This window comes from Pseudomonas oryzicola (genome assembly GCF_014269185.2).
Lineage (GTDB): Bacteria > Pseudomonadota > Gammaproteobacteria > Pseudomonadales > Pseudomonadaceae > Aquipseudomonas > Aquipseudomonas oryzicola.
In genome coordinates this window covers 81557-308672 of the sequence record NZ_JABWRZ020000001.1, presented here as the reverse complement: position 1 = coordinate 308672, position 227116 = coordinate 81557, and the positions used below count along the sequence as shown (strand labels likewise).

The window sequence follows — 227116 nt, the reverse complement described above, 5'->3', positions numbered from 1 at the left end:
ATCTCGATCATCAAGCAGGCCGGCGCTACCGTGGCCGGGCTGGGCATCGTCATCGAGAAGTCGTTCCAGGGCGGCCGCGCCGAGCTGGACAGCCAGGGCTACCGCGTTGAATCGCTGGCCCGGGTGAAGTCGCTGGAAGGTGGCGTGGTGACCTTCATCGAGTAATCGCGGCGCCTGCTTCGCGGGCACGCCCGCTCCCACAGGTACACCACAGGTTTTGAATGCTGTGGTGTACCTGTGGGAGCGGGCGTGCCCGCGAATGGCCTCAACCCGCTCTATCTGGCAGCCGCCAACCCCGCCAGCAGCAACCGCTGGTAAAGCTCTTCCTTCAGCCCCTGCGGCTGATCCAGCCCCATACGCGCCAGCTGTCGCTCATACCCCTCGGGCCCCGGTGCATCCAGTGCTGCCTTGCCCAGTTCCAGCACTTCGCTCAGCTTGAACCTGCTCTTCAACCAGTTCAGCGCCCGCAGCAAATCCCGCTCTTCAGCCGTAAAGTCCGTGCCCAGCGGGTATTCCGGGAACAGCCGCGCATGTTTCGTCCGGATCGCTTCCAACCGCTGCGGCGTGTTGTCGGTGAACCGCGAATCCAGCTGGAAATCCCGGGCGAGCTTGCCAGCGTCTTTTGCCTGTTCGATCAGCCCCTGCTGGAACCGTGAATCACACACCGCCAGCAAACGTGCAATCACCTCGCTGTCGGTCTGCCCGCGCAAGTCGGCAATGCCATACTCAGTCACCACGATATCGCGCAGATGCCGGGGAATGGTGCAGTGGCCATAGGTCCAGAACAGGTTCGAAGTCACCGCCCCGCCCGCCTCGCGCCAACTGCGCAGCAGCAGGATCGAGCGCCCACCCTCCAGCGCATGCCCTTGGGCGACGAAGTTGTACTGGCCACCTACGCCGCTGAGCACTCGACCATCTTCCAGCTGGTCGGCCACCCCGGCACCGAGCAGGGTCATGCCGAACACGGTATTGATGAAGCGCGCATCGCGACGCTGGCGGCGCTTGAGTTGCTCCTGCCCATACAGTTCGTTGATGAAGCTGATGCGGGTCATGGCAAACCGTGCACGCTGCTCCAGCGTCATGTCGCGCAGGCGCTGGTAGAAGGCCTGAGGGCCCAGGAAAAAGCCACCATGCAGCACGGTACCCTGCGCATCCACCGAGCGCCGCAGCAGGCCCGCTTCAGCCAGCACCAGCAGGCCGTTGACGAACATTTCGCTGCAGCCATACAACCCCTTGGCGAAAGCACCAAATCCTCCTTCCCGTTCAATCAGCGCTTGCCATGGGCCAGTATCCAGATCATCGAGTACGGCACGGTAGCCGGCATTGTCGCCCTGGCGCGCCAGCAGGGCGGCGGTTACCGCGTCGCCCATGGCCCCGATGCCGATCTGCAAGGTGCCGCCGTCCCTGACCAGGCTGCTGGCGTGCAGGCCGATGCAATGATCCTGGGTGCTGACCGGCATGTTCGGCGTGGAAAACAGGCGATGTCGCTCAGCTTCATCGAGCAGCAGGTCGAAGGCATCCATCGGCAACTCGGCGTCGCCTGGCATGTACGGCAGTTCGGCATGCACCTGGCCAAGCATGAGGATGGTTTCGCCAGCGGCGCGGCGCCTGGCAATCATCGGCAGCAGGTCGAGGGTGATGTCGGGGTTGCATGCCAGGCTCAGATGCACCGGCTTCTCGGGGGTGGCAGCCAGCAGTTGCGCAATCAGGTTCAGGCCTTTGGCGTTGATATCGCGCGCGGCGTGGCTGTAGTTGCTGCTGACGTAGTCCTGCTGGGCGGATTCGCTGTGCAGCAGGCTACCGGGCTGCATGAAGAACTGCTCGACACGAATGTTCGGCGGCAGGTTGTCGTTGCGCAGGTCGGCGAGGTAGTCGAGTTCTTCGTAGTCGGCGAAGACACGCTCGACGAAGGGTTCGAGAAAGCGCCGCTGCAGGCCATCGCCCAGTGCTGGACGGCCGAGCGAGAGTGCGGTGTAGATGGTCAGGCGGCGCTCGGGCTGCTCGCGTATACGGGCATACAGGGCATTGACGAAAGCGACCGGCTTACCCAGACCCAGCGGCAGTCCCATGTGGATGTGGGCTGGCAAGCGCGCCAGGACCTGCTCGACAGCCTGATCGATGGAGCAGAGGTGCATCGGGGCCTCCTGAGACATCCGTGGGTTCAGGAGTTGGACATGGGCTTTGGTGGGTTGGTTGCCCGTGCCGGCTCCTTCGCGGCTAAAGCCGCTCCCACAGTTACAGCACAAGATTCAAGAACTGCGAGATGCCTGTGGGAGCGGCTTTAGCCGCGAAAGGGCCGGTACAGGTACCACAAAAACAAAGCCCGCCATCAATGGCGGGCTTCATGCAATTCAGCTGTTTCTCACAGCCCGGACATCTTCTTGATCGCCCCTTTCAGCTCATCATCCGAGCAATCCGCGCAGGTGCCTTTCGGTGGCATGGCGTTGATACCGGTGATGGCCTTGGCCAGGATGCCATCCAGGCCGCCCTGATGGTCGGCACGCTCTTTCCAGGCTGCGGTGTCGCCAATCTTCGGCGCGCCGAGCAGCCCGGAGCCATGGCAGGCGTTGCAGTGCTTGGCGATGATCTGGTCCGGCGTCTTGGCACCACCGCCACCAGCGGCAGCGGCCACTTCCATGCCCTTGCATTCCTGGCCCTGCACACACACCTGGCCGACCGGCTCCAGGCGCTTGGCGATGTCATCCTTGGTCGCAGCGGTTGCGCTCATTGCCCAGAGGGCGAATACGGCTGCTGGTACGGCCAGCATCTTCTTGATTTGGTTCACGCGAACACCCTCATGGTGGCTAATCACGCTCGCGGCCACGAATCGGCGAGCGCTGAAAAGTATAGCGGGAACCCGGAGGCCGTGAAACGACCCTACACGGGAAAGGGGTATTGCCGAATCAATGCACTGCGCTGGATCAAAAGTTCGAAGGTGTCGCCGCACTGATCAACCGCGCCGGCCGGTCGAACGGGTTGCGAAAGCGGTGCGGGCGGGTGCTTTCGAAGTAGTAGCTGTCGCCTTCCTCGAGAATGAAGATCTCGTTGCCGACCACCAGCTCCAGGCGGCCCTCCAGCAGGATGCCGGTTTCTTCGCCATCGTGGGTCAGCATTTCGGCACCGGTGTCGGCGCCCGGTGGGTACACCTCGGTGAGAAACGCAATGGCGCGGTTGGGGTGCGACTTGCCAACCAGCTTCATGGTCACCGCACCATCCGAGATATCGATCAGCTCATGGGCCTTGTAGACGATCTGCGTGGGGCTTTCAGGTTCCAGCTCGACCGAGAAGAACTCGACCATGGACATGGGAATGCCGCTCAGCACCTTGCGCAGCGAGCTGATCGACGGGCTCACGCTGTTCTTCTCGATCATCGAGATGGTGCTGTTGGTCACCCCGGCACGCTTGGCGAGTTCACGCTGGGACAGGCCCTTGAGCTTGCGGATGGCTTGCAGTCGTTCGCCGACGTCCAAAGCTGGAGCCTCCTGAAACGGTGGAAAAGGGGGTGGATGTGAACGATATCATGGCAATGCCGTTCAGTATTTACAACACACAGCCCCTCAACCTGTCCGCTTCAGCGTTTCATTCGCCGCAGTAGTCCCGCGGTACCCGCTTCAGATTGCAGAAGATCTGGTAGGGAATGGTGCCAGCCTGGGCAGCCACCTCGCTGGCCAGCACATGTTTGCCCCACAGTTCGACCGGGCTGCCGACGGTAGCTTCCGGTATGTCGGTCAGGTCGATGTTGAGCATGTCCATCGATACACGGCCGATCAGCTGTGTGCGCTTGCCGGCGACCAGCACCGGGGTGCCATTCGGTGCCTGGCGAGGGTAGCCATCGGCATAGCCCATGGCGACTATGCCCACACGGGTTGGCCGCGGGCTGATGAACTTGGCACCATAGCCCACTGGTTCGCCGGCAGGCAGCTCGCGCACGCTGATCACCCGCGATTGCAGGGTCATCACTGGCTGCAGGCGCTCGGCCTCGGCCTGGGCCACCTCGAACGGCGTGGCACCGTACAGCATCAGGCCCGGGCGTACCCAGTCACTGGGGGCCTGCGGCCAACCCAGCACACCGGGCGAATTGCGCAGGCTGCATTCGGCGGCCAGGCCTTGGCGAGCGGCCTCGAATACGGCGATCTGTTGGGCGGTGGTGTCGGCATCCAGCTCGTCGGCGCGAGCGAAGTGGCTCATCAGCACAATGCGCGCGACCTTGCCACTGGCCAGCAGGCGCTGGTATGCCTCGTGGTAATCCTTGGGGTGCAGGCCGACACGGTGCATGCCGCTGTCGAGCTTGAGCCAGACGGTGAGCGGCTTGTGCAACTGGGTCTGCTCAATCGCCTCCAGCTGCCACAGCGAATGCACCACGCACCACAGATTGTGCTCGGCGATCAGCGCCAGTTCGCTGGCCTCGAAAAAGCCCTCGAGCAGCAGCAGCGGCGCCTTGATACCGGCGGCGCGCAGCTCCAGCGCCTCTTCGATGCAAGCCACGGCAAAGCCATCGGCTTCGGCCTCCAGGGCGAGGGCACAGCGCACGGCGCCATGGCCGTAGGCATCGGCCTTGATCACGGCGAGGGCTTTGGCACCGGTCAGTTCACGGGCCAGACGGTAGTTATGGCGCAGGGCCTGGAGGTCGATCAGGGCGCGGGCGGGACGCATGGCGGCTGCCTTATGGTGGTTCACAGATTAAAACAGTGTCGGGTTCTTCGCGGCCAAAGCCGCTCCCACAAGGGCTGCACGATGTCCGGAGGCAAGTGCTCCCTGTGGGCGCGGCTTTAACCGCGCAGAGGCCGGTACAGGCTATTACTGCTGGTGAGCTGGCGCAGTGTGCCCATGCTTGGCCACTTCCCGGTTGTTGCCATAGCGGGAGATGTCCAGGCCTTCGGCACTGATCTGTGGCTTCTTGCGCGCAATCAGGTCGGCCAGCAGGCGACCAGAGCCGCACGCCATGGTCCAGCCCAAAGTACCATGGCCAGTATTCAGGAACAGGTTGCGGAACGCCGTGGCACCAACGATCGGCGTACCGTCCGGAGTCGCCGGGCGCAAGCCGGTCCAGAAGCTGGCCTGGCTCAGGTCACCGCCGCGAGGATAAAGGTCGTTGACGATCATCTCCAGCGTTTCGCGTCGACGCGGGTTCAGCGACAGGTCAAAGCCGGCGATTTCAGCCATGCCGCCCACCCGGATGCGGTTGTCGAAACGGGTAATCGCGACTTTGTAGGTCTCGTCGAGGATGGTCGACGTCGGGGCCATATCGGCGTTGGTGATCGGCACGGTCAGCGAATAGCCCTTCAGCGGGTAAACCGGGGCCTTGATGCCTAGCGGCTTGAGCATCTGCGGCGAGTAGCTGCCCAGCGCCAGCACGTAGCGGTCGGCGGTTTCCAGCTTGCCGTCGATCCACACGCCATTGATGCGGTCGCCAGCGAAGTCCAGGCGCTGGATATCCTGGCCGAAGCGGAACTCCACGCCGAGCTTGATCGCCATTTCTGCCAGCCTGGTAGTGAACAGCTGGCAATCACCGGTCTGGTCGTTGGGCAGGCGCAGGGCGCCGGCCAGGATGTCTTTCACGCCAGCCAGGGCCGGCTCGACACGGGCAATACCATCACGGTCGAGCAATTCGTAAGGCACGCCGGACTGTTCGAGCACGGCAATGTCCTTGGCTGCGGCGTCTACCTGGGCCTGGGTCCGGAACAGCTGGGTAGTGCCCAAGCTACGGTTTTCGTAGGCGATGCCGGTTTCGGCACGCAGCTCGTCGAGGCAGTCACGGCTGTACTCGGACAGGCGCACCATGCGCTCCTTGTTCACCGCGTAACGGCTGGCGGTGCAGTTGCGCAACATTTGCGCCATCCACAGGTACTGGTCGACGTCACCGGTGAGCTTGATGGCCAATGGGGCATGACGCTCCAACAGCCATTTGATGGCTTTCAGCGGCACACCAGGCGCAGCCCAGGGCGAGGCATAGCCGGGCGAGATCTGGCCAGCGTTGGCAAAACTGGTTTCCATGGCCACCGCCGGTTGGCGATCGACCACTGTCACTTCGAAACCTTGCCGGGCCAGGTAGTAGGCACTGGCGGTTCCGATTACACCGCTACCAAGTACCAGAACTCGCATCGTTTTATTCCTCGCACGCGGCGCACCGCAGTCTTTTGTTGAGATGGCATGAATGCGCGCAGTATAGGAATTTGAAGGCAGTGCAATTCACTATATAAAAGCCTATTATTGGCGAGAATTCTCGGCAATATCGCCTTTCACGGAGGGGCATCCCCTATGCGAACCCAGCACCAAAGCAAGCGTGAGCTGGACAAGATCGACCGCAACATCCTGCGTATCCTGCAGAACGACGGGCGTATTTCCTTCACCGAACTGGGCGAGAAAGTCGGGTTGTCCACCACCCCTTGCACCGAGCGGGTTCGCCGCCTTGAGCGCGAGGGCATCATCATGGGCTACAACGCCCGCCTGAACCCGCAGCACCTCAAGGGCAGCCTGCTGGTGTTCGTGGAAATCAGCCTGGACTACAAATCGGGGGATACCTTCGAGGAGTTCCGCCGTGCGGTGTTGAAACTGCCACACGTGCTGGAGTGCCACTTGGTGTCCGGCGACTTCGACTACCTGGTGAAGGCGCGCATTTCGGAAATGGCCTCGTACCGCAAGCTGCTTGGCGACATCCTGCTGAAGCTGCCGCACGTGCGCGAATCGAAGAGCTATATCGTGATGGAAGAGGTAAAAGAGAGCCTCTGCCTGCCGATTCCGGACTGAGGCTAGACCAGCACCTGGCGGGTGGTGGCGATGAACTGGTGGACCAGTTGCTCGGCGGCTGGGTCGATCATCTGCTCCGGGCCACGGCCACGCGGGCAGGCCAGGCGCGGGGTGGTGCCGAACAGCCGGCAGATCATCGGCCGCTCTTCATACACGGTGCAACCGTTGGGGCCCAGGTGTACACAGTCCAGGCGCTCCAGGGCAGCGACCTGCTCGGCCTGCGACTTGCGCGGCAGCCGGGCCATTTCTTCTGCCGACGTCGTGACCGGGCCGCAGCAGTCGTGGCAGCCGGGTTCGCACTCGAATGAGGGGATGAGTTCGCGTAGAAAGTGGATCTTGTGGCGGTTGCAGGACATGGCGGGTACAGAGCAAATAATTTCGGTGGATTATAGGCTCATTCGCGGGTAAACCCGCTCCCACAGGATTGTGGTTGCAGCAGGAGTGGCGCAGCCCTTGCCATGTTGCCCACCACCCTACCCCGGCTTATCCTCCTCCCCTCGCTCACCAGCCTCAGGACCTGCCCAATGATCCACAGCGCGCAGCATGCCGCCTCCTACTACGCCGCCAGCAGCGCGCCACACCCCGACCATTCCTTTCTGCAAGGCGAACACAGCGCCGATGTGTGCATCGTCGGTGGGGGTTATTCGGGCCTGAACACCGCCATCGAGCTGGCCGAGCGCGGCTTCTCGGTCATTCTGCTGGAAGCCCGCAAGCTCGGCTGGGGCGCCAGTGGGCGCAATGGCGGGCAGTTGATCCGTGGTGTCGGTCATGGCCTGGAGCAGTTCGTCCCGGTGATCGGCGAGGAAGGCGTACGCAGCATGAAGCTGATGGGCCTGGAGGCCGTGCAAATCGTCCGTGAACGAGTCGAAAAGCATGCCATCGCCTGCGACCTGACCTGGGGCTACTGCGATCTGGCCAACAAACCTGCCGAGCTGCTGGGCTTCGCCGAAGACGCCGAAGAACTGCGCAGCCTGGGCTACGGCCCTGAACTGCGCCTGGTCGGCAAGGACGATATCCACAGCGTGGTCGGCGCCGACTGCTATGTGGGCGGGCTGGTCGACATGGGCTCGGGGCACCTGCACCCGCTCAACCTGGCCCTGGGGGAAGCGGCCGTGGCCAGCCGCCTGGGCGTGAAGCTGTTCGAGCAGTCCGAGGTCACCCGCATCGACTATGGCTCTGAAGTGCAGGTACACACCGCGCAGGGCCGGGTGCGGGCCAAGACCTTGGTCCTGTGCTGCAATGCCTACCACAACAACCTCAACCGCGAACTGGGCGGCAAGGTGCTGCCGGCTGGCAGCTACATCATCGCCACCGAACCGCTGGGCGAAGAGCGTGCCCGGATGCTGCTGCCGCAGAACATGGCCGTGTGCGACCAGCGTGTAGCACTGGACTACTATCGCCTGTCTGCAGACCGACGCCTGCTGTTCGGTGGCGCCTGCCATTATTCAGGTCGTGATCCGAAGGACATCGCCGCCTATATGCGGCCGAAGATGCTAAAAGTATTCCCGCAACTGACCGATGTCCGCATCGACTATCAGTGGGGTGGCATGATCGGCATCGGCGCCAACCGCCTGCCACAGGTCGGCCGCCTGGCCAACCAGCCGAATGTGTATTACGCCCAGGCCTATTCCGGCCATGGGCTTAACGCCACCCACCTGGCCGCACGCCTGCTGGGCGAGGCGATCAGCGGCCAGGAGAGCGGGCGTTTCGACCTGTTCGCCAAGGTGCCGCACATCACCTTCCCTGGCGGCCAGCACCTGCGCTCGCCGCTGCTGGCGTTGGGGATGCTGTGGCATCGCCTCAAAGAGCTGGTCTGAAAGTGCAGGCGCGGCCGCGCAGCCTCTGCCGGTCAGTCTTTCCAGAAGGGTTTGCGCCCTTCTGTACGCGCCTGTTCCCAGCTCAACCCGATATCGCGCAACTCGTTATCGGTCAGCTGTAGCAACGCCCTGCGGGTATGCCAGCGATGCAGCATCAGCCCCCAACGCCCCAACCCTTGCGGCGCGTTGAACACCTTGGCCTGCTGTCCGGCTTCCAGTTCCTTGGCCAACAGTTGCAAGCGCACATCGCTCATGCCCCCCATCGCTGCGTTCTCCGTTCGATTGATAGCGTGGAGAAAGCATGCGCGCTGCAAGCACCGGCAATACAGATCCAATACAGTCTTATTATTCCCATACAGAGTTGACCGCCAACTGACTGAATGCTGTATTTTCAACGCAACTGTACCGGTCGCTATGCCAATGTAGCGCAGGAGTATGCCGTGACCCTTTACCTGAACCTCGCCGAGCTGCTCGGCGCCCGTATCGAGCAGGGCCTCTACCGCCCCGGCCAGCGCCTGCCGTCGGTGCGCGCCCTGAGCGTAGAGCACGGGGTCAGCCTGAGCACCGTGCAACAGGCCTATCGCATGCTGGAAGACAACGGCATGGTTTCGCCCCGGCCCAAATCCGGCTACTTCGTCAGCCACCTCCGCCAACTGCCCGCCCTCCCCGCCGTCAGCCGCCCGGCCCAGCGCCCTGTGGACATTTCGCAGTGGGAACAGGTACTGGAACTGGTACGCAGCACTCCACGCCAGGATGTGGTCCAGCTCGGCCGCGGCATGCCCGACATCGAAAGCCCCACCCTCAAGCCACTGCTGCGCAGCCTCTCCCAGCTGAGCCGCCGGCAGGACATGCCTGGCCTGTACTACGACAATATTCACGGCAACCTGGCTCTGCGCGAACAGGTGGCCCGACTGACGCTCGACTCTGGCTGCCGCCTGAGCCCGGCCGACCTGGTGGTGACCACTGGTTGCCATGAGGCGCTGTCGTGCAGCATCCGCGCGGTGTGCGAGCCCGGCGACATCGTCGCAGTCGACTCGCCGAGCTTTCACGGCGCCATGCAGACGCTCAAGGGCCTGGGCATGAAAGCCCTGGAAATCCCCACCGACCCGGTCACCGGCATCAGCCTGGAGGCCCTGGAGCTGGCCCTGGAGCAATGGCCGATCAAGCTCATCCAGATCACCCCCAGCTGCAACAACCCGCTCGGCTACATCATGCCGGAGGCGCGCAAGAAGGCCCTGCTGAGCCTGGCCCAGCGCTACGACGTGGCCATTCTGGAAGACGATGTGTACGGTGATCTGGCCTATACCTACCCGCGTCCGCGCACCCTCAAGTCCTTCGACGACGATGGCCGCGTACTGCTGTGCAGCTCGTTCTCCAAGACGCTCGCCCCCGGCCTGCGGATAGGCTGGGTAGCACCCGGGCGTTACCTGGAGCGGGTGCTGCACATGAAGTACATCAGCACCGGCAGTACCGCCAGCCAGCCTCAGCTGGCGATTGCCGACTTCATCGCCGCCGGGCACTACCATCCCCATGTGCGGCGTATGCGCAGCCAATACCAGCGCGGCCGCGACCTGATGAGCGACTGGGTAACCCGCTACTTTCCGGCAGGCACGCGGGTCAGCCGGCCCCAGGGCGGCTTCATGCTGTGGGTGGAATTACCCGAACATTTCGATACGTTGCGGCTGAACCGCGCTTTACTGGAGCAGGGCGTGCAAGTTGCCGTGGGCAGCATCTTTTCGGCCTCGGGCAAATTCCGCCACTGCCTGCGCATGAACTTCGCTGCACGGCCGACACCGCAGATCGAAGCTGCAGTGCGCAAGGTCGGTGAAACCGCCCTTCGTCTACTGGATGAAGAAAACGCTGGCGCGTAACTTTGCGCCGCCCGCTACGGTCCAACCCTTCAAGCCTTCGTTGCACAGGACGATCCACCCTTGAGACTCCAGCGAGCCTTGCCTCTGCTGCTGGTGCTACTGTTCGGCCTTGCCGGCTGTGCCAGCGTCGGCACGCCCCGAGAAACCAGCCAGGCACTACCCGCCAACGACTCGGCCTTTGGCCGCTCGGTGCTGCGCCAGGCCGCCGCCTACAGCGGCCGCTCGGGCTTTCGCCTGTTGCCCAACAGCAACGAGGCTTTCCGCGCCCGCGCCGAACTGATCCGTAACGCCCAGACGAGCATCGACTTGCAGTACTACATCGTCCACGACGGCCTCAGCACCCGCGCCCTGGTGCATGAGCTGCTGCGTGCTGCCGACCGTGGCGTACGCATACGCATCCTGCTCGACGACACCACCAGCGATGGCCTGGACGTCATCATGGGCACCCTCGATGCCCACCCGAACATTCACATCCGCGTGTTCAACCCATTGCACCTGGGCCGCAGCACCGGCGTGACGCGCGCCATGGGCCGCCTGTTCAACCTGTCGCGTCAGCACCGGCGCATGCATAACAAGCTGTTCCTGGTGGATAACAGCATGGCCATCGTCGGTGGGCGTAACCTGGGCGACGAATATTTCGATGCCGAACCCAACCTCAATTTCACCGACATCGACCTGCTGGGGGTAGGCCCGATTGCCGAACAGTTGGGGCACAGTTTCGACCAGTACTGGAACAGCGCTCTCAGCCGGCCGATTACCGACTTTCTCTGGCACGACCCGGATGCCAGCGACCTGAGCGCCAGCCGCCACCGCCTGGAAGTGTCGCTGGCCGAAGCCAGGACCCAACGCAAAGCCCTGTATGACCGCTTGATGGCCTACCAGTCACAACCGCGCCTGGATGTGTGGCGCAACGAACTGATCTGGGCCCACGCCCAAGCGTTGTGGGATGCACCGAGCAAGGTGCTGGCTGACGACGAACCAGACCCGCAACTGCTGCTGAGCCAACAACTCGCGCCGGACCTGGCCAGTGTGCATCGCGAACTTATCCTGATGTCGGCGTATTTCGTGCCGCGCGAGCCGGGCCTGCTGTACCTGACCAGCCGTGCCGACGCCGGCACTTCGGTGAAGCTGCTGACCAACTCGCTGGAGGCCACCGACGTGCCGGCGGTGCACGGCGGCTATGCCCCCTATCGCCGGGCCTTGCTAGAGCATGGTGTGCAGCTTTACGAGCTGCGCCGCCAACCCGGTGACCCCAGCGCCGGGCGTTTGAGTTACCACGGCAGCTCGGATTCAAGCCTGCATACCAAGGCGATCGTGTTCGACCGACGCAAAACCTTCATCGGCTCGTTCAACTTCGACCCACGTTCAGTATTGTGGAACACCGAGGTTGGAGTGTTGGTCGACAGCCCGGAACTGGCCGAGTACACCCGCGAGCTGGCCCAGCAGGGTATGGCGCCTGCGCTGAGCTATCAGGTGAAGCTGGTGGGCGGCAAACTGGTGTGGGCCACCGAGGACAATGGCCGGCGACACATGCTGACCTCCGAGCCGGGCGGGATATGGCGGCGGTTCAATGCCTGGATCAGCAAGGCGGTGGGCTTGGAGAAGATGTTGTAGCTGATGGCCTCATCAGCCGGCAAGGGGCTGTACAGCATTCAAGATCTACGGAGAGCTGCAGGAGCTGGCTTGCCGGCGATGGGCCGCAGGTGCTTCAGACAGATGCAGGCTCGAAAGCCCCACGCCGCCGGGTCAACATAACCAACCCCGCAGCTCCCAGCGCCATCAGCAATGGCAGCGCATGCCCGCTGATCCACTGGCTCCCCGCCCCGGCCAGCAATGGCCCGAGCAGGCAGCCTATACCCCACAGCTGTGCCACATGAGCGTTGGCGCGCACCAGTGCATCATCGCGGTAGCGCTCACCGATCAATACCAGCGACAAAGTGAACAAGCCCCCCGCACTGGCCCCGAACAACACCCACAACGGCCAGATCAGCGGCGTGTGCAGCAATAGCGGAATGATCAGGCTGGACACCAGCAAGGTCACCGCGCAACCGGTGAACAGGGCACGGCGCGACATACGGTCAGCCAACGCGCCAATGGGCAGCTGCAACACTGCATCACCTACCACCACGGTGCTGACCATGAACAGGGCAGTTTCGGTACTGAAGCCTTGCTGCAGGCAGTACACCGGGAGCAATGTCAGAATCATGGCTTCGAACGAGGCGAACAGGGCAATGGCCCAGGCGATCACCGGCAAACGCCGGCAGAACGCGAACAGGTCGCCGAAGGTGACGCTGCAGGCTTCTGTGCTCGGCGCACCGCCACGGCCCAGGAGTATCAACGGCGCCACCAGCAGCAGGCCGGTAGCGGCCCAGAAGCCAAAGTCATCATCGGAGCCGAGAAAGCCCAGCACCAACGGCCCGGCCAGCTGGCTGAGGGCATAGCTGCTGCCATACAGCGCCACCAGGCGGCCACGCCACTGCTCGACCACCAGCTGGTTGATCCAGCTCTCGCCTAGTATGAACACCACGGTCAGGGACATGCCGATCAGCAGGCGCAGCAGCAGCCATAGCGGATAGCTGGGTAGCAAGGCGACCAGGCCGATCGACAACGCTCCGCCCCACAGGCACAGGCGCATGGCTGAAGGGACGCCAACCCAGCCGGCCAGGCGGCTGGCCAGGCTGGCACCGACCAGCACGCCCAGCGCCGGCATCGCGGCCATCACGCCGATGGCGAAACTGCCGTAGCCCCAGGCCTCCAGGCGCAAGGATACCAGCGGCATGCTCACGCCGAGTGCCAGCCCGACACTAAGCACCGATGCCAGCACGGCGAAATAGGTACCCCAACGCATTGCAGCCTCCCAGGCAGAAACTCGAACAGCAGAAACGACGAAGCCGGGCAGCGTGAGCCAACCCGGCTACTGTTGGGGCTGCTGTGCAGCCCATCGCCGGCAGGCCAGCTCCCACTCACACCGCGAAGTCCTCAAGGCTTGTGCAGTGTACCTGCGGGAGCTGGCTTGCCGACGACTGGGCCGCAAAGCGGCCCACCGGGATCACAGCTTGATCCAGGTCGCCTTCAGCTCGGTGTACTTCTCCAGCGCGTGCAGCGACTTGTCGCGGCCATTACCCGACTGCTTGAAGCCACCGAACGGCGCAGTCATGTCGCCGCCATCGTACTGGTTGACCCAGACACTGCCAGCGCGGACGGCACGGGCCGTCTTGTGCGCCTTGGAAATATCCGAAGTCCAGATACCAGCCGCCAGGCCATACGGCGTGTCGTTGGCGATGGCCACAGCCTCTTCGGCGGTATCGAAGGCGATTACCGACAGTACCGGGCCGAAGATCTCTTCCTGGGCAATCTTCATGGCGTTGGTCACGCCGTCGAAGATGGTCGGCTCTACATAGGTGCCGCCGGTCTCTTCCAAGGTGCGCTTGCCGCCAGCCAGCAGCTTGGCGCCATCCTTGTGGCCGGCCTCGATATACGACAGCACGGTGTTCATCTGCTGGGTATCGACCAGGGCACCGACGGTAGTCTGTGGGTCCAACGGGTTACCTGGCTTCCAGCCTTTCAGGGCCTCGACCACCATAGGCAGGAACTTGTCCTTGATCGAGCGCTCGACCAGCAGGCGCGAACCGGCGGTGCACACCTCACCCTGGTTGAAGGCGATGGCGCTGGCTGCGGCCTCGGCAGCTGCCTGCAGGTCCGGGGCGTCAGCGAAGACAATGTTCGGGCTCTTGCCACCAGCTTCCAGCCAGATGCGCTTCATGTTCGATTCGCCGGCATAGACCATCAGCTGCTTGGCAATCTTGGTCGAGCCGGTGAACACCAGGGTATCGACATCCATATGCAGGGCCAGGGCCTTGCCCACGGTGTGGCCATAACCTGGCAGCACGTTCAGAACGCCTGCCGGGATACCGGCTTCTATGGCCAGCTGGGCAATGCGAATGGCAGTCAGCGGCGATTTTTCGGATGGTTTGAGCACCACCGAGTTACCGGTGGCCAGGGCCGGGCCAAGCTTCCAGCAGGCCATCAGTAGCGGGAAGTTCCACGGTACGATGGCGCCGACGACACCCACTGGTTCGCGGGTGACCAGGCCAAGCTGGTCATGCGGGGTCGGGGCGACTTCGTCGTAGACCTTGTCGATGGCTTCGGCAGTCCAGTGGATGGCATTGGCAGCGCCCGGAATGTCGATGCTGGACGAGTCACCAATCGGCTTGCCCATGTCCAGGGTTTCCAGCAGCGCCAGCTCTTCGACGTTCTTGCGCAGCAGGTCGGCGAAGCGGATCAGCTTGGCCTTGCGCTTGGCCGGAGCCAGTTGCGACCACACGCCAGAGTTGAAGGTGGCACGGGCGTTTTCCACAGCACGGTTGGCATCGGCCAGGTCGCAGCTGGCAACCTTGGCCAGGAAGCGTCCGTCGACCGGGCTCAGGCACTCGAAGGTTTCACCGGATGCGGCATCGGTGTATTCGCCGTTGATGAAGGCACGGCCTTCAATCTTCAGTTGCTGGGCACGTTGTTCCCAGTCCGCACGAGTCAGGGTGGTCATACGAAACTCCTCCTCTTGTTTAGGTGCAACGCCGCACTGAGGATTCACAGGCGTTGTCAGAATTTGGGCCGGGCGGCAAAGGCTCTGGCTACCGACACCCTAAACCAGGCCGTGTAAACTATCAATATATTTGACACATAAGGCTCAAAAGCCTACTGATGTGCATTTTATTAAACAAAAACAGGAGCCGCACATGAGCATCAACAGCATCATCGACTTCGCACAGGCTATCACCGAGGCCGAACGCTACCGCCCGGCGGCGGAAAAAATCCTCAAGGGCGAGCCCGACCAGGTGGTTTACAACCATTACTCCAGCCCATGCGGACAGTTTGCCGCGGGCGTGTGGGAAGGTGAGGTGGGCCAGTGGACGGTGAACTACACCGAGCACGAATACTGCGAGATCGTCCAGGGCGTTTCGGTACTGCGCGACCAGGACGGCGGGGCGAAAACCCTGCGTACCGGTGATCGGTTTGTCATCCCGGCCGGCTTCAAGGGCACCTGGGAAGTACTGGAGCCATGCCGCAAGATCTATGTGATGTTCGAACAGAAGCCGCTATAGAGGTAACCATGTAGCGCAGGCAGCCTGCAGGCATGCGTGAGGATGGCCTTGCCCATTTCGGGCCATCCAACTTCAACAGGAAGATCACCATGACCAACGGAGAAGTACTGAAAACCCTCGCCCATCTGGTCGGCACCCCTTATGCGCCAGCGCTGAAGGACACCATCTGCGCCCTCACCGGCCGCACCCGGGTGGTCGGCCCCAACGAAATGTGCACCCACGAGTACGACGCCGAGCGCATCCAGATCAAGGCCGGTGCCGACCTGCTGATCCAGGGCTTCGACTTCAACTGATCCCGCTGCAGGCAAAAAAAAACCCGCGTCCTTTCGGATGCGGGTTTTTTCAGGTCGCCGATCAATTACTTGATCTTGGCTTCCTTGTACACCACGTGCTTGCGAACAACCGGATCGTATTTCTTGATCTCGATTTTGTCCGGAGTGGTGCGCTTGTTCTTGTCGGTGGTGTAGAAGTGGCCAGTGCCAGCACTCGAAACCAGACGGATCAATTCACGCATGACGTTCTCCTTAGAACTTTTCGCCGCGAGCGCGCAGCTCGGCCAGCACTACGTCGATACCACGCTTGTCAATGACGCGCATGCCTTTGGCGGATACGCGCAGACGCACGAAACGCTTCTCGGATTCAACCCAGAAACGGTGGTGCTGCAGGTTCGGCAGGAAACGACGACGGGTTTTGTTGTTTGCGTGGGAAATGTTGTTCCCGGTTACTGGACCCTTACCAGTAACTTGACAGACTCTCGACATGACTCAGCCCTCTAAAACCACATGCCCAACCCGGCATGGGTTGGCCGCTTAATCTCTCAGTCTTTGGCGCCTGGGCGCCGTGATTCTGGAGGTCTTACCGACCGGATACGCTGACGCGACAGGCCGAGCCCCTAGAAAAGAGCGCTGCTTTATACCAGAAAGACTTGGCCACAACAACAGAAGATACATTTCCGGCGCCGGCCAAGCGCGCCGGGCCAGCATAGCGGCAGGCCCCGCCAGCCGTCGACCGCTCGTCGCCGGTTTTGTAAAAAAGGGTGTGGTCATTTCCCCACGGGCGCACTAGGGTAGGCCTTTTCCAGACTGCACTGGCAGATGGGCCACTGACAGCCAAGGAGTCACCATGCGTGCCGCCGCCCTTTCCTTATTGTTCACCTCCCTGTTTGCCGCTGGCGCCGCCCAGGCTGCCCCGCTGAGTGTCTGCAGCGAGGCCAGCCCCGAAGGCTTCGACGTGGTGCAGTACAACTCGCTGACCACCACCAACGCCACCGCCGACGTGCTGATGAACCGGCTGGTGGAGTTCGATGCGCTGCAAGGCAAGGTGGTGCCGAGCCTGGCGGCCAGCTGGACGGTATCGGCCGACGGCCTGGTTTATGACTTCACCCTGCGCGATGATGTGAAATTCCACACCACCACCTACTTCAAGCCCAGCCGCGGACTGAATGCCGATGACGTGCTGTTCAGCTTCCAGCGCATGCTCTACCCCGCCCATGCCTGGCACAAGACCGCACCGGGCGGTTACCCGCATGCCCAGTCGCTGCAGCTGGGCAGCCTGATCAAGGCGCTCGAGGCGCCGGCGCCCAATACCGTGCGCTTCACCCTCAACCACCCGGACGCCACGTTCCTGGCCACCTTGAGCATGGGCTTTGCCTCGATCTATTCCGCCGAATATGCCGACAAGCTGCTCAAGGCCGGCACACCGGAGAAGCTCAACAGTCAGCCGATCGGCACCGGGCCGTTCGTGTTCCAGCGCTTCCAGAAGGACGCCATGGTGCGCTACCGCGCCAACCCGGACTATTTTGCCGGCAAGCCGGCGGTCGACCCGCTGATCTTCGCCATCACCACCGACGCCAATGTGCGCCTGCAGAAGCTCAAGCGCGGTGAGTGCCAGGTGGCCTTGTCGCCCAAGCCACTGGACATTGCCGAAGCAGGCAAGGATGGCAACCTCAAGGTGGCCACCACCCCGGCCTTCATGACGGCCTTCGTCGCCATCAACAGCCAGCACCCGCCGCTGGACAAGCCGGAGGTACGCCAGGCCATCAATCTGGCCTTCGACAAGCAGGCCTACCTGAAGGCGGTGTTCGAGGATTCCGCAGTGGCCGCCAATGGGCCCTACCCGCCCAACACCTGGAGCTACGCCAAGGACCTGCCCGGCTATGCGCTGGACCTGAAGAAAGCCAAGGCGCTGCTGAACAAGGCCGGCCTGGCCGAAGGCTTCAGCACCACCATCTGGACCCGCCCGTCGGGCAGCCTGCTCAACCCAAACCCCAGCCTGGGCGCGCAGATGCTGCAGGCAGACCTGGCCAAGGTTGGCATCAAGGCAGAAATCCGCGTGATCGAATGGGGCGAGCTGATCCGCCGCGCCAAGGCCGGCGAGCATGATTTGCTGTTCATGGGCTGGGCAGGCGACAACGGCGACCCGGACAACTTCCTCAGCCCGCAGTTTTCCTGCGCGGCGGTGCAGTCGGGGACCAACTTCGCACGCTTCTGCGACAGCCGCCTGGACCAACTGATCAGCGCCGGACGTACCACCAACGACCAGAGCGTGCGCAGCCGGCTGTACCAGCAGGCGCAAACGTTGATCCAGCAACAGGCGCTGTGGCTGCCATTGGCGCACCCGACGGCGGCTACCCTGCTGCGCCGGGACGTCGAGGGGTACCAGGTGAGCCCGTTCGGGCGGTTGGATTTCAGCAAGGTGTCTGTGAACAAGTAAGCCTGCACCGGCCTCTTCGCGGGCGAGCCCGCGAAAGGACCGGGCCAGGCAGCACAAATGCCTAAGCCACAATCCACCCATGCTCGACCATCGACAGCGGCTCCCCATCACCGATGATGATGTGATCCAGCACCCGCACATCGATCAACGCCAGCCCCCGCTTCAACGACAGGGTCAAATGCACATCGTCCTGGCTGGGCTCACTGTTGCCCGAGGGGTGGTTGTGGCACAGGATCAAGGCCGCTGCGTTATGCAGCAATGCCCGCCGCACCACTTCCCGCGGGTAGACGCTGGCCCGATCTATCGTGCCTCGGAAGAGGATCTCAAACGCCAACGGCCTGTGCTTGGTATCGAGAAAGAGGCATCCGAACACCTCGCTGACTTCATGTCGCAGCATCGCTTTCAAATAGCGCCTCACCGTTGCCGGGCTGTCCATCGCGGATTCACGCTCAATCGAAGTTGCAAGGTGCCTGCGCCCGATCTCCAGCAGCGCCTGCAACTGGCTGTACCTCACCGGGCCCAACCCAAGCTCGCCGACGAAAGCCTCACGGTCGGCCTCCAGCAACTGGCGCAACCCCCCGAACTTCACGAGCAGACCTCGCGCCAGCTCCACGACATTGCGCCCACGCACACCTGAGCCGAGAAATACAGCCAGCAATTCCGCGTCCGTCAGGCTTCCGGCCCCACGCTGCAGCAACTTCTCCCTCGGCCGCTCTTCAGCCGGCCACTCCCTGATATTCATCCCGCCCCTCTGCCCTTGCTGCGGCCGATTTCGGCCCTGTGTTAATCTATTTCGCCTCGTACATGCGACGTTCTGCCGCAGGCATTCCCAAACGTCGTCGCCCGCTCTCACTGGAAAAAGGCAAGCCTATGCAGCGGCTGTATCGCAAGCGCATCGTTCTCGGCGTGGGTGGCGGCATTGCCGCCTACAAAAGCGCCGAACTGATTCGCCGACTCCTGGAGCACGGCGCGCAGGTGCGCGTCGTCATGACCCGTGGTGGTGCAGAGTTCATCACCCCGCTGACCCTGCAGGCACTGTCGGGCCACCCGGTGCACATGGACCTGCTGGACCCTGCTGCCGAAGCGGCCATGGGCCATATCGAACTGGCCAAGTGGGCCGACCTGGTGCTGATCGCCCCGGCCACCGCCGATCTCATGGCGCGCATGGCCCAGGGCATGGCAGACGACCTGCTGACCACCTTGGTACTGGCTACCGATGCCACTGTCGCCGTGGCCCCGGCCATGAACCAGGCCATGTGGCGCGACCCGGCCACCCAGGCCAACCTCGAACTGCTCAAGAGCCGGGGCATCCAGGTGTTCGGCCCAGCGTCCGGCAGCCAAGCCTGTGGCGACGTCGGCCTGGGCCGCATGCTCGAAGCCACCGACCTGGCCTGGTGTGCCGCGGAAAGCTTCAAGCGCCAGGCCCTGACCGGCAAGCACGTGCTGATCACTGCCGGCCCGACCCAGGAAAACATCGACCCGGTGCGCTACATCACCAATCATAGCTCCGGCAAGATGGGCTTCGCCTTGGCTGAAGCGGCCGCCGAAGCCGGGGCTCGGGTCACCCTCGTCACTGGCCCGGTGCACCTGCCGACCCCCGACCGGGTCAGCCGTATCGACGTGGTCAGCGCGCGGGACATGCTCGCGGCCTGTGAAGCGGCCATGCCGTGCGACCTGTTCATCGCCTCTGCGGCAGTTGCGGACTACCGCCCGGAAGTCGTTGCCACGCAAAAATTGAAGAAAGATCCTACGACCGGCGACGGCATGCTGCTGCAGATGGTGCGCAATCCCGATATCCTTGCCACCATCGCTGGCCGCACCGACCGCCCGTTCAGCGTCGGTTTCGCCGCCGAGACCGAGCACTTGCTCGATTACGCCACGCGCAAGCTCAAGGACAAGAACCTCGACCTGATCGTCGCCAATGATGTGGCCAACCCCAGCATCGGCTTCAACAGCGAGGAGAACGCCTTGACCGTGATCGACCGCCAGCAGCACCAGACCCTCTTCGCGCAGACCAGCAAGGGCAAGATTGCCCGGCAACTGGTCGCCTTCATCGCCGAACGACTCAATCAGGTTCAATAAGTTACATGCACGCTCTTCAAGCCAAGATCCTCGACCCACGCCTGGGCACCGAATTCCCCCTGCCGCAGTACGCCACCCCCGGCTCCGCCGGCCTGGACCTGCGCGCCCTGCTCAAGGAAGACACCGTCCTCGAGCCAGGCCAGACCCTGCTGATCCCCACCGGCCTGTCGATCTACATCGGCGACCCTGGCCTGGCGGCGGTGATCTTGCCGCGCTCGGGCCTGGGCCATAAGCACGGCATCGTGCTTGGCAACCTGGTCGGGCTGATCGACTCGGACTACCAGGGCGAGTTGATGGTGTCGTGCTGGAACCGCGGCAACACACCGTTCACCATCGCCGTTGGCGAGCGCATTGCCCAGCTGGTGCTGGTACCGGTGGTACAGGCCCATTTCGACATCGTCGAAGCGTTCGATGAAAGCCAGCGCGGCGCTGGCGGCTTCGGCCATTCCGGCAGCCACTGAGCCGAGAAATGACCGTTCAGGCCAAGGATGGCGAACTCTCTGGCGAAACCACCGTCCAAGCGTTCAGTTTGCGCCTGCCCAGAAAGCCTTTGACTAATGGAGCTTCCAGAGATGAACGACATGGCCCACCTGGTCCCCGCCGCACTGCCAGACAGCATTTTCCGCGCGTATGACATCCGCGGCGTGGTCGGCAAGACCCTTCACGCCGAAACCGCCTACTGGATCGGCCGCGCCATCGGTGCACAGAGCCTTGCCCAGGGCGAGCCGCAGGTTTCGGTCGGCCGCGATGGCCGTCTGTCCGGCCCGATGCTGGTCGAAGAGCTGATCAAGGGCCTGGTCGACGCCGGATGCCACGTCAGCGACGTCGGCCTGGTGCCCACCCCGGCCCTGTACTACGCGGCCAACGTGCTGGCTGGCAAGTCCGGGGTGATGCTGACCGGCAGCCACAACCCGTCGGACTACAACGGTTTCAAGATCGTGATTGCCGGTGACACCCTCGCCAACGAACAGATCCAGGCCCTGCTGACACGCCTGAAAACCAACAACCTGAGCCGCGCCGATGGCCGCGTGGAAAAGGTCGAGATCCTTGACCGCTACTTCCAGCAGATTGTCGATGACGTGAAGCTGGCGAAGAAGCTCAAGGTGGTGGTGGATTGCGGCAATGGTGCCGCTGGCGTGATCGCGCCGCAATTGATCGAAGCCCTGGGCTGCGAAGTGATCCCGCTGTTCTGCGAGGTCGACGGCAACTTCCCCAACCACCACCCGGACCCGGGCAAGCCGGAAAACCTCGAGGACCTGATTGCCAAGGTCAAGGAAACCGGTGCCGACATCGGCCTGGCCTTCGACGGTGACGGCGACCGTGTCGGCGTGGTGACCAACACCGGCAGCATCGTCTACCCCGACCGTCTGCTGATGCTGTTCGCCCAGGACGTGCTGTCGCGTAACCCAGGTGCCGAGATCATCTTCGACGTCAAATGCACCCGCCGCCTGACCCCGCTGATCGAACAGCATGGCGGCCGCGCGTTGATGTGGAAAACCGGCCACTCGCTGATCAAGAAGAAGATGAAGCAGTCCGGCTCGCTGCTGGCTGGCGAGATGAGCGGTCACATCTTCATCAAGGAGCGCTGGTACGGTTTCGATGACGGTATCTACAGCGCCGCGCGCCTGCTGGAGATCCTCAGCAAGGCCGGGCAAAGCGCCGAAAACCTGTTCGCCGCCTTCCCGAACGATATTTCCACGCCGGAAATCAATATTGATGTGACCGACGAGGGTAAATTCAGCATCATTGATGCACTGCAACGCGACGCCGACTGGGGCGAAGCCAACCTGACCACCATCGACGGTGTGCGGGTGGATTACGCCCACGGCTGGGGCCTGGTTCGCGCCTCCAACACCACCCCGGTGCTGGTGCTGCGCTTCGAGGCCGACAGCGACGCCGAATTGCAACGTATCAAGGATGTTTTCCGTACCCAGTTGCTGCGGGTAGAGCCTGAGCTGCAACTGCCGTTCTGACCGACTATCTGTTCCTTACAGGAGCCCTGCATGACCCTCGATCGCGATGCCGCTTCCCATGTAGCCGAGGTTTTGTCCGAAGCACTGCCTTACATTCGCCGCTTTGTCGGCAAGACCCTGGTGATCAAGTACGGCGGCAACGCGATGGAGAGCGAGGAGCTCAAGACCGGCTTCGCCCGTGACATCGTGCTGATGAAGGCTGTAGGCATCAACCCGGTGGTGGTCCACGGTGGCGGCCCGCAGATTGGCGATCTGCTCAAGCGCCTGTCGATCGAAAGCCATTTCATCGACGGCATGCGCGTCACCGACGCGGCGACCATGGATGTGGTGGAGATGGTGCTGGGCGGCCAGGTCAACAAGGACATCGTCAACCTGATCAACCGCCACGGCGGCAGCGCCATCGGCCTGACCGGCAAGGACGCGGAGCTGATCCGCGCCCGCAAGCTGACCGTCAGCCGCCAGACGCCCGAGATGACCACTCCGGAAATCATCGACATCGGCCACGTCGGCGAAGTGGTGAGCGTGAACACCGACCTGCTCAACATGCTGGTGAAGGGCGACTTCATCCCGGTGATCGCGCCGATCGGTGTGGGGGCCAATGGTGAGTCGTACAACATCAACGCCGACCTGGTGGCAGGCAAGGTGGCCGAGGCGCTGAAAGCCGAGAAGCTGATGCTGCTGACCAATATCGCCGGCCTGATGGACAAGCAAGGCCAGGTGCTGACCGGCCTGACCACCGAGCAGGTCAACGAACTGATCGCCGACGGCACCATCTACGGCGGCATGCTGCCGAAGATCAAATGCGCGCTGGATGCCGTGCAGGGCGGCGTCAACAGCTCGCACATCATCGACGGCCGTGTGCCGAATGCGGTGCTGCTGGAGATCTTCACCGACAGTGGCGTGGGTACCCTGATTACCAACCGCAAGCAGCGCTGATTGGTTGGTTAGCCTGCACTGGCCCTATCGCCGGTGCAGCAGAAACAAAAAAGGCGACCTTCACAAGAAGGTCGCCTTTTTCATTTCCAGGCCCGGATCAGATCCCGTACTGCGCCCGGTAAGCCTCGACCGCCGGCAGATGCTGCTTCAGCTGCGGGTCATCGGCGAGGAACTCCAGCACCTGGGTCAGCGAAACGATGCTGACCACCGGAATGCCGAAGTCGCGCTCCACTTCCTGGATCGCCGACAGTTCGCCATTGCCACGCTCTTCGCGGTTCAGCGCGATCAGCACACCAGCGGCCTTGGCCTGCTGGGCGTTGATGATCTGCATGACTTCACGGATGGCCGTACCGGCAGTGATCACGTCGTCGATGATCAGCACTTCACCGGCCAGCGGGGCGCCAACCAGGCTGCCGCCTTCGCCGTGGTCCTTGGCTTCCTTGCGGTTGAAGCACCATGGCACGTCGAGCTGGTGCTGCTCGGCCAGGGCCACGGCAGTCGCCGCCGCCAGCGGGATACCCTTGTAGGCCGGGCCGAACAGCACGTCGAACGGGATCTTGCTGTCGACGATGGCCGCCGCATAGCAACGGCCCAGCTGGGCCAGGGCAGAACCACTGTTGAACAGGCCGGCATTGAAGAAATACGGGCTGGTACGCCCCGATTTCAGAGTGAATTCACCGAAACGCAGTACCCCGCGATCGATGGCAAAACGGATGAAGTCGCGCTGATACGGCTGCATGAATAGTCCCGGACACCACGGATTTAGCTAAATGGGTTGAGCTCGGGTATCATACACGCACGAGATTTTTGGGGCCATTTATGCGGATCATCAGTGTGAACGTAAATGGCATTCAGGCTGCGGCCGAGCGTGGTTTGCTCAGCTGGCTGCAAGCCCAGAATGCCGACGTCATCTGCCTTCAGGATACCCGCGCCTCGGCCTTTGAACTCGATGACCCAGCTTTCCAGCTCGATGGCTATTTCCTTTATGCCTGCGACGCGGAGGTGCCTGCCCAAGGTGGTGTGGCCCTGTATTCGCGCATGCAGCCCAAGGCAGTCATCACCGGCCTGGGCTTCGAGACAGCCGACCGCTACGGGCGTTACCTGCAAGCAGATTTCGACAAAGTCAGTATTGCCAGCCTGCTGCTGCCTTCGGGTATGAACGGCGACGAAGACTTGAACCAGAAGTTCAAGTTGATGGACGACTTCGCCAAGTACCTGGACAAGCAGCGGCGCAAGCGTCGTGAGTACATCTACTGCGGCTCGTTCTACGTGGCGCAGCAGAAGCTCGACATCAAGAACTGGCGTGACAGCCAGCAGTCGCCCGGTTTCCTGGCGCCGGAGCGCGCCTGGATGGATGCGATCACCGGCGAGATGGGTTATATCGACGCCCTGCGCGAAGTCAGCCGTGAAGGCGACCAGTACAGCTGGTGGCCGGACAACGAGCAGGCCGAAATGCTCAACCTGGGCTACCGGTTCGACTACCAGATCCTCACCCCGGGCCTGCGCCGTTTCGTGCGCAATGCCCGCCTGCCGCGTCAGCCGCGCTTCTCCCAGCATGCGCCGCTGATCGTCGACTATGACTGGACGTTGACCATCTGAAAGCAGATTGGGGCCGCTTTGCGGCCCCAATTGCTATTTGATCGGCCGCCAGATCATCGGGTAACGATACGGCTTACCTTCATTGGCCCGCACCGCCGCAATGATGATCAGCACCAGCACCGCGACCATCAGCATGGCGAACAGCATCAGCCCGATGAACACGAACATCAGCAGGAAGCAGATGAACCCGGCAATGGTCACGCTGATCTGAAAGTTCAGCGCCTCCTTGCCCTGGGCATCGATGAAAGGGTCTTGCTCGCGCTTGAGGTGCCACAGCACCAGCGGGCCCAGCAAGTGCCCGAGCGGAACCACCAGGCCCAGCAGTGCAGAAAGGTGACAGAACATCGCCCACTGCCGGACCTCGGCATTGGGCGGGGTGATCGACAGGTTGGAATCGCTCATGCCCCGCACCCTCCTTGGCTGGGTTCAGTCGGCCAGTGCGGCCTGCTGCAGTTCGAAGATTTCAGCCATGCCCTTCTGTGCCAGGGCGAGCATGGCATTGAAGTCTTCCGGCTGGAACGGCGCGCCTTCGGCAGTACCCTGCACTTCGATGAAACCACCAGCGCTGGTCATCACCACGTTCAGGTCGGTCTCGGCGGCGGAGTCTTCCAGGTAGTCCAGGTCGAGCACGGCTTCGCTCTGGTACATGCCCACCGATACGGCGGCGATCATATGCTTGAGCGGGTTGCCGGCTTTCAGGCCGCCGCGCTTCTTGATGACCGCCAGGGCATCGCACAGGGCGACCATGGCACCGGTGATGGATGCGGTGCGGGTACCGCCATCGGCCTGAATCACGTCGCAGTCGACGTACAGGGTGATGTCACCGAGTTTGCTCATGTCCAGCGCAGCGCGCAGCGAACGGCCGATCAGGCGCTGGATTTCCAGGGTGCGGCCACCCTGTTTGCCACGGCTGGCTTCGCGCTGGTTACGCTCGCCGGTGGAACGCGGCAACATGCCGTACTCGGCGGTCAGCCAGCCCTGGCCTTGCCCTTTGAGGAAGCGCGGCACACCGTTTTCCACACTGACCGTGCAGATGACCTTGGTGTCACCGAACTCGACCAGTACCGACCCTTCGGCGTGCTTGGTGTAGCTGCGGGTGATGCGGATCGAGCGGAGCTGATCGGCGGCGCGACCACTTGGACGTTTCATCTGGGATACCTGTACTGGGACTTTGAATCTGCCGAGCATTATAGAGCCCACGGCCCGGGGAGGACATGCCTATTGTCGCGCCCGGCGCTGCCCGTCGCCTTTTCCTGCTGCCGTTGTCAGCCCTCGGTAACATGGGTGGATTGGGCGCCAAGGCGCCACTGCGCTACAATCCTGCGCCTTGCAGCCGAGAGGCTCCCACCGTTCATTCATCTACGCGAGGTACTCCCCATGGTGCACAGCATGACCGCTTTTGCTCGTGTCGAGCGCGCCGGCAGCCAAGGCACCCTGGTCTGGGAGCTGCGTTCGGTCAATCACCGTTACCTGGAGCCGCACCTGCGCCTGCCCGAAGCCCTGCGCGACCTGGAGGGCGCCGTGCGTGAAGGCCTGCGCCAAGGGCTGTCACGCGGCAAGGTGGAATGCACCTTGCGCCTCAACGACGACAGCAACGGCAAACCGCTGAAGGTGGACCGCGAGCGCGCCGCACAACTGGTTGCCGCCGCCGAGGAGGTGGCCGGCCTGATCAAGCAACCGGCACCATTGAACCCGCTGGAAGTGCTGTCATGGCCGGGCGTGCTGGTGGCCGACGCCAGCGACCCGCAGGCCCTGAATGCCGAAGCCATGGCACTGTTCAACGAAGCGCTGGCCGAACTCAAGGCCGGACGCCAGCGTGAAGGTCAGGAGCTGGCCCGGCTGATCAACGAACGCCTGGACAACATGGCCAGTGAAGTCACCACCCTGCGCGCTCTGGTGCCACAGATGCTGGCGGCACAGCGACAGAAGATCCTCGATCGCTTCGGCGACATCCAGGCCGAACTCGACCCGCAGCGCCTGGAGCAGGAGATGGTGCTGCTGGCCCAGAAGAGCGACGTGGCCGAGGAACTCGACCGCCTCAGCACCCACGTCACCGAAGTGCGCCGGGTGCTCAAGGGTGGCGGTGCCGCCGGCCGGCGCCTGGACTTTCTGATGCAGGAACTCAACCGCGAGGCCAATACCCTCGGCTCCAAGGCCTTCGACCCACGCAGCACGCAAGCGGCGGTCAACCTGAAGGTATTGATCGAACAGATGCGTGAACAAGTACAGAACATCGAGTAAGGCCACCCCGACCATGAACCACAGCAGCGGCACCCTTTACATCGTTTCGGCCCCTTCCGGCGCCGGCAAGACCAGCCTGGTCACCGCCCTGACCAAGGACGACACGCAGATCCGCGTCTCGGTCTCGCACACTACCCGCGCCATGCGCCCAGGCGAGCAGCACGGGGTGAACTATCACTTCGTCGTCCACGAGGAGTTCAAGGCACTGATCGCGCAAGGTGACTTCCTGGAGCATGCCGAGGTGTTCGGCAATTTCTACGGCACCTCGCGCAGTGCGCTGCAGCAAACGCTGGACCAAGGCTACGACCTGATTCTGGAAATCGACTGGCAAGGCGCCCAGCAAGTACGCAAGCTGATGCCGCAGGCGTTGTCGATATTCATCCTGCCGCCAAGCCAGCAGGCCTTGCGCCATCGTCTGGACGGTCGCGGGCAGGACAGTGAAGAGATCATTGCCGGGCGCATGAAAGAAGCGGTCAGCGAGATGGTGCACTACGACGAATATGACTACGTGATCATCAACGATGATTTTGACGTGGCGCTTGAGGACTTGAAGGCGGTGTTCCGCTCCAATCGCCTGCTGCTGAAGAAGCAGCAACAGCGCAACGGCGGGCTGCTCAAAGAACTGCTTTCCTGACAGACCGCACGGGGCTGCGTTGCAGCCCAATCGCCGACAAGCCAGCGATTGGGCCGCAACGCGGCCCTTTGCTTTATTCCTGCAGTGACAGGGTAGCCTGCTGACGCAGGGTAGCCCCGAGGAAATACGCCGGTGCGCGCATGCGCGACAGCATCATCAACCCGATGCCGAGCACCGAAATGATCGCGGCAATCACGAACACCAGCCCCAGTCCGCCCACATGTGAGCCACTGCCAAAGTCTGGCGAAGCGCTGTCGATGGCAGTACGCACGAAGATCACCGACAGAATCACCCCACCCACCAGCGGGCACAGGCCACGCATGACGAAGTGACGCAGGCTGTCGAACAGGCTGTCGCGGAAATACCAGACGCAGGCGAATGCGGTCAGCGAATAGTAGAAGCAGATCATCATGCCCAGGGCGGTAATGGTATCCGCCAGCACGTTCTCGCTCAGGGTACGCATGGTCACGTAGAACAGGCCCGCAGCCAGGCCGGCGCAAATGGTGGCGTAGCGCGGGGTTTGCGAGCGCGGGCAGACGCTGGCGAACTTTTGCGGTACCGCGCCGTAGTAGCCCATGGCCAACAGCGTGCGCGCCGGCGCGACGAAGGTCGACTGCAGCGAAGCCGCCGTACTGGCCAGCACGGCGATGGACATCAGGATCGCCAACGGCCCCATGACCGGGCCGGCCAAGTGAGCGAACACGTTCTCCTGGATGCGCGGATTGTTCAGGCCCAGGCCAGACTCGCTGATCCCGGCAAACTGCAGGGTTGCGATTGCAGTGAACAGGTACAGGCCGAGAATCAACATCACGGTCCAGGTGGCCGCCTTGCCCGGCACCTCTTCACTGCCTATCGACTCTTCACTGACAGTCAGGCAGGTGTCCCATCCCCAAAAGATGAAGATCGACAGCGACAGCCCGGCGGCAAAGGCCGAGAACGACTCGACACCGAACGGGTTGAACCAGGCGAAATCGAACTCCAGCGGCGGCGGCGCGGTGGTACCGTCGAAGGCGGCAAAGGCAAAACCGATCAGCACCACCAACTGCAGCGCCACCAAGCCGTACTGCACGGTCATGGTGGTGGCGATGCCACGGCAGCAGATCCATACCGCCAGGGCGATGAACACACAGCAGGTCACCACGTTGATCAACAGGTTGTCGGCCAGCGCCGCCAGCTCGTGGTGGCCGGTGATCTGGCCGAGGAACAGGTAGAAGAAGTCGACGGCCACGCCTGCCAGGTTCGACAGCACGATGGTAGTGGCGACTACCAGCCCCCAACCGCCGATCCAGCCAATCATCGGGCCGAAGGCCCGCGCCGACCAGGTGAACGACGTGCCGCTGTCCGGCTCGGCCGAATTCAGCTCGCGGTAACCGAGGGCGACCAGCAGCATTGGCAGGAAGCCGACGATGAACACCGCTGGCAGGTGGGCGCCCACTTCGCGCACGGTCGGGCCTAGTGCGCCGGTCAGGGTATAGACCGGGGCGATGGTGGAAATGCCCAGCACCACGCTGGCCAGCAAGCCCAGCCGGCCTTTGGCCAGGCCCTTGCTGCGCTGGGTATTGCCCGCGTCGGCCGCCACGTCGGGTGGCCGGCCGGCTTCTGTGTAATCGCTCATGAGTATTTGCCGTAGATTTTGGAATTGTTTTCACTGGCCTTGCGTACAAGGCCCGCTTTCACTCATTGAAAGCTGCTGCCGGGGAATCAGTCATCCGAGACCTTTGGGTGACGTCAGAATGCCTTCTGCCGTGCGCCCTCCCGTGCTGCGTAGGCAATACAAGCCTCGCGAAACGCCTGGAACAGGCGCAGCGAGACCGGGTTTTCGGTAAATCGCCATTCCGGATGCCACTGCACGCCAAGTACGAAGCCCGGCGCCGCAGGCATGGATACCGCTTCGATCAGGCCATCAGGGGCCCGTGCCTCGACCCGCAGGCCGGGGGCCAGGCGGTCGATGCCCTGGCTGTGCAGCGAGTTGACCTCGAACCGCGCAGCCAGGCCCAGGCGCTCGAACAACCCGCCAGGCTCGATGCCGACCGGGTGACGAGGGCCGTATTGCACTTCCAGGGGGGCGTCCTCGGGTTCGCGGTGGTCCAGATAACCGGGCAGCTCCTGCACGCGTTGGTGCAAGCTGCCACCCAAGGCCACGTTCAACTCCTGATAACCGCGGCAGATGCAGAACACCGGCACCCCGGCAGCGATGGCGGCCTGCAGCAGTGGCAGGGTCAGGCGATCGCGCGCCAGATCGTGCCGGGTGCCAGCCGCGCTGGGGGCGCCATTGTAATGATGCGGTTCGATATTTGAAGGCGAGCCGGTAAAAACAATGCCGTCCAGACGGGCCAGCAACGCCTGCGTGTCACTGCCACCGTCACGGGCTGGCAAGATCAGCGGCAAGCCAGCAAAGCCGGCCGCCTCGACATACTTGTCGCCTACCGTGTGCGACGGGTTCTTGCCCACCTGCTGGCGGCAGGCGCTGACACCGATCAAGGGGACCGCATTTGCGCTCATGGGCTTACACCGTGTGCAGGTACCAGTTGTATTCGAGGTCGGAGATCGACACTTCGAATTCGGCCAGTTCGCTTTCCTTGCAGGCCACGAAGATATCGATGTAGTCCGGGCTGATGTATTGGTTGAGCACTTCGCTGTCATCCAGCGCGCGCAGGGCATCGCGCAGGTTGTTCGGCAGGCTCTGCTCCAGCTGTTCGTAGGAGTTGCCTTCGATCGGCGCTCCCGGCTCGACCTGGTTGGTCAGGCCGTGGTGCATACCAGCGAGGATTGCCGCAAGCATCAGGTAGGGGTTGGCGTCGGCACCGGCCACGCGGTGCTCCAGGCGAACATTGTCGCTGCTGTCGGTAGGCACGCGCACGGCCACGGTGCGGTTGTCCAGGCCCCAGCTTGGCGCATTGGGCACGTAGAACTGCGCGCCGAAACGGCGATAGGAATTGATGTTCGGGCAGAGGAAGGCCATCGATGCCGGCATGGTTTCCAGCACGCCGCCGATGGCATGGCGCAATGCGTCGCTTTGCAGCGGGTCATCGCTGGCAAAGATGTTCTTGCCGGTTTTCTTGTCCAGCAACGATATGTGCACGTGCAGGCCATTGCCGGCCTGGCCCGGGTAGGGCTTGGCCATGAAGGTGGTGTCCATTTCGTGGTCATAGGCCACGTTCTTGATCAGGCGCTTGAGCAGGATCGCGTAGTCGCAGGCCTTCAGCGGATCAGCCACATGGTGCAGGTTGACTTCGAACTGCGCCGGGGCACTTTCCTTGACGATGGCGTCGGCGGGCAGGCCTTGTTCCTTGGCCGCTTCGAGCATGTCCTGCAGGCAGTCGGCGTATTCGTCGAGGTCGTCGATCAGGTACACCTGGGTCGATTGCGGACGCTTGCCCGAAATGGGCGAGCGCGGCGGCTGCGGGCGACCGTTGAGGTTGTCCTGGTCGATCAGGTAGAACTCCAGCTCGAACGCGGCACAGATATCCAGGCCCAGGTCGTCGAACCGGCTCACCACCTGGCGCAGCACCTCACGCGGGTCGGCGAAGAACGGCTGGCCATCCAGTTCATGCATGGTCATCAGCAGTTGGGCGGTCGGGCGCTTTTGCCACGGCTCGTCCGACAGCGTACCCGCGATCGGGAAGCAGATGCGGTCGGCATCGCCGATATCCAGGCCCAGCCCGGTGCTTTCGACGGTAGAACCGTTGATGTCCAGGGCGAACAATGACGCTGGCAGGTTGATACCCTTTTCGTACACCTTGTGCAGGCTGGCCCGCTCGATGCGCTTGCCACGTACCACGCCGTTCATGTCGGAAATCAGCAGGTCGACGTACTGCGTGTCCGGATGGGCCTGGAGGAAGTCTCTCATCTCGCTGGAAGAACTGGCGCACGGGGTTACCGACGTCATGGCTGTACATCCTATGATTTGCTGCGGCGATGTGGGGATACGGCTGGCGCCTCACGGGCGACGATGGTTGCAGCTGTTGTTCTTTTCACTTTCCCATCGTGGGGATTGGTTACCCGACCGGGCGCATTGATTCCCGGGGGCCGTTTCACTATAAAATGGCCAGAACGCAACAGACATTGGCAATTCGGCAAGCAGAGCGTGCACCAATGCAATATCAGATTACCCATGCCGACCTCTCCCTGGTCCTGGCGTTGGAACGAGGCCGTTCCCTGGCCAAGGCTGCCGAGCTGCTCAAGGTCGATGTCTCGACCGTGTTCCGCTCGATCCGCCGGCTGGAGTCGGCGCTGGGCACGGCCTTGTTCGTCAAGAGCCGCAAGGGCTACCTGCCGACCGACACTGCCCAGGCACTGGCCGAACAGGCCGAGCGCGCCGAGCAGGCGCTGGAGGCGGCGCGCATTGCCATGACCAGTGGCGAACAGGTGGTGAGTGGTACGGTACGGCTGACCTGCACCGAAGCGGTGATGCACAGCCTGCTGCTGCCGGCGCTGGCCGAGTTCATGCCCAACTACCCGGCCCTGTCGCTGGAAATGGGCACGTCCAACACCTTCGCCAACCTCAGCCGGCGCGATGCCGACATCGCCCTGCGCCTGACCAACACGCCGCCGGAGCACCTGGTCGGGCGCAACCTGGGGTCTACCTCGTATGTGGTCTGCGGCCAGCCGCAGTGGCGCGAGCGCCTGATCGAATCGCCAGCCAGCGTGCCGTGGATCGCCCCGGACGACTCGATGCAGGACCACCCCACTGTGGTCTGGCGCAACCAGCAGCATCCGGGGTTGAACCCGCGCTACCAGTGCAGCGGCATGTCGACCATCGCCCAATTGGTCACGGCCGGGCTGGGCGTGGCGGCGCTGCCGGATTACATGGTGCATGCACTGCCCGGGGTGGATGCGTTGAGCGGGCCGCTGCCCGGCTGCGATACCCAGCTGTGGCTGCTGACCCGGCCGGACTGCCGGGCGTTGCGCTCGGTGCAGACCCTGTTCGAGGAACTGACCCCGCGGTTGCGTGACGCGATGCTCTGAGGGTATCGTCAGGTTCATGCATCGAGGGTATCTGTCCTGGCCCTTTCGCGGCTGAAGCCGCTCCCACAAGGGGGTGGCGATGACCACGCGGCAAAACAGCGCTTCCCTATTGGCTGGTGATTTTTTAAACTATCGAGTCCGCCTGCCCACTATCGGGCTGCACGCCCACCGCATTTGCTACTGAGGAAGACCATGGCCCGCGTAACTGTTGAAGACTGCCTGGAACACGTGGATAACCGCTTTGAGCTGGTCATGCTCTCGACCAAGCGCGCTCGCCAGCTGGCGACCGGCGGCAAAGAGCCACGCGTCGCGTGGGAAAACGACAAGCCGACCGTTGTTGCCCTGCGTGAAATCGCCGAAGGCATCGTCACCAACGAATTCATCGCCGCTGAAGAGATCGTCACCGAGGATCCGGTGTTCGCCGCGTTCGAGGACGAGAACAACGAGGCTGTCTGATTGATGCCTGGTCGACGTCGCACGGCGCAAGGCCCTCTTCCTCGGCAGGAGGTGAACCCATGCCGGGTATAGAAGCTTTGGCCGAACGGCTGTCGACCTACCTTGGCCCCGAACAGGTCAACCTGGTCCGGCGTGCCTATTTCTATGCCGAACAGGCACACGACGGGCAGCGTCGCCGCAGCGGCGAGCCCTACGTGACCCATCCGCTGGCCGTGGCCAGCATCCTCGCCGACATGCACATGGACCATCAGAGCCTGATGGCTGCCATGCTGCACGATGTGATCGAAGACACCGGCATCGCCAAGGAAGCCCTCAGCCAGCAGTTTGGCGAGACCGTGGCCGAACTGGTCGATGGCGTCAGCAAGCTGACCCAGATGAACTTCGAGACCAAGGCCGAGGCGCAAGCCGAGAACTTCCAGAAGATGGCCATGGCCATGGCGCGCGATATCCGCGTGATCCTGGTCAAGCTGGCCGACCGCCTGCACAACATGCGCACCCTGGAAGTGCTGTCCGGCGAAAAGCGCCGGCGCATTGCCAAGGAAACCCTCGAAATCTACGCCCCCATCGCCAACCGCCTGGGCATGCACACCGTGCGCGTGGAGTTCGAGGACCTGGGCTTCAAGGCCATGCACCCGATGCGCTCGTCGCTGATTCACCGGGCGGTGAAAAGCGCACGCGGCAACCGTAAGGAAATCGTCGCCAAGATCGAGCACTCGCTGGCCAATTGCCTGGCCGCCGACGGCATCGAAGGCGAGGTCAGTGGCCGGCAGAAACACCTCTATGGCATCTACAAGAAGATGCGCGGCAAGCGTCGCGCCTTCAACGAGATCATGGATGTGTATGCCTTCCGCATCGTCGTCGACAAGGTCGATACCTGTTACCGCGTACTCGGCGCCGTGCACAACCTGTACAAGCCGCTGCCCGGTCGCTTCAAGGATTACATCGCGATCCCCAAGGCCAACGGCTACCAGTCGTTGCACACTACGCTGTTCGGCATGCATGGCGTACCCATCGAAATCCAGATCCGCACCCGCGAAATGGAAGAGATGGCCAACAACGGTATCGCCGCACACTGGTTGTACAAGTCCAACGACGATGAGCAGCCTAAGGGCAGCCACGCTCGTGCTCGCCAGTGGGTCAAGGGAGTCCTCGAACTGCAGCAACGTGCCGGCAACTCGCTGGAGTTCATCGAGAGCGTGAAGATCGACCTGTTCCCGGACGAGGTCTACGTGTTCACACCCAAGGGCCGCATCATGGAGCTGCCCAAAGGCTCCACGGCCGTCGACTTCGCCTACGCGGTGCACACCGACGTCGGCAACAGCTGCATCGCCTGCCGCATCAACCGCCGCCTGGCACCGTTGTCCGAGCCGCTGCAAAGCGGCTCGACGGTGGAAATCGTCAGCGCCCCGGGTGCACGGCCGAACCCGGCCTGGCTCAACTTCGTGGTTACCGGCAAAGCGCGCACGCACATCCGTCACGCACTCAAGCAGCAGCGCCGCTCCGAGTCCATCAGCCTGGGCGAACGCCTGCTGAACAAGGTGCTTACCGGCTTCGACAGCAGCCTGGAAAGCATCCCTCAGGAGCACATCCAGGCGATTCTCGCCGAGTACCGCCTGGAGCTGATCGAAGACCTGCTCGAAGATATCGGCCTGGGTAACCGCATGGCCTACGTGGTTGCGCGCCGCCTGCTGTCGGCCGAAGGCGAACAACTGCCGGCGCCGGAAGGCCCGCTGGCGATCCGCGGTACCGAAGGCCTGGTGCTGAGCTACGCCAAGTGCTGCACGCCGATCCCGGGCGACCCGATCGTCGGCCACCTGTCAGCTGGCAAGGGCATGGTCGTGCACCTGGAGAACTGCCGCAACATCAGTGAAATCCGCCACAATCCGGAGAAATGCGTACAGCTTTCCTGGGCCAAGGACATCACCGGTGAGTTCAACGTCGAACTGCGTGTCGAACTGGAGCACCAGCGCGGCCTGATCGCGCTGCTGGCCAGCAGCGTCAACGCCGCCGACGGCAACATCGAGAAGATCAGCATGGACGAACGCGACGGCCGTATCAGCGTGGTCCAACTGGTGGTCAGCGTGCACGACCGTGTGCACCTGGCGCGTGTGATCAAGAAGCTGCGTACCCTGACCGGTGTGGTCCGCATAACCCGTATGCGTACGTAGTCCGCCAACCGCAAGGAGTCATCATGAGCAAGACCGTCATCAACAGCGACAAGGCCCCTGCCGCCATCGGCACCTACTCGCAGGCGATCAAGGCCGGCAACACCGTGTACATGTCGGGCCAGATCCCGCTGGACCCGAAGACCATGGAACTGGTCGAAGGCTTCGAAGCCCAGACCGTGCAGGTCTTCGAGAACCTCAAGGCCGTGGCTGAAGCCGCTGGCGGTTCGTTCAAGGACATCGTCAAGCTGAACATCTTCCTCACCGACCTGAGCCACTTCGCCAAGGTCAACGAGGTAATGGGCCGCTACTTCGAGCAGCCGTACCCGGCCCGCGCCGCCATCGGCGTTGCCGCGCTGCCAAAAGGCGCCCAGGTTGAAATGGACGCCATTCTGGTCATCGAATGATGCCCCGGTGACGGGCGCCCTGCCCGTCACCCTCCCTTCCTCTGCAAGGTTACCCGTCATGCGTCAAGCACTGCCTCTAGCGCTGGCAGCCCTGCTTCTGGGCGGCTGCGCCAGCCACAAACCCGAAGACTTCAACGGTACCTGGATCAACCAGGACGCCATCACCGCGGCGGTCAAAGGCGACAGCCTGCGCCAGGCGCTCGACGAGCACGGCCCGGTGTTCGAGTGGAAGCTCGACGTCGCCAGCCAGCAGGCCAGCTACAGCAATGGTTTCGAGGCAGTCGACGGCCAGCTGAGGGCCGCCGACAAGCAATGGCAGGCCAGCTTCCAGGGCGGCCAGACCGAGCAGCTGTCGCTCGATGGCGACGAACTGCAAGCCATCGATCAAACAGGCGCCAAGCAGACTTTCGTGCGGGCCAAGGCGCCAACTGCAGCCAATGCGCCACTGGGTAGCAGCTTCGAGAAGGCGTTGTACCAGGCTTATCTGGGTGGCAACTGGAAGATCATCGACGGCCAGGGCAAAGGTGCCAGCGTGCGCTTCAGCGATACCGGCAACATCACCGGCCTGCCGGGGCCAGACCGTTTCGCCCTGTGCCTGGCGGGCGATTGCGCAACCATGGGTGGCAGCAATGACAGCCTGTGGCTGGAGCATGAGCAGCGCGGCGCGCCCTTCATTTTCAAGCGCGATGGCGACAAGCTGGAGATTTTCCAGGCGGTGAACCGTGCGCAGCCGGACGAGATGCCCGTGTTGGCGGCCGGCAAGCGCCAGTGGTTGCTGGAGCAGGACTGAAGCCTTATCTCGAGCCGAGCGCCGCCCCTTGTAGGAGCGGCCTTGTGTCGCGATGGGGCGCGCAGCGGCCCCAGGATTTCTGCGTTACTACATAGATTGCTGGGGCCGCTTTGCGGCCCATTCGCGACACAAGGCCGCTCCTACACGGACCGCACAAGCCTGGGGGCTAGTTTTTACCCGCCAGGATCGCCGCATAGCCTTCCTTGTAACTCGGATACACCGGCGCCCAGCCCAGCGCCCGCGCCCGCGCATTACTGCAACGCTTGCTGCCGGTACGCCGCACCCGCTGTTCATCGGACCACTCGGTAACCCCCATGTAATCCCGCAGCCAGGCCACCACATCGGCCAGCGGCGCGGGGTCGTCGTCGACGCCGATGTAACAGGCATCCAGCGCCTTGCCTTCGGCATCGGCCTGCAGCAGGAAAGCCAGCAGGCTGGCGGCATCCTCGGCGTGAATACGGTTGCCATAAAGCGGCGGCTCTTCGGCCACGCGGTAACCCTGGCGCACCTGGCTGAGCAACCACTCGCGGCCCGGGCCGTAGATGCCGGTCAAACGCACCACAGTCGCCGGGATGCCGCTGGCCAAGGCAAGCCGCTCAGCTTCCAGCATCACCCGCCCGGAATAACCTTCAGGCTCGGTGGCTGCACGCTCGTCGATCCATTCCCCGCCCTTTTGCGCATACACGCTGCTGCTGGAAACAAACAGCAGGCGCCGTGGACGCTGGCCACGTTCGGCCAGCCAGGCCAGCACATGACGCAGCCCGTCGACATAGGCTGCCTGGTAACCGGCCTCGTCGTGCTGGCTGGCCGCCACGCTATACACCAGGTAATCCGGCGCACGCTGCGGCCAGGCTTGCGGTATCGATGGCTCGGCCAGGTCTGCAGCCACCGGTGCAACACCTGCCGGCAATTGCCCCACCGAGCGACGCAGGCCGCTTACCTGCCAGCCGCGCACCAGCATCTGCCGGGCAAGACGCCCGCCCACATCACCACAACCCACGACCATCACGGAAAGGTCTGACATCTCTGAACTCCCTAGACCAACTTGATCAACCCGGCCACGCACCACGAGGAATGACTAGACCAAAGGCGAAAAAAGCAACAAGATTACTTTTGTTAACAAGAATTACTTGCAATAATGGCGGCCAAATTGTTCTCGGCCTACCTCGAGGCCTTGGAGAACGCTCACTCTTTCTTCATCAGGTCCGGCCAGCATGACACGTATTCAACCTTCCGCTTCGCCAACCCCGTCGCGCGCCTGGCGCGCCATCGCCGCGCTGACCCTCAGCCTGGTGCTGGCCCCGGTGGCCATGGCCGATGAGCCAACCGCCAACACCGCCACGCCTGCTGCCGCCAGCGCACCCGCTGCTCCAGCCGCAGCGCCGAAGGCCGACACCCCTACCGCCACTCCGGCTCAAGCCCCGACCGCGGCAGACCCGAGCGTCGAAGCCCTGGTTGAAGATACCTCGCTGGGCATGGCCCACGACCTTTCGCCTTGGGGCATGTACAAGAACGCCGACGTGGTGGTGAAGGCGGTCATGATCGGCCTGGCCATCGCCTCCATCATCACCTGGACCATCTGGATTGCCAAAGGCTTCGAGCTGATGGGTGCCAAGCGTCGCCTGCGTGGTGAAATCGCCCTGCTGAAGAAATCTGCCAGTCTGAAAGAAGCCAGCGATCACTCCAACAAGGAGGGCACCCTGGCCCATACCCTGGTCCACGATGCCCTTGAAGAGATGCGCCTGTCGGCCAATGCCCGGGAAAAGGAAGGCATCAAGGAACGCGTCAGCTTCCGCCTGGAGCGCCTGGTACACGCCAGTGGCCGTACCATGAGCAGCGGCACTGGTGTGCTCGCCACCATCGGTTCCACCGCGCCGTTCGTCGGCCTGTTCGGTACCGTTTGGGGCATCATGAACAGCTTCATCGGCATCGCCAAGACCCAGACCACCAACCTGGCCGTGGTTGCTCCGGGCATCGCCGAGGCGCTGCTGGCCACCGCCCTGGGCCTGGTTGCAGCGATCCCGGCCGTGGTCATCTATAACGTCTTCGCCCGTTCCATCGCCGGCTACAAGGCCCAGGTGTCCGACGCCTCCGCCCAGGTGCTGCTGCTGGTCAGCCGTGACCTGGACCACCAGGGCAGCGAGCGTGCCGCCCCGCACATGGTGAAAGTGGGGTAAGCCATGGGCCTGCATCTCAACGAAGGTGGTGACGACCTGGTCGAGAACCACGAAATCAACGTTACGCCATTCATTGACGTGATGCTGGTGCTGCTGATCATTTTCATGGTCGCAGCGCCCCTGGCCACGGTCGACATCAAGGTCGACCTGCCTGCCTCGACCGCCAAACCGGCACCGCGGCCGGAAAAGCCAGTGTTCGTCAGCGTCAAGGCCGACCAGAAGCTGTACGTCGGTGACGATCAGGTCCCTGCCCCCGAGCAACTTGGCCCGATGCTCGACGCCAAGACCAAGGGCGACAAGGAAACCACCATCTTCTTCCAGGCTGACAAAGGCGTGGATTACGGTGACCTGATGGAAGTGATGAACAGCATGCGCGCGGCCGGCTACCTGAAAGTCGGTCTGGTAGGTCTTGAGACGGCAGCCAAGAAATGACGAAGACGCGGCACAATCTGGCGCGTTACAGCGGCAGCCTGGCCCTCGTGCTGGGTGTCCATGCCGTCGCTGTGCTGCTCACGCTCAACTGGTCGGTACCCCAGGTCATCGAACTGCCCCCGGCAGCCATGATGGTCGAGCTGGCGCCGTTGCCGGAGCCTGCGCCACCGCCCCCCCCGAAAGCAGCGCCGCAGCCGCCGGCACCGGTCGAGGAACCACCGCTGCCAAAGCTGGCCGAGGCTCCCAAACCCAAGATCGCCATTCCCAAGCCGCCCAAGCCGAAGGCCAAGCCGCAACCGCAGCCGCCCAAGCCCGAGAAAAAGCCTGAGCCGCCGAAGGAAGCCCCGCCGACCGAACAGACAGTGGACGCACCGCCCAGCAACACGCCACCGCAGAAGTCCGCAGCGCCAACACCGAGCATTGCGGCCAACAGTACCGCCTTGCCAACCTGGCAGAGCGACCTGCTGCGCCACCTGGCCAAGTACAAGCGGTATCCGGAAGACGCACGCCGCCGCGGCCTGCAGGGTATCAACCGCCTGCGCTTCGTGGTCGACGCCGAAGGCAAGGTGGTGTCGTACTCCATGGCCGGTGGCTCGGGCAGTGCCGCCCTGGACCGGGCGACCCTGGAAATGATCCGTCGGGCTGGCACGGTACCCAAGCCGCCACCCGAGTTGCTGAATAACGGCACGATCGAAGTCGTGGCGCCGTTCGTCTACTCGCTGGACCGCCGCTGAGGCTTTTGTTTCTGTCACAAATCGGCAAGTCTGATAACGTGCGTCTATCAATTGCAGCCGCTATGCTGGGCTCGCAACTTCATGGACGCACGTTATGACCCTTACAGAATTACGCTACATCGTCACACTCGCCCAGGAACAGCATTTCGGCCATGCCGCCGAACGCTGTCACGTGAGCCAGCCGACCCTGTCGGTCGGTGTGAAGAAGCTCGAGGACGAGCTTGGCGTGCTGATCTTCGAGCGCAGCAAGAGCGCGGTACGCCTGACCCCGGTCGGCGAAAGCATCGTCGCCCAGGCGCAGAAGGTACTGGAGCAGGCCCAGGGCATTCGCGAACTCGCCCAGGCCGGCAAGAACCAGCTGACTGCCCCGCTCAAGGTCGGCGCAATCTATACTGTCGGCCCGTATCTGTTCCCGCACCTGATCCCGCAGCTGCACCGCGTAGCGCCGCAGATGCCGCTATACATCGAAGAGAACTTCACCCACGTCCTGCGCGAAAAGCTGCGCAACGGCGAGCTGGACGCAGTGATCATCGCCCTGCCGTTCAACGAAGCCGACGTGCTGACCCTGCCGCTGTACGATGAACCGTTCTGCGCCCTGATGCCGGCCGACCACCCGTGGACGGCGAAAAAGACCATCGACACCGCCATGCTCAACGACAAGAGCCTGTTGCTGCTCGGTGAAGGCCACTGCTTCCGCGACCAGGTGCTGGAAGCCTGCCCGACCCTGAACAAGGGCGGCGAAGGGGCCAGGCACACCACGGTCGAGTCCAGCTCGCTGGAAACCATCCGCCACATGGTGGCTTCGGGCCTCGGCGTGTCGATCCTGCCTCTGTCGGCAGTGCATAGCCACCATTACGCCCCGGGTGTCATCGAGGTCCGCCCGCTGACCGCACCGGCGCCCTTCCGGACCGTGGCCATTGCCTGGCGCGCCAGCTTCCCGCGGCCAAAGGCCATCGAGATCCTCGCCGACTCGATCCGCCTGTGCTCGGTCGCCAAAGCCCCTGCGGAACAGCCGGCCTGAGCCATGAGTGAGCTGTCGAAGGTCCCGGTCACGGTACTCAAGGGGGTTGGCGAGGCCATGGCAGAGAAACTCGCCAAGGTCGGCCTGGAAAACCTGCAGGACGTGCTGTTTCACCTGCCCCTGCGTTATCAGGACCGCACCCGCGTGGTGCCGATCGGCCAGCTACGCCCCGGCCAGGACGCAGTGATCGAGGGTGTGGTCAGCGGCGCCGACGTGACCATGGGCAAACGCCGCAGCCTGGTGGTGCGCCTGGGTGACGGCAGCGGCGTGCTGAGCCTGCGCTTCTACCACTTCAGCAATGCGCAGAAGGAAGGCCTCAAGCGCGGCACCCATCTGCGCTGTTATGGCGAAGCCCGCCCCGGCGCCTCGGGCCTGGAAATCTACCACCCGGAATACCGCGCGCTGAATGGCGACGAACCGCCGCCGCCGGTGGAGCAGACCCTGACGCCGATCTACCCGTCCACCGAGGGCCTTACCCAGCAGCGTCTGCGCCTGCTGTGCCAGCAAAGCCTGGCCCTGCTCGGCCCGCGCAGCCTGCCCGACTGGCTGCCCGCCGAACTGGCCCGCGACTACCAGCTGGCCCCGCTGGACGATGCCATCCGCTACCTGCACAACCCGCCGGCCGACGCTGACCTCGACGAGCTTGCCGAAGGCCAGCACTGGGCCCAGCACCGCCTGGCCTTCGAAGAGCTGCTGACTCACCAGCTGTCCCAGCAGCGCCTGCGCGAGAGCCTGCGCAGCCTACGCGCGCCGGTACTGCCCAAAGCCCGGCGCCTGCAAGCGCAATACCTGGCCAACCTGGGCTTCCAGCCGACCGGCGCGCAGCAGCGGGTAGCCAACGAGATCGCCTATGATCTCAGCCAGCACGAGCCGATGATGCGCCTGGTGCAAGGTGATGTCGGCGCCGGCAAGACCGTGGTCGCCGCCCTGGCCGCCCTGCAGGCGCTGGAAGCCGGCTACCAGGTGGCGCTGATGGCGCCCACCGAGATTCTCGCCGAACAGCACTACATCACCTTCAAACGCTGGCTCGAGCCGTTAGGCATCGAGGTGGCCTGGCTGGCCGGCAAGCTCAAGGGCAAGGCCCGGGCCAGCGCCCTGGAGCAGATCGCCAACGGTGCACCGATGGTGGTCGGCACCCATGCGCTGTTCCAGGACGAGGTGAAGTTCAAGCACCTGGCCTTGGCGATCATCGACGAACAGCACCGGTTTGGCGTACAGCAACGCCTGGCCCTGCGCAAGAAAGGCGTGGCCGGCGAACTGTGCCCGCACCAGTTGATCATGACTGCCACGCCTATCCCGCGGACCCTGGCCATGAGTGCCTATGCCGACCTGGATACATCGGTACTGGATGAACTGCCGCCGGGGCGTACCCCGGTGAACACCGTGCTGGTGGCCGATAGCCGCCGCTTCGAAGTGGTCGAGCGGGTACGCGCCGCCTGCGCCGAAGGGCGCCAGGCCTACTGGGTCTGCACCCTGATCGAAGAGTCCGAAGAACTGACCTGCCAGGCCGCCGAAAGCACTTACGAGGAGTTGGGCAGCGCCCTGGGCGAGCTGCGTGTGGGGCTGATCCATGGGCGCATGAAGCCGGCGGAAAAAGCCGAGGTCATGGCCGAGTTCAAGGCCGGCAACCTGCAATTGCTGGTTGCCACCACGGTTATCGAGGTGGGTGTGGACGTGCCCAACGCCAGCCTGATGATCATCGAGAACCCCGAGCGCCTGGGCCTGGCCCAGTTGCACCAGTTGCGCGGGCGGGTTGGCCGGGGCAGCGCCGTCAGCCATTGCGTGCTGTTGTACCACCCGCCCCTGTCGCAGATCGGCCGCGAGCGCCTGGGGATCATGCGGGAAACCAACGACGGCTTCATCATCGCCGAGAAAGATCTCGAGTTACGCGGCCCGGGCGAAATGCTCGGTACTCGCCAGACCGGCCTGCTGCAGTTCAAAGTCGCCGACCTGATGCGCGATGCCGACCTGTTACCGGCTGTGCGTGACGCCGCACAGGCCCTGCTTGCCCGCTGGCCGGAACATGTCAGCCCATTGCTCGACCGCTGGCTGCGGCATGGCCAGCAATATGGCCAAGTGTGACGATGGTTCCATAATGGATCCAGATTTGCCCCAAGGCTGGTTATACTTCGCGTTTAAAGGAATCAGTGGATACGGACCATGACTGAAGTCGCCCTGGACACCGCAACCCCACATGCACCCTCCGTCATCAGGCTGCTGCTCGAAAAGCTCGGCGTGGCCTACCGCGAGGTAGTGGAGCATACGCAGCTGCCGGCGGCGTCAAGGGTACAGGCTGTGCTGCTCGATGACGAAATCGGTGCCTTGCTGGTGCTGTTCCCGCAGAGTCAGCTGCTGGACCTCAACCGCCTGGCCGAACTGACCGGGCGCCAGCTTACCGCCGTGTCGATGGCGCGCCTGAAGCAGATGCTCGACAAGCACCAGCTCAAGGCCCTGCCGGGTATTCCGGCATTGACCAGTTCACCGTGCCAGTACGAAAAGAGCCTGCTCGACGCCGAACGCGTGTATATCCAGTCCGGCCAGACCGGGCTGTTGCTGGAAATCGAACGCGCGCATTTCAAGCGCATGCTGGTCAAGGCCAGCGCCAGCAGCTTCGGCCTTGAGGTCGAGGCGATCAGCCCCAACCTCGACCGCCCCCATGACGACACCCGGGAAATCAGCCAGGCGGTACAGGCTTTCACCGCCAGACGCATTCAGAAACGCCTGGAAGAAACCATCGAAATCCCGCCTTTGGCCGACACCGCGCAAAAGATCATCAAGCTGCGGGTAGACCCCAACGCCAGCATCGACGACATCACCGGGGTGGTCGAAACCGACCCGGCACTGGCGGCGCAGGTGGTGAGCTGGGCGGCATCGCCGTACTACGGCTCGACCCACAAGATTCGCTCGGTGGAAGATGCCATCGTGCGGGTACTGGGCTTCGACCTGGTGATCAACCTGGCGCTGGGCCTGGCGCTGGGCAAGACCCTGAGCCTGCCGAAAGATCACCCGCAACAGGCCACGCCGTACTGGCAGCAGTCAATCTATACCGCCGCAGTCATCGATGGCCTGACCCGAGCCATGCCACGGGCTGAACGCCCGGAGGCGGGCCTGACCTACCTGGCCGGGCTACTGCACAATTTTGGCTACTTGCTGCTGGCCCATGTGTTCCCACCGCATTTTTCGCTGATCTGCCGCCACCTGGAGGTCAACCCGCATCTGTGCCACACCTATGTGGAGCAACACCTGCTGGGCATCAGCCGCGAACAGATTGGTGCCTGGCTGATGAAACTATGGGATATGCCGGAAGAGTTGGCGGCTGCGCTGCGCTTCCAGCACGACCCGACCTATGAGGGCGAGTATTCGGCGTTCCCCAACCTGGTCTGCCTGACCACCCGCCTGCTGCGCGCGCGGGGAATTGGCACGGGGCCGCAGGATGAAATTCCCGAGGAGCTGCTCGAGCGCCTGGGCATTACCCGCGACAAGGCCGAGGAAGTCGTGAACAAGGTGCTCGAGGCCGAGAACCTGTTGCGCGAACTGGCTTCGCAGTTCCATGCACCGCATTAAGACAGTGGGCCGCTTTGCGGCCCTAGTAATTTAAACCCTACTTCTTTGGCTTCAGGTACTTCATCAACCCCTGGAACCACATCACCAATGCCGGGTTGCCCTTGATCTGGATGTGCTTGTCCTGAATCCCCTGCATGAACGCCAACTGCTTGTTGCTCGCCTGCATCGTGGCAAAGCCGTAGGCGGCGTCCTTGAAAGCAATGGCGAAGGCCGGCTGCGGATGGGCACCGCCCTTGCTGCTGATGCGCTCGTTGTTGACGATGAAGTGTCGAGCGACCTTGCCGTCCAGGGTCTGCATCTGGAACACCAGGTCCTTGCCCTTGAGCTGCTGCTGGAATGCCGGGTTGTTACGGCTGGCCCGGGCCATCAACCATCCCATGGCCCAGAGAAGAAAGCGAAACTTCATCAACGCGCCTCGAACTAAAAGTGACTAAAGCGCGCAGTCTATCCTTTTCCAGAACGGTTTATACAAGTTCGAAACATTTTGCCTGCAGAAAGCATAACGGGCGCCTTGGCGGCGCCCGTTTGGCTGGCATTGCATCTTCAGGACGCGATCACTTGCCTTTCTTGGCCGGCTTGGCGGGGACGTTGACGCTGTCGCGCAGGTTCTTGCCTGGCTTGAAGGCTACGGTATTGCTGGCCTTGATCTTGACCGGCTCGCCAGTCTGCGGGTTCTTGCCGGTACGCGCGCCACGGTGGCGTTTTTCGAATGTGCCGAAGCCGACCAGGGTCACGGTGTCCTTGTCCAGGGCACCGGTGATGCTGTCGAGAATCGCGTTCAACACCTGATTGGCCTTTTCCTTGGTCAGATCGGCCTTTTCGGCGATGACGGCGGCGAGTTCTGGTTTGCGCATAGTGAAGCCTCTTTGACGGAATTCTTGTTGTTATGCCGTGCTGCCTATGGGAGCAGCGCTCAAGGCACCGCAGGCTCTAATCTGCGGCAGACGGGAGTGAGGATGGCACGTGCACCGGGGCCGCGCCAGTATCTGGGCGGCCATTGTGCAGGCAACAACAGGATAAATCCGACAGAACACCAGCTATTTATGCCATCACGGCTGGCAACTGGCGATTCAGCGCCAGCTTGTCCATCACCGCTGTCCCGGTGAGGGCGTAGCCCAGCAGCTCGCCGTCGACATCGAAGCAAAGCACTTTCAGATCGCTGCCCTGCCCCTCGACTTGCCAGGTACCCTCATGGCCATGCGGTGGCGGCGAGACCACCAGTGGGCAGGCCGGGGTTTTCACGGTCACCGGCATCGGCCCATAGGCAACCGTGGTCGGGTTACCGGCCAGGGTTTGCGCCAAGGCGCGGGCACAGCTCATCAGTGGCATCACATAAAGCAGATTGATGCCATCCACCTCGGCACAGTCGCCAAGGGCAAAGATATTGGCGTGGGAGGTACGCAACTGGCGGTCCACGCTGATGCCGCGATTGGTCTGCAGACCGGCGGCGGCGGCCAGGTCGGTGCGCGGGCGCAGGCCGATGGCCGAGACCACCAGGTCGCAGGCGATCACGTTGCCATCGGACAAGTGCGCCGCCAGGCCTTGGCCCACCTTTTCAAGACGAGCCAGCACCGGGCCCAGGTGGAAACGTACGCCCAAGCCTTCCAGCCCGGCCTGTACGGCCGCAGCCGCAGCTGGATGCAGCAAGGTAGGCATGACCTGTTCGCAGGGTGCTACCACGTCGACCTGGAAGTCGCCCAGGCTCATGTCGTTGGCGAATTCGCAGCCGATCAGGCCGGCACCCAGGATCAGCACGCGCCGCTTGCCACAGGCGGCGGCGCGAAAACGGGCGTAGTCTTCCAGGTCGTTGATCGGGAACACCAGGTCGCCGCCATCACCCACGATCGGTGCTTGTACCGTCTGGGCGCCCAAGGCCAGTACCAGGTCGCGATATTCCACCGCCTCCTCACCGACCCACAGGCGCTTGTGGCCAGGGTCGATGCCGCTGATACGCGTATGGGTACGGATTTCGGCAGTCAGTTGTTCGGCCATGACGCCCGGTTCGGCCATGCACAGGCCATCCGCGTCCTTGTGCTTGGCAAAGCCAGTGGAGAGCATGGGCTTGGAGTAGGAACGACCGTCATCGGCGGTGATCAGCAGCAACGGTGTCTGCGCATCGAGCTTGCGAAATTCGCGGGCCAGGTTGTAGCCCGCCAGGCCGGTACCGATGATTACCACAGGGGACGTCATGTCGTACCTTCCTCGATTAGCCGATGGAAATCATTTCAAAGTCGCTCTTGCCGACACCGCAGTCGGGGCAAAGCCAGTCTTCCGGCACATCTTCCCAACGGGTGCCGGGGGCGATGCCGTCGTCGGGCCAGCCTTCGGCCTCGTCGTAGATCAGGCCGCAGACAATACACTGCCACTTTTTCATCAGGTCTTTTCCTCGGTTCGGGCTGGGGGGCTTTGTATCGGCCCTGCCAGCAGTATGCAAGCAGTCGGGGCAATCATGCTAAGCTCGCCGCCTCTCTGGATGTAACAAGCAGACCGACGTGTCGTACGAATCCCCGCAAGCAGCCGCTGTCGCGTGGCTGCCGTATTCACAGCTGGCGACCGGCATCGACCGGCCCACCCTGGACTGGCTGTTTGACGAAGGCTCCCTCACCCGCCGCCTGACCCGCCTGTCCAGTGACCACTTCAGCGTCACGCCACTGTTCGAAGGCTGGCAGCCGCTGCGCGATGACGAATGCCGGGCACTGGGCATCGCCGCAGGTGCGGAAGGCTGGGTGCGCGAGGTATACCTGCGTGGCCACGGCCAACCCTGGGTGTTCGCCCGCAGCGTCGCCAGCCGCAGGGCCCTGGAGCGTGGCGGGTTGGACTTGGAAACCCTGGGTAGCCGCTCGCTGGGCGAGTTGCTGTTCTGTGACCAGGCGTTCATCCGTCACCCCATCGAGGTGTGCAGTTATCCACCGGCCTGGTTGCCCAGCGAAGCCGCCCATACGGCGCTATGGGGCCGCCGCTCACGCTTCGAACGTGACGGCCTGGACCTGCTGGTGGCAGAAGTGTTCCTGCCAGCCCTGTGGCAAGCGGCCAAGGAGGAGCCCCGCTGATGTACCTGCAACTGCTCAAATCGCTCAACCGCTTGCACCCACGGGCCTGGGACTTCATCCAGCTCAGCCGCATGGACCGGCCGATCGGGATCTACCTGCTGTTGTGGCCAACCTTGTCGGCGGTATGGATTGCCGGACACGGCTCCCCGACCGTGGCCAACGTGCTGATCTTCGGCCTCGGCGTGGTGCTGATGCGCGCCGCAGGCTGCTGCATCAACGACTTTGCCGACCGCAAGGTGGACGGCCACGTCAAACGCACCGCCGACCGCCCCCTGGCCAGTGGCCGGGTTCGCCCACGCGAGGCGCTGGCGCTGTTCGCCATCCTGATCGGGGTGAGCTTCCTGCTGGTGCTGTGCACCAACAGCCGCACGGTATGGCTATCGTTCGGCGCGGTGGCGCTGGCGTTCTGCTACCCATTCATGAAGCGCTATACCTACTACCCACAGGTGGTGCTGGGGGCGGCCTATTCCTGGGGCATTCCCATGGCCTTCACCGCAGCCGGTGGCGAATTGCCGGCCAGTGCCTGGCTGTTGTACATCGCCAATTTGCTGTGGACGGTGGGTTACGACACCTACTACGCCATGGTCGACCGTGATGACGACCTGAAGATTGGCGTGAAGTCGACCGCGATCCTGTTCGGCGACGCCGACCGCACCATCATCCTGACCTTGCAATTGCTTTCGCTGGGCTGCCTGTTGCTGGCGGGCAACCGTTTCGAGCTGGGCGGCTGGTTCCACCTCGGCCTGTTGGGCGCGGCGGCGTGCTTTGCGTGGGAGAACTGGTCGACGCGCAAGCTGGACCGGGAGTCATGCTTCAAGGCGTTCCTGCACAACCACTGGGCGGGGATGCTGGTGTTTATCGGGGTGGTCCTGGATTACGCACTGCACTGAGGAAGTTTGGGGCCGCACAGCGGCCCCGGCTATCTCAAGGCTTGGCAACGTGCCAGACGTCCTTTAAGCCGTCACCGGTCATGTCTCCGGCCTTTTTGTCCTTGATGAAGGTGTACAGCGGCTTGCCATCATAGGCCCACTGCTTGGAGCCATCATCGCGCATCACCACGGTCCACTTGCCCTCGGCCGCTTCGTCATTGGCCTTGACCATCAACGGCGGCCAGTTGCTGGCACAATCGCCATTGCACATCGATTTGCCGCCGGCATCCTTGTCGAAGGTATACAAGGTCATGCCGGCAGGGTCGACCAACATGCCACCCTTCTCCATCGCATGCTGGGCCGAGGCCACCCCCGGTAGTGCCAGCGCAGTGAAAAGGGCCATCCAGCTCAGCGTATGTCGTGTCATTGGATTCACCATCGTTTCGGGGGATTGGGTACGGGTTGCGGCAAAAACACCCCCTTCAAGCCTAGTTGAGTCATGGAATGTCGCCAGAACGGCCAACAGCCTGTCACACAGCTGCAATAATTCCGTTATCTAATGCGGGCCAAGACATCGTATCCAGGAGAGGTTTTGAGCATGGTTGGCAGGAACATACTGATCGTCGACGACGAAGCACCAATTCGCGAGATGATCGCCGTTGCCCTAGAAATGGCCGGCTATGACTGCCTGGAAGCAGAAAACTCCCAACAGGCCCATGCGATCATCGTCGACCGCAAGCCGGACCTGATCCTGCTCGACTGGATGCTGCCGGGCACTTCCGGCATCGAGCTGGCCCGCCGCCTCAAGCGCGACGAGCTGACCGGCGATATTCCGATCATCATGCTCACCGCCAAGGGCGAAGAGGACAACAAGATCCAGGGCCTGGAGGTGGGTGCTGACGATTACATCACCAAGCCGTTCTCGCCACGCGAGCTGGTTGCGCGCCTGAAAGCCGTGCTGCGTCGCACCGGCCCCAGCGACAGCGAGGCACCGATCGAAGTCGGTGGCCTGCTGCTCGACCCGATCAGCCACCGCGTGACCATCGACGGCAAGCCAGCCGAGATGGGCCCCACCGAATACCGCCTGCTGCAGTTCTTCATGACCCACCAGGAGCGCGCCTACACCCGTGGCCAACTGCTGGACCAGGTGTGGGGGGGCAACGTCTATGTCGAGGAGCGCACCGTCGACGTGCACATCCGTCGCCTGCGCAAGGCATTGGGTGAGGCCTACGAAAACCTGGTACAAACCGTCCGGGGCACCGGCTACCGCTTCTCGACCAAGAGCTGATCGAGTTCAAAAGCGCCAAGCTGCACGTCGTTGTACAAGGACAGTCAATTGAACCAGAACTGGCACGCCACCCTGATCCGCCACCTGCTGCTGCTGATTACCGTCTGCCTGATCGGCGGGCTGGTCAGCGGCTATTATGGCTGGAGCCTGGCCATCGGCCTGGCGCTCTACCTGGGCTGGACCCTCAAGCAACTGCTGCGCCTGCACGACTGGCTGCGCAACCACCAACCCGATGAAGCACCGCCCGATGGCTACGGCCTGTGGGGCGAGGTGTTCGACAGCATCTATCACCTGCAACGCCGCGACCAGCGGGTGCGTGGCCGCCTGCAGGCCGTGATCGACCGGGTGCAGGAATCCACCGCCGCATTGCGTGATGCAGTGATCATGCTCGACAGCGACGGCAACCTGGAATGGTGGAACCGCGCCGCCGAAACCTTGCTGGGCTTCAAGACCCCACAGGACGGCGGCCAGCAAGTAACCAACCTGGTACGCCATCCGCGCTTCAAGGAATACTTCGAGGCGGAAAACTACCTCGAACCACTGGAAATCCCCTCACCGATCAACGACCGTATGCGCCTGCAACTGCATATCACCCGCTACGGCAACAACGAACACCTGATGCTGGTGCGCGATGTGACCCGCATCCACCAGCTGGAACAGATGCGCAAGGACTTCGTTGCCAACGTGTCCCACGAGCTGCGCACACCGCTGACGGTAATCACCGGCTACCTGGAAACCCTGCTCGACAACGTCGAAGACGTGAACCCGCGCTGGAGCCGCGCCCTGCAGCAGATGAGCCAACAGGGTTCGCGCATGCAGGCCCTGCTCAACGACCTGCTGCTGCTGGCCAAACTGGAAGCCACCGACTACCCGTCGGACAATCAGCCGGTAGCGGTCGATGCCTTGCTCGCGGCGATCAAGAACGACGCCCAGGCCCTGTCCGGGCCGCGCAACCAGCGCATTACCCTCGAAGCCGCCCCTGGGGTGAAGCTCAAGGGCAGCGAGTCGGAGCTGCGTAGTGCCTTCTCCAACCTGGTGTTCAACGCGGTGAAGTACACCCAGGACGAAGGCAGCATCCGCATTCGCTGGTGGGCCGATGCCCAGGGCGCGCACCTGTCGGTGCAGGACTCGGGGGTGGGGATCGATGCCAAGCACCTGCCGCGCCTGACCGAACGCTTCTACCGGGTCGACTCCAGCCGCGCATCGAATACCGGTGGCACCGGCCTGGGGCTGGCGATCGTCAAGCATGTGTTGATGCGCCACCGCGGCAGGCTGGAGATCAGCAGCGTACCGGGGCACGGCAGCACCTTCACCTGCCATTTTGCGCCGGCACAACTGGCTAACAGCAAGGGCTGAGACCGGGGCTGCAGCGCAGCCCTTGGCGGACACACCCGCCCCCACAGCGACCGCAACAAGACCACCACCCTTTGCTTTTGCCGCCCCAGCCGCTACATTGGACCCCCTGTGCCAGCTGGAGCTGGCACTTTTTTTCTCTCGATCTCAAAGACGGAACCCGTAAAAACTCCATCATGGACCCTTCCCCTGGTATCAGCCTTACCTCGTTATTCGCCGATTTCGGCATGATCATCTTTGCCTTGCTGCTGGTGCTGCTCAACGGTTTCTTCGTTGCCGCCGAATTCGCCATGGTCAAGCTGCGGGCCACCCGTGTCGAGTCCATCGCCGAGCTGCATGGCTGGCGCGGCAACATCCTGCGCAAGGTGCACAACCAGCTCGACGCCTACCTGTCGGCCTGCCAGCTCGGCATCACCCTCGCCTCCCTCGGCCTGGGCTGGGTCGGTGAGCCAGCCTTCGCACACTTGCTGGAGCCACTGCTGGCCTACCTGGGCGTCGACACGCCCGAGCTGATCAAGGCCATCTCGTTCTTCGTCGCCTTCTTCGTCATCTCGTACCTGCACATCGTGGTCGGCGAACTGGCGCCCAAGTCCTGGGCAATCCGCAAGCCCGAACTGCTGTCGCTGTGGACCGCCGTGCCGCTGTACCTGTTCTACTGGACAATGTACCCGGCCATCTACCTGCTCAATGCCAGCGCCAACACCATCCTGCGCATCGCCGGGCAGGGCGAGCCCGGCCCACACCACGAACACCATTACAGCCGTGAAGAACTCAAGCTGATCCTGCACTCCAGCCGTGGCCAGGACCCGAGCGACCAAGGCATGCGCGTATTGGCCTCGGCCGTGGAAATGGGCGAGCTGGAGGTCGTCGACTGGGCCAACTCGCGCGAGGACATGGTCAGCATCGACGCCCATGCGCCGTTGAAGCAGATCCTGGCACTGGTGCGCCGCCACAAGTTCAGCCGCTACCCCGTGTACGACGCTGAACGCGAGGAGTTCACCGGCCTGCTGCACATCAAGGACCTGCTGCTGGAGTTGGCCGAACTCGAGCACCTGCCCGAAACCATCGACCTGGACGACCTCGCCCGGCCACTGGAGCGCGTGTCGCGGCACATGCCGCTGGCACAGTTGCTGGAGCAGTTCCGCAAGGGCGGCGCGCATTTCGTGCTGGTCGAGGAAGCCGATGGCAAGGTGATCGGTTACCTGACCATGGAAGACGTGCTGGAAGTGCTGGTTGGCGACATCCAGGACGAGCACCGCAAGGCCGAACGCGGCATTCTCGCCTACCAGCCGGGCAAGCTGCTGGTACGCGGCGACACACCGCTGTTCAAGGTCGAGCGCCTGCTGGGTGTCGATCTTGACCACATCGAGGCAGAAACGTTGGCCGGGCTGGTCTATGAAACGCTCAAGCGCGTACCTGAAGAAGAGGAAGTGCTGGAGGTAGAAGGACTGCGCATCATCATCAAGAAAATGAAAGGGCCGAAGATCGTCCTGGCCAAGGTACTCAAGCTGGATTAAGTACTGTGGGGCTGCTGCGCAGCCCCGGCAATCTCAAGGGTTGCCAGCAGTGAAGTCCGGTAACCCGTTGATCGGCCTGTCGAACTGGTACGGTATCGATTCAAGCGCCAGCCCCACATTGCGCTGCACCACGAAATGCAGGTGCGGCCCGGTACTGTTGCCAGTATTGCCTGACTTGGCCAGCATCTGCCCCTGCCGCACCCGCTGCCCTTCCGCCACTACCACCGAACCACGCATCAGGTGCAGGTAGACACCCATGGTGCCGTCCGGGTGTAGAATTCGCACGAAATTGCCCGACGGGTTCGGCCCGCGCCCGCTCTGGCGATTTTCCGTCTTCACCACTACACCTTCCCGCGCGGCAATGATGGTGGTGCCTTCGGGCATGGCAATGTCCATGGCATAGCGCCCTTTAGCTCCAAAATGGCTGACACGGCCGTTGGGGCCCTGAGTCACGCGGAACGGCCCGCCCAGCCAAGGGAAGGCATAGCGAAAGCCCTGGGGTCGCCGGCCCGGGTCGCCCATGGCCTGCAGCAGGGTGGAGCGGTAGTTCAGCAACATGCCAGGCCGCCCATGGAGCACGCTGAGCATCTGCGTACTATGCGGGGGCAGTAAGCGGCGCACGATACGCGGTGCATTGCCGCCTTGTGCATTCACCAGATTGTCCAGCCGCAATTCCACTTCCACCGGCACATGCAGTTGGTTGCGGGCCGAGAAGCTCACGCCACCGTCGAAGGCTATCGCGTTCAGCCGCACCTGGCCTTCGTTCATTTCGACCATGGGCACGCGCTGCACCAGGGGTTTGGCACGCGGACCAGGCCGGTCGGTATAGGAGGTTACACGGCCATCATCGTTGATCGTGTAGGTGGTCATGCCCAGGCTGGACGCCGAAGCCATGAGCAATGCACAGAACAGCAGCAGGCGGGCAGGCATGATGGTGGCTTTTTGACAGTTGAGGTCTGTCGAAGACTAGCAGCCAGTTTTGTGACGGGTATTGCAGTTGGTCGGATGGCGTCAGCAGGATTGGCCCATCGCCGGCAAGCCAGCTCCCACAGAAAGCACGGCCAGAAGTTGGCGCGCTCCTGTGGGAGCCGTTGCTCAAGCCCCGGGGGTGAAGTGCTTCTGTGCAGTCCCGCGGGCAATCAGGCGCGACAGGTAGTCGAGCTTCTGGGCATCCTGGTCGACGAACTTGAACGTCAATTGCAGCCAGTCACTGTCGGGTTTGGGCTCCAGTGCCACCACCGCATGCAGGTAACCGTTGAGGCGCGCGACTTCGGCGTTCTCGCCCTGCTCCAGGTTCAGCACCGCGCCTTCCAGCACCTGCGGCAGCGATTCGCCACGGCGAACCACCAGCAAGGCCTCTTTCAGGCTCAGCGCCTTGATCACGCAGGCCTGCATGCCACTGGCCAGGCGCAACTGGCCCTGGCCACGGCCGGTCGGCGCTGGCGCAGCGGGGGCGGGAGCAGGGGCACTGACCAATGGCCTGGCAGGTGCCGACGCCGCTGCCGGGGCGGTGACCTTTGCCACTTCCGGCTTACCGGCGGTCAGGGCGCTCAACGAATCGTTGGCGAACGCCGAGTTGATTCGCGCCGGGCCGCTGCTCATCACGCTGTCGAGCTTGCCGATCTTGCTCAGGGCCTTTTTCACCTTGGTCAGCAGTTGTTCATTGGTGAACGGTTTGCCGACAAAATCGGAAACCCCGGCCTGGATTGCCTGGATCACGTTCTCCTTGTCGCCACGGCTGGTCACCATGATGAACTGCAGGTTTTTCAGCTCAGGCTGCTGACGGCACCAGGTGAGCAGTTCCAGGCCGGACATTTCCGGCATCTCCCAGTCGCACAGGACCAGGTCGAACGCTTCCTTGCCCAGCATCGCCATTGCCTTGCGACCGTTGACGGCATCGTCAATGGTCATGCCCGGGAAGGCATTGCGCAGGCATTTGCGGACCAGGTCACGGATGAACGGAGCGTCATCCACAACCAGCACATTCACTTTACTCATCGATACTCCTTCTGAATCCCGGCTAGCCTACCGCCGAATAATGGCCATTTGCTACAACCTGGTCACGCCGGGACTTCTTCACATCGTTCGCGGGTGCCTGCCGGCTCCTCGACCGCAAACGAAAACGCCCGGCCAAGGCCGGGCGTCGATGCTCGGGAGCAACCTTACTTATCGTCAGGTTCAGCCGGAACATTAGCTTTTTCGCCGTCATCGACTGCGGTGCCCTGCACTTCCGCAGTCATGCGCTTGAGGCCCATGTGGCGCACATCGGTGCCGCGGACCAGGTAGATCACCAGCTCGGAGATGTTGCGCGCGTGGTCGCCGATACGCTCCAGCGAACGCAGGACCCAGATCACGCTCAGCACCCGCGAGATCGAGCGCGGGTCTTCCATCATGTAGGTCACCAGCTCGCGCAGGGCGGTCTTGTATTCACGGTCGATGGTCTTGTCGTACTGGGCCACCGACAACGCCAGGTCGGCGTCGAAGCGGGCAAAGGCGTCCAGCGCATCACGGACCATGTTGCGCACCTGGTCGCCGATGTGGCGCACCTCGACGTAGCCACGCGGCGACTCGCCTTCCTCGCACAACTGGATGGCGCGGCGGGCGATCTTGGTCGACTCGTCACCAATGCGCTCCAGGTCGATCACCGACTTGGAGATGCTGATGATCAGGCGCAGGTCGGAAGCCGCTGGCTGACGACGGGCCAGGATCCGCAAGCACTCCTCGTCGATGTTGCGCTCCATCTGGTTGATCTGCTCGTCGACCTCGCGCACTTGCTGGGCCAGGCCCGAGTCGGCCTCGATCAGCGCGGTGACCGCGTCGTTGACCTGTTTCTCGACCAGCCCGCCCATGGCCAGCAGGTGGCTGCGCACCTCTTCGAGCTCGGCGTTGAACTGCTGGGAAATGTGATGGGTAAGGCTTTCTTTGTTGATCATCATTCGCTCCGCGAAGAAGCTCAAAGCTTCAAGTAATCGTCTGGTTCCCTGTGCCGCAGGGCTGCTAGCCGTAGCGACCGGTGATGTAGTCTTCGGTCTGCTTCTTCGCCGGGTTGGTGAACAGGGTGTCGGTATCGCCGAATTCGACCAGCTTGCCCATGTACATGAACGCGGTGTAGTCAGAGACACGGGCCGCCTGTTGCATGTTGTGGGTCACGATGACGATGGTGTACCTGGATTTCAGTTCGTAGATCAGTTCCTCGACTTTCAGGGTCGAGATCGGGTCCAGTGCCGAGCACGGTTCGTCGAGCAGCAGCACCTCCGGCTCCACGGCGATGGTGCGGGCGATGACCAGGCGCTGCTGCTGGCCGCCGGACAGGCCCAGGGCCGAATCATGCAGGCGGTCCTTGACCTCGTCCCACAGGGCCGCGCCCTTCAGCGCCCACTCGACTGCTTCGTCGAGCACGCGCTTCTTGTTGATGCCCTGGATACGCAGGCCGTAGACCACGTTCTCATAAATGGTCTTGGGGAACGGGTTGGGCTTCTGGAACACCATGCCAACACGGCGGCGCAGCTCGGCCACGTCTTCGCCCTTGCGGTAGATGTTGTTGCCGTACAGGTTGATGGCGCCTTCCACACGGCAGCCGTCAACCAGGTCGTTCATGCGGTTGAAGGTGCGCAGCAGGGTCGACTTGCCGCAGCCGGACGGGCCGATGAAGGCGGTCACGCGCTGCTTGGGAATGTTCATCTGCACGTCGAACAGCGCTTGTTTGTCGCCGTAGAACAGGCTCAGGCCCGGCACTTCGATGGCCACGGTTTCTTCAGCCAGGCGCAGGCCTTGCTTGTCGCGGCCCAGGGCAGACATGTCGATGCCGTGGGCGTGGGATTCTTGCTGCATGGTCAACTCCATACGCTAACAATTCGTTTCAAAGGGCCGCGCCACCTGGGCGCGGCACGCTTGCGATCAGGATCAGCTATCGAGGGCTTTGTACTTTTCGCGCAGGTGGTTGCGAATCCACACGGCCGAGAGGTTGAGGGCCGCGATCACCAGCACCAGCAGCAGCGCCGTGGCGTACACCAGTGGCCGCGCGGCTTCGACGTTGGGGCTCTGGAAGCCGACGTCATAGATGTGGAAGCCCAGGTGCATGATCTTCTGGTCCAGGTGCAGGTACGGGTAGTTCCCATCCACCGGCAGCGACGGCGCCAGCTTGACCACCCCCACCAGCATCAGCGGCGCCACTTCACCGGCGGCGCGGGCCACGGCCAGGATCATGCCGGTCATCATGGCCGGGCTGGCCATGGGCAAGACGATTTTCCACAGGGTCTCGGCCTTGGTCGCACCCAGGGCCAGCGAACCCTCGCGCACGGTGCGCGGGATACGCGCCAGGCCTTCCTCGGTGGCGACGATCACCACCGGCACGGCCAGCAACGCCAGGGTCAGCGATGCCCACAGCAGCCCCGGGGTACCCAGGGTGGGTGCCGGCAACGCTTCGGGGAAGAACAGGCGGTCGATCGAACCACCCAGCACGTAGACGAAGAAGCCCAGGCCGAACACGCCATAGACGATCGCCGGCACCCCGGCCAGGTTGTTCACCGCGATGCGGATCAGCCGGGTCACCGGGCCCTGCCTGGCGTATTCGCGCAGATAGACGGCAGCCAGCACCCCGAACGGGGTAACGATCACGGCCATGATCAAGGTCATCATCACGGTACCGAAGATGGCCGGGAAAATACCGCCTTCGGTGTTGGCCTCACGCGGGTCGTCGCTGAGGAACTCCCACACCTTGGTAAAGTAGCTGCCCAGCTTGGTGAAGCCCGACATGGCATTCGGCTGGATGGCATGCACCACCTTGCTCAGGTTGATCTCCACTTCTTGGCCATTGGCATCGCGGGCCACCAGGCTGTCACGCGCAAATGCCTGGTGCAGGCCGGTCAGGCGCTCTTCGATGGCCTTGTAGCGGCTGTTCAGCTCGGCGCGGTCGGCGTCCATGTCGGCCTGGGCAGCGGCGTCCAGCTTGCCGTCCAGCTCCAGCTTGCGGGCCTGCAGGCGCAGGCGCTCGAGGCCATGGTTGATGGCACCGATGTCCTTCTTCTCGAGGCTTTGCAGCTCGCTGTTGAGTTGGTTGGCACGCTTGAGTCGGGCCTGCAGCTCGCTCCAGGCGGCAGGCCCCTCGGCGACCACCCGGCCTTCTTGCTTGACGCTGACCAGATAACCGTAGAAGTTGCCCCACTCGCGGCGCTCCAGGGCAACCAGGTCGGCCGGGTGCTGCTCATCGACCAGCCACTCACCGACCACCCAGGTGAAGTCGCTGCCGTTGAGGTCGCGGTTTCCGACCTTGATCAGCTCGCGGGTCATGAATTCCGGGCCCTGGTCAGGCACCGGCAGGCCGGCGCCCTTCAGACGGGCCCGGGGTACTTCTTCCTTCTGCACCACTTCGCCGATGACGACGTGATCGGCCTGGCCCGGTACCTTGTAGGTAGCCTGGACAAGATCGGCCGGCCAGAAGTGGCCCAGCCCGCGCACGGCAATCACCGCCAGCAGGCCGACGGTCATGATCACTGCCATGGCCACCGCGCCGCCGCTCATCCAGACGCCTGGGGCGCCGCTCTTGAACCAGCCTTTGAGGGAATCCTTTTTCACGGATCGCTACCTTTCTATCAAAGCGACGAGTATTTCTTGCGCAGACGCTGGCGAATCAGCTCGGCCAAGGTGTTCATGATGAACGTGAACATCAGCAGTACCAGCGCGGCCAGGAACAGCACGCGATAGTGGCTGCCGCCGACTTCCGATTCCGGCATTTCCACGGCCACGTTAGCGGCCAGGGTACGCATGCCGTCGAACAGGTTCAGCTCCATCACCGGGGTGTTGCCGGTGGCCATCAGCACGATCATGGTTTCACCCACCGCACGGCCCATACCGATCATCAGCGCCGAGAAGATACCCGGGCTGGCGGTGAGGATGACGACGCGGGTCAGGGTCTGCCAGGGCGTGGCACCGAGCGCCAAGGAGCCCAGGGTCAGGCTGCGCGGCACGCTGAACACGGCATCTTCGGCGATGGAGTAGATGTTCGGGATGACCGCGAAGCCCATGGCGATACCCACCACCAGGGCGTTGCGCTGGTCGTAGTTGATATCCAGGTCGCGTTTGATCCACAGGCGCATGTCGCCGCCGAAGAACCAGGTTTCCAGGAGCGGGCTCATGTACAAGGCGAACCAGCCGATCACCAGGATCACCGGGATCAGGATGGCCGCTTCCCAGCCATCCGGAATGCGCTGGCGAATCGACTCGGGCAGCCGGCTCCAGGCAAAGCCTGCTGCCAGGATGCCGATCGGCATGATCACGAACAGGCTGAATACGCCCGGCAGGTGGCCCTCCAGGTAGGGGGCGAGGAACAGGCCGGCGAAGAAGCCGAGAATCACCGTCGGCATCGCTTCCATCAGTTCGATCACCGGCTTGACCTTGCGGCGCATGCCCGGGGCCATGAAGTAGGCGGTGTAGATGGCTGCGGCAATCGCCAGCGGGGCCGCCAGCACCATGGCGTAGAACGCCGCCTTGAGGGTACCGAAAGTCAGCGGCGACAGGCTCAGCTTGGGCTCGAAGTCGGTGTTCGAGGCAGTCGACTGCCAGACGTACTTCGGCTCGTCATAGTTCTCGTACCAGACCTTGCCCCACAGCGCGCTGAAGGAAATTTCCGGATGCGGGTTATGCAGGCTCAGCGGCAGCAGCTTGCCGCCCTCTTCGATCATGATGCGGTTGGCGCGGGGCGACAGGGCCAGGATGCCGGCGCTTTCGGCGGCCTGCTCGACCAGCAGGGTACGGTGCGCCGTGCTGTGGAACACGCCCAGTTTGCCCTCGGCATCCAGGGCGATGAAGCCCTTGCGGCGCTCCTCGGCGTCGATCTGCACGATCGGGGCCTTGCCCATCTGGAAGCTGCGAATCTGCTTGAAACGCGATTCGCCATCCGGGTCGCGGGCCATGAACCACTGGGTCAACCCGCCTTTGGAGTCGCCCACGATCAGCGAGATGCCGCCAACCAGCTGGGCCGTGGCGGTAATTTCGGTGTCCGCACTTTCAGACAGCTTGTACCGGCCATTGAGGCTCTTGTCGCGCAAGCTGAAGACGTCGGCAGTAGCGCGACCGTTGATCACGTACAGCCAATGCTGACGTGGATCGATGAAGATGTTCTTCACCGTTTCGGTCATCTGCGGCAGTTCGATGCGGTTCTGCTCGGTGGTGACCTCGCCGGTCATCATGTTTTCGCTACGGGTCAGCTCGACCACCTGCAGGTGCGCGCCGGTGGAGCCGGCCAGCAGCAGGACGTCGCCATTGACGTTGACGCTGACGTGATCCAGTGCCTGGCCCTGGTCATCGAGCACGAACGGCTGCTCGCCGTACGGGTAGTCGATTCCGGGGTCGATGGTTTTCTTGTTGTCGGGGTAGGTAATCTTGTAGCTGTGGTGGAACACCAGGGCCTGGCCATTGGACAAGCCCAGCACCACCAGCGGGCTGCCCGGCTGGTCGGTACTGATCGAAGTCACCTGGGCACCTGCCGGCAGCGGCAGGTCGACCCGCTTGAGCGCGTTACCGGTCTTGGTATCGAAGAACAGTGCCTGGCCCTTGTCCGAAACGCGCATGCCCACCAGGTTCTGCTCTTCAAGCGCGATCATCAGCGGCTTGCCAGCATCCTGTTGCAGCCAGGTTGGCTCCAGGGCCTTCTTGCTGGTCAGCTCGGCGCCCTGGAACAGCGGCAGCACCACATAGGCCAGATAGAAGAAGATCAGGGTGATTGCCGCCAACACGGCAAGCCCGCCCACCAGTACATACCAGCGGGTCAGGCGGTCCTTGAGTGCGCGCATGCGGCGCTTGCGTTGCAACTCCGGCGTATTGAAGTCAATCCGCTCGGGCTGGTTATCTTGGGTCATGGTGGAGTTGGCCAGATCATTCATGCGCACACCCTAGCGATCCCGTATGACAAAAACATTACAAAGTAGTGACGCACGAAAGCCCGCCGCACAGTAAGCCTGGCTTCGGGCTGGATAATCGTGGAAGAGGCCGGGCAACCGCGCCGGCCTCCGCCTCAGTTACTTACTTTTTTGCGACGCTACCCGAGTGGGACAGGCCCAGGTCAGCCAGGGTCTTGTCGACGACCTTCGCTGGCAGCGGGATGTAGCCATCCTTCACCACGATCTGCTGGCCGGCTTGCGACAGCACCAGCTTGACGAACTCGGCCTCCAGCGGAGCCAGCGGCTTGTTCGGCGCCTTGTTGACATACACGTACAGGAAGCGCGACAGCGGGTAGGTGCCGTTCAGGGCGTTGGCTTCGTTGTCTTCAACGAACTCGCCGCCTTCTTTCTTGGCCAGGGCTACCGTCTTGACGCTGGCGGTCTTGTAGCCAATGCCCGAGTAGCCGATGCCGTTCAGCGAGGAGCTGATCGACTGCACGACCGAAGCCGAACCAGGCTGTTCATTGACGTTAGGCTTGAAGTCGCCTTTGCACAGGGCTTCTTCCTTGAAGTAGCCATAGGTGCCGGATACCGAGTTGCGGCCGAACAACTGGATTGGCTTGTTGGCCAGGTCGCCGGTCACGCCCAGGTCACCCCAGGTCTTGACGTCGGCTTTGCCACCGCACAGGCGGGTGGAGGAGAAGATCGCGTCGACCTGGGCCATGGTCAGGCCTTTGATCGGGTTGTCCTTGTGTACGAACACGGCCAGGGCATCGACGGCAACCGGGATAGCGGTTGGTTTGTAGCCGTACTTCTGCTCGAAAGCCTGCAGCTCGACATCCTTCATCTTGCGGCTCATCGGGCCGAGGTTGGCGGTGCCTTCGGTCAGCGCGGGTGGCGCGGTGGAGGAGCCGGCAGCCTGAATCTGGATGTTTACGTTCGGGTATTCCTTCTTGTAGGCCTCGGCCCACAGTGTCATCAGGTTCGCGAGGGTGTCGGAACCAACGCTGGAGAGGTTGCCCGAAACACCGGTGGTCTTGGTGTAGGTCGGGATTGCAGGATCGACAGCGGCTACCGCGTTGGCGGTTGCAACGCCAGCGGCGGCAAAGGTGAGGGCCGCCATCAAACGCTTCAGTTTCATGCCTTGCTCCTAGCAGGAATAGGGGGTGTTGGATGGAACGGGGCCCAGTATCTGTAGGCCGCATGAATACGATATGACTTGAATATGACAATTGGATGAAAGGCCATCCCTGAACGCAGGCCTGCCCTCTCCGCGATTAAAGCCGCCCCTACAGGATTCGCACCGGCCTCAAGGGCAGCGCTTCATCTGCTCGAGCGGCATTGGCCGCCAACAGGCCAGCAGCCTTAGCGCTTGTTGGCGAGCAGATACAGCCCTACCAGCAGGCCAACGGCGCACAGCCCCGCCACATAGTAGGCAGGCGCCATCGGGCTGACCTTCAACAGCGCAGTCACCACCATCGGCGTCAACCCGCCAAAGATGGCGTAGGCCACGTTGTACGAGAACGATAGCCCACTGAACCGCACCACCGCCGGAAACGCCTTGACCATCACATAAGGCACCGCACCGATCACGCCCACGCACAAACCGGTCACCGCATACAGCGGGAACAGCAGCTCGGGCCGGGTCGGCAGGCTGTGGTAGAAGGTCCAGGAGCTCGCCAGCAGCAGCAGGCTGCCGATCACGAACACACGGCCAGCACCAAAGCGGTCGGCCAGACTGCCCGCGCCGATGCAGCCGAAGCTGAGCAGCACGATCGCCAGGCTGTTCGCCTTGAGGGAATCGGTCGGGCTGATATGGTAGATGCTCTGCAACAACGCCGGAGTCATCAGGATGACCACCACGATGCCGGCAGACAGCATCCAGGTCAGCAGCATCGACAGCACGATCGGGCCACGATGGTCACGCAGCACGGCACGCAGCGGCAGCTCCTCGGCCAGCGCCTTGCGTTGCTGCATCTCGGCAAACACAGGGGTTTCGTGCAACCAGCGGCGCAGGTACACCGAGAACAGGCCGAACACACCGCCAAGCAGGAACGGGATGCGCCAGGCGTAATCGGCTACTTCTTCTGCGCTGTAGACGCTGTTGATCAGGGTGGCAACCAGCGAACCGAGCAAGATGCCCGCGGTCAGGCCGGCAGTGAGGGTGCCGCAGGCATAGCCTGTGTTGCGCGCCGGCACGTGCTCGGACACAAACACCCAGGCTCCTGGTACCTCGCCACCGATTGCCGCGCCCTGGATCACGCGCATCATCAGCAGCAGGATCGGTGCCCACAGGCCGATCTGCGCATAGGTCGGTAACAGGCCCATGATCAATGTTGGCAGGGCCATCATGAAGATACTCAGGGTGAACATCTTCTTGCGCCCAAGCAGGTCACCGAAATGGGCCATGATGATGCCGCCCAGCGGTCGCGCCAGGTAGCCGGCAGCGAAGATGCCGAAGGTTTGCATCAGGCGCAGCCATTCGGGCATGTCGGCAGGGAAGAACAGCTTGCCGACCACAGTGGCGAAGAATACGAAGATGATGAAGTCGTAGAACTCCAGCGCGCCGCCCAGTGCGGACAGTGAGAGGGTCTTGTAGTCACTGCGGGTCAGCGGCCGCGAAGGCTGCTCGATACTGCTCGGCACGGAAGTCATCGCTGATTGTTCTCTTTGTAGGGCATGCAGGCCACTTGGCACGCGGCTTCTGGGTAGGTGACAGGCGAAGATAGCAAATTGCCGGGCGGGGCCGAAAGCGATACAAAATCCATACACATATTCATGAATGCGCGGTCGTCGCTGGCCGTTATGCTCTATATACTGGCGATTCGTAGGAAAAGGTTGCTCCTAACGTGGGATGTTGTGCGAAAACGCCGGTCATTATTGTCAGGCGGTTTCGCAGAGTTTCCCTACGGCCGCCCAGTGAAACGAAATCGGCGTAGTATGTTTCAAGCTGAATCGTTTACCCGGCCCTTGCGCCACACCAACGAAAAGCGTCACGGGTCAGAGGCCCCATCGCATGATTGAGCTCGAACAAGAAGATCCTATCCCGCAGGGCGACCTGGCCTTGCAGATCACCGCACTCCCGCGCGAGACCAACGGGTTTGGCGATATCTTTGGCGGCTGGTTGGTCGCCCAGATGGACCTGGCCGGGACCGCCATGGCCAGTCGTGTCGCCGGAGGCCGTGTGGCCACCGTGGCCATCGACCGCATGGCTTTCCTGGTGCCAGTGGCCGTTGGCGCACAGTTGTCTTTCTATACCCAGACCCTGGAAATCGGCCGCAGCTCGATCCAGATGATGGTCGAAGTATGGAGCGACGACCCGCTGTCCAGCGAATGGCGCAAGGTCACCGAAGCGGTCTTCGTCTTCGTCGCCATCGACGGTAGTGGCCGCACCCGCTCCGTACCTCGTCGCTGAGCCACGCCGGCGGTAAACTCATTGCATGTGCCCGGGTCCAAGGCCCACTGGCAATCAATGAGATGAATGCAATGGCTACCTTCCAGGTCGTAAGCGAGCAACATGGCGAACTCAACTGCTGGCGTATCAGCAGCAACCACGCCGAACTACTGATCGCCCAGCAGGGCGCGCAGATCCTCAGCTACCAGCGGGTTGGCGAGCCGCCGCTGCTGTGGCTGAGCGACCAGGCCATCTTCCGCCAGGGCAAGTCGGTACGCGCCGGGGTGCCGGTGTGCTGGCCGTGGTTCGGCAACCTGCAGCGCAACCCCCAGGCCGTGCAGGCCATGTACCGTGGTGAACAGGCGCCTGCCCACGGCCTGGTGCGCGCACGCGACTGGCAGTTGCTGGGCATCGAGGAAGCGGGCGACGTCCTGCGCATCGAATTCGAACTGCCGGAAGCGCAGGGTGACCTGCCCGGCTGGCCCCACGACGTCGAGCTGAAGCTGGTGGTGGAGCTGGGCGAGGACTTGCAGCTGAACCTCACCAGCCGCAACATGGGCAATACCCCCGTTACCATCAGCCAGGCCCTGCATAGTTACTTTGCGGTCAGTGACGTGCGCCAGGCGCGGGTCGAGGGGGTCGAGGGGCTGGGCTATATCGAGACCCTGGCTGACTGGGAACAGCGTCAGCAGCAAGATGCGCTGGCCTTCGCCGGGGAGACCGACCGGATCTACCTCGCGACCCCGCCAAAACTGAGCATTGTCGACCCGCATTGGAACCGGCGTATTACCTTGACCAGCAGCGGGTCGCGCTCGGCGGTGATCTGGAACCCCTGGACCGAACGGGCGCGGGAGTTGCCGGACATGGCCGATGACGGGTGGCAGCGGATGCTGTGCATCGAAACGGCGAATGTGTGGGATGACCTGGTGGAGTTGCAGCCTGGAGCCAGCAGTTCGCTGGGGGTCAGGATTGGCTGTGAAGTGATCTGAATCTTGCAGTGCCTGTTCGGGCCCCTTCGCGGGTTTACCCGCGAAAGGGCCGGTGCAGGCAATCAGAGGTCTGCGTCCTCCACCACCCTCACCTTCCCGGCATCCAGCGCATAGGCTGCATCGGCCAGGTCATTGCTGACCTTCTCCACCTTCAGCGTGCCGCTGACCCACAGCGGTGTGTAGATGTCATCGATTTTCAGGCCTTTCGGGTAGCGCACCAGCACCAGCTGGTTCGGCGGTGGCGGCGGCACATGGATGCACGCGCCCGGGTATGGCACCAGGAAGAACAGCGTACTGTTGCCCTTGGCGTCGCTTTCCAGCGGCACCGGGTAGCCGCCCAGGCGGATGTCCTTGCCATTCATGGCCGCCACGGTCTTGGTCGAATACATCACCGCCGGCAGGCCCTTGCTCTGCTTCAGGCCGCCCTTGGCGGTAAAGGTACCCATGGCTTCCGGTGAATTGTGGTCGATTTCGGGCATCTGCTCGAGCGCCTTCTGGTCTGACTTGGGCATCAGCTCAAGCCAGTCGGTTTCTGGCAGTTCGGCATGGGCCAGGGCACTGACCAACAGCAAGGGGGCAAGGAAAAGGGCACGCATGAAAATGCTCGGCAACTCGGAAGAATTGCCGGGCATTCTACCCAGTATTCAACGCTTCTTGATGAATCCGTAGATCACCAGTAGTACGACCGCACCCACCAGGGCGCCAAGGAAGCCTGCAGCCTGCCCGGCCTGGTAAATGCCCAACGCCTGGCCGCCATAGGTGGCCAGCAGGGAGCCGGCAATACCTAGCAGGATGGTCATGATCCAGCCCATGCTGTCGTCGCCCGGCTTGATGAAGCGAGCCAGCAGGCCGACGATGAGGCCGATGAAGATGGTTCCAATGATGCCCATGGCGATCCCTCTGCAATGAAGAATGGAACAAGCCAAAGCCTAGACAGCGCTTTGGCTTGTTGCCATTTCAGAGGGCATGCCGTGGGTAGAAGTTCGATCAGTTGCCGATCAGGCCTTCTACTTCGGCAATCTTGCGCTCCAGGGTCGCCATGTCGTGGCAACGCAGGGTGGCGTGGCCGACCTTGCGCCCGGCCTTGAACGCCTTGCCATAGTGATGCAGGTGGCAATCACCGATGGCGACCACCTTGTCCACGGCCGGCACTTCACCGATGAAGTTGAGCATCGCGCTCTCGCCCACCTTGGCAGTCGAACCCAGTGGCAGGCCGGCGACGGCACGCAGGTGGTTCTCGAACTGGCTGCACTCGGCGCCTTCGATGGTCCAGTGCCCGGAGTTGTGCACGCGCGGGGCGATCTCGTTGGCCTTCAGGCCACCGTCGACTTCGAAGAACTCGAAGGCCAGCACACCGACATAGTCCAGTTGCTTGAGCACGCGGCCCACGTAGTCTTCGGCCAGGGCCTGCAGCGGGTGCGCCTGACTGGCGACCGACAGGCGCAGGATGCCGCTTTCATGGGTGTTGTGCACCAGCGGGTAGAAGCGGGTTTCGCCATCGCGGGCACGTACGGCCACCAGCGACACTTCGCCGGTGAACGGGACGAAGCCTTCCAGCAGGCACGGCACACTGCCCAGCTCGGCGAAGGTACCGACCACGTCCTCAGCCGTGCGCAGTACCTTCTGGCCCTTGCCGTCGTAACCCAGGGTGCGGGTTTTCAGCACGGCCGGCAGGCCGATGCTGGCCACTGCGGCGTCCAGGTCTGCCTGCGAGAGGATGTCGGCGAATGCCGGGGTGGGGATACCCAGGTCGCGGAACATGCTTTTCTCGAACAGGCGGTCGCGGGCGATGCGCAGCGCTTCGGCGCTGGGGTATACCGGCACGAACTGCGAAAGGAAGGCCACGGTCTCGGCCGGGACGCTTTCGAACTCGAAGGTGACCAGGTCGACTTCGTCGGCCAGTTGGCGCAGGTGGTCCTGGTCACCGTAGTCGGCGCGCAGGTGCTCGCCCAGTGGCGCGGCACAGGCATCTGGTGCCGGATCGAGGAAGGCGAAGTTCATGCCCAGCGGGGTACCCGCCAGGGCCAGCATGCGGCCCAGCTGGCCGCCACCGATTACACCGATCTTCATGGGTAGAGCCTCAAGCCTGGCGCGGGTCTGGGTTGTCCAGCACGGTCTCGGTCTGCTCCGTGCGGAACTGCTTGAGCGCCGTGTGGTACTGCGGGTATTTGGCACCGAGGATGCTGGCCGACAGCAGTGCAGCATTGACCGCACCGGCACGGCCGATGGCCAGGGTGGCAACCGGTACGCCGGCAGGCATCTGCACGATCGACAGCAGGGAATCGACACCCGACAACATCGACGATTGCACCGGTACGCCCAGCACCGGCAGGTGGGTCTTGGCCGCGCACATGCCAGGCAAGTGGGCTGCGCCACCGGCACCGGCGATGATCACCTCGATGCCCCGCCCTTCAGCCTCTTCGGCGTACTGGAACAGCAAGTCCGGGGTGCGGTGGGCGGAAACCACCTTCACTTCGTAGGGAATGCCGAGTTTTTCCAGCATATCGGCGGTGTGGCTAAGGGTGGACCAATCGGACTTGGAGCCCATGATCACGCCAACCAGTGCACTCATCGTCGAGCCTCTTCGCTTGTGCGCCCTTGGGCGCGTCAAAAAACAACAAGCCACGCGGGACGGCCGGCGTGGCTTGTTTGCTGATCAGGACCGGACGCATCCGGTCGAAAGGCCGCGCAGTATACCGTAAGGTGGCGCGTTTAAGGCACCCCGGCGACCAACTGTCGCCCTTATTTTTCGGGGCCTTGGCTGACTTTCGAGTCAACCATGGCTGCCCCCTCCAACTTGCGCCACAGCAGCCTTACGTTGGCCTTGCGTACCAGGGCGCAGCGATACAGGCGGATCTCCAGCGGCACGTGCCATTGGCTGCCGCCACAGATTGCCAGCTCACCCCGTTCGAGCTCGCCACGCATCGACAGGCGCGGCACCCAGGCGATGCCCATGCCCTCCAGCGCCATGCTCTTGAGACTGTCGGCCATGGCGGTTTCATAGACCGTGGTATAGCGCAGGTTACGCTGGCGCAGCAGCAAGTTGACCGAGCGACCGAGGAATGCACCGGCGGTATAGGCCAGCAGGGGCACGCTGCCCTCGCCCTCAAGGTCGAACAACGGCTTCCCGTCGGCATCTACGGCGCACACCGGCAGCATTTCGGTAGTGCCCATGTGCAGCGATGGGAAGATTTCGGCGTCCATCTGCAATGCGGCGTCCGGGTCATAAAAGGCCAGCATCAGGTCGCAGCCACCTTCGCGCAATGCATGCACGGCATCTCCGACGTTGGTCGCAACCAAACGGGTGGCAATGTTCAGGCCGTCGTTGCGCAACTGGGCCACCCAACGGGGGAAAAAGCCCGAGGCCAGGGAGTGAGCCGCAGCTACCTGCACCACTTCGCCTTGCCCACCCTCAAGATGATGCAAGTGGCGAAGAATTTCGCTCAACTGGTCGACAACGGTACGTGCCGTGACCAGAAATAGTTGGCCAGCCTCGGTCAATTCTATCGGCGTGCGGGAACGGTTCACCAGTTGCAGGCCCAACGCCGCTTCCAGGCTGCGGATGCGCCGGCTGAATGCGGGTTGGGTCACGAAACGTCGCTCTGCCGCCTGGGAAAAACTACGGGTAGCCGCCAGCGCGCTGAAGTCTTCCAGCCATTTGCTTTCAAGGTTCACGAAGCACATCTCCTGGCATGCACCAAAATGGAACACGCTCGAATGTCAATTGGCGTCACATGAAACACTATGCCGTTTGTGCATAGGTTAGCGTGCAACAGCATTTGCCGCAAAATCGCCTTCAGGCCTAGGATTGGCGCCATTCCGGCATGTGCCGGGTCAAAATCGAGATGATATCCATCATGTCCTCCGCTGCATCGTTCCGCGTCGAAAAAGATCTGCTTGGTACCCTTGAAGTCCCTGCCGATGCCTACTACGGCATCCAGACCCTGCGCGCTGCCAACAACTTCCACCTCTCCGGTGTTCCGCTGTCGCACTACCCGAAGCTGGTCGTGGCCCTGGCCATGGTCAAGCAGGCCGCTGCCGACGCCAACCGTGAGCTGGGTCACCTGAGCGATGCCAAGCACGCTGCCATCACCGCAGCCTGCGCCCGCCTGATCAAAGGCGACTACCACGACCAGTTCGTGGTCGACATGATCCAGGGTGGTGCCGGTACTTCCACCAACATGAACGCGAACGAAGTCATTGCCAACGTCGCGCTGGAGGCCATGGGCCACCAGAAGGGTGAATACCAGTACCTGCACCCGAACAACGACGTGAACATGGCGCAGTCGACCAACGACGCCTACCCGACGGCCATCCGTCTGGGCCTGCTGCTGGGTCATGACGCCCTGCTGGCCAGCCTCGACAGCCTGATCCAGGCTTTCGCTGCCAAAGGCAAAGAGTTCGACCACGTACTGAAGATGGGCCGTACCCAGCTGCAGGACGCGGTGCCGATGACTCTGGGCCAGGAATTCCGCGCCTTCGCCACCACCATGACCGAAGACCTGCAGCGCCTGCGTTCGCTGGCTCCGGAACTGCTGACCGAAATCAACCTGGGCGGTACCGCCATCGGCACCGGCATCAACGCCGACCCAGGCTACCAGGCCCTGGCCGTACAGCGCCTGGCCGCCATCAGCGGCCAACCGCTGGTACCGGCTGCCGACCTGATCGAAGCCACCTCCGACATGGGCGCCTTCGTGCTGTTCTCCGGCATGCTCAAGCGTACCGCCGTCAAGCTGTCGAAGATCTGCAACGACCTGCGCCTGCTGTCCAGCGGCCCGCGCACCGGCATCAACGAGATCAACCTGCCGGCGCGTCAGCCAGGCAGCTCGATCATGCCAGGCAAGGTCAACCCGGTTATTCCGGAAGCAGTCAACCAGGTGGCCTTCGCCATCATGGGCAACGACCTGGCACTGACCGTCGCCGCTGAAGGTGGCCAGCTGCAGCTGAACGTGATGGAACCGCTGATCGCCTACAAGATCTTCGATTCGATCCGCCTGCTCCAGCGCGCCATGGACATGCTGCGCGAACACTGCATCGTCGGCATTACTGCCAACGAACAGCGCTGCCGTGAACTGGTCGAACACTCGATCGGCCTGGTCACCGCTCTGAACCCGTACATCGGCTACGAAAACGCCACCCGTATCGCCCGCGTTGCCCTGGAAACTGGCCGCGGTGTGCTGGAACTGGTGCGTGAAGAGAAGCTGCTGGACGACGCGATGCTCGACGACATCCTGCGCCCCGAGAACATGATCGCTCCTCGTCTGGTTCCGCTGAAGGCATAACCAGGCCGCTGTAAACAGTCTCACCAGGTCGAGGGACTAGACACCTCTCAACCTTTACAAGGCCCGAGCCTATGCTTCGGGCCTTTTTTTTGCCTGCGCATTTGCAGATCGCGTCGTAGCCACGGATAACGGCACACAACTTGCTCCATAAAGCGTCCCAGCCCAACGGGACTCCCAGCATGCTGCACAGCCACCTGACTACTCTCAACGCGGTTTCGCTGATCCTCAACGTCTTCCAGGCTGACGGTTGCGAGGCGTCGGCGCTGCTGGCCGGCAGCGGCATCGGCCCGGCAGACCTGGGGCATGCCGATGCACGTATCACCACCCAGCAGGAACTGCAGGTATGCGCCAACGCCGTTGCCCGGCGCGAGGACATCGGCCTGGAACTGGGCCGGCGCATGCATGTGTCGTGCTACGGCATGCTCGGTTACGCCCTGCTCTCCAGTGCCACTTTGGGTGACGCCTTGCACCTGGCGTTGCAGTATCCGGCACTGCTGGGAACAGTCTTCAAGCTGCGCTTGCTCGACGACGGTCAACGGGTCTGGTTCAGCGCCAGCGATTGCCATGACAGCCCTGCCCTGACCGCCTTCAATGCCGAGTTCTGCCTGGTTTCGCTGAAAGTCATCTGCGACGACCTGCTCGGTCGCCCGCTGCCGTTGCTGGGCGCCCGCTTCGAACACGCTCGGCCCAGCTATCACGCGCTCTACGCCGATGCATTCCAGTGCCCGGTCGGTTTCGACGCCGAGGACAATGCCTTTGCTTTCGAACGCCGCTGGCTGGATATGCCGCTGCCATTGGCCGATCCGATTACCCACAAGGCCATGAGCGAACGCTGCCGGCGCCTGAACCTGGAATTCACTGGCCGCCAGGCCTGGCTGGGGCGGATCCGCCAACTGCTGGCCCAGCAACTGGATGCGGCGCCCGGGCTGGAAGGCCTGGCGCGGCAGATGAACTGTTCATCGCGTACCCTGCGCCGGCATTTGCAGGCCTTGGGCAGCAGTTATCAGCAACTGCTGGATGAGCTGAGGTTCGAGCGGGCCAAGCAGCTGCTGGCTGACGAGCAGATGCCGATCTACCGGATTGCCGAGGCGCTGGGATTCAGCGAAACCGCCAGCTTCCGGCATGCCTTCCAACGCTGGAGTGGCGTGGCACCCAGCCATTTTCGCGGTTGACCGGTGCCGGCCAACGAGCTTGGCCACATCGATCCCCTTTTGGCCGTTTGCGTCGTTCTCCCCTACTGGCGTCCGCCTGAAAATGGGCCCACGCCAGTGTCCAAGGGAGAACAACAATGCTGACGATCTATTCCGATGACCACCGCCTGCACCATGGCCGCTGCGAGCTGATAGACGGCAAGCTGATGCCCTGCTTCGAAATGCCTTCGCGCGCCGACCATGTGCTCGAACAAGTAAAAAAGCGCAACCTCGGCGACATCCAGGGCCCCACCGATTTCGGCCGCGCGCCACTCCTGCGCATCCACAGCGCCGCTTACCTGGACTTCTTCCAAGGCGCCTGGGCGCGCTGGGCCGCACTGGGCCAGGAAGGCGACCTGCTGCCGTTCACCTGGCCCGCACGCACCCTGCGCCAGAAAAAGCCCACCGGCCTGCACGGTGAGTTGGGTTATTACAGCTTCGATGCCGGAGCACCAATCACCGCCGGTACCTGGCAGGCTGCCTACAGCGCCGCCCAGGTGGCCCTGACCGCCCAGGCCGCAATCCAGCAGGGCGCTCATTCAGCCTTCGCCCTGTGCCGCCCGCCAGGACACCACGCCGCCGGCGAAGTCATGGGCGGCTATTGCTACCTGAACAACGCCGCCATCGCCGCCCAGGCGTTCCTCGACCAAGGCCGGCGCAAAGTCGCCATCCTTGACGTCGACTACCACCATGGCAATGGCACCCAGGACATTTTCTACAGCCGCGAGGATGTGTTGTTCGCTTCGATTCATGGTGACCCGCAGGACGAATTCCCGTTCTTCCTCGGCTATGCCGACGAGACCGGCGAGGGTGCCGGAGAAGGCTGCAACATCAATTATCCACTGCCCGCCGGCAGCGACTGGGCCGCCTGGAGCGCCGCTCTGGAGGACGCCTGCCAGCGCATCGCTGCCTATGACGCCGACGTACTGGTGATCTCGCTGGGCGTGGACACCTTCAAGGACGACCCGATCTCGCAGTTCAAGCTGGACAGCCCAGACTACCTGGAGATGGGCAAGCGCATCGCGCAGCTCGGCAAGCCGACCCTGTTCGTGATGGAGGGTGGTTACGCTGTGGAAGAAATCGGTATCAACGCAGTCAATGTGCTGGAAGGCTTCCAGCGCAGCCAACCAGGAGCCCGGTAATGGTCCGACTCAAGCATCTGCTCGCCCCGCTCATCACCGCCACCCTGTTTACCGGCGCCCTGCAGGCCCAGGCCGAACAGCGCACCCTGCGGGTATACAACTGGTTCGACTACATCACCCCGCAAACCCTCACCGAGTTTCAGAAGGACAGCGGTGTGAAGCTGATCTACGACATCTTCGACACCAACGAGGCGCTGGAGGCCAAGCTACTGACCGGTAACTCCGGGTATGACGTGGTGGTGCCATCCAACGTCTTCCTCGCCAAGCAGATTGAAGCCGGGGTGTTCCAGCCATTGGACCGTAGCAAGCTACCGAACTGGCAACACCTGGACCCGTCCCTGATGAAGCTGATCGAAGCCAACGACCCGGGCAACAAGTTTGCCGTACCCTACATGTACGGCACCGTGCTGATCGGCTTCAACCCGGCCAAGGTCAAGGCTGCGCTCGGCGACGACGCGCCAGTGGACAGCTGGGACCTGATCTTCAAGGAAGAGAACATCGCCAAGCTCAAGCAGTGTGGCGTGGCGCTGCTCGACTCGCCGTCGGAGATCCTGCCGCTAGCCTTGCAGCATCTTGGCCTGCCGCCGAACAGCGACAAGCCGGCCGACTACAAGCAGGCCGAAGCATTGATGCTGAAAATCCGTCCATACATCACCTACTTCCACTCCTCGAAATACATGGCGGACATAGCCAATGGTGATATCTGCGTGGCAGTCGGCTACAGCGGCAGCTTCTCCCAGGCCGCCAACCGCGCCCGCGATGCGAAAAATGGCGTGGTGGTGGATATGCGCCTGCCCAAGGAAGGTGCGCCGATCTGGTTCGATATGCTGGCAATTCCAAAGAACGCAGCCAACCCGGAAGATGCTCATGCATTCATCAACTACCTGCTGCGGCCCGAGGTAATTGCGCCGATCAGTGATTTTGTCGGGTACCCGAACCCCAACAAGGATGCCACCGACAAAGTGAACCCGGCGATTCGCAACAACCCCAACCTGTACCCGACGGCAGAGGCGATGACCAAACTGTATACCCTCAAGCCTTTGGCGCGGGATGCCGAACGGGCACGCACCCGGGCCTGGACGCGGATCAAGTCCGGTACCTGAGTCACTTGCTCCGCGAATAAACCCGCTCCCACAGGTTCTGCGCCGCAGCTGAGGCCAGCGCCTACCTGCTGGAGCGGGTTTACCCGCGAATAGGCCGCCAGGCCTTGCGCAATTTCAGCAAAGCCTCGGCAATCTCCCCCTCCGGCACCGCTGCAAACCCGAGCACCAGCCCTGCCTGCTTATCCACAGGCACTGCGCTGTCCGCAAGCCAGAAATTACTCAGCGGGGTCACCTCAACCCCCACACCCTCACCCCTGGCTACCAACTCTTGTTCCAGGGCAAAGTTATCCACATCCACTTTAACGTGCAGCCCGGCAGCCACTTCCGGCATGCGGCCCAACCCCGGTATGTCCACAGGCCAACCGGCCTTGAGCACGTTGCGTCGGCTCAAGGCTGCCTTGCGCATACGCCGGATATGCCGCTGGAAGTGCCCTCGCGCCATGAATTCGGCCATTACCCACTGGCTACTGACCTCCGAGTGCCGCATCGCCAGCGCCCTGCCTTGGCTGAACGCCTGCGCCAGCGACGGCGGCAGCACCAGGTAGCCAAGGCGCAATGCCGGGAAGGCGATCTTGCCGAATGTACCGACGTACAGCACCCGCCCGTTCCGGTCGAGCGATGCCAGCGGCGCCAAAGGCGCGCCGCTGTAGCGATATTCGCCGTCATAGTCGTCTTCGATGATCCAGCCACCGCTTTGCTCGGCCCAGGCTAGCAGTTCCAGGCGCCGCGCCAGGCTCATGGTCACCCCGGTCGGGTACTGGTGGGCCGGCGTGACGTAGGCGAGCCGGCAATCTGTCAGTTGCCCGAGCCGGCTACAGTCCAAGCCATCCTCATCCACCGGCACGCCATGCAGCCTGCCACCGACCAGCGCAAAGGCATGCCCGGCCGCCCGATAACCCGGGTTTTCCACAGCCACGCCGTCTCCTGGCTGCAATAGCAGCTGTGCACAAAGGCTGATGGCCTGCTGCGCACCACTGGTGATCACAATTTGCGCAGCTGTACAGCTCAGCCCACGCGAGCTGCGCAAGTAGGCGGCGACCAGCTCACGCAAATGTGGCTCGCCTGCCGGGTCGCCATAACCCAACTGCGCAGGTGCCGGGTTGCGCCAAAAACCCGCTTGCAGCTTGGCCCAGACATCGAACGGGAACAAATCGAATGCCGGAATACCAAGCCGAAACGCGCACGGAGCACCACTTCTTGGCGGCGGCAGATGGTTACTCTCAAGGCGCCTTAAAGGTTCGCTAAGGCGCGGCAAGCTGGATAAAACGCCAGTATCTTTTTCGATAAATGTGGATAAACCTGTTGATAACCAGCTGGATAACCCTGTGGACAGTTGTGTGGATAGTTTCGGCAGCTGGCTGACATAGGTGCCGTCGCCTACACGGCTTTCGATGAAACCCTCGGCATACAGCTGGTCATAAGCACGCACCACGCTATTGCGTGACAGCGCCAGCACGGCAGCCAGGTCGCGGGTAGCTGGCAGCCGCATGCCGCTACTCAGGCGCCCGTCCAGCACCCGCGCACGTAGCGCCTGGTACAGCTGCTGACTGAGCCCGCGGCGGCGATCCAGTACGATACCGGCGGGGTCGAAGGGCAACACTAGCTCGCTCATGGCATTGGACCTATCAGAACAGCTATCAATGGCTCTTACCTAGAACCAATAGCCTGCCTAGGATGGTGCCATTGCACAAGGAAACCGGGCATGTACAACAGCAAACCCCACCAGGAACACGACCTTGATCGCCTGCACCAGCACATGCACGGCACCCGCCTGGCCATTCTGCTCAGCCACAGCGAACAAGGCCTGCTGGCCACCCACCTGCCGGTGTTGATCGATACCAGCGAAGGCGAGTTCGGCACTGTCTATGCCCATCTGGCCCGGGCCAACCACCAGTGGCAGGCCCTGGCGCAAGGTACCGAGGCCCTGCTGGTGTTTCCCGGCGCCGATGCCTATGTCAGCCCCGGCTATTACCCGAGCAAGACTGAGAACCCAAAGGTGGTACCAACCTGGAACTACCTGGCCGTGCATGCCTATGGCACGGCCGAAGTGCTCCACGATGGCCCGACACTGCTGGCTATCGTCAGTCGCCTGACCGAACGCCACGAACAAGGCCGCAAAAAGCCGTGGAAAGTCACTGACGCCCCAGCCGACTATCTCGACAGAATGCTCCATGCCATAGTCGGCATCCGCTTGCCCATTGCTCGCCTGCAAGGCGCGTGCAAGCTCAGCCAGAACCGTTCGGCGCAAGACATTGCCGGAGTACGTGAGGGCCTTGGCGCCAGCCCTGATTATCTGGATAACCAACTCGCGGCGCACATGCGCCAACTCTGAAGGAGTCGCCCATGCCCACCAGTGTTACCCTGCGCCCTGTCACTGCCAATGACCACGCTGCCTGGCTTGCCTTGTGGCAGGCCTACTTGCACTTCTATGAAACGGAACTGGCCGATGAAGTCAGCCTCAGTACCTGGCAACGCCTGCTCAACCCGAACGAACCGACTTATTCGGCGCTGGCCTGGGCCGATGGCAAGGCGGTGGGCATGGTCAATTACATCTACCATCGCTCCAACTGGAGCATCGAGAACGCCTGCTACCTGCAAGACCTGTATGTGGACAGCAAGCAACGCGGCCTGGGTATCGGCCGCCAGCTGATCGAGCACGTATACACTGCCGCCAAGGCCGACAATTGCATCAAGGTGCACTGGCTGACCCACGAGACCAACGCCACCGCCATCAATCTGTACCAGCAAATTGCCGAGCGATCCGGCTTCATCCAGTACCGCAAAGGCTTGTAGGCCACACATGACTGACACATTGAATTGGAAACCTGCCACCACACCCAAGGGCGACCCCATCCATGGTCGCTTCATCCGCCTGGAAAAGCTCGACCCGGCGCGCCATGGCGACGAACTCTGGGAAGCGCTGCAAGGCCCGGCTGCCGACCCCGCGCTGTGGGACTACCTGCCCTACGGCCCGTTTGCCGAGCGTGCGGCTTTTGATCATTGGCTGGAAGGCCATGCCGCCGGCTGCGACCCACTGTGCTACACAGTCATCGACCGCCTTGGCGGCCAGGCCCAAGGCATCCTCAGCCTGATGTCGATCGTGCCCCAACACGGCCGCATCGAAATCGGCCACGTCGCCTTCGGTGCCGCCATGCAGCGCACGCCCAAGGGCACCGAGGCGGTGTACCTGCTGGGCAAGCTGGCCTTCGAACTGGGCAATCGCCGCCTGGAATGGAAGTGCAACAATGCCAACGCCCGCTCCAAGCGCGCGGCGGAGCGGTTTGGTTTTGTCTATGAAGGGGTATTCCGCAAGCACCTGGTGGTGAAGGGCCACAATCGCGACACCGCCTGGTATTCGATAACCGATGACGAGTGGCCGGCAGTGGCTGTCGGATTCGAGCGCTGGTTGAGCGAAGAAAACCAACAGCCGACCGGCCAGGTACAAACCCTTGAGGCATGTCGCCGCGACTGATCTCGCCACCACGTAGGCCAGTCGGCCTCACACGAAAAAAAGGGGAGCATCCGCTCCCCAGAGGTTAACCACATGCAGATGAAGGCTTACCTCAGCCTTCGATCTCGATCAGGATCTCGCCCGGCGTCACTCGGTCGCCCTTGGCGACGTGAATGGCCACGACCTTGCCGGCGATTGCCGCCTGCACTTCGGTTTCCATCTTCATGGCTTCGGTGATCAGCACGGCCTGGCCGACCTTCACCATGTCGCCTTCCTTGACCAGCACATCAACGATGTTGCCGGGCATGGTGGTGCTGACGTGGCCCGGGGCGCTGGCCTGCTTGCGCTTGCTGCTGCCTCCGCCGACAAATTCGTTGAGCGGCTCGAACACCACCTCTTCCGGCATACCGTCGATCGACAGGTAGAAGTGGCGCTTGCCTTCGGCCTTCACCCCCACGCCAGTGATGTCGACACGGTAGGTTTCGCCGTGCACGTCGATGACGAACTCGGTCGGCACACCTTCGCCACTATGAGACGCTACTGCGCCCGCCTCAGGAATTGGCAGCAGGACTTCAGGAGTGAGGGTGCCAGCTTCGCGCTCTTCGAGGAACTTGCGGCCAATGTCGGGGAACATGGCAAAAGTGAGCACATCTTCTTCACAACGCGCCAGGGCACCGATATCGGCACGCAGCTTGGCCATTTCCGGCTTCAGCAAGTCGGCCGGGCGTACGTCGATAACCTCTTCGCTGCCGATCGCCTGGCGACGCAGTTGCTCGTTGACCACACCCGGGGCCTTGCCGTAGCCACCTTGCAGGTACAGCTTCACCTCGTTGGTGATGGTCTTGTAACGCTCGCCAGCCAGCACGTTGAAGAACGCCTGGGTGCCGACGATCTGCGAGGTCGGGGTCACCAGCGGCGGGAAGCCGAGGTCTTCACGCACGCGCGGGATCTCTGCCAGCACTTCATTCATGCGGTTGAGCGCGCCCTGCTCCTTGAGCTGGTTGGCCAGGTTGGAAATCATGCCGCCCGGCACCTGGTTGACCTGCACGCGGGTGTCCACGGCGGTGAATTCGCTCTCGAACTGGTGATACTTCTTGCGCACGGCGTAGAAGTACAGGCCGATTTCCTGCAGCAGTTCCAGGTCCAGGCCAGTGTCGAACTCGCTGCCCTTGAGCGCGGCAACCATCGACTCGGTGCCCGGGTGGCTGGTGCCCCAGGCGAAGCTGGAGATGGCGGTATCGATGTGGTCGGCACCGTTTTCCACGGCCTTCAGCTGGCACATCGCGGCCAGGCCGGCGGTATCGTGGGAGTGGATGAACACCGGCAGTGACTGCTCGGCCTTCAGCGCCTTGACCAGTTCGCCGGTGGCGTAAGGGGTCAGCAGGCCGGCCATGTCCTTGATCGCCACCGAGTCGCACCCCATGGCTTCCATCTGCTTGGCCTGATTGACGAAGGCTTCGATGGTGTGCACCGGACTGGTGGTGTAGGCGATGGTGCCCTGGGCGTGCTTGCCGGCTGCCTTGACCGCTTCGATGGCCACGCGCAGGTTACGCACGTCGTTCATGGCGTCGAAAATGCGGAACACGTCGATGCCGTTGACTGCGGCCTTGGCGACGAAGGCCTTGACCACGTCGTCGCTGTAGTGGCGGTAGCCCAGCAGGTTCTGGCCGCGCAGCAGCATTTGCAGACGGGTGTTGGGCAACGCTGCGCGCAGCTTGCGCAGGCGCTCCCACGGGTCTTCCTTCAGGAAGCGCACGCAGGCGTCGAAGGTGGCGCCACCCCAGACTTCCAGCGACCAGTAGCCGACCTTGTCGAGCTTGTCACAGATCGGCAGCATGTCATCGGTACGCATACGAGTGGCCAGCAGAGACTGGTGGGCATCGCGCAGGATCGTGTCGGTTACGTGAATTTTCTTGGACATTATGGGGTTCCTCACAGGCCTGCGTGGGCGGCGATGGCAGCGGCGATGGCCAGGGCCAGCTCTTCGGGTTTGCGCTTGATCGAGTAGTTGGTCAGTTCCGGGTGGCTTTCGACGAAGCTGGTATTGAACTGGCCGCTACGGAATTCGGGATTGCGCAGGATTTCCTGATAGTACGCGGCAGTCGTCTTCACTCCTTGCACGCGCATGTCGTCAAGGGCGCGCAGGCCGCGGTCCATTGCCTCTTCCCAGGTCAACGCCCAGACCACCAGCTTGAGGCACATGGAGTCGTAGAACGGTGGAATGGTGTAGCCGGTATAGATCGCCGTGTCGGTACGTACGCCCGGGCCGCCGGGGGCGTAGTAGCGGGTGATCTTGCCGAAGCTGGGCAGGAAGTTGTTTTTCGGGTCTTCGGCGTTGATCCGGAACTGCAGCGCATAGCCGCGGTGCTGGATATCTTCCTGCTTGACCGACAGCGGCAGGCCCGAGGCAATGCGGATCTGCTCACGAACGATATCGATACCGGTGATTTCCTCGGTGATGGTGTGCTCCACCTGCACCCGGGTGTTCATTTCCATGAAGTACACCTCGCCATCGGCGAGCAGAAACTCCACGGTACCGGCGTTCTCGTAATTCACCGCCTTGGCGGCACGGACCGCCAGATCACCGATGTAGGCACGCTGCTCGGGGGTAAGCTGCGGGCTTGGGGCGATTTCGATGAGTTTCTGGTTGCGGCGCTGGATCGAGCAGTCGCGCTCGAACAGGTGCACCACGTTGCCGAAGCTGTCACCGAGGATCTGCGCCTCGATATGCTTGGGGTTGACGATGCATTTTTCCAGGAATACTTCGGCCGAGCCGAAGGCCTTGGTGGCCTCGGAGATGACCCGAGGGAAGTTCTGTTCCAGTTCTTCGCGGCTGTTGCAACGGCGAATACCCCGACCGCCGCCACCAGAGGTGGCCTTGAGCATGACCGGGTAACCGATGCGGTCACCTTCGCTAAGCGCTTCGTGGATATCGGCAACGTTACCCTCAGTGCCAGGAGTCACCGGCACGCCGGCAGCGATCATGGTACGGCGTGCTTCGGTCTTGTCGCCCATGCGGCGAATGACATCGGCGGCCGGACCGATGAACTTGATTCCGCGTTCGGCGCAGATCTCCGCCAGCTCAGCGTTTTCCGAGAGGAAACCATAGCCCGGGTGCAAGGCGTCACAGCCGGTTTCCACAGCCAGGTTGACCAGCTTGCGCGGGTTCAGATAACCGGCCAGCGGCTCTGCACCGATGCTGTGGGCTTCGTCGGCGCGCTTGACGTGCAACGCATGCCGATCGGCGTCGGAATAGATCGCCACCGAGCGAATGCCCATCTCGGCGCAAGCGCGCACGATCCGAACTGCGATTTCACCTCGGTTGGCGATCAGGATTTTTTTTATCACTGGAGTCTTCCCAAAGCCGTAGGAACAGTCGAGCCGGTTCTACCGGTCGGCGCGTGACCAGACGTCGCTGGCCAGTCGCACATTCACCCTAGCGCTGTAGTTCGATAAACAAAAATCAATATTTGTTAGACGCTGTATTAGTAAAAGCTTATGGTGCCGTAACAAGGTATTGCCGAAGGGCGGGCTAAAATGCGTAAGTCATTGATGCGTATGACATTGCGTCAGCTGCAGATCTTCAACGAGGTGTGCGATTTGCGCTCATACAGCCGCGCTGCGGACGAGATGGCGCTGACACAACCCGCCGTTAGTCTACAAATCCGTCAACTGGAAGAGCTGATCGGTCAGCCGCTGTTCGAGTATGTAGGCAAGAAGCTCTACCTGACCGAAGCCGCCGAAGCCCTGCAACGCGCCAGCCGCGACATCTTCGGCCGCCTGGAGAGCCTGGACATGCAGCTGTCGGACATGCAGGGCTCACTCCAGGGGCAACTGAAGCTGGCGATCGAATCCAGCGCCAAGTACTTCGTGCCACACCTGTTCGCTGCCTTCAAGCAGCGCCACCCGGAGGTCAACCTGACCCTGACCGTGGTCAACCGCGCCCAGGCCATTCGCCGTCTTTCCGACAACCGCGACGACCTGATCATCATGTCCATGGTGCCGCAGGACATGGGCCTGGAGTTTCTGCCATTCCTCAACAACCCGATCATCGCGGTGGCGCCGCCCGAGCATCCACTGTGCAAACTGCAACAACTGCGCCTGCAGGACCTGGAGCCTCATACCCTGCTAGTCCGCGAGCAAGGCTCAGGTACCCGAAAGGCTTGCGAGGAGTATTTCAAGGACAAGCGCGTGCACTTCACCCAGACCCTCGAAGTGGCCTCGGCCGACGCCCAGCGCGAATGCGTGATCGCCGGCCTTGGTGTCGCCCTGCTGACTCGCCATGCAGTCAACCTCGAGCTGGCCACCGGTGTGCTCAGAGAACTGCCAGTGGAGGAACTACCGCTGTACCGTAGCTGGTGCGTGGTGCAGTCCAAGGCCAAACGGCAGTCGCCGGTTGCTTTGGCCTTCCTGGCGTTCATCCGTAGCGAACGTGCGCTGATCAGCGGCTTGGTTGAGCGTTTTTCGGGGAAACTGCCACAGACGCCTGCCAGACCGTGAGGTCCTGCAACTCGGGGTAGTCCACCAGGTCGCGCAGCAATTGGCGTTGGTCGCAATAGCTCTCGATCGCGCGGCGGTATTCCATGCGGCGCTGATCCTTTTCCTGCTGCTTGCGAGCCTTGGCGCTGGGTTGGTAAGTACCGTCGTAATCACGAGCCATTGCCTGTCTCCCAAATAGGATGCGGGAGCTTCAGACTGGCCTTGGCAGTTTACGGTTTGGCGGTGGAATGGTGACAAAACAATGAAATCTGCCTTGCCTGTACCGCCTTCTTGCAGGTTTACCCGCGAAGATGCCAGTACGGACTGCAGCGATCAGTCATCTGTAGCCTTGATCGACTTTGGCGACAGACGCAAGCTGCGCAAGCTGCGCTTCACGCTCTTGAGATGGTTGACCAGGCTCGGCCCGCGCGCCATGGCCACGCCCATGGCCAACACGTCGATCACTACAAGGTGGGCGATACGCGAGGTCAGCGGCGTATAGATTTCGGTGTCTTCATGCACGTCAATTGCCAGGTTGACCGTCGACAGTTCGGCCAGCGGCGTCTGGCTGGGGCACAGGGTAATCAGGTTGGCGCCGCTCTCACGCACCAGGTTTGCGGTAATCAGCAGGTCCTTGGAGCGGCCCGACTGGGAGATGCACACTGCCACATCACCCGGTTTGAGGGTTACCGCCGACATCGCCTGCATGTGCGGGTCGGAGTAGGCTGCCGCGCTGAGCAACAAACGGAAGAACTTGTGCTGGGCATCGGCCGCCACCGCACCGGAGGCGCCAAAGCCGTAGAACTCCACACGCTGCGCCTGGGCCATGGCGGTTACCGCCTGTTGTAGCGCCTGGGGATCGAGGTGCTCACGCACTTCCATCAGGGTGTGCAGGGTCGTGTCGAAGATCTTCAGGCTGTAGTCGGCAACCGAGTCGTCTTCATGGATGGCGAACTGGCCGAAACTGGCCCCGGCGGCCAGGCTCTGTGCCAGTTTCAGCTTCAGGTCCTGGAACCCCGAACAACCGATGGCGCGGCAGAAGCGCACGATGGTCGGTTCACTGATACCTACGCTATGCGCCAAGTCGGCCATGGAGCTATGCATGACGGCAGCCGGGTCGAGTAGCACGTGGTCGGCTACCTTGAGTTCCGATTTGCGCAGCAGGTGGCGCGATTGGGCGATATGTTGCAACAGATTCACAGGCTGGACTCGGTTATGATCGGCTGGCCGGGTTGTAGCTTTCTTGTAGTTATACTACATGGACGCCAACCCGCCCAGTTAAACGAACGTGGAGAGTGGTGGTTTGACTATTCCTTGCGACATTCTGGTTTTCGGCGGCACCGGCGATCTGGCCCTGCACAAATTGCTTCCGGCGCTCTACCACCTGTTTCGCGAGGCCCGTCTGAACAATGCCGTGCGGATCATCGCGCTGGCGCGACGCAACCTGCCACGCAACGAATACCTCAAGCTCGCCGAACGCCATTGCCGCGCACAGATCGCCCGCAACGATTTCGAAGAAGATGTCTGGCAACGGTTCTCCGCGCGGGTCGATTATTTCCCCATGGATGCTTCGCAAAGCGCCGATTTCGGTCGCCTGGCGCGCTACCTGGGCGAGCCCGGCGGCTTGACGCGCATTTTCTACCTGGCCACCGCCCCCAACCTGTTCGTGCCAATCGCCAACCACCTGCGTAACGCAGGCCTGGCCGACGCCGAAGCGCGCATCGTGCTGGAAAAGCCGATTGGCCACTCGCTGCAATCGGCTACCGCCATCAACGAAGCGATTGGCGCGGTGCTGGAGGAAAACCAGGTATTTCGCATCGACCATTACCTGGGCAAGGAAACCGTGCAGAACCTCATGGCCCTGCGCTTTGCCAACGCCCTGCTGGAGCCGGTATGGCGCAATAGCCAGGTCGACCATGTGCAGATCAGCGTTTGCGAGACCCTGGGGGTCGAGAACCGGGGTGCCTATTACGACCGCGCCGGGGCGATCCGCGACATGCTGCAGAACCACCTGCTGCAGTTGCTGTGCCTTGTGGCCATGGAGCCTCCCGCGCAATTCGAAGCCGAAGCGGTGCGTGACGAAAAGGTCAAGGTCCTTCGCGCCCTCAAGCCCATCACCGGCCAGGACGTACAGGACAAGACCGTACGCGGCCAATACGGCGCCGGACGCATAGGTGGCCAGGAAGTGCCGGCCTACTACTTCGAAAAGGACGTCGACAACGATAGCGATACCGAAACCTTCATCGCCATCGAGGCGCACATCGACAACTGGCGCTGGGCGGGCGTGCCCTTCTACCTGCGCACCGGCAAACGCATGGCACGGCGCTCGTCGCAGATCGTGATCCAGTTCAAGCCAGTGCCCCATGAGCTGTTCATGGGCGGTCAGGTCAACCAGTTGCTGATCCAGTTGCAACCGGACGAACGTATCAGCCTGCGCATGATGGCCAAGAGCCCAGGCAAGGGCATGCGCCTGGAACCGGTGGACCTGGACCTGAACCTGGCCCAGGTATTCAGCCAGACTCGCCGCTGGGAAGCCTACGAACGCCTGCTGCTGGATGTGCTGGAGGGCGACTCGACGCTGTTCATGCGCCGCGATGAAGTGGAAGCGGCCTGGGCGTGGATCGACCCGATCATCAAGGGTTGCGAAGAACACTTCCAGGCGCCGCGACCGTACCCGGCAGGTACCAACGGCCCGGAGCAGGCCAACAGCCTGCTCGCCAGACAGGACAGACACTGGCATAGCTGAAGCATTGCCCCGCTCCTGTTGCGGGTGAAAGGGAGGACAGTGGCGCTGACGCTACTTTCAACCCAGGACAGGAGCAAATTAATGGCTACCATCGCCAATCTCGTTGCAATCAATGACATCGCCAACGGCGAGCATATCTTCAAGGTCCATGGCACCGTTACGGTCGCGTCCCCGGCTATCGAACCGGTGCTGGTCGAACCGCAAGTGCGCCACCGGGGGGGCTGGGAAGTGCTGGAGCTTCAGTTGCTGGACAGCGGCGCGATCGCCCCGCAAGTGCTGACAAAAAAAACCGTGACGTTTGAGCGCGCAGGCGGCACCCGCTGGAAAATGCTGGAAATCACTCACGCCGGTTCGCAGCAGCGCTGCAAAATACGCACGGTAGAGGTGATTGACTGAACCGTGGTTGGCCGGGTCGCCCGAGCGGCGGCCTGGCGCCTGTGATCGCGTCGATGAACTGCCACTGCCAAGGTGAATATTTATACAGTAGAGGTTTGCCCGTTCCCCTGCCGGGCCCTAGAATGGCCCGATGCACACAGACGACCTCTCCCTCCTGCTGAACTCCCTCAACGATGCCCAACGCCAGGCCGTAGCGGCCACGCTCGGGCGTCAACTGGTGCTTGCCGGCGCCGGTTCCGGTAAAACCCGCGTGCTGGTGCACCGCATCGCCTGGCTGATCCAGGTGGAGCAGGCATCACCGCACTCGATCCTGTCGGTGACCTTCACCAACAAGGCCGCGGCGGAAATGCGCCAGCGGATCGAGCAACTGCTGGGGATCAACCCGGCAGGCATGTGGGTCGGGACCTTCCACGGCTTGGCACACCGCCTGTTGCGCGCACACTGGCAGGAAGCGCGGTTGATGCAGAATTTCCAGATCCTCGACAGCGACGACCAGCAGCGCCTGATCAAGCGGGTGATGCGCGAGCTGGGCCTGGACGAGCAGAAATGGCCGGCACGCCAGGCCCAGTGGTTCATCAACGGGCAAAAGGACGAAGGCCTGCGCCCACAGCATATCCAGGCTGGCGGCGACCTGTTCCTGTCGACCATGCGCGACGTCTATACCGCTTACGAGCAAGCTTGCGAACGTGCCGGGGTCATCGACTTCTCCGAACTGCTGCTACGCGCCCTGGACCTGTGGCGTGACCATCCGGGCCTGCTGGACCACTACCAGCGGCGCTTCCGCCACGTGCTGGTGGACGAGTTCCAGGATACCAACGCCGTGCAATATGCCTGGCTGCGCATGCTGGCGCGCGGCGGTGACAGCCTGATGGCGGTGGGCGATGACGACCAGTCGATCTACGGCTGGCGCGGGGCCAAGATCGAGAACATTCATCAATACACTGCCGACTTCCCTGACGCCGAAATGATTCGCCTGGAGCAGAACTATCGCTCCACTGGCGGCATCCTCAAGGCGGCCAACGCGCTGATCGCCAACAACAGCGGGCGCCTGGGCAAGGAGTTGTGGACCGATATGGGCGAAGGCGAACCGCTGACCCTGTATGCGGCCTACAACGAGCACGACGAGGCGCGTTACGTGGTGGAAACCATCGAAAGCCTGGTCAAGCAGGGCAATACACGTAATGAAATTGCCATCCTCTACCGTTCCAACGCCCAGTCGCGGGTACTGGAAGAAGCCCTGCTGCGCGAACGCATTCCCTACCGCATCTATGGTGGTCAACGCTTCTTCGAGCGCGCCGAAATCAAGAACGCCATGGCCTACCTGCGCCTGATAGAAGGTCGTGGCAATGATGCCGCCCTCGAGCGGGTGATCAACGTACCGCCACGCGGGATTGGCGAGAAAACCGTCGAAGCCATCCGGGAGCATGCTCGCCACAGTCAGCTGTCAATGTGGGAAGCCATGTGCCAACTGCTGGCGGCAAAGGCCCTGAAAGGCCGCGCAGCCAGTGCCCTGGGCACGTTCATCGAACTCATCGAGGGGTTGGCTGCCAAAGTCGTGGACATGCCACTGCATACCATGACCCAGACCACCATCGAGCAGTCCGGGCTGATCATCTATCACCAGGAAGAAAAGGGTGAAAAGGGCCAGGCACGGGTAGAAAACCTTGAAGAACTGGTCAGCGCGGCGCGCAACTTCGAGTCTACCGAAGAAGACGCCGATCTCTCGCCACTGTCTGCGTTCCTCGGCCACGCCTCGCTCGAGGCGGGCGATGCCCAGGCCGACGAGCATGAAGACAGCGTCCAGCTGATGACCTTGCACAGCGCCAAAGGCCTGGAGTTCCCGTATGTATTCCTGGTAGGCATGGAGGAAGGCCTGTTCCCGCACAAGATGAGCCTGGAAGAGCCCGGCCGCCTGGAAGAGGAACGTCGCCTGGCCTACGTGGGCATCACGCGCGCCATGCGCCAGCTGGTCATGACCTACGCCGAAACGCGCCGCCTGTATGGCAGCGAAACCTACAACAAGGTGTCGCGTTTCGTGCGTGAGATTCCGGCCGGCCTGGTTCAGGAAGTGCGCTTGTCCAACAGTGTCAGCCGCCCGTTTGGTGGGGCCAAGACGGCCACGAACAGCAACCTGTTCGCCAATGCCAGTATTCCGCAGACTGCGTTCAACCTTGGCCAACGTGTGCAGCATGCGGTGTTTGGCGAGGGTGTGATCCTCAACTTCGAGGGCTCCGGCGCCCAGGCGCGTGTGCAGGTGAACTTTGCCGAAGGCAGCAAGTGGCTGATGCTGGGGTATGCCAAGCTCGAGGCCATCTGAAAGCCTGCGCGGTCCCTTGTAGGAACAGCCTTTGTGGAAGCGTTCCTAGGGCAGGTCGTGCCGGGTTTGTAACAATCAGGCAAAAGCTAGAAACATTATGGCGCTGGTCATGTGCCTGGGAACCTGTGCACCATGACGCGCGTGCAATCCACAACAGGGGATATCCCATTTATGCAACGTTTTCTTAGCATCGCTCTGGCGCTCTGCGTCGGCCTGACGCTGAGCCTGGACGCCAACGCCAAGCGTTTCGGCGGCGGCAAGAGTTCGGGCTCCGCGCCTATCCACCAGACCCGCCAGGCCACGCCAACCACGCCTGCTGCCGCGCCGACCGCACCTGGCCGTGCCGCGCCGGCCGCCAGCGGTGCTTCGCGTTGGCTGGGCCCACTGGCCGGCCTTGCCGCAGGGGGCCTGCTGGCTTCCATGTTCATGGGCGACGGTTTCGAGGGCTTCCAGATCATGGACTTCCTGATCGTGGCGCTCATCGCGTTCCTGGTATTCCGCTTCATCGCTGCGCGCCGCCGTCAACAGCAGCCGCAAATGGCCATGCCAGGCCACGCACCAATGCAGCGTGAAGCTCACACCCAAGCTGCCCAGCCTTCGATCTTCGGTGGTTCGGCCGCTCCTGCTGCCGCAGCCGCACCGGTGATCAACGCCCCGGCCTGGTTCAACGAGCAAAGCTTCCTGGCTGCCGCCCGCAACCACTTCCAGGCGCTGCAGCAGCACTGGGACGCCAACGAGATGGACAAGATCGCCGAATTCGTCACCCCGCAAATGCTCGAGTTCCTCAAGCGCGAGCGGGCTGACCTGGGTGACGGCTTCCAGTCCACTTACATCGACAACCTCGATGTGCAACTGGACGGTGTCGACGACCGCGCCGACCGCACCGACGCTACTCTGACCTTCCGTGGCGTGTCGAAGAGCTCGCGTTTCGACCAGGGCGAAGTGTTCAGCGAAAGCTGGCACATGGTACGTGCCCAAGGCGAAAACCAGCCTTGGCTGGTCGCCGGTATCCGTCAGAACGGCTAACCGCTGCGTGCTGCACAAAAAACCCCGGGGCTGCCCCGGGGTTTTTGCTTTTGCCAGACCGGGCTACTAGGGTATAACGCGCAGCGTTGTCATCTAGGTCAGAGGAAGTGAACCGTGGAAGAAGTGATCGAACAACTCCGTGAAGCCAATGAGCCGGTGCCGGTACCGCTTGAGCTTCCCGACGAGGACCTGCTGGTCGAAATCGAAGAAGAGCTGTTCATCAATATTCCGTTCGTGTTCAAGGAGTTTCTGCTGACCGTCAGCGATGTGGTGTACGGCTCGCTGGAGCCGGTGACCGTCACCGACCCACAGTCGCATACCTACCTGCCCGAGGTTGCAGCCAATGCCTGGGATGCCGGCGTACCACGCGACCTCATCCCACTGTGCCAGGACGGCGAAAACTACTACTGCGTCGAGGAAGACGGCACCGTGGTGCTGTGGGATGCCGAAGAGGAAGGAATCGGTGAGGACAGCTGGGAATCTGTCTGGCACTGGGCGCGGGATGTCTGGCTGGAGAGTTGATCGTCAGCAGCATGGCAAATTTATGGCCCGGTGCCATTAATGCAGTTAACATCGCCAGGCTTTCTGCGCTTGGCGACATCGCTACCGCTCCATCCCCTCGGACGACGGTGAAGTTCGGCGCAGGGAGCATTGCCCTGTTCAATGCGAATTCTCGCGGCTGTTCTCCAGCGTCTCCAGCAAGGCGATTTGCATCCGTGTGTGCACGCGAATAAACCAGCGCCACAGCAAAGCCACGATCACCGCCGCCACCACGGCAATCACCAGCAGCAGCTCGCTGGTTGGCAGAATGCTCGCCGACAACGCTGACAGCAGCAGGAAGATCACCAGCAGCGACATTAGCGGAATCACCTCGGCAACCACGCGGCGCACACGCTGGGTATGCCGCCCGGCCATCTCCGGTTTCACGCCCATTTCTGCCAGCAGCATCGACAGCGCCTTGAGCTTGCGATAGGCAGCGATCAAGAACGGCAGCGACAACAGCAATGCTGCGCCCCAGATCAACGCTTTCTGTTGGCTGGCATCGCTGACCCACTCGCGGAGCCAGTTACCGATACGCCCGGCGAAATAGCCACCACTGAAAAAAATCGCGATTACCAGCGCCAGGTTGACCCCCACCTGCAACAGAATGCGCCGGATCATCGCCGCCAGCATGGCACCCTCACCTTGGGGTTGGATGCTGCGCAACCATTCGCCGTACAACGACAGCACCCGCGCCAAGCGGCTGGGCACTGCCTTGCCCAGCTTGAGCGATAGCGGGTCGGCCGCACGAATCAGGTACGGTGTCAGCAGCGTGGTAATTGCCGATACCGCTACAGCCACCGGGTAAAGGAAGTCGCTGGTCACCTGCAGGGTCATGCCCAAAGCGGCGATGATGAAGGAAAATTCGCCAATCTGCGAAAGCCCCATGCCAACCCGCAGCGACGTGCGCCCGTCATTTCCGGCAATGAAAGCGCCCATGCCGCAAGACAGCATCTTGCCCAGGACCACCGCCAAGGTAATCACCACGATCGGCCATGCGTAGTCCACGAGCACTTGAGGGTCGATCATCAGGCCGATGGCAACGAAGAAGATGGCGCTGAACAGATCGCGCACCGGCTCGATCAAGCGCTCTATCTTCAACAATTGTCGCGACTCCGCCATGATCGCGCCAATCAGGAAGGCGCCCAGCACCATGCTGTATTCGAGCTTCACCACGAGCAGACAGAAGCCGAAACACAGGCCTAGCACGGTAACAAGCAACATCTCGTTGCTCTCGAACCTGGCCACATAGGCCAGCAGCCGCGGCACCAGCAGAATGCCGATGACCAGCGCGACGATCATGAACAGCGACAGCTTGCCAACGGTGGAGAAAACCTCGCCCGAACTGACCGTACCGCTGACGGCGATACCCGACAGCAGGGCAATGATGCCGATGCCGAGAATATCCTCGACGATCAGTACACCGAAGATAAGCTGGGCGAAGCGCTCGTTCTTCATCTTCAGGTCGTTCAGCGCCTTGACGATGATGGTGGTCGAGGAAATCGCCAGAATGGCGCCGAGGAACAGCGAATCCATGGTGGTCCAGCCAAACCAGCGGCCGATCTCGAAACCGATCCAGATCATCAGCACGATTTCCAGAAACGCCGCGATGAAGGCAGTGGCTCCGACCTTGAACAGCTTGCGCAGGCTGAATTCCAGCCCCAGGCAGAACATCAGGAAGATCACACCCAGTTCGGCAAGAGTCTTGATGGTGTCTTCATCGTGAATCAGGCCGAACGGCGGCGTGTGCGGGCCAATGATGAAGCCGGCGACGATGTAGCCCAGCACGACGGGTTGCCTGAATCGATGAAAGAGAATGGTGACCATGCCAGCGACCAGCATGATCACAGCCAGGTCCTGGATGAAGCTGATGGCATGCATGGCGCGATACTCCTTCTCGTCCTTTTTGCCCATGTTGCATGGGCTTCGTCAGGTTAACATCGCACCCTGCCGCCAAAAGGCGGTGCAATATGCAGAAACAGATCGGCAGGAAAGGCACAGCTGGTGGCATGATCAGCGTGACGATGGAACGTCAGCCAGCGTCCCGTATCAGGAAGGTCAATTCAAAGAGGGGGGAAACAGAAGTGTCTGCAGATAACGATCCCCAACAGCCCCATTCGCCCGATTCAGCGCAACCTCACCGTGAGCACACTATGGAACCTGGAAACGCCCAGCTGAGCATGACCGTCCTGATGACCCCGGACATGGCCAACTTTTCTGGCAACGTACATGGCGGCACCCTGCTCAAGTACCTCGACGAAGTGGCCTATGCGTGCGCCAGCCGCTATGCCGGCAGCTATGTGGTTACCCTCTCGGTCGACCAGGTGATCTTCCGCGAGCCGGTACACGTGGGTGAACTGGTGACTTTCCTGGCGTCGGTCAACTACACCGGCAACACCTCGATGGAGGTGGGCATCAAGGTGGTCACCGAGAATATCCGCGAACGCTCGGTGCGTCATTCCAACAGCTGCTTCTTCACCATGGTCGCGGTCGACGACAACCGTCGCCCGGTAGCGGTACCCCCGCGCCAGCCGCAGAGCAGCGAGGAAAAGCGCCGCTTCCTGCAGGGCCAGCAGCGCCGGCAGATCCGCCAGGAACTGGAAAAGCGCTATCAGGACCTGAAAACCGACGCCATTTAAAGTGCCAGCTGCTGTGCCTCGAAGCGCACCCGTGGGTGCGCAATGCGATCCTGCGCCCGCACCAGTTGCAACTCGTAGCTGGCACAGGCCTGAGTCTCCAGCAACACTTCGTGCACGGCCGCAGCGGTGTACTCGAACGCCTGCACCCAGCTGTCGCCGAGCAGCACGCGGGCCAGGAACAGGCCCGAGGTCAAGTCGCCCACCCCAACCGGCTGCCGCGGGAACGCCAGCAGCGGGCGGCGCAGGTGCCAGCTGTGCTCAGCGGTCACCAGCAGCATCTCGAACTGGTCTTCGGCCCGCCCGGGGTAGGCCAGGTGCTTGACCAGTACCACCTGCGGCCCCCGCTGTAGCAGACCGCGCGCCATGCGCACGCAGTCCTCCAGCGACTGCGCACGACGCCCACAGAAACTGTCCAGCTCCAGCTGGTTGGGGCACAGGATGTCAGCCGTGGCGGCCGCTTCGTCGAGCAGGAACTCGCTGACTTCCGCCGGCACGATGCAGCCCTTCTCCGGGTGCCCCATGACTGGATCACATAAATACAAAGCCTTTGGGTTGACCGCCTTGATCCGCGCGACGCCAGCCAGAATCGCCCGGCCTTGCTCGGCGCTGCCCAGATAGCCGGACAGTACCGCGTCGCAGTTACCCAGCTCGCCAATATTGGAAATGCCTTCCACCAACGCAGGAATTTGCGCTGGAGCAAGCACTTCACCCGCCCACTGGCCATACTGTGTGTGGTTGGAGAACTGCACGGTATTGAGCGGCCAGGCATTGACCCCGATACGCTGCATAGGGAACACCGCCGCGCTGTTGCCGGCGTGGCCGAACACCACGTGAGACTGGATGGCGAGCAGGTGCGGAGTACGTTTCATGCGGGAAATTTCCAAAGCTGTTTCAAGGATTGTGCGCAACGCAGTATGGACTCGATTGCCACCTGTACGACAGGCCAGGGACGCAGTTAAGCTGGATCGACCTGTTTGGAGCAGATGCAAATGTTGACCCTGGAAAACCTCTTAGTCCTGATGCTGGTAGCCACGGCAGGCGCCTGGCTGTGGCATAACCACGGTTTGCGTGAAAAAGCCCTGGAGCGGGTCAAACAGCACTGCGCCAAACTCGACCTTGAGCTGCTTGACGATGCCGTCGCGCTCAAGCGCATCGCCTTTGTCCGTGACGCCAATGGCCGCAAGCGCCTGGCGCGCGTCTATGCCTTCGAATTCACGGTTACCGGCGAGCAACGCCATCCCGGTACCATAACCCAGTTCGGCGCCCACAGCGTGCAGATCGAACTGGCACCCTACCCGTTCGAAATCAAGACCCCTCCACGCGCCGACAACGTCATCGAGATGCAGCAGTGGCGCCAGGAGCACAACCGTTGGCGCAACTGATCAGCTGACGCGGCATTCGCTCAAACCGGCTTGTAACGCGGGTTGCGACTGTGGCTGGTCGAAAATAAGCTCGATACGGGTATCCCGGCGCCAGTCGCTGGGCTGCCAGATGGGCATGTCACCGTTCAGGCCATTGAATGACTGCCAGCCTTCGGTCGTGTGGATAACCGCTTTCGCACGCCGCCAAGGCCAGATGCGCAGGAACGCCTGTAGGCGCTGTGGATAAAACTGTTGGCTGGGATGCCAGCGCCAGCCGATGCTCCAACCTCCTTCCCCCTGTTGGGCGAGACAGATCGGCCGGCCGGGGTCGGCCCAGAGTGCCGGGGGGATCGCGATATTGTGGTGAATCTGGTTATCCACAATTGAACTGGCGGCAATGCTCGTGGGTACCGCCGGCAGATCCGACACAGGCAACTGCCCCTGGATCGTCCAGAACACTTTCTTGTCAGGAAATCTGTCTATTATCGATGCCTTACAAGCGTCATCCACCGATTCAGCCTTGTTGAAGACAACACTTTCCGAAGCATCGAGCGCCTGTTGCTGAGCCTCCGGCAGCCGTTCATTCCGAGCCATCGACTGCGTATCCACGACCATCAGCAACGGCTGTACTACCAGCACCCCAGTCCAAGGTGCTTGTTGCAATTGAGCAAGCAGCTGCAGCGGATGACCTAACCCGGATGGTTCTATGAACAACCGGTCAGGCCGGGATTTGCGCAGCAGCCGACCCAGACCCACCTGGAATGGCATCCCATTGACGCAGCACAGGCAGCCACCAGCGACCTCGCCGATGGCGATCCCGTCCTCGTCCCGGTTGAGCAAGGCCGCATCCAGCCCGACAAGGCCGAACTCGTTGATCAACACTGCCCAGCGCTCATTGGCCGGGCGTTGGGCCAACAGGTGACGGATCAGGGTGGTCTTGCCGGCCCCGAGCGGGCCGGCAATCACATGGGTAGGGATATTTCGCAGCATGGGGTGACTTCGGGCGATGGCAATGCCTCACTATGCCCCCTCAGGCCAGCCAGTCAAGGCTGAGCAGCAGACGCCCCTGCTGCTCCGCAGGCGAACGATGCATCAGGCCAGCGCCTTCGTTGCCATGCCACTTCTCGCCCTTGAGCACCGCCACGTCGCCTGCCTGCAAGCGCTGAATGTTATCCACAGAGGACTGCCCTGTGCGTAAATCGATGCTGCCTCTCGCCTGCATGGGCAACCACTCGGTACCCGGGCCAGCGTAAGTGGTAAGCAAGCGCAGCGGCACGTTATCCACATGGAAGCGTGGGCACATGGGACCTGCCAATACCCGTAAGCGCAACCCGATCCGCCGGGCGCCAACCAGGCAGGTGTAGGCCGCCAGCAGCCAATTCACATCGGCAACGAATGCTTCGTAGCCGTGCAAATCCGCCGTTTCCCGCAACAGCTCAGTGAGTACCGGCATGTGCTGTTCGTCCACGTCGATAACGCGCTGGTCCGCCAGTGTCTGGCCAAGGCTGACGGCCAGAGCGGCAAAGTCCTCCAGCTGTGCCGGCAAGCGTCGGCGCCATACTGCCAGGTTGACGCCGTCCTGCAGCACGTCGGTCAGCACCTGAGGCGTATCGCCGATTACCTGAAAGATATCCACAGGCCTGGGTGTGGGGATCATGCTGCGGCCTCCTCCTGCCATGGACCGAACGGATCGGACAGGCACAACCAGCCCATGGGTCCCAAGGCCATTTCTTCGTCAGTCAACAGGCATGCATCGAGTGCTGTGGATAATTTGGCGAAATCGATATTCTGCCCGATGAACACCAGCTCCTGGCGGCAGTCTCCGCTTTCGACAGTCCAGTGTTCGAGGATCGCAGCGGTGTTATCCACATCCTGCGGCCACTGCTCGCGCGGAACGAAGCGCCACCAGCGCCCCGCCAGCCCATGACGCATCATGCCGCCCGCTTGCGACCAGCTTCCCGCCTCCTGAAACTTGCTGGCCAACCAGAAAAAGCCTTTTGAACGTAGCAGCCGGCCGTTGCTCCAGGGTGTGTGGATAAAATCGAAAAAGCGCTGTGGGTGAAGCGGGCGTCGGGCCTGCCAGGTGGTGGCCGCGATACCGTACTCTTCGGTTTCTGGCACATGTTCGCCTCGAAGCTCCTGCAACCAGCCGGGTGCCTGGGCAGCCTGCTCGAAGTCGAACAAGCCGGTATCCAGGATTCGCGCCAGTGGGACCTGGCCCATGACCATGGGTATGATCTGCGCTCGCGCGTTAAGGCTGCGCAGAATGGCCGTTAGCTCTTCGCGCTGATGCTGGCTGATCAGGTCGATCTTGCTCAGCAACAACACATCGGCGAACTCGACCTGTTCGATCAACAGGTCGCTGATCGAGCGCTCGTCCTCTTCACCCAGGGTTTCGCCACGGCTGGCCAGGCTGTCGGCTGCCTGATAATCACTCATGAAGTTCAGGCCATCGACCACGGTGACCATGGTGTCCAGCCGCGCCATGTCAGAGAGGCTACGGCCCTGTTCGTCGCGGAAGGTAAAGGTCTCGGCTACTGGTAGCGGCTCCGAGATCCCTGTGGATTCGATCAGCAAGTAATCGAACCGACCTTCTTCGGCCAATCGTGCCACTTCCTCGAGCAGGTCTTCACGCAGGGTGCAGCAGATACAGCCATTGCTCATTTCCACCAGCTTCTCTTCAGCACGGTTGAGGCTGACGTTGCGCTGCACCTCGCTGGCGTCGATGTTGATTTCGCTCATGTCGTTGACGATGACCGCCACTCGCAGGTTGTCGCGGTTGCGCAGCACATGGTTGAGCAATGTGCTCTTGCCGGCGCCAAGGAAGCCGGACAGCACAGTAACAGGGAGACGATTGGACATGGCGAAACCTCTTCAGGCGAAGCGCATTCGAAACGATGCATTGCACAATGTTATAAAGTAACAATACAATTTCGCCAAGCCGTTCTCGACGAACATGTGCTGACAAAGGATGGAAATGAACCTGCTACGCGCCTCGGTGCTGCTATTGCTCGCACTGCCCACCGCACTGTACGCCATGCCACAGGGTGCCCCATTGGCGCTCTGTACCCGCAGCGCGACACTGCTCGCCTGCCAGGATGGCAGGGGCAGCTACTACAGCGTTCGTAGTGAAGGCAGCACGTTCTATTTGCGTGGTTACGACTTCAACAGCCGTCGCCTTTGGGCACAAACCAACAGCCGCTACGGCTCGCTGACCTTTTTCACCGGCCTGGCCAGCGATGGCGAGGCTTGGGTGGGTTATAGCCGCCGCATCGGCTGGACCACCGTGAACCGTGTTTCCAGCTCCAGTGGTCGGCGCTTCAGCCTGCATTGCAGTTTGATCGCCGGCTGCCGCTGACACCCTAATTGTTTGGAACGCCAGATGACCCAGCTCAAACTCCCCGACATTGCCGCACAGACCCAGGAATACACCTTGCCTTTGAACTGGGTGGGAATGTGCGGGATCGCCGTGCCGATATGGTTCGAAGGACGCTCCGCCGCTGCTACGGTGGATGCTGGCGTGAGCCTGATAGACGGCAGCTCACGTGGCATCCATATGTCGCGGCTATACCTTGCCCTGGAAAAACTGGAGCATCAGCCCCTTGCACCGCACGCCATTCGCCAGCTGCTGTCTGATTTCCTGGACAGTCATGAAGGGCTTTCTGCCTCGGCCTATCTGCGCTTGCGCTTTGAACATCTGCTGAAACGGCCCGCTCTGGTCAGCCCCTTGCACGGCTGGAAAAGCTATGACGTAACGGTCGATGCGAAGATTGAGAAAGAAATGTTCCACGTGGAACTATTCGTCTGCGTTCCTTACTCATCGACCTGCCCGTGCTCGGCTGCGCTCGCACGACAACTGATTCAGCATCAGTTCCAGGCGGATTTCAGCACCGACCAAGTCGACAAGGCGGCTGTGTTGCAGTGGCTTGGTAGCGCCGACGGCATCGTCGCGACACCCCATAGCCAACGCAGTAACGCGCATGTCCAAGTGAGGCTACACAGCAATCAGCAGCAGTTGCCGATCACCGAGCTGATCGATCGCGTGGAGGCGAGCTTGGGGACTGCGGTTCAGACCGCCGTCAAGCGCGCCGACGAACAAGCCTTCGCTTTGGCCAATGGCCAGAACCTGATGTTCTGCGAAGACGCCGCTCGACGTTTGCATAAGGCGTTGCGACAAGTTGAATGGAGCACGGCCTTCAAACTGCGCGTGGAACATGCAGAGAGCCTGCATGCCCACGATGCTGTCGCGTGCAGCCAATGGCAGTGGGATCTCAGCTACGCGGCCTGACCGAACCGCAGTCACTACCCAACCACACGGCACGGGTGTTCATGCTGCCTTGCTGCTGCACACCCGAAGCGTTGAACGTGCCGTTCACCTGCGTAGTGAATTCCCGATCGCTAAGGAAGGTCGCCTGGCCACTGCCTTGTGCGCGCGGGCAACTGAACTGGAACTTCCACACATTGCCGGTGCGGTCGGTGATCTTCTGGGTGCAACCTGACTTGGGGTCCTGCAGCGGGATATCGTTGGTTGCCACTTGCTCTGGCGTCAAGCAAGAACGCACCCCCTTACCACCTACAGTCACCCCCTGCTTGGCCAGCACACCTTCCATCATCGCGCGCTGTTCCGGCGGCAGGTTCTTCAACTGGCCGAGCATGAACTCCATGTCGGGTAACGGCTTGCCATCGACCTGCATGTTGCTGGTGGTCAGCTCCCATAAACCTGGCTGCAGCATCTGAGCATGCACCAGCGGGCTGCTCATACCTAGGGCCAACGCCAACAGTGGCAGACGAATCTTCATGGACGAACGCTCCTGGAAAAAGCCGGCCAACCGGGCCGGGCTGAGCCTTAGACGCCAAATCCACCTTCCGGTTGCAAGGCAGAGCGGGAACGTGTTCTGTTATTCAGGTGTACTCGGCAAGCAGGATGCATATGGATTACCACAGCCCCTACTTCTTTGGTTACCTACTCGGCCTGATCCACCTGCTGGGTATCGTCGCGGCACTGCATGCGCTGTTCACCGTGCGCACTGCCCAAGGTGCAATTGCCTGGGCCATGCCATTGTTTTTCATTCCCTACCTCACCTTGATCCCTTACCTCGTCTTCGGTGCGCGCTCGTTCTATGCCTACATCAAGGCCAGGCGCCAGGCCAACCAGGAAATGCACGTTGCCATGGCCAACCTCAACTGGCGGCCATGGGTAGAAGAAGCCCTCACCGCCCGCGAGTCGGAAAGCTACGCCTCCTTGCGTGCAATGCCAAAGCTTGGCCGCATGCCTTGCCTGGCCAACAACCAGGTGAAACTGCTGATCGACGGGAAAGCCACGTTCGATGCCATCTTCGCTGCCATCGAAAATGCCCGTGAAGTGGTGTTGCTCCAGTTCTTCATCATCCATGACGACAGCCTTGGCAAAGCGCTACAACAACTGCTGCTGCGCAAGGCTGCCGAAGGCGTGCAGGTATTCGTGCTGTACGACCGCGTCGGCAGCCACGCCTTGCCGGCCAGCTACAGCCAGGTCCTGCGTGACGGCGGCGTGCAGATCCATGCGTTCGCCACTCGCCGCGGCTGGTTCAACCGCTTCCAGGTGAACTTTCGTAACCACCGCAAGATTGTCGTGGTGGATGGCCTGCTCGGTTTCGTCGGCGGCCACAATGTGGGCGACGAATATCTGGGCGCACATCCGCAGCTCTCACCGTGGCGCGATACCCATGTGCAGATCACCGGGCCGGTGCTGGCATGCCTGCAAGAGTCATTCGCCGAGGATTGGTATTGGGCCACACGCCAGTTGCCGCCGCTGATCCTGCCTGACGCCTACCCGGAGAACGGCGTACTGTGCCAAGCCTTGGCAAGCGGCCCGGCCGACCCACAGGAAACCTGCTCGCTGTTCTTCATCGAAGCAATCCATTCCGCTACCCGGCGAGTGTGGATCACCAGCCCGTACTTCATCCCCGATGAGGCGGTATTCGCCGCGTTGCGCCTGGCGGTACTGCGTGGGGTCGATGTACGCGTGCTGATACCGTCACGCCCTGACCACCGTATCGTCTATGCCGCTTCCAGCCTGTTTGCCTTCGAAGCGGTACGTGCGGGAGTGCGCATGTTCCGCTACCAACCCGGCTTCCTGCATCAGAAAGTGGTACTGGTGGATGACGATATCAGCGCCATCGGCAGTGCCAACCTGGACAATCGTTCATTCCGCCTGAACTTCGAAATCACCCTGCTGACAGTCGACCGCAGCTTCGCCGACCAGGTCGAGAACATGTTGATCAATGACTTTGAACAGGCCCGGGAAATAACGGCGGAAGACAGCCGTGATACCCATCGCCTACAGCAACTGGGGATGCGGATTGCGCGGCTGATTTCGCCAATTCTGTAAGGTATACGCCCAGCGGCCTCGGGTCGTCATTGATGCTGCCATTCAAGGAATTTGACTTTGATCAAATGCGCCTTTGCTTTGCCAGCTAGATTGAAACCAATACGACTTGCTTAGTCGAGGTCATACCTCATGTACTGGTTCCGTCGGCACCGCCAAAGCAGCTTGTACCTGGCACTCACGGCATGGGTGCTAGCTTTGACCGTGATGACGATCCATGGTTGTCTGGTACAACCGAATCACGATATCACTGCTTCTCACCATGCCGAGCTGCATGTGGGTCATGAGCATGATCTTCACGCCAATGGTTGCCTTCAAAACTGCGAGGACGCTGCAGCAGCAATAAGACCTGCAGCACAGATGATCCAGGCGTTGGATCCTCTCCATTGGCCCATTCTTTTGCTGTTAACTTCGGCACTCGTAATCGTGCTCAGCCCTGCGGAAAGGTCCTCCCTGGCCGCTATTGCGCTTAAGCACCCTGCACCCTCAAAACGCCCTGCCCGCCTGATTTTTGCCCGCCTCAACGATTAGATCTCACTTCGTATCGGTAGAGCACTGATTGCTCTGTCCTGCTGCGCCGCTCAGCTATCTAGCCATGCTCACTTCTGACGACCCCTGGAGTTCACCATGCAAACGCATCCCAAATTCGTTCTGGCTGCAATCCTGGCTGGTTGCACCCTCATCGCCTCTGCCGAAGATGCGCATCACCCGGACGCTGCCCCCGCCGACTCAGCCAAGAACACCGCCCCCGCGTCGACCGCCATGACCAAAGCGATGAACGAGCAGATGCAGAAAATGCAGGCGGCACACGACAAAGCGTCAGCGGCCAGGACGCCCGCCGAACGTCACGCTGCCATGCAGGAAGGCATGAAGGTGATGAAGGACAGCATGGCCATGATGAACAAGGACAAGAGCGCAATGGATTGTATGGGCATGCCTGGAGCCAAGGGCGGTTCAGGCATGGGCATGATGGACATGATGATGCAGATGATGGAGCAGCAGTCATCCATGATGGACATGCCAGTTAAAAAGTGAATGTGCGACAAAGAGGAGCACCTGCCATGAACCATAACGAGCCGGCCTACGGCCTGTGGTCGCTTGTCATCATCAATTCGCTGGTGTTCATCTTGTTCGCCTTCAGCTTCGCCCGGCCGAAAACAAGCCGAGATTGGCGCTCCTTCGGAATGTTTTCAGCATTCCTGGTGGCACTGTTCAGCGAGATGTACGGTTTCCCGCTGACCCTCTATCTGCTGATGCCCTGGCTCACCCGCAACTTCCCCGGCATCGATTTCCTCTCGCACGATGCTGGGCATTTGCTCGAAACAATTCTGGGCTGGAAGGTCAACCCGCATTGGGGGCTGTTCCACGTCATCAGCAACTTTCTGATCGCTGGGGGCTTCTGGTTACTGGCGGCTGCCTGGCGGGTACTCTACAAAGCCCAGGCACGTGGACAACTTGCACTCGAGGGGCCTTATGCACGGGTCCGTCATCCGCAGTACGTCGGCTTCGTGCTGATCATGTTGGGCTTTTTACTGCAATGGCCAACCTTGATCACCCTGTTGATGTTTCCAATTCTCCTGCTCGTCTACATGAAACTTGCGAAACGGGAAGAGCGTGAATTGCTTGCGCACTTCGGCGATGCCTATCGCGTTTACTGTGCAAAGACACCAGCGTTCCTGCCTTGGTTAGCCCGTCGCAGTCTCGACATCCCGACTGACGCACCTCCCAGTTCAGGTAAACCATCATGAACACTCCTTGGAAAACCGGACTCTCTCTAGCTTTGACCATGGCTATTTCCTACACGGTATGCACGCTGCTGTATGTGCTATGGCCAGTGCAAGGTATCGCTTTTCTCAACGCATTGTTCCACGGACTCGACTTCAATCGCCTGCAAACGCCGCAAGACTTCGGAGTGATGACTTTCATCGGGCCGCTCTTGGTCTTGACCGTATGGGGCGCGATAGCCGGTACCTTGTTTGCCTGGCTATCAGGCAAGCTCCATGACAAGTCCTGATGGCCGACGCAGGCAGAAGATCGAAATGAACGAATCGCACATGCAGCAAAACCAGCACCCGTCGGCGTCCGCACCCAGGAACATGGCGAAAGATCCGATCTGCGGAATGATGGTGGACAAGACCACAGCACTGTCGCGCGAGCGTGGCGGACGCTCCTATTACTTCTGCAGCGATGCGTGCCTGCGCACCTTCGAGTCGCCAGAAAGAGAACTGAAGGCGATCAAGACCCGTGTGACTATCGCCCTTACCGGCGTACTCGCCCTGGCCCTTCTGCGTGCCGGTGCCTTCATTGCGTTGGCCGCCGGGGCCACGCTGCTGACCTGGGTACCCATCCCGGCGCTCCCTTGGTTCACCTGGGGGATATGGCTGTTCCTGTTGGTCACCCCGGTCCAGTTCATCGGTGGCTGGAGCTTCTACAAGGGGGCATGGAATGCCATTCATACCCGTAACATCAACATGGATTTCCTGATCGCCCTCGGCACGTCGGTGGCCTATTTCTACTCTGTAGCGGTGTTGTTCTTCCCGGACGTTCTACCGGTCAAAGTGTACGAGCGCGACGTCTATTTCGAAGTCTCCGCAGTCATAATCGCCTTCGTCCTGCTCGGTAGATACATGGAGGAGATCATCAAGAAAAAATCCTCCGCTGCCGTGCGACGCTTACTTGAACTCAAGCCGGCAATTGCGCATGTAATTCGTGATGGGCAAGAAGTCGACCTGCCCGCGGAAAGCGTCATGGCCGGCGAGTTCCTGATCGTCAAGCCTGGTGAAAAGATTCCTACCGATGGCGAGGTCAGTGATGGCCAGTCGACGGTGGATGAGTCCATGCTGACCGGCGAGTCGATGCCGGTGGACAAGCACCTGGGCAGCCCGGTGATCGGGGGTACGCTCAATGGCAGTGGGGTGCTCACTATCAAAGCGAGCAGAATCGGTGCCGACACTGCACTGGCGCAGATCATCAAGATGGTCGAGGAGGCACAGAGCAGCACCGCGCAGATCCAGCGCTTGGCCGACCTGGTCACTGGCTACTTTGTGCCGGCGGTGGTGGCTGTCGCCCTCTTGGCATTGGTCGGTTGGTCTGTGGCGGGAAATTTCCCGCAGGGCCTGTTGGCCTTCATCGCGGTTCTGATCATTTCCTGTCCCTGCGCACTCGGCGTGGCGACGCCCGCCGCTTTGATGGTTGGTGTCGGCAAGGGCGCTGATAACGGCATCCTTATACGGGGCGGCGAGGTACTGGAACGAGCAGAGAAACTGAGTACGGTGGTTTTCGACAAAACCGGCACCATTACACGCGGTGAACCTAACGTAACCGACGTGATTTCGCTTGGCGCAACGTCGGAAAACGAGGTCTTGAGCCTTGCTGCTGCCGTGGAGTCCGGTTCGGAACATCCGCTTGGGGCGGCAATAGTACGCGCCGCCCGGCATCGTGACATCCGCCTGCCAAATGCCACCGGCATCAGCGGGATCGCCGGTCACGGTATCGAAGGCAGTATCGACAACAGCAAGGTCTGGCTGGGCAATCGGCGCCTGTTCGCCCGCCAAGGCATTACAACCGAGGCGGCCGAGGAGCACCTGGTGGGCCTGGAAGCCGATGGCAAGACCGCCATGTTGGTCGGCATCGACAACCGCTTGCTTGGAGTAATTGCGGTGGCTGACACCATCAAGCCAGAGGCAGCTGAAGCCGTTGCGGCATTGCAGGCAAGCAGCATCAAGGTCGTGCTGCTGAGTGGTGACAACCGCCGCACTGCCGAAGCGGTCGCTCGGCAGTGCGGTATCGAGCGGGTTATTGCAGAGGTGTTACCAGACGACAAGGCTGCCGTGATCCGTCAATTGCAAAGCGAAGGGCAGGTCGTTGCCATGGTTGGCGACGGGGTCAACGATGCACCGGCATTGGCCACCGCTGATATTGGCATCGCCATCGGCTCAGGGTCCGATGTCGCCAAGGAAACGGGCAACATCATCTTGCTCAAGAACGATGTACGCGATGTGGTCAACGCGATCACGCTGTCGCGCGCAACCATGGTCAAGATCAAGCAAAACCTGTTCTGGGCATTTGTCTACAACAGTATCGGTATCCCGATCGCAGCCTTCGGATTGCTCAATCCCATCATCGCTGCCGCCGCCATGGCGCTCAGTTCGCTATCGGTAATCGCCAACTCCGCGCTGCTGAAACGTGCCCATGTCGGTTTGGGTCAGGCGGTGAAATCATGAAGCGCGAAGTCTTGGTTTTCTGTCTTCTGGTGAGTAGTGCGAGCATTGCAACAGTGCTTTACCTGTTCGGGCTTAGCGGAAAAACGTTCGCCATAGCAGCCATTTTCCTGCTATGCCCGGTCTTTGTCGGGGTGCAACTTTGGCGCGGCGTGCGTCAGTTTGACAAGGACATGGGCGAGGCTCGCCGCATCATGCAGAAGAAAAATCTACCTTGATACGGTTCTGTCGTTCTGCCGTTTCGTCCAAGGAGCACCATCATGAACCAACCTGACCTGCGCCCCCACCACTCGCGGGGAACTAACTGGTACTTCCTGGGCTTTCTGGCCATCGCCGGTTATTTCCTGTTCCTTGAACACAGGGCTCACATCATTCCGTATCTGCCCTTCCTGCTGGTGCTGGCCTGCCCATTAATGCATTTCTTCATGCACCGTGGACACACCCACGAACGCCATAACCGAGAGCCGGAGCACCCTGTTCTACCCGATAACAAGACTAAAAACCCCGATCGCCCTGCATGACCCTTCGCGACACAAGGCCCTTCCCACCAGAAGGGCTTTGCATGATCTTCAACGATAAAGGTCTTCGCGCGTCCAGGGCAGATCATGGTGCCCATCGGCATAAGGCTTGACCGCCAGAATCTGGTGCAAGTTGATCCAGCCCTTTTCGAAGGCGTAAGCACACCCGGCCAGGTACAGGCGCCAGATACGCAAGGTCTTGTCGGGCACCAGGGCCGCCGCCTTGTGCAGCTGGTTTTCCAGGTTCTCGCTCCAGTGGTGCAGAGTCTTGGCGTAGTGCAGACGCAAGCTTTCCACGTCCACCACTTCCAGGCCCGCTTCACAGATGCTGGCACTGATCATCGACAGGTGCGGCAGTTCGCCATGGGGGAACACGTAGCGGTCGATGAAGTCGCCAGCGCCACGCCCGACCGGGCGGCCGTCGACGTGCTTGGCGGTAATGCCGTGGTTCATCACCAGGCCCCCTTCCCTCACGGCACCGAACAGCTTCTGGCAATACAGCGCCAGGTTGGCATGGCCCACATGTTCGAACATGCCAACGCTGACGACCTTGTCGAAGCGGCCGTCCTGCGGCAGGTCACGGTAATCGAGAATCTGCAGCTCGACCTTGCTGCCGAGGCCCTCTGCCTTGACACGCTCACGGCCAAGCTTGAGCTGCTCCTTGCTCAAGGTGATACCGAACACCTTGGCCCCATATTCGCGGGCAGCAAAACGCGCCAGCCCACCCCAGCCACAGCCTACGTCGAGCAAGTAGTCGCCGGCCTCCAGGCGCAGCTTGCGACACAGATGATCGAACTTGTCCTGCTGCGCCTGATCGAGCGTGTTGTCCGGCTCGCGGAAGTAGGCGCACGAGTAGGCCATGTCCTGATCCAGCCACAACTGGTAGAACGCGTTGGAAACATCATAGTGGTAGGAAATGGCTTCGGCATCGGTGCTCTTGTCATGCGCCTGCCGCGGCGGTGGTGCTTCATCTCCCTCGGTCAGCAGCGCTTCACTGAGCTCATCGCACACGCGTATGGCTTCACCAATGTCCCCTTCCAGCTCCAGCTTGCCCTCGACGAACGCCGTGCCCAGCTGGTCCATGCTCGGGTGGCTCAACTGGCTGATCAGCTGCGGCTCCTTGACCAGGATGGTTACCTGGGGGCTGGGCCCCAGATCGAACTCGTGACCATCCCACAGTTTCAGCCTCAGCGGCAGATGCAGGCTCTGCAATGCCGGTGGAAGTTGCGCAAGCATGAACGACCCTCCTGTCCGTATTTGGCCACGACGCCTGGAATTTCGAACGTCGCCGAATCAGAGTAGTTCATTCGTGGGATGTTTCCTTCAAACCAGACCATGGTCGAAAACCAGCTGATCTAATCCAGGCGACAGATTGTATACAATCCATGCATCTCAGCTTAACCTTGTGCCCCTCTCGTGCTTCCTCATCCTGGAGTTGAACCCATGAAATCCTATGACGTGGTGATCATCGGCGGTGGCCCTGGTGGCTACAACGCAGCCATCCGCGCCGGCCAGTTGGGCCTTAGCGTAGCCTGCGTGGAAGGCCGCTCGACCCTCGGTGGCACCTGCCTGAATGTGGGCTGCATGCCCTCCAAGGCGCTGTTGCACGCATCCGAGCTCTACGAAGCTGCCAGTGGTGCCGAATTTGCCCACCTCGGTATCGAAGTGAAACCCTCCCTCAACCTCGCCCAGATGATGAAACAGAAGGATGAGAGCGTGACCGGCCTGACCAAGGGCATCGAGTACCTGTTCCGCAAGAACAAGGTCGACTGGATCAAGGGCTGGGGACGCCTGGATGGCGTTGGCAAGGTCGTGGTCAAGGCCGAGGACGGCAGTGAAACCACACTGCAAGCCAAGGACATCGTCATTGCCACTGGCTCGGAGCCTACGCCGCTGCCAGGCGTGGCCATCGACAACCAGCGCATCATCGACTCGACCGGCGCCCTTTCCCTGCCGCAGGTACCCAAGCACCTGGTCGTCATCGGTGCCGGCGTGATCGGCCTCGAACTCGGTTCGGTATGGCGTCGCCTGGGCAGCCAGGTCACAGTCATCGAATACCTCGACCGTATCTGCCCGGGCACCGATGAAGAAACCGCCAAGGCCCTGCAGAAAGCATTGGCCAAGCAAGGCATGGCGTTCAAGCTGGGCAGCAAGGTGACCCAGGCCAACGTCAGCACCGACGGGGTCAGCCTGACCCTGGAGCCAGCCGCAGGCGGCAACGCTGAAACGCTGCAAGCCGACTATGTACTGGTCGCCATCGGCCGCCGCCCTTACACCCAAGGGCTGAATCTGGAAAGCGTGGGCCTGGCAAGCGACAAGCGCGGCATGCTCGGCAACGAACACCACCGCACCTCCGTGCCGGGCATCTGGGTGATTGGCGATGTCACCTCCGGCCCGATGCTGGCGCACAAGGCCGAAGACGAAGCGGTGGCTTGTATCGAACGCATCGCCGGCAAACCCCACGAGGTCAACTACAACCTCATTCCTGGGGTGATCTATACGCGCCCGGAACTGGCCAGCGTGGGCAAGACCGAAGAGCAACTCAAGGCCGAAGGGCGTGCCTACAAGGTCGGCAAGTTCCCCTTCACCGCCAACAGCCGTGCCAAGATCAATCACGAGACCGAAGGCTTCGCCAAGGTCATCGCCGATGCCCATACCGATGAAGTATTAGGTGTGCACCTGGTGGGCCCAAGCGTCAGTGAGATGATTGGCGAATTCTGCGTAGCCATGGAGTTCTCGGCATCGGCGGAAGACATCGCCCTCACCTGCCACCCTCACCCGACCCGCTCCGAGGCCTTGCGCCAGGCGGCGATGAACGTGGACGGCATGGCCATGCAGATCTGACGGCGTCGAAAAGCTGTGCGCAAAAAGGGCGACCCGTGAGGTTCGCCCTTTTGATGCATTTGCCGATTTACGCTCGCCAGCCGTAATCAGCCAGTGGAATTGAGCAACTGCCACACTTGAATGAGCCCGACCAGGTGCACAAGGCCATACAACAAGCATATTGCCGAGCTGACCACGATGAAACGGCCACTGCGCCCGGTACCAGCCAGTGCAAAAGGTCCAAGTACACCGCGTAACAGGTAGATCGCGGTAATGGCGATCAGCGCCGGCCGTAACAGGGGCAATGGATCGACCACTCCGGCTCCCGACAAGGCATAAAGGCCCCAGGTAGCGAGAACCAGGGCAATGGCCGCCGTCACTAGCGCCGGATACCAGCGCCCGGCCTGGGCCGCACGCACGATACGCTCGCCGGCGCCGAACAAGCGATACCACGATGGCCCCACCAGGATTATGCCCAGGTGCATGATCGACGCCAGCAGACTAAGCCCAGCAGCCAGCAGCAAAGCGGTGTTGTAGTCATTCGACATGTCATCTCTCCTTGATGAGTGCACAGCGCCAGCTGCTTCATGGTCTACGGCCTTGCTGCCCGGCGTTGTGTGGACTCAAGCGCTCACTTGGGCCTCGGCGCGCGTGCCGACATCCATGATCTGGTAGCGTAGCTTGCGGCCGTCGACAGCGGCAGCGGCTTCGACACCCCCCGTCATAGCACCAAATATCCCGTGCCCGGTGCGAGTGGATGCACCACACAAGAACAGGTTTCGTATTTCGGTCTTGGTACCCGGGCGATTATGCAGGAAGTACTCAGGCGTGAACGCCAAGCCATAAGATGTTCCTCCGGCTGAACCGATGAAACGGGTCACCGAGAACGGAGTGGAGACTTCCTGATACACGATATGCTCCGACATCCCCGGTATCACGCGTTCAGCCAGCGCAATCAATTGCCGGGCATACCATTCCTTTTTTGCCAGGTAAGCCGGGTTGTTCCGATAGCTGCCATCAGCTACCTCGGCCTGCGTAACACCCCAGCTTTCCGGGTTCGAAGGAACTGCCGACATCAATTGCAGGTTGTAGATGCCAGGCGGGGCAATGGCCGGATTATCCGGGTCCTTCATGGTGGCATTACCGATGAACAGATGCGGCTCATCCGGGAATTGTCCGGCGAACACCTCGCGGTAGGCACGCTCGTAGTCGCAACCGGGATAGATGCGATAGTTGGTATTTTTAAGACCCATCGCCTTCAGGTCCATGTCGATGCCCAGGTAAACCACTCCCATAGCCGGCGACATTTCGAAACACTCGGCCTTGCCGACGGTTTTGGCCTTGAGGTGGTCCCGTCCGATCAAGTCCAGCAAGGTGTGTTTGATGTCGGCGTTGCAGATCACCGCGTCTGCCCTGACCGTACGTTTGCCCAAGTGCTTGTTACTGAATTCGACACCTACCGCGCGGCCCTTCTCGACCAGGATACGCTCGACCTTGGAACGCAGCAGGATCTTTCCTCCGTTGCGTTCGACAACCGCGCCGAGTTTGTCAGAGAACATCTGGCCCCCTCCCGACGGGTAATATGACCCTTGCAGGAAGTGGTTGACCACTGCAGCGTGCCCAGCCATGGTCGCCCTGCTGGGAGGTTGATGGTAAACGCCGAGCTGCCCGGTCAGGATGGCGCGCAGTCGCTGATCCTGTGTGCAGGTGTCAAGAAACTGGGCAACCGTCGATTTCGAATGGCGCATCAGCATCCAGGAGCGTGGCAGTACCCACAGCGCGGAGAGCGGCCGGGAGTGGATGCCCATGAAGTCCCAGACTTGCTGCAGCATCTTGAAATAACGGTTGATGCCTGATTTTTCCTTGGGGAACGCTTCGATGAGCCTTTCCCGGAAGCGCTCATACCCGCGCGGCACGGCAAACTGAAAATCGGGGAAGCAAAGCGTTTCGAAACCTTCTGGATCCTGCTCGATAAAGTTGATTTCACCATCGTCGATGCCGGCCCCGCGCAAAATACGAGGGATCAACCCTTCCTTGCCACAGTCGCCAATGTAGTGAAGACCTACATCGAACTCGTAATCCTTGCCCTTACGATGAAAGACCGTGGCGCAGCCCCCCATTTCATAGTGCATATCCAGCACCAATACCTGCTTGCCACGGTTGGCGAGGGTAGCGGCTGCGGTCAGCCCACCAATGCCGGCACCCACGACAATCACGTCGAAGGTATCGCTCTCCAGCGTCTTGAATCGGTCATAGCTTTGCATGGGCATTCGTCCAGGTGCACTTCAAGCGTGCTGCAGATGGTGGTCGCGGGTCGGATCGACCGCTTCGGCTTCGCGCACAAGGTGTGCAAGTTTGTTCGGCTGATGGCTCCACTTCCGGTGATCATCCAGGGGTGGAATGCTCTGGAGAATGACCGGCCAATGTTGTGCAAGCTCGGCATTCAACGCCAGGAAGTGCCGATTACCTTCCCCCAGGCGGTTCTCCGGTAAAATCGCCTCTTCAGGGCATTCCGGCAGGCAGAGACCACAATCGACGCAGGCCTCCGGATTGATCACGATGAAGTTCGGCCCCAGGTGGAACGCGTCTGCAGGGCATATATCCACACAGCTGGTGTGTCGGCACTGAATGCAGTTGTCTGTCACTACATAAGTCATGATTAGTCTCTCGAGGTCGCATTTGACGGGCACATCACCGCCTAGAAATAGCGGTCAACCAACAAGCGGGCGGACAACATCGTTCCGATGAAGCCCGCACCAGGGAACGTCCATGCGCCGACCTGGTAGAGCCCCTTTACCGGATACTTCTGCGGAAAGCGGTTAAACAGCCCGGACTGCTGAGGCGTTTGCTCGAAGCCGTAGATCGCACCTTGTGGGTTCTGGGTGAACTTGGTCATCGTCCGCGGTGACCCTGCTTCACAGACTTCGATATGGTCGCGCAGGCCTGGAATGACGCGCTCGGCATTAGCGATCAACAAATCGGTCAGCGCGGCTTTCTTGCGGCGGTAAGCGAGTTTGTCCAGCGAGTGCCAGACGTCGGGGCCGGTGAGCGTGAACAGGCCAAGGCTGGATTTTCCAGGCGGCACCATGGACGGATCGACATTGGAGAAATAATTGATCGACCAACTGGTGTTGTCCTGATGCAGTTCGCCGGCCTGGATATGTTCGAACTGCGTGCGTTGCGTTTTCCCGGGTGAAAAGAAGTGGATGTATTCCTCAGGGCCGACACCCAGTTCACTCAGCGGGCAATCCAGGCCCAAGTACACCTGGAAGCCGGATACCGAGAACTTCAGCTTGTCCAAGCGAGTGAGGTATTTGCTGGGGAAGTGCTGTTTTCCTGCCAAACCCACCACGGCATGCGGGGAAACATTGGCCACGACATTGCGGGCCTTCACCGGCCCCGATCTGCGCGTGACGACGCCGGTTACCCTGCCTCGGTCAACCATTATCTGCTGGACTCCCGACTCCAGTTCGACACGGCCGCCGTGCGCCTCGATAACCTCGACCAATGCCGAGGAAAGCGCCTGCGAGCCGCCCTTGATCGAGTAGCCGCCGTTCTCCAGATAGTCGATGAAGGGGTACGAGAAATAGCCGAATGCCAAGTCTTTCGCCGGCAGCCCGTAGTAGCTCCACTGAGCCGACAGTACTTCCTTCAGGCGTTCGTTGCGGGTGAACCTGGAAAAGTACTTATCCACCGTTTCATGGCCATAGCGCAGAACCCGGGGATAGGCGAAGGGAGTAGCGACAAATCGCATCCAGAACGGTTTGGGTGAATAAAGGAAGCCGCATAGGTCCTGGTAGTTGCGCTTGGACTCGGCGAACAACCGATTGATGTTGTCGACTTCTTCGGGGAAGCAGCGATACAGGGTCTGTTTGTAACCTTCCAGGTCGCGATGCCCGACGGTGATATCGATATCGGGTGAACGGTAGCGATAGAGCGTCGGGTGATGGAGAAACTCGACCTTGTCCGCGACACCGCAAGCCTCGATCACCTTGAATGAATGCGCACCGCGGACGACACCATCGAACGAATGCAGAGACACATCGAACGTGAAGTCTTTACGGCGAAAATTGCTCGCGTAACCACCGGGAATATTGTGCTTTTCCACCACCAGGACCTTTTGGCCTCGTTGGGCCATCAGGCTGGCGCTGGCGAGCGCGCCCAGCCCTGATCCTACAAAGACAGTATCGTATGATTGACTCATGAATGCTCCAGGCATCACCACACAGCAAATTGCGCAAGGCGAATCAGGCCGTCAGGCCGCCGTCGATCAGGAAGGTCTGGCCAGTGATGTAATCGGCTTGCGGTGACAACAGGAAGCTGGCCAATGCAGCCACTTCATGCACTTCACCGAAACGCTTGAGAGGGATGTTGTCGGTGATCGACTTGCGCACGTGATCGGGGATCTGATCGATCATGTCCGTAGCGATGTAGCCGGGAGCGATGGCATTGACATTGATCTTGAAGCGCGCCAGTTCCAACGCCATGGTCTTGGTGATACCGATCATCGCGGCCTTGGTCGCGGAATAACCCAATTGGCCCTTGTTCCCCTTGACGCCACTGACGGAGGACATGTGCAAAATCTTGCCGCGCCGTTCGCCAGCCATGGCCGGGGCCAACGACTTGCTGAAATAAACCGCCGAGTCGAGGTTAGTTGCAACCACGTCGCGATAGCGCTCGACGTCGAGATTGAACAGCAACTGGTCGCCAGTCACGCCCATGTTGTTGATCAAGCCATAGGGGCCACCGAGATCTTTGACCAACTGTTCGCACAATGAACTGACCGACTGGAAATCCCGACCGTCACAGGCATGCCCATGCGCCCGGCCGCCGTTGGCGGCTACCTCCTGCTCGAGCTGGCGGGCCGCGTCAGCAGAGGATTGATAGGTGAACGCGACCTCATAACCCTCGCGCGCGAGCTGTTGCACAAGTGCGCGCCCTATACCGCGGGTACCGCCGCTGATGAGTATCCACTTGCCTTTGCCAAGCTGTTGGACATCCATGTTCTGTTTCCTTAAGTCAAAGAGCCCGGAGTCAGGCTGTTACAACGGGTTTATGAGATTCTGCCCGGGCGAAGAACGCGAAGATCTCCTGGAAATACTGATCCCGGTGTTTCTTATGGTTTTCCAGGTGGCGACACGCTTCGAAGCCGACCACATGCAGGGATGTGCAATCCAGGCTCAGCCTTGCCACACTCGCCTCGGGGATATAGCGGTCACTCAATCCGTAGAAGTAAGCGATTGGCAGGTGGTGCACGCTCTTCAGGGAATGGTCGATCGCACAGGTACCGGTAGGCACTGCCAGACGGCTTCCGCTGATCCAGCGCATGGCAAGGCGCAACGGACCACGCGTGAAATAGCTGCGAACCGAGACCGGCACGCTGTCCAGAACTGCCGATGTGAAGGGCGAGGCGTCACGTGCCAAGGCATGTGACAGGTGGTAGCCACCAAATGAGCAGCCCACCAGGTGAATCGGCAGGCCTGGGTACTCCCGTGCAATCTTTCGCGCAATGGACAACACGTCATCGGCGAACGCATGACCACCGATGGTGCTGCGCCCAAAGCCTTTGAAGTTGAAGGCAACGACGTGGTAGCCCTGATCCAGGAAGGCCTGATCGATCCCGTTCTCGAAAAAGTAATGCATGCCATATTTCAAGAACGGATGGCAAAGCAGCACAACACCCTTGGCTTTGGCTGGGTTGGCCAGTAATACCGCCCCTTCCAGCTTGCTGCCGTCGCTGGCCGTTTCAACGAAGCCCTCGGCCCGGCTGGGCACGTCACGCTTCCACCCTTGTACCTGCCTGAACATCACGCGGATGAACAGTTTGGAAACGGCGATCCCAAACCAGCTGGGCGAGTGTGCATGCGCTGTCATGCCCGTCTCCATTGCCTGGCCTTCATTTCGGCATAGCCAAAGGCGGCTTCATAACTTGGGCCCGCTACCCAAGCGCTGAGAAACTGCACGCCCTGCACCGGAAAGCCGTGATGGAAGACATGCCCTTTGAGATCGGTACCCACCATCGCCCCGTAGCCAGAGCCATCAGTGTTGTTGGTGAAGCGCACATAGGTATGCGGGGTTGCCACTTCCGTATGCAAAATGTGACCACGCAGTTCAGGAATCTGAACCAGCAGCCGTTCCACCAGCACCTCACACGCGCGTTGCTTCTTCGCGCGATATTGCGCCGTCCGCCTTGCAGGCCAATGCGCGATGGAATCGAGCACGTTGATACACACGACCCTGCCGCCAGGGGGTGCCAGGGCGTGATAGTTGGTGACCTCGATCGGGGACATTGCCCAGAAGGCCTGTTCACAAAGCTCTGGCTGAAAACCACTGCGCTCGGCGTTGATGCGCAGCTCGGCTGCCAGCGCGGGGTCCGCAGCAAACAGCATCGACTCGCTATGCCGCAGCCCCAGCTGTTCGGGCGCTTGATCGGTGGTCAGGTACACCGTGGTGGTCGAGCGTGCCGGCTTCAACGCGGCCAGTTTCTCTCGGGTGCTCGTCAGGTCCACATCCGCCTGGAACAAGTGCTCCACAGCATAATGGGGTGAGGTATTGATGAAGACCTGTGATGCATGAAACTCACCGGCCCGGGTACGTACCCCCGTGACATTGCCGCTGTTGTCGGTGGTCACCTCTTCTACAGGCGTGCTGAGCATGATCTTGCCCCCGGCCTGTTCGACCTGCTGGGCCAGCAGGTCGGACAAGCGCTGGGACGAGCCTGCCACGTAGGCGTTGCCGCGATTGAGCGTGGCATACACCACATGCAGGTAGTACAGGTAGCCCAGATCCTCCGAGTAGCCGCCTACATAAATGCCAGGTGCTGCCAGGATCTCAATCAGGTACGGGTCATCGAACAACTCATGCAACGCTTCACGCACGGTCTTGTGCTTGAGGTTACGATGGGCCCAGCGCAACTGCGCCATGTCCGGCTCGAAACTGCCATCGAGCATCTGGAACTGGTAGTAGCCGTTGCGGCCATAGGTGCGTACTTGAGTGAAAAAGGTAACCAAGGGCTCGGCCTGATGAGGGAACCTTTCGATCAGTTGCCGTTCGACCTGGTCGGCATCGTTAGCCAACGGCAGCGCTGTGCCGTTCTGGTAGGCGCAGAAATAGTCGTTGGGGTAGACCAGGTTCAGTTCATCCTCCAGGCCCAGGTCCCGCAGGATGCGGATGAGGTTGCCGCCTTCCGACATGCCGCTGAGCTTGTGCAGGCTGCAATCGAAAATCGCCGATTGCTTGGGGCGGCTGAACGTCGAGGCATAGCCCCCAACCACAATATGCTTGTCGAGCATCAGGACGCGCGCACCGGGATCACGCTTGACCAACATGGCCGCGCAGGCCAGGCTCGTGATTCCGGTACCCACGAAGATTGCGTCCCAGGTCGATGAACTCATTGCCGCAGCCCCAACTTGTCGATCCAGGCGTAAATTTCGGCGAATCGGGCATCGTTCAGTCGAGCATTGTTCGGTGAACGCCAAACCTCTTCGATTTTTGCCCTGTCATCCACTGCAATCGGAAACTCGAAGGAAGTGTGCGATGCGATTTCAGGGTTGTAGGTGAACATGTCGATCAACGCCGGAATGATTTTCCGGCTCATGGCTTTAACCTGGGCGATCGATTCAGCGCTGGCAGTTTCGAAGTAGGACTCGCTGATCCAGCGACCAAAGGCGATGTGCCGTGCCTCGTCATAGTGGTGTTCACGGAACAGGGTACGGGTCATGGGTTCGACCGCAGCGCCCTGGGAGGTGTGCATGGCCCCCATTTCGGCAACCCATTCGATCAACAGCGTGAACAACACGCCAACCGCCGGCTCCATTTTCGGCAGTGTCTGGGTCAGCAATTCATAGAGCCCGACCGGTGGGTTCCAGATCTGCAGGCCAGCCTTGGCCATGAAGCGTTTGAAGGTGAGGGTATGAACGATCTCTTCCTTGGAAAAGATCATCAGGTATTCCTGCAGGTCCGGCGAAATACGGTCATGGAACTGCGTGATGTAGCCCATGTACAACGGCGGAATGGTCTGCTCGAGCCAGATGAACATGGAAATGTCACGGCCCGTCTCAAGCCAGGCCAGTTCCAGCTTCTGGGCGTCGGTCAAGCCTTCGCAATAGCGTGTTCCATTGATCCACAGATGCTCGGGATCCTTGGGGTAAAGGCTTCGATTGATGTCCTGGTCCCATGGCAGTACGGTCGCATGGTCCATCGTCTTGTGATGCGACACTTCGCTTAACTTGCGAACCTTCGACTCCCTCGCCGGGGAAATAGCGAGCACACTATTGGTCAGCGTAGACATTTCCTGCTCCTCCATGAATTGGGCCCAGCGGATCAGGCCTCGACGGCAGTCGATTCCTTGAGCTCGACGATGAATTCACAGAGCTGGAGCAAAGTGGCGATCTTGCGGGTGACGAACGAATCCGGATTGATCGCCACGCCGATCTTTTTCTGCACGACTACCTGCATCTCGACGAAGTCCAGGCTGTCGAACTCCATGGCTTCAATGGTGGTATCGAGGGTCACTTCGCTTTCATCGACATCCTTGAGGTCCAGGATCAGATCACGAACGATGGTGAATACTTGGTCAACGGTGGTCATTGTTTCGCTCCAGTAGGGGTGAGAACGGTCTTGATCATCAAGCCGAGGGTTATGGTCATTACATGGCTGCCGCTGACGACAACTCCCAGGTCGAGGGTGCCGACGGCCTTGCCTGGTGTTTCAATCAAGAGAATGTTGTCGATCTCGCAGCGGATATCGGACTGCAAACTGCCCAACGAACGCAGTTGCGTGCAGAACGTGATCTGGTGACTGGTCTGCACGACCAGGTGATTGGTGATGTCCTCGATACGCTCAGGAACCTGACGTTGGGCAAATTGCCCGGACAGGCGCTCGAAGATCACACCCAGATGGTTGCGGATGAAGTGGGAAAATATCAGCGCATCCAGTGCCACCCAGTCATCCAGCCCCTTGCCCAACCCTTCACGAAACTGGGTAAGCCAAGCCTCGACATATTCCCGGTCAAGTGCGAAGCCTGGGGATTTCGACGCCCACGTTGGCGGCGGAACTTGGGAGACATGGCCGAGCACATGCTCGCTGTCACTGTTCTCGGAACGCAGCGTGAATGCAGTGCTTGCACTGCGGGGGCGGGTTGAAAGCGCGACTGGGCAGTTGCGCAGAACCGGCGCCTTCAGTAGCGCCTTGAACTGTAGCCAGTCGTCATCGCGGCCGTCGGCCGCACGCCCCATTTGATGTTTGATTGGCAGCAGCGCCAGCATGCCGTGCACCACGACATCCGCGGCGTCCATGCGTCGCGCTGCTTCCAGGTCAAAATGAATAGGGTTGCGGTCGCCGGAAAGATCAGCCCACGCTTCGATCTGTTCAGGGCCAAATTGCCACTGCATCATCATTGCACCTTGCGCAGCATGATGCCGGCGTTGGCGCCACCGAACCCAAAGCTCAGGTTCAGCACGTTTTCCAGGCGCTGCCCGTGCAAGTGCTCGTTAGGTACGAAGTTCAGATCGCACTCAGGATCGGCCTCATCAAGATGGATGGTTGCCGGGATCGTTCCACGGGCCATGGCTTTGAGGCAGAAGATCGCTTCCATCGAACCTGCTGCACCAATCAGATGGCCGGTGTACGACTTGGTGCTGGACATCGGAATGCCATGGGCAGCGTCACCCAGCGCCAGTTTGATGGAACGGGCTTCATTGACGTCGTTCAGCGGTGTGGAGGTGCCATGCAAGTTGATGTAGTCGATGTGCGGCGCATCGACACTGGCTTGCCTGCACACTTCCTGAATCACCCGCACTCGCGCCTGCATGTCCTCGGCCGGGGCCGTCATGTCGAAGGCGTCCGAGTAGTTGGCGTAGCCGGTGATTTCGCCAAGGATCTTGGCGCCGCGAGCCTTGGCCAGCTCATAATCCTCAAGGCACAGCACCGCCGCACCTTCGGAAAGGATGAAACCGCTTCGCCCTTTGCTGAACGGGCAGCAGGCCAGGCGCGGGTTTTCCTGCTCTTTGCTCAAAGCCTGGATGACGTCGATCGACCAGACGTTGAACTGCTCTTTCAACGATTCGCTGCCACCGGCGATCATCATTTTCGCTCGACCGGCACGAATCGCTTCATAGGCTTCGCCAATGGCGATGGTCCCAGTAGCGCAGGCTGCCACCGGGCTGTTTTGCACACCCCGCATGTTCCAGTTCATGGTGATGGCTGCCGTCCCGGCATTGCACATCGACATGACCGTGGCGAACGAGGTGGAAATGCCCTGTTGGCAGTATTCGTTGTTGTTGAAGTTCGCCGTGTCCAGCCCTCCCCAACCGGTGCCGAGAACGACACCACGGTCGAAGGGCGCGACCACGTCATCCAGTGGTGTGTCGCCATAAGCCATGTGCAATGCTTCGTTGGCGGCCACCAAGCTGTACTTGGCGAACAGAGGCAACATCTTGGAGATCTTCTTCGAGAACGGTCGCATGGCCTCGCGACCAAATTCATCGATAAAACCGAAGAAGCGCGCATGGATCGTCGGGTCATCAAAACGGTGCAGACGATAGCCGATCTGGTAATCCATCATCGCGTCCCAGATGGCATCGGCGTTCTGGCCGAGCGAGCAGATCGCACCGTAACCAGTAACGACGACGCGGCGAGGTGCTGGAGAGGCTGGCTTTTCCATGGTCTTCCCTGATTGATGTGCTGGCGTGACAACCCTCGTATGAACAAGGGCGACATTGAGTGCAGGCGGTAAGTGCCGGCGACAGACGGACGTACGATGTTTTTCGATGCCCACCGCAGCCGTACGCCTGGCAAATAGCGTCGTTGAAGTTGTGAAAACTTGCGTCCACACAACGGCCGGGGAAGTGTGCCCAATTCTGCGATGGCAACAACTGTATCTAGGTACAGGCCGGGGTATTTCTCGATATAGCGACGACGAACTGCATGAACTTAAGTACAGGTTGCTGAGCGCCGGCAGTTGATAGAATCAGCAGGTTGCACTTCAAAGGGCATGCCGTATACCAACGCCCGCGCGCCCGCCATACCTGAGGCAAGGGAACAGCCCAACATGATAACTATCGACTTTCACAAGATTGAATACCGTCGTGACCCGCATCCCTGGGTTGCCGAGTTATACGGCTTACGCAAGCATGTCTTCTGTGATCGCCTTAACTGGAAGGTCACTGTAAGAAATGGTATTGAGTTGGATGAGTATGACAACTGGAACACCACTTATCTGGTAGGCACTTGCCAAGGCATACCGTTGGCCGGCCTCCGCCTGATCAATACACTGCACCCTTATATGGTTGAAGGGCCCTTTCGCGATTTCTTCAGCTGCGTACCGCCCAAGAGGGCGTTGATGGCTGAATCCAGCCGCTTCTTCGTCGATAAGACCCGCTCACGCAAGCTGGGCCTGGCGCACTTGCCATTGACCGAAATGTTGCTTTTCAGCATGCATGACCACGGTGAGCTGACCGGCCTGAAATCGATCGTCACCGTGGTCAGCGATGCCATGGCGCGCATCGTTCGACAGGCTGGCTGGCACTACCAGATTCTGGACAGCGGCGAGGCATCGCCGGGTGAGACGGTGCATTTGCTGGACATGCCGATCAGCTCGTCCAACCGACTGCGACTGCTCGAAAGCATTGCGCGTAAGCAACCGTTGTCATCACTGCAGACCCAGCAGTGGCCGTTGAGCCTGCAGTTGCATGATGTATCCGGCAACTACATCGCCTGATCAGATGATGCCCTGTCGCTTTGCCTCGTAGACGGCTTGCTTGGCGTTGCCGACCTGCAATTTTCCAGAAATGTTCGACATATGGAATTTCACTGTGCGCTCTGAAATTCCACAGTCCGTGGCAATCTCGCGATAGCTCTTGCCGCGCATGACCAATTGCAGCACGCCCAATTCGCGAGTAGAAAGCGGCCCATCGGCGGCGCTGGAAAACAGCTGATCCGTCGTCCGAGAGGTCATCAACCAGCTATGAAATTTGATCAGTAGCATTTGCAGCTGACTTTGCTGCTTGGCCATACGCCGGTCAAAATCCATTTGCGAGCCCGCATCGCACACGCTCAAGGCACAGAATGTCCCGGAAGCATCGCGCAGGGTGAATGTGCTACCCGAGCAAATTCGATAACGGGTGGCGCGCCTGAAGAAGTCCACGCCTTCGGGACCGCTGTTGGCAAGTGCTTCGTGCCAGGAGAAGGGGGCGATCTCCTTGAGCCCGTGTTTGATGATCGGGTCAATCAGATAGCTCTTGTTATCTTTATAGCTCTTGACCCAGCTCGGTGGGTAATTTGAAATAATAATCGGCTCTACATTGCGATTTTGAGTAGCCGCGTAGTAGGCGTATTTCAAGTCTTTCAAATCACACAATTGACGCTGCAGCTCGTCGTGCAGGTGCGTGATGGGGTGATTTTTATCGCATGTCGTGGCTGTGTCCCGGTTTCGACTGTCCATGTCGTGTTCCTGCCGTTTCTACGGCGCCATAAATTGGCAAAGCCATTGCGCCGCGCAAACCATTTTAGAGTTGTTGCTCGAAAAGATCGTAAGTCTCGGCTTACCGCGCAAGCGTGATAGTCGGAGATATTAAAATGTAAGTCAATGAGGGTGCTGGAACTCTGTTTATCCGTTTGTCGTGGCTATCGCGATACGACCAAGGTACGGGTCGCATGTGACATATAGATTGCGACTTTCGGATAAGTTCAATTTAGCGTTTTATTTGCTGGCCGACGCCATCAGAATACCAAAACAAAAGAAGGTGATTCCGGAAAGCTTGCCGACGATTCGCGCGCCACGGTTGGTCGACAACCAACCCCTGGCACCATTGGCCATCAGCGCGTAGCCGGTGTGTACCAGCACGACCAGCAACGCATAGGACGAAACCAGCAGGAAGAACTGTCTGTAGTAGTTATCCTGCGGGCTGATGAATTGTGGGAACACCGCCAGGAAAAAGAATCCAGCCTTTGGATTCAGCAGCTGGATCGATAACGCTTCGACGAAGCGCCGCCATGGCTGCGTAGCGGTCACGGTGAGCTCCGGAATGAAACGCTGGGTACGCCACATCTTCACTCCCAAGTACAACAGGTACAACGCGCCGACGTACTTGAGCACGGTAAACGCCGTTGCCGAGGTCGCCAGAACCAATCCCACGCTGCTGGCCGAAAGCCCAGCGACGATGAAAGCGCCCAAGGCGATACCGAAGATCCCGGGCAGAGCACCGCTCCAGCCGTGGCGCAGGGCATTGGAGAGGGTCAGCACCACCCCGGGACCGGGGCTCAATACGGTAAGGGTCGCAAGGATGAGAAACAGTCCATAACTGGCCATGCAAGGTGCCTCCTGGCAATAAACTCAACAGCTTCATGTACTGCCCCGGCAGCCCGGTGAACAACAAGTCAGCACCGGCCACAGGTAGTTACAGTTGCAGGCCCTGATAGCGCAACCCAATCGTTCCCACAGAAGTACGGCCCTAAGATTGGCGTGAAGCACAAAAGCTGACAAACGCTTTAATTGCGCCCCTGCTGTGACTAAATTAGACACCAATTTCTTGCTCCAGCTAATGCAGCCACTGATGCGCTATTGCTAGAGGGTGTCGCGGAATAGGGCGTCATTTTGACAAGCTAAAGATCGGCACTGGAACGCTGCGGCAGCAGGCGAGTATTGGCAGAGGCGTGGATAAGAGACGAAACCGGCGTGCGGCCAGCGCAACGGAAGAAAGGAAGTGCCTGTCGACGAAGGGAGCCAGGGGCGGCTCCCTCCATCTGCGGCAGCTTTAGTTACCAGAAACCAACGGCCGCCGAAACCGGATAGCCTTATTCCACAGTCACTGACTTGGCCAAGTTGCGCGGCTGGTCCACATCAGTACCCTTAAGCACTGCCACGTAGTACGACAGCAATTGCAACGGGATGGTGTAGAGGATCGGCGCCAGGGCATCGATGATGTGCGGCACCTTGATCACGTGGGTTCCTTCGCCATTGCTCATGCCGGCCTGCTCGTCGGCGAACACCACCAGCTCGCCACCACGGGCGCGCACCTCCTGCAGGTTGGACTTGAGCTTTTCCAGCAGTTCATTGTTCGGCGCCACGGTAACCACTGGCATATCGTTATCTACCAGGGCCAGCGGGCCGTGCTTGAGCTCGCCCGCCGGATAGGCTTCGGCGTGGATGTAGGAGATCTCCTTGAGCTTGAGCGCACCTTCCATGGCCACCGGATACTGGGCGCCACGGCCCAGGAACAGGGTGTGGTGCTTGTCGGCGAACAGCTCGGCGGTCTTCTCGACAATGCCGTCCATCGCCAGCGCTTCGCCCAGGCGGGCCGGCAAGCGGCGCAGCTCTTCCACCAGCTCGGCCTCGACACCGGCTTGCAGGGTACCGCGTACCTGGCCCAGGGCCAGGGTCAGCAGCATCAGCGAAACCAGCTGGGTGGTGAAAGCCTTGGTCGAGGCTACGCCGATTTCCGGGCCAGCCAGGGTCAGCAGGGTCAGGTCGGACTCACGCACCAGCGAGCTGATGCCTACGTTGCAGATGGCCAGGCTGCCCAGGAAACCCAGCTCCTTGGCGTTACGCAGCGCTGCCAGGGTGTCGGCGGTTTCGCCGGACTGGGAGATGGAGACGAACAGGGTGTCCGGTTGCACCACGACCTTGCGGTAGCGGAATTCGCTGGCCACTTCCACCTGGCAAGGTATGCCGGCCAGCTCTTCCAGCCAGTAGCGGGCCACCATGCCTGCGTGGTAGCTGGTGCCGCAGGCAACGATCTGCACGTTACGCACCTTGGCGAACAGCTCGGCAGCCTGTGGGCCGAAGGCTTGAACCATGACGTGATCCTTGCCCAGGCGGCCTTCCAGGGTGCGCTGCACTACGCTTGGCTGCTCGTGGATTTCCTTGAGCATGAAGTGGCGATAGGCGCCCTTGTCGGCCGCTTCGGCGCCTTCGTGGTACTGCACGGTCTCTCGCTGTACCTTGTGCCCGGCCTGGTCCCAGATGCTCACCTGATCACGGCGGATCTCGGCGATGTCGCCTTCTTCAAGGTACATGAAGCGGTCGGTGACCTGGCGCAGCGCCAGCTGGTCGGAGGCCAGGAAGTTTTCACCCAGTCCCAGGCCGATGACCAGCGGGCTGCCGCTGCGTGCCGCGACCAGGCGGTCGGGTTGGCTGGCACTGACCAGCGCCAGGCCGTAGGCTCCATGCAGGCGCTTCACAGCGGCCTTCAGGGCATCGGTCAGGTCTGGAATGCGCTTGAGGGTGTGGTGGATCAGGTGAACGATGACTTCGGTATCGGTCTGCGAAGTGAAGACGTAGCCAAGGCCTTTCAATTCCTCGCGCAGTTCTTCATGGTTCTCGATGATGCCATTGTGCACCACTGCCACGGCGTCGCTGGAGAAGTGCGGGTGGGCATTACCTTCGGTCGGCGCACCGTGGGTAGCCCAGCGGGTATGGGCGATGCCCAACTGCCCAGACAGTGGCTCGGCGACAACCGCAGCTTCCAGCTCGCTGACCTTGCCGATACGGCGACGGCGTTGCAGTTCACCGTTCTGGGTGAGAACGGCCAGGCCGGCGCTGTCGTAGCCGCGGTACTCAAGACGCTTGAGGCCTTCGATCAGGATGGCTGTAATGTTGCGCTCGGCGACGGCACCAACGATTCCACACATGTTTTATTGCTCCTGGCTGATCGCGGCACAGATCAGGTTGATGCCGCGGGCTTGAATTTGTTCGCGTGCCGCTGCGGGCAGGCGTTCGTCAGTAATGAGGGTGTGCACGCTGCCCCAGGGCAACTCGAGGTTGGGGATCTTGCGCCCTACCTTGTCCGACTCGACCATCACGATCACTTCACGGGCGACTTCGGCCATGACCCGGCTCAGCCCGAGCAACTCGTTGAAGGTGGTGGTGCCCCGGCCGAGATCGATACCATCGGCACCGATGAACAGCTGGTCGAAATCATAGGAACGTAACACTTGCTCGGCCACCTGGCCCTGGAACGACTCGGAATGTGGGTCCCAGGTACCGCCCGTCATCAGCAGCACTGGCTCATGTTCGAGGTCGCAGATGGCGCGGGCGACGTTCAGCGAATTGGTCATCACCACCAGGCCAGGCTGGCGCCCCAGTTCGGGAATCATGGCTGCCGTGGTGCTGCCACTGTCGATGATGATGCGTGCATGTTCACGAATACGCCCGACGGCGGCACGCGCAATGGCCTTCTTATAGGAAGACACGGGCTGGGCGGGTTCAGCGAGCAGTTCTTGCGGCACCGGGACTGCGCCACCATAACGGCGTAACAGGAGGCCGTTGGCTTCGAGGGCTGCCAGGTCCTTGCGAATGGTGACTTCCGAGGTGGCGAAACGTTTGGCCAACGCGTCCACACTCACCTCGCCCTGCTCGCTGAGCAATGCCAGGATGTTGTGCCGCCGTTGCGGTGTGTTTCGTTTCGACATGAGCGCTTAAGTTTCGATTCGAAAGATAATGCTCGCAATCAAAACCTAAGATTGGTCATCCGTCAAGCTGTGGATAACACCCAAGGATAAATGGCCACCTTGTGGGAGCGGGTTCGCCCGCGAAGGGTGCACCTCTTGGCTGGCTCGCCCACAAAAAAGCCGACTTATTCACACAAGTCGGCTTTCGATCGAAACAGCTGTGTATAACTCAGCTTTTCTTGATCTTCTCCGGCCGCTTCCAGCCCGGGATGTTGCGCTGGCGGGCTCGGGCCACCGCCAAATCGCCTGCCTCGACAGTCTGGGTGATGGTCGAACCGGCTGCCGTGGTCGCACCCGCCTGGATATCCACAGGGGCAACCAGCGAGTTGTTCGAGCCGATGAAGACATCTTCGCCCATCACGGTCTTGAACTTGTTGGCGCCATCGTAGTTGCAAGTGATGGTACCGGCACCGATGTTGGTGCGTGCGCCAATCTCGGCATCGCCCAGGTAGGTCAGGTGACCAGCCTTGGCCCCCTCCCCCAAGTGGGCGTTTTTCAATTCGACGAAGTTACCCACATGGGCCTTGGCCTCCAGCACGCTACCCGGGCGCAGGCGGGCAAACGGGCCGGCATCGCTGCCCTCACCCATCACGGCGCCTTCGAGGTGGCTGTTGGCTTTGACCACCGCGCCCCTGCGCAGGGTAGTGTTCTTGATTACACAGTTCGGGCCGATCTGTACGTCGTCCTCGATGACGACCTTGCCTTCGAGAATCACGTTGATGTCGATCAGCACGTCACGGCCAACGGTCACTTCACCACGAACATCGAAGCGCGCCGGATCGCGAAGGGTCACCCCCTGAGCCATCAGACGGCGGGCTTCGCGCAGCTGGTAGTGACGTTCCAGCTCGGACAGCTGGCGACGGTCATTGGCGCCTTGCACTTCCATAGGGTCGTGTGGCTGTTCGGTAGCCACGACCAGACCGTCGGCCACCGCCATGGCGATGACATCGGTCAGGTAATACTCGCCTTGGGCGTTGTTGTTCGACAGGCGACCCATCCAGTCAGCCAGGCGTGCGGCTGGCAGGGCAAGAATACCGGTATTGCCTTCCTTGATCGCTTTCTGCGCATCGCTGGCGTCCTTGTGCTCAACGATCGCGGTCACTTTGCCCTGCTCGTCACGCACGATGCGGCCATAGCCGGTCGGGTCGTCGAGGGTTACCGTGAGCAGGCCCAGCTGCTGGGGGTTGGCCTTGGCCAGCAGGCGCTGCAGCGTCTCCACTTCAATCAATGGCACGTCGCCGTATAGCACCAGCACGGTATCGGCAGTCAAGGCCGGCAGCGCCTGGGCAACTGCATGGCCGGTGCCCAACTGCTTGTCCTGCATGACGAAGTTCAGGTCGTCGGCGGCCAGGCGCTCTCGTACCAACTCGGCACCATGGCCGATGACCACGTGGATACCTTGCGGCTGAAGCTGGCGCGCGCTGTGGATAACATGCCCGAGCATGGAATTTCCGGCTACCGGGTGCAGCACCTTGGGCAGCGCCGAGCGCATGCGGGTGCCTTGGCCGGCAGCGAGAATAACGATATCGAGTGACATTACTGGCTACCAATCCTGGGCGGTCAGTGAAATGACCGGTTGTATAGGTTACAAAAAAAGAAAAAGGGTAGCCGATGGCTACCCTTGTTCTCAATCTACATGAAGCCTGCGGAATTAACCGCCGAACTTCTTGCGGATCTGCTGGACGGTACGCAGCTGGGCTGCGGCCTCGGCCAGACGTGCGGATGCTGCACTGTAGTCGAAATCCGCGCCTTTCTCATGCAGGGCCTTCTCAGCTGCCTTGACGGCATCCTGAGCGGAGGCTTCGTCCAGGTCGGCTGCACGTTGCACGGTGTCGGCGAGTACCTTGACCATGTTCGGCTGCACTTCCAGGAAGCCGCCGGAGATGTAGAACACCTCGCGCTCGCCGCCCTGCTTGGTCAGCGTAATCGGACCTGGCTTCAGATTGGTGATCAGCGGCGCGTGGCCCGGAGCGATACCCAGATCGCCCAGGTTGCCGTGCGCAACCACCATCTCGACCAGACCGGAGAAGATTTCTCCTTCCGCGCTGACGATATCGCAATGGACTGTCATAGCCATCTGCTTGCCTCAACCTGATTAGCGCCCCTTTCGGGGCGCCGGGATTACAGTTTCTTGGCTTTCTCGATCGCTTCGTCGATGCTGCCGACCATGTAGAACGCTTGTTCTGGCAGGTGGTCGTAGTCACCTTTGAGGATGCCGCTGAAGCCAGCGATGGTGTCTTTCAGGGAAACGTACTTGCCTGGCGAACCGGTGAAGACTTCGGCCACGAAGAACGGCTGCGACAGGAAGCGCTGGATCTTACGAGCGCGGGCTACCAGTTGCTTGTCGGCTTCGGACAGTTCGTCCATACCCAGGATCGCGATGATGTCCTTCAGCTCTTTGTAGCGCTGCAGAACATACTGAACCTGGCGGGCAGTTTCGTAGTGCTCGTTGCCGATCACGTTCGGGTCCAGCTGGCGCGAAGTCGAGTCCAGTGGGTCAACCGCTGGGTAGATACCCAGGGAAGCGATGTCACGGGACAGAACGACGGTGGCGTCCAGGTGGGCGAAGGTGGTAGCTGGCGACGGGTCGGTCAGGTCGTCCGCAGGTACGTATACGGCCTGGATCGAGGTGATCGAACCTTCTTTGGTCGAAGTGATACGCTCTTGCAGAACGCCCATCTCTTCGGCCAGGGTCGGCTGGTAACCTACTGCGGAAGGCATACGGCCCAGCAGTGCGGATACTTCGGTACCGGCCAAGGTGTAACGATAGATGTTGTCGACGAACAGCAGAACGTCGTTACCTTCGTCACGGAACTTCTCAGCCATGGTCAGGCCGGTCAGCGCTACGCGCAGACGGTTTCCTGGTGGCTCGTTCATCTGACCGTAGACCAGCGCTACCTTGTCGAGAACGTTGGAGTCCTTCATCTCGTGGTAGAAGTCGTTACCCTCACGAGTACGCTCACCCACACCAGCGAACACGGAATAACCGCTGTGCTCGATGGCGATGTTGCGGATCAGTTCCATCATGTTAACGGTCTTGCCGACGCCGGCACCACCGAACAGACCAACCTTACCACCCTTGGCGAACGGGCAAACCAGGTCGATAACCTTGATGCCGGTTTCCAGCAGGTCGTTGCCGCCTGCCTGGTCAGCGAAGGAAGGTGCCTTCTGGTGGATACCACGACGCTCTTCTTCGCCGATCGGGCCAGCTTCGTCAATCGGGTTGCCCAGAACGTCCATGATACGGCCCAGAGTGGCCTTACCAACAGGAACGGAGATGGCAGCGCCGGTGTCGACGACATCCAGACCGCGCTTCAGGCCTTCGGTGGAGCCCATCGCAATGGTACGAACCACGCCGTCGCCCAGCTGCTGCTGAACTTCCAGGGTGGTGTCCGCGCCTTGTACTTTCAGCGCGTTGTAAACACTCGGCACGACGTCACGTGGGAATTCCACGTCGATGACGGCGCCGATGATTTGAACGATACGTCCGCTACTCATAGCTGGATCCTCTGAATATTTGAACCGTTAAACCGCGGCAGCGCCGCCGACGATTTCCGAGATCTCCTGGGTGATCGCAGCCTGACGCGCCTTGTTGTAGATCAGCTGGAGTTCGCTGATCAAATCACCGGCGTTGTCTGTGGCGTTCTTCATGGCGATCATCCGGGCTGCTTGTTCAGCAGCGTTGTTCTCGACCACCGCCTGGTACACCTGCGACTCCACGTAACGCACCATCAAGCCGTCCAGCAGCTCTTTTGCGTCGGGTTCGTACAGGTAGTCCCAGTGATGCTTGAGATCCTGATCCGGGGTTGCCACCAACGGTACCAATTGCTCGACCGTCGGTTTTTGGGTCATGGTGTTGATGAACTTGTTCGAAACCACCGAGAGGCGATCGATGCGGCCGTCCAGGTAGGCGTCCAGCATCACTTTGACGGAGCCGATCAGGTCATTGATCGATGGCTCTTCGCCCAAGTGGCTGATCGCGGCTACGACGTTACCGCCAAAGTTGCGGAAGAATGCCGCACCCTTGCTGCCGATCACGCACAGGTCGATTTCAACGCCCTGTTCGCGGTTCTCGTTCATGTCCTTGACCAGGGCCTTGAACAGGTTGGTGTTCAAGCCACCGCACAGACCACGGTCACTGCTCACCACGATATAACCGGCGCGCTTTACAGGGCGCTCGATCATGAACGGGTGGCGGTACTCCGGGTTGGCGTTGGCCAGATGACCGATCACCTGGCGGATACGCTCCGCATAAGGACGGCTAGCAGCCATGCGCAGTTGTGCCTTGCGCATTTTGCTGACCGCCACTTTTTCCATGGCGCTGGTAATTTTTTGCGTGCTTTTGATGCTCGCAATCTTACTGCGAATCTCTTTTGCGCCTGCCATGTATCACCTATCAGGTTAGCAAGCGGGGGCCAGGGCCCCCGCTGCGGCTTACCAGGTCTGGGTGGCCTTGAACTTCTCGATACCAGCTTTCATGCCAGCGTCGATTTCGTCGTTGAAGTCACCCTTCACGTTGATCTTGGCCATCAGTTCGGCGTGATCACGGTTGAAGTAGGCGATCAGAGCTTGCTCGAAGCTGCCGACCTTGGAGACTTCTACGTCGGTCAGGAAGCCACGCTCAGCGGCATACAGCGACAGAGCCATGTCCGCGATGGACATTGGCGCGTACTGCTTCTGCTTCATCAGCTCGGTAACGCGCTGACCATGCTCCAGCTGCTTGCGGGTCGCTTCGTCCAGATCGGAAGCGAACTGGGCGAATGCAGCCAGTTCACGGTACTGAGCCAGAGCGGTACGAATACCACCGGACAGCTTCTTGATGATCTTGGTCTGAGCGGCACCACCTACGCGGGATACCGAAACACCGGCGTTAACTGCAGGGCGGATGCCCGAGTTGAACATGGCCGATTCCAGGAAGATCTGACCGTCGGTGATGGAAATCACGTTGGTCGGAACGAACGCGGAAACGTCGCCAGCCTGGGTTTCGATGATCGGCAGGGCGGTCAGGGAACCGGTCTTGCCAGTGACTGCGCCGTTGGTGAACTTCTCGACGTACTCTTCCGAAACGCGCGATGCACGCTCCAGCAGACGGGAGTGGAGATAGAACACGTCACCTGGGTACGCTTCACGTCCTGGCGGACGGCGCAGCAGCAGGGAGATCTGACGGTAGGCAACGGCCTGCTTGGACAGGTCATCGTAAACGATCAGGGCGTCTTCACCGCGGTCACGGAAGTATTCGCCCATGGTGCAGCCGGCGTAAGGAGCCAGGAACTGCAGCGCGGCCGATTCCGAGGCGCTGGCGGCAACAACGATGGTGTTGGCCAGGGCGCCGGCTTCTTCCAGCTTGCGCACAACGTTGGCGATGGTCGACTGCTTCTGGCCTACGGCCACGTATACGCAGAAGATGCCGCTGTTTTTCTGGTTGATGATCGCGTCGACCGCCATGGCGGTCTTACCGATCTGACGGTCACCGATGATCAGCTCGCGCTGGCCACGGCCAACCGGGATCATGGCGTCAACCGACTTGTAGCCAGTCTGTACAGGCTGGTCTACCGACTTACGCCAGATCACACCCGGAGCGACCTTTTCGACCGCGTCGGTTTCGGTGGTGGCCAGAGGACCTTTGCCATCGATCGGGTTACCCAGAGCGTCGACGACGCGGCCCAGCAGGCCTTTGCCGACCGGAACTTCCAGGATGCGACCGGTGCACTTGGCGCTCATGCCCTCGGCGAGGGAGGTGTACGCACCCAGTACCACCGCACCTACGGAGTCTTGCTCCAGGTTCAGTGCCATACCGTATACGCCGCCCGGGAACTCGATCATTTCGCCGTACATAGCGTCGGCCAGACCGTGGATCCGTACGATACCGTCGGAAACGCTTACGACGGTACCTTCGTTACGGGCTTGGGAGCCGACATCGAGCTTCTCGATGCGACCCTTGATGATTTCACTAATTTCGGAAGGATTGAGTTGCTGCATTGCTCTGCTGCCCCTTCAAACTCAAGATTTCAATGCTTCGGCCAGTTTCGCGATCTTGCCGCGAACCGAGCCATCGATTACCAGGTCGCCGGCGCGGATGACGACGCCGCCGATCAGGCTGGCATCCTCCGACGCGTGCAGGCGCACTTCCCGGCTGAGCCGTGCACTGAGAACCTTGGCGAGTTTGTCTTGCTGTTCTTGGTTCAACGCAAAAGCACTGGTGACTTCCACGTCCACGGATTTCTCTTGCTCGGCCTTGTACAGGTCGAACAGGGTGGCAATCTCCGGCAGGAGCAGGAGACGGTCGTTTTCCGCGGCAACATGAATGAAATTCTGTGCCTGTGCATCGAACTTGTCACCGCACACTTCAATGAATGCGGCGGCCTTTTCTGCGCTTGTCAGTCGCGGGGCCTTGAGCAGGCGCTGCATGGTGTCGTCTTCCGACACCGCAGCAGCCAGGCCGAGCATGGCTGACCAATTGGCCAGTTGCTGATGGGCCTGGGCATGCTCAAAGGCAGCCTTAGCGTAAGGTCGGGCCAACGTGGTCAGTTCTGCCATGATCGCCCTCGCTTAAATTTCAGCGGCCAGTTTGTTAACCAGCTCCGCATGCGCGTTTTGATCGATTGTGGCGCCAAGGATCTTTTCAGCACCGCCAACAGCCAGGGCACCCACTTGGGCACGCAGGGCGTCTTTGACGCTGTTCAGTTCCTGTTCGATCTCGGCTTGAGCCTGAGCCTTCACACGGTCAGCTTCGACGCGAGCCTGTTCACGGGCTTCCTCGACAAGCTGAGCAGCGCGTTTCTTGCTTTGCTCAATGATTTCGGCTGCCTGTGCCTTTGCTTCACGCAGTTGCTGACCCGCTTTCTCTTGGGCCAGCTCCAGGTCGCGAGCTGCGCGGTTGGCAGCGTCCAAGCCGTCGGCAATCTTCTTTTGGCGCTCTTGCAGGGCAGTGATGACCGGAGGCCATACATACTTCATGCAGAAGAGTACAAAAATCAGAAAAGCAACGGATTGGCCAATCAGGGTTGCATTAATGTTCACGCCAACACCTCGCTCGGTCTTTGTCCATCACACCAATCAACTCGTGGAAACGAGTGATTAGCCGGCGATCTGACCAACGAAGGGGTTCGCGAAGGTGAAGAACAGAGCGATACCAACACCGATCATGGTTACGGCGTCGAGCAGACCGGCAACGATGAACATTTTGACCTGCAGCATCGGAACCATTTCAGGCTGACGAGCAGCGCCTTCCAGGAACTTGCCGCCCAGCAGGCCGAAACCAATGGCGGTACCCAGAGCACCCAGGCCGATCAGCAGAGCAACAGCGATAGCGGTCAGACCAACTACAGTTTCCATCTTTCCTCCCGACTTTTACGTCGTATTGGTTAGGTTTTTAGTTTGAAGCGGTAAAACAAATCGTTTGGTACAGCATGCCCTTGCGGACTTTTTAAGCCCTCCCCCCAAACGAGCGGGGAAGGCTATCAGACACGCCAGGCGGTCTTAATGGTTATCTTCGTGAGCCATCGACAGGTAGACGATGGTAAGCATCATGAAGATGAAGGCTTGCAGGGTGATGATCAGGATGTGGAACACAGCCCACGCCCACTGCAGCACCACACCCAGGCCGCTGAGCCACAGGATGCCGGCGCCGAACATCACGGCGATCAGGATGAACACCAGTTCGCCGGCGTACATGTTGCCGAACAGACGCAGTGCCAGCGAGATCGGCTTGGCGATCAGGGTGACGAATTCCAGCAGGAAGTTGACCGGAATCAGCAGGATCTGCACGAAGATGTTCTTGCTGCCGAACGGGTGCAGGGTCAGCTCACCGATGAAGCCGCCCAGGCCCTTGACCTTGATGCTGTAGAAGATGATCAGGGCGAACACGCAGAAGGCCATGGCCAAGGTCGCGTTCGGGTCGGTGGTCGACACGGCGCGGAACGGAATGTGCGGGTCACCGGAAATCAGGATGGCCAGCTGAGGAATCCAGTCGACCGGTACCAGGTCGATGGCGTTCATCAGGAACACCCAGACGAAGATGGTCAGCGCCAGCGGGGCGATTACCGGGCTACGGCCGTGGAAGGAGTCCTTCACGCTGCCGTTGACGAAGTCCACCAGCACTTCAACGAAGTTCTGCAGGCCGCCAGGCTGGCCGGAAGTCGCCTTCTTGGCCGCCATGCGGAAGATGAACAGGAAGATCAGACCCAGCGCGACGGACCAACCCAGGGTGTCCAGGTGGAACGCCCAGAAGCCCATTGCCTTGGCTTCTGCAGCCGAATGGGCGAAGCCCCAGCTGCCGTCTGGTAGTTGACCGTAGGTCAGGTTCTGCAAGTGGTGCTGGATATAGCCCGAAGCGGTTTCTGCTGCCATGGTTGCCTCAAACGCCCTAAGGTCTCGAAAGTCTTTTATTCATCAGCAGGGGCGCGAACCAGCTGACCAAAAGGGTCAGCACGAAGACGCCGAATACTGCTAACGGCGCCAATGGCTTCACTCCTGCAAAGGTCAGTGCAAAAAGCACTGCCGTCAAAATCATCTTGCCTGCCTCGCCAGCGTAAAACGACTTGACGATGGCTTGTGCCGCCCGGGCTCCGCTGAAGCGAAAAGCCTTCCAGGCGAAGTACACATTGGGTAGCCAGGCAATCAAGCCTCCGCAAAGGCCTGAATATCCACTGACCGCCCCTTTCCACTGCCACAACACCAAGGTTGCCAGCAGCAGTACGACAAATTGAGCCAGCAGTACCGGAAAAACCGCCCAGCGATGGAAAGGCAGGCGGTTTGGCGTGCGGATTTCCATCACAACTGCTCCTCGGAAGTCGACCAACAAGTCAGCTATGACTTGGCATAATTTGTGCCGACAAAATGCGCGCAGAGTATAGGGGTGGATTAACCCCTATTCAACTCTTCGTAGTGATTTCCGACTGCACGCTACAACAGGAATTGTTTCAGCGGATGTGAGCAAGCACGCCTTGCAACTCATCAAGCGAGTTGTAGCGAATAACCAACTGGCCTTTGCCCTTGTTGCCATGACGAATCTGCACGGCCGAGCCCAGGCGCTCTGCGAGACGCTGTTCAAGCCGTGCGATATCCGGATCAGGTTTGCTCGGCTCGACCGGATCAGGTTTGTCGCTGAGCCACTGACGGACCAGTGCCTCGGTTTGGCGCACGGTGAGGCCGCGTGCGACAACATGACGCGCCCCCTCTTCCTGACGGTTTTCTTCCAGCCCGAGCAATGCACGTGCGTGGCCCATCTCCAGGTCGCCATGGGCGAGCATGGTCTTGATCGCCTCAGGCAAGGTGATCAGGCGCAGCAGGTTGGCCACGGTTACCCGCGACTTGCCCACGGCGTCGGCCACCTGTTGCTGTGTGAGTTCGAATTCCTGCTGCAGGCGCTGCAGTGCCAGGGCCTCTTCCAGTGGGTTGAGGTCCTCGCGCTGGATGTTCTCGATCAGCGCCATGGCGATGGCAGCTTCGTCGGGCACTTCGCGGACCATTGCCGGGATCTTGTCCAGGCCAGCCTGCTGGGTGGCGCGCCAGCGGCGCTCACCGGCGATGATCTCGTAGCGGTTGTCGCCGATCGGGCGCACCACGATCGGTTGCATCACACCATGGTTGCGAATCGAGTGCGCAAGCTCTTCCAGCGCCTCCGGGTCCATGTCCCGGCGCGGCTGGTACTTGCCACGCTGGATCAGCTCGACCGGCAGGTGTTGCAGTTCTTTCTGGTCGATCTTCACAGCCTGCTCTTCGAGCGCGCTGACGGAAGGACCACTGAGCAGTGCATCCAACCCACGTCCGAGACCCCGTTTCTTGACGGCCATACGGATTCCTTAAGTTGTTTGTGCAGTGCGTGATTGACGGCGTTGACGGCGCACCAGTTCCCCGGCCAGGGCCAGATATGCCAGCGCGCCGCGCGATTGCTTGTCGTAGGCCAGGGCCGGCATGCCGAAGCTGGGGGCCTCGGCCAAGCGAATGTTGCGCGGAATGACCGTGTCGTACAGCTGCGGGCCGAAGTGCTCCTTCAACTGCGCCGAGACATCGTTGTTCAGGCTCAGCCGCGGGTCGTACATGGTCCGCAACAGGCCCTCGATCTTCAGCTCCGGATTCAACCGGGCAGCGATGCGCTTGATGTTATCCACAAGGTCACTGAGACCTTCCAGTGCGTAGTATTCGCACTGCATCGGGATGATTACGCCATCCGAGGCGACCAGTGCGTTCAGCGTCAGCATCGACAGCGACGGCGGGCAGTCGATGAGGATGTAGTCGTAGTTGTCGCGGATCGGCGCCAGGGCGTTGCGCAGGCGGCTTTCCTTGACCTGCATTTCCAGCAGCACCACTTCGGCGGCAGTCAGGTCACGGTTTGCCGGCAGCAACTGGAAGCCACCGTGTTCGGAGTAATGCATGGCCTGGGCCAGGTCGCATTCCCCGATCAACAGGTCGTAGACCGAGTGCTCGAGCTCGTGCTTGTCCACACCGCTGCCCATGGTGGCGTTGCCTTGCGGATCGAGGTCGATCAGCAGCACACGACGCTTGGTTGCGGCCAGCGAGGCAGCGAGATTGATACAGGTGGTAGTCTTGCCCACACCACCCTTCTGGTTCGCGATTGCGAATACCTTAGCCATTGTTGCGTGTGTTCCCAGTCATGCCTTGCGGCGCAGTATCAGCAGATGGCGCTGGCCCTGGCAACCTGGAACGGTCAGGGCCTGCTCGCTTTCCACTGTGAAGTCTGCGGGCAATGCTACCAGTTCATCGGCAGGATGCAGCCCCTTCATTGCAAGCCATTGCGTCCCGATGTCGCCCAGGTGGCGGGTCCAGTTGGTGAAGTTCTCCATGCTGCTGAAAGCGCGAGAGATGATCCCATCGAACGGTTGTGCCGGCTGAAAGGCCTCGACCCGGCTGTGGATAACCGTGAGGTTGTCCAGCTTGAGTTCCATTTTCACCTGGGTCAGGAAGCGCGTCTTCTTGCCGTTGGCATCCAGCACCGTCACCCGCTTGTGCGGATGCAGGATAGCCAATGGGATGCCCGGCATGCCGCCGCCACTGCCGACATCCAGCCAGTTGTCACGTTCGCTGTGGATAAACGGCATGACGCTGAGGCTGTCCAGCAGATGACGCGACACCATCTCGTCGGGGTCGCGCACGGCAGTCAGGTTGTAGGCTTTGTTCCATTTGATCAACAGGGCCAGGTAACCGAGCAGCTTTTCGTGCTGTTCGGCGCTCAGCTCGACACCGAGTTGGCGCGCACCTGTGGACAACTCTTCAGCGTGTTGCGGGGTGACCAGGGAACTCAAGCGCTTTGCTCCAATTCGCGGCCAGCGCCGCGTTTCTTCAAGTGAATCAGCAACAGGGAAATCGCCGCCGGAGTAACGCCAGGAATGCGCGAAGCCTGGCCGAGGGTTTCCGGACGGGTCTGGCCCAGCTTGCCCTGGATTTCCTTGGACAGCCCGGAAATGCTCGAGTAATCGATATCCACAGGTAGGCGGGTGTCTTCACTGGCACGCAGGCGAGCGATTTCATCCTGCTGCCGGTCGATGTAACCGGCGTACTTGGTACGGATCTCGACCTGTTCGGCGACCTGTGGATCGATCGCTTCACCGCCGGTCGCCTCGATCAGCCCGGCGTAGTCGATTTCCGGGCGGGCCAGCAGGTTGAGCAGGCTGTACTCGTGGCTGAGCGGAGTACCGAACTTATCCACAATGGCCTGGCCTTGCGCGGTATTCGGCCGTACCCAGGTCGATTTCAGGCGTTGTTCCTCACGCTCGATGCCATCGCGCTTGGCGCAGAAAGCGGCCCAGCGCTGGTCGTCGATCAGGCCAAGTTCACGACCCTTTTCGGTCAAACGCAGATCAGCGTTGTCTTCACGCAGGATCAGGCGGTACTCGGCCCGTGAAGTGAACATGCGGTACGGCTCCTGGGTACCCAGGGTGATCAGGTCGTCCACCAGCACACCGATGTAGGCCTCGTCGCGACGCGGGCACCAGCTTTCACGGCCCTGCGCCCGCAGGGCGGCGTTGGTACCGGCCAGCAGGCCCTGGGCGCCGGCTTCTTCATAACCGGTGGTGCCGTTGATCTGGCCAGCGAAGAACAGGCCGCCGATGACTTTGGTTTCAAGACTGTACTTGAGGTCGCGCGGGTCGAAGTAGTCGTACTCGATGGCATAGCCCGGGCGCACGATGTGGGCGTTTTCCATACCGCGGATCGAACGTACCAGTTCCAGCTGCACGTCGAACGGCAGCGAAGTGGAAATTCCGTTGGGGTACAGCTCGTGGGTGTTCAGGCCTTCCGGTTCGATGAACACCTGGTGGCTTTCCTTGTCGGCGAAGCGGTGGATCTTGTCTTCGATCGACGGGCAATAGCGCGGGCCGACCCCTTCGATCACGCCCGAGTACATCGGCGAACGGTCGAGGTTCGAGGCAATGATCTCGTGGGTGCGGGCATTGGTATGGGTAATCCAGCAGCTCACCTGGCGCGGATGCATCTCGGCATTGCCCATGAACGACATCACCGGGATTGGCGTATCGCCTGGCTGCTCGGTCATCACCGAGAAGTCCACCGAACGACCGTCGATGCGTGGCGGAGTACCGGTTTTCAGGCGACCAACGCGCAGCGGCAGTTCACGCATGCGGTGGGCCAGGGCGATCGAAGGCGGATCACCGGCGCGACCACCGGAATGGTTCTGCAGACCAATGTGGATAAGGCCGCCGAGGAAGGTACCGGTGGTCAGTACCACCGATTCGGCGAAGAAACGCAGGCCCATCTGGGTCACCACGCCTTTGACCTGGTCCTGTTCGACGATCAGGTCGTCGCAGGACTGCTGGAATATCCACAGGTTTGGCTGGTTTTCCAGGATTTCGCGTACCACTGCCTTGTAGATGGCGCGATCGGCCTGAGCACGGGTAGCGCGTACGGCCGGGCCCTTGCGGTTGTTCAGAACGCGGAACTGGATGCCGCTCTTGTCGGTGGCCAACGCCATGGCGCCGCCGAGGGCATCAATCTCTTTGACCAGATGGCTTTTGCCAATGCCGCCAATGGCGGGGTTGCAGCTCATATGACCGAGGGTTTCCACGTTATGGGTCAGCAGCAGGGTTTTCACACCCATGCGTGCAGACGCAAGCGCAGCCTCGGTACCGGCATGGCCGCCGCCGATGACGATCACTTCAAAACGGGAAGGGAAATCCACCACGCACCTCGTGCCTGTTTTTGCGAATAGAGAAGGTAAGCGGACAAGTATAGGGACTTCACCCCCTTTAAAGAAACCGTCTGAGCAAATTTTGACCAGTCTGTGGATGAATGGCAGACAACAGAAATCAAAGAGGAAAAATTTAAAAAAGCTTTGTTTTTATGTTTATTCTTATGCACAGCCCTGTCTGTGGATAAACGCATGCAGCCCATGAATCACGCTACCTGCCGAGAAATTAAACCCTGTGGCTGGAGTGCCATGAGGGCTCTGGATAACGCGATTTAGCCTGTGGATTAAATGGCTGCTTACCCACAGGGCGGTTTGTCCTCAGAAAAAAAGCCTGCTTATCAACTGAGCTGAAGACGAGTTTTCCACAGGGCTCCTGAATGGGTTTTCAACCTGAAACCAGGAAAATCATTGAGATGACGGTCAGGTACAGACAAGAAGAAAGCGGGCGAGCCCGCAAATGTCGGTAGAGCTACAGAAATTCTGGATTTTTGGGGCGCTCTTCGCGGGCATGCCCGCTCCCATAGGTACTCCGTCCGCCTGGCTACGGGTATCTGCTGCGATGAAATTCAAGGCAAAAAAAAGCCGCTCCCGAAGGAGCGGCCCTTGGCCTTGCGTGGCTGTGGATTACTTGCCGATGCAGAAACTGGAGAAGATCCGCCCCAGCAGGTCGTCAGAGCTGAATGCCCCGGTAATCTCGCCCAGGGCCTGCTGAGCCTGGCGGAGGTCTTCTGCCAACAGCTCACCCGCCCCGGCCAGGGTCAGTTGGGCACGGCCATGCTCCAGATGCTCGCTGGCCTGACGCAAGGCATCCAGGTGGCGTCGACGAGCGCTGAAACCACTTTCGGCTGTCTGCTCATAGCCCATGCAGGCCTTCAGGTGGTCACGCAACAGTTGCAGCCCCAGGTCGTCCCCTTTGGCGCTAAGGGTTATCGTCACATGGCCGTCATCACACTGCTCGAGTGCCACCGGCTCACCACTCAAGTCGGCCTTGTTGCGGATCAGTGTGACCTTGCCCGGGTCTGGACGCTGGTCGAGAAATTCTGGCCACAAGGCGAAAGGATCGCTGGCCTCGGGGGCCGTCGAGTCCACTACCAGCAGCACCCGGTCGGCCTCGCCAATGGCTTTCAGTGCACGTTCCACACCGATCTTTTCCACATGATCGTCGGTGTCGCGCAGACCAGCGGTATCAACAACATGCAGCGGCATGCCGTCGATGTGGATATGTTCACGCAAGATGTCCCGGGTGGTACCGGCGATATCGGTGACGATCGCGGCTTCGCGGCCGGCCAGCTGGTTCAGCAGGCTCGATTTGCCGGCGTTCGGCCGCCCAGCGATGACTACGGTCATGCCGTCACGCAACAAGGCGCCCTGCCCGGCTTCACGCTGCACTGTGGACAACTCCTGGCGTACCGCATCTAGCATCGACAGGACGTGGCCATCAGCCAGGAAGTCGATCTCCTCCTCAGGGAAGTCGATCGCCGCCTCGACGTAAATGCGCAGGGCAATCAATGCTTCGGTCAGGGAATGCACACGCCTGGAAAATTCCCCCTGCAGTGAACGCAGGGCATTGCGCGCCGCCTGGCTTGAGCTGGCTTCGATCAGGTCAGCGATGGCTTCGGCCTGGGCCAGGTCGAGTTTGTCGTTGAGGAAGGCGCGCTCGCTGAATTCGCCCGGGCGGGCCAGGCGGCAACCAACTTGTACACAGCGCTGCAGCAACATGTCCAGGACCACCGGGCCACCATGGCCCTGCAGTTCGAGCACATCCTCACCGGTGAACGAATTCGGCCCGGGGAAGAACAGTGCGATCCCTTCGTCCAGCACCAGCTCTTCTTCGTCGCGGAACGGGCCGTAGTGGGCATGCCGCGGGGTCAGCGTACGGCCGGTTATCAGCTGCCCGGCCTTGGCAGCCAGGGGGCCGGACAACCTGACAATACCGACACCGCCGCGGCCCTGGGCAGTGGCGATGGCAGCGATGGTCTCACGCACAATGTTCATGCTCGAAAGCCTCTACGACAAAACGACAGATAGCAAAAACGCCCCACTAGGGGGCGTTTTTTATTCACAGGCTAGCGCAATAGCCTGTCAAGCAGCAGCTTTTTTGGTAGCTGCTTCGATGCTGCGGGTGATGTACCACTGCTGTGCAATCGACAAGCAGTTGTTCACAACCCAGTACAGCACCAGACCAGCCGGGAACCACAGGAAGAAGAAGGTGAAGATGATCGGCATCATTTTCATCACCTTGGCCTGCATCGGATCCGGTGGGGTCGGGTTCAGGCGCTGCTGGATGAACATGGTGGCGCCCATGATGATCGGCAGGATGAAGAACGGATCCTTGATCGACAGGTCGGTAATCCACAGCATCCACGGGGCCTGGCGCATTTCCACGCTTTCCAGCAGTACCCAGTACAGGGCCAGGAACACCGGCATCTGTACCAGGATCGGCAGGCAGCCGCCCAGCGGGTTGATCTTCTCTTTCTTGTACAGCTCCATCATCGCCTGGGACATCTTCTGGCGATCATCACCGAAGCGTTCCTTGAGCGCAGCAAGCTTCGGTGCAACGGCACGCATGCGCGCCATCGAACGGTAGCTGGCAGCCGAGAGCGGGAAGAACAGACCCTTGATGAGCATGGTCAGGACGATGATCGACCAGCCCCAGTTACCCAGCAGGCTGTGGATATGTTGCAGCAGCCAGAAAATCGGCTGGGCAATGAACCACAGGAAGCCATAGTCGACGGTCAGTTCCAGGCCTGGGGACAACTCCTTCAGCTTGGACTGGATCTTCGGGCCGGCGTACAGCATCGCGCTGGTTTCGACCTTGCCGCCAGCAGGTACGCTGATGGCCGGGCCGGTGTAGCCGATGATGTAGTTGCCCTGGCTGTCCTTGCGGGTCTGGACAACATTGCTGTCCGACTTGGCCGGAATCCAGGCGGTCACAAAGTAGTGCTGCAGCCAAGCGACCCAGCCGCCGGACACATTTTCTTTCAAACTACCTTTGTCGATGTCCTTCATCGAGACCTTTTTGTAAGGCTCGGAAGCTGTCCACAAGGCGGCGCCCAGGTAGGTCGCGGTGCCGGTTGCAGTACTCGACGACGGGTCGGAGCTGGCATCACGCTTGAGCTGGGCAAACATGTTGCCGCTCCAGGCCTGACCACTCTGGTTGTCGATCAGGTAGGTGACGGTCAGGTCATACTCGCCACGCTTGAAGCTGAAGCGCTTGATGTAGTTGACACCGTTGTCGCTGAACTTCAGGTCGACCACCAGTTGGTCCTGGCCATCAGCCAGCTGGTAACCCTTCTGATCGGCAGCGTACAGCGGGCGGCCGGTTGGGCGGGCGTCCGGGCCGTTGACACCGGTCAGGCCGCTTTGTGCCAGGTAGACACGCTCGCCACCGTTATCGAACAGCTGGAACGGAATCTCCGGGTGGTCCTGGCGACGTGGGAACTTCGGCAGGTTCAGCTGGACGATGTCACCACCGACCGGATCGATAGCCAGGTCCAGTACATCGGTCTTGACCCGGATCAGGTCCTTGCTGACCGCGACCGGTGCCAGTTCGGCAGCGCTGGTTTCGGCATTGGCGCTCGGCACATCGGCGCTGGCGCCGGCGTTACCGGCCGGTACGCCATCCGGCAGGCCCGGGGCAACAGTGCTGGCAGCAGTATTCTGAGTCGGCAGGGCAGCCTGGCCGTAGTCCTGGTTCCACTTGAGGACCATGACGTAGGACACGATTGCCAGGGCGACGATCAGGATCGTGCGTTTAATATCCATGATTACTCGGCTATCGAAGAAGTTCGGGAGGAAGGAGCGGGAGGAACGGGATCGAAACCGCCGTCGTTCCACGGATGACAACGCCCCAGGCGACGAACGGCTAGCCACCCACCACGCCAGAGGCCGTGGTTTTCAATGGCTTCATAAGCGTAACAGGAGCAACTGGGGAAGAAACGACAGTGACTGGCCATCAGAGGACTAATGGCGTAACGGTAAAACTGGATCGGAACGAGGGCCAGTTTACGCATCTTGGCTGTCTACCCCTGCGGAATCGGCGGTAACTGCTGGAGCGGGCCGGCTGCGCGCCAGGCGTTTCCAGAGTTTGCCAAAGTGTTGGTGCAATTCCGGGTTTTCTATCTCACCCAATCCCTTGCGCGCGACGATCACGATGTCCAGCCCGGCAAGCAAATGCTGGTTCAGACGAAAGGAATCGCGCATCAAGCGCTTGAGGCGGTTGCGTTGAACGGCGAGCTTGACGCTCTTCTTTCCGATTACCAGGCCTAGGCGTGGGTGATCGAGGCCGTTCTCGCGAGCAAGGATCAGCAGGTTTTTCCCTGGAACCTTGCCGGTTGGGGAGTCGAAGACCGCTTTGAAATGCCGGGGTGTAAGCAGTCGCTTTTCCCGACTGAAGTCCTGACTCACCACCTGTGCCGAAAAATCAAATGGCCAGACGCTTACGGCCTTTGGCACGACGACGCGACAGAACAGCGCGGCCGTTCTTGGTAGCCATACGGGCACGGAAGCCGTGGGTGCGCGCGCGCTTGATGGTGCTTGGTTGGAAAGTACGTTTCATGGCGTGTTACCTGGTTTGTCGACGACGGGCCGGGATGGCCCCCTTTTTAAGAGACCGGCGATTCTAGAGAAAGCAAGCCCATAGGTCAATTTCCAACCAGCCTTTCCATATAGAGCGTGTGATGGACGGTGGCTCACTCGGGCATCGCCAAGCCGCTTGATCGGACAGCGACATTGGGGACAACATGAAAAAAAGAAGAGACATATAAAAAGCTTTTCTGAAGAACTTATAGATCTTAGGTGGATAAGCTTCTGTGGGTAACCATAGCTAGCCCAATAAAATCAAGGTACGCAGCGTTTCACAACTGTGTTTCCAACCGGTGCTGCGCTTGTTTTTTTCGTGGTCGAAAGCTGTGGATGAAATGCAAACTTTTCCACAGGCGAGTTATCAACAGGGCAAGACCCAGGGTTGTGCATAGCCTCCAAGGTTGGTTATCCACAGGGCTTATTCACACTCGGGTAAAGCCGTTTTGGTCGATAAATGGCTGTTTTGTCATGGCTCCTAACGTGTCCACATGTGGATAACTGGGCGCCCGACCGGTACAATGGCGGTTTGTTTTTGCCTCATCCGGCTTTCAAACTCAGGGGAAATCCGTGTCAGTGGAACTTTGGCAGCAGTGCGTGGAGCTTCTGCGCGATGAACTGCCTGCCCAGCAATTCAACACCTGGATCCGTCCGCTACAGGTCGAAGCCGAAGGCGACGAGTTGCGCGTCTATGCGCCTAACCGTTTCGTTCTCGATTGGGTCAATGAAAAGTACCTGGGGCGCTTGCTCGAACTGTTGGGCGAGAACGGCAGTGGCATTGCGCCTGCCCTTTCCTTGTTGATCGGTAGCCGGCGCAGCTCGGCACCACGTGCTGCACCCAACGCGCCAGTCAGTGCTGCGGTGGCTGCATCGCTGGCCAATACCCAGGCACAGAGCCAGACCCAGAAGGCAGTGCCGGCAGCGGTCGAACCGGTTGCAGTGGCAGCGTCTGAGCCTGTGCTGGTCGATGAGTTGGCCGAGCCGTCCTTGCGTGACAGCTTCGATTCCATGGCCGAACCGGCTGCGCAGTCAGCCGCCAGCGCCCGGACCGAACAACGTACCGTGCAGGTCGAAGGCGCGCTCAAGCACACCAGCTACCTGAATCGCACCTTTACCTTCGACACGTTCGTCGAAGGTAAGTCGAACCAGCTGGCGCGAGCTGCTGCCTGGCAGGTGGCCGACAACCCCAAGCATGGCTACAACCCGCTCTTCCTTTATGGGGGCGTGGGCTTGGGTAAGACCCACCTCATGCATGCTGTGGGTAACCACCTGCTGAAAAAGAACCCGAACGCCAAGGTCGTGTACCTGCATTCGGAGCGTTTCGTCGCGGATATGGTCAAGGCGCTGCAGCTCAATGCCATCAACGAATTCAAGCGCTTCTACCGTTCGGTGGATGCATTGCTGATCGACGATATCCAGTTCTTTGCCCGGAAGGAGCGCTCGCAGGAAGAGTTTTTCCACACCTTCAACGCTCTGCTCGAGGGCGGTCAGCAGGTCATTCTTACCTCTGACCGCTACCCCAAGGAGATCGAAGGCCTGGAAGAACGCCTGAAGTCGCGCTTTGGTTGGGGCCTGACGGTGGCAGTCGAGCCACCCGAGCTGGAAACCCGCGTGGCGATCCTGATGAAGAAAGCCGACCAGGCCAAGGTCGAGTTGCCGCATGACGCCGCGTTCTTCATTGCCCAGCGTATCCGCTCCAACGTCCGTGAACTGGAAGGCGCGTTGAAACGGGTGATCGCTCACTCGCACTTCATGGGCCGCGACATCACCATCGAGTTGATCCGTGAGTCGCTAAAGGATCTGCTGGCGCTGCAAGACAAGCTGGTCAGTGTGGATAACATTCAGCGTACTGTCGCCGAGTACTACAAGATCAAGATCTCCGATCTGTTGTCCAAACGGCGTTCGCGTTCTGTCGCGCGTCCGCGCCAGGTAGCCATGGCATTGTCCAAAGAGCTGACCAACCACAGTCTGCCCGAAATCGGCGACATGTTCGGTGGTCGCGACCATACGACTGTGCTGCACGCCTGTCGCAAGATCAATGAACTGAAGGAATCCGACGCGGACATCCGCGAGGACTACAAGAACCTGCTGCGGACGCTGACGACCTGATGGCCGTCTGCGCAGCTAATTGAAGGCAAGGGACTAGACCATGCATTTCACCATTCAACGCGAAGCCCTGTTGAAACCCCTGCAACTGGTCGCCGGTGTCGTCGAGCGCCGTCAGACCTTGCCGGTGCTGTCCAACGTATTGCTGGTCGTTCAAGGCCAGCAACTGTCGTTGACCGGTACCGACCTGGAAGTCGAACTGGTAGGCCGCGTGCAACTGGAAGAGCCAGCCGAGCCTGGCGAAATCACTGTTCCAGCTCGCAAGCTGATGGACATTTGCAAAAGCCTGCCAAACGACGCCCTGATCGATATCAAGGTTGACGAGCAGAAACTGTTGGTCAAGGCCGGCCGCAGCCGCTTTACCCTGTCGACCCTGCCAGCCAACGACTTCCCGACCGTCGAAGAAGGCCCGGGCTCGCTGACCTGCAACCTGGAACAAAGCAAACTGCGCCGCCTGATCGAACGCACCAGCTTCGCCATGGCTCAGCAGGATGTGCGCTACTACCTCAACGGCATGCTGCTGGAGGTATCCCGCAACACCCTGCGCGCGGTATCGACCGACGGCCACCGCCTGGCGCTGTGCTCCATGAGCGCGCCGATCGAGCAGGACGAGCGCCATCAGGTAATCGTGCCGCGTAAAGGTATCCTCGAGCTGGCGCGCCTGCTCACCGACCCGGAAGGTATGGTCAGCATCGTCCTGGGCCAGCACCACATCCGTGCCACCACCGGTGAATTCACCTTCACCTCCAAACTGGTGGACGGCAAGTTCCCGGACTATGAGCGGGTTCTGCCAAAAGGCGGTGACAAGCTTGTGGTCGGCGATCGCCAGGCGCTGCGCGAAGCGTTTAGCCGTACTGCAATTCTTTCCAACGAGAAGTACCGCGGTATTCGCCTGCAGCTGGCAGCTGGCCAATTGAAAATCCAGGCCAACAACCCTGAGCAGGAAGAAGCTGAAGAAGAAATCAGCGTGGACTACGAAGGTAGCTCGCTGGAAATCGGCTTCAACGTCAGCTACCTGCTGGACGTGCTGGGCGTAATGACTACCGAGCAAGTTCGTCTCATCCTGTCCGACTCCAACAGCAGTGCGCTGCTGCAGGAAGCAGGTAACGACGATTCTTCCTACGTTGTCATGCCGATGCGCCTGTAACCCGTAGCAGGCGAAATGTCCCTTCGACGTATCATGGTCACCGCGGTGCGCAACTTGCACCCGGTGACACTCTTACCCTCTCCCCGCATCAACATCCTCTACGGCGCCAACGGCAGCGGCAAGACCAGCGTGCTCGAAGCTGTGTACCTACTCGGGCTTGCGCGCTCTTTCCGCAGCACCCGCTTGAACCCGGTCATTCAATACGAACAGCCTGTATGTACCGTATTTGGCGAAGTGCAGTTGGCCGAGGGTGGCTGCAGCAACTTGGGCGTGTCCCGCGAGCGGCAAGGGGAGTTCACTATTCGTATCGATGGGCAAAACGCACGTAGCGCAGCACAGCTGGCTGAATTGCTACCGCTTCAGCTCATTAACCCGGACAGCTTCCGCTTGCTGGAAGGTGCGCCGAAAATTCGCCGCCAGTTCCTGGATTGGGGAGTGTTCCACGTGGAACCTCGCTTCCTGCCAGCGTGGCAGCGGCTGCAGAAGGCGCTGCGGCAGCGGAACTCATGGTTGCGTCATGGTACACTTGACCCAGCTTCGCAAGCCGCCTGGGACCGGGAATTGTGCCTGGCCAGCGCGGAAATAGATGAATACCGTCGCAACTACATCAAGGCCTTGAAGCCCGTCTTCGAGCGAACCCTGAGCGAACTGGTCGAGCTGGACGGGTTGACCCTGAGCTACTACCGAGGCTGGGATAAGGACCGGGAACTGCAAGAAGTGCTCGCCTCGTCTCTTCTTCGAGATCAGCAGATGGGCCACACCCAGGCCGGTCCGCAGCGCGCTGATCTGCGTCTTCGTCTGGCTGCCAACAACGCAGCCGACATTCTGTCGCGTGGTCAGCAAAAGCTGGTGGTATGCGCTTTGCGCATTGCCCAAGGCCACCTCGTTAGTCAGGCTCGCCGCGGTCACTGTATTTATCTCGTGGATGACTTGCCGTCGGAACTGGATGACCAGCATCGCCGCGCGCTGTGCCGCTTGCTTGAAGAATTACGCTGCCAGGTGTTCATCACCTGTGTAGATCATGAATTACTGAGGGAAGACTGGCAGACGGAAACGCCAGTTGCTTTGTTCCACGTGGAACAAGGCCGTATCACCCAGACCCACGACCATCGGGAGTGAAGGCATGAGCGAAAATCAAACGTACGACTCCTCCAGCATCAAGGTGCTGAAAGGTTTGGATGCCGTACGCAAGCGTCCCGGCATGTACATTGGCGACACCGATGATGGTAGCGGCCTGCACCACATGGTCTTCGAGGTGGTCGACAACTCCATCGACGAAGCCCTCGCCGGTCACTGCGACGACATCACCGTCATCATCCACCCGGACGAATCCATCAGTGTGCGCGACAACGGTCGCGGCATTCCGGTCGACGTGCATAAAGAAGAAGGCGTTTCCGCAGCTGAAGTCATCATGACCGTACTGCACGCCGGCGGTAAGTTCGACGACAACTCCTACAAGGTATCCGGCGGTCTACACGGTGTAGGTGTTTCCGTGGTGAACGCCCTGTCCGAGAAACTGGTACTGACCGTACGCCGTAGCGGCAAGATCTGGGAGCAGACCTACGTCCACGGGGTTCCCCAGGCACCGATGGCGGTAGTTGGTGACAGCGAAACCACGGGTACCCACATCCACTTCAAGCCTTCGGCCGAAACCTTCAAGAACATTCACTTCAGCTGGGACATCCTGGCCAAGCGTATCCGTGAGTTGTCGTTCCTCAACTCGGGCGTTGGCATCCTGCTGAAAGATGAGCGCAGCGGCAAGGAAGAGTTTTTCAAGTACGAAGGTGGCTTACGTGCATTCGTCGAGTACCTGAACACCAACAAGACCCCGGTGAACTCCCAGGTGTTCCACTTCAATGTCCAGCGCGACGATGGCGTAGGCGTGGAAGTTGCCCTGCAGTGGAATGACAGCTTCAACGAAAACCTGCTGTGCTTCACCAACAACATTCCGCAACGTGACGGCGGTACGCACCTGGTGGGCTTCCGTTCCTCTCTGACCCGCAGCCTTAACAGCTACATCGAGCAGGAAGGCCTGGCCAAGAAGAACAAGGTGGCAACCACTGGCGATGACGCCCGTGAGGGCCTGACCGCGATCATCTCGGTGAAGGTACCGGACCCGAAGTTCAGCTCGCAGACCAAGGACAAGCTGGTTTCCTCGGAGGTTAAGACCGCCGTGGAACAGGAGATGAACAAGTACTTCGCCGATTTCCTGCTGGAAAATCCGAACGAGGCCAAAGCCGTCGTTGGCAAAATGATCGACGCGGCGCGTGCCCGCGAAGCCGCCCGTAAGGCTCGCGAAATGACTCGCCGCAAAGGTGCGCTGGATATTGCTGGCTTGCCGGGCAAACTGGCGGACTGCCAGGAGAAGGACCCTGCCCTTTCCGAACTGTACCTGGTGGAGGGTGACTCTGCAGGTGGCTCGGCCAAGCAAGGCCGCAACCGTCGTACCCAGGCAATCCTGCCTTTGAAGGGCAAGATCCTCAACGTCGAGAAAGCACGCTTCGACAAGATGATCTCGTCTCAGGAAGTCGGCACGCTGATCACTGCGCTGGGCTGTGGTATCGGCCGCGAAGAGTACAACATCGACAAGCTGCGCTATCACAACATCATCATCATGACCGATGCTGACGTCGACGGTTCGCACATTCGTACCCTGCTGCTGACCTTCTTCTTCCGTCAGTTGCCGGAGCTGGTCGAGCGTGGCTACATCTACATTGCCCAGCCGCCGCTGTACAAAGTGAAGAAGGGCAAGCAGGAGCAGTACATCAAGGACGACGAGGCCATGGAAGAGTACATGACCCAGTCGGCCCTGGAAGATGCCAGCCTTCACCTGGACGAGTCGGCGCCAGCGGTGTCCGGTGTGCAGCTGGAAGCGTTGGTCAACGAATTCCGTAGCGTCATGAAGACCCTCAAGCGTCTGTCGCGCTTGTACCCGGAAGAGCTGACCGAGCACTTCATCTACTTGCCGGAGGTGACCCTGGAGCAGTTGGGGGACCACGCGGTGATGCAAGCCTGGCTGGCTCAGTTCCAGGAACGTCTGAGCAACAGCCAGAAGTCTGGCCTGGTCTACAAAGCCAGCCTGCGCGAAGACAAGGAACGCAATGTATGGCTGCCAGAGGTGGAAATCACCTCCCACGGCTTGGCCAGCTATGTCACCTTCAACCGCGACTTCTTCGGCAGCAATGACTACCGGACCGTGGTCAACATCGGTGCCAAGCTGTCCAGCCTGTTGGGTGAAGGCGCCTACGTGCAGCGTGGTGAGCGCCGCAAAGCGATCGTCGAGTTCAAGGAAGGCCTCGACTGGCTGATGAACGAGACCACCAAGCGCCACACCATCCAGCGATACAAAGGGCTGGGCGAGATGAACCCGGACCAACTGTGGGAAACAACCATGGACCCGGCTGTTCGCCGCATGCTCAAGGTCACCATCGAAGACGCGATCGCTGCCGACCAGATCTTCAACACCCTGATGGGTGACGCGGTCGAGCCGCGTCGTGACTTCATCGAAAGCAACGCGCTGTCGGTATCGAACCTGGATTTCTGATCAGGTGTAGATAAAAAGAAAAGCCCGCAACCGCGGGCTTTTCTTTTTGCCGGATTTTTATGGCAAGCCGGTCTCTTCCGCAGCCCTGGATCACGGGTGGGCGCATGATCCGGATTTCTTGAAAGACTCTCACGCGAATGACTTCCTCAACCGGAGCGTTTCATGTCGACTCAGTGGGCGTCTCAAGTAGCTTTGATCAGCGGTTCCGGCAGTGACAAAGGTACAGGTATTGCCATTGCTCGTTGCCTTGGCCAGCGGTGGCCGAGCTGCTGCGGAAGGCCTGGAGGTGGATGGTCGTGTGGCCGACCTGACGGATGGCGCTACCAGCAAAGCGTCAATTCAGGCCGAGCTCCTTCAAGCGGCGGTATAGCGTGCGCTCGCTCAAGCCCAAGTGACGAGCCAGTTCACTGCGCGAGCCCTTGAACTGTTCCAGCGCCTGCGCCAGCTCACCCAGATGATTGCGCCGCCCGCCGCCGGAGACCGCTGCAGCCGGCCCGATATCCTCCGGCAAATGCTCCGGCCGAATCAGCCCGTCATCGGCAAACAACCGCGCCCGTTCGAGGATATTGCGCAGCTCGCGGATATTGCCCGGGAACGGATGCAGACGAAGCTGCTGTACGGCATCCTCACTCAGCCTGGGTGTCGGCTTGCCAGCCATGCGTTGAAGCAGACTCTGCGCGAGCAGAGGCAGATCTTCTACCCGCTCGCGTAATGCGGGCAGGCGGATCGGAAAGCCGCTGATGCGGTAGTACAGGTCTTCGCGGAAGCTGCCATCTGCAACCATCTTCCTGAGCGGTTTGTGAGTAGCCGACACCAGGCGGAAATCCGAATGCACCGTGCGCAGGCTGCCGACCGGACGAAAACTGCCAGACTCGATCAGGCGTAGCAGCTTCACCTGCATTGCCAGCGGCACTTCGCCAATTTCATCGAGGAACAGGGTTCCGCCATGCGCCGCTTCAGCTAGGCCGATCTTGCGCTGGTTGGCGCCCGTGAATGCGCCCTTCTCGTAGCCGAACAACTCGCTCTCGAACAATGACTCAGTCAGGCCGGTACAGTCGACGACTACCAACGGGCCGTTGGCCCTGGGGCTGCCCATGTGCACCGCGCGGGCGAACAATTCCTTGCCGGTACCCGACTCACCTTGCAGCAATACCGGAATCTGCGCTGGCGCTGCACGTTGCAGGCTGGACAGGGCAGCCTTGAATGCAGGGGCGCGACCTACCAGCCCTTGTTCCTGAGGCTGCGCCGACGCCAGGGTGATGCTGGCCAGGCGCTCGACGAAGGCTACCACCCTGCCCTGTTCATCCAGGATCGGACGCAACTCGACATCCACATGTTCGGGGCCACGTGGCGTGTGATGAATATGCAAGACCCGCTCTGGAACCTTGCTGTGCCACGCCTTGCGCATCGGGCAATGCTCACCTGCCTGATCACAAGGCACGGCATAGTGATGCGAGACCTTGTGGCACTTTTTACCCAACGGTGCCTGGTCGTGGTAGCCGAACTGGCGGCGATAGGCGGCATTCGCAGCGAGGATGTTGTAGTCGGTGTCCAGCACGATGGTTGGCAGGGCATCGTGCTCGAGGTAGGAAACCAGGGCTAGGATGAGAGGATGGGCTTCAGGCATGGGGACACCGGTAGAGTTACCGACGCAGGGTAGCAAGGACTGCCAAACACTGCCATTGGCTGACAGTCGACTGCCAATTTGCGCTGCCAGTACAACAACAGTTGTCAGCAACCTGCCGTTTTTCATGGGCCCGCGAACAGGAAAATGCCTGGCATGTATCTTGATAAAGCTCCTGTCACTGCCTACGCCTGTACAAGGCTGGGCGGAAAATTTGGAGAAACGTGATGATCATCGGCAACAACCTGCACGTGGACGCCTTCTATGACCAGGCGACCTCGACCATCAGCTACCTGGTCATGGACCGTGAAACGCGCCAGTGCGCATTGATCGACAGTGTGCTCGATTACGACCCGAAGTCCGGACGCTCCTGCACGGTTTCGGCAGACCGCCTGGTCCAGCGCGTGGCCGAGCTTGAAGCCAGCGTGCAATGGATACTGGAAACCCATGTGCACGCCGACCATCTATCGGCAGCGGCTTATCTGAAGGAAAAGCTGGGTGGTCACACGGCCATCGGCGCACACATCACCCAGGTGCAGAAAGTGTTTGGTGCGTTGTTCAACGCCGAGCCTGGCTTTGCTCGCGATGGCAGCCAGTTCGATGTGTTGTTCGAGGACGAAGAAGGGTTTCGCATAGGCAACCTGCATGCCCGCGCCTTGCACACCCCGGGGCACACCCCTGCGTGCATGAGCTTCATGATCGAGGACGCAGGCGAGACCGCCGTATTCGTTGGCGATACGCTGTTCATGCCCGACTATGGCACCGCTCGTTGTGACTTCCCTGGGGCCGATGCCCGCACCCTGTATCGCTCGATTCGCCGCCTGCTGGCCTTCCCCGATCAGACTCTGCTGTTCATGTGCCATGACTACCTGCCCGGTGGCCGCGACATGCAATACGTCACCACAGTGGCCGAGCAACGCGCCAGCAATATCCACATCCATCAGGGCATCGACGAGGACAGCTTTGTCGCCATGCGCGAAGCGCGCGACAAGACCCTTGATATGCCTGTACTGATCCTGCCGTCGGTGCAGGTGAACATGCGCAGTGGCCAGTTCCCCGCGCCGGAAGAGAACGGTGTCAGCTACCTGAAGATTCCGCTGAACAAGCTGTGACCGCCCTGCTCCATAACCAGATTTCCAGGATTTACCGCCATGCCTGCCTTGTTGTCCCCTACCAATACCGACCACCACACAGTGGTTATCGTCGGTGCCGGTGCCGCCGGCATCGCCACTGCCTCCAGCCTGATCAGCCGTGACCCGTCGCTGGACGTGGCGTTGATCGACCCCGCCGAGGTGCATTATTACCAGCCCGGCTGGACCATGGTTGGTGCCGGCGTGTTCAACGCACCGAGCACGGCCCGCACCATGGCATCGACCATTCCACGCGGTGTGCGCTGGATAAAGGCCCAGGTGCAAAGGTTCGACCCGCAGGGCCAGCAGGTCATCCTCGACGATGGCCGCGCCATCGGTTACCGACAGCTGGTGGTTTGCCCAGGGCTGAAGCTGGACTGGGCTGCTATCGAGGGGCTCAGCGAGACCTTGGGGCGCAATGGCGTCACCTCCAACTATCGCTATGACCTGGCGCCCTATACCTGGGAGCTGGTGCGGCAGCTCAAGCAAGGCCGCGCCCTGTTCTGTCAGCCGCCCATGCCGATCAAATGCGCCGGCGCTCCGCAGAAGGCCCTTTACCTGTCTTGCGACCACTGGCTGCGCCATGGCCGGCTGGGCGCCGTGAAAGCCAGCTTCTTCAATGCCGGTGCGGTGTTGTTCGGTGTGCCGGACTACGTACCCGCGCTGATGAAGTACATCGAGAAGTATTCGGTTGACCTCAACTTTGCCCAGCGCCTGGTTGCCGTGGACGGCTCCAGCAAGCGCGCCACCTTTGTGCGGACCTTGGCTGATGGCAGCAGTGAAACCCGCAGCGAGGCTTTCGACATGCTGCATGTGGTGCCGCCACAAGTGGCGCCGGATTTCATTCGCGAAAGCCCATTGGCCGACGGTGCCGGTTGGGTGGATGTCGACCCGCACACGCTACGCCATCGCCAGTTCGCCAATGTTCATGCCCTGGGTGACGTGGTCAATACCAGCAATGCCAAGACCGCTGCGGCTGCTCGCAAGCAGGCCCCGGTAGTGGCGAACAACGTGCTGGTGGCACTGGGCAGGCTACCGAACCTGGCCCAGTACGACGGGTATGGCTCCTGCCCGCTTACCGTTGAACGCGGCAAGATTGTGCTGGCGGAGTTCACCTATGGCGGCAAGCTGGCGCCGAGCTTCCCCAGCTGGTTGCTGGATGGCCGCAAGCCGACGCGCCTGGCCTGGTTGCTCAAGGCGCAAGTGCTGCCACCCTTGTACTGGAAAGGCATGCTCAAGGGGCGCGAGTGGCTGGCGCGGCCGCAGCCGCTGGTAGCCGAGGGTGGCCAGTGATCGAGCATCAACTGTTGGGCGCAGGCCTGGGGGCAATCATTGGCGCGGTGCTGGCGCTAACCGGTGCAGGCGGTGGCATTCTGGCAGTGCCATTACTGGTGTTCGGCCTGGGGCTGTCGATGGTCGAGGCGGCACCGGTCGGCCTGCTGGCCGTTGGCCTGGCGGCGGCAGTGGGGGCCGTGCTGGGCTTGCGCCAGGGCCTGGTGCGCTACCGGGCGGCGTTGTTCATCGCCTTGGTGGGTGTGGCCGCAGCACCGTTCGGGCTGATGCTTGCGCACCGCGTGCCCAATTCACCCTTGCAGCTGGTATTTGCCGGGGTACTGGTGTACGCGTGTCTGCGCATCTGGCGCAAGGCGGCCATGGAATTGCGCGGCGAAGCCAATGACGCGCATCGCTACATCGAACCCTGCGTACTCAACCCGCTGCAGGGCCGTTTGCGCTGGACGCTGCCCTGCGCGCGTGCCCTGGCGTTCACGGGGGCATTATCCGGCCTGCTATCCGGGCTGCTTGGTGTGGGCGGTGGCTTTGTCATCATTCCGGCGCTGAACCGCTATACCAATCTGCGCATGGCCAGCATCGTCTCTACCTCATTGGCGGTGATTGCCCTGGTGTCTACCGGCAGTGTGGTCAGTGCCAGCCTCGCCGGGGTCATGCACTGGCAGGTCGGTGCGCCGTTTGCCGTTGGCGCGGTGCTCGGCTTGCTGCTGGCGCGGCCTTTGGCGGCCAGGCTGGCCGGGCCGCGTTTGCAGCAGATGTTCGCTATGGCGGGGTGGGTGGCGGCGGCACTGCTTGCCGGCAAGGCGCTACTGGGCTAGCAGTTCGCTCTGTTCAGCCGCGCACAGCGCCAGCAGGTAGTCCCACACGACCCGTAGGCGCACCGACTTGTGCAGCTCGCGACGGGTGCATATCCAGTAGCTGCGCTGGATAGTCTCGCCAGGCAGCACCCGCACCAGTGTCGGATCGCAGCGGGCCATGTAGTTGGGCAGCACGGCAATACCCAGCCCGGCGCGGGCGGCGGCCTGCTGAGCGATCACGCTGGTGCTGCGAAATACCACGTTGGGTGTGCGGCAGAAGCTGTTGAGAAACAACAGCTCCTGGCTGAACAGCAAATCGTCGACGTAGCCGATCCAGCTGTGCCGGGCCAGGTCTTCGCGGTTGCGTAGCGCTGGCGCCCGGTCCAGATAAGCCTTGCTGGCGTACAGGGCCAGGCGATAGTCGGTGAGTTTGCGCGTGATCAGCAAATCGGCGTTGGGGCGTTCCAGGTGGATGCTGATCTCTGCCTCGCGGTTGAGAATGCTGACGAAGCGCGGCACTGCCACCAACTCCACTTCCAGGCCTGGGTAGCGTTCGAACAGCGCATTCATGCGCGGGGTGAAGAACATGATGCCGATGCCTTCGGTGACCCCAAGGCGAATTTTGCCCAGCGGGGTGATGGCCTGGGTGATTTCTTCCTGCGCCAGCAGGGCGACATTTTCCATGGCTTCGGCGTGTTTGAGCAGGGCCTGGCCCGAGGGGGTCAGCTCGTAGCCTTGGGCATGCTGCACGAATAACGCAGTGCCCAGGCTCTGCTCGATGTTCTCGATATGCCGGGCCACGGTGCTATGGGTGGTGTTGAGGCGCTTGGCGGCGGTAAGCAGGCGGCCACTACGCTGCAACTCGAGGAAAAACCGCAGATCGTTCCAGTCGAACATGCTAGTCCCTATGCTCCAGGCGCGAACTTTTCTAGTAGCGCACCGTTGCAGTGATGGTCGCTGTGCCAAAACGCACAGCAGCTGCGCGAAATTTCGTGTTTCCTCCACGAAATTACTCACTAAGATGGTTCGGGACAAGAATAAAAAACAGGCGCGAGGTTACACATGCCATCAGCCGATTCTGTCTTCGACTATGTGGTTGTGGGTGCCGGCCCCGCCGGATGCCTGCTGGCCAATCGTTTATCCGCCGACCCCTCCTGCCGCGTCCTGCTGCTGGAAGCCGGTGGCCGCGACAACTATCCATGGATTCACATCCCCGTCGGTTACCTCTACTGCATTGGCAACCCGCGCACCGACTGGTGCTTCAGGACCGAGGCGCAGTCCGGCCTGGGCGGCCGTGCGTTGGGTTACCCGCGAGGCAAGGTGCTGGGTGGCTGTTCCTCGATCAACGGCATGATCTACATGCGCGGCCAGGCGGCAGACTATGACCGCTGGGCCGAGCAAGGCAACGACGGCTGGGCCTGGAAGGATGTATTGCCGCTGTTCAAGGCCAGCGAAAGCCACTTCGCCGGTGCCAGCGAGCACCATGGCGGTGAGGGCGAATGGCGGGTCGAGCGCCAGCGCTACAGCTGGCCGATCCTCGATGCCTTTCGCGATGCTGCCGAGCAGAGTGGCATCGGCAAGGTCGATGACTTCAACACCGGCGACAACCAAGGCTGCGGATACTTTCAGGTCAACCAGCGCAGCGGTGTGCGCTGGAACGCCTCCAAGGCTTTCCTGCGGCCGATCAGGAACCGTCCCAACCTTACCGTGCTGACCGGCGTCCAGGTTGACCAGGTGCTCCTCAATAACACCCGTGCGCGGGCAGTGAAAGCGCTGTGGCAAGGCGCCTGGCACGAGTTTGCGGCCCGTCGCGAGATTGTGCTGTGCGCGGGAGCGGTCGGGTCACCTGGCATTCTGCAGCGCTCCGGCATCGGTCCACGCCCGTTGCTGGAACGCCTGGGTATTGGCGTGCGTCACGACATGCCAGGTGTGGGTGGCAACCTGCAGGACCACCTGCAACTGCGTCTGATCTACCAGGTCCGTAATACCCGCACCCTGAACCAGATGGCCAACAGCCTGTTAGGCAAGCTGGGCATGGGCCTGCGCTATCTCTACGACCGCAGCGGCCCCCTGGCCATGGCCCCGAGCCAGCTGGGCGCTTTCGTGCGCTCTGACCCGGAGCAGCCCAGCGCCAACCTGCAGTATCACGTGCAGCCGCTGTCACTGGAGCGCTTCGGCGAACCATTGCATGCGTTTCCGGCCTTTACCGCATCGGTGTGCAACCTGCGTCCGGCCAGCCGTGGGCGTATCGATATCCGCAGCGCCGACATGAGCAGCACGCCGCTGATCGACCCCAACTACCTCAGCGCCGCCGAGGACCTGCGCGTCGCTGCCGATGCCATTCGGCTTACCCGGCGTATCGTCCAGGCCCCTGCCCTGGCCGCCTTCGAGCCCAGGGAATATTTGCCAGGCCCAGCCCTGCAAAGCGAGGAAGAGCTGTTCGAAGCCGCCGGCAAGATCGGCACTACTATCTTCCACCCGGTCGGCACCTGCCGCATGGGCAACGGCGTAATGGACGTTGTGGATAACCAGCTGCGGGTGCATGGCATCCCCGGCCTGCGTGTCGCCGATGCCTCGATCATGCCGCAGATCACTTCCGGTAATACCTGTTCACCCACCCTGATGATCGCTGAAAAGGCGGCACAACTGATCCTCAAAGGAGCGGCTACCCAGACCTGTCTGAACGAAGACGCGATACCGACGCCCTGACCAGGGTGCGTGCAAGTGAACGGCGGCTTGCGGTCAGAAGCCGTCGACAGTGGAACAACAACAATAATCACTGTGGCCTTAGGGCCGAGGACAGCAACGATGTCGGATTACATCCAAGAGCAGAGTGCGGCGGCCAGCAGCTCCAGCCGTCGTGAAGAGCGCAAGATCATTTTCGCGTCATCCCTCGGGACGGTGTTCGAGTGGTATGACTTTTTTCTCTATGGCGCGCTGGCCGCGGTCATCAGCAAGCAGTTCTTTGCTGGTGTGAACGACACCACTGCGTTCATCTTTGCCCTGATGGCCTTTGCTGCCGGCTTCCTGGTGCGGCCATTCGGTGCATTGGTGTTCGGCCGTCTGGGTGACATGATCGGGCGCAAGTACACCTTCCTGGTCACCATCGTGCTGATGGGCCTGTCCACCTTCGCCGTCGGCCTGTTGCCCACCTACGCCAGCATCGGCATTGCCGCACCGATCATCCTCGTGGTTCTGCGCATGCTGCAGGGTCTAGCGCTGGGCGGTGAATACGGTGGAGCGGCCACTTACGTGGCGGAACATGCACCGCCCGGCAAGCGCGGCTTCCATACCGGTTTCATCCAGTCCACCGCCACGCTCGGCCTGTTGCTGTCGCTGGTGGTCGTGCTGGGCAGCCGCTACATCAGTGGCGACCAGTTCGAGACCTGGGGCTGGCGCTTGCCGTTCCTGTTGTCGATCGTGCTATTGGCCATTTCCACCTGGATACGCATGAGCATGCATGAGTCGCCGGCCTTTGTGAAAATGAAGGCCCAGGGCAAGGTCAGCAAATCGCCGATCCGTGAGTCGTTCACCTCCTGGCCGAACCTTAAGGTAGTGCTTACCGCCTTGTTCAGCATCAACGCCGGGCAGGCTGTGACCTTCTATACGGCGCAGTTCTATGTGCTGTTCTTCATGACCCAGATGCTGAAGATGGACCCGGCCCAGGCCAATACCCTGTTGATCATCAGCGTGGTGATCGGGGCGCCGTTCTTCGTGTTCTTCGGCTGGTTGTCGGACCGTATTGGCCGCAAGCCGATCCTGATGCTTGGCCTGCTGCTGGCCACCTTGCTGTATTTCCCGCTGTTCAAGGCGCTGAGCCATTACGCCAACCCACAGATCGACGCCGCCAGCCGCCAGGCACCGATCGTGGTCACTGCCGATCCGCAAGGCTGCACCTTCCAGTTCGACCCGGTGGGCAAGGCGCGTTTCGACAGTCCGTGTGACAAGGTCAAGACCTTCCTGGTCAAGCAGGGCCTGCCATACAGCTCGGTGGATGTAGCCGGCAGCGAGGTGGTGGTGAACATCGGTGACAAGAGCATCAGCGGCTTTGACGAAGCAGCCATGCGCGCTGCAGTGGAGCAGGCTGGCTACCCGGCCAAGGCTGACCCGTCGCAGGTCAACCAGGTTATGGTGGTGTTGCTGATCGTGGCAATGATCCTGATCGCAACCATGACCTATGGCCCGCTGGCGGCGGTTATGGTCGAACTGTTCCCGACCCGCATCCGCTACACCTCGATGTCGCTGCCGTACCACATCGGTAATGGCTGGTTCGGGGGCTTCCTGCCGACGGTATCGTTCGCGCTGGTGGTGTATACCGGAGATATCTTCTACGGGCTGTGGTACCCGGTGCTGGTGACCGGGGTCAGCCTGGTGGTGGGGATCTTCTGCCTTAAAGAAACCAAGGATGTGGATATCGACAAGGTCTGACGGTTTGCGTGGCCTGCACAAAATCGCCTGACCGCTGCCACACATATCATTCACCCAAAAAAAACCGGCTGTAAAAGCCGGTTTTTTATGCCCCAAAAAACTTATGCACGATTTTCAGAAAAATGTCATACACAGAAATAACCAGCTAATTCAAAGAGTTAGCTTCAAATCCGAGTACTTGATCCAAAAAATGCTCACAAGTTATCCACAGGCGCTCAGGCAAGTTGCTCTTGAGGTTTTTCCGCTTCTGGCGGCAGCGAACCCATAGCCCGCTGGGTCGCCTCATTCCATGCTGCGGCGCGGTCATTGAGCTCGGCGATGGCACGTGGCCCGGTGCCATTGGCGTACATCGGTTCGCCAATGACCACCTCGATGGTACCTGCGCGTTTGCCCCAACCGGTCTTTGGCCAGAATTTGCCAGCGTTGTGCGCGATCGGCAGCACCGGCAGCCCGGCATTTACTGCCAAGGCAGTACCGCCACGGGAGAACTTGCCGATGGTGCCGAATGGTACCCGGGTGCCTTCCGGGAAGATCAGCACCCACACTTTCTGCTTGAGCAGTTCATCACCTTTGCTCGCTACCTGGCGCAGGGCTTCCTTGGGATTGTCGCGATTGATCGCGATCGGCCGCAGCATGGCCATCGCCCAACCGAAGAACGGCACGTACAGCAACTCGCGCTTGAGCACCTGGCTCAACGGCGAGAAGTACTGGGACAGGAAGAATGTTTCCCAGGTGCTCTGGTGGTTGGACAGGATCACGCAAGGCTCAGTCGGCACGTTTTCGGCACCGGTGATCTTGTAATCGATGCCCAGGATGGTACGCACCAGGAACAAGGCGCAGCGGCACCAGTACACATTGATGAACGTGTAGCGCTTGGGGAAGGACAGGAACGGCGCGACGAAGAAGCTCAGCGAGCACCACAGCAATGAACTGGTGCCCAGCAGCAGGTAAAAAAGAAAGATTCTGATCGCCTGCAGGATCGACATAGTGGCTTGTACCATTGCGGGGCATGCCCGCCTGAGAAAAATGCGCCCGTAGGCGCACTGTTTAAATTAGTTCTCTGGCGATAGCTGCCAGATCGTCGAAAATCAGTGTAGTTTCCGGAACGCCTTTTTCCAGGGTACGCTCGCCCTTGCCGGTTTTTACCAACACCGGTTGTGCACCGACGGCCAAGGCGGCTTCCAGGTCACCCTTGCTGTCGCCGACGAACCAGACGCCTTCGAGGCCGACCCGGTAATGCTCGGCGATAGCCCGCAGCATGCCAGGCTTGGGCTTGCGGCAATCGCAGCCTTCGTCGGGCCCATGCGGGCAATACACGATATGCCCCACCTCGCCGCCCTGCTCCGCCACCAGCGCGCGCAGCCGCGCGTGCATGGCTTCCAGGGTGGCCAGGGGGTAGTAGCCACGAGCAATGCCGGACTGGTTGGTGGCGACAGCCACCGTCCAGCCCGCCTTGCTCAACTGCGCGATCGCTGCGACCGAGCCAGGGATCGGGACCCATTCTTCCAGCGTCTTGATATAGGCGTCGGAGTCGTAGTTGATCACCCCGTCACGGTCGAGAATCAGCAGTTTCAAGGCTTACCCCAGCAGCGAAATGTCGGCTACACCCAGGAACAGGCCGCGCAGACGGCTGAGCAGGGCATAACGGTTGGCGCGTACCTTGGCGTCCTCGGCGTTGACCATCACCGCCTCGAAGAAGGCGTCGACCGGATCACGCAGGGCTGCCAGGCGAGCCAGCGATTCGCTGTACTGGCGTGCAGCAGCCATCGGTTGCACCGCCTGGTCGGCCTGCTGGATGGCCGAGTACAGGGAGAACTCGTTGGCGTTGTCGAAGTACTTCGGCTCGACCTGGTCGGCGATGGCGCCTTCGGCCTTGCTCAGCAGGTTGGAAACGCGCTTGTTCACTGCAGCCAGAGCCTCGGCCTCCGGCAGCTTGCGGAACGCCTGCACGGCCTGCACGCGCTGGTCGAAGTCAAGCGCCGAGCGTGGCTGCAGGGCTCGTACCGACAGGTAGGTGGCAACGTCGATGCCTTCGTCTTCGTAGCGGGCACGCAGGCGGTCGAAGATGAACTCCAGTACCTGTTCGGCCAGGCCGGCGGCCTTCACCTTGGCGCCGTACTGCTTGACCGCGAAGTCGACCGCTGCGGTCAGGTCCAGGTCCAGCTGCTTTTCGATCAGGATGCGCAGCACGCCCAGGGCGGCCCGACGCAGGGCATACGGGTCCTTGCTGCCGGTGGGCAGCATGCCGATACCGAAGATACCAACCAGGGTATCGAGCTTGTCGGCGATGGCTACGGCAGCACCGGTGAGGGTCTGCGGCAGCTCCGCGCCAGCACCGCGCGGCATGTACTGCTCGTTCAGGGCCAGGGCGACGTCTTCCGGCTCACCGTCGTTGAGCGCGTAGTAGTAACCGGCGACACCCTGCATCTCAGGGAATTCGCCGACCATCTCGGTGGCCAGGTCGCACTTCGACAGCAGGCCGGCGCGGCCGGCGCGCTGGGCGTCGCCGCCGATCAGCGGGGCGATGAAGGCGGCCAGCCTGGAAACGCGCTCGGCCTTGTCGTACACGGTACCCAGCTGAGCCTGGAAGACCACGTTCTTCAGACGCTCATTGAAGGTTTCCAGCGGCTGCTTCTTGTCCTGCTTGAAGAAGAACTCGGCGTCGGTCAGGCGTGGGCGCACGACTTTCTCGTTACCCTGCACGATCTGCTTCGGATCACGGCTCTCGACGTTGGCCACGGTGATGAAGCGCGGCAGCAGCTTGCCTTCGCTGTCCAGCAGGCAGAAGTACTTCTGGTTGTCCTGCATGGTGGTGATCAGGGCTTCTTGCGGCACTTCGAGGAAACGCTCCTCGAACGAGCACACCAGCGGTACTGGCCACTCCACCAGGGCGGTCACTTCGTCCAGCAGCGCCGGTGGCACGATGGCGGTACCTTCCTGCTGCATGGCCAGCTCGGCGGTACGCTTGCTGATCAGCTCGCGACGCTCGGCGAAGTCGGCCAGCACGTAGGCTTTGCGCAGGTCTTCGACGTAGTTGGCCGGGGTGGTGATGAGCACATTTTCCGGGTGGTGGAAGCGGTGGCCACGGGATTCGCGGCCAGCCTTCTGCGACAGGATGGTGCAGTCGACCACCTGGTCGCCCAGCAGCATGACCAGCCACTGGGTCGGGCGCACGAACTCTTCACGGCTGGCCGCCCAGCGCATGCGCTTGGGAATCGGCAGGTCGTTCAGCGAATCTTCGACGATGGTCGGCAGCAGGCCGGCAGTGGCCTTGCCTGGAATGTGCTGGGAGAAGCGCAGCTTGGGGCCGCTCTGGTCGATTTCGGCCAGTTCCACACCGCACTTCTTGGCAAAGCCCAAGGCCGCCTGGGTCGGCTCGCCTTCGGCATTGAACGCTGCCTGCAGGGGTGGGCCGTCGATGTTGATGCTGCGGTCAGGCTGCTGCACGTCCAGCTGACGGATCAGCACGGCCAGGCGACGCGGCGCAGCATAGACCTGCTTGCCGGTGTAGTTCAGGCCGGCGGCCTGCAGGCCTTTCTCGATGCCGGCCAGGAAGGCTTCGCCGAGGCTGGCGAGGGCCTTCGGTGGCAGCTCTTCGGTGCCCAGTTCAACCAGGAAATCTTGAGCACTCATTGTGCAGCCTCCAGCTTAGCCAACACTTCGTCACGCAGTTCGGGGGTAGCCATCGGGAAGCCCAGGCGTGCACGGGCTTGCAGATAGCTTTGCGCCACGTCCCGGGCCAGGGTACGTACACGCAGGATATAGCGCTGGCGCTCGGTTACCGAGATGGCGCGGCGGGCGTCCAGCAGGTTGAAGGTGTGCGAGGCCTTCAGGACCATTTCATAGGTCGGCAGCGGCAGCTCCAGCTTGATCAGGCGGTTGGCTTCGCTTTCGTAGAAATCGAACAGCTCGAACAGCTTTTCGACATTGGCGTGTTCGAAGTTGTAGGTCGACTGCTCCACTTCGTTCTGGTGGAACACATCGCCATAGGTGACCTTGCCGAACGGGCCGTCGGCCCACACCAGGTCGTACACCGAGTCGACGCCCTGGATGTACATGGCCAGGCGTTCCAGGCCGTAGGTGATTTCACCGGTGACCGGATAGCACTCGATGCCGCCCACCTGCTGGAAGTAGGTGAACTGGGTGACTTCCATGCCATTGAGCCAGATTTCCCAGCCCAGGCCCCAGGCGCCCAGGGTCGGCGATTCCCAGTTGTCTTCGACGAAGCGAATGTCGTGCACCAGCGGGTCCAGGCCAATGGCTTTCAGCGAGCCGAGGTACAGCTCCTGGAAGTTGGCCGGGTTCGGCTTCAGTACTACCTGGAACTGGTAGTAGTGCTGCAGACGGTTGGGGTTTTCGCCATACCGCCCGTCGGCAGGGCGACGGCTAGGCTGCACATATGCAGCGTTCCAGGTTTCTGGACCCACGGCGCGCAGGAATGTGGCGGTGTGGAATGTGCCGGCGCCTACTTCCATATCGTAGGGCTGAAGCACCACACAACCTTGCTCGGCCCAGTAGTTCTGCAGGGCGAGGATCAGGTCTTGGAAGGTACGCACGGCTGGCGTAGGCTGGCTCACGAAATTCACCTGTATCTGGGGATGCGGATGTAAAGAGCGGGAGTATAACCTGATTCGCCTCGCCCTCTACTCATTGGAGCCTTATGCCACGCTGCTTTTGGTGTACCGACGATCCGTTGTACCAGGCCTACCATGACCAGGAGTGGGGAACGCCCCAGCGTGACCCGGCGTTGCTGTTCGAGATGCTTTTGCTCGAAGGGTTCCAGGCCGGGCTTTCCTGGATCACCGTTTTGCGCAAACGCGAACGTTATCGCGAGGTGCTGCATGGCTTCGATCCCGTGCAACTGGCGGCCATGAGCGATGAGCGGATCGAAGCGCTGATGCTGGATGCCGGCATCATCCGCAACCGCCTCAAGCTCAAGGCCGCCCGGCGCAATGCCCAGGCCTGGCTGGCTGTGGATAACCCTGCACGATGGCTCTGGTCGTTCGTCGGCGGGGAACCTAAGATCAACCATTTCAAAGGCCGCAGCGAGGTGCCAGCGGTGACCGAGGAGGCCAAGGCCATGAGCAAGGCTCTGCAGAAGGCCGGCTTCACCTTCGTCGGCCCGACCATCTGCTATGCCTTCATGCAGGCCACCGGCATGGTCATGGACCACACCACCGATTGCGATCGCTACGCCGCGTTGTTGCGCTGAGGGGTTACAATGCGCACCTTGCTGAAATAAGGAATTCGCCTGTGGAAAAGTTCAAGGGCGCCCTGATGGTCGGGGTGCTGCGCTTGTTTGCCAAGCTGCCCTGGGGCGCTGTGCAGCGCGTCGGCGCGGGTATCGGTTGGCTGATGTGGAAAATCCCCAATGGCTCGCGCAATGTCGTGCGCATCAACCTGGCCAAGTGTTTCCCGGAGATGGATCCGACCGAGCGTGAGCAACTGGTCGGCCGTGCGCTGAAAGATATCGGCAAATCCTTCGTCGAAAGTGCCTGTGCCTGGATCTGGCCGCCGCAACGCTCGCTGGCGCTGGTCAAGGAAGTGCATGGCCTGGAAGTACTGGAGCAGGCCCTGGCCTCAGGCAAGGGCGTGGTCGGCATCACCAGCCACCTGGGCAACTGGGAAGTGCTGAATCACTTCTATTGCAACCAGTGCAAACCGATCATCTTCTACCGCCCGCCGAAGCTCAAGGCCGTGGATGACCTGCTGCGCGAGCAGCGGGTGCAGATGGGCAACCGGGTGGCGCCTTCGACCAAGGAAGGCATCCTCAGTGTGATCAAGGAAGTACGCCGTGGCGGCCAGGTGGGCATTCCTGCCGACCCGGAACCGGCGGAGTCGGCAGGCGTGTTCGTGCCGTTCCTCGGCACCCAGGCGCTGACCAGCAAGTTCGTGCCGAACATGCTGGCCGGTGGCAAGGCGGTGGGCGTGTTCCTGCATGCGCTGCGGTTGCCGGATGGTTCGGGCTTCAAGGTGTTCCTCGAAGCGGCGCCGGAGGAGATGTACAGCACCGATGTGACAGTGTCGGCGGCGGCGATGAGCAAGGTGGTCGAGCGTTACGTGCGCGAGTACCCGAGCCAGTACATGTGGAGCATGAAGCGCTTCAAGAAACGCCCGGCGGGCGAAGCGCGCTGGTACTGAGTTATCCACTGCTCTTCCAGCAGGCTGAATGCACTTCTGCCTGCTGTAGCAGGGACCCTGTGGGAGCGGGTTTACCCGCGAATGCGTCGGTGAGCCCAACATCGCATTCGCGGGTGAACCCGCTCCCACAGGGACCGCGTTAGCCTGATGTCTTGTTGAGCTTCTTCAGGAACACGGCCATCTCTTTCTCGGCCTGCTTGTCGCCATGCGCCTGCGCCGCCACGATCCCTTCTTCCCAGGCCTTGCGCGCCGCCGCCAGGTCACCCTGCAACTGGTACGCCTTGCCCAACAGCTTCCACGCCGCCGAATATTTCGGGTCCAGCTCCACGCACCGCGCCAGGTGCACGGCCGCTTCAGCGCCATTGCCTTCGTCCAGCCAAGCCTTGCCCAGGCCAAACCTCAGCAACGGGTTATCCACACCCTTGGCCAGCATCTTCTCCAGCGATTCGCGCATGCCCTGTTTTCCTAGAAGAAACTCAAGCCGACGTGGAACAGCTTCTCCACATCCCGGATATGCTTTTTATCCACAACGAACAGGATCACATGGTCGCCCGATTCGATTCGCGTGTCGTCGTGGGCGATGATCACCTCTTCGTCGCGAATGATCGCGCCGATGGTGGTGCCCGGCGGCAGGGTGATGTCTTCGATGGCCTTGCCGACCACCTTGCTCGACTTCGAATCCCCGTGCGCGACCGCCTCGATGGCCTCGGCCGCACCGCGGCGCAGCGAGTGCACGCTGACGATGTCGCCCCGGCGCACATGCGCCAGCAGGGTGCCGATGGTGGCCAGCTGCGGGCTGATGGCGATGTCGATCTCGCCGCCCTGCACCAGGTCGACATAGGCCGGGTTGTTGATGATGGTCATCACCTTGCGCGCACCCAGGCGCTTGGCCAGCAGCGACGACATGATGTTGGCTTCGTCATCGTTGGTCAGGGCCAGGAAGATGTCGGCGTCGGCGATGTTTTCCTCGAGCATGAGGTCCTTGTCCGAGGCACTGCCCTGCAGCACCACAGTGCTTTCCAGGGTGTCGGAAAGGTACCGGCAACGGGCCGGGCTCATCTCGATGATCTTTACCTGATAACGGCTTTCGATGGCCTCGGCCAGGCGCTCGCCAATCTGCCCGCCACCGGCGATGACCACGCGCTTGTTGGTCTCGTCGATGCGGCGCAGCTCGCCCATTACTGCGCGGATGTCCTTCTTCGCGGCGATGAAGAACACTTCGTCGTCGGCTTCGATCACCGTGTCACCCCGTGGCGTGATGGGGCGATCGCGGCGGAAGATGGCCGCCACGCGGGTGTCGACATTCGGCATGTGGGCACGGATCTGGCGCAGTTGTTGGCCAACCAGCGGGCCGCCATAGTAGGCCTTCACCGCCACCAGCTGGGCCTTGCCTTCGGCAAAGTCGATCACCTGCAGCGAGCCGGGTTGTTCGATCAGGCGCTTGATGTAGTTGGTCACCACCTGTTCCGGGCTGATCAGCACGTCGACCGGAATATGGTCGTTGTCGAACAGCTCTTCGCGGGTGAGGTAGGCCGATTCGCGCACCCGGGCGATCTTGGTCGGGGTGTGGAACAGTGAATAGGCCACCTGGCAGGCGACCATGTTGGTTTCGTCGCTGTTGGTCACTGCCACCAGCATGTCGGCATCGTCGGCACCGGCCTGGCGTAGCACCGTGGGTAGCGAGCCGCGGCCCTGCACAGTGCGGATATCCAGGCGGTCGCCCAGGTCGCGCAGGCGGTCACCGTCGGTATCGACCACGGTAATGTCATTGGCTTCGCTCGCCAGGTGCTCTGCCAGCGTTCCGCCTACCTGACCTGCCCCGAGGATGATGATCTTCATCCGCTACTCCCTACCTTGTGTTCTTATCCGCGCGAAGCGGCGATCTTTATCAGCTTGGCATAGTAGAAGCCATCGTGGCCGCCCTCCTGGGCCAGCAGCTGGCGGCCATGGGGCTGACGCAGGCCGGCCTCGGTGGCCAGGTCCAGCTCCCGGGCGCCAGGGGTGCGGGCGAGGAAGGCGTCGATCACTTCGGTGTTCTCGGTCGGCAGGCTGGAGCAGGTGGCGTACAGCAGCATGCCGCCAACCTCCAGGGTCGGCCAAAGGGCATCGAGCAGCTCGCCTTGCAGCGTGGCCAAGGCGGGGATGTCGTCGGCCTGGCGGGTCAGCTTGATGTCCGGGTGACGGCGGATCACGCCGGTGGCCGAGCACGGCGCATCGAGCAGGATGCGCTGGAACGGCTTGCCATCCCACCAGCTGGCGGTGTCGCGGGCGTCGCAGGCGATCAGCTCGGCGTCAAGCTGGAGGCGGTCGAGGTTCTCGCGCACCCGGGCCAGGCGCTTGGCTTCGAGGTCGATGGCCACCACCTGGGCCAGGCCGGCTTCGGCCTCCAGCAGGTGGCAGGTCTTGCCGCCCGGTGCGCAGCAGGCATCCAGCACGCGCTGGCCTGGGGCCAGTTCCAGCAGGTCGGCGGACAGCTGTGCGGCTTCGTCCTGCACGCTTACCCAGCCTTCGGCAAAGCCCGGCAGGTTACGCACATCGCAGGCTTCGGCCAGCACGATGCCGTCACGGCTGTACTGGCAGGCGCTGGCGCCAACGCCCGCCCCGGCCAACAGTGCCAGGTAGGCGTCGCGGCTGTGGTGTCGGCGGTTGACCCGCAGAATCATGGGCGGATGAGCGTTGTTGGCGGCGCAGATGGCCTCCCACTGCTCCGGCCAGAAGGCTTTCAACGATTTTTGCAGCCAGCGCGGATGGGCGGTGCGCACCACCGGGTCGCGCTCCATGCCCGCAAGCAATGCCTCGCCTTCGCGTTGGGCGCGACGTAGCACGGCATTGAGCAGGCCCTTGGCCCAAGGTTTCTTCAGCTTGTCGGCACAGCCCACGGTTTCGCCGATGGCGGCGTGCTCCGGAATACGGGTGTAGAACAGCTGGTACAGGCCGACCAGCAACAGCGCCTGGACATCGGCGTCGGCGGCTTTGAACGGCTTTTGCAGCAATTGTGCGGCCAGCAGGTCGAGGCGCGGCTGCCAGCGTGCGGTGCCGAAAGCGAGATCCTGGGTCAAGCCACGGTCGCGTTCGTCGACCTTGTCCAGCTGCGCCGGCAGCGAGCTGTTCAGCGATGCCTTGCCGCTGAGTACAGCGGCCAGGGCGCGGGCGGCGGCGAGGCGTGGGTTCATAGGCCCAGCACCTTGCCGCTGGCGAATTTCTCGCGGCGGCTGTTGAACAGGTCGCTGAAGTTCAGTGCCTTGCCGCCGGGCAGTTGCAGGCGGGTGAGGCTCAGCGCCTGGTCACCGCAGGCAACTACCAGGCCGTCCTTGCTCGCCGACAGGATTTCGCCCGGCGCGCCCTGGGCGGTGGTCAGGCTGGCAGCCAGCACCTTTACACTTTCCCCATCGAGGGTGCTGTGGCAAACCGGCCATGGGTTGAAAGCACGGATCAGGCGCTCCAGCTCGACGGCAGGTCGGCTCCAGTCGATACGGGCTTCGTCCTTGTTCAGCTTGTGCGCATAGGTGGCCAGGGCATCGTCCTGCACTTCTCCCTGCAGCGACCCTTCGGCCAGGCCGGCAATTGCCTGTACCACAGCGTGCGGGCCCATTTCGGCGAGGCGGTCATGCAGGCTGCCCCCGGTGTCGTCGGCACTGATCGGGGTGACCACCTTGAGCAGCATCGGGCCGGTGTCCAGGCCTGCCTCCATGCGCATGACGGTTACACCACTCTCGGCATCGCCGGCTTCCACGGCGCGCTGGATCGGTGCGGCACCGCGCCAGCGTGGCAGCAGCGAGGCGTGGCTGTTGATGCAACCCAGGCGCGGGATATCCAACACTGCCTGCGGCAGGATCAGGCCATAGGCCACCACCACCATCAGGTCTGGCTTCAATGCGGCCAGTTCGGCCTGGGCTTCGGCGTTGCGCAGCGACGGCGGCTGGAACACCGGAATGTCATGGGCAACAGCCAGTGCCTTGACCGCGCTCGGCATGAGCTTCTGGCCACGGCCGGCGGGGCGGTCGGGCTGGGTGTAGACGGCCACGATCTCGTACGGGCTGTCGAGCAGGGCCTTGAGGTGTTCGGCGGCAAACTCTGGAGTGCCTGCAAAGACGATGCGCATGGAGTTCTCGCTTCAAAAAGAAAAAGGCTTGCCGGAGCAAGCCTTCTGGAAGGTAGGGATCAGGCTTGCTGGCGGTGCTGCTTTTCCAGCTTCTTCTTGATCCGGTCACGCTTGAGCTGCGACAGGTAATCGACGAACAGTTTGCCGTTGAGGTGATCGAATTCGTGCTGCACGCACACCGCCAGCAGGCCTTCGCATTCCAGCTCGTACGGCTTGCCGTCGCGGTCCTGGGCCTTTACCCGCACACGCAACGGGCGGTCGACATTCTCGTAGAAGCCCGGCACCGACAGGCAACCTTCCTGGTACTGGCCCATGTCATGGGTCAGCTCTTCGACAGTCGGGTTGATGAAGACGCGCGGCTCGCTGCGGTCTTCGCTGAGGTCCATGACCACGACCTGCTTGTGCACGTTGACCTGGGTGGCGGCCAGGCCGATGCCGGGGGCTTCGTACATGGTTTCAAACATGTCGTCGATCAGCTGACGCAGGGCGTCGTCGAACTCCGTCACCGGTTTGGCGATGGTGCGCAGGCGCGGGTCCGGGAATTCGAGGATGTTCAAGATGGCCATAAGGTCAGGCAGTCACTGTGCGTTCGGTTGAAAACTGAGCACACATAATAAAGGGAAACGGGGATTTCAGCACCTGGCAAAGCTCGGCTAGGGTTTTCAGGGCCAGCTTATAGCCCATTCGATGGACAGGTTGTCAAAGCGTTATCAACAAAGTTATCCACAGCTTGTGCCACGCCGATGGCCCCATTTCGATCAAGGATGATCTCCATGGCAAATTACCATTCGTCGCCTCTTCCACCTGCAGAGCTGGAGGCGCGGTTGCGCCTGCACCGCCTACCTGATACTGGCCTGCGGCGCTTTCGCAGCTTGCTCGAAGCGTTTGGCAGTGCCTCGTCGGCCCTGTGTGCCCCGGCCGGCGCCTGGCGTGCATTGGGCATACCGCAGGCCACCATCGATGCCAGGCGCAGTGCCGACGTACGCGAAGGCGCATTGGCCGCAATGGCCTGGCTAGAGCGCCCGGGCCAGCATTTACTGATGTGGGACGGCCCTGGCTACCCGCCGCTACTGGCCGAGATCGACGATGCGCCGCCGCTGCTTTTCGTCGCTGGTGACCCGGCTTTGCTCGAACGCCCACAGCTTGCGATTGTGGGTAGCAGGCGTGCTTCACCGCCGGCAATCGACAATGCCGGTGCGTTTTCCCGTTATTTGGCACAAGCCGGTTTCACCATTACCAGCGGGCTGGCCGTGGGTATAGATGGCGCCGCTCATCGGGCCGCGTTGCAGGCTGGAGGCAGCACGATCGGGGTGCTGGGCACGGGGTTGCAAAAACTTTATCCACAGCGCCACCAGGCTCTGGCGCAGGCGATGATCGATAATGGCAGCACGTTGGTTTCCGAGTACCCGCTGGACGCCGGACCCCTGCCGGGAAACTTCCCACGGCGCAATCGCATCATCAGCGGCTTGTCGCTGGGTGTGCTGGTGGTCGAGGCAGGTCTGGCCAGTGGTTCGTTGATCACTGCACGCTTGGCCGCCGAGCAAGGTCGCGAGGTGTATGCCATACCGGGATCCATTCACCACCCAGGGGCCAAGGGCTGCCACCAGTTGATCCGTGACGGCGCACTATTGGTGGAAAGTGTGGAGCAGATCCTGGAAAGCCTGCAGGGCTGGCACAATCTGCCGCCAGCGGTGGTGGACGAGTTTGGCCATCCACTGCTCGCCCTACTGCATGCTGCACCACAGACCAGCGAAAGCCTGGCCCACTGCAGCGAGCAACCGCTGGCCGATGTGCTGGCGCAGCTAACCGAACTTGAACTGGAAGGCCGGGTCAGCAATGAAGCCGGGCGTTGGTTTGCCCGCGCGGGCTAAGTACACTGCTCGCAAGCAAGTTTCATAGGTGGAGTGACAGAAATGGTGAGCAGTTTTCGAGTGCAACAAGCCGCACGTGAGATCCGGGCCGGCGCAGTGATCGCCTACCCGACGGAAGCGGTCTGGGGCCTGGGCTGCGATCCGTGGAACGAGGACGCGGTATATCGCCTGCTGGCGCTGAAGTCGCGGCCTGTGGATAAAGGGCTGATCCTGGTGGCCGACAACATCCGCCAGTTCGACTTCTTGTTCGAGGATTTCCCGGAAGACTGGATCGACCGCATGGGCAGCACCTGGCCGGGGCCGAACACCTGGCTGGTGCCGCACCAGGACCTGCTGCCAGAGTGGGTGACCGGGCAGCATGACACGGTGGCGCTGCGGGTCAGTGACCATCCGGTGGTGCGTGAACTATGTGCGTTGGTGGGCCCGCTGATTTCCACCTCGTGCAACCCTGGCGGGCGTCCGGCGGCGAAGACCCGGTTGCGGGTGGAGCAGTATTTCCATGGCCAGTTGGACCTGGTGCTGGGTGGCGCGTTGGGTGGGCGGAAGAACCCGAGCGTGATTCGTAACCTGGCAACTGGCGAGGTTGTGCGTCCGGGCTGATAGACGCAGCGCCTGTGAGATCGAGCGCCGCCCGCGCGGCGCATCGCGGATAAATCCGCTCCTACATTTGTTGCAACGTGCCGAACCTGTCAGGCCATGGTTGCCTGCCTTGGGGCATGTCTCAGGCATGCGAGGCGGCACCAATGCCCACCCAAAAATCCCGTCATGCCAACAAGGCTGACAACCATGGCCTCACAGGCATGGCCACGTTGCAACAAATGTGGGAGCGGATTTATCCGCGATGCGCCGCGTGGGCGGCGCTCGGTCTCACAGGCGCTGAAAACCTCAAGGCGTACACATCGTCGCCCTAACGCGTTCCCAACCATTCAAGGCAACAATACCGTAGACCCCACAGTCCGCCGCGCCGACAGCTCCGCCTGTGCCTTGGCCGCCTCGCTCAGCGGATACCGCTGCTGAATATCCACAACCAGCTTCCCACTGCCAATCATCGCAAACAGGTCATCGGCCATGGCCTGTGTGTTCTCGGCATTGTTGGCATAGCTCGCCAGGGTCGGCCGGGTCACGTAAAGCGAACCCTTCTGCGCCAGAATCCCCAGGTTCACCCCGCTCACCGCGCCCGAGGCATTGCCAAAGCTGACCATCAACCCACGCGGCTGCAGGCAGTCCAGCGAAGTCAGCCAGGTGTCGGCACCCACACCGTCATACACCACCGGGCATTTCTTGCCGTCGGTCAGTTCCAGCACCCGCTTGGCCACATCTTCACGGCTGTAGTCGATGGTCGCCCACGCTCCCAGCGCCTTGGCCCGTTCGGCCTTCTCGGCAGAACTGACGGTGCCGATCAGCTTGGCACCCAGCGCCTTGGCCCACTGGCACGCCAACGAACCCACGCCGCCGGCCGCTGCGTGGAACAGGATCACGTCGCCTGGCTTCACCGCGTAGGTCTGTTTCAACAGATATTGCACGGTCAGGCCCTTGAGCATCACCGCGGCCGCCTGCTCAAAGCTGATGTTATCCGGTAACTTGACCAGGTTGGCCTCCGGCAGCGTATGCACTTCGCTGTACGCACCCAGCGGGCCACCGGCATGGGCGACGCGGTCGCCGACCTTCAGGCGGGTCACGCCCTCGCCTACAGCTTCGACCACCCCCGCCGCCTCGGTACCCAGCCCCGAAGGCAGGGATGGCGGCGCATACAGCCCGCTGCGGTAGTAGGTATCAATGAAGTTGAGTCCGATTGCATGGTTACGCACACGCACCTGCTGCGGGCCGGGCGGAGCGGGTTCGAATTCCACAAACTGCAGCACTTCCGGGCCGCCATGCTGGCTGAACTGGATACGCTTGGCCATCTCGCACTCCTGTAGTCGGGATCGGGAAAGGCCTTCTATCGGACGCCTTTGCTTGATCGCCGTCAACTGCGGCACGCGCGCTGGCGGTGGTATGCTACGCGGCGAATTGTTCCCTGCCCGTTTCTGGTGACCCGATGACTAGCCGCACCGAGGCCGTGAAAGCCTATCTGCTCGATCTGCAAGACCGCATCTGCTCTGCCCTCGAAACAGAAGACGGCGGTGCCTGCTTCGTCGAGGACGCCTGGGTGCGCGAAGCCGGTGGTGGGGGCCGCACACGGGTGATCGGCGGCGGCAAGGTGATCGAGAAAGGTGGGGTCAACTTCTCTCATGTATTTGGTGCCGGCCTGCCGCCGTCGGCCAGTGCCCACCGCCCCGAGTTGGCGGGTCGTGGCTTCGAGGCCCTGGGCGTGTCATTGGTAATCCACCCGCACAACCCGCATGTGCCCACCTCGCACGCCAACGTGCGCTTCTTCATTGCCGAAAAGGAAGGCGAAGAAGCTGTGTGGTGGTTCGGTGGTGGTTTCGACCTGACGCCCTATTACGGCAACGAGGAAGACTGTATCCACTGGCACCGCGTGGCCGAGCAGGCCTGCGCGCCGTTCGGTGCCGACGTGTACCCACGCTACAAGGCCTGGTGCGACCGTTACTTCCACCTCAAGCACCGTGGCGAGCCACGCGGTATTGGCGGTCTGTTCTTCGATGACCTGAACGAATGGGACTTCGATACCTGCTTCGCCTTCATGCGCGCCATTGGCGATGCCTACGTCAATGCCTACCTGCCGATCGTCCAGCGCCGCAAGGACACGCCGTACACCCCGCAACAGCGCGAGTTTCAGGAATACCGCCGTGGCCGCTATGTGGAGTTCAACCTGGTGTACGACCGTGGCACCCTGTTCGGCCTGCAATCGGGCGGGCGTACCGAGTCCATTCTCATGTCGCTGCCACCGCAGGTGCGCTGGGGCTACGACTGGAAGGCCGCGCCCGGCAGCGAAGAAGCACGCCTGACCGAATACTTCCTGCAGGACCGCGACTGGCTCGGCCAGTAAGCCTGTGCACAACCAAGGAATCGCCATGGACCAGTACGTCGTTTTCGGTAACCCCATCGGCCACAGCAAGTCGCCGCTGATCCACCGCCTGTTTGCCGAACAGACCGGTGAGGACCTGGAATACGCAACTCTGCTGGCGCCACTGGACGAGTTCAGCGACTGTGCGCGCGGCTTTTTCAAGCAAGGCAGCGGCGCCAATGTCACCGTGCCGTTCAAGGAAGAGGCCTACCGCCTGTGTGACAGCCTGACCCCGCGCGCCCAGCGCGCCGGCGCAGTGAACACGCTGAGCAAGCTGGCCGACGGTACGTTGCAGGGCGACAACACCGATGGCGCGGGCCTGGTGCGCGACCTGACGGTGAATGCCGGGGTCGAGCTGGCAGGCAAACGCATCCTGATCCTCGGTGCCGGTGGCGCCGTGCGCGGCGTGCTGGAGCCGATCCTGGCGCACAAGCCGCAGTCGCTGGTAATTGCCAACCGCACCGTGGAAAAGGCCGAGCAGCTGGCGCGTGAGTTCGATGAACTGGGGCCGGTGGTGGCCAGCGGGTTTGCCTGGTTACAGGAACCAGTGGATGTGATCATCAACGCTACCTCGGCGAGCCTGGCCGGGGAGTTGCCGCCGATTGCCGACAGTCTGGTCGAGGCGGGGCGGACGGTTTGTTACGACATGATGTATGGCAAGGAGCCGACGCCGTTTTGCCAGTGGGCCAAGAAGCTGGGGGCAGCCAAGGTGCTGGACGGCTTGGGGATGCTGGCTGAGCAAGCGGCTGAGGCATTCTTTATCTGGCGTGGGGTGCGACCGGATACGGCGCCAGTATTGGCTGAGTTGCGCCGGCAGCTGGCTCGCGGTTGAGATTGCCGGGGCTGCAAAGCAGTCCCAATATCTCTGCCATCACTCCTCAAACCGGATCGGGCACAACGCCGCCCCTTCCAGCTTCTGCAGTTCCTCGATCACCTGCGGCCTGGCCCGATGCAAGGTCAGGCTTCCCCCTGCCCGTCGCAACCGCCGCGCCTCGCGGTGCAACATGTCCACACCGGAATAGTCGATAAAGTTCACCTGCCGTGCATCGATCACCACGTGCGGCCCCTGGCAGCGCTGCAAGCGCACCTGCAGGTAAGGCGCTGCACCAAAGAAAATCGACCCACCTACCCGCAGTACGTCCGCCTCCCCTTCACGACTTTGCTGCACCCTTGGCCGTGACGTGCGCTTCAGATAGAAGAACAGCGATGCCAACACCCCGGCATAGATTGCGGTTTGTAGCTCCAGCAACAACGTCGCCGCCGCTGTCAGTGCCATGACCAGGAATTCCGAACGGCTGACCCGGAACAGCGCGCGAATCGCGCGGTGGTCCACCAACCCCCAGCAGATCAACAGAATGCTGCCGGCCATGGCCGGAATCGGCAGATGTGCAATCAACCCGGCCCCGGCAACGGCAAACACCGCCACCCACAGCGCTGAGAACACCCCGGCCAGGGGGGAGCGGGCGCCAGCGTCGAAGCTCAACCCGGAGCGGGTGAAGGAGCCGGAAGACAGATAACCGGAGAAGAATGCCCCGATGATGTTCGACAGGCCCTGGGCGCGGATTTCCTGATCAGCGTTGATCAACTGCTCCGAGCGTGCCGACAACGAGCGCGCAATCGACAGGCTGGTGACCAGCCCGAGCATGCCCACCGCCACGGCGCTGGGCAGTAGCCGCAGAACCAGTTCTACATCCAGCAAGGGTAGCGGGCTGAACGGTGGCAGTTGGCCGGTGAATGCTGGCACTCGCGGTACATGGCCAAACAAGCCGGGCAGCGACCAGGCCAGCAAGCTGACCAGAATCAGGCTGATCAACAGGCTCGGCCAGCGTGGGCGCCAGAGCTTGAAGGCTACGCCGATCGCCACGGTGGCCAGGCCCAGCACCAAGGAGGGCAGGTCTACTTCACCAGCGTGGCTGGCCAGGCCCTGCGCGGTTTTCAGCGCAGTGGCCTGGCTGGGCAGGTCCATGCCCAGCAGGTTGGGCAACTGGCCCAGGGCAATGACGATAGCCGCGCCCAGGGTGAAACCAAGCACCACGGAATGGGAGACGAAGTTGACCAGCGCGCCGAAGCGCAAAAGCCCAAGCAGCAACTGGAAGAGGCCGCCGAGGAAGGTCAGCAACAGCACCAGGGTTACGTAGTCTGCGCTGCCGGCCACGGCCAGCGGGCTGATGCTGGCATAGAGAACGATGGAAATGGCGGCGGTCGGGCCACAGATAAGGTGCCAGGACGAGCCCCACAGGCAGGCGATCAGCACCGGCACGATGGCGGCGTACAGGCCGTATTCGGCGGGCAGGCCGGCGATCAGGGCGTAGGCGATGGATTGTGGCAGGGCGAGGATGGCACCGCTCAGGCCCACCAGCAGGTCCTGGCGCAGGCTGCGGCCCGATTGGCGCGGCAGCCAGGTGAGGAAGGGCAGCAGGTGAGTGAGGCGATGCATGGGTTTTCCACAATCCTTAAGGTTTTCGCCAAACTGCGGGAGCGGGTGAGCCCGCGAAGAAGCCACCGCGGTGGATGGCACCGGCTTCGCCGGTGTTCGCGGGCATGCCCGCTCCCACAGGATGAGGTGTCGCTTGTGAGGTTACAGCTTGGCTTTGACGGCCTCCAGGGCGTTGCCATCGGTCCTGGTGCTCACTCCGGCCAACCATCTCTCCAGCACCTCGGGATGCGCTTTACCCCAAGCCTTGGCTGCTTCGTCGAAGCTTATCTTCTTGTCCACAACCTCGGCCATGATGCTGTTTTCCATTTCCAGCGTGAACTTCAGGTTCTCCAGCATCTTCGCTGCATTGGGGCAGGCTTGGGGATAACCCTTGCGGGTCAGGGTATAGACATCGCCTTTGCTGCCGAACCACTTTTCCCCGCCGGTCAGGTAATGCATTTTCAACTTCACGTTCATCGGGTGCGGGGTCCAGCCGAGGAAAGTGATGAACTGCTGTTTTTTCACTGCCCGGTCGACCTGCGCCAGCATCGCCTGTTCGCTGGATTCCACCAGCTTCCATTGGCCAAGATTGAACTCATTCTGGTCGATGATTTCCTTCAGTGACAGGTTGGCCGGAGCTCCAGAGCCAATCCCGTAAAGCTTCTTGTCGAACTGGTCGGCGTGCTTCTGCAGGTCGGCAAAGTCCTTGACGCCGGCATTCCACACGTAATCTGGCACGGCCAGGGTGAACTCGGTTCCCTCCAGATTGCGTGACAGCTGCTTCACGTCGCCATTGGCGATGAACTTGTCATGAAAGCCCTGTTGCGCTGGCATCCAGTTACCGAGGAAGGCATCCACGCGGCCATCTTTGAGGCCACCATAGATGATCGGTACCGCCAGGCTGTCGATCTTTACCTGATAACCCAGGCTTTCCAGTAGCAGGCGAGCCACGGCGTTGGTCGAGGCAATGTCGCTCCAGCCGGGGTCGGCCAATTTCACGGTAGTGCATTGCGTGTCGCTGTCGGCGGCGTGAGCGGTGCCCATGCCCAGGTTGATGGCCAAGGCGAACACGGCGGCGGAGAACTTATGCATGGCGGCCTCTCTTTACTCATTCCAAGGGTGCGGGCTGTGGATAACGTGCCTTGCGCTCGAGGTCGTCGAGATCGATGTGGTTGCGCATGTACTGTTGGCTGGCGTCCACCCAGGGTTGGTGGTCCCAGCTTTTCAGCTTGCCGATGGCCAGCGCCTCGGCCACCAGGCGGCGGCGGCGCTGGCTGGCCAGTACCTGCTGGCGCAGGCTGGGGATGTCCCAACGTTGTTGTGCTTCATCGACAAATGCCTGCAGCAGCGCCTGGTGGTCCGGGCTGCTGGTGAGGTTCTCCCGCTCGTGCGGGTCGCGGCTCAGGTCATAGAGTAGGCACGGGTCGTCTTCGCTGTACACGAACTTGTACGGCCCGCGGCGGATCATCATCAGCGGCCCGACCGTGCCTTCGGCCATGTACTCGCCGATGACCTCGTCGTGGCCGCCCTGCCCTTGCAGGTGGCCGAGCAGCGAGCGGCCATCCAGGTGCAGGTTTTTATCCACAGCCCCGCCGGCCAGTTCGACCAATGTAGGCAGCAAGTCGCAGGTCGATACCGAGGCGCTCACCCGGCCCGCCGCGAAGCGCTTCGGCGCGTGTATCAGCAGCGGTACCCGCGCCGACATCTCGAACCAGTGCATCTTGTACCAGAGGCCCCGCTCGCCGAGCATGTCGCCGTGGTCGCCGGAGAACACGATCACGGTGTTGTCGGCCAAGTCGCATTCCTCGAGGGTTTGCAGCAGCTCGCCGATGTTGTCGTCGATGTAGCTGCACGCGCCGAAGTAGGCGCGGCGGGCATCGCGGATCTTGTCCACAGGCAGCGGCTTGTTCCACAGGTCGTAGACTTTCAGCAGGCGCTGCGAGTGGGGATCGAGTTCCGCCTGGGCGAACTCGGCGCGTGGCATGGGGATATCCACACCCTCGTAGCGATCCCAGTAGCGCCTGGGGATGGTGTATGGGTCGTGCGGGTGAGTCATCGACACGGTCAGGCAGAACGGCCGACCATCGTTTTCGCGGACGTGGTCGTATAAATACTGGCGCGCCTTGAACAGCACTTCTTCGTCGAAATCCAGCTGGTTGGTACGCACGCACGGGCCGGCCTGCAGCACCGACGACATGTTGTGATACCAGCTTGGGCGCACCTCTGGCTCATCCCAGTTCACCGCCCAGCCGTAGTCTGCCGGGTAGATATCGCTGGTCAGACGTTCTTCGTAACCATGCAACTGGTCCGGGCCACAAAAGTGCATCTTGCCTGACAGCGCAGTGCGGTAGCCCAGGCGGCGCAGGTAATGGGCATAGGTCGGTACATCGGCGGGGAAATCGGCGGCGTTGTCGTAGGCACCAATGCGGCTGGGCAGCTGGCCACTGACCAAGGTGAAACGAGACGGGGCGCACAGCGGGCTGTTGCAGTAGGCCGCGTCGAACACCACCGCTTGCTCGGCCAGGCGGCTCAGGTGCGGCATCTGGATCGGCGAAGGGGCGTAGATCGGCAGCAAGGGCGCGGCCATCTGGTCGGCCATGATGAACAGGATATTCGGACGCGTCATGGTGGCTTCCATCGTTGAGAGTTATGCGAACCGCTTGCCTATCAAGATGCGACTGTGGATAACATGGGTAAAGCCCATGGCGGACAATGAGTAGGATTAGCCACGCTTATGTTTGACCACCTCGCCGACTTGTCGCTGGATACCTTGCGCGTGTTCGAGGCCGCTGCGCGGCTGCGTGGTTTCACTGCTGCGGCGCTGGAGCTGGGTACCACGCAGCCGGCAGTGAGCCAGCAGGTCAAACGGCTGGAGGCTCAGTTGGGCACACGCTTGTTCGACCGCATTTACCGGGGCATCGAGCTGACCGAGGCTGGTCGAGTGTTGTTTGACCAGGTGCATCAAGGCCTGCAGGCCATGGATGACGGCATTGCCCAGGCCACTGGCCGTGGCCAGCGCGAAGTACTGCAGGTGGCGACCGACTTTGCCTTTGCGGCGTTCTGGTTGATGCCGCGGTTGCAGCGCTTTCACGAGGCTTATCCACAGGTGGATGTGAGCCTGGTGACCGGCGAGCGCAGCCAGGGCATGTTGCGCCCGGACATCGATGTGGCAGTACTGTTTGGCGACGGACGCTTTCACCAGGGCGAGAGCCGTTGGCTGTTCGATGAAGAGGTTTTCCCGGTCTGCAGCCCTCGGCTGGTTCATGGCAAACCCTTGTCAGCCGAGGCTTTGCAACGATTGCCGTTGCTGCACCTGAAGGGCGAGCAGGCCAGCCGTTGGTTCGACTGGACAGGGGTGTTTCGCGGGTTTGGCGTGGCCAGCCCGCCGCCGCCGGGGCAGTTGCGGTTCGATAACTATACGTTGCTGATTCAGGCGGCAATCGCCGGCCAGGGCGTGGCTATTGGCTGGGGGCATCTGGTGGACGGGTTGGTGGAGCAAGGGTTGCTGTGTCGACCACTGGAAGGGAGTTTGCGGTCGGCGCGGGGTTATTACGTGGTGCTGCCGCCGCGTAAACGGCGTGGGGCGCTGATCGAGCGGTTTGTGAATTGGTTGGAGTGTGAGCGCAGCCTTTGAGGTCGCCGGGGCTGCTGCGCAGCCCCGGCAATCTAGACCACAAAGTTGAGATGCTCGCCCCGGTGCAAATCCAGTTCCAGCATATCCACCATGCCCGCCGCGACCCTGGCCAAGTGCCGCAACGGCTCCGCCAACCCCGGCTCCAACGTGTTCTCGGTGCTGCGAAAATGCTCCATTCCCAACCCAGGCAGCTCCTGCGGAGCGTTGATCAACGTCCAGTGCAAGGGACTGCGCTGCAACCCATCGACCACCTGGTCCACGCATTCCCGCTCCGCTTCACTGTACTTGCCCGGTTCATCCAGCACATCGAAATCGCCCACCAGCAACAGCCGGCGTATAGTCGTGCGCTTGAGCCCGGCCATCAGCGCCTCGCTCATGCGCGCTTGGCCGGGCAGGTCGCCCGGCGCCAGCGCCGATAACAGAGCAATAACCGCCGATCCACCTGCCGCTCCCTGTTCCGCCTGGTCGGCATCGCCCAGCCCGCCTATCTTGAAATGCAGGCCCGGGCGCGGCGCGTGGCGGTTGAGGTCATTCACCACGGCCGTGACTTCGTGCTGGCGCGACAGCAGTTCGACCATCAGGGCGTTGCCCAAGCTGCTTTCAGGCCCGAACAGGACCAGCTTGAACACTGGCGTTTCGGCGTTTTTCACGGCATCACTCCCTTGCAGGTGGTGATGGTTGGACCGCAATCAGGAGTTATCGTGCAGAGGATCAAGGGTTACCACGCCCACGTGTACTACGACGCAGCGACCATGGAGCAGGCCCGTGAGCTGTGTGAGGAAGCTGCGCGACTGTTTCCGGTGACCATGGGGCGCATGCACCAGAAGCCAGTGGGGCCACACCCGGATTGGAGCTGCCAGCTGGCGTTCGGGCCGGAGGTGGTGGGGGTGGTCTTGCCTTGGTTGGCGTTGTATCGCAAGGGGCTGGTGGTGTTCATGCATCCGTTGACCGGGGATGAACTGGCGGACCATCGTGATCATGCGATCTGGATGGGGGCTGTGCGGCCTTTGGACCTGTCGATTTTCGGAGGCTAGGCCGTTGGTGTTGACGTCATCGCCGGCAAGCCAGCTCCCGCAGGGATAGCACAGGGCCTGAGCACGGCGCTGTACCTGTGGGAGCGGGCGAGCCCGCGAAGATGGCGACGCGGATCAGCGGCGAGCGCCGCGCACCCCTTCAGCCAGTGCCGAGCAGAGGCTCAACACATCGTTCACCGCTTGCTCGCCACTCTTGGCCTGGGCGATCTTGTCGACCAATGCCGAACCCACCACCACACCATCCGCCAGGCGGGCGATGTTCGCCGCCTGCTCCGGCGTACGAATACCGAAGCCAACGCTGATCGGCAGGTCGGTATGCCGACGCAGGCGGGTAATGGCCTCGGTCACGTGTTCAGTGGTCGCCGAGCCGGCACCGGTGACACCAGCCACCGACACGTAGTAGACGAACCCGGAGCTGCGCTCCAGCACGCGCGGCAGGCGCACATCGTCGGTAGTCGGGGTGGTCAGGCGGATGAAGTCGATGCCTGCGGCCTGCGCCGGGGTGGCCAGTTCGGCGTCGTGCTCCGGCGGCAGGTCGACGATGATCAGGCCATCGACGCCCGCTTGCCTGGCCTCGGCCACGAACTGTTCCACGCCAAAACGGTGGATCGGGTTGTAGTAGCCCATCAGCACGATCGGCGTGGCCTGGTCATCCACACGGAAATCGCGAACCATCTGCAGGGTCTTGGCCAGGGTCTGGCCGGCTTCCAGGGCGCGCAGGGTGGCCAGCTGGATGGCCACGCCATCGGCCATCGGGTCGGTGAACGGCATGCCCAGTTCGATCACGTCGGCACCGGCTGCCGGCAGACCCTTGAGGATCTGCAGCGAGGCGTCATAGCCCGGGTCGCCTGCGGTGATGAAGGTGACCAGTGCCGAGCGGCCTTCGGCCTTCAACTCGGCGAAGCGTTGTTCAAGACGGCTCATGCCTGTTTCTCCTGGGCAGCCATGTGGTTCATGACGGTTTGCATGTCTTTGTCGCCGCGGCCCGACAGGCACACGACCATCAGGTGGTCCTTGGGCAGCTTCGGCGCGCGCTTGATCGCCTCGGCCAGGGCATGGGAGCTCTCCAGGGCCGGGATGATGCCTTCCAGGCGGCAGGTAGTGTGAAACGCATCCAGCGCTTCGTCGTCGGTGATGCTGACGTATTCCACACGTTTAACTTCGTGCAGGTAGGCGTGCTCCGGGCCGATGCCCGGGTAGTCCAGGCCGGCGGAAATCGAGTGGGCGTCGGTAATCTGGCCGTCTGCATCCTGCAGCAGGTAGGTACGGTTGCCGTGCAGCACGCCTGGTACGCCACCGTTGAGGCTGGCGGCATGCTTGTCGGTGTGCACGCCGTGGCCACCGGCTTCGACGCCAATGATCTGCACGCTCGGCTCTTCGAGGAATTCATGGAACAGGCCCATGGCGTTGGAACCGCCACCGACGCAGGCGACCAGGCTGTCTGGCAGGCGACCCTCCTTCTCTTGCAACTGGGCGCGGGTTTCCTTGCCGATGATCGACTGGAAGTCGCGAACCATGGCCGGGTACGGATGTGGGCCGGCCACGGTACCGATCAGGTAGAAGGTGTCTTCGACGTTGGTGACCCAGTCGCGCAGGGCCTCGTTCATGGCGTCTTTGAGGGTGCCGGTGCCTGCGGTGACCGGGACGATCTCGGCGCCCAGCAGCTTCATGCGGAACACGTTGGCCTGCTGGCGCTCGATGTCGGTGGCGCCCATGTAGATCACGCAAGGCAGGCCGAAGCGCGCGGCAACGGTAGCAGTGGCAACGCCGTGCATGCCGGCGCCGGTTTCGGCGATCAGGCGCTTCTTGCCCATGCGCTTGGCCAGCAGCACCTGGCCGATGCAGTTGTTCACCTTGTGCGCGCCGGTGTGGTTGAGTTCTTCACGCTTGAAGAAAATTTTTGCACCGCCGCAGTGTTCGGTCAGGCGTTCGGCGAAATACAGCGGGTTGGGGCGGCCGATGTAGTCGCGCTGGAAATAGGCCAGCTCTTCGAGGAATTTCGGGTCTGCCTTGGCCGCTTCGTATTCGCGGGCCAGGTCCAGCACCAATGGCATCAGGGTTTCGGCCACGTAGCGGCCGCCGAACGAGCCGAACAGGCCGTTGGCGTCGGGGCCGGGGCGGTATTGGGACTGGGTCATGGGCGCTCCAGGGCGTAATCGATGAGTGATGGGCTTTACTCTAACCACGACAGGCCCGGCTGAAAACCGATAAGATTGCGAGAACTTGTCAGGAAAACTCACAGGTAAAATGGCCCACGACCTCCCTCCCCTCAACGCCCTGCGTGCTTTCGAAGCTACCGCCCGGCTGAACAGCGTCAGCCAGGCTGCTGAAGCGCTGCATGTCACCCACGGTGCCGTAAGCCGGCAGATCAAGGTACTTGAAGAGCATCTGGGCATAGCGTTGTTCGTCAAGGACGGCCGTGGCATCAAACTCACAGATGCCGGGGTGCGCCTGCGTGATGCCAGCGGCGAAGCGTTCGACCGGCTGCGCAGCGTTTGTGCCGAACTCAGCCGAGACGTGCGTGAGGCGCCGTTTGTCCTGGGTTGCTCGGGCAGCCTGTTGGCGCGCTGGTTCATACCACGGCTGGGGCGGCTGAAGGCCGATTTGCCCGAGCTACGCCTGCACCTGTCGGCAGGCGAAGGCGACCTCGACCCGCGCCGGCCGGGGCTGGATGCGCTGTTGGTTTATGCCGAACCGCCATGGCCTGCGGACATGCAGGTGCATGTGCTGGCCGAGGAACGCATCGGGCCAGTACTCAGCCCGCATTTCGCCGGTTTCGAGCGCTTGCAGGGTGCACCTGCCAACGCCTTGCTTGACGAGGCCTTGCTGCACACCACCTCGCGCCCGCAGGCCTGGCCGACCTGGGCGGCGGAACAGGGACTGGACCCGACGGCATTGCAGTATGGGCAGGCCTTCGAGCACTTGTACTACCTGCTGGAAGCTGCTGTGGCGGGCCTGGGCGTAGCGATTGCGCCGCAGCCGCTGGTCGCCGATGACCTGCGGGCGGGACGTTTGCGTGCGCCTTGGGGCTTTTCCCCTACTTCGGCAGTGCTGGCGTTATGGGTGCCCCGGCGCGCCGCAGACGGGCGCGCCGAGCAGCTGGCGCGATGGCTACGCGCCGAGCTGGCCGGTCAAGGCGCTTAGTTGCGTTTGCACAGCAGGTAAGCCGCCAGCAGGCCCAGTGCACCGATGGCAACACCTGCCGTGGTGTAAGGGTGCTGCTGCGCGTAGTCACGGGTAGCGATGCCGGTCTGGCGGGTGCGCTGCTTCATTTCCTCGTAGGCGTCGCTCAGCAGGCTACGAGAATGGCGAAGGGCGCTCTCGGCGCTGCTGCGGATGGCCTTGACCGACTTCTGGGATTCTTCCGAAGCGTCATGTTTGAGGCTCTCCAGGCTCTTCAGCAGGCTTTCGATCTCGGCTTCCATGCTTTCCAGGGATGCTTTTCGCAGCGAATTGCGGGGCATGTTGACTCTCCTTCGCGTTGTGGGCTGTAGAGGTTGCGACTGCCAAGCGAAGCGAAAGTGCGATCGAACTTTCCACATTCGTGCCGGCTCGCAGATAAACCTTGCCTGCGCTGCTAGGCTCAATCACACCGTCATCCAAGGAGAGTGCTCATGACCGATCATCACACTTACAAGAAGATCGAGCTGGTAGGTTCTTCGACCACCAGCATCGAAGAGGCGATCAACAACGCACTGGCCGAAGCCGGCAAGAGCATCAAGCACCTTGAGTGGTTCGAGGTGGTCGACACCCGTGGCCATATCCGCGACAACAAGGCGGCACACTTCCAGGTCACGCTGAAGGTCGGCTTCCGTATTGCCAACAGCTGAAATGTTACCGGACTGGATGAGCCCGGCAGGATGGGATATTTAAGAAGCGGGCGCCTTGGCAGGCGCCCTTTCTGATTTCATCTGCACAAGGAAAGCGATCGATGAACAAACTGATTCTGGCGCTGGGCCTGATGAGCTTGGCTGGTGGGGCGCTGGCAGCGGGCAAGCCCTGCGACGAGCTGAAGGCGGAGATTGCAGCCAAGCTGGATGCCAAAGGTGTTCAGGGCTACACCCTGGAGGTCGTGAAGAAGGGCGAGCCGGCGGGCAAAGTGATTGGTAGTTGTGAGGCCGGCACCAAGGAGATCGTGTACCGCCGCGGCTGATGGGTTGGTTTCTTCGCCGACCAGACAGGCTTGAACGTGGCGCGGTCCGTGTAGGAGCGGCACAAGGCCGTTTCTGCAGCTGACCGCGCCGGGTTTGCCGGCGCAGGAGGTCACTCGGTCCTGAGGGCCTGCGCCAGCAGCTCGTAGGACCGCACCCGGTCGGCGTGCTCATACAGATCACAGGTAAACATCAGCTCATCCGCCCCCGTCTGCTCCAGCAGCACCTCCACCTTGGCGCGCACTTTCTGCGGGCTACCAATCATTGCCAGGCCGAGGAAGCTGCCCACCGCATCGCGCTCATGGGGCAACCACAGGCCATCCATGCTTGCCACCGGCGGCTTCTGCATCAGGCTCTGCCCGCGTATCAGCGCCAGGATACGCTGGTACACCGAAGTGGCCAGGTATTCAGCCTTCTCATCGGTTTCAGCCACGACCATGGGGATACCCAGCATCACGTACGGCTTGTCCAGCGTGGTCGAGGGCTTGAAGTGGTTGCGGTACACGCGGATCGCCTCGTGCATGTAGCGCGGCGCGAAGTGCGAGGCGAAGGCATAGGGCATACCGCGCATGCCGGCCAGCTGGGCACTGAACAGGCTGGAGCCAAGCAGCCACATCGGCACATTGGTGTCGTGCCCCGGCACTGCAATCACTTTCTGGTCATCGGTACGCGGGCCGAGGTAGCGCGACAACTCCTCGACGTCATCCGGGAAATCGTCCGGACCGCCGGCACGGTCGCGGCGCAGGGCGTAGGCGGTCATCTGATCGGAGCCCGGTGCACGGCCCAGGCCCAGGTCGATGCGCCCTGGATACAGGCTGGCCAGGGTGCCGAATTGTTCGGCGATCACCAGCGGTGCATGGTTGGGCAGCATGACTCCGCCAGAGCCCACGCGAATGCTCGAAGTACCACCGGCCAGGTAGCCGATCAGCACCGCAGTGGCGGAACTGGCGATGCCGTCCATGTTGTGGTGCTCGGCCACCCAGAAGCGGTGGTAGCCAAAGCGTTCGACGTGTTGCGCCAGGTCCAGCGAGTTGCGTAGCGACTGGGCCGGGCCGGCGTCGGCGCGCACGGGCACCAGATCGAGGGTGGATATTTTCAGGTCACTCAGCTGGGTCATGGAGCCTCCGCGAGAATGGTTGGCCAGAGGCCTTTTTGACTCTGTATGGGCGCATTCGTTGGATTCAATGCCTGTGGTCAGATTGCGCTGAACTTGCCAGGCGCGACAGGCCTCTGAACCGGTAGGTATGAACCAGTGACCAGGAGGTAGCATGAAAAAGACAGCATCGGCGATCTGGCAAGGTGGCCTGAAGGACGGCAAAGGCCTGCTTTCCACGGAAAGCGGCGCGCTCAAGCAGAACCCCTACGGCTTCAATACCCGCTTCGAAGGCTCGCCCGGCACCAATCCGGAAGAGCTGATCGGTGCGGCACATGCCGGCTGCTTCTCGATGGCGCTGTCGATGATGCTGGGCGAAGCGGGGCTGACCGCCGAGCGGATCGACACGGCGGCCGAGGTGACACTCGACAAGCAGCCTGATGGCTTTGCCATTACTGCCGTGCACCTGGTGCTGCGAGCCAAGGTCCCCGGAGCAAGCGAGGCGCAGTTCCTGGACATCGCCAACAAGGCCAAGGCAGGCTGCCCGGTATCCAAGGTATTGAACGCCCGGATCAGCCTGGATGCGGCGCTGGTGGGTTGACGCGGTGCAATGAGGGCGGTTTGCTGTAGTCTAGACAGCGTCGGCAGCATGCTGCCCCTTTCAGGAGCCGTTTCATGATTCGCGTAGCAATCACCGTGTTGGCTTCCCTGGTCGCCACCTCTGCGTTGGCGGCAGTGAAACCGTGCGAGGAGCTCAAAGCCGAGATCGAGGCGAAGATACAGGCTCAGGGGGTTGCCTCGTACACCCTGGAGATCGTGCCCAACAGCGAGGTGAAGGACCCGAACATGGTCGTCGGGACCTGTGATGGCGGCAGCAAAAAGATCATCTACCAGAAGAATGACCAGTAGGTACGTCCTCCGGGGCCGTGCAGCAGCCGGTGATCACGGAATGCAGAACACTTCGCTAGGTTCGTTGACCACTACCTTGCGGTTGCCGTCATACAGCAGCACTTGCGGCTCCATCACGGGTGCGCGTGCCTCCAGGCGATAGCGTTCCCCGGCCTTGAAGTTGTCGAAGCGCACGGTCAGGTAGCAGGTTCGGTCCCTGGGGTCGGTGGTGATGCCACCGGAGTAGATTTCGTAATCGAAACGCACGACCAGTTCGTGCTTGCCCGGCGTCACCTGGAAGTAACGGCCATCATCCAGACGTTTTCCGTCGAGGCGGTCGGCCATGATCACCCTGCCTGGGGTGGTGGTGTAGAGATCGACCCAGGCCTGCTTGGGGTCGACGGGCGGCAAGGGGCTGGCGCAGGCCCCCAGTGTACTGAGGGCGATCAGCATCATGGGCTGGCGCATGGCAAGACTCCCGCTTGCGAATTACACGTTACAAGCATAGCGCCATTCGTGCGTGTCAGCTGTGCTGACAGCCAGCGGGCAGGCCCTGGCCGACCAGCTTTTGCTGATGGTCGTAGAGCTTGATCCAGGGGCGGAAACCGATACTGCCAGCCTGCAGCTGGTAGCGCTGGCCGGCGCTGAAGTCCTTGAAGGTCAGCTTGACCTGGCAGTCGCGCCACAGCGGCTCGTCGACCGGGCCGATATTGCTGGGGGTAACCGGGAACTGGTAGCGCACGGTCAGCTCATGGCTGCCGGGCGGCACTTCGAAATAACGGCTATCGGCCCAGTCTCGTTCATCGACCTGCAGCGCATGCAGCGAGGTGTTGTCATAGGGGGTGAGGTCGATCCAGGCCTGGTTCGGGTCCGGGGCCGGCAGGGTCGAGCAGGCGGATATCAGCAACAGTGAGGCGGCGACCAACAGTGCGCGCATGGCGAAACTCCCCCTTGGCGAGATAGTCTTGAAGTGAAACGGCCTAGAGCGAGTCTGACCTACCGGATGCTTCGATTTTTTCTTGTTCAGCGCTCGGGCCTTGGGGCACTCGACCGCTTTTTCACCCGTTTGGTTCCCCCGCTTGCCGCGCTTCTGCTGAACGGTTGTGCCAGTACGGCCTATTACGGGCAGTTGGCCGAAGGCCAGTGGCAACTGCTGCGTGCCCGTCAAGCGGTGGAGCGAGTAGTGGCCGACCCTGCTACCTCGCCACAATTGCGTGAGCGCCTGACGCATGCCGAGCAGGCACGCGCGTTTGCCAGCCAGCAGCTGAAGCTGCCGGACAACCGCAGCTACCGGGTCTACGTGGAACTTGGCCGACCCTTTGTGGTGTGGAATGTTTTCGCCACCCCCGAGCTGTCGTTGCAGCCGGTCACGCACTGCTTCCCGATCGCAGGCTGCGTGGCGTATCGCGGTTATTACCAGCTCGGTGCAGCGCGTGGAGCAGCGGCGTTGATGCGGCAGGACGGCATGGACGTGTACGTGAGCGGCGTGGAAGCTTATTCGACCCTGGGCTGGTTCGATGACCCGATCCTGTCGTCGATGGTTGGCTGGGGCGATGAGCGCCTGGCCACGTTGATCTTCCATGAACTGGCCCACCAGCGCTTCTATGTGCAGGACGACACCGAGTTCAACGAGTCATTCGCCTCCTTCGTCGAGCAGGAAGGCACGCGGCAATGGCGCGTGGCGCGTGGGCTTGCAGCGGTTGACCGGGCTCACGGGCCGCAGCGTGACCAGTTCATTCGGCTCGTGCTGGCCAGCCGCGAGCGGTTGCAGGCCATTTATGCCGGGCCGTTGGATGATGCGCACAAGCGGGTAGCCAAGCAGGCGGAGTTCGAACGGCTGAGGTGGGAATATCGGCTGTTGCGTGATGGCCAGTGGGGCGGCGACAAGCGTTACGACGCCTGGATGTATGGGCCGATGAACAATGCCAAGCTGTTGCCGTTCGGGCTGTATGACCAGTGGGTGCCAGCGTTCACGGCGCTGTTCCGCGAGGAGGGTGGGGACTGGGCGCGGTTTTATGAGCGGGTGGAACAGTTGGGACGACTGCCGATCGAGGAGCGAAAAAAGGCGTTGCAGCGGTTGATGGTTAACCGGTGAGACCCAGGAGGCCGCGTTGCGGCCTCATCGCTGGCTTGCCGGCGATGGGCTGCAAAGCCGCCCCATGGCCATCACGCCTTGAGGAATGCCTGATGCATTTCGGCCAAGGTTGCAAAGTGATAGGCCGGCTCCTCCGCCATCAACTCCTCCTGGCTGCCAAACCCATACCCCACTGCTACTGCGTGCAAGCCGTTGCTGCGCGCACCGATAAGGTCATGCTTGCGGTCACCGATCATCAGCGTCTGCGCCGGGTCCAGCCCCTCTTCGTCCAGCAGATGGCGGATCAGCTCGACCTTGTTGGTGCGTGTGCCATCCAGTTCACTGCCATAGATCACCTTGAAATGGTGGTCGAAGGCGAAGTGACGGGCGATTTCACGGGCAAACTCCCAGGGCTTGGAGGTGGCGATATACAGTGTGCGGCCTTGACCATTCAGGGCTGCGAGCAGCTCTGGAACGCCTTCGAATACCAGGTTTTCGTACAGGCCGGTGATGCGGAAGCGTTCCCGGTAGAAGTTCACCGCCTCCCAGGCCTTGGCTTCGTCGAAGCCATAGAACTGCATGAACGCCTGCAGCAAGGGGGGGCCGATGAAGTGCTCGAGGCGGGTCAGGTCCGGCTCGTCGATGCCCAGCTTGGCCAGGGCGTACTGGATCGAGCGGGTGATGCCCTGGCGCGGGTCGGTCAGGGTGCCGTCGAGGTCGAAGAGGATGTTCTGCTGGTGCATTTACATAGGTTCCACTTGAGTGTTGCGTGGCCTTCTTCGCGGGCTCGCCCGCGAATGCGGTCATTCAGATTGATCGTAGCCTTCGGCCAGGTGCTGGTCCTTGAGCTTCACATAGTTTCCGGCGCTGTAGGAAAAGAATGCACGCTCCTGGTCGTTCAGCAGCCGGGCCTGTTTCACCGGGCTGCCCATGTACAGGTAGCCACTGACCAGGCGCTTGCCCGGCGGCACCAGGCTGCCGGCGCCAATGATCACTTCGTCCTCGACGATGGCACCGTCCATGATGGTGCTGCCCATACCGACCAGGATGCGGTTGCCCAAGGTGCAGCCATGCAACATGACCTTGTGGCCGATGGTCACCTCGTCGCCGATGATCAGCGGGAAGCCGTCAGGGTTATACGTGCTGGCGTGGGTGATGTGCAGGACACTGCCGTCCTGCACACTGGTGCGTGCGCCGATGCGGATACGGTGCATGTCGCCGCGCACCACGGTCAGCGGCCACACCGAGCTGTCCTCGCCGATCTCGACGTCGCCCAGCACTATTGCCGAACGGTCGACGAAAGCCCGTGGTCCAACTTTCGGAGTGTGTTGCTGGAAGCTTCGGATGGCCATGATAGCGTCTCTCATCTGTGCCGATAGGCAGGCTGCCTGCTGCGGTCGGCGTCGATTGTAATTAAGATGGGGCAGTGTTTCTTCTGCCAAGGTATCCAAACCGTGAGTGCGAACAACCCGCTTCTGCAGTCCTACGATCTGCCGCCCTTCTCGCAAATCCGTGCCGAACACGTGTTGCCGGCGATCGAAGCGATCCTGGCCGACAACCGGAAAGCCATTGGCGAGATCCTCGAAAAGCAGGGCAAGAACCCCACCTGGGCTGGCCTGGTGCTGGCCATGGACGAATTGAATGATCGCCTGGGCGCCGCCTGGAGCCCGGTCAGCCACCTCAATGCGGTGTGCAACAGCCCCGAGCTGCGTGAGGCCTATGAGTCGTGCCTGCCGGCGCTGAGCGCCTACTCGACCGAACTTGGGCAGAACCGAGCGCTGTTCGAAGCCTACCAGGCGCTGATCGACAGCCCGGAGGCTGCCGGCTTCGACGTGGCGCAAAAGACTATCCTCGAGCATGCCCTGCGTGACTTCCGCCTGTCGGGTATCGATCTGCCGGCGGACAAGCAGCAGCGTTACGCCGAAGTGCAGAGCAAGCTCAGCGAGCTGGGCAGCCGCTTCTCCAACCAGTTGCTCGACGCCACCCAAGCCTGGACCAAGCACGTTACCGACGAAGCCGCACTGGCTGGCCTGACCGATTCGGCCAAGGCGCAGATGGCTGCCGCGGCCCAGGCCAAGGGGCTCGACGGCTGGCTGATCACTCTGGAGTTCCCCAGCTACTACGCGGTGATGACCTACGCCAACGATCGTGCCCTGCGCGAAGAGCTGTATGCCGCCTACTGCACCCGAGCCTCGGACCAGGGCCCGAATGCCGGTCAGTTCGACAACGGCCCGGTGATGCAGGAAATCCTCGCCCTGCGCCAGGAGCTGGCCGAGCTGCTGGGTTACAGGAACTACGCCGAACTGAGCCTGGCCACCAAGATGGCCGAGTCCAGTGACCAGGTGCTGAGCTTCCTGCGCGACCTGGCCAAGCGTTCCAAGCCGTTCGCCGCCCAGGACCTGGCGCAGCTCAAGGCTTATGCCGCCGAGCAGGGCTGCCCCGAGCTGGCCAGCTGGGACGCCGGTTACTTCGGCGAAAAACTGCGTGAACAGCGCTACAGCGTGTCCCAGGAGGCCCTGCGGGCCTACTTCCCGATCGACAAGGTGCTGAGTGGCCTGTTCAGCATCGTTCAGCGCCTGTACGGCATCGAAATTGCCGAACTCAAAGGCTTCGACAGCTGGCACCCGGACGTGCGCCTGTTCGAGATCAAGGAAAACGGCCAGCACGTCGGCCGCTTCTTCTTCGACCTGTACGCTCGCGCCAACAAGCGTGGCGGTGCCTGGATGGACGGCGCCCGTGACCGTCGCCGCACCGCTGACGGCCAGCTGCAGAGTCCGGTGGCCAACCTGGTCTGCAACTTTACTCCGGCTGCGCCCGGGAAACCGGCCCTGCTGACCCATGATGAAGTGACCACGCTGTTCCACGAGTTTGGTCACGGCCTGCACCACTTGTTGACCCGCATCGAGCATGCCGGTGTTTCCGGTATCAACGGCGTGGCCTGGGACGCTGTCGAGCTGCCCAGCCAGTTCATGGAAAACTGGTGCTGGGAACCTGAAGGCCTGGCGCTCATCTCCGGCCACTTTGAAACCGGCGCGCCTCTGCCCCAGGACCTGCTGGACAAGATGTTGGCGGCGAAGAACTTCCAGTCGGGCATGATGATGGTGCGCCAGCTGGAGTTCTCGCTGTTCGACTTCGAACTGCACGCCAGCCATGGCGATGGCCGCAGTGTGCTACAGGTGCTCGAAAGCGTGCGCGACGAGGTGTCGGTCATGCGCCCGCCAGCGTACAACCGCTTCCCCAACAGCTTTGCGCACATCTTCGCCGGCGGCTACGCAGCCGGCTACTACAGCTACAAGTGGGCGGAAGTGCTGTCGGCCGATGCCTTCTCGCGCTTTGAGGAAGAGGGTGTGCTGAATGCCGAGACCGGCCGCGCCTTCCGCGAGGCGATTCTGGCGCGTGGTGGTTCGCGCGAGCCTATGGTGCTGTTTGTCGACTTCCGTGGCCGAGAACCATCCATCGATGCCTTGCTGCGCCACAGTGGCCTGAGCGAGGACGCTGCAGCATGAGCGAGGTAGCCGTGAACAAGACCAAGAAGCGCTTCATTGCCGGGGCGGTGTGCCCGGCATGCAGCGAGACCGACAAGCTGATGATGTGGAACGAAGACGGCGTACCGCACCGCGAGTGCGTAGCCTGCGGTTTTACCGACACCCTCAACGAGCAGGGCCTGTCGGTGCCGAAGGAACTCGGCACGCGGGTCAACCAGCTGGCCCCGAAAGCGGCGCCAGCCAAGGTCCAGACCGTGCAGTTCTTCCCCAACCCGAAGCTGAAGAAGCCGGCTGAATGAAGCCGGCGTGCCGCCCGGGCGCCATGCCCGGGCCGGCATGCCCGGGTGGTAGATAGTCAGGCCTTCTGCTGCGTAGCAACCATGCAAGCTCCCCTGCTCCCCACTACGAGCAAGGTGTTGCGTCATGGATAACCCGCTTCTGCAAAGCAGCCACGTCCCCGTCGATTACTCGGCTATCACCCTGGAAAACATGGGCGCTGCTTTCGCGCATGTGCTGTTGGCACATGAGCGAGGCATCGACAGCATCATCCGCGACCAGCAGGCCATGCCAACCTGGGATGACATGGTGTTGGCGGTGGATGGCCTGGATGCCCAGCTGCTGTCAGTGCTGTACGCCGCTTCACCGCTGGTTGGCCGTGATGATGACTGGGCCAGTGCCATTATCGAGTTCTATGGCCGGGTAACGGCACGCTTCGACCAGAAGTTCGCCAACTCTGCGCTGCAGGCGCTGTATGAGCGCCTGGCCAACAGCGATATCGGCAAGCAGCTGGATGCCCGCAAACGCGCGACCTTGCGCTGGCATCTGGACAAGTTCACAGCAAGTGGAGCGATGCTCGACGCTGCCGCGAAAGCGCGCCTTGCAGAACTGCAGTTGCATATTGGTACCGCACGCGAGGCTTTCCGCGCCAATATCAACCGGCCAGGTCTGAGCATCACCGATGAAACCGAGCTGAGCGGCATCCCGCAGCGGGTGCGCGATGAGTGGGCCGACCGCGCGCGGGAAGCAGGGGCATCAGGCTGGTTGATCGCTTGCGAAAGCGTGGCTACTGATGACGCGCTCAGGTATGCCGGGAACCGCCAGTTACGTGAGCGTGTGTATCGCGCTTACCATTCTCGCGGGGTGAGTGACGAGCCTGGGCAGGACAATCGTTCGCACCTGCTGCAGTTGGCGACGTGGCTTGACGAAAAGGCGCGCTTGCTTGGCTTTGCCAACCATCTGGAGCAGAGCCTGATGGTGAAGAGTGCAGGCGCGGCGGCGCAGGTGCGGGGCTTTCTTCACAACCTGGCCGAGCATGTCCGCCCTGCCATGTTGCAATGGCGTGCGGAGATCGAGCGTCAGGCGGCGGCCAAAGGGCTGGTGCCGCTGCAACCCTGGGACATCGCCTACCTTCAGGCATCGCCGTCCGCTGTTCTCTCCACCGAAGGCTTGCGTGAATACTTCCCGCTGAACGCTGTCGTCACCGCATTGCGACAGCTGGCGCAGCAGCTGTTGGGGGTGGTGTTGCAGCCAAGGCCGCTGGCCACCTGGAATGACAGCGTGCAGCCGTTCGAAGTGTGGCAGGACAACGCCTTCATCGGTTTCCTCTACCTGGATGCCGTACAGCATGCTGGCAAGCAGCCTGACTCGGTGTTCACCACCTATATACGCAACCGCCGGGTCGATGCCGAAGGGGTCTACCAGGCTGCCTCGGTGGTAGTCTTCAGTGACGTGCCGCAAGCGCTGCCCGGTAGCCAGCCGTTGCTCGACCACCTGTCGCTTCGCAAGCTGTTCCATGAGTTTGGCCACGCCCTGCACCACTTGCTGGTGCGCACGACCAACCATGTAATGTCCAACGTTACCGAACTTGGTACCGATGGTGTGGAACTGGTCGGCAAGTTGTTCGAGCGCTGGGTCTGGGATGCGGATTACCTGGTGGCGATCTCGTCGCACCAGGTGGATGGCAGCCCGCTTGACCGTGCGCGGGTCGACGAGTGTCTGGATCACTTGCGCCAGCAAGGCGTGGAAGAGATTGCACGTGATCTGAGCCTGGCGCTGTTCGACCTGGACCTGCATGCCACGCCGAACGATGGCAGGACGCTCGAACAACGCCTGAAGGAGGCCCGCGAGCGTTGTGGTTACTGGCCTCTGACGGACTTCGAGCGACCGGCGCATGCCTTCGACCACTTGGTGAATGGCTACGACGCAGGTTTTTACGCTTACCTGTGGTCGGATGTACACGCCTTCGACCTGTTTACCCGCTTTGAAGCGGCAGGGCTGCTGGACCGGGCGACTGGCCGTGAATTGCAGGAGGCGCTGTTTGCGCCAGGGGCATCGCGACCTTTGCGTGAAGGCATCGAGACATTCCTTGGCCGGGAGGCCAGCCATACGCCTTACCTGCGCTGGCATGGTTTGGCGTGAGGGTACGCTGACCAGAGGTGCTGGAAAGATCCTGGTGCACCCATTACTGTATATAAATACAGCATTGAGGTGAGTCCATGAATCATCCAGCACCGCCAAAGGGCCGTGGTACGGCGCACAATCCGCACAACCGCTTCGCCCCGAGCCACTCCGTGGCGGAGGATGACGGCTGGTACCAGGAAGTGCCGCAAACCCAGGGCACCGAGGTGCGGGTCGAGGTGGCCAAGTCGGTGATCAGCCGCAATACCTCTCCCGACCTGCCCTTCGACCGCTCCATCAATCCTTACCGCGGTTGCGAGCATGGCTGCATCTACTGCTACGCCCGCCCTTCACATGCTTACTGGGACCTTTCCCCCGGCCTGGATTTCGAGACCAGGCTGATCGCCAAGACCAACGCTGCCGAGGTGCTGGCGCAACAACTGAGCAAGCCGGGGTATGTCTGCGCACCGATCAACCTGGGCTCCAATACCGATCCATACCAGCCAATCGAGCGGGAACAGATGTTGACCCGTCGCCTGCTCGAAGTGCTGCTGCGCTTTCGCCACCCGGTGACCATCGTCACCAAGGGCGCCCTGATCTTGCGCGACCTCGACCTGCTGGGCGAAATGGCCAGCCAGCGCCTGGCACGGGTGATGATCAGCCTGACAACCCTGGACGACGGCCTCAAGCGGGTGCTCGAGCCTCGTGCGGCCTCGCCCAAGGCAAGGTTGCGCGCCATTCGCGTATTGCGCGATGCCGGCGTGCCGGTGGGCGTGCTGTGTTCACCGATGATCCCGATGATCAACGACAGTGAACTGGAGCACCTGCTCGAGGCGGCCCGGGATGCCGGTGCACAGAGCGCGGCCTACATGATGCTGCGGCTGCCGCTGGAGGTAGCGCCGTTGTTCGAGCAATGGCTGCAGGACCACTACCCGCAGCGGGCCGCCCATGTGCTCAGCCTGATTCGCCAGAGCTGTGGCGGTGAACTTTACGACAGCCGCTTCGGCTCACGAATGCGCGGTGAAGGGGTGTTTGCCGAGTTGCTGGCGCAACGCTTCGCCAAGGCCATGCGCAAGCTGAATTTCGAGGGAAAAGAGGTGCAAACACTCGACTGTACGGAGTTCTCTCCCCCAGGAAGCCAATTGGCGCTGCTCTGATAGTTACTGGCCTTGAATAAGCTGCGTGTAGTCAATCTGCCATTACTGAATGAAGTGAAGAATATGACCCCGCTTACGTAGGAATGCGTCGCAGTCGAGTGTGAGCTGCATCACGGTTTACGACTTCAAAGTGATGGCATTTATGTGTCAGAAGGATGCGTGTTGATGATGAAAGCCTGATCTAGAGCGGTTCAAGTAAGTTTTAATATGCCCGAATAGTGGCACTTTAGTGCCATTATTGTAGGAAAAAGCTTACACGGAAGTAAGAGATTTACTATTTCGTTAACATTTGTTGCTCGGGTAATCTCCGCGCCCTTACAAGGTGCCTCGCTCACAGTCGGCAAAATTCTTGCCAGTTCAATGTGCGCCGATTTTGATGATTTGCAGGCGCAGGGAGCCTGGATGTCCTTCTCTTGAATGGGGAAGGCATCATTTTCATGGACGATTAAGTGTGGAAACTGCAGAAACTGCCAGCCTGAAAGATCGCGCCAGGAAAAAGCTGGAGCGCGATGCCGGGCCGCTCATCATCGATGCGCTGAACGACCCGCAAACCGTCGAACTCATGTGCAATGGCGACGGCAAGCTCTGGCTCGAGCAGTTGGGCCAGCCGATGAAGCACATTGGCGACCTGCGCCCGGCGCAGGCCGAGTCGATCATCAAGACCGTGGCCGGCTTCCATGGCAAGGAAGTGACGCGCAACAAGCCGCTTCTCGAAGGTGAATGGCCGCTTGACGGCTCGCGCTTCGCAGGCCAGCTCCCGCCGGTAGTGCGCGCGGCCACTTTCGCTATCCGCAAGAAGGCAGTGGCCATCTATACCCTGGACCAGTACGTCGAATCGTCGATCATGACGCCTGTCCAGTGCGATGCCATCAAACGCGCCATCCGCGAGCACCGCAACATCCTGGTAATCGGTGGTACCGGTACTGGCAAGACCACCCTGGTCAACGCAGTTATCAACGAAATGGTCGTCGAGTTTCCCGCCGAGCGCGTGTTCATCATCGAGGACACCGGCGAGATTCAATGCGCGGCCAAGAATTTCGTGCAGTACCACACCACCGTGGACGTGAGCATGACCCACCTGCTCAAAACCTCCCTGCGCATGCGCCCCGATCGCATCCTGGTCGGTGAAGTACGTGGCGAGGAGGCTCTCGACCTGATTGATGCCTGGAACACCGGCCACCCCGGTGGCGCAGCTACGTTGCACGCCAACAGCGCCAGCGAGGGGCTGACGCGTCTGAAGTCCCTGGTTTCCCGCAACAAATCGGCCCCGGCCGAGATCGAGCCGCTGATTGGCGAAGCGGTTCACGTCGTCATTTCAATCGCCAGAACACCTGAAGGCCGTCGCATCCAGGAGATCCTCGAGGTTTCCGGATATGAGAACGGCCGTTACCTCATGCGCAACCTTTAAGGAAAATATCGCACATGCAAGCCAACATCTCGCTGTTCCGTTTCAATGCTCAAACGTTTGGCTATCTGGCCCTCGGCTTCTTCATGCTGGCCGTTATGGTGGCTCCGGATAACGCCTTCGCGGCGTCCAGCACTGGCGGTTCGCTGCCCTATGAAAGCTGGCTGACCTCGCTGCGTCAATCGGTTACCGGCCCTGTGGCTTTCGCCTTGTCGATCATCGGCATCGTGGTTGCGGGTGGCGTTCTGATCTTTGGTGGTGACCTCAATGGCTTCTTCCGTACGCTGATCTTCCTGGTGCTGGTAATGGCACTTATCGTTGGCGCCAACAACATCATGACCAGCTTCTTCGGTACCAGTGCCGAACTGGCGCAGCTGCTGCCGCAGCATGGCTTGGCGCAAGGTCAGGTCTGAACCATGGCCCTGCGCACGATTCCCATCCGGCGGGCCGGAAACCGGGACAACCTGTTCATGGGCGGGGATCGCGAGTTGGTGATGTTTTCCGGGTTGCTCGCCTTCGCGCTGATTTTCAGTGCCCAGGAAGTGCGGGCGACCGTGGTCGGCCTGGTGCTGTGGTTCGGTGCCTTGTTCGTGCTCCGCGTCATGGCCAAGTCCGATCCGAAAATGCGCCATGTCTACCTGCGCCATCGCCGTTACAAGTCCTATTACCCGGCGCGTAGCACGCCGTTCAGGGACAATCCTCCAAGTCAGGGAAGTCAATACAAATGATCGAAGGTATTGCGTATGCCATCGCTGCCCTCGGTGTGTTGCTGGTACTGCTGCTGGTTCAGCGCCTGCTGCAGGTGGATGCCGAACTCAAGCTGAAGAAGCATCGTTCGAAAGATGCCGGCCTTGCCGACTTGCTGAATCATGCGGCGATGGTCGACGACGGCGTTATCGTGGGCAAGAACGGCGCCTTCATGGCCGCCTGGCTGTATCGCGGTGATGACAACGCCAGCAGCACCGAAGCGCAGCGCGAACTGGTTTCGCTACGCATCAACCAGGCCTTGGCTGGCCTGGGTAACGGCTGGATGATCCACGTCGATGCAGTGCGCCGTCCGGCGTCGAACTATTCCGCGAAGGGTGTTTCGCACTTCGGTGACAGCCTGACTGCAGCCATGGATGAAGAGCGCCGAGCATACTTCGAATCGCTGGGGACCATGTACGAAGGCTATTTCGTGCTGACCCTCACCTATTTCCCGCCGATGCTCGCCCAACAGAAATTCGTTGAGCTGATGTTTGACGACGACACCGCGCCGCCAGACGCCAAGGTTCGTACACGTAACCTGATCGAGCAATTCAAGCGTGACTGTCTCAGCGTCGAAGGCAGCCTTTCCTCGGTGCTCAAGCTGACGCGCCTGAAAGGCAACCGCATGGTTACCGAGGAAGGTGCCGAGATCACCCATGACGACCTGCTCAGCTGGGTGCAGTTCTGTGTCACTGGCATAAGCCAGCCGGTCCTGTTGCCAAGCAACCCGATGTACCTCGATGCTGTCATCGGTGGCAAGGAGCTCTGGGGTGGCGTGGTACCGAAGATTGGTCGCAACTTCGTTCAGGTGGTAGCCATCGAGGGCTTCCCGCTGGAGTCCGCCCCCGGAATTCTAGCGGCGCTGGCTGAACTGCCTTGCGAATATCGCTGGTCCAGCCGCTTCATTTTCATGGACACCCATGAGGCGGTCCAGCACCTGGAGAAGTACCGTAAGAAGTGGAAGCAAAAAGTCCGCGGCTTCTTCGACCAGGTGTTCAATACCAACAATGGCAACATCGACCAGGATGCGTTGGCCATGGTGCAGGACGCCGCTGACGCGATCGCCGAAGTCAATAGCGGCCTGGTTGCGCAGGGGTATTACACCAGTGTGGTGGTACTCATGAACGAGGACCGTAGCGAGCTGGAAGAAACTGCCCGTAAGGTCGAGAAAGCCATTGAGCGCATGGGCTTTGCCGCCCGCATCGAATCGATCAACACGCTTGACGCCTACCTTGGCAGCCTGCCTGGTCACGGTGTGGAAAACGTGCGCCGGCCGCTGATCAACACCCTGAACCTGGCCGACCTGCTGCCTACCAGCAGCATCTGGACCGGTAGCGCCGATGCGCCCTGCCCGCTCTATCCACCATTGTCGCCCGCGCTGATGCACTGCGTGACCAGCGGTGCCACGCCGTTCCGTCTTAACCTGCACGTGCGCGACCTGGGCCATACCTTCATGTTCGGCCCGACCGGCGCTGGCAAGTCGACGCACCTGGCACTGATCGCGGCCCAGCTGCGTCGCTACCAAGGTATGTCGATCTTCGCCTTCGACAAGGGCATGTCCATGTACCCGCTGGCGGCTGGTATCCGTGCTGAAAGCGGAGGTCAGTCCGGCCGCCACTTCACTGTGGCGGCGGACGACGAGCGCCTGGCCTTCTGCCCGTTGCAATTTCTGGAAACCAAGGGTGACCGCGCCTGGGCGATGGAGTGGCTGGACACGGTGCTTGCGCTCAATGGCCTGGAAACCACCGCCGCGCAGCGCAACGAGATCGGCCATGCGGTGATGACCATGTACCGCGACGGCTCCCGCACCCTGTCCGAATTCTGCATCATCGTGCAAGACGAGGCCGTGCGTGAAACCCTGCGCCAATACACGGTCGACGGCACCATGGGTCACTTGCTCGATGCCGAGGAAGACGGCCTGGCGCTGTCCGATTTCACCGTGTTCGAAATTGAGGAACTGATGAACCTGGGCGACAAGTACGCCTTGCCGGTGCTGCTGTACCTGTTCCGCCGTATTGAATGCGCACTCAAGGGCCAGCCCGCGGTAATCATCCTTGACGAAGCCTGGCTGATGCTCGGCCACCCGGCCTTCCGCGAGAAAATCCGCGAGTGGCTCAAGGTATTGCGTAAGGCCAACTGCCTGGTACTGATGGCCACCCAGAGCCTGTCGGACGCGGCCAACTCGGGGATCCTCGATGTCATCGTCGAGTCGACCGCCACCAAGATCTTCCTGCCCAACGTCTATGCGCGCGACGAGGACACCGCTGCCCTCTATCGGCGCATGGGGCTGAATGCCCGGCAGATCGAAATCCTCGCCACGGCGATTCCCAAGCGCCAGTACTACTACGTGTCGGAGAACGGTCGACGTCTCTACGACCTGGCCCTGGGCCCGCTGGCGCTGGCTTTCGTCGGCTCCTCGGACAAAGAGTCGGTGGCCGCCATCAAGCGCCTGGAAGCCAAGTACGGTGATGGCTGGGTGGCTGAGTGGCTGGCAGCCAGGGGCCTCAGATTGAACGACTATGGAGTGGCCGCATGAGCCTCGCTGAAAGCATCAAGGGGATGGTCAAGAAACGCCCCGCAAAAGCTTCCGCCACGAACGGTGAAAGCAATACGTCCGGCCCCAAGGGCGCCGTGCTGGACAACCCGTACCTGACCGCCCGTCGTACCTGGAACGACCATGTTGGCAGCGTGGTGACCTCGCGTCAGTCCTGGCAAGTGGTAGGCATCCTTTCGATGATGGTCGCCCTCGCCGGTGTCGGCGGCATCATCCATATCGGTAGCCAGTCCAAGTTCGTGCCTTACGTCGTGGAAGTCGACAAGCTCGGCCAACCGATGGCAGTCGCACCGGCCCAGGTGGCCCAGCCGGTCGACCTGCGGGTGGTGAAGTCGCAGGTGGCCTTGTTTATTGCGGATGCCCGTACCGTTACCCCGGATGTTGCGCTGCTGCGCAAGTCGATCTTCCGCCTGTATGCCTTGCTGGCGCCTAACGACGCGGCGACGCAGAAGATGAACGAGTGGCTCAATGGCACCAAGGAATCAAGCCCGTTCCTGCGCGCTGCCGAGGAAACCGTCAGCGTGGATATCCGCTCGGTCATGCAGCAGACCCCGGAAACCTGGCAGGTCGATTGGGAAGAAGTCACTCGTGACCGCCAGGGCCTGATCAAGAGCAAGGCCAATTGGCGTGCCCTGGTGACCACCTACACCGCCGAACCCACTACCCAGACCAGCGAAGAGCAAATACGGATGAACCCGATCGGGACGTACGTGCGCGACTTCTCCTGGTCCAAGCAACTCTGAAGGACCGACCATGAACCGTTACCTTTGCGCCATCCTCGCGGCACTCCTGCCCGCGTTCGCGCAGGCCGCGCCAGGAACAAGCCAGGCCGATTTGTACTTCTCCGACGCCAACCCGACCCTGACGCCACAGGAGAAGGCCGCGTTGGCCATTTCCCAGCGTTGGCAGCAGGCCAGCGCCACCGGCATCAAGCCAGTGGACGGCGGCGACGGCACCGCCCGTTTCATTTACGGCGCCCAGCAGCCGAGTATCGTCTGCGCCGTGCTGCAGGTCTGCGACATCGCCCTGCAGGCCGGTGAGCAGGTCAACTCGATCAACCTCGGCGACACCGCGCGCTGGACGGTCGAGCCGGCCATCACCGGCATGGGCGAGAGCGAGGTCCAGCACCTGATCATCAAGCCGATGGACGTGGGGCTGGAAACTTCCCTGGTGGTCACCACCAACCGCCGCACCTACCACTTCAAGCTGCGCTCGCACCGTACCCAGTACATGCCGCAAGTTGCCTTCACCTATCCGGAAGAGGCACTGGCGAAATGGAACCTGATCAAGAACCGCGAAGCGACCGAGCGCAAGAAGGCGACCATTCCGGAAACCGGTGAGTACCTGGGTAACCTGAACTTCGACTACACCGTCAGCGGCGATACCTCGTGGAAGCCGGTGCGGGTCTACAACGATGGCAGCAAGACCATCATCCAGATGCCGCGCAGCATGGCCCAGACCGAAGCGCCGTCGCTGTTGGTGGTGCGCAAGGACGGTGGCTGGTTCCGCGATGACGAAACCGTGATGGTCAACTACCGCATCCAGGGCGACCGCTACATCGTCGATACCGTCTTCGACAAGGCCATCCTGATTGCCGGTGTCGGCAAGTCCCAGGACCGTATCACCATCCAGCGGGGTAAATGATATGCGCGCATGGATTGCACTGTTCGCCCCCCTCTGGCTCGCCGCCTGCGCAAGCGGCCCATATGGCAACTTCGCCGAGCGCACCACGCCGGCGATCAACCAGCAGCTGGCCGGTGCCACCGTGCGCCAGCTGGCCGTGGTTCACCCACCGGCCAGCACGCGCCTGCGGATCAACCAGGAAACCCCCGATGGCTATGGCGCCTCGCTGGTGAGCACGCTGCGCGCTGCCGGCTTCTCGGTGCAGGAATTCGACCCCAAGGCCCAGCCTGCGCCAATGCCGGCCGGTACGGTTGCGCCGCTGCCAGTCAACTATATCGTCGATGCGCCCAAGGACAGCGAGTTGTTCCGCGTCACCCTGCTGGTCGGGCGCGAATCCCTGAGCCGCGTCTACGCGGTACAGAACGGCCGCCTGTTGGCCGCAGGTGCCTGGGTGCGCAAGGAGTGACGAGCAATGAGTAACATGAACGACGCCATGTCGCCGGATGCGTCCCCCGGCAAGCTGAACCGCAACGCCGGTGTGCGCCGGGTCAACAACTGGCCGATGTACATCATTGGCGGTGCCGCCATGACCTTCTTGCTGATCATGTTGCTGGTTGCAGCCGACCGCGCAGAGAATCAGAACAAGCCGGTGGAAAAGGAAGCTGAAAAAGCGGGCAACAGCAGCCTGTTCGCGAAGCAGATCAACGGTATCGATTCGGATGGCATCATCCCGAGCAAGGCCGAGCCGCCGGTCATGCCGGCGTTGGACAACACGCAAGCCCAGCCGGCCGGCCTGCAGGTCGTGCGACCGACCAACCTCGACGCACCACCCATGCCACCGCGTGAAATGCTGTCAGACGTCAATGCCGAAGAGCTCGAACGCATTCGGCGCATGAAGATGCAGCAGCTCCAGGAAGCCGTCCAGGCACGCAGCACCGTGCAGGTAACGGCGCCACGCAGCGCGGGCTCGAGTGCTGCTGGCGGTGCTGGTGGCCCGTTCAGCCAGCAGGATGCCCTGGCCCGTATCGCTGCCGCGCGTCAACGCCTGGATGAACAATCGCGCAGTGATCCGAATGCAGCCTTCAAGGCCCGACTGGCCGAGTTGCGCTCTGCCGGCATTGGCGCGGGCGCGGGCGGCGGTGGCGGAGCAGAAAGCGACTCGCCATTCCTGATGCAGGCTTCGGCCAGCGGCGGCAAGGACTACAAGCAGTTCGGCAACATCCCTGGCGAAGATCGCTGGCGGCTGGATGCCAGCCCTGAGGCGCCACGCAGCCCCTACGAGCTGCGGGCAGGCTTCGTGATTCCAGCCATGCTGGTGTCCGGTATCAATTCCGAGTTGCCGGGGCAGATCATGGCCCAGATATCGCAGGCGGTGTACGACACGGCCACCGGCAAGCACCTGCTGCTTCCGCAAGGCTCGCGCTTGGTCGGCAGCTACTCCAGCGATGTCGCTTACGGCCAGAAACGCGTACTGGTCGCTTGGCAGCGCATCATCTTCCCTGATGGCAAGGCGATGGACATCGGCTCGATGCCTGGTGCAGACATGGGCGGTTACTCCGGCTTCGAAGACAAGGTCAACAACCACTACGTGCGGATCTTCGGGTCGGCCTTGTTGATGTCCGGCATCGTTGCCGGTATCAGCCTCAGCCAGGACCGCGCCAGCAGCGACAGCTCCGACCGCGAGACGGCCAGCAGTGCCATGAGTGAAGCGCTCGGCCAACAACTCGGTCAGGTTACCGCGCAGATGATTGCGAAGAACCTGAACATCGCGCCCACGCTCGAGATTCGTCCGGGGTATCGCTTCAACGTGATGGTAACCAAGGACCTGACGTTCTCGAAGCCTTACCAGTCCTTCGATTACTGATGAAACACGCCAAGGAGAGGAACATGAAGTCTACGACGTTAGTGAAACCTGCGATTGCGCTGTTGGCCGGTCTGGGATTCACCTTGCAGGCTCAAGCCGGTATTCCTGTTATCGATGGGGCGAACGTTGCCCTGAATCAGGTCACAATGGCCGAAAGCATCGCGCAGACACTTAAGCAGATCGAAGAGTACAAAATGCAGTCAGATCAATTTCTGACTCAGGTACAGCAGTTCACAACGCAAAAGGAACAGTACGCCAACATGTTGCAGAACACTGCGGCACCTGTGACGAACATCTGGGGGCAAGCGCAGGACACCATAAAAAGGCTAACAGCCGCTACCGACACTTTGGAGTACTACAAGCAACAGGCGGGTAGTCTGGAGCAGTACCTGAGCAAATTCCAAGACCTCGACTATTACAGAAATAGCCCATGCTTCACTGCATCGGGCTGCTCTGATGCCGAGCGGGCTAATCTGGAAAAGAGCCAGGAACAGGCTAGCCGTAGTCAGAAAAAGGCCAATGACGCTATGTTCCAAGGCCTCGAGCAACAGCAGGCCAATATCCGGCGCGATTCTGACAGGCTTCAGGACCTACAACGAGATGCGCAAGATGCGAAGGGGCAGATGCAAGCCATCGGCTATGCCAACCAGTTGGCAAGCCAACAAGCCAACCAGTTATTGCAAATACGTGCTCTGCTGATGGCTCAACAGAACGCACTCGCCACCAAGATGCAAGCTGAAGCCGACAAGGATGCCCAGCATCAGGCTGCTAGCGAGCAGTTCTGGGACATGGGAGGCGCAACCAACCGCAGCAAAAGCAAGGGGTATACACCATGAAACACGCTATCAATATCGCCGTTCTCGTTGTCTTGTCCGCTGTAATGCTGAGCGGCTGCTGGGATTCTGAAGTTGAAAAGAAGGCCAAGGAGCAAGAACAGCAGTCCAAAGATTTCTGGGACATGGGCGGTCCTACCGACCGCAGCAAGAGCAAGGGTTACACACCATGAGACAACGCGTCCTCTGGTGGGTGGCTTTGCTGTCTTTGCTATTGCTTTCGCAAACGGCAGCGGCAGCCGACTCAGGGGTCCTGAACGATGTGGTCGACAAGTTCAAGCAAGCTACCAATGGTTGGGCCAGCGTCATCCAGGGTTATGCAACCTGGTTGTTCTGGACCTTGGCCACCATTTCCCTTGTTTGGACCTTCGGCTTCATGGCGCTACGTAAAGCAGATATCGGTGAGTTCTTTGCTGAATTTCTTCGGTTCTGCATTTTTACAGGGTTTTACCTGTGGTTACTGCGCAACGGACCAGAATATGCCATGAGTATTATCCGCTCGATGATGACCATCGGGGCCAAGGCTGGTGGGGTGGCGGAGCTCAATCCCTCTACGCCCGTAGATATTGCATTCGATATTCTGGAGCGGTCATTCAAGAGCTTGAGCATGCGCCACCCTATCGATAGCATTGGGATCATTCTGGTTTCCCTGATCATTTTGGTGTGCTTGGCCACAGTGGCTGCCAATGTTCTTCTTGTCCTAGTAACCGCGTGGATTATGGCCTACGCCGGCATGTTTGTGCTTGGCTTCGGTGGCTCGCGCTGGACGTCCGAGATCGCCATGGGCTATTTCCGTACCGTGGCCGGGCTTGGAATGAAGCTACTGACCATGACCCTGATGATCGGGATTGCTACGTCTGTAGTTAATGGCCACTTAGCAGACATAGCCAACGGTGCGTCGATCAACCAGCTTCTGGTCATTTGCGTTGTGGCCCTTGTGCTCGCCATGCTGATTCACAGTTTGCCCAATATGGTTGCCGGCTTGATCCCTGGCGGTGGCGGCGCAGCAAGTTCTGTTGGCTCGTTCAGCACAGGCGCCGTTGCCGGCGCTGCCGCTGGCGCCGCCTCAACGGCCATGTCCATGGCGAGTAATATGGCCGGTGCGGCGCAATCCATGTATTCGGCATTCAAAGGTTCGCAATCCAGTGTGGCAGCAGGCACGGATATCGCTTCGCGTATCTCCGGAATGCTGGGCGGTGGTGGCAGTGCTGGCGGTAACAGCAGCGCGGGTAGCAATAGTGCAGGCACCAATAATAGTGCTGGCGGAGCCACCCCATTGAGTGGCGTCATGGGGTTGGCATCGGTAGCTTCTGGGAGCCTTGGGGGGCGGGCGGACTCTGCGCTCTCTTCGATGTCAGCGATGGCAGGTGAAGCGTCCGCCGCTGGTGAGCAAAACTCTGGCGCCGGTTCGGAGGGTTCTGCTGGCGCTGGCTCCGAGGCCAGTGCGGGTGGGTCGATGCAGGATAGTCCAGGAGGATCCACGGAAAGCGCATCCGCCGGCAGTTCCGAGGCTTTGGCTCAAGCGGCTGGCGGGAGCGGTCGCGCCGAGACAGCTGGGTCATCCAGCGGTGCGACTCAAACCAAGGGTGCCGCTGGAAGGAGCGACGGTGGCCTATCCAGCAAGGCAGGTACTGCTGGTCGTGTCGCTCTCGATATGGGCGCCAGTCTGCTCTCCGGCATGGGACGGATGGCCCAGTCGCGTATCGACAAGAGCTTCGCTGGGAAACTGGCTGCAGAGATTTCCAAACCCGGGTCCAGCAACGCGACCAAGCTGGACACTGCTTCATCCAGCCGAAGTTTTGACCCGGCTGCCGAGGTGGCAGCCTATCGCGACAGCAAACAGGAAAAAGCCTAGACAAGGAGTTCGCATGGCCATTGCAAAACTACTATCGGCAACTTTACTGACCGCCACCTTCGCCATTGCCCTCCCCGCCGAAGCCCGCGATCCCTGTGCCACTGTGTTGTGCATGTGGGGCAAGCTCAAGGGCGCCGGCGTGGTGGAAAACTGCGACGGTCCGGTCGCCGACTACTTCAGCATCGTCAAGAAGAGGAAGGGCAAGATCAAGTTGAGCCAGACGGCCAACGCCCGGCAATCCTTCCTCGACAGCTGCCCGAAGGCCGACCCGAGCGCGACCAAGTCGATCAACAACAAGTTCGGTAAGGTCATCTGAGGCGCGCCCGGGATGCCATTCGTTGCCGACGCACCGCCAGCGGCTCTCAGCGAGCCGGTCGCCTGTTCGATCATGGCTGCCGTGAAGTACGAGTTGCCGGTGAACATCGTCCTCGCCGTGGCCGCCCAGGAGGGCGGCAAGCCTGGCCAGTGGGTGCGCAACCGCAACGGCACCTACGACGTGGGGCCCATGCAGTTCAATACCTCGTACCTGCGCGAACTCTCGCGCTATGGCATCACTCCCGAGGATGTCGAACAGGGTGGCTGCTACTCCTACGACCTGGCGGCCTGGCGCCTGCGTGGCCATGTGCGTAATGACCGCGGCGACCTGTGGACGCGGGTGGCCAACTATCATTCGCGCACGCCAGCGATCAATGCGCGCTACCGCCAGCAGGTGATGCGTCGTGCGGCCTGGTGGGCCGACTGGCTCGATGAGCGCTTCGCCACGCAGCAGGTGGCACAGGGCGCGGTCTTCTCCGGTGTGCCGAGCGAGGCTTCGGTTACGGCTGTCGAAACGGCACCGTTGGAGGCGGCTGCCATGCGGCAGCCGGTCACACCGCAACCCACCTCAACGTCTGCTTATGTGCCCCGTGGGCTGGTGACGGAGAGCAGGTGAGGGATCAGGTGATGGCGGATGACACAGAGCGCAATCCTGCATGGCGCGGTCACGAAGCGGCCGTTACTGTGGCCCAAATTTACTGGTGGCCCCTGGCCGCGGTTTTCTCGGTATTCTTCGCCCACGCAAGGCGACTTGAGCTGCGACTCAGCATCAAACAGGGACCCTCCAAGAGGCGAATGCAGGGAGACCAAGATTGAACGATGCAACTTTCGACGCGAAGGCACTCGAATTGGTTAACGCCGATTGCCGCATCAAGGATCCTTGCTCGCGGCTTCGCCTGGGATCGCTCATACCTCTGGTGCTGGGTGTGTGTGTGCTTCTACCTGCCACTTCATCTTCGCTTCAAGCCAAGGAGATTTCCATGCCAGAAAATCATGGTCAGTACCAACCCTATACCCCTGACATGAAAGGGCCTGAAGGCGCGTTTCCGCCCATGCAGGGCTACACCAGCGCGGAACTCGTGACCGCAGCGTGCCAGAGTGTCGAGCGAGTGTTCAAGGAAAACAATTTAGACCCGACACTTGCGCGGGAATCCCTTTTCGACCTTTTTAATCATCTGACCGCTGCCTATCAATCCGAGGCTGTGGATTACCAGATTTCGACGTGGTACCAAAAACCATATGATGACCCATCGGCCCGAGCTGAAAGCGTCAAGGCGATGGCCAAGGAATTCAACGCGTTTACCATACGTGCGGCTGGCGACGCGCTGATAAAATCGCCTCTGAACAATTTGAGCCGGGATTTTAAACGGAGCTACCTGGAAAGCGCGGGCAATAGTATCCAGAGCCTGATAGAAACCTTGAATACGCCTGCCATCTGAGGATTCCAAACGGGCAGATAAAAGCGCTACTCGCTGAGGTGGTGTTGTCGTCGATGACGCGGTGGACTCCCTGGAAGGTTCGCCACTGCTCTAAAGGTCGCGAATTTTGTTCGGACCTGATCGGTGTGGCAGGCGATGGTGTACATGACCTGATCGTTACTTGAACAACGCAAGAGATAGAGATTGAACGGAACAACCATCGATGCGCAAGCGCCCAGTTCGGGTAACGTCTGTTGCTGCTCCAAGAGTATCTGGGCGCGGTTGCGTCTGGGCTCGCTCATCCCTTTGGCGCTGGGGGCTTGTGTGCTCCTGCCTGCCACTTCATCTTCGCTTCAAGCCAAGGAGATTTCCATGCAAGAAAATCAAGGCCAGTATCAACCTTATACACCTGGCATGAAACTGCCTGATGGGGTTTTCCCCCCAATGCAGGGCTATACCCATGGCGACCTGATTGCCGCAGCCCAGGCGCGTGCAGAAGCGTTCATGAAGGCACAGAAGATTGACCCGACATTGCTCCGGGAGTCGTTGATTACTCTGGCTACCCATCTGAATACCAGGCTTGAGAAGGAAGGCGCTGAGTATCAGATCTCCAGCTGGTATCAAAAACCGTACGACGATTCGGCTGCGCGTAAACGCAGTGTCGAGCGGTTGGCTGAGCACTTCGGTGGTGTCGCCGTTGATGGCGCGGCGGACTCTCTGGAAGGTTCGCCACTGCTCTATAAAGGTCGCGAATTCTGTACGGACCTGATCGGTGCTGCAGGCGATGGTGTGCATGACTTGATCGTTACCCTGAACAAGCCTGGCGCCTGAATCGGGCGACACTAACTGGATTCACGGCTCCCCCAGTAACATAGGGATATGAGATGGGCGATGCAATGCGCTTTACGGTGTATTTCGACGGCACCGGAAACAACAAGGACCTGGATACACCTGAGGGCACGCAGACCAACGTTGCCCGGCTGTTCGAGCTGGATACGGCCAAAGGCACCAATCTTGCGCGAAACTCTGGGCAAACACCGCAACAGTACGATGCTCAAGACCGCTCTGGCCAATCGGAAAAAGTCTATTTCGACGGCGTTGGTAGCCAAGGTAAAACCTCCCCCCGCTCAGCTCTTGAACGCGGCACGGGGCTGGGCGGTCAGGAACGTATCGAGCAGGCCTACGACGCCATCGTGGCTTTCCACAACAAATATCCAGACAAGAAGGTCGACGTGAATATTGTCGGCTTCAGCCGGGGTGCGGCACAGTCCCGCGCGCTGGCCAACGAGTTTATCGAGCGGGGTGTACCCAAGCTCGATGAACAAGGCAAGCCTACTGGAGACTTCCTGATCCCGCCGGGCCAGGCCCATGTGAACAAACTTGGCATCTTCGACACCGTAGCTTCCTACGGCAATGCGATGTCGGATACCCACTTGGGTAAAAACCTGGAAATAAGCAAGAATATTGATTCGACTACCCACTTGGTGGCGGCGAATGAATACCGCGATACCTTCCGCTTGACCAGCGCCTTGCGCAACGACGACAACTCGCGCATCGAGGAGATCCAGTTCGCGGGTGCACATTCGCAGGTGGGTGGTGGTTACAAAGATGATGTGCTGGCGGCCGGGCCGCTCGCGCTGATGTATGACCGTCTGAAATCGGCTGGCATCGAGATGAAACCGATGCAGCAGGAAGACGTGCAACGCGTCGGTCAGTACAACGAGATTATCCAGAGCCCCGAAAAGATTCAGGAAGCGCTGATCGATTCACGGTTGATCAACGGTAAAGAAGCATTTACCCGTGGCACCGATGGCTCATACCAGGTGGTGAACAATACGCCTTTCCTGATGGAGCGCGGTACTATCAATGTCTTTGATCGCCAGACCCGTCCTTTCGAACATGCTACCAATGGCCGGGGTGTGGTGTTTGAGAACGATGATTCGCTGAGCAGGTTGGGCATCCAGCGCGGTGTTGAATCGGTGGGTGCATGGTTCCGTGATGCGGCGGCAAAACTCAAGGACATCGCAGCCGAATTCTTTGGTGTGAACAGCCGAGCTGCGGGTAAAGAGGCATACCATCAAAATGGCTTTGATGCTCAACTGCAACGAATGGAACAGGCCAAAGCAGTGAACCAAGTCGCAGAACTGCAAAAATCAATGAGCAGTTCTCGACCCGATAGCAGCGCTATTGAAGGGCTTGGTCTGCAACCCGTGCCAATCCCTACGGGCTTCAAACAAGCTCAGCAGCAAGACTCCAAGGCACAGCAACGCAGCGACTCGTTCAAGGCTATGGAAGAGAAGGTCCATAGCCTCAACCCGTCGGCCAGTGTTGGCGAAGCTGCGCAAACCGGGTGCAAGACCACCAGCGGGGTGGTTGTCGACATGAACGAACATCACATCTTGCAGAAAGTCGGCCAGACCGACCAGTTCGTCATACATGACCGCCGCGATATCGATCCGAACCGCACATTCCAGGTGGGCAAGAGCACCGCGATCGCGCATGACAAAGGTATCGGAGATCTGGCTGCCACCCTTGCCCCGAAAATGGAACTGGGTCCAGCGTTGGCCCATAGCATGCGGCGCTGAGTGAACGAGACGAGGGGGGCAACCACCCATGGTGTTGAAGGCGGTGTCCGTAGCCTAATCGTAACCTGTGGTAAGCAGAAATCCTGTTCCAGTCCACCAGCGGCGCCGGTTGCAGCCTCTCGGTATTTTTCGCCCGACGCAAGGAGTATTGAGTTGCGCCACTACAACATTAAATACCCGCTGAACGACTTGGGAGACAGAGATTGAACGGAACAACCATCGATGCAAAAGCGCCCAGTTCGGGTAACGTCTGTTGCTGCTCCAAGAGTATCTGGTCGCGGCTGCGTCTGGGCTCGCTCATCCCTTTGGCGCTGGGGGCTTGTGTGCTCCTGCCTGCCACTTCATCTTCGCTTCAAGCCAAGGAGATTTCCATGCAAGACAATCAAGGCCATTATCAACCCTACACCCCGGGCATGAAGTTGCCTGATGGTGTGTTTCCGCCCATGCCCGGCTACACCCATGCAGACCTCATCGCGGCAGCCCAGGTGCGTGTGGAGGCGCTCATGAAGGAGCAGGGTATCGATCCGACCCTGATGCGTGAGTCGTTGATTGCTCTGGCGTCTCACCTGAACACGCAGTTCGAGAAGGAAGGCGTCGAGTACCAGGTAGCCAGCTGGTATCAGAAGCCTTATGACGACCCGTCCGCACGAGCCCGTAGCGTCGAGCGAATGGGTGAAGATTTTGGCGGTGCAGCCGTCGACGCGGCAGCCGACTCGCTGAGTGGCTCGCCGTTATTGCTCAAGGGCAAGGAGTTCTACAAAGCCTACATCGGTGCAGCCGGTGATGGCGTCCATGACCTTATCGTGACCTTGAACAAAAAGAGCTCCTGAGGGAACGTCGGCGCGGCGACGCGCCGGTGGATTTACGTTTTAGCCACGTGGCACTTCATAGGGATATGACATGGGCGATGCATTGCGCTTCACGGTGTATTTCGACGGCACCGGCAACAACAAGGACCTGAATACACCTGAGGGTACACAAACCAACGTAGCCCGGCTATTCGACCTGGATACGGCCAAAGGCACCAATTTGGCGCGGAATTCGGGGCATGTCCCGCAGCAATACGATGCCCAGGAGCGCTCCGGCCAATCGGAAAAGGTCTACTTCGACGGGGTTGGCAGTCAGGGCAAGACCTCGGCGCGCTCTGCACTCGAGGGCGGCACCGGGTTGGGTGGCCAGGAGCGTATCGACCAGGCGTACGACGCCATCGTTGCTTTCCACAACAAGTACCCAGACCAGAAGATCGACGTGAATATCGTCGGCTTCAGCCGTGGTGCCGCACAGTCCCGGGCACTGGCCAACGAATTCATCGAGCGCGGCGTACCCAAGCTGGATGAGCAGGGCAAGGCGACCGGCGACTTCCTGATTCCTCCCGGCCAGGCGCATGTGAACAAGCTGGGCATCTTCGATACCGTGGCTTCCTACGGCAACGCGATGTCGGATACCCACCTGGGCAAGAACCTGGAGATTGGCAAGAACGTCGACTCGACCACGCACCTGGTGGCGGCGAACGAGTACCGTGACACCTTTCGCCTGACCAGCGCCCTGCGCAATGACGACAATTCGCGTATCGAGGAGTTGAAATTCGCAGGTGCCCATTCGCAAGTTGGCGGTGGCTACAAGGACGACGTACTGGCGGCTGGCCCGCTGGCGGTGATGTATGACCGCCTGCAATCGGCCGGCATCGAGATGAAGCCGATGCAGCAGGAAGACTTGCAGCGCATCGGTCAGTACAACGAAGTGATCAAGAGCCCGGAGAAAGTCCAGGAGGCGCTGATCGATTCGCGGTTGATCAACGGCAAGGACGCGTTCACCCGTGGCGCTGACGGCGCCTTTCAGACTGTCGATAACACACCCTTCCCGATGGAGCGCGGCACGATCAATATCTTTGATCGCCAGGCCCATCCTTTCGACCACCAGACGAATGGCCGGGGAATCATTTTCGAGAATGACAACTCCTTGAGCAAGAGTGGCATTCAACGGGGCGCCGAGTCGGTTGGAAGCTGGTTCGCCGAAAAAGGCTCCCAGCTCAAGGATCGTGCATCCGAGTACCTCGGCTTGCGCAGCCGTTCCGAGCGGCAGGAAGCACGGGCAGATTCATTCGAACAGGAATTGGCCAAGTACCGGCAGGCTGCCACCCAGCAGAGCCAGGACATGGCCAACACGATGACAGGTTCGCGACCTGATCAAAGCTTCATCAGCAGCCTGAACCTGCAACCTGTGCCAGTCCCCAAGGATCTCAAACAGCGTCAGCAGCAAGACCCCCAGGCGCAGCAACGCAGCGACTCGTTCAAGGCCATGGAAGAGAAGGCCCTTGGCCTCAACCCGTCGGCCAGCGTTGGCGAAGCCTCGCAAACCGGGCGCAAAGCCACCAGCGGAATGGTTGTCGACATGGACGAGCATCACATCCTGCAGAAGGTCGGCCAGACCGACCAGTTCGTCATTCATGACCGCCGCGATGTTGACCCGAGCCGCAACTTCCAGGTGGGCAAGAGCACCGCCATCGTGCATGACAAAGGTATCGGCGATCTGGCCGGCACCCTAGCTCCGAAAATGGAGCTAAGCCCTGTATTGGCCAATGCCATGCGGCGCTGAGTTACCGGGATGAACTTCGCCTGGTTACAGCTATCTCGGTATTCTTCGCCGTTTTACACTAGGCGGCAGGAGCCGCGACCACATTAAACAGGGATTTGCCGAGAGGCGTGTTCAGGGAGACAGGGAGTGAACGGTACCGCCATCGGTGCGAATACATCCATTTTCGGCAACGCTTGTTGCCGCGCCGAGAGCCTCTGGTCGCGGTTGCGCCTGGGCTCGCTCATCCCTGTCGTGCTGGGAGCCTGCATGCTATTGCCTGCCTTTCCGTCTGCGCTTCAAGCCAAGGAGATTTTCATGCAAGACAATCAAGGCCAGTACCAACCTTATACACCTGGCATGAAACTGCCTGAGGGCGTTTTCCCCCCAATGCAGGGTTACACCCACGAGGACCTGATCGAGGCGGCCGGCAAGCGGGTCGAGGCCGTACTGAAAGCCAATGATGTCGATTCGACGCAGGCCAAAGAAACGCTTTTCGCCTTGGCCGATCACCTGAACCGCGCCTTCCAGTCGCAGAACGTCGAGTACCAGATTGCAACCTGGTTCAAGAAACCGTACGACGATCCTGCTGCTCGCGCACAGAGTGTTTCTGATATGGGTGAAAGCTTTGGTGCACTCGCCATCCGTGCGGCAGGCGACACGTTGAAGGGTTCCCCATTGCTACACAAGAGTGATGCTTTCCTGAGCGCCTTCATCAATGGTGCCGGTGACGGGGTCCATGATTTGATCGTGACGCTGAACAAGCCAAGTGCCTGATGATGATTTGGAATTTGTTTCGGAAAGCTCACCCCGCCAAAACAGCGGTGTGATTAATAGGGATATGCAATGAGCGACACAATGCGTTTCTCGGTGCGTTTCGACGGCCCCGGGGACAACAAAGGTCTGAAGACGCTCGATGTCACGTTGGACGTGAGCCCGCCCCAGGCGATGCGCCGGTGAGTGAGCGTCCTCTGGTTGGTGAAATTGCAGTGCAACAAGGGCAGAAGACCTTCGCCCTGCCCCGCCTGCAATTGGCTGACGGTGCCTTGGAGGCATTGAAATGGCTGGCGTTGCTGTTGATGACCGGCGACCACGTCAACAAGTACCTGTTCAACGAGACCTTGCCGTACCTGTTCGAGGCCGGGCGGTTGGCCATGCCGCTGTTCGTGATGGTGCTCGCCTGCAATCTGGCGCGCCCGGGTGTCGGGGCAAACGGCGCCTACCGCCGCACCGCGATGCGCCTGTGTCTGTTCGGTGTGTTGGCGACACCGCCGTTCATTGCGCTGGGTGGGCTGCTGTATGGCGCCTATCCGCTGAACATTCTCTTTACCCTGCTGGTAATCACCTTGGTCACCGCTGCCTGTGAGCGTGCGGCGGCCGGGCAAGCACATTACTGGGCTGTCGCGCTGTGCGTGTTCGTGGTCGGCGGAGCGCTGGTGGAATTCTGGTGGCCAGCCGTGCTGTTGGGGCTGAGCGTGGGCTGGTACGTGCGGCGTCCGAATGCCATGGCTGGCGTGGGGGTCGTGGTTTCGTTGGCGGCGCTGTCACCGATCAATGGCAACGCCTGGGCGTTCGCCGCCCTGCCCCTGCTGCTGGGGGCCGGTTGGTTGCAACCGAAGCTGCCACGCTGGCGTTGGCTGTTCTACGGCTACTACCCCCTGCATTTGCTGGCGCTTTGGTTGATCCGCATCCCGATGGCCAAGGCCGGTTATTTATTCCTGATATGAAGCAGGTGCCCATGGACAATCCGAACAAGGCCAGGACCCGGCTCGAAGACGCCGGGCAGGCCTTTGAAGCTCAGGCCCAGGCGCTGGCGACCGAGCAGACCGCCCTGCTCGAAGGCAGCCCGGTGCAGGCGCGTTATACCCAGGCCTTGGGCGAGTACGTCGAACAGAAGGCCGAACAGGCCCAAGCGTTGGAGCAGCGCCTGGAAAGCCTGGTGGAGCGTCAGCAGGCGCAGCTGCAGCAGAACCTGGCTGGCCGCCCGGGCTGGCTTGCATTACCCTCGACCCGCGCCACCTGGGAGCAGTGCAATCAGCGCTGCCAGGCGCGCCTGCTACAACTGCAGGGCCGTCTCGAGCGGGTGCAGGAACTGCATCACGGCATGGGCCTTTACAGTCCGCGCATCGAGGAACTGGCGGTGCGCCGCCTGCGTGCCGAGCAGCCCGAACTGGCCGAGCAGTGGAACCTGCAGCGCCAGGCCGAGCGCTCCCTGACCGAAGCGCAGCGGCGCAGTCATGCCCAGGACCTTGGGCGCTCGCGCAACTCGTCGCCCTGAATCTGTATTTACTTTTCAATTCCTTCGTTCACGGAGCGAACCGATGAAACACAATAACGCCGTCGGCCCGCAGATACGCGGTGGCCAAAGCAACAGCGGCAGTACCTGGCAGGCTTTGCTGGCGATCTTCTTTCTGCTCGCCGGCCTGGCCACTGCGACCCAGTACTTCGCCTACCTGTTTCAGTACCACACCGCACTGGGCGCCAATCTCAACGGCGTATATGCACCGTGGATGATCCTGGTTTGGGCCGCCAACTGGTCGGGCCAGTATCAGGACTCGCTGATGCGCGCCGGCTCCCTTGGCATGCTGGTCAGCGGCGTGGGCATGATGGCGGTGATGATCATCCGCCTGATCAACAGCAACAGCGCGAGGGCCAACGCGTTCCTGCATGGTTCGGCGCGTTGGGGCGAGCGCAAGGACATCGAGAGTGCCGGCTTGCTGGCTGACGAGGGCGTATATGTGGGGGCCTGGCTGGACAAGCGTAACAAGCTGCATTACCTGCGTCATAACGGCCCAGAGCACATCCTTACATTCGCCCCGACCCGCAGCGGCAAGGGCGTCGGCCTGGTGATCCCGACCTTGCTGTCGTGGAAGCACAGCGCAGTGATTACCGACCTCAAGGGCGAGCTATGGGCGCTGACCGCCGGCTGGCGGCAGAAGCATGCCGGCAACCGGGTGCTGCGCTTCGAGCCGGCCACGGCAAACGGCTGCGTAGGCTGGAACCCGCTGGAGGAAATCCGCCTTGGTACCGAGTTCGAGGTGGGTGACGTACAGAACCTGGCGACGCTGATCGTCGACCCGGACGGCAAGGGCCTCAACGACCACTGGCAAAAGACTTCCCAGGCGATGCTGGTCGGCTGCATCCTGCACCTGTGCTACCGCTCGCTGGATGAGGGTGGCGTGGCCAGCCTACCGGCTCTGGACGCCATGCTTGCCGACCCATCGCGGCCGATCAGTGAGCTGTGGGAGGAAATGACTCACTACGGGCACCTCAATGGTGAGAACCACCCGCTGGTGGGGTCTGCTGCACGCGACATGCTCGATCGGCCGGCGGAAGAGGCCGGCTCGGTGCTGTCCACGGCCAAATCGTACCTGTCGCTGTTTCGCGATCCGATTGTGGCGCGTAATGTCGCCCGCTCGGAGTTCAAGATCCGCGACCTGATGAACCACGAAGACCCGGTCAGCCTGTTCATCATCACCCAGCCCAACGACAAGGCGCGCCTGCGCCCGCTGGTGCGCATCCTGGTGAACATGATCGTACGCCTGCTGGCCGACAAGATGGACTTCGAGGACGGCCGGCCCAAGGCTCACTACAAGCACCGCCTGCTGATGATGCTCGACGAGTTCCCGAGCCTGGGCAAGCTCGACATCATGCAGGAGTCGCTGGCTTTTGTGGCCGGCTACGGGATCAAGTGCTACCTGATCATCCAGGACTTGTCGCAGCTGCAGGAGTTCTACGGGCAGAACGAGAGCATCACTTCCAACTGCCATATTCAGAACGCTTATCCGCCGAACCGCGTGGAAACCGCAGAGCACCTGTCCAAGCTCACCGGGCAGACCACCATCGTCAAGGAGCAGATCACTACCAGTGGGCGCCGCTCCAGCGCGCTGCTCGGCCAGGTGTCGCGCACCATCCAGGAAGTGCAGCGGCCGCTGCTGACCACTGACGAGGCCCTGCGCATGCCCGGCCCGCGCAAGGACAGCCAGGGCAACATCGAAGAAGCCGGCGACATGGTGGTGTACTGCGCCGGTTACCCGGCGTTCTACGGCAAGCAGCCCCTGTACTTCCAGGACCCGATCTTCCTCGCCCGCGCCAAGGTGCCTGCGCCGCGTGAAAGCGACCGCACCATTGACATACGTGGCTCGGCGACACCGGCATGAGGCGACCGTTGAGCGTGGCCGCGCTGCTGGCTATCCTGGGCTTGCTGCTGTTGCCGCTCGTGTTGAATGGCGGCGCCCGGATCAACATCACCAGCAGCTTCCCGCCTGGCATCTACTGGGTAGTCGACAAGACGCCGGAAAAAGGCGACCTGGTCATGTTCTGCCCGCCCCGGCGGGCGGTGTTTGACCTGGCGCACGCCCGCGGCTACCTGAGCAGCGGGCCGTGTCCAGGGGGGTATATGCGCATGATCAAGCGCCTGGTAGCGGTTCCGGGTGACGAGGTGCTGATCGCCGCCGAGGGCGTCAGTGTCAATGGTCAGCTGCAGGCCCGCAGCGAGCCGTTGTCCACGGACCCCAGCGGCCGCAGCATGCCGCACCCGGCATCGGTGCATTTCCGCCTGGCCGAGGGTGAGGTGCTGATGCTCTCCGATTACAGCCGATTGTCGTTCGATGGTCGCTATTTTGGCGCCGTACCGCAGGTTCAGCTGGACGAGGTGATCAGGCCCTGGCTGGTGTGGAATAGCTCGCCTCGGTAAGCGCCGGGGGTACGCTAACCTCAATGTCACTCATTGGAACGAATAATTCCAGTAATGGTACTTTGCAATTGATGTTTCTTTGCTATTATCCAGTTCCCGCCTTCCTCATCTGGAACACCCGTTCTAGAGCCTCCGAATTAAGTTTCAGTTAAGTTTTCCCCGCTAGCGTAGGAAATCAGTCTCCACCGACTGTGATCTATGGCCCATGCGCGTCATCTAAAACTCTGCATAGCCAAAATCTTTCACCGGTAAAATGGATTTACCTACACACCGTCAAGAGGATGAATCATGCCCATCAAGGACCCATCCAAGGTTGTTCCGCAGGTCCCCGCGGAGAGCGCCGATGCCGCCCTTAAGCACATCGTCGACGGCTTCCTGCGTTTTCACCATGACGTTTTCCCCGAGCAGCAAGAGCTGTTCAAGAAGCTCGCCACTGCGCAAACCCCGCGTGCCATGTTCATCACCTGCGCCGACTCGCGCATCGTTCCCGAGCTGATCACCCAGAGCTCGCCGGGCGACCTGTTCGTAACCCGTAACGTCGGTAACGTGGTACCACCTTATGGCCAGATGAACGGCGGCGTTTCCAGCGCTATCGAATACGCGGTGCTGGCGTTGAAAGTGCACCACATCATCGTCTGTGGCCACTCCGACTGCGGCGCCATGCGCGCGGTACTCAACCCGCAATCGCTGACCAAGATGCCGACCGTTTCCGCCTGGCTGCGTCACGCCGAGGTGGCCCGCACCGTGGTCGAGAACAATTGCTCGTGCGGTAGCGAGCACGAAACGATGCAAGTGCTGACCAAGGAAAACGTCATCGCCCAGTTGCATCACCTGCGCACCCACCCTTCGGTGGCTTCGCGCCTGGCAGCGGGTGAGCTGTTCATCCATGGCTGGGTCTACGACATCGAGACCAGCAAGATCGAAGCCTATGACGCCGCCAGCGATAGCTTCCTGCCGCTGGCCGCTGGCGAGCCGGTCCCCTGCGCTACTCCGAGAGGCCGCTACTAAGCGACCCATCCACCCGCTGGAACCTTGATAGCCGGCTGCACCCTGCTGGGGTGTGGCGCGGCTTTCGGCTGCCCTGAATTCCCTGACTGCCCTGCCGGCATGCCTGCTGGCGGCCCGCGCCTGCGCGCTTGTCAGGGTAAATGTGCCCACAGCCAGGGGAATGGTTGTGTGACAGAGAAAGGAGAACAATGGTGAACATTACACAGTTGAAAGCGGCCCTGCCGCGTGAGTTGCTGGCGTCGGTGGTGGTCTTTCTGGTAGCCCTGCCGTTATGCATGGGCATTGCAATCGCTTCGGGCATGCCGCCGGCCAAGGGCCTGATTACCGGCATCATCGGTGGCATCGTCGTGGGTTTCCTCGCCGGCTCGCCGCTGCAAGTGAGTGGCCCGGCCGCTGGCCTTGCCGTGCTGGTGTTCGAGCTGGTGCGCCAGCATGGCATGGGCATGCTTGGGCCGATCCTGTTGCTGGCTGGCCTGCTGCAGTTGCTGGCCGGGCGCCTGCGCCTGGGGTGCTGGTTCCGCGTCACCGCTCCGGCGGTTGTTTACGGCATGCTCGCAGGTATCGGTGTGCTGATCGTGCTGTCCCAGGTGCATGTGATGTTCGACACAACACCGCAGCCTTCGGGCTTGCAGAACCTGGTGGAATTTCCTTCGACCGTGGCGGGTGCCCTGCCGGTTGAAAATGCGGGGTCTGGGTGGCAAGCCGGTGCGCTCGGGCTGGGTACCATCGCCATCATGTGGGGATGGGAGCGCTTGCGGCCGCGCAAGCTGCGTTTCGTTCCCGGCGCCTTGTTGGGCGTGGCAGCGATGACGGTTATCACCATATGGCTGGCACTGCCGGTGAACCGGGTGCAGGTGCCGACGGACCTGACCGAGGCCATCGACTGGATCCGCCCCGATGACCTCATGAAGCTGGCCGATCCGTCCCTGCTGGTGGCCGCTTTCGCATTGGCCTTCATCGCCAGCGCCGAAACCTTGTTGTCCGCCGCTGCGGTAGATCGCATGCATAGTGGGCAACGTTCAGACTTCGACCGTGAACTCTCGGCACAAGGGATTGGCAACATGCTTTGCGGGTTGCTCGGCGCGCTGCCAATGACTGGCGTTATCGTGCGCAGCTCGGCCAACGTGCAGGCAGGTGCCCAAACACGAGCTTCGGCCATTCTGCATGGTGCATGGTTGCTGGCGTTCGTCGTGGCGCTGGGCAGCGTGCTGCAGCAGATTCCGGTGGCGAGCCTGGCGGGCGTGCTGGTGTACACCGGTGTGAAGCTGGTTGACTTCAAGGCCCTGCGCGGTCTGCGCCGCTACGGCAGGATGCCGATGTTCACCTACGTGGCAACAGCCGTAGCGATCATCTTCACCGACTTGTTGACCGGGGTGTTGCTGGGCTTTGCCCTGACGCTGCTGAAGCTGGCCTTCAAGGCGGCACGCCTGAAGATCAGCCTCGTCCAGCTCGATGTCAGCGACCATATGGAGTTACGCCTGAGTGGAGCGGCAACCTTCCTCAAGGTACCTGCCCTGACCCAGGTACTCGATAGCGTGCCTGCGGGGACTACGTTGCATGTGCCGCTGGCCCACCTGACCTATATTGACCACTCCTGTCTGGAGCTGCTGGAGGACTGGAGCAGGACCAGTGGCTCGATCCTGCGCATTGAGCAGCGAGGGCTCAAGCGCAGGGTGGAGGGACGTCTGCGAAGCGTGGCGGGTGCCTGAGGTCAGTTCTTCACCTCGGTCATCTCTGGTGCACCCGGCCAGGTACCGGTCAGGTTGACCGTACGGGTGCCACCCAGCCACTCGGTGGCGGGGGTGTTCCACTTCAGCGATTTGCGGGTATTGGCGCCGATGTTGACGAATTCCGCTGTCAGCACCATCTCGGTGGCTGTCAGCGGGATATCGCCAAAGCTCGCGGAGCTACCGCCGATCACGGTGCTGGAATGTTCCACAGGGCCGGAGGGCGTCTGGTAGGCGAGTGTAACCTTGGTGACGTAGGTGGTCAGAGACGAGGCCTTGCTGTCGACGTGCAGGTTCAATACACCAATCTTGCCGATCCAGCTCGGAATCAACACCCTGCTGCCTGCGAAGGATGCGAAGTAATAGGCCACAGGTAGGGGCTCTGTTGCCACTTCACCACTTTTGGCGGGCAGTGTGTGTGTCTCGACTTCACTTGAATTGCTGGTGAAAAGGTAACTCGCCTTGCCGTTGCCCGAGATGCCCTCTTCACCGAGCAACCGGTTCAGGCCACTCGCGCTGCCGGCAACGGTGAAGCTTGCCTTGCTCTTTTTTGACACCGCGTTCAGGCCACTGTTGGCGTAGATCACCGAGGTCACGACGCCAAAACCTTCCGATATACCGGCGCTGGTTGCCATGTTCACCTTGCGTGCCTGGGCAAGCAGCCATTCGTATTGATCGTCCAGCACGCCAAGGTTGCAGATGCTGTGCTCACCGGAGATGGCGAACTCCGAGGTGAGGGCATTTTCCTTGTCGAAGGTCCACTCCAGCGCGGCTTCCGGCTTGACCTCGACTCCCGTGCTCGGATCCAGGATCAGCCCCTGCCCTTTGGCGCTGACGCTTCTGCAGGTCACGCCACTGGACTTGAAGTCCCACTTGCGGCTCTGCAGGCTCTTGCTGACCTCGATGCCGGGCAGGGCATCGGCGACCAGCTTGAAGTCGCCGGAATCGCCATCGATGATGCCGACGGCACCAGGCTTGATTGACGGGTTGAGGCCCCAGTTGCCCCATATCGTGCCATAGGTACCACGCAGCAGGTCCGTGAAAACTCGGTTTCTTCTGATCGTCATTGTCATCACCTTGAAATAGGAAAGCGCCGCCTTCAGACGGCGGGATGACAGTAGCGATGAGCCCAAATGGGCAGCAGAAGGACCGCTTTCCCCGGACGGCGTGCGGGTCAGGCACCTGCCTGGCCGAACGCCACGTTCAACTGACGGGACAGGCACGGCCAGCGCTTCCAGGCCGCGCCTGTCTGCGGGCTGCTCAGGGCTGCGCGATAGGCTTCCACCGACTCGGTGGCGAAGCTCTCGTCGTCGAGCATTTCATCCACCGAATGATGCACCACCTCATCCAGTTGGTTAGCGAAGGTTTCACCAATCAACTGGTGGGCGACCAGGTTGGCCACGGTGGTATCTACAGGTATCAGCGGTTGCCTGAAATGGCGGATGTACAGGTCGTTGACCTCCTCCACCAGGCGGTGAGCCAGGTAGGCTTCATCCAGCAGGCAATCCAGCCCCACATGTCCTTGCACCATGCTTGGAGGCTGCAGGAAATACGCCTCGGCAATCTTCAGTACGGGTGTGATCTGCGATTCGATACCGGCTTCACGGGCGACCTCGTGTGCGGCCTCCAGCAATTCCGGTACTTGGTCGATGTAGGCCCTGACAAAGTTCGCCAAAGTGTCCTGGGCGTCCTGCTCAGGCAGTTGGATTGAAGGATGCAGGTGGGGCAGTTGTATCTCGAGACGCTTTTTCAGCTGGCCGGTACGGCTTTCGTGATCGTGGGCTTGGCTAATCTGCTCGCGTACAGCAGCGATGTTCATGACAACTCCAGGGACATTACGTTTCAAACGGAAGACACTAAATTAGCTCGGTATACAGAATACCTAAGACGCATTTGTTATAAGTGGCGCAACGCTGCGCATGCTCAGGCATATCGAAATGCCATTATCGCGCCATGCGCTGTCAAACGCGCGGTTTTCCGAGATATTCGGCCATTTCATGAAGTTCATTTCACGGGGTTCGTTGCGTGCCATTGGTCGCTGTCTATACTGCCGGTGAATGTGATTCGTTGATGAGGCCCAACTGCTTTTAGCAGGGGCTCGGTCGTCGAAGCCAGGCAGTCTTGACCGCCGTTCCCTCTTGCCGCAGGCCACGCCTCCGGGACAACAAGAACGAGAAGGGGAACCCGCAATGATGCGACATCCACATGTCTGGATGGGCCTCCTGTTGTGGTCGGTTTTTGGTCAGGCCAACGCCGCCTGGACCGTGAACATGCACCCAGGGGCGACGGAGGTCTCCAACGCCGTCTTCGACCTGCACATGACCATCTTCTGGATCTGCGTGATCATCGGCGTGGTTGTGTTTGGCGCGATGTTCTGGTCAATGGTCATCCACCGCCGTTCCACCGGCCAGCAGGCTGCGCATTTTCACGAGCATACCTGGGTGGAAATCCTCTGGACCGTGGTCCCTTTCCTGATTCTGGTGGCGATGGCCATCCCGGCCACCAAGACCCTGATCAACATCTACGATGCCAGTGAGCCGGATGTCGACATCCAGGTCACCGGCTATCAGTGGAAGTGGCACTACAAGTACCTTGGTCAGGACGTGGAGTTCTTCAGCAACCTGGCCACCCCCGCCGACCAGATCCATAACCAGGCGCCCAAGGACGAGCACTACCTGCTTGAAGTCGACCAGCCGCTGGTACTGCCGGTCGGGGCCAAGGTGCGCTTCCTGGTAACCGCTGCCGATGTCATTCACTCCTGGTGGGTACCGGCGTTCGCGGTCAAGCGTGATGCCATCCCCGGTTTCGTCAACGAAGCCTGGACCCGTATCGACAAGCCCGGCATCTACCGTGGCCAGTGCACCGAACTGTGCGGCAAGGACCACGGCTTCATGCCGGTGGTGGTCGAGGTCAAGTCCAAGGCCGATTACGACAGCTGGCTCGGCGAACGCAAGGCCGAAGCCGCCAAGCTCAAGGAGCTGACAAGCAAGGAATGGACCCTGCAAGAGCTGGTGGAGCGCGGCGACAAGGTCTACCACACCACCTGCGTGGCCTGTCACCAGGCCGAAGGCCAGGGCCTGCCGCCGATGTTCCCGGCGCTCAAGGGCTCGAAGATCGCTACCGGGCCCAAGGAAGCCCACCTGGGCATCGTCTTCCATGGCAAGCCGGGCACCGCCATGGCGGCATTCGGCAAGCAGTTGTCGGAGGTCGATATCGCCGCCGTGGTCACCTACGAGCGCAACGCCTGGGGCAACAACAAGGGCGACATGGTCACGCCGAAGGACGTGCTGGCGCTGAAGCAGGCGCAAGCGCAATGAACCGGGTTACTCGCGGCAATCAGCGGATTGCAGGAGGCAGGACATGAGTGCAGTGATCGACGACCACGCCCACGGCCATGAGCATGTTCACGGGCCGGCCAAGGGCCTGATGCGCTGGGTGCTGACCACCAACCACAAGGACATCGGCACGATGTACCTGTGGTTCAGCTTCCTCATGTTCCTGCTCGGCGGCTCGTTCGCCATGGTGATCCGCGCCGAGCTGTTCCAGCCCGGGTTGCAGATTGTGGAGCCTGCGTTCTTCAACCAGATGACCACCATGCACGGCCTGATCATGGTGTTCGGCGCGGTGATGCCAGCCTTCGTCGGCCTGGCGAACTGGATGATCCCGCTGATGATCGGTGCACCCGACATGGCCCTGCCACGGATGAACAACTTCAGCTTCTGGCTGCTGCCGGCGGCCTTCCTGCTGCTGGTGTCGACCTTGTTCAGCCCGGGAGGCGGGCCGAATTTCGGCTGGACCTTCTACGCCCCGCTGTCTACCACCTACGCCCCGGCCAGTGTCACCTTCTTCATCTTCGCCATCCATCTGATGGGTATCAGCTCGATCATGGGCGCGATCAACGTGATCGCTACCATCCTCAACCTGCGTGCCCCGGGCATGACCCTGATGAAGATGCCACTGTTCGTCTGGACCTGGCTGATCACCGCGTTCCTGCTGATTGCCGTGATGCCGGTGCTGGCCGGCGTAGTGACCATGATGCTGATGGACATCCATTTCGGCACCAGCTTCTTCAGTGCCGCCGGCGGCGGTGACCCGGTGCTGTTCCAGCACGTGTTCTGGTTCTTCGGTCACCCCGAGGTGTACATCATGATCCTGCCGGCCTTCGGCGCGGTCAGTTCGATCATCCCGGCATTCTCGCGCAAGCCGCTGTTCGGCTACACCTCCATGGTGTATGCCACTGGCGCGATCGCCTTCCTGTCGTTCATCGTCTGGGCCCACCACATGTTCGTGGTCGGCATCCCGGTAGTCGGCGAGCTGTTCTTCATGTACGCCACCATGCTGATCGCCGTGCCCACCGGGGTGAAGGTGTTCAACTGGGTCAGCACCATGTGGGAAGGCTCGCTCACATTCGAGACACCGATGCTGTTCGCCATCGCCTTCGTCATCCTGTTCACCATTGGCGGCTTCAGCGGGTTGATGCTGGCCATCGCGCCAGCCGACTTCCAGTACCACGACACCTACTTCGTGGTGGCGCACTTCCACTACGTGCTGGTGCCCGGGGCCATCTTCGGGATCTTCGCCTCGGCCTACTACTGGCTGCCGAAATGGACCGGCCACATGTACGACGAAACCCTCGGCAAGCTGCACTTCTGGCTATCTTTCGTGGGCATGAACATGGCGTTCTTCCCCATGCACTTCGTAGGGCTGGCCGGTATGCCGCGGCGGATCCCCGACTACAACCTGCAATTCGCCGACTTCAACATGGTGTCCTCGATCGGTGCCTTCATGTTCGGTGCCACGCAGGTGTTCTTCCTGTTCATCGTCATCAAGTGCATCCGCGGTGGTGCGCCAGCGCCGGCCAAGCCTTGGGATGGCGCCGAGGGCCTGGAATGGTCGATCCCCTCGCCTGCGCCCTACCACACCTTCCAGACACCACCGGAAGTGAAATAGGAACGCTGCCATGAATGGCCTGTCGTTGAAACGCCTGGTATTGCGCCTGCTGATGCTGACGGTGGTGATGTTCGCCTTCGGTTTCGCCCTGGTGCCGATCTACGACGTGATGTGCAAGGCCTTCGGCATCAATGGCAAGACCGGCGGGCAGTATGAAGGCAGCCAGCTTGCCGACCCGACGCGTTCGGTGCGGGTGCAGTTCATGTCGACCAATGCCAGCGACATGGTCTGGGACTTCTACTCCACGGCCGATCAGCTGGAGGTCAACCCGGGAGCGGTGAACCAGATGATTTTCGTCGCCCACAACCCGACCGACCGGCCAATGAGTGCCCAGGCCATCCCCAGCATCACCCCGGCCGAGGCCGCGGCGTACTTCCACAAGACCGAGTGCTTCTGCTTTACCCAGCAGGTGCTGCAGCCCGGCGAACGCATCGAGATGCCAGTGCGCTTCATCGTCGACCGCGACCTGCCGGCCAGCGTGAAGCACCTGACACTGGCCTACACCTTGTTCGACATCACCGCTCGCCACCCGCCGGTCGCGCATGTTGCGGCCCAGGACGTCCAGGGCGCCCGTTAAGGGAAGGAGAACAGCAATGGCAAGTCACCAGCACTACTACGTCCCGGCGCAGAGCAAATGGCCGATCATCGCCACCATCGGCATGTTCATCACCATGTACGGCCTGGGTACCTGGTTCAACGACATGAAGGCCGGCCACCCCGAATCGCACGGGCCGCTGATCTTCTTCGTTGGCGCGTTGTTCCTGGCCTACATGCTGTTTGGCTGGTTCGGCTCGGTGGTACGGGAGAGCCGCGCGGGGCTGTACAGCCCGCAGCTGGACCGTTCGTTCCGTTGGGGCATGAGCTGGTTCATCTTTTCCGAAGTGATGTTCTTCCTGGCATTCTTCGGTGCGCTGTTCTACGTGCGCGTGCTGGCCGGGCCGTGGTTGGGAGGTGAAGGGGCCAAAGGGGTAGCCCACATGCTGTGGCCGTCCTTCGAGTTCACCTGGCCGCTGCTGCACACGCCGGACCCGAAACTGTTCCCGCCGCCCAAGGAAGTGATCGATCCCTGGCACCTGCCGCTGATCAACACCATCCTGCTGGTGAGCTCCAGCGTGACCATCACCATCGCCCACCATGCGCTGCGCCGTGACCACCGGGGTGCACTGAAATTGTGGATGGCGCTGACCATCCTCCTGGGAGCCAGCTTCATTGCGCTGCAGGCCTATGAGTACCACGAGGCGTACACCAAGTTGGGGCTGACACTGGGCTCGGGGATCTATGGCGCGACGTTCTTCATGTTGACGGGCTTCCACGGGGCCCACGTGACACTTGGCACGATCATCCTGATCGTGATGTTCCTGCGCATTCTGCGCGGGCACTTCAATCCGGATAAACACTTTGGCTTCGAGGCTGCCAGCTGGTACTGGCACTTTGTCGATGTGGTGTGGGTGGGGCTGTTCATCTTTGTGTATGTGCTCTGACCGGCCTGGTGTCCCGCTCCCTACAAGCAAGGCGTCTGGTAGAAATCAGAAGGGGGCGTGAGAAACCAGCTGGCCACTGATGAAGCCCCAGGCGACCAGGCCGATGGTCAGGGCTGCCAGGGTCACCCGCACGGTCAGCGCCTTCAGCAGGCGGGTCGAGTTTTCGTCGTCCTTGACCAGGAACACCAGCCCACTGAACAGGCTGGCAATTGTGGCCAACAGCATCAGGACAATCGCGGCCTTGAGCATGGCGATACTCCGGGGGGATGCGGTGATGTGGACAAGTATAGCGAGCGACCTGGCGAGGCATCGATGAGGCCGTTTCGTCCAGGCTGGGTACCAACCCTGGCGGTGCTTGTGCTACTGCCGGGGCTGATCGCGCTGGGCTGCTGGCAGCTCGGCCGTGCCACGGAAAAGCGCATGCTGCTGGCCACCTATGCCGAGCGCCGGGCCGAGGCGCCCCTGGCCATGGCTCAATTGACCGCGAATCAGGACAACGCCTTCCGCCGCGTGCACCTGTATGGCCGCTTCGATGGCGAACACAGCTTGCTGCTGGACAACCGCCTGCGCGATGGCCAGGCCGGTGTCGAATTGTTGCAACCCTTCCATGACCAGGCCAGCGGCCTGTGGCTGCTGGTCAATCGCGGCTGGTTGCCATGGCCGGATCGCCGCGTGCCGGTGTACTTCGATACGCCGGCCCAGGCGTTGGCGCTGGACGCCTCGGTGTATGTCACGCCCGGCAGCACGTTCCAGTTGCACCCCGACCCGGCAGGCGGCCAGTGGCCGCACTTGCTGACCGCCGTTGATGCCGCACAGCTGTGGCAGCAACTCGGCCGTGAAGGCTTCGCCCATGAACTGCGCCTGGAGCCTGGCCCGGCAGCCTATCGCCTGGACTGGCCGGTTGTCGCCATGGGCCCGGAAAAACACCTGGGGTACGCCGTGCAGTGGTTTGCCCTCGCGACTGCGCTGGTGCTGCTCTACTTCTATTTCGGTTGGCACCACAACAAGGAGAAACGCCATGGCCACCGTCACTCCACTGGAAGTGCCTGAACGCAGCAAACCCAGAGCCCGTGGGCGCTTGCAGCTGATCCTGATCCTGCTGGTGGTGCTCGGGCCGATGGTCCTCGCCACCAGCATGTACAAGCTCAAGTTCTGGGTGCCGGAGGGTCGCAGCTACCACGGCGTGATGATTGGCAACGGCGAGAGCCGTGCCGATCTTGGCGTGGCGGGCCAGGACGAGCGCTGGCAGCTGTTGGTGAGTGCCCCCGACGCCTGTGCCGACGATTGCCAGCGCCTGGTGTACCTGGCTCGGCAAATCCAGGTGGGCCTGGGCCGTGATGCCAGCCGCGCCAGCCATGCACTGGCTAGTTCCGAGCCGTTGAGCGCCGATTACCAGGCGCTGCTTGGGCGCGAATACCCGCAGTTGCAGCGTTACTCGCTGGATGCGCAA

The 227116-nt window shown here is 61.3% G+C and carries 226 protein-coding genes and 1 pseudogene (2 of these 227 cut by a window edge); 117 read left to right on the top strand and 110 right to left on the bottom strand.

Features of this window, described 5'->3' with window-relative positions:
* Positions 1 to 165: the final stretch of a xanthine phosphoribosyltransferase gene (locus HU760_RS01490; RefSeq protein WP_009683322.1), read on the top strand. Its footprint begins 408 nt before the window's first position; the window shows 165 of its 573 coding nt (coding positions 409-573); its start codon lies off the left edge, out of view; the stop codon is at positions 163 to 165.
* A gap of 110 nt (positions 166 to 275) precedes the next feature.
* Here the strand turns inward: HU760_RS01490 and HU760_RS01485 are convergent, their stop codons facing one another.
* From HU760_RS01485 to dadA, 5 genes are all read right to left on the bottom strand, one after another.
* Positions 276 to 2135 carry an acetyl-CoA hydrolase/transferase C-terminal domain-containing protein gene (locus HU760_RS01485; protein ID WP_186671891.1) on the bottom strand — a complete coding sequence of 620 codons (1860 nt, stop codon included), beginning with the start codon at positions 2133 to 2135 and terminating at the stop codon, positions 276 to 278.
* A gap of 227 nt (positions 2136 to 2362) precedes the next feature.
* Positions 2363 to 2767: a c-type cytochrome gene (locus tag HU760_RS01480; RefSeq protein WP_186672959.1), complete on the bottom strand. Its 405-nt coding sequence runs from the start codon at positions 2765 to 2767 to the stop codon at positions 2363 to 2365.
* Positions 2768 to 2921: 154 nt separating this feature from the next.
* Entirely contained in the window at positions 2922 to 3470 is a 549-nt protein-coding gene (locus HU760_RS01475) for a cupin domain-containing protein (RefSeq protein WP_013974777.1), read from the bottom strand.
* A gap of 109 nt (positions 3471 to 3579) precedes the next feature.
* Positions 3580 to 4653, bottom strand: coding sequence for an alanine racemase (alr, locus tag HU760_RS01470; protein WP_186671889.1), 1074 nt, complete (start codon positions 4651 to 4653; stop codon positions 3580 to 3582).
* Positions 4654 to 4797: 144 nt separating this feature from the next.
* The gene (dadA, locus tag HU760_RS01465) at positions 4798 to 6102 is read right to left on the bottom strand and encodes a D-amino acid dehydrogenase (RefSeq protein WP_186671887.1); all 1305 of its coding nucleotides are present in this window, start codon (positions 6100 to 6102) and stop codon (positions 4798 to 4800) included.
* A 156-nt stretch (positions 6103 to 6258) separates the two neighbouring features.
* Between dadA and dadR the strand changes: the two genes are divergently transcribed.
* The gene (gene dadR / locus HU760_RS01460) at positions 6259 to 6747 is read left to right on the top strand and encodes a transcriptional regulator DadR (protein WP_003258963.1); all 489 of its coding nucleotides are present in this window, start codon (positions 6259 to 6261) and stop codon (positions 6745 to 6747) included.
* Positions 6748 to 6749: 2 nt separating this feature from the next.
* On the opposite strand, the gene HU760_RS01455 is transcribed toward dadR, so the two are convergent.
* On the bottom strand, positions 6750 to 7103 hold the full coding sequence (locus tag HU760_RS01455) for a YkgJ family cysteine cluster protein (protein WP_186671885.1): 354 nt from the start codon (positions 7101 to 7103) through the stop codon (positions 6750 to 6752).
* Between the two features lie 168 nt (positions 7104 to 7271).
* Between HU760_RS01455 and HU760_RS01450 the strand changes: the two genes are divergently transcribed.
* Positions 7272 to 8564, top strand: coding sequence for an NAD(P)/FAD-dependent oxidoreductase (locus HU760_RS01450; protein ID WP_186671883.1), 1293 nt, complete (start codon positions 7272 to 7274; stop codon positions 8562 to 8564).
* Between the two features lie 32 nt (positions 8565 to 8596).
* On the opposite strand, the gene HU760_RS01445 is transcribed toward HU760_RS01450, so the two are convergent.
* A complete protein-coding gene (locus HU760_RS01445; protein ID WP_186671881.1) occupies positions 8597 to 8827 on the bottom strand; it encodes a DUF1127 domain-containing protein in 231 nt (76 codons plus the stop codon).
* Between the two features lie 177 nt (positions 8828 to 9004).
* On the opposite strand from HU760_RS01445, the gene HU760_RS01440 reads away from it, so the two are divergent.
* Together HU760_RS01440 and HU760_RS01435 are read left to right on the top strand one after the other, a co-directional pair.
* Entirely contained in the window at positions 9005 to 10435 is a 1431-nt protein-coding gene (locus tag HU760_RS01440; RefSeq protein ID WP_186671879.1) for an aminotransferase-like domain-containing protein, read from the top strand.
* A gap of 60 nt (positions 10436 to 10495) precedes the next feature.
* On the top strand, positions 10496 to 12049 hold the full coding sequence (locus HU760_RS01435; RefSeq protein ID WP_186671877.1) for a phospholipase D family protein: 1554 nt from the start codon (positions 10496 to 10498) through the stop codon (positions 12047 to 12049).
* 94 nt (positions 12050 to 12143) lie between these two features.
* Here the strand turns inward: HU760_RS01435 and HU760_RS01430 are convergent, their stop codons facing one another.
* Positions 12144 to 13283: an MFS transporter gene (locus HU760_RS01430; RefSeq protein ID WP_186671875.1), complete on the bottom strand. Its 1140-nt coding sequence runs from the start codon at positions 13281 to 13283 to the stop codon at positions 12144 to 12146.
* A 201-nt stretch (positions 13284 to 13484) separates the two neighbouring features.
* Positions 13485 to 14978, bottom strand: coding sequence for an aldehyde dehydrogenase (locus HU760_RS01425; protein ID WP_186671873.1), 1494 nt, complete (start codon positions 14976 to 14978; stop codon positions 13485 to 13487).
* Positions 14979 to 15171: 193 nt separating this feature from the next.
* On the opposite strand from HU760_RS01425, the gene HU760_RS01420 reads away from it, so the two are divergent.
* Both HU760_RS01420 and HU760_RS01415 read left to right on the top strand, forming a co-directional pair.
* The gene (locus tag HU760_RS01420) at positions 15172 to 15537 is read left to right on the top strand and encodes a cupin domain-containing protein (protein ID WP_186671871.1); all 366 of its coding nucleotides are present in this window, start codon (positions 15172 to 15174) and stop codon (positions 15535 to 15537) included.
* Positions 15538 to 15626: 89 nt separating this feature from the next.
* The gene (locus HU760_RS01415) at positions 15627 to 15830 is read left to right on the top strand and encodes a hypothetical protein (protein WP_186671869.1); all 204 of its coding nucleotides are present in this window, start codon (positions 15627 to 15629) and stop codon (positions 15828 to 15830) included.
* 65 nt (positions 15831 to 15895) lie between these two features.
* Here the strand turns inward: HU760_RS01415 and rpmG are convergent, their stop codons facing one another.
* Both rpmG and rpmB read right to left on the bottom strand, forming a co-directional pair.
* Positions 15896 to 16051, bottom strand: a complete 156-nt coding sequence (rpmG, locus tag HU760_RS01410; protein ID WP_003253507.1) for a 50S ribosomal protein L33 — start codon at positions 16049 to 16051, stop codon at positions 15896 to 15898.
* 10 nt (positions 16052 to 16061) lie between these two features.
* Positions 16062 to 16298: a 50S ribosomal protein L28 gene (gene rpmB / locus HU760_RS01405; RefSeq protein WP_003258972.1), complete on the bottom strand. Its 237-nt coding sequence runs from the start codon at positions 16296 to 16298 to the stop codon at positions 16062 to 16064.
* A gap of 361 nt (positions 16299 to 16659) precedes the next feature.
* On the opposite strand from rpmB, the gene HU760_RS01400 reads away from it, so the two are divergent.
* The gene (locus HU760_RS01400) at positions 16660 to 18249 is read left to right on the top strand and encodes an ABC transporter substrate-binding protein (protein WP_186671867.1); all 1590 of its coding nucleotides are present in this window, start codon (positions 16660 to 16662) and stop codon (positions 18247 to 18249) included.
* A 61-nt stretch (positions 18250 to 18310) separates the two neighbouring features.
* On the opposite strand, the gene radC is transcribed toward HU760_RS01400, so the two are convergent.
* Entirely contained in the window at positions 18311 to 18991 is a 681-nt protein-coding gene (radC, locus tag HU760_RS01395) for a RadC family protein (protein WP_039612333.1), read from the bottom strand.
* Positions 18992 to 19119: 128 nt separating this feature from the next.
* Here radC and coaBC point away from each other — a divergent pair, with 128 nt between their 5' ends.
* The 4 genes and pseudogenes from coaBC (at position 19120) to argB (ending at position 23240) form a co-directional block, all read left to right on the top strand.
* Positions 19120 to 20331 carry a bifunctional phosphopantothenoylcysteine decarboxylase/phosphopantothenate--cysteine ligase CoaBC gene (gene coaBC, locus HU760_RS01390; RefSeq protein ID WP_186671865.1) on the top strand — a complete coding sequence of 404 codons (1212 nt, stop codon included), beginning with the start codon at positions 19120 to 19122 and terminating at the stop codon, positions 20329 to 20331.
* Positions 20332 to 20336: 5 nt separating this feature from the next.
* Entirely contained in the window at positions 20337 to 20792 is a 456-nt protein-coding gene (dut, locus tag HU760_RS01385) for a dUTP diphosphatase (protein ID WP_015272329.1), read from the top strand.
* A 144-nt stretch (positions 20793 to 20936) separates the two neighbouring features.
* Positions 20937 to 22304, top strand: a pseudogene (locus tag HU760_RS01380) (phosphomannomutase/phosphoglucomutase); the annotation flags it as partial.
* 30 nt (positions 22305 to 22334) lie between these two features.
* Entirely contained in the window at positions 22335 to 23240 is a 906-nt protein-coding gene (argB, locus tag HU760_RS01375) for an acetylglutamate kinase (RefSeq protein WP_186671861.1), read from the top strand.
* Positions 23241 to 23337: 97 nt separating this feature from the next.
* Here argB and pyrE read toward each other — a convergent pair whose 3' ends face one another.
* A complete protein-coding gene (gene pyrE / locus HU760_RS01370; protein ID WP_170033799.1) occupies positions 23338 to 23979 on the bottom strand; it encodes an orotate phosphoribosyltransferase in 642 nt (213 codons plus the stop codon).
* 80 nt (positions 23980 to 24059) lie between these two features.
* Between pyrE and crc the strand changes: the two genes are divergently transcribed.
* Complete coding sequence (gene crc / locus HU760_RS01365; protein ID WP_186671859.1) at positions 24060 to 24839, top strand: catabolite repression control protein Crc; 780 nt, start codon at positions 24060 to 24062, stop codon at positions 24837 to 24839.
* 33 nt (positions 24840 to 24872) lie between these two features.
* On the opposite strand, the gene HU760_RS01360 is transcribed toward crc, so the two are convergent.
* Together HU760_RS01360 and rph are read right to left on the bottom strand one after the other, a co-directional pair.
* A complete protein-coding gene (locus HU760_RS01360; protein WP_186671858.1) occupies positions 24873 to 25241 on the bottom strand; it encodes a DUF4870 domain-containing protein in 369 nt (122 codons plus the stop codon).
* Positions 25242 to 25265: 24 nt separating this feature from the next.
* Complete coding sequence (gene rph / locus HU760_RS01355) at positions 25266 to 25988, bottom strand: ribonuclease PH (RefSeq protein ID WP_186671856.1); 723 nt, start codon at positions 25986 to 25988, stop codon at positions 25266 to 25268.
* 228 nt (positions 25989 to 26216) lie between these two features.
* Between rph and HU760_RS01350 the strand changes: the two genes are divergently transcribed.
* Both HU760_RS01350 and gmk read left to right on the top strand, forming a co-directional pair.
* Positions 26217 to 27080 (top strand): YicC/YloC family endoribonuclease, encoded by an 864-nt coding sequence (locus HU760_RS01350; protein WP_186671854.1) that lies wholly within the window; start codon positions 26217 to 26219, stop codon positions 27078 to 27080.
* A 13-nt stretch (positions 27081 to 27093) separates the two neighbouring features.
* The gene (gene gmk, locus HU760_RS01345) at positions 27094 to 27714 is read left to right on the top strand and encodes a guanylate kinase (RefSeq protein ID WP_186671852.1); all 621 of its coding nucleotides are present in this window, start codon (positions 27094 to 27096) and stop codon (positions 27712 to 27714) included.
* 73 nt (positions 27715 to 27787) lie between these two features.
* Here the strand turns inward: gmk and HU760_RS01340 are convergent, their stop codons facing one another.
* From HU760_RS01340 to HU760_RS01330, 3 genes are all read right to left on the bottom strand, one after another.
* Positions 27788 to 29329 carry an APC family permease gene (locus HU760_RS01340; protein ID WP_186671850.1) on the bottom strand — a complete coding sequence of 514 codons (1542 nt, stop codon included), beginning with the start codon at positions 29327 to 29329 and terminating at the stop codon, positions 27788 to 27790.
* Positions 29330 to 29442: 113 nt separating this feature from the next.
* A complete protein-coding gene (locus HU760_RS01335; protein ID WP_186671848.1) occupies positions 29443 to 30216 on the bottom strand; it encodes a gamma-glutamyl-gamma-aminobutyrate hydrolase family protein in 774 nt (257 codons plus the stop codon).
* A 4-nt stretch (positions 30217 to 30220) separates the two neighbouring features.
* Positions 30221 to 31564: a glutamine synthetase family protein gene (locus HU760_RS01330; RefSeq protein WP_437179846.1), complete on the bottom strand. Its 1344-nt coding sequence runs from the start codon at positions 31562 to 31564 to the stop codon at positions 30221 to 30223.
* Between the two features lie 245 nt (positions 31565 to 31809).
* Here HU760_RS01330 and HU760_RS01325 point away from each other — a divergent pair, with 245 nt between their 5' ends.
* From HU760_RS01325 to HU760_RS01305, 5 genes are all read left to right on the top strand, one after another.
* Positions 31810 to 32682, top strand: a complete 873-nt coding sequence (locus HU760_RS01325) for a LysR family transcriptional regulator (RefSeq protein WP_186671844.1) — start codon at positions 31810 to 31812, stop codon at positions 32680 to 32682.
* A gap of 192 nt (positions 32683 to 32874) precedes the next feature.
* Positions 32875 to 33138, top strand: coding sequence for a DNA-directed RNA polymerase subunit omega (gene rpoZ / locus HU760_RS01320; protein WP_003253383.1), 264 nt, complete (start codon positions 32875 to 32877; stop codon positions 33136 to 33138).
* Positions 33139 to 33197: 59 nt separating this feature from the next.
* On the top strand, positions 33198 to 35306 hold the full coding sequence (gene spoT / locus HU760_RS01315; protein ID WP_186671842.1) for a bifunctional GTP diphosphokinase/guanosine-3',5'-bis pyrophosphate 3'-pyrophosphohydrolase: 2109 nt from the start codon (positions 33198 to 33200) through the stop codon (positions 35304 to 35306).
* A gap of 23 nt (positions 35307 to 35329) precedes the next feature.
* Entirely contained in the window at positions 35330 to 35710 is a 381-nt protein-coding gene (locus HU760_RS01310) for a RidA family protein (RefSeq protein WP_009684531.1), read from the top strand.
* Positions 35711 to 35768: 58 nt separating this feature from the next.
* A complete protein-coding gene (locus HU760_RS01305; protein ID WP_186671841.1) occupies positions 35769 to 36500 on the top strand; it encodes a hypothetical protein in 732 nt (243 codons plus the stop codon).
* Positions 36501 to 36666: 166 nt separating this feature from the next.
* On the opposite strand, the gene HU760_RS01300 is transcribed toward HU760_RS01305, so the two are convergent.
* Positions 36667 to 37524, bottom strand: coding sequence for an SDR family oxidoreductase (locus tag HU760_RS01300; protein WP_186671839.1), 858 nt, complete (start codon positions 37522 to 37524; stop codon positions 36667 to 36669).
* 190 nt (positions 37525 to 37714) lie between these two features.
* Here HU760_RS01300 and exbB point away from each other — a divergent pair, with 190 nt between their 5' ends.
* The 6 genes from exbB to HU760_RS01270 all read left to right on the top strand — a co-directional run bounded on the left by exbB (position 37715) and on the right by HU760_RS01270 (position 44428).
* Positions 37715 to 38677, top strand: coding sequence for a tonB-system energizer ExbB (gene exbB, locus HU760_RS01295; protein WP_186671837.1), 963 nt, complete (start codon positions 37715 to 37717; stop codon positions 38675 to 38677).
* Between the two features lie 3 nt (positions 38678 to 38680).
* Entirely contained in the window at positions 38681 to 39109 is a 429-nt protein-coding gene (gene exbD / locus HU760_RS01290) for a TonB system transport protein ExbD (protein ID WP_186671835.1), read from the top strand.
* Entirely contained in the window at positions 39106 to 39843 is a 738-nt protein-coding gene (locus HU760_RS01285; RefSeq protein WP_186671833.1) for an energy transducer TonB, read from the top strand. Before exbD ends, HU760_RS01285 begins: the two co-directional genes overlap by 4 nt.
* Before the next feature lie 94 nt (positions 39844 to 39937).
* Positions 39938 to 40864 carry a hydrogen peroxide-inducible genes activator gene (locus HU760_RS01280; RefSeq protein WP_043199836.1) on the top strand — a complete coding sequence of 309 codons (927 nt, stop codon included), beginning with the start codon at positions 39938 to 39940 and terminating at the stop codon, positions 40862 to 40864.
* Between the two features lie 3 nt (positions 40865 to 40867).
* The gene (gene recG, locus HU760_RS01275) at positions 40868 to 42946 is read left to right on the top strand and encodes an ATP-dependent DNA helicase RecG (protein ID WP_170033824.1); all 2079 of its coding nucleotides are present in this window, start codon (positions 40868 to 40870) and stop codon (positions 42944 to 42946) included.
* 78 nt (positions 42947 to 43024) lie between these two features.
* Positions 43025 to 44428: an aminoacyl-tRNA deacylase and HDOD domain-containing protein gene (locus HU760_RS01270; RefSeq protein ID WP_186671831.1), complete on the top strand. Its 1404-nt coding sequence runs from the start codon at positions 43025 to 43027 to the stop codon at positions 44426 to 44428.
* A 37-nt stretch (positions 44429 to 44465) separates the two neighbouring features.
* Here HU760_RS01270 and HU760_RS01265 read toward each other — a convergent pair whose 3' ends face one another.
* From HU760_RS01265 to HU760_RS01250, 4 genes are all read right to left on the bottom strand, one after another.
* Positions 44466 to 44834, bottom strand: a complete 369-nt coding sequence (locus HU760_RS01265; RefSeq protein ID WP_186671829.1) for an SCP2 sterol-binding domain-containing protein — start codon at positions 44832 to 44834, stop codon at positions 44466 to 44468.
* Between the two features lie 148 nt (positions 44835 to 44982).
* Positions 44983 to 45282 carry an HU family DNA-binding protein gene (locus tag HU760_RS01260; protein WP_114169522.1) on the bottom strand — a complete coding sequence of 100 codons (300 nt, stop codon included), beginning with the start codon at positions 45280 to 45282 and terminating at the stop codon, positions 44983 to 44985.
* Positions 45283 to 45469: 187 nt separating this feature from the next.
* Positions 45470 to 46618 (bottom strand): NAD(P)/FAD-dependent oxidoreductase, encoded by a 1149-nt coding sequence (locus HU760_RS01255; RefSeq protein WP_186671827.1) that lies wholly within the window; start codon positions 46616 to 46618, stop codon positions 45470 to 45472.
* Between the two features lie 16 nt (positions 46619 to 46634).
* Positions 46635 to 46802: a rubredoxin gene (locus HU760_RS01250; protein WP_003253349.1), complete on the bottom strand. Its 168-nt coding sequence runs from the start codon at positions 46800 to 46802 to the stop codon at positions 46635 to 46637.
* 118 nt (positions 46803 to 46920) lie between these two features.
* Here HU760_RS01250 and HU760_RS01245 point away from each other — a divergent pair, with 118 nt between their 5' ends.
* Positions 46921 to 47478, top strand: coding sequence for a chorismate--pyruvate lyase family protein (locus tag HU760_RS01245; protein WP_186671825.1), 558 nt, complete (start codon positions 46921 to 46923; stop codon positions 47476 to 47478).
* The gene (gene ubiA, locus HU760_RS01240; RefSeq protein WP_186671823.1) at positions 47478 to 48368 is read left to right on the top strand and encodes a 4-hydroxybenzoate octaprenyltransferase; all 891 of its coding nucleotides are present in this window, start codon (positions 47478 to 47480) and stop codon (positions 48366 to 48368) included. The genes HU760_RS01245 and ubiA overlap by 1 nt, the downstream gene beginning before the upstream one ends.
* A 34-nt stretch (positions 48369 to 48402) precedes the next feature.
* On the opposite strand, the gene HU760_RS01235 is transcribed toward ubiA, so the two are convergent.
* Positions 48403 to 48774 (bottom strand): COG4315 family predicted lipoprotein, encoded by a 372-nt coding sequence (locus HU760_RS01235; RefSeq protein WP_186671821.1) that lies wholly within the window; start codon positions 48772 to 48774, stop codon positions 48403 to 48405.
* Positions 48775 to 48945: 171 nt separating this feature from the next.
* Between HU760_RS01235 and phoB the strand changes: the two genes are divergently transcribed.
* From phoB to HU760_RS01220, 3 genes are all read left to right on the top strand, one after another.
* Positions 48946 to 49635: a phosphate regulon transcriptional regulator PhoB gene (gene phoB / locus HU760_RS01230; RefSeq protein ID WP_003253341.1), complete on the top strand. Its 690-nt coding sequence runs from the start codon at positions 48946 to 48948 to the stop codon at positions 49633 to 49635.
* A gap of 30 nt (positions 49636 to 49665) precedes the next feature.
* Positions 49666 to 50991 carry a phosphate regulon sensor histidine kinase PhoR gene (gene phoR, locus HU760_RS01225; protein WP_186671820.1) on the top strand — a complete coding sequence of 442 codons (1326 nt, stop codon included), beginning with the start codon at positions 49666 to 49668 and terminating at the stop codon, positions 50989 to 50991.
* 173 nt (positions 50992 to 51164) lie between these two features.
* Positions 51165 to 52505 (top strand): hemolysin family protein, encoded by a 1341-nt coding sequence (locus HU760_RS01220; RefSeq protein WP_186671818.1) that lies wholly within the window; start codon positions 51165 to 51167, stop codon positions 52503 to 52505.
* Positions 52506 to 52538: 33 nt separating this feature from the next.
* Here the strand turns inward: HU760_RS01220 and HU760_RS01215 are convergent, their stop codons facing one another.
* From HU760_RS01215 to HU760_RS01180, 8 genes are all read right to left on the bottom strand, one after another.
* A complete protein-coding gene (locus HU760_RS01215; protein WP_186671816.1) occupies positions 52539 to 53435 on the bottom strand; it encodes a M23 family metallopeptidase in 897 nt (298 codons plus the stop codon).
* Between the two features lie 165 nt (positions 53436 to 53600).
* Entirely contained in the window at positions 53601 to 54503 is a 903-nt protein-coding gene (locus tag HU760_RS01210) for a response regulator (RefSeq protein ID WP_186671814.1), read from the bottom strand.
* Positions 54504 to 54667: 164 nt separating this feature from the next.
* Positions 54668 to 55438: a phosphate signaling complex protein PhoU gene (phoU, locus tag HU760_RS01205; protein ID WP_170033850.1), complete on the bottom strand. Its 771-nt coding sequence runs from the start codon at positions 55436 to 55438 to the stop codon at positions 54668 to 54670.
* Between the two features lie 64 nt (positions 55439 to 55502).
* Entirely contained in the window at positions 55503 to 56336 is an 834-nt protein-coding gene (pstB, locus tag HU760_RS01200; protein WP_186671812.1) for a phosphate ABC transporter ATP-binding protein PstB, read from the bottom strand.
* Positions 56337 to 56408: 72 nt separating this feature from the next.
* A complete protein-coding gene (gene pstA, locus HU760_RS01195; protein ID WP_186672958.1) occupies positions 56409 to 58025 on the bottom strand; it encodes a phosphate ABC transporter permease PstA in 1617 nt (538 codons plus the stop codon).
* Between the two features lie 71 nt (positions 58026 to 58096).
* On the bottom strand, positions 58097 to 60385 hold the full coding sequence (locus HU760_RS01190) for an ABC transporter permease subunit (protein ID WP_186671810.1): 2289 nt from the start codon (positions 60383 to 60385) through the stop codon (positions 58097 to 58099).
* A gap of 139 nt (positions 60386 to 60524) precedes the next feature.
* Positions 60525 to 61523, bottom strand: a complete 999-nt coding sequence (locus tag HU760_RS01185) for a phosphate ABC transporter substrate-binding protein PstS (protein ID WP_186671808.1) — start codon at positions 61521 to 61523, stop codon at positions 60525 to 60527.
* A 224-nt stretch (positions 61524 to 61747) separates the two neighbouring features.
* A complete protein-coding gene (locus HU760_RS01180; protein ID WP_186671807.1) occupies positions 61748 to 63037 on the bottom strand; it encodes an MFS transporter in 1290 nt (429 codons plus the stop codon).
* 361 nt (positions 63038 to 63398) lie between these two features.
* On the opposite strand from HU760_RS01180, the gene HU760_RS01175 reads away from it, so the two are divergent.
* Positions 63399 to 63797 (top strand): acyl-CoA thioesterase, encoded by a 399-nt coding sequence (locus HU760_RS01175; protein WP_003253317.1) that lies wholly within the window; start codon positions 63399 to 63401, stop codon positions 63795 to 63797.
* 71 nt (positions 63798 to 63868) lie between these two features.
* Positions 63869 to 64765: a D-hexose-6-phosphate mutarotase gene (locus HU760_RS01170; RefSeq protein WP_186671804.1), complete on the top strand. Its 897-nt coding sequence runs from the start codon at positions 63869 to 63871 to the stop codon at positions 64763 to 64765.
* Between the two features lie 62 nt (positions 64766 to 64827).
* On the opposite strand, the gene HU760_RS01165 is transcribed toward HU760_RS01170, so the two are convergent.
* The 5 genes from HU760_RS01165 to HU760_RS01145 all read right to left on the bottom strand — a co-directional run bounded on the left by HU760_RS01165 (position 64828) and on the right by HU760_RS01145 (position 68440).
* Positions 64828 to 65397, bottom strand: coding sequence for a DUF3299 domain-containing protein (locus HU760_RS01165; protein ID WP_186671801.1), 570 nt, complete (start codon positions 65395 to 65397; stop codon positions 64828 to 64830).
* Between the two features lie 12 nt (positions 65398 to 65409).
* A complete protein-coding gene (locus tag HU760_RS01160; protein ID WP_003253308.1) occupies positions 65410 to 65655 on the bottom strand; it encodes a GlsB/YeaQ/YmgE family stress response membrane protein in 246 nt (81 codons plus the stop codon).
* A gap of 97 nt (positions 65656 to 65752) precedes the next feature.
* A complete protein-coding gene (locus tag HU760_RS01155) occupies positions 65753 to 66835 on the bottom strand; it encodes a 5-(carboxyamino)imidazole ribonucleotide synthase (protein WP_186671799.1) in 1083 nt (360 codons plus the stop codon).
* Between the two features lie 10 nt (positions 66836 to 66845).
* On the bottom strand, positions 66846 to 67337 hold the full coding sequence (gene purE / locus HU760_RS01150; RefSeq protein WP_170033866.1) for a 5-(carboxyamino)imidazole ribonucleotide mutase: 492 nt from the start codon (positions 67335 to 67337) through the stop codon (positions 66846 to 66848).
* A gap of 170 nt (positions 67338 to 67507) precedes the next feature.
* Entirely contained in the window at positions 67508 to 68440 is a 933-nt protein-coding gene (locus tag HU760_RS01145; RefSeq protein WP_186671796.1) for a LysR substrate-binding domain-containing protein, read from the bottom strand.
* 182 nt (positions 68441 to 68622) lie between these two features.
* Here HU760_RS01145 and aspA point away from each other — a divergent pair, with 182 nt between their 5' ends.
* The 4 genes from aspA (at position 68623) to HU760_RS01125 (ending at position 73482) form a co-directional block, all read left to right on the top strand.
* A complete protein-coding gene (gene aspA, locus HU760_RS01140) occupies positions 68623 to 70047 on the top strand; it encodes an aspartate ammonia-lyase (RefSeq protein WP_003260072.1) in 1425 nt (474 codons plus the stop codon).
* Between the two features lie 179 nt (positions 70048 to 70226).
* Positions 70227 to 71219: an AraC family transcriptional regulator gene (locus HU760_RS01135; protein ID WP_186671794.1), complete on the top strand. Its 993-nt coding sequence runs from the start codon at positions 70227 to 70229 to the stop codon at positions 71217 to 71219.
* A gap of 116 nt (positions 71220 to 71335) precedes the next feature.
* Entirely contained in the window at positions 71336 to 72379 is a 1044-nt protein-coding gene (locus HU760_RS01130; RefSeq protein ID WP_186671792.1) for a histone deacetylase family protein, read from the top strand.
* Positions 72379 to 73482 (top strand): polyamine ABC transporter substrate-binding protein, encoded by a 1104-nt coding sequence (locus HU760_RS01125; protein ID WP_186671790.1) that lies wholly within the window; start codon positions 72379 to 72381, stop codon positions 73480 to 73482. Before HU760_RS01130 ends, HU760_RS01125 begins: the two co-directional genes overlap by 1 nt.
* Positions 73483 to 73561: 79 nt before the next feature.
* Here the strand turns inward: HU760_RS01125 and pdxR are convergent, their stop codons facing one another.
* Positions 73562 to 75094, bottom strand: coding sequence for a MocR-like pyridoxine biosynthesis transcription factor PdxR (gene pdxR / locus HU760_RS01120; protein WP_186671788.1), 1533 nt, complete (start codon positions 75092 to 75094; stop codon positions 73562 to 73564).
* A 90-nt stretch (positions 75095 to 75184) separates the two neighbouring features.
* On the opposite strand from pdxR, the gene HU760_RS01115 reads away from it, so the two are divergent.
* Genes HU760_RS01115 through HU760_RS01105 form a run of 3 tightly spaced genes read left to right on the top strand, consistent with a single transcriptional unit; the run spans position 75185 to position 76954 of the window.
* The gene (locus HU760_RS01115) at positions 75185 to 75814 is read left to right on the top strand and encodes an FMN-binding negative transcriptional regulator (protein ID WP_186671786.1); all 630 of its coding nucleotides are present in this window, start codon (positions 75185 to 75187) and stop codon (positions 75812 to 75814) included.
* A gap of 11 nt (positions 75815 to 75825) precedes the next feature.
* Entirely contained in the window at positions 75826 to 76275 is a 450-nt protein-coding gene (locus tag HU760_RS01110) for a GNAT family N-acetyltransferase (RefSeq protein WP_186671784.1), read from the top strand.
* Positions 76276 to 76282: 7 nt separating this feature from the next.
* Positions 76283 to 76954, top strand: a complete 672-nt coding sequence (locus tag HU760_RS01105) for a GNAT family N-acetyltransferase (protein ID WP_186671781.1) — start codon at positions 76283 to 76285, stop codon at positions 76952 to 76954.
* 91 nt (positions 76955 to 77045) lie between these two features.
* Here the strand turns inward: HU760_RS01105 and oadA are convergent, their stop codons facing one another.
* Together oadA and HU760_RS01095 are read right to left on the bottom strand one after the other, a co-directional pair.
* Entirely contained in the window at positions 77046 to 78854 is a 1809-nt protein-coding gene (gene oadA / locus HU760_RS01100; protein ID WP_186671779.1) for a sodium-extruding oxaloacetate decarboxylase subunit alpha, read from the bottom strand.
* A gap of 11 nt (positions 78855 to 78865) precedes the next feature.
* Entirely contained in the window at positions 78866 to 80281 is a 1416-nt protein-coding gene (locus HU760_RS01095) for an acetyl-CoA carboxylase biotin carboxylase subunit (protein ID WP_016712746.1), read from the bottom strand.
* Between the two features lie 189 nt (positions 80282 to 80470).
* On the opposite strand from HU760_RS01095, the gene HU760_RS01090 reads away from it, so the two are divergent.
* On the top strand, positions 80471 to 81433 hold the full coding sequence (locus HU760_RS01090; RefSeq protein ID WP_186671777.1) for a LysR family transcriptional regulator: 963 nt from the start codon (positions 80471 to 80473) through the stop codon (positions 81431 to 81433).
* Here HU760_RS01090 and HU760_RS01085 read toward each other — a convergent pair.
* Positions 81375 to 81593: a PA3496 family putative envelope integrity protein gene (locus HU760_RS01085; RefSeq protein ID WP_186671775.1), complete on the bottom strand. Its 219-nt coding sequence runs from the start codon at positions 81591 to 81593 to the stop codon at positions 81375 to 81377. The two genes, HU760_RS01090 and HU760_RS01085, sit on opposite strands and share 59 nt — an antisense overlap.
* 152 nt (positions 81594 to 81745) lie before the next feature.
* A complete protein-coding gene (gene hexR / locus HU760_RS01080; protein ID WP_011536461.1) occupies positions 81746 to 82612 on the bottom strand; it encodes a transcriptional regulator HexR in 867 nt (288 codons plus the stop codon).
* A gap of 103 nt (positions 82613 to 82715) precedes the next feature.
* Between hexR and zwf the strand changes: the two genes are divergently transcribed.
* From zwf to HU760_RS01055, 5 genes are all read left to right on the top strand, one after another.
* Positions 82716 to 84158, top strand: a complete 1443-nt coding sequence (zwf, locus tag HU760_RS01075) for a glucose-6-phosphate dehydrogenase (RefSeq protein WP_186671773.1) — start codon at positions 82716 to 82718, stop codon at positions 84156 to 84158.
* Between the two features lie 81 nt (positions 84159 to 84239).
* Entirely contained in the window at positions 84240 to 84554 is a 315-nt protein-coding gene (locus HU760_RS01070; RefSeq protein WP_186671771.1) for a hypothetical protein, read from the top strand.
* 130 nt (positions 84555 to 84684) lie between these two features.
* Entirely contained in the window at positions 84685 to 86871 is a 2187-nt protein-coding gene (gene uvrD / locus HU760_RS01065) for a DNA helicase II (protein ID WP_186671769.1), read from the top strand.
* 171 nt (positions 86872 to 87042) lie between these two features.
* Positions 87043 to 87897, top strand: coding sequence for a Tim44 domain-containing protein (locus HU760_RS01060; RefSeq protein WP_186671767.1), 855 nt, complete (start codon positions 87043 to 87045; stop codon positions 87895 to 87897).
* Positions 87898 to 88011: 114 nt separating this feature from the next.
* Complete coding sequence (locus HU760_RS01055; protein ID WP_186671765.1) at positions 88012 to 88419, top strand: SMI1/KNR4 family protein; 408 nt, start codon at positions 88012 to 88014, stop codon at positions 88417 to 88419.
* Between the two features lie 138 nt (positions 88420 to 88557).
* Here HU760_RS01055 and HU760_RS01050 read toward each other — a convergent pair whose 3' ends face one another.
* Positions 88558 to 90318: a cation:proton antiporter gene (locus HU760_RS01050; RefSeq protein ID WP_186671763.1), complete on the bottom strand. Its 1761-nt coding sequence runs from the start codon at positions 90316 to 90318 to the stop codon at positions 88558 to 88560.
* Positions 90319 to 90590: 272 nt separating this feature from the next.
* Between HU760_RS01050 and HU760_RS01045 the strand changes: the two genes are divergently transcribed.
* A complete protein-coding gene (locus HU760_RS01045; protein ID WP_016712753.1) occupies positions 90591 to 91076 on the top strand; it encodes an acyl-CoA thioesterase in 486 nt (161 codons plus the stop codon).
* Here the strand turns inward: HU760_RS01045 and pdxY are convergent.
* Complete coding sequence (gene pdxY, locus HU760_RS01040; protein WP_186671761.1) at positions 91073 to 91945, bottom strand: pyridoxal kinase PdxY; 873 nt, start codon at positions 91943 to 91945, stop codon at positions 91073 to 91075. The two genes, HU760_RS01045 and pdxY, sit on opposite strands and share 4 nt — an antisense overlap.
* Positions 91946 to 92065: 120 nt before the next feature.
* Between pdxY and HU760_RS01035 the strand changes: the two genes are divergently transcribed.
* Positions 92066 to 92458, top strand: a complete 393-nt coding sequence (locus HU760_RS01035) for a DUF3301 domain-containing protein (RefSeq protein WP_170033905.1) — start codon at positions 92066 to 92068, stop codon at positions 92456 to 92458.
* Here HU760_RS01035 and HU760_RS01030 read toward each other — a convergent pair whose 3' ends face one another.
* The 3 genes from HU760_RS01030 to zigA are packed head-to-tail and all read right to left on the bottom strand — an operon-like array spanning position 92459 to position 95299.
* A complete protein-coding gene (locus HU760_RS01030) occupies positions 92459 to 93427 on the bottom strand; it encodes a CobW family GTP-binding protein (RefSeq protein ID WP_186671758.1) in 969 nt (322 codons plus the stop codon).
* 40 nt (positions 93428 to 93467) lie between these two features.
* Positions 93468 to 94094: a DUF1826 domain-containing protein gene (locus tag HU760_RS01025; protein ID WP_186671756.1), complete on the bottom strand. Its 627-nt coding sequence runs from the start codon at positions 94092 to 94094 to the stop codon at positions 93468 to 93470.
* A complete protein-coding gene (gene zigA / locus HU760_RS01020; RefSeq protein WP_186671754.1) occupies positions 94091 to 95299 on the bottom strand; it encodes a zinc metallochaperone GTPase ZigA in 1209 nt (402 codons plus the stop codon). Before zigA ends, HU760_RS01025 begins: the two co-directional genes overlap by 4 nt.
* A gap of 115 nt (positions 95300 to 95414) precedes the next feature.
* Between zigA and HU760_RS01015 the strand changes: the two genes are divergently transcribed.
* Both HU760_RS01015 and folE2 read left to right on the top strand, forming a co-directional pair.
* A complete protein-coding gene (locus HU760_RS01015) occupies positions 95415 to 95795 on the top strand; it encodes a glutamine synthetase (RefSeq protein ID WP_186671752.1) in 381 nt (126 codons plus the stop codon).
* A 24-nt stretch (positions 95796 to 95819) separates the two neighbouring features.
* Positions 95820 to 96725, top strand: a complete 906-nt coding sequence (gene folE2, locus HU760_RS01010) for a GTP cyclohydrolase FolE2 (protein WP_186671750.1) — start codon at positions 95820 to 95822, stop codon at positions 96723 to 96725.
* Here the strand turns inward: folE2 and HU760_RS01005 are convergent.
* Positions 96709 to 97236, bottom strand: a complete 528-nt coding sequence (locus HU760_RS01005; RefSeq protein ID WP_186671749.1) for a DUF3617 domain-containing protein — start codon at positions 97234 to 97236, stop codon at positions 96709 to 96711. The two genes, folE2 and HU760_RS01005, sit on opposite strands and share 17 nt — an antisense overlap.
* Positions 97237 to 97367: 131 nt before the next feature.
* On the opposite strand from HU760_RS01005, the gene cls reads away from it, so the two are divergent.
* The 7 genes from cls to HU760_RS00970 all read left to right on the top strand — a co-directional run bounded on the left by cls (position 97368) and on the right by HU760_RS00970 (position 103545).
* Positions 97368 to 98807, top strand: a complete 1440-nt coding sequence (cls, locus tag HU760_RS01000) for a cardiolipin synthase (RefSeq protein WP_186671747.1) — start codon at positions 97368 to 97370, stop codon at positions 98805 to 98807.
* Positions 98808 to 99431: 624 nt separating this feature from the next.
* Entirely contained in the window at positions 99432 to 99839 is a 408-nt protein-coding gene (locus tag HU760_RS00995; RefSeq protein WP_186671745.1) for a hypothetical protein, read from the top strand.
* A 26-nt stretch (positions 99840 to 99865) separates the two neighbouring features.
* Positions 99866 to 100552 (top strand): methyltransferase family protein, encoded by a 687-nt coding sequence (locus HU760_RS00990; protein ID WP_186671743.1) that lies wholly within the window; start codon positions 99866 to 99868, stop codon positions 100550 to 100552.
* Entirely contained in the window at positions 100549 to 100818 is a 270-nt protein-coding gene (locus HU760_RS00985) for a DUF5676 family membrane protein (protein ID WP_186671741.1), read from the top strand. Before HU760_RS00990 ends, HU760_RS00985 begins: the two co-directional genes overlap by 4 nt.
* Positions 100819 to 100843: 25 nt before the next feature.
* Positions 100844 to 103027, top strand: coding sequence for a heavy metal translocating P-type ATPase (locus HU760_RS00980; protein WP_186671740.1), 2184 nt, complete (start codon positions 100844 to 100846; stop codon positions 103025 to 103027).
* Positions 103024 to 103242, top strand: a complete 219-nt coding sequence (locus HU760_RS00975; protein ID WP_186671738.1) for a hypothetical protein — start codon at positions 103024 to 103026, stop codon at positions 103240 to 103242. The genes HU760_RS00980 and HU760_RS00975 overlap by 4 nt, the downstream gene beginning before the upstream one ends.
* A 42-nt stretch (positions 103243 to 103284) precedes the next feature.
* Complete coding sequence (locus HU760_RS00970; protein WP_186671736.1) at positions 103285 to 103545, top strand: DUF2933 domain-containing protein; 261 nt, start codon at positions 103285 to 103287, stop codon at positions 103543 to 103545.
* Between the two features lie 48 nt (positions 103546 to 103593).
* Here HU760_RS00970 and cfaB read toward each other — a convergent pair whose 3' ends face one another.
* Complete coding sequence (gene cfaB / locus HU760_RS00965) at positions 103594 to 104778, bottom strand: C17 cyclopropane fatty acid synthase CfaB (RefSeq protein WP_186671735.1); 1185 nt, start codon at positions 104776 to 104778, stop codon at positions 103594 to 103596.
* 207 nt (positions 104779 to 104985) lie between these two features.
* On the opposite strand from cfaB, the gene lpdA reads away from it, so the two are divergent.
* A complete protein-coding gene (gene lpdA, locus HU760_RS00960) occupies positions 104986 to 106386 on the top strand; it encodes a dihydrolipoyl dehydrogenase (RefSeq protein ID WP_186671733.1) in 1401 nt (466 codons plus the stop codon).
* A gap of 86 nt (positions 106387 to 106472) precedes the next feature.
* On the opposite strand, the gene HU760_RS00955 is transcribed toward lpdA, so the two are convergent.
* The 11 genes from HU760_RS00955 to HU760_RS00905 form a co-directional block, all read right to left on the bottom strand.
* Positions 106473 to 106913, bottom strand: coding sequence for a hypothetical protein (locus HU760_RS00955; protein ID WP_186671732.1), 441 nt, complete (start codon positions 106911 to 106913; stop codon positions 106473 to 106475).
* 75 nt (positions 106914 to 106988) lie between these two features.
* Positions 106989 to 108629: a phytoene desaturase family protein gene (locus HU760_RS00950; RefSeq protein ID WP_186671730.1), complete on the bottom strand. Its 1641-nt coding sequence runs from the start codon at positions 108627 to 108629 to the stop codon at positions 106989 to 106991.
* 21 nt (positions 108630 to 108650) lie between these two features.
* Positions 108651 to 109022 (bottom strand): ferredoxin FdxA, encoded by a 372-nt coding sequence (fdxA, locus tag HU760_RS00945; protein ID WP_186671728.1) that lies wholly within the window; start codon positions 109020 to 109022, stop codon positions 108651 to 108653.
* Between the two features lie 41 nt (positions 109023 to 109063).
* The gene (locus HU760_RS00940) at positions 109064 to 110569 is read right to left on the bottom strand and encodes a phytoene desaturase family protein (protein WP_186671726.1); all 1506 of its coding nucleotides are present in this window, start codon (positions 110567 to 110569) and stop codon (positions 109064 to 109066) included.
* Between the two features lie 43 nt (positions 110570 to 110612).
* Positions 110613 to 111368, bottom strand: coding sequence for an SDR family NAD(P)-dependent oxidoreductase (locus tag HU760_RS00935; protein ID WP_186671724.1), 756 nt, complete (start codon positions 111366 to 111368; stop codon positions 110613 to 110615).
* A gap of 31 nt (positions 111369 to 111399) precedes the next feature.
* Positions 111400 to 112239, bottom strand: a complete 840-nt coding sequence (locus tag HU760_RS00930) for an alpha/beta hydrolase (RefSeq protein ID WP_186671722.1) — start codon at positions 112237 to 112239, stop codon at positions 111400 to 111402.
* Positions 112236 to 113843, bottom strand: a complete 1608-nt coding sequence (locus HU760_RS00925) for a phytoene desaturase family protein (RefSeq protein ID WP_186671720.1) — start codon at positions 113841 to 113843, stop codon at positions 112236 to 112238. The genes HU760_RS00930 and HU760_RS00925 overlap by 4 nt, the downstream gene beginning before the upstream one ends.
* Positions 113756 to 114655 carry a diiron oxygenase gene (locus tag HU760_RS00920; protein WP_186671718.1) on the bottom strand — a complete coding sequence of 300 codons (900 nt, stop codon included), beginning with the start codon at positions 114653 to 114655 and terminating at the stop codon, positions 113756 to 113758. The genes HU760_RS00925 and HU760_RS00920 overlap by 88 nt, the downstream gene beginning before the upstream one ends.
* A gap of 32 nt (positions 114656 to 114687) precedes the next feature.
* A complete protein-coding gene (locus HU760_RS00915; protein ID WP_186671716.1) occupies positions 114688 to 114954 on the bottom strand; it encodes an acyl carrier protein in 267 nt (88 codons plus the stop codon).
* The gene (locus HU760_RS00910) at positions 114951 to 115760 is read right to left on the bottom strand and encodes a MaoC family dehydratase (protein WP_186671715.1); all 810 of its coding nucleotides are present in this window, start codon (positions 115758 to 115760) and stop codon (positions 114951 to 114953) included. The genes HU760_RS00915 and HU760_RS00910 overlap by 4 nt, the downstream gene beginning before the upstream one ends.
* The gene (locus tag HU760_RS00905) at positions 115760 to 117142 is read right to left on the bottom strand and encodes a beta-ketoacyl-[acyl-carrier-protein] synthase family protein (protein ID WP_367615764.1); all 1383 of its coding nucleotides are present in this window, start codon (positions 117140 to 117142) and stop codon (positions 115760 to 115762) included. The genes HU760_RS00910 and HU760_RS00905 overlap by 1 nt, the downstream gene beginning before the upstream one ends.
* 216 nt (positions 117143 to 117358) lie before the next feature.
* On the opposite strand from HU760_RS00905, the gene HU760_RS00900 reads away from it, so the two are divergent.
* Positions 117359 to 118084: an acyl-homoserine-lactone synthase gene (locus HU760_RS00900; RefSeq protein WP_367615763.1), complete on the top strand. Its 726-nt coding sequence runs from the start codon at positions 117359 to 117361 to the stop codon at positions 118082 to 118084.
* Here HU760_RS00900 and HU760_RS00895 read toward each other — a convergent pair whose 3' ends face one another.
* From HU760_RS00895 to rpmH, 23 genes are all read right to left on the bottom strand, one after another.
* Positions 118085 to 118807, bottom strand: coding sequence for a helix-turn-helix transcriptional regulator (locus HU760_RS00895; RefSeq protein WP_186671711.1), 723 nt, complete (start codon positions 118805 to 118807; stop codon positions 118085 to 118087).
* 258 nt (positions 118808 to 119065) lie between these two features.
* Positions 119066 to 119674 (bottom strand): LysE family translocator, encoded by a 609-nt coding sequence (locus tag HU760_RS00890; RefSeq protein WP_186671709.1) that lies wholly within the window; start codon positions 119672 to 119674, stop codon positions 119066 to 119068.
* Positions 119675 to 120159: 485 nt separating this feature from the next.
* Positions 120160 to 121995, bottom strand: a complete 1836-nt coding sequence (gene glmS / locus HU760_RS00885; protein WP_186671707.1) for a glutamine--fructose-6-phosphate transaminase (isomerizing) — start codon at positions 121993 to 121995, stop codon at positions 120160 to 120162.
* 3 nt (positions 121996 to 121998) lie between these two features.
* Positions 121999 to 122775 carry a DeoR/GlpR family DNA-binding transcription regulator gene (locus HU760_RS00880; RefSeq protein ID WP_186671705.1) on the bottom strand — a complete coding sequence of 259 codons (777 nt, stop codon included), beginning with the start codon at positions 122773 to 122775 and terminating at the stop codon, positions 121999 to 122001.
* A gap of 208 nt (positions 122776 to 122983) precedes the next feature.
* Positions 122984 to 124351, bottom strand: a complete 1368-nt coding sequence (glmU, locus tag HU760_RS00875; RefSeq protein WP_186671703.1) for a bifunctional UDP-N-acetylglucosamine diphosphorylase/glucosamine-1-phosphate N-acetyltransferase GlmU — start codon at positions 124349 to 124351, stop codon at positions 122984 to 122986.
* A gap of 114 nt (positions 124352 to 124465) precedes the next feature.
* Entirely contained in the window at positions 124466 to 124891 is a 426-nt protein-coding gene (locus tag HU760_RS00870) for a F0F1 ATP synthase subunit epsilon (protein ID WP_023383131.1), read from the bottom strand.
* A gap of 44 nt (positions 124892 to 124935) precedes the next feature.
* Positions 124936 to 126312, bottom strand: a complete 1377-nt coding sequence (gene atpD, locus HU760_RS00865) for a F0F1 ATP synthase subunit beta (RefSeq protein WP_170033980.1) — start codon at positions 126310 to 126312, stop codon at positions 124936 to 124938.
* Positions 126313 to 126339: 27 nt separating this feature from the next.
* A complete protein-coding gene (gene atpG, locus HU760_RS00860; RefSeq protein ID WP_186671701.1) occupies positions 126340 to 127200 on the bottom strand; it encodes a F0F1 ATP synthase subunit gamma in 861 nt (286 codons plus the stop codon).
* Positions 127201 to 127248: 48 nt separating this feature from the next.
* Complete coding sequence (gene atpA / locus HU760_RS00855) at positions 127249 to 128793, bottom strand: F0F1 ATP synthase subunit alpha (RefSeq protein WP_186671700.1); 1545 nt, start codon at positions 128791 to 128793, stop codon at positions 127249 to 127251.
* 21 nt (positions 128794 to 128814) lie between these two features.
* Entirely contained in the window at positions 128815 to 129351 is a 537-nt protein-coding gene (locus HU760_RS00850; RefSeq protein WP_099594107.1) for a F0F1 ATP synthase subunit delta, read from the bottom strand.
* Positions 129352 to 129363: 12 nt separating this feature from the next.
* Positions 129364 to 129834: a F0F1 ATP synthase subunit B gene (locus tag HU760_RS00845; RefSeq protein ID WP_023383136.1), complete on the bottom strand. Its 471-nt coding sequence runs from the start codon at positions 129832 to 129834 to the stop codon at positions 129364 to 129366.
* Between the two features lie 57 nt (positions 129835 to 129891).
* Positions 129892 to 130149 carry a F0F1 ATP synthase subunit C gene (atpE, locus tag HU760_RS00840; protein ID WP_003097235.1) on the bottom strand — a complete coding sequence of 86 codons (258 nt, stop codon included), beginning with the start codon at positions 130147 to 130149 and terminating at the stop codon, positions 129892 to 129894.
* Between the two features lie 144 nt (positions 130150 to 130293).
* Complete coding sequence (gene atpB / locus HU760_RS00835) at positions 130294 to 131163, bottom strand: F0F1 ATP synthase subunit A (RefSeq protein WP_023383137.1); 870 nt, start codon at positions 131161 to 131163, stop codon at positions 130294 to 130296.
* Between the two features lie 16 nt (positions 131164 to 131179).
* Positions 131180 to 131587 (bottom strand): F0F1 ATP synthase subunit I, encoded by a 408-nt coding sequence (locus HU760_RS00830; protein WP_008092225.1) that lies wholly within the window; start codon positions 131585 to 131587, stop codon positions 131180 to 131182.
* Between the two features lie 148 nt (positions 131588 to 131735).
* Positions 131736 to 132608 (bottom strand): ParB/RepB/Spo0J family partition protein, encoded by an 873-nt coding sequence (locus HU760_RS00825; protein ID WP_186671698.1) that lies wholly within the window; start codon positions 132606 to 132608, stop codon positions 131736 to 131738.
* A 9-nt stretch (positions 132609 to 132617) separates the two neighbouring features.
* On the bottom strand, positions 132618 to 133409 hold the full coding sequence (locus HU760_RS00820; protein WP_060499722.1) for a ParA family protein: 792 nt from the start codon (positions 133407 to 133409) through the stop codon (positions 132618 to 132620).
* Between the two features lie 18 nt (positions 133410 to 133427).
* A complete protein-coding gene (gene rsmG / locus HU760_RS00815) occupies positions 133428 to 134078 on the bottom strand; it encodes a 16S rRNA (guanine(527)-N(7))-methyltransferase RsmG (protein ID WP_186671696.1) in 651 nt (216 codons plus the stop codon).
* A complete protein-coding gene (gene mnmG / locus HU760_RS00810) occupies positions 134075 to 135967 on the bottom strand; it encodes a tRNA uridine-5-carboxymethylaminomethyl(34) synthesis enzyme MnmG (protein ID WP_186671694.1) in 1893 nt (630 codons plus the stop codon). The genes rsmG and mnmG overlap by 4 nt, the downstream gene beginning before the upstream one ends.
* 633 nt (positions 135968 to 136600) lie before the next feature.
* Positions 136601 to 137971, bottom strand: a complete 1371-nt coding sequence (gene mnmE, locus HU760_RS00805) for a tRNA uridine-5-carboxymethylaminomethyl(34) synthesis GTPase MnmE (RefSeq protein WP_186671692.1) — start codon at positions 137969 to 137971, stop codon at positions 136601 to 136603.
* A gap of 87 nt (positions 137972 to 138058) precedes the next feature.
* Entirely contained in the window at positions 138059 to 139741 is a 1683-nt protein-coding gene (gene yidC / locus HU760_RS00800) for a membrane protein insertase YidC (RefSeq protein ID WP_186671690.1), read from the bottom strand.
* Positions 139742 to 139743: 2 nt separating this feature from the next.
* Positions 139744 to 139989 (bottom strand): membrane protein insertion efficiency factor YidD, encoded by a 246-nt coding sequence (yidD, locus tag HU760_RS00795; protein WP_075046823.1) that lies wholly within the window; start codon positions 139987 to 139989, stop codon positions 139744 to 139746.
* Positions 139982 to 140386, bottom strand: a complete 405-nt coding sequence (gene rnpA, locus HU760_RS00790) for a ribonuclease P protein component (RefSeq protein WP_170034354.1) — start codon at positions 140384 to 140386, stop codon at positions 139982 to 139984. The genes yidD and rnpA overlap by 8 nt, the downstream gene beginning before the upstream one ends.
* A 13-nt stretch (positions 140387 to 140399) precedes the next feature.
* Complete coding sequence (rpmH, locus tag HU760_RS00785) at positions 140400 to 140534, bottom strand: 50S ribosomal protein L34 (RefSeq protein ID WP_003253163.1); 135 nt, start codon at positions 140532 to 140534, stop codon at positions 140400 to 140402.
* A 593-nt stretch (positions 140535 to 141127) separates the two neighbouring features.
* Here rpmH and dnaA point away from each other — a divergent pair.
* Genes dnaA through gyrB form a run of 4 tightly spaced genes read left to right on the top strand, consistent with a single transcriptional unit; the run spans position 141128 to position 147354 of the window.
* The gene (dnaA, locus tag HU760_RS00780) at positions 141128 to 142666 is read left to right on the top strand and encodes a chromosomal replication initiator protein DnaA (protein ID WP_186671688.1); all 1539 of its coding nucleotides are present in this window, start codon (positions 141128 to 141130) and stop codon (positions 142664 to 142666) included.
* Between the two features lie 40 nt (positions 142667 to 142706).
* Positions 142707 to 143810, top strand: coding sequence for a DNA polymerase III subunit beta (gene dnaN / locus HU760_RS00775; protein WP_186671686.1), 1104 nt, complete (start codon positions 142707 to 142709; stop codon positions 143808 to 143810).
* Positions 143811 to 143825: 15 nt separating this feature from the next.
* A complete protein-coding gene (recF, locus tag HU760_RS00770; RefSeq protein WP_186671684.1) occupies positions 143826 to 144929 on the top strand; it encodes a DNA replication/repair protein RecF in 1104 nt (367 codons plus the stop codon).
* Positions 144930 to 144933: 4 nt separating this feature from the next.
* Positions 144934 to 147354, top strand: coding sequence for a DNA topoisomerase (ATP-hydrolyzing) subunit B (gene gyrB / locus HU760_RS00765; protein ID WP_186671682.1), 2421 nt, complete (start codon positions 144934 to 144936; stop codon positions 147352 to 147354).
* A 334-nt stretch (positions 147355 to 147688) separates the two neighbouring features.
* Here the strand turns inward: gyrB and HU760_RS00760 are convergent, their stop codons facing one another.
* Positions 147689 to 148981, bottom strand: a complete 1293-nt coding sequence (locus HU760_RS00760) for a sigma-54 interaction domain-containing protein (protein WP_186671680.1) — start codon at positions 148979 to 148981, stop codon at positions 147689 to 147691.
* A gap of 224 nt (positions 148982 to 149205) precedes the next feature.
* Between HU760_RS00760 and HU760_RS00755 the strand changes: the two genes are divergently transcribed.
* Genes HU760_RS00755 through HU760_RS00745 form a run of 3 tightly spaced genes read left to right on the top strand, consistent with a single transcriptional unit; the run spans position 149206 to position 152216 of the window.
* On the top strand, positions 149206 to 150090 hold the full coding sequence (locus HU760_RS00755) for an MBL fold metallo-hydrolase (protein ID WP_186671678.1): 885 nt from the start codon (positions 149206 to 149208) through the stop codon (positions 150088 to 150090).
* Positions 150091 to 150129: 39 nt separating this feature from the next.
* Positions 150130 to 151401: an NAD(P)/FAD-dependent oxidoreductase gene (locus tag HU760_RS00750; protein ID WP_186671676.1), complete on the top strand. Its 1272-nt coding sequence runs from the start codon at positions 150130 to 150132 to the stop codon at positions 151399 to 151401.
* A complete protein-coding gene (locus tag HU760_RS00745; RefSeq protein ID WP_186671674.1) occupies positions 151398 to 152216 on the top strand; it encodes a sulfite exporter TauE/SafE family protein in 819 nt (272 codons plus the stop codon). The genes HU760_RS00750 and HU760_RS00745 overlap by 4 nt, the downstream gene beginning before the upstream one ends.
* Here the strand turns inward: HU760_RS00745 and HU760_RS00740 are convergent.
* The gene (locus HU760_RS00740) at positions 152205 to 153092 is read right to left on the bottom strand and encodes a LysR family transcriptional regulator (protein ID WP_186671672.1); all 888 of its coding nucleotides are present in this window, start codon (positions 153090 to 153092) and stop codon (positions 152205 to 152207) included. The two genes, HU760_RS00745 and HU760_RS00740, sit on opposite strands and share 12 nt — an antisense overlap.
* Positions 153093 to 153257: 165 nt before the next feature.
* Between HU760_RS00740 and HU760_RS00735 the strand changes: the two genes are divergently transcribed.
* Both HU760_RS00735 and HU760_RS00730 read left to right on the top strand, forming a co-directional pair.
* Positions 153258 to 154904 carry a GMC family oxidoreductase gene (locus HU760_RS00735; protein ID WP_186671670.1) on the top strand — a complete coding sequence of 549 codons (1647 nt, stop codon included), beginning with the start codon at positions 153258 to 153260 and terminating at the stop codon, positions 154902 to 154904.
* Positions 154905 to 155003: 99 nt separating this feature from the next.
* Complete coding sequence (locus HU760_RS00730) at positions 155004 to 156623, top strand: MFS transporter (protein ID WP_186671668.1); 1620 nt, start codon at positions 155004 to 155006, stop codon at positions 156621 to 156623.
* 215 nt (positions 156624 to 156838) lie between these two features.
* On the opposite strand, the gene HU760_RS00725 is transcribed toward HU760_RS00730, so the two are convergent.
* From HU760_RS00725 to glyQ, 4 genes are read right to left on the bottom strand one after another with little or no spacing between them, the layout of a single operon-like run.
* Positions 156839 to 157624: a lysophospholipid acyltransferase family protein gene (locus tag HU760_RS00725; protein WP_186671667.1), complete on the bottom strand. Its 786-nt coding sequence runs from the start codon at positions 157622 to 157624 to the stop codon at positions 156839 to 156841.
* Between the two features lie 46 nt (positions 157625 to 157670).
* Positions 157671 to 158198, bottom strand: coding sequence for a D-glycero-beta-D-manno-heptose 1,7-bisphosphate 7-phosphatase (gene gmhB, locus HU760_RS00720; RefSeq protein WP_186671665.1), 528 nt, complete (start codon positions 158196 to 158198; stop codon positions 157671 to 157673).
* 3 nt (positions 158199 to 158201) lie between these two features.
* On the bottom strand, positions 158202 to 160256 hold the full coding sequence (gene glyS, locus HU760_RS00715; RefSeq protein ID WP_186671663.1) for a glycine--tRNA ligase subunit beta: 2055 nt from the start codon (positions 160254 to 160256) through the stop codon (positions 158202 to 158204).
* Positions 160253 to 161200 (bottom strand): glycine--tRNA ligase subunit alpha, encoded by a 948-nt coding sequence (gene glyQ / locus HU760_RS00710; protein WP_023377955.1) that lies wholly within the window; start codon positions 161198 to 161200, stop codon positions 160253 to 160255. Before glyQ ends, glyS begins: the two co-directional genes overlap by 4 nt.
* Positions 161201 to 161283: 83 nt before the next feature.
* Here glyQ and HU760_RS00705 point away from each other — a divergent pair, with 83 nt between their 5' ends.
* Both HU760_RS00705 and HU760_RS00700 read left to right on the top strand, forming a co-directional pair.
* Positions 161284 to 161835 (top strand): DNA-3-methyladenine glycosylase I, encoded by a 552-nt coding sequence (locus tag HU760_RS00705; protein ID WP_186671661.1) that lies wholly within the window; start codon positions 161284 to 161286, stop codon positions 161833 to 161835.
* A gap of 41 nt (positions 161836 to 161876) precedes the next feature.
* Positions 161877 to 162764: a lysophospholipid acyltransferase gene (locus tag HU760_RS00700; RefSeq protein WP_186671659.1), complete on the top strand. Its 888-nt coding sequence runs from the start codon at positions 161877 to 161879 to the stop codon at positions 162762 to 162764.
* A gap of 139 nt (positions 162765 to 162903) precedes the next feature.
* Here the strand turns inward: HU760_RS00700 and HU760_RS00695 are convergent, their stop codons facing one another.
* Genes HU760_RS00695 through def form a run of 5 tightly spaced genes read right to left on the bottom strand, consistent with a single transcriptional unit; the run spans position 162904 to position 167432 of the window.
* Positions 162904 to 163218 (bottom strand): tetratricopeptide repeat protein, encoded by a 315-nt coding sequence (locus tag HU760_RS00695; protein ID WP_186671657.1) that lies wholly within the window; start codon positions 163216 to 163218, stop codon positions 162904 to 162906.
* Between the two features lie 11 nt (positions 163219 to 163229).
* On the bottom strand, positions 163230 to 164603 hold the full coding sequence (gene trkA, locus HU760_RS00690; protein ID WP_186671655.1) for a Trk system potassium transporter TrkA: 1374 nt from the start codon (positions 164601 to 164603) through the stop codon (positions 163230 to 163232).
* Between the two features lie 23 nt (positions 164604 to 164626).
* Positions 164627 to 165937 carry a 16S rRNA (cytosine(967)-C(5))-methyltransferase RsmB gene (gene rsmB / locus HU760_RS00685; protein WP_186671653.1) on the bottom strand — a complete coding sequence of 437 codons (1311 nt, stop codon included), beginning with the start codon at positions 165935 to 165937 and terminating at the stop codon, positions 164627 to 164629.
* Positions 165934 to 166866, bottom strand: coding sequence for a methionyl-tRNA formyltransferase (gene fmt, locus HU760_RS00680; protein ID WP_186671651.1), 933 nt, complete (start codon positions 166864 to 166866; stop codon positions 165934 to 165936). The genes rsmB and fmt overlap by 4 nt, the downstream gene beginning before the upstream one ends.
* 59 nt (positions 166867 to 166925) lie before the next feature.
* On the bottom strand, positions 166926 to 167432 hold the full coding sequence (def, locus tag HU760_RS00675) for a peptide deformylase (protein WP_051097836.1): 507 nt from the start codon (positions 167430 to 167432) through the stop codon (positions 166926 to 166928).
* A 207-nt stretch (positions 167433 to 167639) separates the two neighbouring features.
* On the opposite strand from def, the gene dprA reads away from it, so the two are divergent.
* Together dprA and tsaC are read left to right on the top strand one after the other, a co-directional pair.
* A complete protein-coding gene (gene dprA / locus HU760_RS00670; RefSeq protein ID WP_186671649.1) occupies positions 167640 to 168737 on the top strand; it encodes a DNA-processing protein DprA in 1098 nt (365 codons plus the stop codon).
* 42 nt (positions 168738 to 168779) lie between these two features.
* A complete protein-coding gene (gene tsaC / locus HU760_RS00665; protein ID WP_015268440.1) occupies positions 168780 to 169337 on the top strand; it encodes an L-threonylcarbamoyladenylate synthase type 1 TsaC in 558 nt (185 codons plus the stop codon).
* A 326-nt stretch (positions 169338 to 169663) separates the two neighbouring features.
* Here the strand turns inward: tsaC and HU760_RS00660 are convergent, their stop codons facing one another.
* Complete coding sequence (locus HU760_RS00660) at positions 169664 to 170641, bottom strand: NADPH:quinone reductase (protein ID WP_186671647.1); 978 nt, start codon at positions 170639 to 170641, stop codon at positions 169664 to 169666.
* A 134-nt stretch (positions 170642 to 170775) separates the two neighbouring features.
* Between HU760_RS00660 and hemF the strand changes: the two genes are divergently transcribed.
* Positions 170776 to 171687, top strand: coding sequence for an oxygen-dependent coproporphyrinogen oxidase (hemF, locus tag HU760_RS00655; RefSeq protein ID WP_186671645.1), 912 nt, complete (start codon positions 170776 to 170778; stop codon positions 171685 to 171687).
* Between the two features lie 25 nt (positions 171688 to 171712).
* Positions 171713 to 172537, top strand: coding sequence for a shikimate dehydrogenase (gene aroE, locus HU760_RS00650; protein WP_186671643.1), 825 nt, complete (start codon positions 171713 to 171715; stop codon positions 172535 to 172537).
* A 39-nt stretch (positions 172538 to 172576) separates the two neighbouring features.
* Here aroE and HU760_RS00645 read toward each other — a convergent pair whose 3' ends face one another.
* From HU760_RS00645 to betC, 3 genes are all read right to left on the bottom strand, one after another.
* A complete protein-coding gene (locus tag HU760_RS00645) occupies positions 172577 to 174142 on the bottom strand; it encodes a SulP family inorganic anion transporter (RefSeq protein ID WP_186671641.1) in 1566 nt (521 codons plus the stop codon).
* A 141-nt stretch (positions 174143 to 174283) separates the two neighbouring features.
* Positions 174284 to 175213, bottom strand: coding sequence for a choline ABC transporter substrate-binding protein (gene choX / locus HU760_RS00640; protein WP_186671639.1), 930 nt, complete (start codon positions 175211 to 175213; stop codon positions 174284 to 174286).
* Between the two features lie 16 nt (positions 175214 to 175229).
* The gene (gene betC / locus HU760_RS00635; RefSeq protein ID WP_186671637.1) at positions 175230 to 176747 is read right to left on the bottom strand and encodes a choline-sulfatase; all 1518 of its coding nucleotides are present in this window, start codon (positions 176745 to 176747) and stop codon (positions 175230 to 175232) included.
* Between the two features lie 108 nt (positions 176748 to 176855).
* Between betC and HU760_RS00630 the strand changes: the two genes are divergently transcribed.
* Entirely contained in the window at positions 176856 to 177755 is a 900-nt protein-coding gene (locus tag HU760_RS00630; RefSeq protein WP_186671635.1) for a choline sulfate utilization transcriptional regulator, read from the top strand.
* Positions 177756 to 177787: 32 nt separating this feature from the next.
* Here HU760_RS00630 and HU760_RS00625 read toward each other — a convergent pair whose 3' ends face one another.
* The gene (locus HU760_RS00625; RefSeq protein ID WP_186671633.1) at positions 177788 to 178405 is read right to left on the bottom strand and encodes an NAD(P)-dependent oxidoreductase; all 618 of its coding nucleotides are present in this window, start codon (positions 178403 to 178405) and stop codon (positions 177788 to 177790) included.
* A gap of 51 nt (positions 178406 to 178456) precedes the next feature.
* Between HU760_RS00625 and HU760_RS00620 the strand changes: the two genes are divergently transcribed.
* Positions 178457 to 178789 carry a DOPA 4,5-dioxygenase family protein gene (locus tag HU760_RS00620; RefSeq protein WP_186671631.1) on the top strand — a complete coding sequence of 111 codons (333 nt, stop codon included), beginning with the start codon at positions 178457 to 178459 and terminating at the stop codon, positions 178787 to 178789.
* Between the two features lie 114 nt (positions 178790 to 178903).
* Here HU760_RS00620 and trpA read toward each other — a convergent pair whose 3' ends face one another.
* The gene (trpA, locus tag HU760_RS00615; RefSeq protein ID WP_186671630.1) at positions 178904 to 179713 is read right to left on the bottom strand and encodes a tryptophan synthase subunit alpha; all 810 of its coding nucleotides are present in this window, start codon (positions 179711 to 179713) and stop codon (positions 178904 to 178906) included.
* On the bottom strand, positions 179710 to 180927 hold the full coding sequence (trpB, locus tag HU760_RS00610; RefSeq protein WP_186671628.1) for a tryptophan synthase subunit beta: 1218 nt from the start codon (positions 180925 to 180927) through the stop codon (positions 179710 to 179712). Before trpB ends, trpA begins: the two co-directional genes overlap by 4 nt.
* Before the next feature lie 109 nt (positions 180928 to 181036).
* On the opposite strand from trpB, the gene HU760_RS00605 reads away from it, so the two are divergent.
* Positions 181037 to 181933 (top strand): LysR family transcriptional regulator, encoded by an 897-nt coding sequence (locus HU760_RS00605; protein WP_186671627.1) that lies wholly within the window; start codon positions 181037 to 181039, stop codon positions 181931 to 181933.
* On the opposite strand, the gene HU760_RS00600 is transcribed toward HU760_RS00605, so the two are convergent.
* The gene (locus HU760_RS00600) at positions 181930 to 182253 is read right to left on the bottom strand and encodes an ElaB/YgaM/YqjD family protein (protein ID WP_170027601.1); all 324 of its coding nucleotides are present in this window, start codon (positions 182251 to 182253) and stop codon (positions 181930 to 181932) included. The genes HU760_RS00605 and HU760_RS00600 overlap by 4 nt on opposite strands.
* Positions 182254 to 182403: 150 nt before the next feature.
* Between HU760_RS00600 and HU760_RS00595 the strand changes: the two genes are divergently transcribed.
* Entirely contained in the window at positions 182404 to 182619 is a 216-nt protein-coding gene (locus HU760_RS00595; protein ID WP_170027603.1) for a dodecin, read from the top strand.
* A gap of 101 nt (positions 182620 to 182720) precedes the next feature.
* On the top strand, positions 182721 to 182942 hold the full coding sequence (locus HU760_RS00590) for a DUF1161 domain-containing protein (protein WP_186671625.1): 222 nt from the start codon (positions 182721 to 182723) through the stop codon (positions 182940 to 182942).
* Positions 182943 to 183052: 110 nt separating this feature from the next.
* Here HU760_RS00590 and HU760_RS00585 read toward each other — a convergent pair whose 3' ends face one another.
* Positions 183053 to 184057 carry an LLM class flavin-dependent oxidoreductase gene (locus tag HU760_RS00585; protein WP_186671623.1) on the bottom strand — a complete coding sequence of 335 codons (1005 nt, stop codon included), beginning with the start codon at positions 184055 to 184057 and terminating at the stop codon, positions 183053 to 183055.
* A 151-nt stretch (positions 184058 to 184208) separates the two neighbouring features.
* Between HU760_RS00585 and HU760_RS00580 the strand changes: the two genes are divergently transcribed.
* Together HU760_RS00580 and HU760_RS00575 are read left to right on the top strand one after the other, a co-directional pair.
* Entirely contained in the window at positions 184209 to 184634 is a 426-nt protein-coding gene (locus HU760_RS00580) for an OsmC family protein (RefSeq protein WP_170027610.1), read from the top strand.
* 74 nt (positions 184635 to 184708) lie between these two features.
* Positions 184709 to 184942, top strand: a complete 234-nt coding sequence (locus HU760_RS00575; RefSeq protein ID WP_186671621.1) for a DUF1161 domain-containing protein — start codon at positions 184709 to 184711, stop codon at positions 184940 to 184942.
* A gap of 33 nt (positions 184943 to 184975) precedes the next feature.
* Here the strand turns inward: HU760_RS00575 and HU760_RS00570 are convergent, their stop codons facing one another.
* Together HU760_RS00570 and HU760_RS00565 are read right to left on the bottom strand one after the other, a co-directional pair.
* The gene (locus HU760_RS00570) at positions 184976 to 185389 is read right to left on the bottom strand and encodes a PA0061/PA0062 family lipoprotein (protein WP_170027614.1); all 414 of its coding nucleotides are present in this window, start codon (positions 185387 to 185389) and stop codon (positions 184976 to 184978) included.
* Positions 185390 to 185444: 55 nt separating this feature from the next.
* On the bottom strand, positions 185445 to 185858 hold the full coding sequence (locus HU760_RS00565; protein WP_186671620.1) for a PA0061/PA0062 family lipoprotein: 414 nt from the start codon (positions 185856 to 185858) through the stop codon (positions 185445 to 185447).
* A 66-nt stretch (positions 185859 to 185924) separates the two neighbouring features.
* Between HU760_RS00565 and HU760_RS00560 the strand changes: the two genes are divergently transcribed.
* Positions 185925 to 187016, top strand: coding sequence for an aminopeptidase (locus HU760_RS00560; protein WP_186671618.1), 1092 nt, complete (start codon positions 185925 to 185927; stop codon positions 187014 to 187016).
* A gap of 71 nt (positions 187017 to 187087) precedes the next feature.
* Here the strand turns inward: HU760_RS00560 and HU760_RS00555 are convergent, their stop codons facing one another.
* Positions 187088 to 187738 (bottom strand): HAD family hydrolase, encoded by a 651-nt coding sequence (locus HU760_RS00555; RefSeq protein WP_186671616.1) that lies wholly within the window; start codon positions 187736 to 187738, stop codon positions 187088 to 187090.
* Between the two features lie 60 nt (positions 187739 to 187798).
* The gene (locus HU760_RS00550; protein ID WP_186671614.1) at positions 187799 to 188347 is read right to left on the bottom strand and encodes a gamma carbonic anhydrase family protein; all 549 of its coding nucleotides are present in this window, start codon (positions 188345 to 188347) and stop codon (positions 187799 to 187801) included.
* 102 nt (positions 188348 to 188449) lie between these two features.
* Between HU760_RS00550 and prlC the strand changes: the two genes are divergently transcribed.
* The 29 genes from prlC to HU760_RS00405 all read left to right on the top strand — a co-directional run bounded on the left by prlC (position 188450) and on the right by HU760_RS00405 (position 219217).
* Positions 188450 to 190501: an oligopeptidase A gene (gene prlC / locus HU760_RS00545; protein ID WP_367615762.1), complete on the top strand. Its 2052-nt coding sequence runs from the start codon at positions 188450 to 188452 to the stop codon at positions 190499 to 190501.
* Positions 190498 to 190779 (top strand): YheV family putative zinc ribbon protein, encoded by a 282-nt coding sequence (locus HU760_RS00540; RefSeq protein WP_186671610.1) that lies wholly within the window; start codon positions 190498 to 190500, stop codon positions 190777 to 190779. Before prlC ends, HU760_RS00540 begins: the two co-directional genes overlap by 4 nt.
* 124 nt (positions 190780 to 190903) lie before the next feature.
* Positions 190904 to 192898, top strand: coding sequence for a M3 family metallopeptidase (locus HU760_RS00535; RefSeq protein WP_186671608.1), 1995 nt, complete (start codon positions 190904 to 190906; stop codon positions 192896 to 192898).
* Between the two features lie 77 nt (positions 192899 to 192975).
* Positions 192976 to 194034 (top strand): PA0069 family radical SAM protein, encoded by a 1059-nt coding sequence (locus HU760_RS00530; RefSeq protein WP_186671607.1) that lies wholly within the window; start codon positions 192976 to 192978, stop codon positions 194032 to 194034.
* 451 nt (positions 194035 to 194485) lie between these two features.
* On the top strand, positions 194486 to 195442 hold the full coding sequence (gene trbB / locus HU760_RS00525) for a P-type conjugative transfer ATPase TrbB (protein ID WP_367615761.1): 957 nt from the start codon (positions 194486 to 194488) through the stop codon (positions 195440 to 195442).
* Positions 195443 to 195456: 14 nt separating this feature from the next.
* The gene (gene trbC / locus HU760_RS00520; protein WP_186671605.1) at positions 195457 to 195852 is read left to right on the top strand and encodes a conjugal transfer system pilin TrbC; all 396 of its coding nucleotides are present in this window, start codon (positions 195457 to 195459) and stop codon (positions 195850 to 195852) included.
* Between the two features lie 3 nt (positions 195853 to 195855).
* Positions 195856 to 196167 carry a conjugal transfer protein TrbD gene (locus HU760_RS00515; RefSeq protein ID WP_186671603.1) on the top strand — a complete coding sequence of 104 codons (312 nt, stop codon included), beginning with the start codon at positions 195856 to 195858 and terminating at the stop codon, positions 196165 to 196167.
* Positions 196164 to 198722 carry a VirB4 family type IV secretion/conjugal transfer ATPase gene (locus HU760_RS00510; RefSeq protein WP_186671601.1) on the top strand — a complete coding sequence of 853 codons (2559 nt, stop codon included), beginning with the start codon at positions 196164 to 196166 and terminating at the stop codon, positions 198720 to 198722. Before HU760_RS00515 ends, HU760_RS00510 begins: the two co-directional genes overlap by 4 nt.
* Complete coding sequence (locus HU760_RS00505; RefSeq protein WP_186671599.1) at positions 198719 to 199483, top strand: conjugal transfer protein TrbF; 765 nt, start codon at positions 198719 to 198721, stop codon at positions 199481 to 199483. Before HU760_RS00510 ends, HU760_RS00505 begins: the two co-directional genes overlap by 4 nt.
* 10 nt (positions 199484 to 199493) lie before the next feature.
* The gene (gene trbG, locus HU760_RS00500; protein ID WP_186671597.1) at positions 199494 to 200384 is read left to right on the top strand and encodes a P-type conjugative transfer protein TrbG; all 891 of its coding nucleotides are present in this window, start codon (positions 199494 to 199496) and stop codon (positions 200382 to 200384) included.
* Position 200385: 1 nt separating this feature from the next.
* Entirely contained in the window at positions 200386 to 200829 is a 444-nt protein-coding gene (locus HU760_RS00495) for a conjugal transfer lipoprotein TrbH (RefSeq protein ID WP_186671595.1), read from the top strand.
* Positions 200830 to 200835: 6 nt separating this feature from the next.
* Entirely contained in the window at positions 200836 to 202227 is a 1392-nt protein-coding gene (locus tag HU760_RS00490) for a TrbI/VirB10 family protein (protein ID WP_186671593.1), read from the top strand.
* A 23-nt stretch (positions 202228 to 202250) separates the two neighbouring features.
* Positions 202251 to 203063 (top strand): P-type conjugative transfer protein TrbJ, encoded by an 813-nt coding sequence (gene trbJ / locus HU760_RS00485; protein ID WP_202883396.1) that lies wholly within the window; start codon positions 202251 to 202253, stop codon positions 203061 to 203063.
* Complete coding sequence (locus HU760_RS00480) at positions 203060 to 203233, top strand: hypothetical protein (protein ID WP_156510856.1); 174 nt, start codon at positions 203060 to 203062, stop codon at positions 203231 to 203233. Before trbJ ends, HU760_RS00480 begins: the two co-directional genes overlap by 4 nt.
* A complete protein-coding gene (trbL, locus tag HU760_RS00475; protein ID WP_186671589.1) occupies positions 203230 to 204915 on the top strand; it encodes a P-type conjugative transfer protein TrbL in 1686 nt (561 codons plus the stop codon). Before HU760_RS00480 ends, trbL begins: the two co-directional genes overlap by 4 nt.
* 13 nt (positions 204916 to 204928) lie before the next feature.
* The gene (locus HU760_RS00470) at positions 204929 to 205231 is read left to right on the top strand and encodes a TrbM/KikA/MpfK family conjugal transfer protein (protein ID WP_186671587.1); all 303 of its coding nucleotides are present in this window, start codon (positions 204929 to 204931) and stop codon (positions 205229 to 205231) included.
* A 12-nt stretch (positions 205232 to 205243) separates the two neighbouring features.
* A complete protein-coding gene (locus HU760_RS00465; RefSeq protein WP_186671585.1) occupies positions 205244 to 205846 on the top strand; it encodes a transglycosylase SLT domain-containing protein in 603 nt (200 codons plus the stop codon).
* Between the two features lie 196 nt (positions 205847 to 206042).
* Positions 206043 to 206669, top strand: coding sequence for a hypothetical protein (locus HU760_RS00460; protein WP_186671583.1), 627 nt, complete (start codon positions 206043 to 206045; stop codon positions 206667 to 206669).
* A 351-nt stretch (positions 206670 to 207020) separates the two neighbouring features.
* Positions 207021 to 207479, top strand: a complete 459-nt coding sequence (locus HU760_RS00455; RefSeq protein ID WP_186671581.1) for a hypothetical protein — start codon at positions 207021 to 207023, stop codon at positions 207477 to 207479.
* 53 nt (positions 207480 to 207532) lie between these two features.
* Positions 207533 to 209233, top strand: a complete 1701-nt coding sequence (locus tag HU760_RS00450; protein ID WP_186671579.1) for a phospholipase effector Tle1 domain-containing protein — start codon at positions 207533 to 207535, stop codon at positions 209231 to 209233.
* Positions 209234 to 209604: 371 nt separating this feature from the next.
* Positions 209605 to 210063 carry a hypothetical protein gene (locus HU760_RS00445; RefSeq protein ID WP_186671577.1) on the top strand — a complete coding sequence of 153 codons (459 nt, stop codon included), beginning with the start codon at positions 209605 to 209607 and terminating at the stop codon, positions 210061 to 210063.
* A gap of 70 nt (positions 210064 to 210133) precedes the next feature.
* A complete protein-coding gene (locus HU760_RS00440) occupies positions 210134 to 211828 on the top strand; it encodes a phospholipase effector Tle1 domain-containing protein (protein ID WP_186671575.1) in 1695 nt (564 codons plus the stop codon).
* A 126-nt stretch (positions 211829 to 211954) separates the two neighbouring features.
* Positions 211955 to 212581, top strand: coding sequence for a hypothetical protein (locus HU760_RS00435; protein WP_186671573.1), 627 nt, complete (start codon positions 211955 to 211957; stop codon positions 212579 to 212581).
* A 179-nt stretch (positions 212582 to 212760) separates the two neighbouring features.
* The gene (locus HU760_RS00430) at positions 212761 to 213531 is read left to right on the top strand and encodes a TraX family protein (RefSeq protein ID WP_367615760.1); all 771 of its coding nucleotides are present in this window, start codon (positions 212761 to 212763) and stop codon (positions 213529 to 213531) included.
* 11 nt (positions 213532 to 213542) lie between these two features.
* On the top strand, positions 213543 to 214082 hold the full coding sequence (locus HU760_RS00425) for an IncP plasmid survival protein KfrC family protein (RefSeq protein ID WP_186671571.1): 540 nt from the start codon (positions 213543 to 213545) through the stop codon (positions 214080 to 214082).
* Between the two features lie 43 nt (positions 214083 to 214125).
* On the top strand, positions 214126 to 215964 hold the full coding sequence (locus HU760_RS00420; protein WP_186671569.1) for a type IV secretory system conjugative DNA transfer family protein: 1839 nt from the start codon (positions 214126 to 214128) through the stop codon (positions 215962 to 215964).
* Positions 215961 to 216500, top strand: coding sequence for a conjugative transfer signal peptidase TraF (traF, locus tag HU760_RS00415; protein ID WP_186671567.1), 540 nt, complete (start codon positions 215961 to 215963; stop codon positions 216498 to 216500). Before HU760_RS00420 ends, traF begins: the two co-directional genes overlap by 4 nt.
* Before the next feature lie 288 nt (positions 216501 to 216788).
* Positions 216789 to 217508, top strand: coding sequence for a carbonic anhydrase (locus HU760_RS00410; protein ID WP_063912352.1), 720 nt, complete (start codon positions 216789 to 216791; stop codon positions 217506 to 217508).
* Between the two features lie 188 nt (positions 217509 to 217696).
* A complete protein-coding gene (locus HU760_RS00405; RefSeq protein WP_189665310.1) occupies positions 217697 to 219217 on the top strand; it encodes a SulP family inorganic anion transporter in 1521 nt (506 codons plus the stop codon).
* A gap of 2 nt (positions 219218 to 219219) precedes the next feature.
* Here HU760_RS00405 and HU760_RS00400 read toward each other — a convergent pair whose 3' ends face one another.
* Positions 219220 to 220368 carry a hypothetical protein gene (locus HU760_RS00400; protein ID WP_225932790.1) on the bottom strand — a complete coding sequence of 383 codons (1149 nt, stop codon included), beginning with the start codon at positions 220366 to 220368 and terminating at the stop codon, positions 219220 to 219222.
* A 41-nt stretch (positions 220369 to 220409) separates the two neighbouring features.
* On the bottom strand, positions 220410 to 221054 hold the full coding sequence (locus HU760_RS00395; RefSeq protein WP_186671564.1) for a hypothetical protein: 645 nt from the start codon (positions 221052 to 221054) through the stop codon (positions 220410 to 220412).
* 370 nt (positions 221055 to 221424) lie between these two features.
* On the opposite strand from HU760_RS00395, the gene coxB reads away from it, so the two are divergent.
* From coxB to HU760_RS00375, 4 genes are read left to right on the top strand one after another with little or no spacing between them, the layout of a single operon-like run.
* A complete protein-coding gene (coxB, locus tag HU760_RS00390; RefSeq protein ID WP_186671562.1) occupies positions 221425 to 222552 on the top strand; it encodes a cytochrome c oxidase subunit II in 1128 nt (375 codons plus the stop codon).
* Between the two features lie 43 nt (positions 222553 to 222595).
* Complete coding sequence (gene ctaD / locus HU760_RS00385) at positions 222596 to 224185, top strand: cytochrome c oxidase subunit I (protein WP_186671560.1); 1590 nt, start codon at positions 222596 to 222598, stop codon at positions 224183 to 224185.
* A 10-nt stretch (positions 224186 to 224195) separates the two neighbouring features.
* On the top strand, positions 224196 to 224762 hold the full coding sequence (locus HU760_RS00380; RefSeq protein WP_170027642.1) for a cytochrome c oxidase assembly protein: 567 nt from the start codon (positions 224196 to 224198) through the stop codon (positions 224760 to 224762).
* Between the two features lie 16 nt (positions 224763 to 224778).
* The gene (locus tag HU760_RS00375) at positions 224779 to 225666 is read left to right on the top strand and encodes a cytochrome c oxidase subunit 3 (RefSeq protein WP_186671558.1); all 888 of its coding nucleotides are present in this window, start codon (positions 224779 to 224781) and stop codon (positions 225664 to 225666) included.
* A 45-nt stretch (positions 225667 to 225711) separates the two neighbouring features.
* Here HU760_RS00375 and HU760_RS00370 read toward each other — a convergent pair whose 3' ends face one another.
* A complete protein-coding gene (locus HU760_RS00370; RefSeq protein ID WP_003258925.1) occupies positions 225712 to 225915 on the bottom strand; it encodes a twin transmembrane helix small protein in 204 nt (67 codons plus the stop codon).
* A gap of 63 nt (positions 225916 to 225978) precedes the next feature.
* Here HU760_RS00370 and HU760_RS00365 point away from each other — a divergent pair, with 63 nt between their 5' ends.
* Positions 225979 to 226716 (top strand): SURF1 family protein, encoded by a 738-nt coding sequence (locus HU760_RS00365; RefSeq protein ID WP_186671556.1) that lies wholly within the window; start codon positions 225979 to 225981, stop codon positions 226714 to 226716.
* Positions 226685 to 227116, top strand: partial view of a PA_0111/PP_0108 family redox-active disulfide protein gene (locus HU760_RS00360; protein WP_186671554.1) — the 5' portion only. 150 nt of this gene lie beyond the right edge of the window; 432 of the gene's 582 nt are visible here — the first part of the coding sequence; its start codon is at positions 226685 to 226687; its stop codon lies off the right edge, out of view. Before HU760_RS00365 ends, HU760_RS00360 begins: the two co-directional genes overlap by 32 nt.

Bases quoted from the DNA above. Each gene is read 5' to 3' on its own strand.
- HU760_RS01335 (WP_186671848.1), bottom strand. From the start codon at position 30,216: ATGAGCGCAAATGCGGTCCCCTTGATCGGTGTCAGCGCCTGCCGCCAG.
- cls (WP_186671747.1), top strand. From the start codon at position 97,368: ATGGATTACCACAGCCCCTACTTCTTTGGTTACCTACTCGGCCTGATC.
- atpA (WP_186671700.1), bottom strand. From the start codon at position 128,793: ATGCAGCAACTCAATCCTTCCGAAATTAGTGAAATCATCAAGGGTCGC.
- HU760_RS00750 (WP_186671676.1), top strand. From the start codon at position 150,130: ATGCCTGCCTTGTTGTCCCCTACCAATACCGACCACCACACAGTGGTT.
- HU760_RS01090 (WP_186671777.1), top strand. From the start codon at position 80,471: ATGCGTAAGTCATTGATGCGTATGACATTGCGTCAGCTGCAGATCTTC.
- HU760_RS00365 (WP_186671556.1), top strand. From the start codon at position 225,979: ATGAGGCCGTTTCGTCCAGGCTGGGTACCAACCCTGGCGGTGCTTGTG.
- HU760_RS00440 (WP_186671575.1), top strand. From the start codon at position 210,134: ATGGGCGATGCATTGCGCTTCACGGTGTATTTCGACGGCACCGGCAAC.
- HU760_RS01485 (WP_186671891.1), bottom strand. From the start codon at position 2,135: ATGCACCTCTGCTCCATCGATCAGGCTGTCGAGCAGGTCCTGGCGCGC.
- atpG (WP_186671701.1), bottom strand. From the start codon at position 127,200: ATGGCAGGCGCAAAAGAGATTCGCAGTAAGATTGCGAGCATCAAAAGC.
- trkA (WP_186671655.1), bottom strand. From the start codon at position 164,603: ATGAAGATCATCATCCTCGGGGCAGGTCAGGTAGGCGGAACGCTGGCA.
- HU760_RS00705 (WP_186671661.1), top strand. From the start codon at position 161,284: ATGCCACGCTGCTTTTGGTGTACCGACGATCCGTTGTACCAGGCCTAC.
- crc (WP_186671859.1), top strand. From the start codon at position 24,060: ATGCGGATCATCAGTGTGAACGTAAATGGCATTCAGGCTGCGGCCGAG.
- HU760_RS00825 (WP_186671698.1), bottom strand. From the start codon at position 132,608: ATGGCCGTCAAGAAACGGGGTCTCGGACGTGGGTTGGATGCACTGCTC.
- HU760_RS01420 (WP_186671871.1), top strand. From the start codon at position 15,172: ATGAGCATCAACAGCATCATCGACTTCGCACAGGCTATCACCGAGGCC.
- yidD (WP_075046823.1), bottom strand. From the start codon at position 139,989: ATGCGTAAACTGGCCCTCGTTCCGATCCAGTTTTACCGTTACGCCATT.
- HU760_RS00735 (WP_186671670.1), top strand. From the start codon at position 153,258: ATGCCATCAGCCGATTCTGTCTTCGACTATGTGGTTGTGGGTGCCGGC.
- HU760_RS01425 (WP_186671873.1), bottom strand. From the start codon at position 14,978: ATGACCACCCTGACTCGTGCGGACTGGGAACAACGTGCCCAGCAACTG.
- HU760_RS01455 (WP_186671885.1), bottom strand. From the start codon at position 7,103: ATGTCCTGCAACCGCCACAAGATCCACTTTCTACGCGAACTCATCCCC.
- pdxR (WP_186671788.1), bottom strand. From the start codon at position 75,094: ATGAGCGAGCTAGTGTTGCCCTTCGACCCCGCCGGTATCGTACTGGAT.
- HU760_RS00505 (WP_186671599.1), top strand. From the start codon at position 198,719: ATGAGCCTCGCTGAAAGCATCAAGGGGATGGTCAAGAAACGCCCCGCA.
- def (WP_051097836.1), bottom strand. From the start codon at position 167,432: ATGGCCATCTTGAACATCCTCGAATTCCCGGACCCGCGCCTGCGCACC.
- HU760_RS01400 (WP_186671867.1), top strand. From the start codon at position 16,660: ATGCGTGCCGCCGCCCTTTCCTTATTGTTCACCTCCCTGTTTGCCGCT.
- HU760_RS01015 (WP_186671752.1), top strand. From the start codon at position 95,415: ATGAACCTGCTACGCGCCTCGGTGCTGCTATTGCTCGCACTGCCCACC.
- trpA (WP_186671630.1), bottom strand. From the start codon at position 179,713: ATGAGCCGTCTTGAACAACGCTTCGCCGAGTTGAAGGCCGAAGGCCGC.
- phoB (WP_003253341.1), top strand. From the start codon at position 48,946: ATGGTTGGCAGGAACATACTGATCGTCGACGACGAAGCACCAATTCGC.
- dnaN (WP_186671686.1), top strand. From the start codon at position 142,707: ATGCATTTCACCATTCAACGCGAAGCCCTGTTGAAACCCCTGCAACTG.
- HU760_RS01260 (WP_114169522.1), bottom strand. From the start codon at position 45,282: ATGCGCAAACCAGAACTCGCCGCCGTCATCGCCGAAAAGGCCGATCTG.
- atpB (WP_023383137.1), bottom strand. From the start codon at position 131,163: ATGGCAGCAGAAACCGCTTCGGGCTATATCCAGCACCACTTGCAGAAC.
- recG (WP_170033824.1), top strand. From the start codon at position 40,868: ATGAGTGAGCTGTCGAAGGTCCCGGTCACGGTACTCAAGGGGGTTGGC.
- HU760_RS00880 (WP_186671705.1), bottom strand. From the start codon at position 122,775: ATGTCGAAACGAAACACACCGCAACGGCGGCACAACATCCTGGCATTG.
- HU760_RS00465 (WP_186671585.1), top strand. From the start codon at position 205,244: ATGCCATTCGTTGCCGACGCACCGCCAGCGGCTCTCAGCGAGCCGGTC.
- rpoZ (WP_003253383.1), top strand. From the start codon at position 32,875: ATGGCCCGCGTAACTGTTGAAGACTGCCTGGAACACGTGGATAACCGC.
- betC (WP_186671637.1), bottom strand. From the start codon at position 176,747: ATGACGCGTCCGAATATCCTGTTCATCATGGCCGACCAGATGGCCGCG.
- HU760_RS00630 (WP_186671635.1), top strand. From the start codon at position 176,856: ATGTTTGACCACCTCGCCGACTTGTCGCTGGATACCTTGCGCGTGTTC.
- HU760_RS00515 (WP_186671603.1), top strand. From the start codon at position 195,856: ATGGCCCTGCGCACGATTCCCATCCGGCGGGCCGGAAACCGGGACAAC.
- HU760_RS00645 (WP_186671641.1), bottom strand. From the start codon at position 174,142: ATGCATCGCCTCACTCACCTGCTGCCCTTCCTCACCTGGCTGCCGCGC.
- HU760_RS00985 (WP_186671741.1), top strand. From the start codon at position 100,549: ATGAACACTCCTTGGAAAACCGGACTCTCTCTAGCTTTGACCATGGCT.
- trbJ (WP_202883396.1), top strand. From the start codon at position 202,251: ATGAAGTCTACGACGTTAGTGAAACCTGCGATTGCGCTGTTGGCCGGT.
- HU760_RS00600 (WP_170027601.1), bottom strand. From the start codon at position 182,253: ATGCCCCGCAATTCGCTGCGAAAAGCATCCCTGGAAAGCATGGAAGCC.
- pstA (WP_186672958.1), bottom strand. From the start codon at position 58,025: ATGAGCGGCGGCGCGGTGGCCATGGCAGTGATCATGACCGTCGGCCTG.
- HU760_RS00565 (WP_186671620.1), bottom strand. From the start codon at position 185,858: ATGCGCGCACTGTTGGTCGCCGCCTCACTGTTGCTGATATCCGCCTGC.
- exbD (WP_186671835.1), top strand. From the start codon at position 38,681: ATGGGCCTGCATCTCAACGAAGGTGGTGACGACCTGGTCGAGAACCAC.
- pdxY (WP_186671761.1), bottom strand. From the start codon at position 91,945: ATGAAACGTACTCCGCACCTGCTCGCCATCCAGTCTCACGTGGTGTTC.
- gmk (WP_186671852.1), top strand. From the start codon at position 27,094: ATGAACCACAGCAGCGGCACCCTTTACATCGTTTCGGCCCCTTCCGGC.
- HU760_RS01325 (WP_186671844.1), top strand. From the start codon at position 31,810: ATGCAATATCAGATTACCCATGCCGACCTCTCCCTGGTCCTGGCGTTG.
- HU760_RS00560 (WP_186671618.1), top strand. From the start codon at position 185,925: ATGCTTCGATTTTTTCTTGTTCAGCGCTCGGGCCTTGGGGCACTCGAC.
- HU760_RS00555 (WP_186671616.1), bottom strand. From the start codon at position 187,738: ATGCACCAGCAGAACATCCTCTTCGACCTCGACGGCACCCTGACCGAC.
- mnmE (WP_186671692.1), bottom strand. From the start codon at position 137,971: ATGAACATTGTGCGTGAGACCATCGCTGCCATCGCCACTGCCCAGGGC.
- HU760_RS01210 (WP_186671814.1), bottom strand. From the start codon at position 54,503: ATGAGTAAAGTGAATGTGCTGGTTGTGGATGACGCTCCGTTCATCCGT.
- HU760_RS01115 (WP_186671786.1), top strand. From the start codon at position 75,185: ATGTACAACAGCAAACCCCACCAGGAACACGACCTTGATCGCCTGCAC.
- HU760_RS01170 (WP_186671804.1), top strand. From the start codon at position 63,869: ATGGCTACCTTCCAGGTCGTAAGCGAGCAACATGGCGAACTCAACTGC.
- rsmB (WP_186671653.1), bottom strand. From the start codon at position 165,937: ATGAACCCACGCCTCGCCGCCGCCCGCGCCCTGGCCGCTGTACTCAGC.
- choX (WP_186671639.1), bottom strand. From the start codon at position 175,213: ATGCATAAGTTCTCCGCCGCCGTGTTCGCCTTGGCCATCAACCTGGGC.
- exbB (WP_186671837.1), top strand. From the start codon at position 37,715: ATGACACGTATTCAACCTTCCGCTTCGCCAACCCCGTCGCGCGCCTGG.
- HU760_RS01220 (WP_186671818.1), top strand. From the start codon at position 51,165: ATGGACCCTTCCCCTGGTATCAGCCTTACCTCGTTATTCGCCGATTTC.
- pstB (WP_186671812.1), bottom strand. From the start codon at position 56,336: ATGCAGCAAGAATCCCACGCCCACGGCATCGACATGTCTGCCCTGGGC.
- HU760_RS01215 (WP_186671816.1), bottom strand. From the start codon at position 53,435: ATGCCTGCCCGCCTGCTGCTGTTCTGTGCATTGCTCATGGCTTCGGCG.
- fdxA (WP_186671728.1), bottom strand. From the start codon at position 109,022: ATGACTTATGTAGTGACAGACAACTGCATTCAGTGCCGACACACCAGC.
- rph (WP_186671856.1), bottom strand. From the start codon at position 25,988: ATGAAACGTCCAAGTGGTCGCGCCGCCGATCAGCTCCGCTCGATCCGC.
- uvrD (WP_186671769.1), top strand. From the start codon at position 84,685: ATGCACACAGACGACCTCTCCCTCCTGCTGAACTCCCTCAACGATGCC.
- HU760_RS01350 (WP_186671854.1), top strand. From the start codon at position 26,217: ATGGTGCACAGCATGACCGCTTTTGCTCGTGTCGAGCGCGCCGGCAGC.
- HU760_RS01305 (WP_186671841.1), top strand. From the start codon at position 35,769: ATGCGTCAAGCACTGCCTCTAGCGCTGGCAGCCCTGCTTCTGGGCGGC.
- HU760_RS00820 (WP_060499722.1), bottom strand. From the start codon at position 133,409: ATGGCTAAGGTATTCGCAATCGCGAACCAGAAGGGTGGTGTGGGCAAG.
- purE (WP_170033866.1), bottom strand. From the start codon at position 67,337: ATGAGTGCACTGGTTGGCGTGATCATGGGCTCCAAGTCCGATTGGTCC.
- HU760_RS00970 (WP_186671736.1), top strand. From the start codon at position 103,285: ATGAACCAACCTGACCTGCGCCCCCACCACTCGCGGGGAACTAACTGG.
- trbG (WP_186671597.1), top strand. From the start codon at position 199,494: ATGAACCGTTACCTTTGCGCCATCCTCGCGGCACTCCTGCCCGCGTTC.
- trpB (WP_186671628.1), bottom strand. From the start codon at position 180,927: ATGACCCAGTCCCAATACCGCCCCGGCCCCGACGCCAACGGCCTGTTC.
- HU760_RS01005 (WP_186671749.1), bottom strand. From the start codon at position 97,236: ATGAAGATTCGTCTGCCACTGTTGGCGTTGGCCCTAGGTATGAGCAGC.
- HU760_RS00890 (WP_186671709.1), bottom strand. From the start codon at position 119,674: ATGGCCAGTTATGGACTGTTTCTCATCCTTGCGACCCTTACCGTATTG.
- HU760_RS01415 (WP_186671869.1), top strand. From the start codon at position 15,627: ATGACCAACGGAGAAGTACTGAAAACCCTCGCCCATCTGGTCGGCACC.
- HU760_RS01190 (WP_186671810.1), bottom strand. From the start codon at position 60,385: ATGAATGATCTGGCCAACTCCACCATGACCCAAGATAACCAGCCCGAG.
- HU760_RS01250 (WP_003253349.1), bottom strand. From the start codon at position 46,802: ATGAAAAAGTGGCAGTGTATTGTCTGCGGCCTGATCTACGACGAGGCC.
- HU760_RS00900 (WP_367615763.1), top strand. From the start codon at position 117,359: ATGCCGTATACCAACGCCCGCGCGCCCGCCATACCTGAGGCAAGGGAA.
- pyrE (WP_170033799.1), bottom strand. From the start codon at position 23,979: ATGCAGCCGTATCAGCGCGACTTCATCCGTTTTGCCATCGATCGCGGG.
- lpdA (WP_186671733.1), top strand. From the start codon at position 104,986: ATGAAATCCTATGACGTGGTGATCATCGGCGGTGGCCCTGGTGGCTAC.
- HU760_RS00870 (WP_023383131.1), bottom strand. From the start codon at position 124,891: ATGGCTATGACAGTCCATTGCGATATCGTCAGCGCGGAAGGAGAAATC.
- HU760_RS01025 (WP_186671756.1), bottom strand. From the start codon at position 94,094: ATGATCCCCACACCCAGGCCTGTGGATATCTTTCAGGTAATCGGCGAT.
- HU760_RS00575 (WP_186671621.1), top strand. From the start codon at position 184,709: ATGATTCGCGTAGCAATCACCGTGTTGGCTTCCCTGGTCGCCACCTCT.
- HU760_RS00410 (WP_063912352.1), top strand. From the start codon at position 216,789: ATGCCCATCAAGGACCCATCCAAGGTTGTTCCGCAGGTCCCCGCGGAG.
- glyS (WP_186671663.1), bottom strand. From the start codon at position 160,256: ATGAGTGCTCAAGATTTCCTGGTTGAACTGGGCACCGAAGAGCTGCCA.
- aspA (WP_003260072.1), top strand. From the start codon at position 68,623: ATGTCCTCCGCTGCATCGTTCCGCGTCGAAAAAGATCTGCTTGGTACC.
- HU760_RS00580 (WP_170027610.1), top strand. From the start codon at position 184,209: ATGAAAAAGACAGCATCGGCGATCTGGCAAGGTGGCCTGAAGGACGGC.
- dprA (WP_186671649.1), top strand. From the start codon at position 167,640: ATGGCAAATTACCATTCGTCGCCTCTTCCACCTGCAGAGCTGGAGGCG.
- atpE (WP_003097235.1), bottom strand. From the start codon at position 130,149: ATGGAAACTGTAGTTGGTCTGACCGCTATCGCTGTTGCTCTGCTGATC.
- HU760_RS00910 (WP_186671715.1), bottom strand. From the start codon at position 115,760: ATGATGCAGTGGCAATTTGGCCCTGAACAGATCGAAGCGTGGGCTGAT.
- aroE (WP_186671643.1), top strand. From the start codon at position 171,713: ATGGACCAGTACGTCGTTTTCGGTAACCCCATCGGCCACAGCAAGTCG.
- yidC (WP_186671690.1), bottom strand. From the start codon at position 139,741: ATGGATATTAAACGCACGATCCTGATCGTCGCCCTGGCAATCGTGTCC.
- rpmB (WP_003258972.1), bottom strand. From the start codon at position 16,298: ATGTCGAGAGTCTGTCAAGTTACTGGTAAGGGTCCAGTAACCGGGAAC.
- hemF (WP_186671645.1), top strand. From the start codon at position 170,776: ATGACTAGCCGCACCGAGGCCGTGAAAGCCTATCTGCTCGATCTGCAA.
- gyrB (WP_186671682.1), top strand. From the start codon at position 144,934: ATGAGCGAAAATCAAACGTACGACTCCTCCAGCATCAAGGTGCTGAAA.
- HU760_RS00590 (WP_186671625.1), top strand. From the start codon at position 182,721: ATGAACAAACTGATTCTGGCGCTGGGCCTGATGAGCTTGGCTGGTGGG.
- HU760_RS00425 (WP_186671571.1), top strand. From the start codon at position 213,543: ATGGACAATCCGAACAAGGCCAGGACCCGGCTCGAAGACGCCGGGCAG.
- HU760_RS01045 (WP_016712753.1), top strand. From the start codon at position 90,591: ATGGAACCTGGAAACGCCCAGCTGAGCATGACCGTCCTGATGACCCCG.
- coxB (WP_186671562.1), top strand. From the start codon at position 221,425: ATGATGCGACATCCACATGTCTGGATGGGCCTCCTGTTGTGGTCGGTT.
- HU760_RS01125 (WP_186671790.1), top strand. From the start codon at position 72,379: ATGGTCCGACTCAAGCATCTGCTCGCCCCGCTCATCACCGCCACCCTG.
- HU760_RS01255 (WP_186671827.1), bottom strand. From the start codon at position 46,618: ATGACGTCCCCTGTGGTAATCATCGGTACCGGCCTGGCGGGCTACAAC.
- traF (WP_186671567.1), top strand. From the start codon at position 215,961: ATGAGGCGACCGTTGAGCGTGGCCGCGCTGCTGGCTATCCTGGGCTTG.
- HU760_RS00895 (WP_186671711.1), bottom strand. From the start codon at position 118,807: ATGGACAGTCGAAACCGGGACACAGCCACGACATGCGATAAAAATCAC.
- HU760_RS01160 (WP_003253308.1), bottom strand. From the start codon at position 65,655: ATGGGCATCATTGGAACCATCTTCATCGGCCTCATCGTCGGCCTGCTG.
- HU760_RS00935 (WP_186671724.1), bottom strand. From the start codon at position 111,368: ATGGATGTCCAACAGCTTGGCAAAGGCAAGTGGATACTCATCAGCGGC.
- HU760_RS00940 (WP_186671726.1), bottom strand. From the start codon at position 110,569: ATGAGTCAATCATACGATACTGTCTTTGTAGGATCAGGGCTGGGCGCG.
- HU760_RS00740 (WP_186671672.1), bottom strand. From the start codon at position 153,092: ATGTTCGACTGGAACGATCTGCGGTTTTTCCTCGAGTTGCAGCGTAGT.
- rpmG (WP_003253507.1), bottom strand. From the start codon at position 16,051: ATGCGTGAATTGATCCGTCTGGTTTCGAGTGCTGGCACTGGCCACTTC.
- ubiA (WP_186671823.1), top strand. From the start codon at position 47,478: ATGTACCTGCAACTGCTCAAATCGCTCAACCGCTTGCACCCACGGGCC.
- dut (WP_015272329.1), top strand. From the start codon at position 20,337: ATGCACGCTCTTCAAGCCAAGATCCTCGACCCACGCCTGGGCACCGAA.
- HU760_RS00445 (WP_186671577.1), top strand. From the start codon at position 209,605: ATGCAAGACAATCAAGGCCATTATCAACCCTACACCCCGGGCATGAAG.
- rpmH (WP_003253163.1), bottom strand. From the start codon at position 140,534: ATGAAACGTACTTTCCAACCAAGCACCATCAAGCGCGCGCGCACCCAC.
- HU760_RS00730 (WP_186671668.1), top strand. From the start codon at position 155,004: ATGTCGGATTACATCCAAGAGCAGAGTGCGGCGGCCAGCAGCTCCAGC.
- argB (WP_186671861.1), top strand. From the start codon at position 22,335: ATGACCCTCGATCGCGATGCCGCTTCCCATGTAGCCGAGGTTTTGTCC.
- HU760_RS01130 (WP_186671792.1), top strand. From the start codon at position 71,336: ATGCTGACGATCTATTCCGATGACCACCGCCTGCACCATGGCCGCTGC.
- radC (WP_039612333.1), bottom strand. From the start codon at position 18,991: ATGAATATCAGGGAGTGGCCGGCTGAAGAGCGGCCGAGGGAGAAGTTG.
- coaBC (WP_186671865.1), top strand. From the start codon at position 19,120: ATGCAGCGGCTGTATCGCAAGCGCATCGTTCTCGGCGTGGGTGGCGGC.
- HU760_RS00990 (WP_186671743.1), top strand. From the start codon at position 99,866: ATGAACCATAACGAGCCGGCCTACGGCCTGTGGTCGCTTGTCATCATC.
- HU760_RS01105 (WP_186671781.1), top strand. From the start codon at position 76,283: ATGACTGACACATTGAATTGGAAACCTGCCACCACACCCAAGGGCGAC.
- HU760_RS01155 (WP_186671799.1), bottom strand. From the start codon at position 66,835: ATGAAGATCGGTGTAATCGGTGGCGGCCAGCTGGGCCGCATGCTGGCC.
- HU760_RS00480 (WP_156510856.1), top strand. From the start codon at position 203,060: ATGAAACACGCTATCAATATCGCCGTTCTCGTTGTCTTGTCCGCTGTA.
- dadR (WP_003258963.1), top strand. From the start codon at position 6,259: ATGCGAACCCAGCACCAAAGCAAGCGTGAGCTGGACAAGATCGACCGC.
- ctaD (WP_186671560.1), top strand. From the start codon at position 222,596: ATGAGTGCAGTGATCGACGACCACGCCCACGGCCATGAGCATGTTCAC.
- HU760_RS00535 (WP_186671608.1), top strand. From the start codon at position 190,904: ATGGATAACCCGCTTCTGCAAAGCAGCCACGTCCCCGTCGATTACTCG.
- tsaC (WP_015268440.1), top strand. From the start codon at position 168,780: ATGGTGAGCAGTTTTCGAGTGCAACAAGCCGCACGTGAGATCCGGGCC.
- HU760_RS00760 (WP_186671680.1), bottom strand. From the start codon at position 148,981: ATGCCTGAAGCCCATCCTCTCATCCTAGCCCTGGTTTCCTACCTCGAG.
- glmU (WP_186671703.1), bottom strand. From the start codon at position 124,351: ATGTCACTCGATATCGTTATTCTCGCTGCCGGCCAAGGCACCCGCATG.
- HU760_RS00920 (WP_186671718.1), bottom strand. From the start codon at position 114,655: ATGTCTACGCTGACCAATAGTGTGCTCGCTATTTCCCCGGCGAGGGAG.
- HU760_RS01480 (WP_186672959.1), bottom strand. From the start codon at position 2,767: ATGCTGGCCGTACCAGCAGCCGTATTCGCCCTCTGGGCAATGAGCGCA.
- HU760_RS00540 (WP_186671610.1), top strand. From the start codon at position 190,498: ATGAGCGAGGTAGCCGTGAACAAGACCAAGAAGCGCTTCATTGCCGGG.
- HU760_RS00950 (WP_186671730.1), bottom strand. From the start codon at position 108,629: ATGCAAAGCTATGACCGATTCAAGACGCTGGAGAGCGATACCTTCGAC.
- HU760_RS00550 (WP_186671614.1), bottom strand. From the start codon at position 188,347: ATGGCCATCCGAAGCTTCCAGCAACACACTCCGAAAGTTGGACCACGG.
- HU760_RS00850 (WP_099594107.1), bottom strand. From the start codon at position 129,351: ATGGCAGAACTGACCACGTTGGCCCGACCTTACGCTAAGGCTGCCTTT.
- HU760_RS00490 (WP_186671593.1), top strand. From the start codon at position 200,836: ATGAGTAACATGAACGACGCCATGTCGCCGGATGCGTCCCCCGGCAAG.
- HU760_RS00530 (WP_186671607.1), top strand. From the start codon at position 192,976: ATGAATCATCCAGCACCGCCAAAGGGCCGTGGTACGGCGCACAATCCG.
- spoT (WP_186671842.1), top strand. From the start codon at position 33,198: ATGCCGGGTATAGAAGCTTTGGCCGAACGGCTGTCGACCTACCTTGGC.
- HU760_RS01285 (WP_186671833.1), top strand. From the start codon at position 39,106: ATGACGAAGACGCGGCACAATCTGGCGCGTTACAGCGGCAGCCTGGCC.
- HU760_RS00450 (WP_186671579.1), top strand. From the start codon at position 207,533: ATGGGCGATGCAATGCGCTTTACGGTGTATTTCGACGGCACCGGAAAC.
- recF (WP_186671684.1), top strand. From the start codon at position 143,826: ATGTCCCTTCGACGTATCATGGTCACCGCGGTGCGCAACTTGCACCCG.
- HU760_RS01135 (WP_186671794.1), top strand. From the start codon at position 70,227: ATGCTGCACAGCCACCTGACTACTCTCAACGCGGTTTCGCTGATCCTC.
- HU760_RS01085 (WP_186671775.1), bottom strand. From the start codon at position 81,593: ATGGCTCGTGATTACGACGGTACTTACCAACCCAGCGCCAAGGCTCGC.
- HU760_RS00510 (WP_186671601.1), top strand. From the start codon at position 196,164: ATGATCGAAGGTATTGCGTATGCCATCGCTGCCCTCGGTGTGTTGCTG.
- zigA (WP_186671754.1), bottom strand. From the start codon at position 95,299: ATGTCCAATCGTCTCCCTGTTACTGTGCTGTCCGGCTTCCTTGGCGCC.
- HU760_RS00725 (WP_186671667.1), bottom strand. From the start codon at position 157,624: ATGGTACAAGCCACTATGTCGATCCTGCAGGCGATCAGAATCTTTCTT.
- HU760_RS00395 (WP_186671564.1), bottom strand. From the start codon at position 221,054: ATGAACATCGCTGCTGTACGCGAGCAGATTAGCCAAGCCCACGATCAC.
- HU760_RS01360 (WP_186671858.1), bottom strand. From the start codon at position 25,241: ATGAGCGATTCCAACCTGTCGATCACCCCGCCCAATGCCGAGGTCCGG.
- HU760_RS00420 (WP_186671569.1), top strand. From the start codon at position 214,126: ATGAAACACAATAACGCCGTCGGCCCGCAGATACGCGGTGGCCAAAGC.
- trbC (WP_186671605.1), top strand. From the start codon at position 195,457: ATGCAAGCCAACATCTCGCTGTTCCGTTTCAATGCTCAAACGTTTGGC.
- HU760_RS01050 (WP_186671763.1), bottom strand. From the start codon at position 90,318: ATGCATGCCATCAGCTTCATCCAGGACCTGGCTGTGATCATGCTGGTC.
- HU760_RS01265 (WP_186671829.1), bottom strand. From the start codon at position 44,834: ATGAAGTTTCGCTTTCTTCTCTGGGCCATGGGATGGTTGATGGCCCGG.
- dadA (WP_186671887.1), bottom strand. From the start codon at position 6,102: ATGCGAGTTCTGGTACTTGGTAGCGGTGTAATCGGAACCGCCAGTGCC.
- HU760_RS01180 (WP_186671807.1), bottom strand. From the start codon at position 63,037: ATGACTTCCGTGCCGAGCAGTATCGAGCAGCCTTCGCGGCCGCTGACC.
- HU760_RS01270 (WP_186671831.1), top strand. From the start codon at position 43,025: ATGACTGAAGTCGCCCTGGACACCGCAACCCCACATGCACCCTCCGTC.
- HU760_RS00380 (WP_170027642.1), top strand. From the start codon at position 224,196: ATGAATGGCCTGTCGTTGAAACGCCTGGTATTGCGCCTGCTGATGCTG.
- HU760_RS01280 (WP_043199836.1), top strand. From the start codon at position 39,938: ATGACCCTTACAGAATTACGCTACATCGTCACACTCGCCCAGGAACAG.
- HU760_RS01175 (WP_003253317.1), top strand. From the start codon at position 63,399: ATGATTGAGCTCGAACAAGAAGATCCTATCCCGCAGGGCGACCTGGCC.
- oadA (WP_186671779.1), bottom strand. From the start codon at position 78,854: ATGTCCAAGAAAATTCACGTAACCGACACGATCCTGCGCGATGCCCAC.
- HU760_RS00495 (WP_186671595.1), top strand. From the start codon at position 200,386: ATGCGCGCATGGATTGCACTGTTCGCCCCCCTCTGGCTCGCCGCCTGC.
- alr (WP_186671889.1), bottom strand. From the start codon at position 4,653: ATGCGTCCCGCCCGCGCCCTGATCGACCTCCAGGCCCTGCGCCATAAC.
- glmS (WP_186671707.1), bottom strand. From the start codon at position 121,995: ATGTGTGGAATCGTTGGTGCCGTCGCCGAGCGCAACATTACAGCCATC.
- HU760_RS00915 (WP_186671716.1), bottom strand. From the start codon at position 114,954: ATGACCACCGTTGACCAAGTATTCACCATCGTTCGTGATCTGATCCTG.
- HU760_RS00455 (WP_186671581.1), top strand. From the start codon at position 207,021: ATGCAAGAAAATCAAGGCCAGTATCAACCTTATACACCTGGCATGAAA.
- HU760_RS00605 (WP_186671627.1), top strand. From the start codon at position 181,037: ATGGCCCACGACCTCCCTCCCCTCAACGCCCTGCGTGCTTTCGAAGCT.
- HU760_RS00955 (WP_186671732.1), bottom strand. From the start codon at position 106,913: ATGTCGAATGACTACAACACCGCTTTGCTGCTGGCTGCTGGGCTTAGT.
- atpD (WP_170033980.1), bottom strand. From the start codon at position 126,312: ATGAGTAGCGGACGTATCGTTCAAATCATCGGCGCCGTCATCGACGTG.
- HU760_RS00570 (WP_170027614.1), bottom strand. From the start codon at position 185,389: ATGCGCCAGCCCATGATGCTGATCGCCCTCAGTACACTGGGGGCCTGC.
- HU760_RS01450 (WP_186671883.1), top strand. From the start codon at position 7,272: ATGATCCACAGCGCGCAGCATGCCGCCTCCTACTACGCCGCCAGCAGC.
- HU760_RS00830 (WP_008092225.1), bottom strand. From the start codon at position 131,587: ATGGAAATCCGCACGCCAAACCGCCTGCCTTTCCATCGCTGGGCGGTT.
- HU760_RS01060 (WP_186671767.1), top strand. From the start codon at position 87,043: ATGCAACGTTTTCTTAGCATCGCTCTGGCGCTCTGCGTCGGCCTGACG.
- HU760_RS00370 (WP_003258925.1), bottom strand. From the start codon at position 225,915: ATGCTCAAGGCCGCGATTGTCCTGATGCTGTTGGCCACAATTGCCAGC.
- HU760_RS00405 (WP_189665310.1), top strand. From the start codon at position 217,697: ATGGTGAACATTACACAGTTGAAAGCGGCCCTGCCGCGTGAGTTGCTG.
- cfaB (WP_186671735.1), bottom strand. From the start codon at position 104,778: ATGCTTGCGCAACTTCCACCGGCATTGCAGAGCCTGCATCTGCCGCTG.
- HU760_RS01330 (WP_437179846.1), bottom strand. From the start codon at position 31,564: ATGAGAGACTTCCTCCAGGCCCATCCGGACACGCAGTACGTCGACCTG.
- HU760_RS01235 (WP_186671821.1), bottom strand. From the start codon at position 48,774: ATGACACGACATACGCTGAGCTGGATGGCCCTTTTCACTGCGCTGGCA.
- HU760_RS01035 (WP_170033905.1), top strand. From the start codon at position 92,066: ATGTTGACCCTGGAAAACCTCTTAGTCCTGATGCTGGTAGCCACGGCA.
- HU760_RS00595 (WP_170027603.1), top strand. From the start codon at position 182,404: ATGACCGATCATCACACTTACAAGAAGATCGAGCTGGTAGGTTCTTCG.
- HU760_RS01070 (WP_186671771.1), top strand. From the start codon at position 84,240: ATGGCTACCATCGCCAATCTCGTTGCAATCAATGACATCGCCAACGGC.
- HU760_RS00585 (WP_186671623.1), bottom strand. From the start codon at position 184,057: ATGACCCAGCTGAGTGACCTGAAAATATCCACCCTCGATCTGGTGCCC.
- HU760_RS00995 (WP_186671745.1), top strand. From the start codon at position 99,432: ATGCAAACGCATCCCAAATTCGTTCTGGCTGCAATCCTGGCTGGTTGC.
- HU760_RS00660 (WP_186671647.1), bottom strand. From the start codon at position 170,641: ATGGCCAAGCGTATCCAGTTCAGCCAGCATGGCGGCCCGGAAGTGCTG.
- HU760_RS00930 (WP_186671722.1), bottom strand. From the start codon at position 112,239: ATGACAGCGCATGCACACTCGCCCAGCTGGTTTGGGATCGCCGTTTCC.
- HU760_RS00695 (WP_186671657.1), bottom strand. From the start codon at position 163,218: ATGCGCGAATCGCTGGAGAAGATGCTGGCCAAGGGTGTGGATAACCCG.
- HU760_RS01430 (WP_186671875.1), bottom strand. From the start codon at position 13,283: ATGCGTTGGGGTACCTATTTCGCCGTGCTGGCATCGGTGCTTAGTGTC.
- phoU (WP_170033850.1), bottom strand. From the start codon at position 55,438: ATGATCAACAAAGAAAGCCTTACCCATCACATTTCCCAGCAGTTCAAC.
- HU760_RS00980 (WP_186671740.1), top strand. From the start codon at position 100,844: ATGAACGAATCGCACATGCAGCAAAACCAGCACCCGTCGGCGTCCGCA.
- folE2 (WP_186671750.1), top strand. From the start codon at position 95,820: ATGACCCAGCTCAAACTCCCCGACATTGCCGCACAGACCCAGGAATAC.
- trbL (WP_186671589.1), top strand. From the start codon at position 203,230: ATGAGACAACGCGTCCTCTGGTGGGTGGCTTTGCTGTCTTTGCTATTG.
- HU760_RS00375 (WP_186671558.1), top strand. From the start codon at position 224,779: ATGGCAAGTCACCAGCACTACTACGTCCCGGCGCAGAGCAAATGGCCG.
- HU760_RS00470 (WP_186671587.1), top strand. From the start codon at position 204,929: ATGGCCATTGCAAAACTACTATCGGCAACTTTACTGACCGCCACCTTC.
- HU760_RS01185 (WP_186671808.1), bottom strand. From the start codon at position 61,523: ATGAAACTGAAGCGTTTGATGGCGGCCCTCACCTTTGCCGCCGCTGGC.
- fmt (WP_186671651.1), bottom strand. From the start codon at position 166,866: ATGCGCATCGTCTTTGCAGGCACTCCAGAGTTTGCCGCCGAACACCTC.
- HU760_RS01300 (WP_186671839.1), bottom strand. From the start codon at position 37,524: ATGTCAGACCTTTCCGTGATGGTCGTGGGTTGTGGTGATGTGGGCGGG.
- HU760_RS00755 (WP_186671678.1), top strand. From the start codon at position 149,206: ATGATCATCGGCAACAACCTGCACGTGGACGCCTTCTATGACCAGGCG.
- HU760_RS01110 (WP_186671784.1), top strand. From the start codon at position 75,826: ATGCCCACCAGTGTTACCCTGCGCCCTGTCACTGCCAATGACCACGCT.
- HU760_RS01445 (WP_186671881.1), bottom strand. From the start codon at position 8,827: ATGGGGGGCATGAGCGATGTGCGCTTGCAACTGTTGGCCAAGGAACTG.
- HU760_RS01165 (WP_186671801.1), bottom strand. From the start codon at position 65,397: ATGCCCGGCAATTCTTCCGAGTTGCCGAGCATTTTCATGCGTGCCCTT.
- HU760_RS01030 (WP_186671758.1), bottom strand. From the start codon at position 93,427: ATGCTGCGAAATATCCCTACCCATGTGATTGCCGGCCCGCTCGGGGCC.
- HU760_RS00975 (WP_186671738.1), top strand. From the start codon at position 103,024: ATGAAGCGCGAAGTCTTGGTTTTCTGTCTTCTGGTGAGTAGTGCGAGC.
- HU760_RS01340 (WP_186671850.1), bottom strand. From the start codon at position 29,329: ATGAGCGATTACACAGAAGCCGGCCGGCCACCCGACGTGGCGGCCGAC.
- HU760_RS01310 (WP_009684531.1), top strand. From the start codon at position 35,330: ATGAGCAAGACCGTCATCAACAGCGACAAGGCCCCTGCCGCCATCGGC.